Origin of the sequence: Streptomyces sp. NPDC087845 (assembly GCF_044742755.1) — a bacterium.
In the GTDB taxonomy this organism is placed as follows: domain Bacteria; phylum Actinomycetota; class Actinomycetes; order Streptomycetales; family Streptomycetaceae; genus Streptomyces.
Genome location: NZ_JBIUVC010000008.1, coordinates 115,344 through 324,779, shown reverse-complemented (window position 1 = coordinate 324,779; position 209,436 = coordinate 115,344). Strand labels below are relative to the sequence as shown.

The following is a 209,436-nucleotide window of genomic DNA, read 5'->3' as shown; positions in this document are numbered from 1 at the left end:
CGTGGGGGGGGGGTGGTGGGGGGGGGGGGGGGGGGGGGGGCGGGGGGGGGGGGGGGGGGGGGGGGGGGGGGCGGGGGGGGGGGGGGGGGCCCCCCCCCCCCCCCCCCCCCCCCGACGGGACATCCGGGGGAGAGGCCGGGGCCCAGCGCCGGGTCACATGGTGCGGTCCACGAAGAACGGGAGCAGCGCGAGGATGTCACCGAGCGCGGCCGGGGCCAACGGAACGCTTTCCAGGCTGCGACGCGCGCTGTCCAGGTGCTGTTGCGCCTCGGCCAGGGTCGCGGAGCGACCACCGGCTTCCTCGACGAGATCGGCTGCCCGCCGGGCGCCGGCGGCATCGAGCGGATCGCCGGTGCCGAGAAGTGAGGCGAGGCGCCGGGCGGCGGGGTGGCCGGCGGCCAGGGCCGCGAGCACGGGGTACGTCTTCTTCAGCCGGCGCAGATCGCCGTGCACGGGTTTTCCCGTGACCTCCGGATCTCCCCAGATTCCGAGAAGGTCGTCCACGGCCTGGAACGCCACGCCGAGATGCCGCCCGGCCCCGGCGAGGGCGTCGACGGTCGAGGCCGGGGCTCCGGCCAGCACTCCGCCCAGCCCCGCCGCGCAGCCGAGCAGCGCGCCCGTCTTGTGCTCGGCCATCGACCGGTACTCCTGCGGGCTCACCGCTTCGGGCCCGGTCCAGGGCCGGGTCTCGAAGAGCAGGTCCTCGGCCTGACCGCGCACCAGGTCGGTCAGCGTTGCGGCGAGATGCCGCACCGCCGTCGCGCCGTGGACACCGGGCGCCTCGGCCAGCGTCTGTACAGCCAGTGCGAAGAGCGCGTCGCCCGCCAGGATCGCGGGGCCGGTTCCGTACTCCTTCCAGACGGTGGCGCGCTGCCTGCGGGTCTCGTCGCCGTCCATGATGTCGTCGTGGAGGAGGGAGAAGACATGGATCAGTTCGACGGCGACCGCGCCGACGACAGCCTCCTCCGCGGGTGCTCCGGCGGCTTCGGCGCCGAGCAGCGCGAGGGCCTGGCGTACGCCCTTGCCCTGCGAGCCCGGGACGGGACTGCCGTCCGCCGCGACCCACCCGAGGGAGAAGGCGGCCATTTCCGTGTGCCACGGGTGCAGACGCTGCACGGCCTGCACGAGCGCCGGGCGTACGAGGTCCCGGCAACGGGCGAGGATCTGCGGTGCCGGGGCCTGCCGGGTTGCGGACGCTGGTGTCATCGCCGCCCGCTTTCCTCGTGCGTCCGTCCGCGGACCGGTGCCACACCGAGTTCGGCGTATGCCTTGTCCACCATGTCCCGGGCGTTGAGCAGCCCGATCCGGCTGAGGGTGCGGCGCAGTTCGTCCAGGTCGGCGGCGGTCTCGTCGAGGTCGCGGCCCAGCCGGGCCAGCGACTTGACGAGACCGAGCCGGGCCAGCGCCTCACCCCGGGGTTCGGTCATGGCGCGGAACTCGGCGAGCGCCTCCTCGTAGACCTCGCGCGCCTCCTCGTATCGGCCGGCGCGGAAGAACACGTTGGCGCGCATCTTGTGGTTGTACGCGAGCGCACTGGACAACTTCATCTCACGGCACGTGAGTTCGGCTTCCGAGAGCAGGGTCAGTGCGCGCTCCGGGTCGTCGTCCCGCAGGGAGACGATGTCCGCCATGCCCCGCAGGGCCCACGCCCGGCCGCGCCGGTCGTCCGCGTTCCCGGCCAGTTCGGCCGCCTCCTCGAACATGGCCAGGGCGCTGTCGAGCGATCCGGTGTTGCGGTGGATCTGTGCGATGCCCTCCAGGGCCCACACGGTGTGGCGTGCCTCGCCGCGGGCGCGCGCCTCGGCGAGCAGCTGTTCGTGCAGAGCCGCAACGGTCCGGTAGTCGCCCTGTATTCGCCCGGTCTCGGCAAGACCGGCGAGGGAGTAGCCACGGGCAACGATGTCCCCGCCGCGTTTCCCCATGTCGGCCGCGAGCCCCAACAGCCTGAAGGCGAGCCGGAGTTCGCCACGTTGCCGGGCGAGTGTCCCGCCGCTCCACAGGGCCCAGGCCATCGCCCCCTGGTCGCCGGCCGAGCGGGCCGCCCGGTAACTGGCCTTCCACGCCTGATCCGCGTCCTTCACGTTGCCGAGCCTGCGATGTGCTTCGGCCACTGCCAGCCCGCACCGTGCCACTTCCTGTTGCGACCCGGTGAGTTCGGCTTCCCGCAAGTGACGTACTCCTTCTGCCAGTACATCCGTGAGAGAGGAGTTCACCGACATCTTGGTGAGGGCGCCTTGGTACTCGGGCGCCAGTGCCTTGCTGTGCATGGGAGCCTTTCGCGCGTAGCCGGACCGATGGCAGAGCGACTATTCTCTTCATGTATACATTCAGTGCATAGTCGACTGGTGATCGGCCCCGGGTACTCGTAGTGGGGGCTTGTCACTTGCGGCGAACCGCCTTGCTGTAGATCAAGACGGTGCTCGCGTGTCCGAGGTTGCTCCGCGGTCAACGGAAGTCGAACATCGCTCGTCGCGACGTCCCGTGACTCTACGTCAGGTGAGTTGTGGCCTTCGCGCCAGGGGGCGGTGGCCCCGTGCAGGAGGCCGGTGTCGAGCCGCCCCCGCCCCGGCCGCGGGTGTGCGGTGCGGCTGGGGCTGCCGGGCCGGTCAGGGCAGTCGCAGCTCGACCCAGGGGATGCTGTCGTCGGGCAGCAGGTACCTCTCGACCTCGACGAACCCGTGCGCCAGTGCGAACCGAAGCCCGTCGGCGCTGCAGGAGAGGACGACCGTCTCGATCATGTCGGCGCCGGACGCCCGCGCTCGCTCCGGTCCTCGCGCGTAGAGCTCCGCGCCGAAGCCCTGCCGGCGGTGAGGGGCGAGCACGCGGGCGATCACTGTGGCGGTCGTCGGCCCGGAATCCGCGGCACTCGTCGGCGGACGCACGGTCGAGCACCCCACCAGGACGCCGTCGAGATACGCGACCTCCAAGTGGTTCCGCCGAGCGCACTCACGGACTTCGTCCAGGGACAAGGGCGCGGTGGGGATGATCACGTTGTGGACGTGCTGCCAGTCCTTGAGAGCGGCGTCACTCTCCGGCTGTTCGATTCGAAGGTTTCTCACCGGGGCAGGGAATCCGCGCGCATGACCACACGGCAAGCGTGTTTTCCGCGCACGCGCGTCGGACCGGCGCCGGGTCCTCGGCTCCATGCGTCATCTGCCGAGCGGCCTGCCCCACGAGGCGGGGGCGACCGCGGCGAGACCGGGCCGGAGAACCGGGCGCCGCTCGTCGTGCCAGACGACGGTGAGAGGAACGTCGAACGGGAACTCGACGTCGGAGCCGTCCTCGAACGAGACGACCACATGCGTGTCCGGGCCGGCCGGGTGGTTGTCGACCCACTGCACGTGTTCCACCACGGCCGTCAGGGCGCCGCCCGGGCCGACGAGCCGGTAGCCCTCGTCCACGTCCTGGGACCGCACGGGCATCAGCGCCGGCTGGTCCTTTGCCGCTTGCTCGTTCCGGTAATACGTCGTCATCCGGCCAAAACTACCTGACATCGACTTCCGCCGAGTCGCACGACCGCAAGCGATTCGGCGCTGCCATCTCCCTCCGCGGCGCCCCGAGGGCGTGAGCGGTTACTGATGCTCCGCGGGCTCTGGCCGTAGTAATGGACAGAAACGTGGGGGAAGCTCTCGTGGATTCGTAGCAATCGCTTACATCCTGGCACGCGGCTCGTACGTCACTCCGATGCTGTTGATCCCAGGGGAGTCTCCGGATGCGCTCTGCCCGAATACCGCTCCTCACCACGCTTCGTAAGCTGCTTGAACACCACCTCGAAGACGACGGACCGGGGTCAGCCGGTCACGGTGACGGGCAACGCGGCGGCGGCGACGGGAGGCCGGACCGCCGAGGGCGTGGCCGGACGCCCTGCGAAGCGCCGCCGACGCCTTCTGGTTAAGCTCGACGGGGGGCCGAGTACCAGAACGACGGAGGCTCCCATGACGACGCTCGAACCACGTGATGTGGCCCCTCGCCTGGCCGTCGGTGCGTTCATCCTGAACTCCGGCCTGGGCAAGCTGAAGGCGGACGACGAGACGGCCCAGGGCGTGCACGGCATGGCCTGTATCGCCTACCCGTTCCTGAAGAAGATCGAAGCCGGACGATTCACCCGGCTGCTCGCCTGGTCGGAGATCGCGGTCGGCGGAACCCTGCTCACCCCCTTCGTGCCGACCCGGCTGGCCGGACTGGCACTGACAGGGTTCTCCAGCGGCCTGCTCGGCCTCTACCTGCGGGTGCCGGGAATGCGGGAGCCCGGCAGCCTGCGGCCCACCCAGAACGGCATCCCGCTGGCCAAGGACTCCTGGATGCTGGGTATCGGACTCGGCTTCCTGGCCGCGGACCTCCGCTGGGCGGGCGGGTGCGCGTCCCGGTGTCCCCGGCGGCGGACCCGGGGCTGAAGGGTCAGCCGGCGCCCGGACGAGCAGCGGCCGATCGCTCGTTCTGCGCGGCGGGCGTGTGGGCGGGAGAGGGTGTCGAGTACAGGCGCCATACGCGGGCCGGTGGAATGTTGGCCCACACGGTGCGTCCCTCCGACGCCCCGCGCAGCCGGCATTCGGCGAGTACGGCCTCCACCGCCCGGTGCCGGGCGACTTCGGCGGCGGGGGCCACCAGTCTGCGGGCGCGGGCCGTACCGACGTACGCGAAGTACGTCAACGACCCGCCCGGGCGGAGCAGTTCCAGGTAGCGGTCCATCAGCGAGGCGACCAGGTCCGGGGCGAAGTTGGTGAAGGGCAGACCGGAGACGATCACGTCGTAGGACTTCCGCGTGGCCAGGTGTTCGACAGGGGTCTCGTGGACTTGGGCCCGAACCGGGCTCCGGAGCCGGTCGGGACGGCGGACGCGGGGCCGGGAACGCGAAGGGGAGGGCGTTGCGAACCCTCCGCTGTCCGGCTGCCCCTCATGGACGATGTTCCGCAGGACCGCCGCGAAGCGCGGGTTCGCTTCGACCACGTCCAACGAGCTGCCGGGTGCGAGCAAGGGCAGCAGAAAGCGGGTGACGGGGCCGGTGCCGGCGCCCACCTCCAGCACGTCCAGCGGTTGTCCGGCCCGCTCGGCGGCGGGTGCGCAGAGCGCGGCGGCGAGTCGGCGGCTGCTGGGTGCCACCGCGCCGGTGATACGGAAGCCGCGTACGGCCTCGGTGACGAAGAGCCGGGTGTCGGTGAAGCGGGGCCATGAAGTCATACCGGCGACGCTAGGCATCGGGGGATCTCCGGGAATCGGCCGTTGTATCCGGGCGAACCCATACGGATGTCATCAACAAGGCGTACGGAACCCCCACCGAAGTAGGGGGCGAACGCGACCAGAGACCGATGGGCCCGGGTGCCGGGGCTGCCTACGATCGGCCGGTGGAACGCGAATACCCTCATCGGGGTCCGGTATGGACCGAGTGGTTGCTTTCCGGCGCGGTGCTGCTGCTGGTTGTCCAGGGGGTGGTAAAGGCCCGCCTCGGTATGCAACCGCCGGCCGTCGGGCCGGTGGCGGCCGTCCTGGCCGCGCTGGTCCTGCCACTGCGCTGGCGCGGCCCACTCCCGGTGCTGGGTGTCGCGCTGGTGGCGCTGATCGCGCAGGGCGCGTACGAACCCGTGACGGTGATGACCTTCCACCTGTCCGCCCAGGGGCGGGTCCGTCTTGCAGCGGTGGCCGGGGCGGTCGCGGGGGTGCTCCCGTGGGTGTGCGCCGCGCCGCTGAGCGGGGGCGTCACTCCGGTGTACGGCGCCGGACTGCTGTGCGCGATGGCTCTGACGGCGGGGCTGTGGTGGCACAGCCGCCGACGCCTGATCGACTCACTGGGCGAACAGGCGGAACTCCGTGCCCAACAGGCCAGGTCGGCCGAACGGGCCCGGATCGCGGCCGACATGCATGATGTGCTGGCCCATCGGCTGAGCCTGCTGGCGCTGCACACCGGGGTGCTGGCGTTGCGGTCGGAATCGCTGCCGCCGCAGACCGGCGAGCGCATCGCCCTGCTGCGTGCCACCTCCACGCAGGCGCTGGACGATCTGCGGGATGTGCTGGGCGCCTTGCGCGCGGAGGACGACATGGGCACCGACGTCCGGGAGGGCTCGGGTCGGAGGAAGGCCCCGGCTCACGCGATCCGGAACCTGTACCAACTCCTCGACGAGGTAGGGGCGACCGGCCAGGAGGTGGCGGCCGAGGTGACCGGCGATCCGGACACCGCGCCCGCCACTCACCTGATGGTGGTGCACCGGCTCGTTCAGGAAGGTCTCACCAATGCCCGTACACACGCACCCGGTTCGGCCGTTCGGCTGAGGGTGCACTACGGTGCGCCCGCCACCGAGGTGGAGCTGGTCAACCACCCTTCCGCCGGTCCCGAACCGCGTACCGAGGGGGAGGCCCGCCAGGGCTTCGGGCTGATCGGCCTCGCCGACCGAGTGGCCGGGCTGCACGGCCGCCTCGACCACGGCCCGGGGACGGACGGCGGGTGGCGGCTTGCGGCCCGGCTGCCCTTGCACGCACAGGGCGGGAACACGGGGCGGACGCCGAACGGCGCTCGCGGAATGCCGGTGCAGAAGGAGACCGGAAAGATGCCGGTGGCGCGGTCCGAGAGACGCAGCGGATGGTTCCGGACGGGGGCCCGGTGGTGAGCGCGGTGATCAGAACGATGGTGGTCGACGACGACGCCCTGGTCCGACTGGCCCTGACCGACCTGCTGGCGACCGACTCCGGCGTCGAGGTCGTCGCTCAGGCGGCCGACGGTCTCCAGGCGGTGGCGGCGGCTGCCGCGCACCGAGTGGATGTAGCCCTCATGGACATACGGATGCCCAGGCTGGACGGCATCGCGGCGGTCGAACGGCTGCGCCTGCTGCCCCACCCGCCGCGCATCATCACGCTGACCACCTTCGACCTGGACGAATACGTGTACGAGTCGCTGGCGGCGGGCGCCGACGGGTTTCTGCTCAAGGACTCGGACCCCGCGGAGATTCTGCGGGCCGTGCATGTCGTGGCCGCCGGATCGGCGATGCTGCATCCGTCGGCAGCCCGACGGCTGATCGACCGCTACCACCGCGGCGCCCGGCCGGGCGCCGCCGCTGCCCGGGGGAGGGTGGGGCGCCTGACACCGCGGGAGAGGGATGTGCTGGCGCTGCTGGCCGAGGGCGCCACCAATGCGGAGATCGCCGACGGGCTCCGCATGAGCGAGAGCACCGTGAAGGCTCATGTGAGTCGCATCCTGACTACTCTGGAGGTGGGCAACCGTGTCCGAGCGGCTCTGGCCGCGCGGGACGCCGGGCTGACGGATGGCCCTCCGTTGCCGCATGCGTAACGGTGGGTAACTGCCCGGAGTGCGGTGTACCGGAAAACCTGGTTCCGTGGCGGAGTCCGCTCCGCCCACAGATCCAAGGAGTGATCATGAGCGAGTCAGAGGAATACCGCGGTCGCATAAAGGAAATGCGCGCCAAGGCGAAGGACCTCCAGGACGCCGCCGAGCGCACCACCGACCCCAAGGAACGCCAGCGCCTGAAGGACAAGGCCCGCAGGATCGAAGCGGAGAGCGACCAGGTCAGCGGCATGGCGAGCGGGGACATCTACCCCATGGAGTAGTCGCCCCCGCGGGGCGGTCGAGCCGGGCGGCAACCGCATGCCCCGGCCGTTTCACGCCGGCGCCATGGGCGCGCCGCCGCAGCCGGCCCCTGAGCGCCGCCGTTCAGGGGCCGCCTACGCCGGTTTTGTCCACGGCCGGGGAATCCTGGCGCGGGCCGCGCGTTGAACAAGGGCGTGAGCTCCGTGATCGCATCCACCCGGTTTTCCGTACTCGACCGCTCCCGCACCCGCGAGGGGCATGACGGCCCGGAAGCGCTGCGTGACACCGTGCGCCTCGCCCAGGAGGCCGAGGCGCTCGGGTACCACCGGTTCTGGGTGTCCGAGCATCACGGAGTGCCCGGTGTCGCCGGGTCGGCACCGACCGTACTGGCCGCGGCGGTCGCGGCGGCGACCTCCACCATTCGGGTCGGTACGGGCGGTGTGATGCTGCCCAATCACCAACCGCTGGTGGTGGCCGAGCAGTTCGGTGTCCTGGAGTCCCTCTTCCCCGGCCGGATCGACATGGGCCTCGGGCGCTCGGTGGGCTTCACCGGCGGTGTCCGCAAGGCACTCGGCCGGGACAAGTCGGCGGCTGAGGGGTTTGCCGGGCAGCTCACCGAGCTGCTCGGCTGGCTGGACGGCACGCAGAGCGCCCACCCGCAGGTCCATGCCCGCCCCGCCGAGGGACTGCGGGTCCCCCCGTTCGTGCTGGCCGTCGGTGAGGGGGCGGGCATCGCGGCGGCGGCCGGGCTGCCACTGGTCGTCGGGGACCTCCGCGGCCGGGAGGAACTGCTGCGGGCGATCGACCGCTATCGCGGGGAGTTCCGTCCCTCGTCCTGGGCCTCGCGGCCCTATGTGGTCGTGTCGGGCACGATCGCGCCGGCGGGGTCCTCGGAGGAGGCCCGGCGCCTCCTGATCCCGGAAGCCTGGGCCATGGCGTACTCCCGGGCGCACGGCGTGTTCCCGCCGCTCGCCCCCGCCGAGCGGGTCGAGGCACTGACCATGACGGAGAAGGAACGCGGTTTCTACGAGAGCGGATTGCGCGGTCACCTCCATGGCACGGAGGAGGACGTGTCCGCAGCGCTCGAATCGGCCATCGAGGAGACCGGTGCGGACGAGGTGCTCGTCACCACCAGCACCTATGACCGCGCGGCGCTGACGGACTCCTTGCACCGGCTGGCCCGGATCGCGGACCTGGCCGGCTGACCGCCGGGGCGTCCGACCGCCCCGGTCGCTGCCCACCCCCGGCCGCCTGCGGGGGGTGCGCCCCATGGCTGCAGGACACTCACCCGTATCGCCCGTATCCGCGCAGCGCGCGGCAATCCTCCGGTGGTTCCCGCCGTCACACGTGGCACGCTTGGCCCCCGTATGTCCCGGACCATCCGAGGGAGACGTGCCACGTGCCGCGGAACCAGCCGGCGGAGTCCCTCGCCACCCCGGCCGTGCTGGCCGAGGAGCGTCGGCTCCGCAAGGAGCTCGGATTCTGGGGCCTGACCGCGATCGGCTTCTCCAACATCCTGGGGTCGGGCTGGCTGTTCGCGGCCATGTACGCCGCCCGGACCGCCGGCCCCGCCGCTCTGCTGTCCTGGATCGCGGCCGGCGCGCTGTGCGGCCTGGTCGCCCTCGTCATGGTGGAACTCGGGGCCACCCGTCCGGAGGGCGGCGGCACCGTGCGCTGGCCGTTGTACGCGAGCGGGCGGCTGGTCGGCACGGTGATCGGCTGGTCCGTCCTGCTGTCGGTCGGCGGGACGGCGGCGGAGATCAGCGCGATCATGCAGTACGCCGCGCACTATCTGCCGGGGCTGCACACGGGCGGAAGGCTCAGTGCCTCGGGCCTCGGTGTGGCCGTCGGGCTGAGTGTCCTGTTGACCGCGCTCAACTGGTTCGCCGTGCGGATGTTCGCCCGGCTGAACAACCTGGTGTCGGTGTTCAAGGTCGTCGTCCCCGTCGTCACGGTCGTCGCGCTGTTCCTCTCGGGCACGCACTCCGGGCGTCTCACCGACCACGGCGGCTTCGCACCGTACGGCTACGCGGCATGTCTGACCGCTCTCGCCGGTGGAGGCATCGTCTACTCCGTCAACGGGTTCCAGGCCCCGCTCGACTTCTCGGGGGAGGCCCGCAACCCGCGCCGTAACGTGCCGGCCGCCGTCCTCACCGGAATCGGCCTCGCTGTGCTGGTCTACCTCGGGCTCCAACTGGCGTTCCTGTTCACGGTGCCCGAGTCCCTGCTCGGCGACGGCTGGCAGGGAGTCGACTTCGAGTCGCCGTTCGGGCAGCTCGCCCTGGTGCTCAATCTGCACTGGCTGGCCACGCTGCTCTACGCGGACGCGGTGATCTCTCCCGGTGGTTCGGCCTATGTGGGGGTGGCGATCGATGCCCGGCACACGTACGCCCTGGCGAAGAACGGACTGCTGCCCCGCTTCTTCATGCGGATCGATGCCCGTTCCGGCATGGCGCACCGGGCACTGGTGCTCAACCTCGCCGTCATCGTCGTCTTCATGCTGCCCTTCGGCGGCTGGCAGGACATCGTGAGTGTGATGGGCGACATGTATCTGCTGACCTACGCGGCTTCGGCCGTCGCCGTCGCCGTGTTCCGGGCACACGAGCGCGGGAGCGGAGTGCCGCGGAGGGCGGGCGAGGTGCCGGGGGTGCGCTGGATCGCGCCGGTCAGTTTCGTCGTGGCCGCCGAGTTCGTCTTCTGGTCGGGCTGGCACGACCTGCGGCTCGCCCTGCCGCTCGTTCTGCTCGGTGTCCCGCTGTTCCTGTTCCAGCAGCGTCGTGCCGAAGGGCCTTCGGTACGTGCCCAGTTGCGCCACGGTGCCTGGCTGGTCGTCCATCTGTCCGCGCTGACCGTACTGTCCTGGCTCGGTACCTTCGGCGGTTCGGGGCGCCTGCCGGCACCGTACGACTCCGTGGCGGTCGGGGCCGTGTCCCTCGGCGTCTTCGTATGGGCCGTGCGCTCGGGCGCCGACCACCTCGGAACGGCCGAGGCCCCGGCACCCGCGGCCTGAACGGAATCGCGAGAGGCAGGCCCCGGAAGGTCCCGGTGGCCCTGCCATCGACCGGCCCCCGACGGTGCATGAGGGAAATCGAGGGTTTCCGGTGCCTCCGGCCGGGCGCCGGTGAGGACCACCGGCCGGCCCCGGCCGGTTCCGCGCCCTAGCGGTTCAACAAGGCTGTGGCGATGGCGACCTGGGCCGGCTCCAGTGCGGTCCTGCCGTCCTCGATGTCCCACAGCGCGTTCTGGAGGACGCGACCGAGCGTCCAGCCCGTCGCCCGTTGCCGGTCCAGGCCGAGTACCTCGGTCAGCAGGTCGAAGCGGCGGAGCACCGCGCGTGTCACGTCGCCGGTCGCCACGACCTCCTGCCAGCGGTTGTCCATCGCGGGCAGCAGCTCGAACCCGGGGTCGCCGGCCAGGGGTTCGGGGTCGATGGCCAGCCAGGGTTCCCGCTGCCCGGCGAGGATGTTGTCGTAGTGCAGGTCCCAGTGCAGCAAGCGGTCGCCGGGTTCGCCGATCAGTTCGGCGACCGCGGCCGCGCAGGTGCGCACCAGCCGCTGCTCGGCGGGATTGCGCAGACCCGGCACGGCACGGGGTACTTCGTCGAGCATGGCCGCGGCGATGTCGGCCAGGTGCCGGAAGCCCTGTGGCGCGGGTACCGCGACCAGGCGGGCCATCAGCTCGGCCAGGATCTGCAAGGCGGCGCTGTCGTCGGCCACCGACGACAGCGGCCGGGCCGCGTCCAGCCGTTCCAGCAGCATGGTGCCGGTGTCCGGGTCGTGGTCGAGCAGGTGCACCACTCCGTTGCCGTTCCAGGCGCGCAGGCCCGGTGCGGCGTCGATGTTGTCCTCGGTGACCTGCTGGAGCTTCAGCACCGCGAGTGCGCCGTCGGCGCGGGTCACAGGCAGTACGAGTGAGGCCATGCCATGCCCCGGAGGGCCGTCCGGCCGCAGCGTCCAACGGTCCAGGAACTCCGCGGCCAGCCCCGGCAGTGCGGTGATCCAGGCACGGCCGGATGCGCCGCTGTGCCGGTCGTACAACGCGGCGAACGCCTCGGGGACGTCGATGGGGTTCGACGTGCTCATGTCGGTTCTTCTCCTTCGTCGGAATCGGGTTCGCTCAGGTACGAAGGAGTTCGGGGGGTGCCCGGATTCCGGGCAGGCGTCAAAGCATGGCTCCATTCTACCGGGGACGCCGAATTGCCCCGCGCGTCAAGGGCGATGACCGCACGACACGTCGGGGTGCGGCGCGTGTCGATGGCAGGAGAGGGGCGGAAGAACGGGGATCGTGGGGGCATGAACAGCGTTGACCTTGTGACGGACGCGTTCAACCGCGTCCAGGAGGCGGTGCACTCGGCGGTCGAGGGGCTGTCACCCACCGACCTCCATGCCCGCCTCGACGCCGGGGCGAACACGATCGCCTGGCTCGTGTGGCACCTCACCCGAATTCAGGACGACCACGTCTCCGATGCGGCCGGCATCGAGCAGGTCTGGTTCACCCGGGACTGGGCCTCCCGCTTCGACCTGCCCTTCGAGAAGAATGCCACCGGGTACGGACACAGCCATGCGGACGTCGCGGCCGTGCAGGTGGGCTCACCCGAACTCCTGCTCGGCTACTACGACGACGTCCATGAACAGACCCTCGATTTCCTCGGCGGACTCGACGGCAGGGCACTGAACCGCGTCGTCGACGAGGCGTGGTCGCCGCCCGTCACCCTCGGGGTCCGCCTGATCAGCGTCATCGCGGACGACCTGCAGCACGCAGGCCAGGCGGCCTTCGTCCGGGGCTCGCTCGAACGCCGGTAGAACTCCCCTCGGGTGCAAGCCCGTTGCCCGCTTGGGGCGTCGGTGCGCTCCGACACCCGTTCCGGCCCCCTGGTCCTCCGGGGCCGAGGGCATGGACCACATGGCCTCGGCGTCCGGGGGACCCCGGCGTTTCAGACCTTGAGGCCGATGCCGCTCACCGCGTGCCCCTGCTGGGCGTCCGCCGGGCTCTGGGCGGGGTCGGGGCGCCAGGTCGACGTCCGGACGACGCCCGGCTCCACCAACTCCAGGCCGTGGAAGAAGTCGGCGATCCGTTCCGGGCTGCGCAGATGGTACGAGCTGGCCGAATTGGCGTTGTAGGAGGCAACGGCCAGGTTCAGCGATTCACTCGTGTTCGTGCCGTCGCTGAGGGCCAGGTAACTTCCCGAGGGGAGTGCGTCCAGCAGCCGGTCGACCAGCGACCACGGGTCGTCCTCATCGGGGAGCTGGCCCATGATCCCGAGCATGGTCAGCCCGATCGGCCGGCTGAAGTCCAGTGTCCTGGCTGCTTCGGCAAGGATCGCGTCGACGTCCCTCACATCGGCGTCGATGTACGCGCACGCGCCCTCGGGGGTGCTGGCGAGCAGAGCACGGGCATGGGTCAGGACGAGCGGGTCGTTGTCGACGTACACGATCCTCGACTCCGGGGCCACCCGCTGGGCGACCTCGTGCGTGTTGTCGGCCGTGGGCAGGCCCGTGCCTATGTCGAGGAATTGACGGATGCCCGCCTCCGCGGTCAGGAAGCGCACGGCGCGGGCCAGAAAGGCTCGCTGAAGCCGGGCGATGTCGGCGAAGTCCGGAAACGTCTTGAGAATCATGTCGCCCATCTGATGGTCGACGGTGTAGTTGTCCTTGCCGCCCAGCAGGTAGTTCCATACGCGTGCCGAGTGCGGCCGGTCCGTCTGAAGCCTGTCGGCCGGCGACTGCGAAGATGTACTCATGGCCAGATCTTCACATATGCCTCCCGCACATGCCTGAGGTATTGATCACCACCGAGGACGCGAAGGAGGTTGCGCCTCCGGCCGGAGCACAACCGGGGAGCGGATCTGCGGACAGCCGGTCAACAGCCGCGGGGCGCGGTGGAGGTGGTGATTCCGGTGCCGGTCTCCCCTCCAGGTCGGGGCGTTGACTGCGGGGAGCAGCGACATCGCCGTCGTCGCACGTACCGCATAAACCAGGTGGAGGTCGGCCGGCCACGGTGATGGGATGGCGCGATGCAACGTGACGCGCCGGACATCGTGGACCGGGGGCAGTACCCGAACGCGCTGACGCCCTGGGAGCAGGAAACCTGGCGGGAGGAAGCACTCGGATGGGCGGAGCGCGGGCTCGCCGCTCACGGACTGCGTGAAACGGGGCCACGGAAGGTGAGGCTCCGGCCGTGGTCCGTGCTGGTACGGATGTCCGTCGGGGGACGCGACGCCGTCTGGTTCAAGGCCAACCCGCCTGCCAGCGCCTTCGAGGCGGGCCTGACCGAGGCGTTGTCCCGCTGGGTGCCCGCGTACGTGTTGAAGCCCCTCGCCGTCGACGCCGGCCGCGGCTGGTCGCTGCTCCCGGACGGCGGCGCGCTCTTCAGGGACGTACTCGACTCCGCCCGCGGCCCGGTCGATCCACGCGCCTGGGAGGAGCCACTGCGCCAGTACGCCGGAATGCAACGAGAACTCCTGCCGTACACCGAGCAGATCGAACTGCTCGGTGTCCCCGGCGCCCGCACGGCCGCGCTCCCCGGGACCCTCGACCGGATGGTGGACGGGAACACCGTGCTGGAACCCGCCGGCCTCAAGGCGTTGCGCGCGCTCCGGCCGCGCCTCGCGGAGTGGTGCGAGGAGCTTGAGGGCGCGGGCATCGCCGACACCCTCGACCACTCCGATCTGCACGACGGTCAGCTCTTCGCGCCCGAGCCGGGCCGTTTCACCTTCTTCGACTGGGGCGACGCGGCCGTCGCCCATCCCTTCTGCAGCTTTCTGGTTCCCGCCCGTCAGGCCAGCGAGCGGTTCGGGCCCGAGACGCTGCCCCGGTTGCAGGACGCCTACCTGGAGCCGTGGGAGGGCAACGGCCGGACGAAGGCGGAACTGCGGCGCGCGGTGAGTCTGGCGTGGCGGCTGGGAGCGATCGGCCGGGCCGTCTCCTGGGGACGCCTCTTTCCCGGTACGTCCGGCACGGCGGGCGAGGAGGAGAGCGCCCGCTGGCTGCTGGAACTCCTCACCGAGCCACCGCCGCAGCTGTCACTGCCGCTGTAGCGGCCCTCGCGCCTGCCGGAAGAGCGGAAGCAGGTGCTCGCCGATGGCGAACTCGCGAGTGGAGCCGCGTCGACGGCTCCACCGCCGAGTATGTCCACCGTTTGCTCACCGACCCGCCGCTCCCGCACTCGGCAGCCGCCCTTCGACACCCCCTGGTTCCGGAGTCACCGCGACCGGGCGGCGCATCGGCCGAGTGAACGAGCCGGGGCCGGTGCAGGGTCCGGCGCTCATCCGTCGATGAGGAGATTCTTCGCGAGGGCCCTCGGCACCGGGTAGATCCGCTCGGGCGGCAGCAGCCGCTGGGCCTGCGCGGACCGGCCGCCCTGCTTGAGTGCCGCGATCTTGCGGACTTGCGGGGTGACGTCGGTGAGGTCGACGACCCAGTCCTCCGCGAAGGTGCGGATCAGCCCGCGTCCGATTCCGACCTGGATGCTGTAGTGATTGAGGGCCGCCCCGCGCAGCGAGCGTTCGGGATCCCACTGGACGTGTACGGGAGCCCGGCCGACGGCCGCCGGGTCGGCCGTCGTCAGCACGGCCTGGGAGAGAGCCTCCTCCCATCCGGCACGGGTGATCCGTACCGCCAGGATGCGCTCCTGCCCCGGCTTCTGCGCCCAGTTGCTGCGGTGCATGAGCCACCGGAACGACGGTTTGATCCAGGTCATCCGGTTGAAGGAGAACGGCGTCACGAACCGTTTCGCCCGCAGGGACGGATCGGCGACCGCCGGTGAATAGGCCTGGTAGACCACCATCGTCTCGGCATCGAAGTGGGCGCGCACTTGGTACTGGGCAGTCATGCGCCACAGGCTGCCAGGCGCCCGGTTCCGTCGCGAACGGGTTTTCGCTCCGCCCGACCGGACTGTTCATGCCCTCGCACCCTGGTGTTCGTCTTCGTCGCGGCGCACCGTCGGCGAAACGGTTTTTCGTGCGGCGCCACCATTCGGCCCCGCTGCACGGCTGCCTAAGGTTCCCTCACTCGGCGGCGGCGTGCCGCTCCCTCGGAGGTGACCATGGCCAGCACCGCAGGCTCGGAGACGAGAAGCAGAACGAGGCGAGGGACCCGGTCCGCGGCTGCGATGGCCACGGTCCTGGGCGTGGTCGCCACCGCGGCCGCGTGCGGTGGCGGCTCGGCCGCCAACGACGCCGGCGGGTCGGCGGTGGTGTTCGCCGTGGCCGCCGATCCGGGCACTCTCAGCCCCACGACCGCGCTGGCCAGCACCGCACTGTCGATGAACTCCTTCGCGTACGACACGCTCGTGCACGTCGCGGCCGACGGCAAGGTCGTATCCGGTGTGGCCGAGAAATGGTCCGCCACGGCCACCTCCGCACAGTTCACCATCCGATCCGGGGTGACCTGCGAGGACGGATCGCCGCTCACCGCGGACGATGTGGCCGCCGAGTACAACCACATCGCCGATCCGAAGAACCAGTCGCCGTTGCTGGGGCTCTCCGTCCCCGTCACCGCCGTGGCGAAGGCCGACAGGGCGAGCCGGACCGTCACCGTCACCACGACGAAGCCCGCGCCGTTCATCGTGGAGATGTCCCGGCTGCTGCCGCTGCTCTGCAAGAAGAGCCTGGCATCACCGGCCGCGCTGGCCAAGGCCACTGCCGCGAGCGGACCGTACCGGCTGACCGAAGCGGTTCCGGGCGACCACTACACGTACGTCAAACGGGACAAGTACACCTGGGGGCCCGGCGGATCCCACGCCACGGACCTCCCCGGCAAGCTCGTCTTCAAGGTGGTCGCCAACGAGTCGACCGCGGCCAACCTCCTGATGGCCGGGCAGATCAACGGGGCCGTGATCAACGGCGCCGATCAGGACCGGCTGGACGCGGCCAAGGTGAAGAACGAGAGCTCCGAGGCGCTGTCCGGGCAGTTCCTGTTCAACCAGGCCGCCGGCCGTCCGGCCGCCGACCCGGCCGTACGCAGGGCGCTGGTCTCCGTACTGGACCTGAAGCAGCTCGCCAACGTCGCCACCGGCGGGAAGGGCAAGCCCGCCACCGGCATCGGCGAGACCGCCCCCACTCCCTGTACCGGCGACACGGTGACCGGGAACCTGCCCGCCCATGACACCGGGCAGGCCGCCGCCGCACTCACCGCGGCCGGCTGGGCGAAGAGCGGCGGCACCTGGGCCAAGGACGGCAAACCGCTCGCCGTCGGGCTCAGCTACCCGACCAATCAGGGCCCGCAGGTCGCCTCGGCGGTCGAACTCGCCGTACAGCAGTGGACGTCCTTCGGTGTGAAGGCGTCCGCGAAACCCACCGGCTCATCGAGCATCCTCAGCACCCTCAGCGGCGGCGACTGGGACGTGGCCTGGGCGCCCATCGGAGTCACGCTCCCGGACCAGCTGACCCAGTTCTACGACGGGCCGCCGCCGCCGAAGGGCAACAACTTCGGCTCGATCGACAACCCCGACTACCACCGCCTCGCCGCGCAGGCCGCGGCGGAGCCCGGCGCCTCGGGCTGCGCCCTGTGGGAAGCGGCCGATGCCGCCCTGGTCAAGCACATCGACATCGTGCCGATCGTCAGCAGGCCCATCCGCTACTACGGAAAGGGCATCACCTTCCAGGTGGACGGTGCCGGTATCGTCCCCAGCACGCTGCGGCGGAGCGCCGGCTGATGGCGACGATCACCCTGAACTCCCTGGGTGCGACGGTGCGCAGTCCCTGGGCCGGCTTCGCCCTGCGTCGCGCCTGGCGGCTGGTGGTGTCGCTGGCGGCGCTGGTCACGGCCGCGTTCGCGATGATCCATCTGATCCCCGGCGACCCGGTGCGCTCGTCGCTCGGCACCGCCGCCGACCCGGCGCTGATCGCCGCCCGCAGGCACTCGCTCGGCCTGGACCAGCCGCTGCTGAAGCAGTACGGCGATTTCGTCGGCCACCTCTTCCAGGGGCGGCTCGGTGACTCCATCGGCGCCCAGATGCCCGTCTCCGAGATCATCTCCAGCCGGCTCCCGGCGACCCTGCAGATCGCCGTCCCCGCCTTCGCGCTGATCCTGCTGCTCGCCATCCCGGTCGGGATGACGGCTGCTGTGCTGACCAAGGACGGACGCAGACGGCGTGGCGAGCTCGCCTTCACCGGCGTCACCGGATTTCTGGGCGCGGTGCCCGAGTTCCTGCTGGCGGTCGGCCTGATCGCGGCGTTCGCGGTGGCGTGGCCGGTCTTCCCGGTGGCGTCGCAGGGCGGCCCGGACTCCTACGTACTGCCGGTGCTGGCACTCACCGTCGTCCCGGCGGCGACCCTGTCGCGCATCGTGCGGGTCGAGACCCTGCGGGTGCTGGGCGAGGACTACATGCGGACCGCGCGGGCGAAGCGGCTCCCGGCCCGGCTGCGCTATCTGCGCCATGCGCTGCCCAACCTGCTCACCTCCTCGCTCACCCTGGGCGGCCTGCTGTTCAGTTCGCTGCTCGCCGGCACCGTACTGGTCGAGAACGTCTTCGCCTGGCCCGGCCTCGGCACGACGATCGTCCAGGCGATCACCGAGAAGGACTATCCGCTGGTCCAGGGCGTCGTACTGGTCTACGGGGCGGCCGCACTGCTGATCACCTTCGCCGTCGACGTGGCCGTGGCCGTCGCCGACCCCCAGTCCACCGTCCGCGGGAGTTGACGATGCCTCATCAGAAGCAGGACACCTCGCTCCGGCACCGTCTCGGGCGCACGCTCAGAACGCCGATCGGCATCACCGCGCTGACCGCATGCCTGCTGGTGGCGCTGGTCGCCGTGTTCGGGCCGGTCCTGCTCGGCGATCGGGCCGCACGGGTCGACACGGACGCGATCAACCAGGGCAGCAGCGCCGCCCACCTGCTGGGCACCGACCAGCTCGGCCGCGACATCGCCGCGCGAGTGGTGGTCGCGACCCGGCTGACCCTGCGGCTGACCCTGCTGGCTGCCCTGATCGGGGTCGGCGGCGGGCTGCTGCTCGGTGTGGCACCGGCGGTGGTGGGCCGACGCCTTCGCCGGCTCATCATCGCGACCGTCGGCGTACTCGTCGCCTTCCCCGGGCTGCTGTTCCTGCTCTTCCTCGCCACGATCCTCGGTGTGGGAAGCACCGGGGCGGTGTTCGCCGTGGGGCTGGCCATGGTCCCGCCCATGGCACGGCTGGTGCAGAACCTGACGGCGTCGATCGCCGGCTCCGACTACGTCGCCGCGGCCCGCATCCTCGGCGTGGGCCGGTTCAAGCTGGTGGTACGCCATCTGCTCCCCAACATCGTCGAGCCGTCGGTACTGTTCGCCACCCAGGCCGCGGGCAGCATCATCGTCGCCTTCTCCGGCCTCTCGTTCCTCGGACTGGGCGTACAGCCGCCCGAATACGACTGGGGGCGGCTGCTCAACGAGCAGTTGAACCGGATCTATGTGAATCCGGCCGCGGCACTGGCGCCCGGCGCGGCCGTGGTCCTGACGGGGCTGATGTTCGCTCTGGTCGGTGAGGTGCTCGCGCAGGCCGGTGGCCGACGGGCGCCGCAGGCACCGGAGCCGACGCCGCCGGAGCGGTCGAGGGCGCAGGACGAAGCGGCCGCCGACGGCGCCGGCGGGGCCCTGGTCCGGGCACGCGACCTGCGGGTGACGTTCCCCGGCGGGCGGCAGGCCGTACGCGGGATCGACTTGGACATCGCCGTGGGCGAGGCCGTCGGCCTGGTCGGCGAATCGGGTTCCGGCAAGAGCCTGAGCGCGCTGGCCCTGGCGGATCTGGTCCCGCACCTGGGACAGGTCTCCGCGGCGACGCTCCGCTTCGACGGCCACGACCTGCGGGCGGAACCGCCCCTGGGCACCGAACTGGCCATGGTCTTCCAGGACCCGATGGCCTCGCTCAACCCGGCCCTGCGGGTGGGCCGCCAGCTCGCCGAGGTGGCCGAGGTGCACCTCGGGGCGAGCCGCGCACAGGCCACCGACCGCGCCGTCGACCGGCTCCGCGCCGTCCGCATCCCCACGCCGGAACGGCGCGCCCGGCAGCGGCCGCACGAATACTCCGGAGGAATGCGGCAGCGGGCCGTCATCGCGATGGGCCTGATGGGGGAGCCGAAGCTGATCATCGCCGACGAGCCGACCACGGCGCTCGACGTGGCCGTCCAGCAGCAGGTCCTCGACCTGCTCGCCGAGGTGCGCGAGGAATCCGGCGCCGCACTGCTGCTGATCTCCCACGACCTCGCCGTCGTCGCCCAGGTCTGCGAACGGGTCCTCGTGATGTACGGCGGCCTGATCGTCGAGGACCTCCCGGTCGCCCAACTGGCCGGCGGCGCGGCCCACCCGTACACCCGGGCGCTGGTGGGGGCCGTCCCGACCATGGCCACGGATCCAGGCACGGAACTGGCGACCATCCCCGGCCGGCCCCCGGAACCGGGGGAGACCGGCCCGGGATGCCCCTTCGCGCCGCGCTGCGAACGCGCCCGGGAACGCTGCCGCGGCGAGGCTCCCGCGCTGGCCGACCTCGGACCGGGCCGCAAGGTCGCCTGCTGGTACCCGGTGGACGCGGTGACGGTCGGCGCCCCCGTCGAAGCCACCTCGCACGGAGCGGAGGCAACGTCATGAGTTCACTGGAGCTGCGGGGGATCACCGTGCGCTACGGCCGCTTCACCGCGGTGGAGAATGTCGACCTGCTGGTGCCGGAGGGAACGGTCACCGGACTGGTGGGCGGGTCCGGGTCGGGCAAGTCGACCCTCGGGAAGGCCGTCGTCGGCCTGGCACCGGTGCACTGCGGGCGTGTACTGGTCGCCGGCGGCGAGGCCGCCCGACGGCGCGGACGCAGCCGGGTGCAGCTGGTGTTCCAGAACCCGTACGCCTCGCTCGACCCGCGCATGACCATCGGCGCGTCGGTCGCCGAAGCGCTGCCCCGCGAAACCGGCTCGCACGAGGCACCCGTCCGCAGGGCACCGGCCCGCGAACGCCGCGCCGCACGTGACGCGGAGGTGGCCCGCTACCTGGAGCTCGTCGGCATCGACCCCGCGCGGGCCGTACTCACCCCGGACGCGCTCTCGGGCGGCCAGCGCCAACGGGTGGCCCTGGCAAGGGCCCTGGCCGCCCGGCCGGCCGTGCTGATCGCGGACGAGATCACCTCGGCCCTGGACGTCTCCGTCCAGGGTGCGGTGCTCAACCTGCTGCGCGGGCTCCAGCGCGAGCTGGGCTTCGCGATGCTCTTCATCTCCCACAACCTCGCGGTCGTCCGGTACCTGTCCGACCAGGTCGCCGTGATGGACGGCGGACACCTCGTCGAATGCGGCCCCACCGAACGGGTGCTGGAGCGCCCGGAGCACCCGACGACCCGGAACCTGATCTCCTGCGTACCCACCCTTGCCCTCGCCGAGGAGGCATCATGACCCGACCGCTGACGATCGACGACCTGTACCGGTTCGAGATCCCCGGTGATCCTGCACTCTCCCCCGACGGCGAACGTGTCGCCTACACACTGTCCACCCAGGACGCCGAGAACGACCGTGTGGTGCGGTCCATCTGGGAGGTGCGCGGCGGGGGCGGTCCGGCCCGGCGGCTCACCCACGGTCCCGCGGACACCGCGCCGCGCTGGTCCCCGGACGGTACGCGACTGGCGTTCCTGCGCGTGGGGCAGCTGCATCTGCTGTCCGTCGACGGGGGAGAGGCCATGCCGCTCACCACGCCCGCCCGGTGCCCGGCGGGGGCCGGGACACCGGTGTGGAGTCCGGACGGAACGCGGATCGCGTACTCGGCCCCCGAGACCCGGCGCGACGCCGCCGCCCCCGTCGTCATCGACGCCCTCGGCTGGAAGGCGGACGGGGCGGGCCTGATCGGATCCGTCCGGACCCAGCTGTTCGTGGTGGACGTGGAGTCCGGCGAGGTCCGCCGGGTCACGGAGGGCGACCGGCACGCCGGCCCGCCCACCTGGTCGCCCGACGGCACGCAGCTCGCCTACCCGGCGCAGAGCGGCCCGGACGCGGCGGTGCTCGGGACCTCGGCCGCCCATGTCGTAGGGGTCGGGGACGACGCGCCCGAGCCCCGCCGGATCGGCCCCGCCGACGGTCTCGCCGGTCCGGTGAGCTGGTTCCCCGACGGATCCGCGCTGCTCGTCGTCGGCCGGCCCGCATTCGGCGTCGGCCACCTGGAGCTGCTGCGCCAGCCCCTGGACGGATCGGCGCCGGTGTCGCTCAGCGCCGCTCTGGACCGCAACGTCCTGCCCGGCGGCCCGGGTTACCCGGGAGCGCTGCCGCAGTTCCACGGTGATGCCATCGTGTTCTGCGCCCGCGACCGGGGCGCCACACGGCTGTACCGGGTGGACGCGGCCGGAATCAGTGCGTCCCCGCTGCCCGCGGGCACCGGGGTCAGCGGCTGCTCGGTCGCCACGAAGGCCGGGCGAGCGGCGGTGGTGGTCTCCGACGCGTCGAACTTCGCCGAGATCGCCCTGCTCGATCTGGACGCCTGGACGTCCGCGGGACCGCGCGAGCCGTCGGCCGGGCGACAGCCCGCGCGACTCACCGGCCACATGGCCCGGTCGCTGCCCGAGATCGCCCTCCACCCGGTCACCGAACGCGAGTTCACCATCTCGGACGGGACGGTGGTGCACGGCATGATCACCCGTGCCGCCGGGGCGCCCGAGGGCGGGCCGCTGCTGGTGGACGTGCACGGCGGACCGCACAACGCCTGGGCCCCGCACTCCGATCCGGTCCACCTCTACCACCAGGAGCTGGCCTCGCGGGGCTGGACGATCCTGACGCTCAACGTCCGCGCCAGCGACGGCTACGGCGAGGCGTTCTACACGGCCGCCGTGGGCACCTGGGGCGAGACGGACGAGCAGGACGTCCTGCAACCGGTCGCCGCCCTCGTCGCCGAGGGGCTCGTCGACCCGGAACGGATCGCGCTCACCGGCTACAGCTACGGCGGATATCTGACCTGCTGGCTCTCCGCCCGCAGCGACGTTTTCGCCGCCGCCGTACCGGGCGGCATCCTGGTCGATCTGAGGAGCATGGCCGGCACCTCCGAGGAAGGACACCTGATCGCCGACTTCGAGATCGGCGACCCGGAACGGCTGACGGAGCTCTCGCCGATCAGCCACGCCGGCGCGGTGCGCGCGCCCACCCTGATCCTGCACGGCGGCGCCGACGACACCTGCCCGGTCGGCCAGGCCGAACAGTGGTTCCACGCGCTGCGCACCCGGGACGTGCCGGCCCGGCTGGTCGTGTACCCCGGCAGCTCGCACCTGTTCCTCCTGGACGGCCGGCCCTCGCACCGGGAGGACTACTCCCGCCGGCTGATCGAATGGGTCACGACACACACCGACCGCTGAAACCGCCGAATCCGCTGAATCAGTTGAACGAAAACGGAATGGGAGCCCGACATGACCGACACCACCGCCCTGTCCGCCCGCTGGACCGCCCGACTCGCCGAGCTGGCCGACCGGCACTCCGTCCCCGGCGCCAACCTCGGCATCCTGCACCGCGGTGAACTGATCGCCGAGGCCGCCGTCGGCCTGGCCAACACCGAGGCCGGGATCGAGACCACCACCGACACCCTCTTCCAGATCGGCTCGATCTCCAAGGTGTGGACCACGACGGTCGCCATGGCCCTGGTCGACGAGGGCCTGCTCGAACTGGACGCGCCCCTCGTCTCCGTACTCCCCGAACTGCGGCTCGCGGACGAGGAGCTGACGCAGGGCGTGACGCTCCGTCACCTCCTGGACCACACCAGCGGGATCGACGGTGACCTCTTCACCGACACCGGCCGGGGCGACGACTGCCTGGAGAAGTTTGTCGCACAGCTCGGCGAGGCCACCCCCAACCACCCGCTCGGCGCCACCATGTCGTACTGCAACGCGGGCTTCACTCTCCTCGGCCGGGTACTGGAAGTCGTCACCGGCGTCCAGTGGGACGAGCTGATGCGGGAGCGTCTGTTCCGTCCGCTCGGCCTGACGCACACCGTGACCCTGCCGGAGGAGGCACTGCGATTCCGCGCCGCCATCGGGCACCTGGGGGACCCGCCGGCGCAGGCCCCGACGTGGGGGCTGATGCGTTCGGCCGGACCGGCCGGACTGATCTGCTCGACGCCGCGCGAGGTACTGAAGTTCGCCCGGCTGCACCTCGACAACGGCGTCACCGAGGACGGCACCAAGATCCTCTCGGCCGAGGGCGCCACCGCCATGCAGACCCCGCAGGTCGAACTCCCCGACCCGTCCCTCCTCGGCAACGCCTGGGGACTGGGCTGGTTCCTCGACACCTGGGACGGGCAGCGGGTGTACGGACACGACGGCGGCACGATCGGGCAGAGCGCGTTCCTGCGGGTGCTGCCCGAGGCCGATCTGGCGGTCTGCCTGCTCACCAACGGCGGCGACACCGCGAGCCTCTACCGGGAGGTGTTCGCGGAGATCGTCCAGGAGCTGGCCGGCGTGACGATGCGCACCACGATCCAGCCGGCGACGGAGCCGGTGGCGGTGGACCCCGCCGACTACGTCGGCGTCTACCGGCGGCTCTCCAGCAGGATGGAGATCGTGGAGCGGGACGGCGGCCTGGTGATGCTCGACCGGATCACCGGACCGCTCGCCGAACTGATCTCCGACACGGAGCAGGAGTACGAGCTGCACCCGGTCGAGCCGGGGCTGTTCGTGGTGCAGAGGCCGGGGATAAAGCTCTGGATCCCCGTCGTGTTCTACACCCTCGCCGACGGCACGCCCTACATCCACCACGGTGGCCGCGCCACCCCCAAGGTGGGCTGACGTGACCGCGATCGCCGCCGCGCTGGAGGCCAGGCTGCCGGTACTGCTGGCCGACATCGAGGCGCTGGTCCGCGTGGAGTCGCCCAGCGAGGACCTGGCCGCCGTGGCCGACTGCGCCCGGGTCGTCGCCGGGCTCGGTACCCGGCTGACCGGCTCGGCACCCGAGTGGCTCGACGGCTCGGGACGGCCCGCTCTGCGCTGGCGCTTCGGCTCCGGCGACCGGGTGCTGCTGCTCGGCCACTTCGACACGGTGTGGCCGGTGGGCTCCTTGGCCGGCCACCCCTTCGAGGTGGCCGGGGGGCGGCTGACCGGACCCGGCTGCTTCGACATGAAGGCGGGCGTGGTGCAGCTGTTCCACGCGCTGTCGGTCCTCGACGACCTGGACGGGGTGTCGGTCCTGCTCACCGGCGACGAGGAGATCGGCTCCCCGACGTCACGCACCCTGATCGAGGACGAGGCCCGCCGCACCCGGGCCGTACTCGTCCTGGAGGCGAGCGAGGGCGGCGCGCTGAAGACCGCGCGCAAGGGCGTGTCCGGCTACGAGCTGAACATCGGCGGACGCGCGGCGCACGCCGGACTCGAACCGCACCGCGGCGTCAACACGACCACCGAACTGGCCCACCAGGTGCTCGCGTTGTCCACCCTCGCCGATCCGGCGACCGGCACCACGGTGACACCGACCGTGGCCTCCTCCGGCACCACGCGCAACACGGTGCCCGACGCGGCCCGGCTGCTGGTCGACGTGCGGGTGGAGACTGCCGCCGAGCAGGAGCGGGTGGACCGCGCCGTGCGGGGTCTGGCACCGGTCCTCGCGGGTGCCTCGGTCAAGCTCTCCGGCGGCCCCGACCGGCCGCCGCTCCAGGCGAGCGCGTCGGCGGAGCTGTTCGGACTCGCCCGGAACCACTACGCGGAACTGGGCTTCGGCGCCCTGCGCGGCGTGGCGGTCGGCGGCGGATCCGACGGCAACCTCACCGCCGGGGCGGGCACGCCCACACTGGACGGCCTCGGGGCCGTCGGCGGCGGGGCGCACGCGGACGACGAGCACGTGCTCGTCGCCGAACTGCCCCGCCGCGCGGCGCTGGTGGCCGCCCTGGCGGCCTCCCTCGTGCGCGAGCCGCCGGCCGCCGCCGGCGGGGTGAGATCGTGACCGGCACCGAGGCGGCCCGGGCGGCCGCCGCCGCGGACCTGGCCGCGCGCCGCGCGGGCGTGACCGTCTCGGAGCTGCACGGGCTGGACGAGATGCGGGAGGCCTGCCGGGTGCTGGACCGGGTCTGGCGGCCCGATCCCGGCAACCCGCTGATCACCCCCGAACTGCTGCGGGTCTTCGCCCACTCCGGCAGCTACGTCGTCGGGGTCCACCAGGACGGCCGGATGGTCGGATTCTGCCTGGGCTTCCTGGCCACCGCCGGACTGCACTCGCACATCGCGGGGGTGGACGGCACCGTCCGGGGCCGCAACGTCGGCTACGCGGTCAAACTCCATCAGCGGGCCTGGGCCCTGGCCCGTGGCATCACCGCGGTCACCTGGACCTTCGACCCGCTGATCAGCCGCAACGCGTATTTCAACCTGGCCAAGCTGGGCGCGGTGCCGAGCGAGTACCTGGCCGACTTCTACGGGGCGATGCAGGACGAGGTCAATGCCGGGACCGAGACGGACCGGTTGCTGGTCCACTGGGAACTGGTCGGCGAACACGCCGTCGGAGCCGCCGCGGGCATGCCCCGCATCGTCACGGTCGACAGCGCGGGCGCACACGCCGTGGTCGGTCTGGACGCCAAGCCCGACGGCTGCCCCGCCGTCGGGCGCCGGGACGGCGACACCGTCCTGGTCCGGATCCCCGCGGAGATCGAGGCACTGCGCCGCGCCGACCCGCCCCTGGCCCGCGCGTGGCGGTACGAACTGCGCGAGGTACTCGGCGGCCTGATGGCCGAGGGGCACACCGTCACCGGATTCACCCGGGACGGCTGGTACGTGATCGACAAACGTCAGGAGAGGCAGGCATGAAGCTCGTCGGTGTGGAACTGCGCCGGATCGCGATGCCACTGGTCGCACCCTTCCGAACCTCCTTCGCCACCATGACCAAACGGGAGATCCTGCTGGTCAGGGTCGAGACCGAGCACCACGAGGGCTACGGCGAATGCGTCACCATGGCCGATCCGCTGTACTCCTCGGAGTACACCGAGAGCGCGGCGGACGTCCTGCGGAGCCATCTCGTGCCCGCGCTCACCGCCCTGCCGGCGCTCGACCCCTGGGCGGTCGCCCCGGCACTGGCGGCGTTCAAGGGCCACCGGATGGCCAAGGCCGCACTGGAGACCGCGGTGCTGGACGCCTGGCTGCGCGCCCACGACCTGTCGATGGGCCAGTGGCTGGGGGCGACGGCCGAGCGGGTGCCGGCCGGGGTGTCGGTCGGCATCATGGACTCGATCCCCGAGCTCCTCGACGCCGTCGAGGGCTATCTGTCCGAGGGCTATCTGCGGATCAAGCTGAAGATCGAGCCCGGCTGGGACGTGGAACCCGTGCGCGCGGTCCGGGAACGCTTCGGCGACGGAGTGCTGCTCCAGGTGGACGCCAACACCGCGTACACCCTCGCCGACGCCGCACAGCTGGCCCGGCTCGACCCGTACGGGCTGCTGCTGATCGAACAGCCCCTGGACGAGGAGGACATCCGGGGCCACGCGGCCCTGGCCGAGCGGGTGCGCACCCCCATCTGCCTGGACGAATCCATCGTCTCCGCCCGTTCGGCGGCCGATGCCATCGCGATGGGCGCCTGTTCGGTCGTCAACATCAAGCCGGGGCGGGTCGGCGGCTATCTGGAGGCCCGGCGGATCCACGACGTGTGCGCCGCACACGGCGTGCCGGTCTGGTGCGGCGGGATGCTGGAGACCGGCCTCGGCCGGGCCGCCAACGTCGCTCTTGCCGCGCTGCCCGGCTTCACGCTGCCCGGCGACACCTCGGCCTCCGACCGGTACTACCGGACCGACATCACCGAACCGTTCGTGCTGAAGGACGGCCATCTCGACGTTCCCCGCGCCCCGGGTCTCGGACTCTCGCCGGTTCCCGGGCAGCTGGCCGAGGTGACCGAATCGACGGAATGGATCAGCCGATGACGACCTTTCGGTCAGGCACCGCAGAGACGCGGATCCGGGCGGCGTTCGACGAGGCCGGGGTCCAGGGGTTCTTCTTCGCCCGCGAGATCGACGGCGACCGCACGATCGGCGTCGCGGCGGACGAACCGGTCTGCCTCGCCTCCGTCCTCAAGATCCCGATCGCGCTGGCCTACGCCCGAGAGGCCGCGGCCGGACGGCTGGAAAGGACCGAACGCCACGCGGTGGACCAGCACTACCGCGACGGCGGCATCGGCACCTCCGGCTGCGCCGACCCGATCGAGATGAGCCTGCGCGACCTGGTCCACATGATGATGACGATGAGCGACAACGCCGCCACCGATGTCGTGCTGGACCGGGTCGGACTCGACACGGTCAACGGGATGCTCGCCGAACTGGGCCGGGAACGGACCCACTTGATCGGCGGCTGCCTGGCCCTGACCGGGTCGCTCTTCGCCGATCTCGGTGTGACCACCGAGGTCGAGGCCCACAAGAGGATGGCGGAACTGGCCGCGCAGGGGCCGGAGAAGATCCTGGAACTGTCGGTGTGCGTCCCCGAACGCACCACCCGGGGAACGGCCCGCGACATCGCCGAACTGCTGGCCGGGATCTGGCGCGACGAGGCGGGCCCCGCCGAAGCCTGCGCCGAGGTACGGGCCGTGATGTCTCAGCAGATCTGGCCGCACCGGCTGACGTCCGGCTTCGACGACAGCTACCGCGTCGCCGGCAAGACCGGGACGCTGCCGGGCTGGCGCAACGAGGCCGGGGTCGTCGAGGACCCCGGCGTCGGACGCTGGGCGGTGGCCGTCTTCACCCGGTCCGACAGGCCCGGCCTGCGCGATCCCCGCGCGGACCGGGTGATCGGGCAGGTGGCGGCAGTGGCGGTGGACGAACTCCGATCAACTACCTTGTGAGGATGACGGAGCAGCCGCGAGCCGTGCTCGGCCGGATCCTCAACGATCTGGGATCGACGCTGATCGAAGTGGTGGCCGGGGAAGCCGACCCGGCCCGCACCGTCACCGGAGTGCTCATCCAGGACCCCCTGGACGAACCGGCCAGGCTGCCCGGAGCGGTCGTGCTCGGCGTCGGTGTGTACGGCGCCGAGCCGGTCGCCGCCCTGGTCGACCGGGCCGCCGGGCTCGGCGCGGCGGCCGTGATAGTCCGGTCGCCGGTGCCGGTGGACGGAGCCGTGTCCGAGGCGGCCGCGCGCACCGGCGTGACGGTACTGGGCCTGACCCAGGGCGCGTCCTGGGCCCAGGTGGCCGCGCTGCTGCGGTCGCTGCTCGCGGCCGACGAACTGGGCACGGTGGGCGGCCCCGACGAGGCCGACGGCGCCGAGCCGCTCGCCGGCGACCTGTTCGCACTGGCCAACGCGACCGCCGGGCTGCTCGACGGTCCGGTCACCGTGGAAGACCGCGGCGGGCGGGTGCTGGCCTTCTCCAGCCGTCAGGACGAGGGCGACGACGCCAGGATCGCCACCATTCTCGACCGGCAGGTGCCCGCGGAGAAGCTGCGCGCCCTGGAGCAGCACGGCGCCTTCCAGGCCCTCTACCGCAAGGAGGAACCCGTCTATGTGGCGGGTATCTCCGACAAGCCCCGGGTCGCGATCGCCGTCCGCGCGGGCGGCGAGATCCTCGGCTCGATCTGGGTCGTGGTCGACGGACCGCTGAGCGAGGACCGTACGCAGGCCCTGCACGAGGCGGCGAAGGTGGCCGCCCTGCATCTCCTGCGCCACCGCACGGGCGAGGACATCGAACGCCGGTTGCGGGCGGATCTGCTCGCCACGGTCCTGGAGGGCGGCACGCACGCCCCGCAGGCCGCGGTACGGCTGGGCCTGTCCGCGCAGCCCGCCTGCGTACTGGCACTCGCCGTGACCGGTGAGCAGTCGGCACCCGACCGGGTGGCCGCGGGCCACCGCATCGCCGAGGCACTCGCCCTCCACCTGGCCGCCGTCCATCCCCGTACCGCCGCGGCCTCGCTCGGGGGTGTCACCTACGCCGTGCTGCCCACGAGTTCGGACGAGCACGCGTTACGGGTGGCCGAGGCGTTCCTCGGGCGCATAGGCAACCGGGTGCCCGCCGTCATCGGCATCGGCCGGCTCGCCGCCCGCCCGGCCGAGCTGCGTCGCTCCCGCGCCGACGCGGACCGGGCGTTGCGGGTTCTCGGCTCCGGCCGCTCGCAGCGGCGGTCCGCGCGGCTGTCGGACGTCTACGCGGCCTCGCTGCTGGAGGAACTGACGGACCGGATCGCCGCCGAGGAAGACCTCCCCGACGGCCCGGTCGTCCGGCTGCGCGCCTACGACGCCCAGCACCACACCGCCCTCACGGACACACTGGAGGCATGGCTGAGCACCTTCGGCGATGTGGCCGCCGCCGCTGCCGCCGTACACATCCACCCCAACACCTTCCGCTACCGGCTCAAGCGGCTGGCCGTGGTAGCAGACATCGATCTCGACGACCCGGAGGCACGGTTCGAGGCGATGCTGCAACTGCGGCTGAGCCCGCCGCACCCCTGACCCGGTCCCGCGGTCGCCATGACACGCGGATCCATCCGGGCCCAGGGCGGGCGCGAGGATGAAAGAGTTCTCGCAGCCGGACGCACGGACGCCCGCAGGCCCGTGTGTCCGGCCACCGAGTATCCGCATGTCGACGATGGGACAGATGCCATGCCTCTCAAGGGCGAGTACGAGCCGAGCCCCGCGCAGTGGGTTCGCGATCAGGTCGAGCTGTTCGAGGGCTCCGGCGGTACGGAGGGGACCACGATGCGGGACCTGCCGGTCATCATCCTGACCACCCGCGGTGCCAGGAGCGGCAAGATCCGCAAGACCCCGCTCATGAGGGTCGAGCACAACGGCGCGTACGCCGTGGTCGCCTCGCAGGGCGGCGCCCCCAAGCACCCCGTCTGGTACCACAACCTCGTGGCCGACCCCCGGGTGGAACTGCAGGACGGCCCCGTCCGCCAGGACATGAACGCCCGTGAGGTCACCGGCGAGGAGAAGGCCGCCTGGTGGCAGCGCGCGGTCGAGGCGTTCCCCGACTACGCCGACTACCAGCTCAAGACCGATCGGCAGATTCCGGTCTTCGTCCTGGAACCGGCGCCCGAGCCGCACTGACGACCGCCCGGGGGAGGCACGGACCGGACGCCCGCCGCACCTTCCCCGGGCCGCGGCCGTGCGAGTCCGGGGACACCGCCAGCGGTGCTCCGGGCCGGGATGCCGTCCGCGCCCCTCGGCATCGCGGCGAGCTGTGTCGGGTTCCGGGCCGTGAACGGCGGTTGCGGATGGTGAAGTTGTCCTCGGGACCGCCCGACCCCGGGACCAGGTACGACGGTCCGGGCTCCGCCTCCCGGTCCGGCCCGCGTCGATGACGCCCGTCGATCCCCCGGGCCCGCCGTGCAGGCGCGGTCGGCGCCCGTCATCCGCCGGAAGCTGCGGACGCTCCGGCCGTGCCCCCGCGGGTCACCGCCCACACGAGGAACGCGAGTGCGCTGATCGCGGCGCCGAGGACGCACACCGCACCCCAGCCGGCCATCGCGTAGACGGTCGTCGAAGCGAGGGCGCCCGTGGCGCTGCCGACCGAGTAGAAGACCATGTAGCCGCCGATCAGACGGCTTCCCGCGTCGGGACGCACCGCGTAGATCAGGCTCTGGTTGGTCACATGGACGGCCTGGACGGCGAGGTCGAGGACGACCGCACCGATCGCCAGCGCCCACAGCGACTGCCGGGTGAGGGCGAGCGGGAGCCACGACACGGTGAGCAGGGCCAGTGCCGTGCCGGTCGTCCACCCGGCGAGACCGCGGTCGTGCAGGCGCCCCGCCGGAGCCGCCGCGAGCGCGCCCGCGGCCCCCGCGAGGCCGAACGCTCCGATCGCGGTGTGCGACAGCGACAGCGGGGGATCGCTCAGCGGGAGCGCGACGCAGCTCCACAGGGTACTGAAGGCGGCGAAGATCAGCAGGGCGAGCAGGGCGCGGACACGCAGTACGCGTTCCTCGGCGAACAGCGTGAGCGTCGAACGCAGGAGCTGCACGTACCGCATGGAGGTGGGCGGCGTCGACCGTCGGGGCAGCACCCGGTACAGGGCCACGGTGAGCGCGAGGGTCAGGGCCGCCGAGGCGAGGTAGACCGACCGCCAGCCCGCGAGGTCGGCCAGCGCACCGGAGACCGTGCGGGCGAGCAGGATTCCGATGACGATTCCGCTGGTGACCAGGCCGACCGCGCGGCCGCGCCGGTCCGGGGCGGCCAGCGATGCCGCGAAGGCCACGAGCGTCTGGGTCACCACGGCGAGAAAGCCCACCGCGGCCAGGGCGGTCAGCAGGACCGGCGCGGTGGCCGCCGTACCGGTGGCGACGAGTGCGGCCGCGAGAAGCGCCAGCTGAGTCACGACGAGGCTCCGCCGGTCGACCAGATCGCCCAGGGGTACGAGCAGGAACAGCCCGAGGCCGTATCCGATCTGGGTGAGGGTGACGACGATGCCGACGGTCGCCGCACTGATCCGGAAGTCGTGGCCCAGGGTGACCAGAAGGGGTTGCGCGAAGTAGACATTGGCCACCGCCACTCCGGACGCGACCGCGAACAGCAGCGTGGTGCGTCCGGACAAGGTGCGCGCGGGCGTTTCCCCGCTCGAGTCGTCGGTCCTGATCGTTCTCTCGCTGCCGGTCACGGGTGCCCTTCGATCGATATGGTTGCAAGTTGCTACCGAACGGACCGTAGTGCCACCTGGTAGCATGTTGCAACCGAAGGTGCGAAGGAGAACGGCATGGTCAAGCGGACACGCCTCGACGACAGCGACTGCCCCGTGGCTCGCTCGGTCGACGCGATCGGTGACTGGTGGTCGCTCCTGATCGTCCGTGACGCGTTCGACGGCAGCCGCCGTTTCGGGGAGTTCCAGCGCAGCCTGGGCGTGGCGAAGAACATCCTCGCGGCGCGGCTGCGCGAGCTGGTCGCGGGCGGGATCCTCGACATGGTTCCGGCGGCCGACGGCGGTGCCCACCAGGAGTACGTGCTGACGGCCAAGGGCAGGGACCTCTTCCCGGTCATCGTGGCACTGCGGCAGTGGGGCGAGGGTCACTTCTTCGATCCCGGCGAACCGCACTCGGAGATGATCGACCTGCGCCACGGCCGTACGCCCCGGGCACTGGAGGTCTACGCGGCCGACGGACGCCGGCTCGGGCCCGACGACATCACGGTGAGGAAGGTCGAACGCCCCGACGCCTCGGCGGCGCTCGCCTAAGGGCTGTCCCGTAGTCCCTGGCGGGCGTGCGACGACAGCTACGGCACCTCGCCGCGTTGCCGGAACACCTGAACACGTCCAGTATTTCGGGCGTCCCTCCGCCTTGCGATGCACCGCATCCGACGCCGCACGCCGATCCACCAGGGACTACGGGACAGCCCTTGGCTCGGCGGACCGCGCGTGCCGGAGTCCTGCCGCGCCGGTCGCGCCCGCGCCGCGCCACGCGCGGACGGAACCCTGCCGCCCCCCCGGACGGTCGATCAGGACGCGCGTCCGCCCGGCCCCCGCGCTCCAATGGACGGGTGACCGCGCCTCCCGACGACTGCCTCGCGCGCAACGAGTGGCTCTGCGGCGCCTATCTGACCAGCCGTCGCGGGATTCTCTGGGACGCCGTGGTCCAGCACCTTCAGCTCACCGCCGTCTCCGTACTCATCGGGCTGGTCCTCGCCGTTCCCCTCGCCCTCGCGGCGCGCCACCGCCGCTGGGCGGCGGGCCCCGTCCTCGGTGTCACGACGATCCTCTACACCGTGCCGTCGCTCGCCATGTTCTCGCTGCTGCTGCCGGTGTACGGCCTCTCCGCCTCGCTCGTCGTCGCCGGTCTCGTCCTGTACTCGCTCACCCTCCTCGTACGGAACATCCTCGCCGGACTGCGCGCTGTGCCCGAGGAGACCAGGCAGGCCGCACGCGGTATGGGGTACGGCCCCGTACGGCTGCTCCTGGCCGTGGAGCTTCCCCTCGCCCTGCCCGCAGCCATGGCCGGACTGCGCATCGCGACCGTCTCCGCGGTCTCCCTGGTCACGGTCGGCGCGATCGTCGGCCACGGCGGGCTCGGCAATCTCATCTACTCCGGGATGAACACGTACTTCAAGGCCCAGGTGCTCACCGCATCCGTCCTGTGCGTCGTCATCGCCGTCGCCGCCGACCTGCTGCTCCTTCTCGTGCAACGCATCCTGACCCCCTGGACCCGGAGGCAGTCGTGAACACCCTTGCCGACGCCTGGTCCTGGCTCACGACCGCGGCGCACTGGTCCGGCGACGACGGCATCTGGAACCGCCTCGGCCAGCATCTGTTCCTCACCGCGGTCTGCCTGCTGATCAGCTGCCTGATCGCGCTGCCCGTCGCCCTGGTCCTCGGCCATCTCGGCAGGGGCGGCGCGCTGGCCGTCAACATCTCCAACATCGGCCGTGCCGTCCCCACCTTCGCCGTGCTGGTGCTGCTGCTCCTCACTCCGCTCGGCGGGCACGGCGAGTGGCCGACCGTCGTCGCGCTCGTGCTCTTCGCCGTCCCGCCGCTGCTCACCAATGCCTACGTCGGTATGCGCGAGGTCGACCGCGATGTCGTACGGGCGGCCAGGGGGATGGGCATGACGGGCCGACAGCTGATGCTGGGCGTCGAGGTGCCGCTCGCCCTGCCGCTGATCCTCACCGGTGTACGGATCGCCGCCGTCCAACTCGTCGCGACCGCCACCCTCGCGGCGCTGGCGGGCGGTGGGGGACTCGGCCGCATCATCACCGCGGGCTTCAACCTCGCCTCCACGGCGCAGGTGGTCGCCGGGGCGGTCCTCGTCGCCGCCTTCGCCCTGATCGTCGAAGGGCTCTTCGAAGCGGGGCGACGGCTCGCCCCCGAACGGTTCCGCGGCGAGGAACCCGGATGAGTCCGCGCAGAGCACTCCCCGTACTGGCGGTGCTCCTGCTTGCGGCCGCCTGCTTCACCGGGCCCTCCCTGGAGGACCGGGGCGAGGTCACCGCGCCGCCGGGCGACAGCAAGCATCTCACCATCGGCTCCGCGGGTTTCACCGAGAGCGATCTCCTCGCCCAGATGTACGCGGCCCTGCTGGGCCGGGCCGGCTACTCCACGGAGATCATCTCCGTGGGCAACCGCGAGATCTACGAACCGGCGCTGGAGAGCGGCCAGATCGACGTCGTACCGGAGTACGCCGCCACCTTCGCCGACTGGCTGAACGCCAAGAAGAACGGTGGCGACGCGGCCCCCGTCGGCTCGCCCGACCTCGCCACCACCATGAAGGCCCTGCGCTCCCTCGCCGCACCCCGCGGCCTCACCGTCCTCGACCCCGGGCGCGCCGTCGACCAGAACGCCTTCGCGGTCGCCGCCGCGTACGCGGCGGAGCACCACCTGCGGACGCTCGGCGACCTGGGCCGGTCGAAGCTGCCCGTACGCCTGGCCGCCGGCGACGAATGCGTACAGCGTCCCTACTGCGCGCCCGGGCTGAAGAAGACGTACGGCATCCGCATCACGGCCGTGGACCCCAAGGGGGTCGGCACCACCCAGGCCAAGAAGGCCGTGCAGAGCGGTCAGGACCAGATGGTCCTGACCACCACCACCGACGCCACCCTCGACTCCTTCGGCCTCGTCCTGCTCGCCGACGACAAGCACCTGCAGAACGCCGACTACCTCGTCCCCGTCGTCAACCGGTCCCGCGCGGGCGGCGAGGGCGTGCGCAGGGCGCTGGGCAGGCTCAACACCGTGCTCACCACCGCCGACCTGGCCCGGCTCGACAAGCAGGTCGACAGCTGGCGACGGCTGCCCGAGGACGTGGCACGCACCTACCTGGAGTCCAAGGGCCTCGTCCCGCGCCGCTGAGGGCTGCCCCGCGGATCAGCCCCGCAGCTTTCCGGGCAACCAGCCCAGCTGCACGGCCTGCTGGAAGGGCCCGCCGCCCTCGTGATCATTGAAGTCGTACACCTCGATGGCCTTGTCCCGGTGGGCATAGGCGTTGAAGGCGGCGAAGACGGTCGAGGGCGGGCAGGTCATGTCCTCCAGCGCCGTCGAGAACAGTGCCGGTGCCCGTCCGCGTGCGGCGAAGTGGACCCCGTCGAAGTAGGACAGCGTGGCCCTCGCCCGCTCGGCCCGGTTCCGGTGCGTCTTGAGGTAGTTGCCCACCTCGCGGTACGGGTTCCGGTCGGTGACGGTGAGCGCGCGCGGAAAGTCGCACAGGAACGGGACGTCCGGTGCGATCGCCGCGAGATCGGGTATCAGGCCGCCGACAGCGAGCGTGATGCCGCCGCCCTGGCTCTCCCCGACGGCGGCGGTGCGCGCCGCGTCGGTCAGCGGATGCGAGCGTGCCGCCTCCACCGCACGCACCGCGTCGGTGAACACCCGCCGGTAGTAGAACGCGTGCGGGTCCTCGATACCGCGGGTCGTGAAACCGGGGTACGAAGGTGCGCTGCCCACCGGGTCGGCGGTGTCCCCGACGAGCCAGCCGCTGCCCTGGCCCCGGGTGTCCATCACGAAGTGGGCGAAACCGGCCGACGCCCAGAGCAGATGGGTGTGGGCCAGGCCCCGCCCGCCGCCGTAGCCGATGAACTCCACGACCACCGGCAGCGGTTCCGTGGTGCCGGCGGGGAGCACGAACCAGCCCTTGACCGGATGCCCGCCGAAGCCCGCGAACGTCACGTCGTACACGTCGACGGTCGCGAGTCCCGTGCCCGTACGCAGCTCGAACCGGGCGTCGAGGTCGTGGGACCCGGCCTCGGCGAGGGTCTTCGACCAGAACGCGTCGAAGTCCTCCGGCTCCACCGACCGGCTGCGGTAGTCGCGCAGCTCGTCGAGGGGCAGATCGAACAGGGACATGCGGGACCGCCTTCTTCGCGGGGTGAGTGAGCACCGTGGGAATGGTTGATCACACCGTACGAGGGCGGACGGTGCGCCGACGAGGGTGTTCTCGCGTGGAGAAGAAGTGGTGCCCGACCTCTTGACGAGAGTCCGACCGGCCCTCACGGTACTCGTCAATGCGCATTGCTAATGCGCATTACCTGATGTGAGGAGCCATGGTGGAGGAACCCGGGAAGCGGGCCGGGCCCGGCCGTTCACCCGCACCGGCGGGCCGCACGGCCCGCCCGCGCCAGGCCGAGGTCGCACGGCTCGCCGGGGTCTCGCAGGCCACGCCCGAACGGCTGCGGCGCTGGCTCGCCGACGGCGCCACCGCGTTCGTCGCCGAGGAGACCGACACCGGAGGCGCCTGGCGCGCCCTGCGCCGGGCCGTCACCGAAGCGCACATCGACTGTCCGCGCGACGCCTCGCTGGCACTGCTCGGCAGCCCGCCCGCAGATCTCTCGGACGACCCCGAGCCCACCGGGTTCGACATCCCCCGCAGCAAGCTCGGTGCGGCGGCCGTACGGATGCTCGCCGCGCTGGTCGCGGGGGAGGAGGCCACCGAACCCCTGGTGGCCTGCGCGTTCCGGCCCGGCGCCACGGCGGGACCGCCGCCGTCGGCCCACCGGGGCATGGACGCCGCGGTGAAACAGTTGCGTGCGGACAGCCTGGACGTCCGCGATGAGGACGTGGCCCGCCTCTCGCCGTTCGTGCGGCATCACATCGACATGCTCGGCCGGTAATCCTTCCAACTCCCCGAGCTGCCCGGGGCCTGCGCCCGCTGCGTGATCCGGGCGTTTCCGAGGACGAGTGACGTGCGCGGGCCCGCGCGACCGTGCGGCAACGGATCAAGGGGTGCCGGCGCGTACGGCGGTGGTCGCCAGAGTGGTGTAGTGCATCGTGAAGCGGCCACCCAGAGCGTCGATGGCATGGCCGACCGCGCCCAGTATCTCGGCCAGCTGACCGGGACGAAGTTGGGTGAGGCCGCCGGTAGTGGGGAGCAGGTCCAGCCATTGGTCGCGCGTGTAGGACTGCTCCCAGTCGAATCGCCACTGTTCCGGGTCGTCGAACTGCTCGGTCTCGCGGATCTTGTCGGCGATCTCCGCGTACCCCGCTTGGTACATGTCCAGCGGACGTCGCGCCGGCTGATTGCTGAACGGGGAGTCGGGGCGTGCGTACAACGATGTGTCCCGACCGGCCGGGGCGCGCCCACGAGCGCGTCCTACGCGTCGGACACCGAGTCGAACTGCACCTCGTCCCGTCCCACCCCCCGTGCGTCCGCGTCCACCGAGCGGCGCAGCGCCTCGTGGAGTTTGGCCGGGGTCAGCACGCCGAGGAACCGTGACCCGTCCAGCACCGCGACCCACCCCGCGTCGTGCTGGAGCATCTCGCTGAACGCCCGCTTCAGCGAGGCGCCGACCGGCACCCAGGCGTCCATCCGGCGGGCCAGTTCGCCGACCGTGCCGTGCTCCCCGGCGATCCGCAACGCGTCCGCCGACACCCAGCCGTGCAGATCGCCCTCACCGTTCAGCACCACCGCCCAGCGGGCACCCGCACCGCTCAGCCGCGCCGCCGCCGACCGGACCGGTTCGTCCAGCCGGGCTACCGGCGGCTCCTCCAGATCGTCGGGCTCGATCGCGGTGACCGAAAGGCGCTTCAGACCCCGGTCGGCACCGACGAACCGTGCCACGTACGGGGTGGCGGGAGACCCGAGCACCGCCCCCGGACTGTCGAACTGCTCGATGCGCCCGGCCCCGTACACCGCGATGCGGTCGCCCATCCGGACCGCCTCCTCGATGTCATGGGTGACCATCAGGACCGTCTTCCTGACCGTCCGCTGCAGGCTCAGGAATTCGTTCTGCAGCCGCTCCCGCACCACCGGGTCGACCGCACCGAACGGCTCGTCCATCAGCAGCACCGGCGGATCGGCGGCCAACGCCCTCGCCACGCCCACCCGTTGGCGCTGGCCTCCGGAGAGCTGCGCGGGGTAGCGGGAGCCGTACGTCCCCGGGTCGAGGCCCACCAGATCCAGCAGCTCGGCCGCCCGCTCCCGGGCCCTGGCCCGCTTCCAGCCGATCAGCGCGGGAACGGTCGCGGTGTTGTCCAGGACCGTGCGGTGGGGGAAGAGGCCCACCTGCTGGATGACGTACCCGATCCGGCGGCGCAGCCGCACCGGGTCGACGCCGGAGATGTCCCGGCCGTCGACCAGGATCCGGCCCGACGACGGCTCGATCAGCCGGTTCACCATCATCATCGTGGTGGTCTTGCCGCAGCCGGACGGTCCGACGAGGGTGACCAGTTCCCCCTCGGCCACGTCGAAGGAGAGTCCGTCGACCGCGCTCGTCCCGTCCGGGTAGACCTTGCCGACCTGCTCGAACCGGATCATGCCTGCACGGTAGGAGGCCTCCGGGCGTGCCGCACACGGGCCGCGACTGTCCGTGTCACGGCCGTGTGCTGAACTGTCCGCGGCACATCTGATTCAGGAGCACCTTGTGAGCAGCTACCGGCACCCCGGCATCGTCTTCACCGACCGCTATTTCACGGTCCCGCTCGATCACACCGATCCGGGCGGTGAACAGATCGAGGTCTTCGGCAGGGAGGCCGTGGCGAGCGGCAGGGCCGGCGAGGAGCTGCCCTGGCTCGTCTATCTTGAGGGCGGCCCCGGCTTCGGCGCCCGGCGCTTCATCGGCACGGAGGCATGGCTGGGACGGGCCGTGCAGGAGTTCCGGGTACTGCTCCTCGACCAGCGCGGCACCGGCCTGTCCACCCCGGCCAACCGCCAGACCCTGCCGCTGCGCGGCGGTCCGCGCGAGCAGGCCGGCTACCTGGCCCACTTCCGGTCCGACGCCATCGTGCGCGACTGCGAGCTGATCCGTCCGCGGCTGACCGGGGGCGAACCGTGGACGGTGCTCGGCCAGTCCTTCGGCGGCTTCTGCGCGGTCCGCTATCTGTCGGCCGCCCCCGAAGGGCTCAGGGCCGTCCTCGTCACCGGTGGGCTGCCCTCGCTCGACGCACACGCGGACGACGTCTACCGGGCCGCCTACCCGCGGATCGAACGCAAGGTCGCCGCCCACTACGCCCGCTACCCGCAGGACGTCGAGCGTGCCCGCGAGATCACCGCTCACCTCGCGGAGCACCGCCCGGAAAGCGCGGGCCACCGGCTGACGCCCGAGGGCTTCCAGTCCCTCGGCATCCTGCTGGGCAGCGGCACCGGCAGCCACCAACTGCACTACCTGCTGGAGAACGCCTTCGTCCGTACGCCGCTCGGCACCGAACTCTCCGACACGTTCCAGGAGGCCATGCGCACGGCGAGCTCGTTCGCCGGACATCCGCTGTACGCGCTGATGCACGAGGCGATCTACGGCCAGGGCGGGCGGCCCACCGGATGGGCCGCCGAGCGGGTCCGCGCCGAATTCCCGCAGTTCGACGCGGCCGCCGCGCTCAAGGGCGACGGACCGGTGCTCTTCACCGGTGAGAGCATCCACCCCTGGCACTTCGAGGTCGACCCGGCACTGCGCCCGCTGCGCGAGACCGCCGAGCTGCTGGCCTCCCGCACCGACTGGGCGCCCCTGTACGACCTCGACCGCCTGGCCGCCAACGAGGTGCCGGTCGCCGCCGCCGTCTACCACGACGACATGTACGTCGACACCGGTCACGCGCTGCGCACGGCGGCGGCGATCCGCGGGCTGCGCACCTGGGTGACCGACGAGTACGAACACGACGGGCTGCGTGCCGGGGGACCGCGGGTACTGGACCGGCTGCTCGCTCTGGTCCGGGACGAGGTCTGAGCCGTTCCCGCAACGGGAGGAGCCGGTCGCGCGGGGTGCGCGACCGGCTCCTCCCGTTGCGGCGCGCGTCAGCTCTGGAGGGCGTCCAGCGTCGCGTCCAGGTTCGCGGCGGAGTGCGGGGCGCGGTTGTACGGAAGCTTCGACAGGGCCGCCGCCATCCCGCACGTGTTGGTCACGGCGGAGACGACGAGCCCGGATCCGATGCCCGCGGCGAGCCAGCGCGCGGCCGGGAAGCGCACCCCGGCCAGCAGGCCGGCGACCACCAGCGAACCCGCGGCGAGCCGGACCTGGCGATCCATCGGCCAGGTTGCCCGGCCCCCGGCCGGGCGGTCGAGATCGCGGCCCTCGCCCTCCCAGGCGGAGGTGCCGCCGGACAGGGTCACGGCGTCGATGTCGGCCGCCGCGAGGATGTCGCAGGCCCGGGTGGAGCGGACGCCGGAGGCACACACCACGAGGAGTGAACCGCGGGCCGCGGCGGACTTCAGGGCGGGCACGGCCTCGTGGAGGCGGTCCAGCGGGATGTTCAGGGCACCGGGAACGTGCCCGGAGGCGTATTCGCCAGGGGCTCGCACATCGATGACGGTGAACTCCGCGAGACGGGCCGCGGCCTGGGCCGGGGAGAGGGAGACGGGGCTGGTCACGAGAAGTGTTTCCTTTCGTTCACCGGGGATGAGGAGGGACTCGGCCTCTCCTTCCCCATTCAGGTTAGAATACCCCTCGGGGTATCAGGAGGAGGATGTTGTGGAACTCGACTTGGCGGCCGACGAACTGAAATCGGTTCTCAACCGCCTTCGCCGCGCTCAGGGCCAGCTCGCCGGGATCATCAAGATGATCGAGGAGGGCCGGGACTGCGAGGACGTCATCACGCAGATGGCGGCCGTGTCCCGGGCGCTCGACCGGGCCGGTTTCGCGATCATCGCGACGGGCCTGCAGCACTGCATGGCCGACGGCGGCGCCGAGCCGGCGGACCGCGACCAGATGCGGGCGCGACTGGAGAAGCTCTTTCTCTCGCTGGCCTGAGCCAGGAGCCGGGCGGGGGCAGGGGCAGGGCCGGGGGCGACGCCGCGGCTCACACGACGGCGTCGACGAGCATGAACACGGCCACGGCCAGCAGCGCCGCGCCGAAGATCCGCTGCAGCGCCGCGGTGGACACCTTCGCGGCCAGGCGCCGCCCGTCCCAGGCCCCGAGCACCGCCGTCGCCGTGAACGGGGCGATCACCGCCCAGTCCAGCGCGGTCGGTGTGGCGAGGCGGGTGACCAGAGCGGCCGTGGAGTTCACCGTGATGACCAGCAGGCTGGTACCGACCGCCTCGCTCATCGGGACGGCCACCACGGTGACCAGCGTGGGCACCGCGAGAAACCCGCCGCCCACGCCGAGGAACCCGGTCACGGCGCCGAGCCCGGCGCCCGCCCGCGCGGCCCGCCCGGCGGACACGGTGTCCTGCGGCGCCGGCCCGGTCCGGGGGCGGAGCATCCGTACCGCGGCGACCACCGCGAGCCCGGCGAACGCCGCCGTGAGCACCCCGGACGGAATCCGCGCGGACAGGGCCCCGGCGACCGCGGCCGGAACGATTCCGGCCGCGGCGAAGAGCCCGCCGGTCCGCCAGCGGACCCTGCCCTCCCCGGCATGGGCGACCAGCCCGGTGAGGGATGTGGCGATGACGATGAGCAGGCCGGCCGTGGTGGCGGCGGCCGGGGTGAAGCCGAGCAGGTAGATCAGGGCGGGAACGGCGAGTACGCTTCCGCCGCCCCCCAGCCCGCCGAGCGCCAGACCCACCACCGCCCCGGCGGCCAGCGCCAGGATCAGCGTGCTCATGCGACGGTTCCCGCCGCCCCGCGCCGGTCGCGCACGGGCAGCCCCTCGGCGGCCCACGCGGTCATGCCGCCCACGACGTCGACGGTCCGCGAGCCGCGGTCGGCGACCATCCGGGCCGCCTGCCGGGACCGGTTGCCGGAGCGGCAGATCACCACCACCTGACGGCCCGCCGCCGAGTCCGGCAGCGACGCACCCCCGGCGAGCCGGGACAGCGGCAGGTGGATCGCATCCGGGGCGTGCCCGGCGTGCCACTCGGACGATTCACGTACGTCGAGCAGAACCGCCGTGCCGTCGGCGACCCGCCGGGCGGCCTCGGCCGGGGTCACGCGGCCGGGGCCGCGTCGGAAGAAGGACATCAGGAAGGACATGGAGAACGATCCTCGGGTGCGGGTGCGGGTGCGGGTGCGGGTGCGGGTGCGGGTGAGGGTGCCGTGCGGTCAGGCCGCGGACGCGGGGGAGGACGTGGGAGCGGGGACGGCCAGGCTCAGGCCCGCCGCTGCCGCCGCATCGAAGCCGTCGTCGACGGCCACCACCTCGCGTCCCGCCGCATCCAGCACCGACGCGGCGATCGCCGCCCGCATCCCGCCCGCGCAGTGCACCCACACGACGCCCGGCGGCACCTCGGCCAGCCGTCGGGGCAATTCGTGGACCGGGATGTGCACCGCCCCCGTGATGGCGCCGACGCCGTGTTCGGCGTCCCTGCGCACATCGAGGACCACGAGGTCCTCGCCGAGCGCCCGAGCGGCCGCCAGGCCCGCGAAGTCGGACCTGCGGAAGGACCGCAGATCCGCCGGCTCGCGTACCCAGTCCTCGGGGCCGCCGGTGGCCGCGGCCACCGGCCGGCCCATGCCGACGCGCGACAACTCCCGCTGCGCCCGCGCGACTTCGTCGGCCGTGCTCGACAGCAGGGTGACCGGCTTCCCCCACGGGATCAGCCAGGCCAGGTAGGTCGCGAGCTGTCCCTCGCCCTCGAAATTGAACGATCCGGCGACATGGCCCTCGGCGAACGCCACCCGGCTGCGCAGATCCACCACCCACTCGCCCGCGGCCAGCCGCCGGGAGATCTCCTCGGCGTCGGCCGTGCCGGGCGGGGTCAGATCGAGCGGACCGGGGCCCGCCGCGTTGGCCGGTCCCATGTGCGCGTAGTAGGCGGGTACGTCGTCGAGACCGGCGAGCAGCTCGGCGACGAAGGTGTCCACGTCCTTGACCAGTGCGTCGTTGTGCTTGCGCGCGTCGCCGATGGTCGTCGCCGTTCCCCCGGTCTGCGAGGAGGAGCAGAAGCTGCCGAAGCCATGCGTCGGCAGCACGGGAACGGCGTCTTCGAGCTCGTCGGCGAGCCGGTGTGCGGAGGCGTGCTGGGCGCGGGCCAGTGCGGCGGTGAGCCGCGGCTCCACCAGGTCCGGCCGCCCCACACCGCCGATCAGCAGTGAGCCCCCGGTGAAGGCGGCGACGGCGCGACCGTGCTCCTCCAGCACGTACGACGTGTGGTGCGGGGTGTGCCCGGGAGTGGCGAGCGCGCGCAGGACGAGGCCGTCGTCGACCGGTGCGGTGTCGCCGTCGGCCACCGGAACCCGGGTGAAGGAGACCTCCGCCGCGGCCGGCACCAGGTACCGGGCCCCGGTGACGCGCGCCAGTTCCAGGCCGCCGGACACGTAGTCGTTGTGCAGATGCGTCTCCACCACCACGGCGATCCGCACACCGCGCAGGGCGGCCGCCGATATGACCCGGTCGATGTCGCGCGGCGGATCCACGACCACGGCGGTCCGCCGGCCGCCCGCCAGATAGCTGCGATTGCCGAGGCCCGCCGTCTCCAAGGTGTCGACGAAGAACATGACACGGCTCCTTCCGATTCGGGTTACCCCGGGGGGTATCTGTTCTCCAGATTAACACTTATACCCCAGGGGGTATTTCTCGCCCGAGTGGAGCGCACGGATGTTCTCCGTCGCGCATGCGTGGGTATCGCTTCTGAAGGCAAAACCGCAGGTCCACGTGTTGATGTTGTCCAGACCATTGACATGTAAGCGACACGATGTTGAATTCAGTGTTGTTGTGTTGTGCGACTCCGGTGACCTGAGTGATCAATGGAGGACCTGTGACGCCTCGCCCACCCCGTCTCACCGCGTTCGGTATGGCGGCGACCCTGCTCGCAGCCGGTCTGCTGACCGCCGCGCCGCCCGCCCAGGCAGCCGACACCACCCGGACCGCCGGCCCGGCGGCGAAAGCCGCCGAGGGGCGGAGAACGCCCGCCATCACGCCGACCCCGCAGTCGGTGAAGAGCCGGCCCGACCGGATCACCATCAGCCCCACCGTCACCCTGGTGGCGGGCCCGGTCTCCGACGAGCCGTCCCTGAAGGTGGTGGAGACCGCGCTGCGCAGGGCCGGCGCGCAGCGCGTCGTGCGCAGCGACAGACCCGGCAGGAGCGGGCTCACCGTCCATGTCGGCGACTCCGCCGCGCTCGCCGCCCAGCACCTCGACGGCCCGTCAGCGCTGCCCGCCGACGGCTATGTCCTCGGTGTCGGCGCCGGGCGCATCGTCCTCGCCGGCAAGGACACCACCGGCACGTACTACGCCGCGCAGACCCTGCGTCAAGTCCTGCCGGGGGCGAAGCATCCGGGCACCCAGGTCGCCGGACTCGCCGTACGGGACTGGCCCGGCACCGCCCTGCGCGGCGTCATCGAGGGCTTCTACGGCACCCCGTGGTCGCACGAGGCCCGGCTCGACCAGCTCGACTACTACGGCGAGCACAAGATGAACATCTACGTGTACTCGCCGAAGGACGACCCGTATCTGCGCGCGAAGTGGCGCGACGCCTACCCCGCCGACCGGTTGGCCCAGATCAAGGAGCTCACCGACCGCGCCGTCCAGCGGCACGTGAAGTTCACCTACGCGCTCTCGCCCGGCCTCTCCGTCTGCTACAGCTCGGACGCCGACGCCAAGGCGCTGGTGGACAAGTTCCAGACGATCTGGGACATCGGCGTACGGACCTTCGCCGTACCGCTCGACGACATCAGCTACACCGACTGGAACTGCGCCGAGGACAAGGCGAAGTGGGGGACCGGCGGCGGTGCGGCGGGTGCGGCGCAGGCCCATCTGCTCAACCGGGTGAACAAGGAGTTCATCTCCACCCACCCGGGCGCCCAGCCGCTCCAGATGGTCCCCACCGAGTACTACGACGTCGCCGCGTCGCCGTACAAGAAGGCGCTGGCCGAGCAGCTCGACCCCGATGTCCTCGTCGAATGGACCGGGGTCGGAGTCGTCGCGCCGACGATGACCGTCGCACAGGCCCAGGCCGCCCGCGCGGTCTTCGACCACCCGATCCTGACCTGGGACAACTACCCGGTCAACGACTACGCGACCGACCGATTGCTGCTCGGGCCGTTCAACGGGCGGGAGAAGGGGCTGCCCGGCGAGCTGGCGGGGATCACCGCCAACCCGATGATCCAGCCGTACGCCTCGAAGATCGCGCTCCACACCGTTTCCGACTACGCCTGGAACGACGCCGCGTACGACCCCCGCACCTCATGGGGCGCGGGACTGAAGGAGTACGCGGGCGGAGACCCCCGTACCGAGAAGGCGCTGCGGGCCTTCGCCGACGTCAACTACAGCTCGGCCCTCAACAAGGACCAGGCCCCCGAACTGGCGGCGGAGTTCGCCGACTACTGGACATCCGGTGACGCCGCGCGGCTCACCGCGGTGCTCAGTGCGCTCGGCTCCGCCCCCGACCGGTTGCGCGGCCACCTCCCGGACCGCGGCTTCATCGCCGACTCCGGCCCCTGGCTGGACGCCACCGAGTCCTGGGCCACTGCCGCCCGTACCGCCCTGCGCATGGTCGAGGCGGCCCGCGCCGGAAAGGGAGCGCGGGCCTGGGAACTCCGGCAGCAGCTGCCCGCGCAGGTCGCCGCGGCGAAGTCCTTCATGTACACCGGCCTCGACGGCCGCAAGGTGCCGGTCGTCGTCGGGGACGGGGTGCTGGACCGGTTCATCGACGCGGCGAACGCCGAGCACGACCGGATCCTCGGGGTGAACGGGCGGCCCTCCGCGTCGACCAGCCTGGGCACGTACCAGAGCAACACGCTCGCGCGGATGCTGGACGGTGACGACTCCACCTACTTCTGGAGCGACGGGGCGCCCGCCGCCGGTGACGGGATCACCGTGGACCTGGGCCGGGCGCGGGACATCGGCGACATCACCCTCGCCATGGCCAAGCCCGGCAGCACCGAGGACTACCTCCACGAAGGGGTGCTCGAGTACTCGGCCGACGGGCAGAGCTGGCAGCAGCTCACCGCCTTCTCCGGGAAGCCGGACGTCACCACGACCGCGCCCGCCGGAACGAAGGCCCGCTATGTGCGGGCGCGGGCGACCGCGGGCCAGGACAACTGGCTCGTCGTACGGGAGTTCGGCGTCGCCACCGAGGACGGCGCGGTGACGGGCGGACCGCCCGCCGCGACCGGATCCACGCTGCGGGCGGCGTCCGACGGAGACCCCGGCACCGTCTACCGGGCGGCCCGTGCCCCGGAGGTCGGGGAGTCGCTGGAGGTGGGGCTCGCCGCCGGGCGTCCTGTTCGCTCCGTCACCGTTCTCCAGCCGGCCGGGGCCGCGGGCCGCGCCGACATCCAGCTGCGGGGCGCCGATGGGGAGTGGCGGACCATCGGTGCGCTCGACGGCCCGTACACCGTGGTGTCCGGTGGGGACAGTACGGCCGACGCCGTTCGCCTCGTCTGGAGCGCGGGGTCGGCGGCGCCGCAGATCGCCGAAGTGGTGGCCGGGCAGGGCTGAGGGCCGCCCGGCGAATCACGGCCGGGGCGCCGCCCGCCGACTCCACCGGTCTCACGCCCGGTCCGGCCCGAACCGCTTCGGGCCGGACCGGGCGCGTCCCTGTACGCCCCGGCCGAAACCGGCGCGGCAGGTTGTTCCCAGAGGGGCAAGCGACCGCTTAGTATGCGCCGGAGCAGTGGTAATGCCGACAGTGTTGTGGAGGCCCCTCATGCAGGCATGGCGAGTGCACCGGAACGGCGAGCCGAGCGAGGTGATGCGGCTCGAAGAGACCGACCGGCCCACGCCCGGCGACGGGCAGGTGCTCATCGAGGTGCTCGCGGCGAACGTCAATTTCCCCGACGCGCTGCTCTGCCGCGGCCAGTACCAGGTGCAGCCACCACTGCCGTTCACCCCCGGCGTGGAGATCTGCGGCCGGACACCGGACGGGCGGCGGGTCCTGGCCACCCCCGCCCTGCCGGACGGGGGACTCGCCGAATACGTCGTCGCGGACGAGGCGGCCCTGCTGTCCGCCCCGGAGGCGCTCGACGACGCCGAGGCGGCCGCCCTGCACATCGGCTACCAGACCGGCTGGTTCGGCCTGCACCGCCGGGCGCACCTCCAGGCGGGCGAGACACTCCTGGTCCATGCGGCGGCCGGTGGTGTCGGCAGCGCGGCCGTCCAGCTGGGCAAGGCCGCCGGAGCCACCGTCATCGGCGTCGTGGGAGGCCCCGAGAAGGCCGAGGCCGCCAGTGAGCTCGGCTGCGACCTGGTCGTCGACCGCCGCAGCGAGAACATCGTCGCCGCCGTCAAGGAAGCCACCGGCGGACGCGGCGCCGACGTTGTGTACGACCCGGTCGGCGGCGACGCGTACGCCGCGTCAGTCAAGTGCATCGCCTTCGAGGGCCGGGTGATCGTCGTCGGATTCGCGAGCGGCGCCATCCCCGCTCCGGCGCTGAACCACGCCCTTGTCAAGAACTACTCGATCGCCGGGCTCCACTGGGGCCTGTACAACACCCAGGACCCGGCGGCCGTGCGTGCCTGCCACGACGAACTCACCCGTCTCTCGGCGCAGGGCGTCATCAAGCCGCTGGTCAGCGAGCGGGCCCCACTGGCCGGGGCCGCGGCCGCCGTCCAGCGGGTCGCCGACGGCGCCAGCACCGGCCGGATCGTCGTCCTCCCGGCAGGAGCCGCCCGATGACCACCCCCGACGCGGCCGAACTCCGCCGCCGCACCCAGGACCTGCTGGCCGCACACCCCCCGGCCACCACCGACCGCACCGACTTCCTCAAGGCCCGCTTCGACGCCGGACTCGCCTGGGTGCACTATCCGCTCGGCCTCGGTGGCCTCGACGCGCCGCGCACCCTGCAGTCCGCCGTCGACGCCGAACTCGCCGCCGCGGGTGCTCCCGACAACGACCCGCGCCGGATCGGCATCGGCCTCGGCATGGCCGCGCCCACCATCCTCGGCTACGGCACCGACGAACAGAAGCAGCGCTTCCTGCGGCCGTTGTGGGTCGGCGAGGAGGTCTGGTGCCAGCTCTTCAGCGAACCGGGCGCCGGCTCCGACCTCGCGGCCCTCGGCACCCGCGCCGTCCCCGACGGCGAGGAATGGGTGGTCGACGGACAGAAGGTCTGGACGTCCAGCGCCCATCTGGCCCGCTGGGCGATCCTCATCGCCCGCACCGACCCGGACCAGCCCAAGCACCGCGGCATCAGCTACTTCATCTGCGACATGACCGACCCCGGCGTCGAGGTCAGGCCGCTGCGCCAGATCACCGGCGAGGCCGAGTTCAACGAGGTCTTCCTGACCGGCGTACGCATCCCGGACAGCAGGCGTCTCGGCCCGGTGGGCGAGGGCTGGAAAGTGGCCCGGACCACCTTGATGAACGAGCGGGTCTCCATCGGCGGGGCACGCGTCCCGCGCGAGGGCGGCATGATCGCACCGGTCGCCCGCACCTGGCGCGAACGCCCCGAACTGCGGACCCACGACCTCCACCAGCGCCTGTTGACCCTCTGGGTCGAGGCCGAGGTCGCCAGGCTCACCGGCACCCGGCTGCGCCAGCAACTCGTCGCCGGACAGCCCGGCCCCGAGGGCTCCGGCATGAAGCTCGCCTTCGCCCGCCTCAACCAGGAGATCAGCGGCCTGGAAGTCGAACTCCTCGGCGAGGAAGGTCTGCTGTACGGCGACTGGACCATGCGCCGCCCGGAGTTCGTCGACTTCACCGGACGTGACGCCGGATACCGCTATCTCCGCTCCAGGGGCAACTCCATCGAGGGCGGCACCAGCGAGGTGCTGCTCAACATCGTCGCCGAGCGCGTCCTCGGCCTGCCCGCCGAGCCGCGCGACGACAAGGACGTCCCCTGGAAGGACCTGGCCCGATGACCGTACCGACCGAAGAGACCCAGGCGCCCGATCTGCTGTACTCGCAGACCGAGGAGGATCTGCGGGCAGCCGTGCGTTCGCTGCTCGCCGACCGGTGCGACGCGACGGCGGTGCTCGCCCGCGTCGAGTCCGGCACGCCGTACGATCCGCAGCTCTGGAAGGCCCTCGCCGCCGGCATCGGCGCCGCCGGACTGCTGGTGCCGGAGGAACTGGGCGGGCAGGGCGCAGGCCACCGCGAGGCCGCCGTGGTGCTGGAGGAACTGGGTCGCAGCGTCGCCCCCGCGCCGTACCTGACCAGCGCGGTCGTCGCCACCGAGACGCTTCTGGCGCTGGGAGCACAGGACGGACCGGTCGCCGAACTCCTCGGCGACCTCGCCGCCGGGCGGAAGTCCGCGGTCCTCGCCGTGCCGTTCTCCGCCCCGGAGCCCGGCGCGGCCCAACCGGCCGGCGTCGTGGCCGGCGCGCTGGAGGGGACCGTGACCGGGGTCGCCGACGCGTCCGCGGCCGATGTGCTGCTGGTGCCCACGACCGATGGCCTGTACGCGGTGGAGACCGCCGCCGCAGGGGTCACCGTCGCCCCCCTCGTCCCGCTCGACCTGACCCGTCCGCTCGCCACCGCCACCCTCGCCGGGGCCGCCGGAACCCGCCTGGCCGACGGCGCGTCCGCGGTCTCCGCCGTACGCCGGGGGCTGCTGACGGGCGCCGGACTGCTCGCCTCCGAGCAGCTCGGAATCGCCGAGTGGTGCCTGACCGAGACGGTCCGCTACACCCGGGAACGGCACCAGTTCAACCGGCCGGTCGGCTCGTTCCAGGCCCTCAAACACCGCATGGCGCACATCTGGCTGGACGTGGTGTCGGCCCGCGCCGCGGCGCGCAACGCCGCGGACGCCCTCGCGACCGGCAGCCCCGACACGCCGTTGGCGGTGGCCGTGGCCCAGGCGTACTGCTCGAAGGCAGCGGTGCGCGCGGCGGAGGAGTGCATTCAGCTGCACGGCGGCATCGGCATGACCTGGGAGCATCCGGCGCACCTGTATCTCAAGCGAGCCAAGGCCGACTCGATCGCGTACGGGACGGCCGGGCACCATCGCGAGGTGATTGCCGGGCTGGCCGAACTGCCCGCGCCGTAGGAGAGGAGAACGAACGGCCTGCGGCGCTGCGGGACTTGGGAGCGGAGATGCGTGGACGCGCACCTCCGCTCCCTTGTTCCGGTCGTCCGGCGTGGTACCGGGCATCCCTTTACCTGTTGTTTAATTGCGATCAGTTCGCAATAACAGTCGATCTTCAATAAGGGATGTGCAGAGTATGACGGGCCGATCGATACGGGGAGCGGTCGCCGTGACACTGGCGACCGTGCTGTCGTTGACCGCGGCAGCCTGCTCACAGCCGGGTGGCTCGGGCGGCGACTCCGGTTCGGGTGCGGGGGACTCGGCGGTGGTCGGAATCGCCTACGAGCCCGACAGCCTCAGCCCGCTGCTGGGCTACGGCAAGGACGGCAACTCCAAGATCTTCGACGGGCTGCTCGCCCTCGACGCGCACATGAAACTGCGGCCCGCGCTCGCCACCGCGCTGCCCGAGGTGAGCGCCGACGGACTGACGTACACGTACAAACTCCGCCGGGGCGTGAAGTTCAGCGACGGGAAGCCGTTCGGCGCCAAGGACGTCGTCTTCACCTACCGCACCATCCTGGACGAGAAGACCAACAACGCCTCCCGCACCGAACTCGACGCGGTGCGGAGCGTCGAGGCGTCCGGCGACGACACGGTTGTCTTCACGCTCAAGTACCCCTACGCACCCTTCGCCCAGCGCACCGTTCTGCCCATCGCCCCCGAACACGTCGCGGGCCGGCAGGACGTCAACACCGGCGCCTTCACCACCCGTCCCATCGGCACCGGACCGTACCTCCTCACCAAGTGGTCCAAGGGCGAGAAGCTCAGCTTCAGGGCCAACCCCGACTACTGGGGCGGCGCGCCGAAGGTGAAGAGGTTCACCATGGCGATCATCAAGGACGACGACGTACGCGCCACCCGGCTGCGCTCCGGCGAGCTCGACGGCGCGATCCTGCCGCCCAACCTTGCCAAGGGCTTCGCACGCGACAGCGGAACGCGGACGTACGCCGCCACCACGTACGACTACCGCACCGTGACCCTGCCCACCCACAACAAGGTCGCGGGCGACACCGCGATCCGGCGCGCCCTCGACGTCGCCGTCGACCGGCAGGCCATGGTCGACTCCATACTCAACGGCGAGGGCAGGGCCGCCTACGGGCCCGTCCCCACCGACAGCGAGTGGTTCACCAAGGGCACCGAACGCGCCCACGACCTGACCGCCGCGCAGAAGATCCTCGACGACGCCGGGTGGAAGCCGGGCAAGGACGGCATCCGCAGCAAGGACGGCGTGCGCGCCGCGTTCCCGCTCTGGTACCTCACCGGGGACAAGCTCCGCCAGGACCACGCACTCGCCTACGCCTCCGACGCCAAGAAGGCCGGCATCGACATCACCACCGAGGCCGGGACCTGGGAGGTCATCGAGCCCCGGATGAAGCAGGACGCGGTCCTCGCGGGCGGCGGTTCGCCCGCCGACCCCGACTTCGACCAGTACACCCTGCTGAAGTCCTCGCTCGCGGGCGACGGATTCAACAACATGGCCTGGTACGACAACAAGGCCGTCGACCAGGCCCTCGAAGCGGGACGCAGGAGCGGCGGCAAGGCCGCACGCAAGGCCGCCTACGACACCGTCCAGCGCGAACTGGTGAAGAACCCCGGCTACACCTTCCTCACCCACATCGACCACCTCTACGTCGTGAAGGACCGTTTCGGCGCCCTCACCACCCAGGTCGAACCACACGACCACGGCCTGGCATCCGGTCCGTGGTGGAACGTCGAGGACTGGACGCCGAAGAAGTGAACCACCGCCTCCCCTGGGGGCCGATGGGCAGGATGGCGGGCCGGCGGGTGCTCCTCGCCGTCCCCGTCCTGGCCGCCGTGACGTTCGGCGTGTTCGCCGTCGCCGCCGCCTCCCCCTTCGACCCGGTCAAGGCGTACGCGGGCACGGCCGGTCTCACCGCCTCGCAGGAGAACCTCGATCAGCTGCGAGCCAATCTCGGTGTCGACCAGCCCCTCGTGGCCCGCTGGTGGAACTGGCTGACCTCCGCGTTGAGCGGCGACCTCGGCGACTCCAGCGTGATGCGCCAGCCGGTCGCCGACGTCATCGGCGAACGCCTGGGCTGGTCCGTGCTGCTGGCCGCGAGCGCTTTTCTCGTCGCCGTCGTCCTGGGCACGGGCCTCGGTGTGCTGGCCGCACGCAGGCCGGGCGGCCTGCTCGACCGGTGCGTCAGCTCCGCCGCGTACACGCTCGAAGCCGCCCCGGCCTTCTGGCTCGGACTGCTCGCCATCTGGTTCTTCGCCCTCGAACTCGATGTGCTCCCGGCCGGCGGACTCACCGACGCGGCGAGCGACACCGTCACCTTCGGGCAGGTGGCCTCCCATCTGGTGCTCCCCGCGGCCGTGCTCGGGATCTCCCAACTTCCCTGGTTCTTCCTCTACGTACGCCAGGGCGTCGCCGACGCACTGGACGAGGACCCGGTACGCGGCGCCCGCGCCCGCGGACTGCGCGAACGCACCGTGCTGCTCGGCCACGCCCTGCGCTCCGGGATGCTGCCGATGCTCACCCTGATCGGCTCCCGCGTTCCCGAGCTCATCACCGGCGCCCTGCTCGTCGAGACGGTCTTCAGCTGGCCCGGCATCGCCGCCGCCACCGTGCAGGCCGCCACCTCCGTCGACTTCCCACTGCTGGCGGCGCTCACCGTGCTCGCCACCGCGGCGGTCGTCCTCGGCAACCTCCTCTCCGATCTGCTGTACGCGATCGCCGACCCGAGAGTGGGCTTCGATGGCTGAACTCGTCCTCGGACCCGCCCGCCGCACCACCCGCCGCATCCGGGTGGTCAGCTCCGCCGGGATCGTCGCCGCGGTGCTGCTCGCGATCCTGCTCGTACCGCCCCTGGCCCAGCTCGACCAGCAGGCCGTCGATCTCGCGGCCAAACTCCGGCCACCGTCCTGGCAGCACCCGTTCGGCACCGACGACGTCGGCCGCGATCTGCTCCTGCGCTGCGTCTACGGGCTCCGCGTCTCGCTGCTCGTCGGTATCGTCGCCGGACTCACCGCCACCGTCATCGGGACCGCCGTCGGTGCGCTCGCCGCCGCGTTCGGGGGCTGGACCGACCGGATCGTCATGCGGCTCGTGGACACCTTCTCCTCCGTCCCGCATCTGCTGCTCGGCATCTTCATCGTCGCGATGTTCCGGCCCGGCGTCGGCCCGGTGATCGTCTCCGTCGCCCTCACCCACTGGCTCTCGACGGCCCGCATCGTCCGCTCCGAGGTCCTGTCGCTGCGCTCGCGCCCGTACATCGACGCGGCGATCTCCGGCGGCGCCTCGCGCGGCCGGGTCGTCGTCCGGCATCTGCTGCCCGCGGTCCTCCCGCAGGCGGGCCTTGCCGCGGTACTCATGGTGCCGCACGCCATGTGGCACGAGTCCGCGCTCTCCTTCCTGGGGCTCGGACTGCCCACCCACCAGGCGAGCCTCGGCAACCTCGTGCAGACCGCGCGCGGTTCGCTGCTCGCCGGGGACTGGTGGCCGACGCTCTTCCCCGGTCTGTTCCTGATCATTCCGACCCTCGCCCTGGCAGGTCTTGCCGGTGCCTGGCGGGAGAGGATCAACCCGCGCCGCCGATCGGAGCTGATGCTGTGAAGAGCACCCCGAACCCGCAGACTTCGGACCCGCAGACGCCGAGCACTCGGACCCCGGACCCGCAGACATCGGAATCACGGCCTCCGGTCCTTTCCGTCCGCGGCCTCTCCGTCCGCTTCCGGATGCGCGGCGAGCGTGATGTCGCGGCCGTCAGCGACGCACACTTCGACCTCGCGGCGGGGGAGTGCCTGGCCCTGGTCGGCGAGAGCGGCTGCGGCAAGTCGGTACTCGCCTCCGCGCTGCTGGGCCTGCTCCCCGGAAACGCTCGGACCGCGGGGTCGGCGGTGCTCGGTGACGGTACCGATCTCCTCACCGCCGACGAACGGACCCTCGCCCGCACGGTACGGGGACGCCGCGTCGGACTCGTACCGCAGAGCCCCGCGGCCCACCTCACCCCGGTTCGCACCGTACGGTCCCAACTGGAGGAGACCCTCCGTGAGCTGACCGGCAGCCGCAAGCCCGCCCTGCGCGCCGCGGCCGAGCAGGCCGCCGCGCGTGCCGCGTTCCCGGCCGGCCACCTGGACCGGTACCCGCACGAACTCTCCGGCGGCCTCGCCCAGCGCGCCGCGACCGCGCTCGCCCTGATCGGCGACGCACCCCTGCTCCTGGCCGACGAACCGACCACCGGACTCGACCGCGACCTGGTCGAGCGGACCGTCGACGAACTGCGCAGGCACACCGACGGAGGCCGGGCGCTGCTGATCATCACCCACGACCTGGCGGCCGCCGAGCGGATCGCCGACCGGGTCGCCGTGATGTACGCGGGCCGCATCGTCGAACTCGCCGAAGCCGGCCCGTTCTTCGGGGAGCCGGGACCGCGCCACCCGTACGCCCGCGGACTCCTCGACGCCCTGCCGGAGCGTGCCTTCGCACCCGTCCCCGGAATGCCGCCGGAACTCGGAGCGCTCCCCGACGGCTGTGCGTTCGCGGCCCGTTGCGGCCGCGCCGACGAACAGTGCTCCGTCCCACCCCCGTTCGACGGCCGTCTCGCCTGCCACCACGGTGTGCGGACAGCCGCGGAGGAGTCCGCCCATGCTTGAACTCACCCGTGTCACGGCCGGATACGACTCCCGCGATCCCGTGGTCCGCGACGCCTCACTGACGATCCGACCGGGGGAAGCCGTCGGACTGCTGGGCCCGAGCGGCTGCGGCAAATCGACCCTGGCCAGGGTCGCGGCCCTGCTGCACCGCCCGGACGCGGGAACGGTCACTCTCGACGGCCGACCGGTACGGGGCTGGCGGCACCGCGCCCCGCGGGCCCAGCGCACCGCCGTCGGTGTCGTCTTCCAGCAGCCCCGGCTCTCCGCCGATCCCCGGCTCAGCCTGCGCGAACTCATCGCCCAGCCGCTGCGTGCGACCGGCCGGCGCTCGGAGGTGACGGACCGGGTCGCCGAGCTGGCTCCGGACGTCGGCCTCACCGCCGAACTGCTGCACCGGCGTCCGCACGAGGTGAGTGACGGCCAGCTCCAGCGCGCCTGCCTGGCCCGGGCGTTGGTCCTGCGGCCGCGCTGGCTGATCTGCGACGAGATGACGGCCATGCTCGACGCGTCGACGACCGCCGCGCTGGTCGCGGTCGTCGAGTCCTACCGACGCGAGTCCGGGGCAGGACTGCTGGCAGTCGGCCACGACCGGGTGCTGCTGGAACGCTGGTGCGACCGCACCGTCGGCTGGCAGGAAGTCTCCGGGCACGGCACGTCGGAAGAGGCACTGAGCCCGGCCGGATGAGGGCATGCCCGCCCCGCGGCCGACAATGGAGGCACCGGGACGATCCCGCGTCCGGCGGATTCAGGGGGAGGGGCAGCATGGCCGGTCGGTGGGTGGAGCTTGAACTCGATGTCAGCGCGTTCGACGCGGAGCGGTTCGAGGCGTACGTGACCCGGTGCAGTGCCGCCGGCATCCGGTTGACCACGCTCGCCGAACTGGGAGACACACCGGAGCACCGCCGAGCCCTGTACGAGCTGAACAAGGAGTGCTCCGCCGACATCCCGGAGCGGGGCGCGTTCTACTCGTTCGACGAATACACCGAGTGCCGGCTGGAAGTCCCTCCCTTCGATCCGCAGAGTGTCGTGATCGCCCTGGACGGCGAAGCCTGGATCGGCATGGCGGCGACCTCCGACCGCGGGGAGTTCGTCGTCAACGAGATGACCGGGGTGAGGGCCGCGTACCGGGGGCGCGGCGTCTCCGTCGCCATGAAGACGTACGGCATGGCCTTCGCCCGAACACGTGGAGCGCGCAAGGTCCGCACCTTCCACCATCCGGCGAACGCAAGCGCCATCGCGATGAACCGGACGATGGGCTTCATCGACGCCGACGGCTCCGATCGCTGACCCAGGACGAGGGCTCGGGACGGTGGTGTCCCGGGTGTGTGACCGTCGGTGCATCGAGGGCGATCGTGCCTCGCCCGTCCGCGTCCGCAGACACGCGGCCATGACTGGGACGCCACGGGAAGGGGCTGCCTCTCATGCTCGCGCGGCGCCCCCTTGTACGCCCCTGTCAGACCTGTGCCAACCGTGTGCGCAGGGCGTCGATGTCGGGCAGGAACCAGAGCTGGGTGCCCCGGTTGCTCTCGCGGACGAAGTCCGGCAGGGCGCCGCCGGCCTCGGTGTGCCGGGAGATGTCCCCGACGACGGCCAGTTTCAGGCGGTAGTTGGCGAACTTCTGGACGATGCCGCCCGCGACGCGGGTCCGCAACCAGAAGAAGTCGTCCGTGAGCCGGCCGACCGGAACCGCGACCCAGGCGGCGTCGTGCCCGAGCCCTTCGCCGATCAGGTCGAGGGCGTCCTGCTCGTTGCGCAGCGGAGCGCCGTCCTGCGCGCAGACGAGGACGGGTGTGCCTGCGAGGTGCTGGAGCGTGTCAGGCATGGGGCTGTGTTCCTCGGAGGTGTAGGCGCTGCTCATTCCGGTTCCTCGATCAGAGTGTTGATGATCTTCAGCAGGTCCGCTGTGGTGTCCAGGCCGCCCAGGACGATGATCTTGAGGGTGGCTCGTTCCTCGTCGTAGACGGCCTCCACGCGCAGTCGGTCATGGCCCGGCTCGTGGTGCCGGCCCTGCGCGGCGGCCATGACCAGGTTGGTCAGACGGATGGTCGCTTCGGGGCTGATCGCGTCGATCTGCACGATGCCGGACACCTCGGCATGGCGCGTACGGCGAGCGGGAGGCGGCGCGGGGATGCCGGTGAACGCCTCCAGATCCTCACGGGTGACGCGGTACTGCCTGCCGACCCGGGTCGCTTTCAGCCGCCCGTCCCGCACATAGCCCCGCACGGTCCTGACATGGAGTCCCAGCAGGCCGGCCACTTGGTCCACCGAGTAGTAGAGCTGCCGCACCATGTCGCCCCCACCTGCGCTTCCGCCCGCCCCGCAGGCATTTCATTTCCTTTAACGTACATGAGAAAGGGAAGATTAGGGAAGTTTAAGGTGTCCGAGGGGGAGTGGTGAGCGGACGGACGGGTTGTCAGTCGCGTGGGTCGGGTCGGTGCCGCCTGCTCCCGGAGGGGCCGGCCGTGCGCACGGAAGGCGCCCCGGGGAGGCGGCAGAGCCGGGTGCAGGCAGGTGCCGCCCTTCCTCCGCAACGCCCATCGCCCATCGTCCGTCGGCCGGCCACCGGAGACTCGCGCGTACCGCCCGCGGGCCGCAGCGCCGACGGCGCGCGCTCGGCAGTGACGACCCCGTCCGGCGTCCACCACCGCCCGGCGGTCCCGGGCCCGGCCGGGGGCCGGGGGAACGGCAGTCGACGGGCGGACGACGACCCGGTCAACTCTTGTGAAGTGCCTGCCCGTTGCGGGTGCTGTCGTCGCATACTCGGTCGCGTCCGCCCATCCGATCCGCCTCGCTCCCAGGAGAAAACATGGCGTCCCCGACCCGCCGAAGCGTCGTCACCACCGCGCTCGCCACCGTCGCCGCAGGCGCGGTCCTGTCCCCGCGGACGGCCGTCGCGTCCGAGGCCCCCGCCGCACCCCCCGCCGCGGGCCGCCACCGTCCGCGCCCGCTGCGCCGGGCCCACGCGCACAACGACTACCTGCACCCGCGCCCCCTCCACGACGCGCTCGCCCACGGCTTCACCAGCGTCGAGGCGGACATCTTCCTCGTGGACGGGGAGCTGCTGGTCGCCCATGAGGCCACCGACCTCGACCCCGCCCGAACCCTCGCCTCGCTCTACCTGGACCCGCTGCTGGCCAGGGTCCGGGCCAACCACGGTGCGGTCCACCCCGGCTACCGCGAACCCGTCCAGCTACTGATAGACATCAAGACCGACGGAGCGGCCGCCTACCTCGAACTGGACCGGCAGCTCCAGCGGTACCGGCAGATGCTGACGGCGTACCACCACGGCCGGGTGCGGCCCGGCGCGATCACACCCGTCATCTCCGGCGACCGCGCCGCCCGCGCCCCGATGGAGGCGCAGCGCACGCGATACGCCTTCTACGACGGCCGGCCGGACGACCTCGGGACCGCGGCCACCGCCGCGTTCATCCCGCTCATCAGCGACAGCTGGAGCGACAACTTCAGCTGGCTGGGCGCGGGGCCCTTCCCCGTGGCCGAGCGGGAGAAACTGCGCTCGCTCGTCGCGACGGCCCATCGAGGCGGCCAACGCGTCCGTTTCTGGGCCACCCCGGACATCGCGGGACCGGAGCGGGAAGCCGTATGGACGGAGCTGCTGGCCGCCGGGGTCGATCACCTCAACACCGATGATCTGGCCGGGCTCGGACACTTCCTGCGTACCCATGACAGGGACGCCGGGGCCGAGGCGGCTCCGCTCGGCGGCCGGCCGGCAGCAGGCGCACCCATCGGAGCGTGACAGCCAGTCAACACCCGGATGGCGGACATGCCAGTCCGCCGGATGGCCTCTGCGCTACGCCACACTGGCGGCCGAATGCCGCATTCCGGCGCGGCGGAGGAGGTTGGCCATGGCCATTTCGATCTCACTGGTGCTGCTTCTGCTGATCCTCGCGGTGGTTTTCCTCCGCAACGGGGGGCTGAAGATTTCGCACGCACTGGTCTGCGCCATGCTCGGGTTCTTCCTCGCGGGCACGAGCATGGCGCCGACCATCCAGAACGGCCTGACGGCCACGGCCGACGTCGTCAGCAGCCTCAAGCCCTGACTCCGGCCCTCGTCGGCGCATGCGCGGGACTCCCCACCCATGGGTATCGATCGCACACGATCGGTAGCGATCCAGAACAGGGCTGATACGGACCGGCCTCACGAGCAGAAAGTGATCGCTCTGAACAGTCGGCGGCACGAAACCGTCATCCGGGGACGACCGGACCGCTGGGATGAAACGGTCCGAGACGACACGGACCGCACGGGTGACGGCCCCTGACCGGACCTCGCGCCGGGGCATGGCACCTCCCCAAGGACCTGGAGAACGCCGCCATGTCTTTTCCGCCCCTCGGACGCGATTCGGGCGCCGCTCACCACGAGTACTGCGCGACCGGGCGCTGCTGCCGCTGCCAGCAGCGCCCCTGGACGACCAGGGCGGGCCACGAACAGCTCTGCGGTCCGTGCGCCGCCTGCTGCCGTGAATGCGGCCGGGCCCCGGCACCGTATCTGGACGGGCTCGACGGCGGTCTCTGCCTCGACTGCCGCGGTCTGTGCGGCCGTTGCCGTGAACCGTTGTCGCCCGAGGGCGGGTGTTCGTGCCGGAAATGGCGGGAGAGGGCGGGGAGCGACCCGGTCGGATACGTCCTCCAGGCGCTTCCCCAGCCGCTGACGCGGGCGCTCGGCCGCCGCTTCCCGCCCGCTCTTCTCGAACTGATCCATCGCGAGCTGGCCCGGCGCAGCGCCGACCAGCTCCGGGAACGGCTCGAACGCCGATGGAATCTCCGCTGGTCCCACGCCCTGCACGAGAAGAACGAGGACGGCGGTCAGCGGTGGAGCGCCGCGGATGTCGCCGAGCGGCTGCTGTGGCCGGGGTCCTGCTCCGACCCGCGGTGCGAGGACGGCTCTCTCGTCGCCACGGACACCGCGTGCACGCACTGCCGGCGGCTCGGGCATCGCTTCGTTCCTTCGGTCGCCGGCCGGGCCGCCGCACCGGACCACGCACGGGCCGCGGCCGCCGGGATCCGGCGTGCGATGCTCGACCGGCACGACCGCACGCGAGGCCCCGGCCCGCGGTCCGGTCCGTTGCCCGGCTGACCCCGGCCGCCCGTCTCGCGATGCTCCGTCCCGTGACAGCCGCACGTGACGCGCCGTGTTGCGCCGGCGTGAAGCAGGCATGAAACCTGATGCAGTTGCATGGATACCTCAAGGTGATCGCTCTGGCGCCGGGCGGCGGCGCGACCCCGTACCCGACCGAGGAGCCCGATGCTTCCGCCGTCCCGAAGAGCGCGTGCCCGCGCACCGGCCCTGGCGCTCGCCCCCTGCGGCACCGCGCTCCTGACACGGCCCGCCACGGCCTGGGCGGGGGAGTGTGCCACCACCACCTTCGACCTCAGCCAGGAGGGGCGGGCGACGGAGGCGAACCGGTCGCGGTGCCGTGCCGCCCGGCGGGACGAAGAAGAGGCTGTCCTCGCCCCCGGAGGCATCGTTCTCGCGGCTCCGGCACACCGCCGCTGTGCCGCACCGCCTCATGAGCCGACGAGCCGGGACCGGATCAGGAAACGCACCCCCTCCGGAGCCTCCAGAGAGAATCCGCTGCCCCGCCCCTCCACCACGTCGACGATCAGCCGGGTGTGCGCCCACACCTCGTACTGGCTCCTCGACATCCAGAACGGGACACCCTCCGCCACCCCGTCGACGTCCAGCGAGGCCAGCAGCACGTCCGAGCCGCCGGTACGGAACTCACCGGCCGGGTAGCACATGGGCGCGCTGCCGTCGCAGCAGCCGCCCGACTGGTGGAACATCAACGGGCCGTGGACCGCGCGCAGTCGGCGCACCAGGTCGGCGGCCGCGGCGGTGAGCTCCACGGTCGCCGCGCCGGACGGGCTCATCGCCGCGGCCCGGAGCCGGAGTTCCCCGCAGCGCGGCGGACCGGCGCCGGGGGCCTCGTACCGAATCGGTTCATGCATCAGTCCCTTCGACCTGGGCGGGAGACGGTGTGCCGGCGCCGCGGCCGGGCGTCTACGGCACCGTACGCCCCTCTGCCTCCTTCGCCCATGCGTAACGGTGTTCCGGCCGGCCGGTGTCGCCGTACTTGAGGCTGAGGCTGATACGGCCCGCGCCCTCCAGGTACTTGAGATACCGCTGGGCGGTGGAGCGGCTCAACCCGGCCCGGGTGGCCACCTCGTGGGCGGACAACGGCTCGTCGGCGGCCGACAGGACATGGCGGATCACGTCGGCCGTGGGCGCCGAGTGGCCCTTGGGCAGAGCCGCCGCAGGGCCCGGCTCCGCGGTGCGAAGGGCACCGAATATCCGGTCGACCTGCTCCTGTCCCGCCTCGCCCCGGCCGCCGCCCACGCCGTCGAGGGCCCGGCGCAGGGCTGCGTAACCCTCCAGCTTGGACCGCAGACCCGTGAAGCTGAACGGCTTGACCAGGTACTGCAGGGCGCCGTACCGCATGGCCGTCCGGACGGTCGACACATCACGCGCCGCGGTCACCATGATCACATCGGCCGGGTGGCCGAGCTGGCGCATGCGTCGCACCAGGGTCAGCCCCGTCTCGTCCGGAAGGTAGTGATCGAGAAGGACGAGATCGACGTGGTGGCGCTCCAGGAAGGCCAGCGCCTGCGCGGCGGTGTGCGCACGTGAGACCACGCGGAAGCCGGGAACCCTGGCCACGTACTCGGCGTTGATCTCGGCAACACGGAAGTCGTCGTCCACCACCAGGACATCGATCATCGCAACTCTCCCACTCCGGTCGGCGTCCGGACGCCGAGTGCCTCGGGCAGAACGACGGTGAAGACCGCGCCGCCGCCGGCCCTGGCGGTGACGCGAGCCGCGCCACCGTAGCGCTCGGCCAGCCGGCGCACCAGCGCCAGACCCAGACCGCGGCCACGATGCGCGGGGGACTCCTTGGTGGACCAGCCCTCGGTGAAGATGTGCTCGCGCATGCCGGGAGGTATCCCGGGACCGTTGTCGCTGACCCGCAGGACCGCGGTGGTCCCCTCGGCGAGCAGTTCGACCTCGACGAGCGAAGCGACGTCCAGCGCGTTGTCGATGAGGTTGCCGAGGACCGTCACCAGATCGCGCGGGTCCACCACCATGTCCGGGAGCCGGGTGTTCGGCGAGACGCGCAGGGACGCGCCACGCTCCGCCGCGATGGCCGACTTGCCCACCAGCAGCGCCGACAGCAGCGGGTCGTTGACGCGCTCGGCGACCTGCTCCGCCGATGCCCGGTGACCATCGGTCACCTCCGCGACGAACTCCACCGCGGCTTCGTGCCTCCCGAGTTCCAGCAGCCCGAGCACGGTGTGCAGCCGGTTCGCGTGCTCGTGGTCCTGGGCGCGCAACGCGTCCAGCAGGCCGTGCGTGGAGTCCAGCTCACGGCCGAGCAGCTCCAGCTCGGTACGGTCGCGCAGGGTGACGACGGCTCCGCCGTCACCGGTGGGCATGCGGTTGGCGATCAGCACGCGCCCCTTGCAGACGGTGATCAGGTCGGCGCCCCCGACCCGTCCCGCCAGCACCTCCGTCGTACGGCCCGGCGGCAGCACTTCGCCCAGCGGCCGCCCGAGGGCGTCCTGGCCCAGCTCCAGCAGGCGCCGCGCCTCGTCGTTGAGCAACCGGATCCGGCCCCGGGCGTCGAGGGCGAGAACGGCCTCGCGAATGCTGTGCAGCATGGCCTCCCGCTCGTCCAGCAGCGCGGAGATGTCGGCGAACGCCAGCCCATGGGTGCCGCGCTGCAGCCGCCGCGACACGGCCAGGGCGGCCAGCACGCCCACGGCGAGCGCCGCCCCGGAGTAGAGCAGCAGACCGGGAATGGCCCCGAGCAGCCGTTCATGGACGCTGTCGTAGGCGATGCCGACCGAGACGGCACCCACGATGGTCCCGTCCCCGTCGCGCAGGGGGACCTTCGCGCGTGCCGAGCGGCCCAGGGTTCCGTTGTCGATCTGCATGACCTCCCGCCCGCCCAGAGCCGTGCTGGGATCGGTCGAGACGTGTCTGCTGATCTGCGCCGTGTCGGTGTGCGACCAGCGAACCCCGCGGGTGTCCATGACCACGACGTAGAGCGCCCCGGTGGCCCGCCGGATCCGCTCCGCCTCGGCCTGTACCGGTCCGGTGGGGCTGGGGTCGGTGCCGGCCAGGTTGCGTACCAGGCCGGGTTCGGCGGCGGTGGTCTGGGCGATGGACAACGCCTGATGCATCGCCTGGTCGTCGAGCTGGTGGCTCAGGGGCGCGAGGAAGAGCCCGGTGACGAGCATGATCACGCCGGTGGTGATGGCTACCTGGGTGAGCAGGACCTGGGCGAAGACACGGCGGGGCCAGTGAATCCGCATGTGCTTCGACCTCTGCCTTCCGCCGGCCAGGAACCTGATGCTCCGTTTCGTCCTTGTGTGAACGCAACGTAAACGCCGCCGTCGTCGATGAACAGTCCTCGTGGCCCATTCGTTGCCGCAGCGTGAGCAGAACGGGCAGAACCGCGGGTTATGGGCAGAAGCAGGAGTTGTGAGCGCAAGGGTGCCCACGTCCGGGCGCCGCACCTAGCGTCCCGCTCCATGAACAGCGATACGAGCCCCGCCATCGAGCTGCGGGGGGCGAGCAAAGCGTTCCGGACTCCGTCGGGGGCGCTCCACACCGCCGTAAGGGATCTGGACCTCACCATCGGGCGCGGTGAGTTCGTCGCCGTCGTCGGTCCCACCGGATGCGGCAAGTCGACCACTCTGACCCTGGTGAGCGGTCTGGAGGAGCCCACCGAGGGGGAGGTGCTGGTGGGCGGCGAGCCGGTGCGCGGCATCGGCGACAAGGTCGGCTTCGTCTTCCAGCAGGACGCGGTTTTCCCCTGGCGGACCGTGCTCTCCAATGTGATGGCGGGTCCTCGCTTCCGTGGCGTGCCGAAATCCGAGGCGAAGGAACGGGCCCGGCAGTGGCTCGCCCGGGTCGGGCTGTCCACCTTCGAGGACCGGTATCCCCACCAGCTGTCCGGTGGTCAGCGCAAGCGGGTCGCCCTCGCGGCCACCTTTGTCAACGACCCCGAGATCCTGCTCATGGACGAACCCTTCTCCGCACTCGATGTGCAGACCAGGGCCCTGATGTCGGACGAACTGCTGGAGCTGTGGGCCGGCACCGGCTCCTCCGTCGTCTTCGTCACCCATGACCTGGAGGAGTCCATCGCGCTGGCCGACAAGGTCGTGGTCATGACCGCGGGCCCGGCCACGGTCAAGGAGGTCTTCGAGATCGACCTGCCCCGCCCCCGCAAGGTCGAACAGGTGCGTCTGGAGCCCCGGTTCGTCGAGATCTACCGGGAGATCTGGTCCTCGCTCGGCGAAGAGGTCCGCATCACCCGTGAGAGGGGTGCCCTCGATGCCGCCTGAAACCCTCACGGCGAACGCCGCCGTCACGAAGACCGAACGCACCCGGGCCAGGGTGCGGGCCGCCCGGAACCGCAGGTACCTGGTGCTCGGGAGCCGGGTCGCGGTGCTCCTCGCGGTCATCGGGCTGTGGGAGTGGCTGGCCCGTACCGCGGTCATCGACCCCTTCAACTTCTCCATGCCGTCGAAGATCTGGGACCAGATCCGCACCTGGGTCGTCGACGGCACCGCCCAGGGGCCCCTGTGGGAGCAGATCTGGTACACGCTCCACGAAGCGCTGCTCGGCTGGGTCATCGGTGTGATCGCCGGTGTGCTGCTGGGAATCGCGCTGGGCCGTGTCCGGTTCGCCGCCGACGTCCTCGGCCCGTACATCAAGGTGCTCAACGCCCTGCCGCGCATCGTGCTCGCCCCGATCTTCCTCATCTGGTTCGGCCTCGGCCCGGCCTCGAAGGTCGCCTCCGCGGTCGTCCTGGTGTTCTTCCCCGTCTTCTTCAACGCCTTCCAGGGGGCCAGGGAGGTCGACCGCAACCTCGTCGCCAACTCCCGCATCCTGGGCGCGAGCAACCGGCAGGTCACCCTTCAGGTGGTCGTCCCCTCGGCCACGTCGTGGATCTTCACCAGCCTGCATGTGAGCTTCGGCTTCGCCCTCATCGGCGCCATCGTCGGTGAGTACATCGGTGCCACCAAGGGGCTCGGACTACTGGTCGCCGCCTCCCAGGGCACGTTCAACGCCGCCGGTGTCTACGCCGCGATGGTCATCCTCGCGATCGTCGCGCTGCTGGCCGAAGGCCTGCTGACCTTCCTCGAGAAGCGGCTCTTCCGCTGGAAGCCTGCCGAGGCGGACACCGCCCGCTGACCCCCGTCGCCATCCGCACACCCCGAATGCTTCTTCACAAGGACGTGAATCAGATGCGCACATCCACCAGGATCTCGGCCGCCGCCGTCGCCGGGGCACTCGCCCTGACCAGCCTGACCGCCTGCGGCGGCGACTCCACCTCGGCCTCCGGTGGCAAGAACGACAAGGTCAAGATCATGGTCGGGGGCCTGGACAAGGTCATCTACCTGCCCGCGATGCTCACCGAACGGCTCGGCTACTTCAAGGACGAAGGGGTATCGGTCCAGCTCCTCACCGAGCCCGCGGGCGTCCAGGCCGAGACGGCGCTGGTCTCCGGCGACGTCCAGGGCACGGTGGGCTTCTACGACCACACCCTCGACCTCCAGGTGAAGGGCAAGCAGGTCGAGTCGGTCGTCCAGTTCTCCCAGGCCCCCGGCGAGGTCGAGATCGTCTCCGACCGGGCGGCGGGAGACGTCAGGTCCGCGAAGGACTTCAAGGGCAAGAAGCTCGGTGTGACGGGGCTCGGCTCCTCGACCGACTTCCTCACGAAGTACCTCGCGGTGAGCAACGGGGTGAAGACGAGCGAATTCACGCCCGTGGCCGTCGGCGCGGGGCAGACGTTCATCTCCGCCCTTCAGCAGGGTTCCATCCAGGGCGGTATGACCACCGATCCGACGGTCGCCACCGTCCTGGACAAGAAGCTCGGCAAGATCCTCATCGACATGCGGACCCCGGAAGGATCCAAGCAGGCGCTCGGCGGGCTCTACCCGTCCTCCAGCCTCTACATGCAGACCGAGTGGGTCGACAGCCACAAGGACACCGTCCAGAAACTGGCCAACGCCTTCGTCAGGACGCTGAAGTGGATGTCCACGCACAGCGCCGACGAGATCGCCGCGAAGATGCCCGCCGACTACGCCCAGGGCGGCGGAAAGGCTCTCTACGCGAAGGCCATCAAGAGCACCCTGCCCATGTTCACCACGGACGGCGTCATGCCCGCGGACGGCCCCGCCACCGTCGAGCGGGTCCTGAAGGCCTTCAACCCCAACCTGAAGAACGCGAAGGTGGACCTCGCCAAGACGTACACCACGGAATTCGTCAAGAAGGCGGGCTGACCGCGGGCGCCGAGGACGCCCGCGCGCCGAACCCGTCCGGCTCGATGCCCCGCCTACTGCTTCCAGTTCGGAGGCTGGGCGGGGTCGAGCGTTCGCCACTGGGCGAGGACCTTGGGGTCCTGCGCGTCGAGCCAGTCGGTCAGTTCGCGGAAGGAGACACAGCGCACCTCCTTGCGCGGGCAGACCTCTCGCATCGTCTCCTCGGCGGCATCCATGTAGATCCCGCCGTTCCAGTCCTCGAAGTGATTCCCGATGAACAGCGGCGCCCGGCTGCCGTGGAACACCCGGTTGAACCCGGCGACGTACGAGTCCTTCGCCTCCTTGCGCCATTTTCCGTATTCCGCGGGGTCGCCCTCGGTGTTGCCCTCCGACTGGTTGTAGAGGAAGTTGAAGTCCATGGACAGCACCTGGAAGTCCTTGCCGGGGAACGGCAGCATCTGCAACGGGAAGTCCCAGACACCGTTCTTCTTGGAGGGCCAGATCTGGAAGTCCCCCGGGGAGCTCGCGTCGTAGCGCCATCCGAAGGGCTTGGTCGCCGGCAGGAGGGTCTTCTGGCCTTCGAGACAGGGGGCCCGCCCGCCGACGACCTCGCGGGTGGGGTCGAACGGCAGCGGATCGAGGTCGGTGAAGCCCGTGTTGGTCTTCCAGTTCTGCACGAAGGAGTAGAACTGGTTGATCTCGCTGATCCACTCGTTCGTACTCCAGTCCCCACCGCCCTTCTTGTCGCAGAAGTGACCGTTGAAATGGGACCCGATCTCATTGCCCTCCCGCCAGGCGCCGCCGAGCTGTTCCAGCGTCATGCGGATGTGTTCACGCGTCGGGTACGAGATCGCGGCCGCTCCGGGCTTGTGCTGCGGCGGCTCGTAGAGGTTGCTCTTCTCCTTCGGGAGCAGGTAGATCCCGGTGAGGAAGAACGTCATGTGCGCGTTGCTCTCCTTGGCCGCACGGCGGAACCGCGAGAACATGCGATCGTCGCCCTCGAGCGCGCCGTCCCAGGAGAACACCACGAACTGCGGCGGCTTCTCACCCGGCTTGAGCCGCTCGGCCTTCAACCGGTGTGGCTGGGGTCCCGTGTAGGACGTGGAGCCGTCCCCCAGAATCCTGATCTTCCCGTCCCACTTCTCCTCCTCCGTCCTCTTCCCGCCGCCCTCACTGCGCTCCCGGGCGGTGGGCGTCGGCGCGGCGACGGTGCTCGTGCCCCGCGGGGTCCGGCTGTCCGACGCATCGTCGGACGCCAGCGGGATCAGCGCCGCGGAACCCGACACGACAAGGCATGCCGCGAGCCCGAGCACGACACGGGGCGTCGCGCGGGCCCGAATCCGGTCAACAGCGGATTTTTTTCTGGTCTTTGTCACTTCGTCATGGCTTCCGTGTATGTGTTCCAGATCCGGGACGAGAGCTTTCGGCCGGCCGCCGAGCTGCCGCCCAGTCCCTTGAGCGGCAGCGGTGCCAGACTCTTCGCCAGGTCCATGCGGTACACGACGACGGCCGTGGACGCGGTCCGGTCGTATCCGACGTACCAGCGCGCGGTGTCGTCCTCGGTGGTTCCCGCCTTGGCGGCGACCGGTGGGGCCGAGCCGGCACCGGTCTTCCCGTCGGGCCGTGCGAGGGACGCGGTGACCTCGTCCGCGACGGCGGACCGCACGGCGCGCTTCGTCCGCGGCAGGTTCAGCCGGACCGGCTCGCCGTTGCGGGTGACCTTCCGTACCGAGTACGGATCGGTGTGCATGCCGTGGGCCGCGAACATGCCGTACGCGTCGGCCATGCGGATGGCGCTCGGCGTGGAGTTCCCCATCGAGAACGCGGGAACGGGTGGGCCGAAGCTGGACGGGAGCAGCCCGGATGCTTCGGCCGTACTGCGGACCTGCTTCAGCCCCGCGTCCATGCCGAGCTGGAGGAACGGGGAGTTCACGCCCTTCGCCATGGCGTCGTGCAGGCTGATGCGGCCGTAGGAGTGGTCGCCGTCGTTGCGGCCCTTGACCATCTTGCCGCTGCGGTCCCAGTAGGGGCCCTCGGGTGTCATGACCGGGATGTCGTCGTCACCGTCGTACACGGTCGAGGGGGTGACGGTGGTCCGGGGGCCGTTGCGCCGGGGCGCGATGCCGTGCTCCAGGCCGGCGGCGTAGACGAACGGGGTGAAGGCCGAACCGGCGGGCACGGTACCGGCGTTGGACTCGTTGAAGGCCTGCCGTTCGAAGTCCGGGCCGCCGTACACGGCGAGGATCCGGCCGTCCGGGGCAACGGACGCGGCACCGAACCGGACGTGGCGGTCGGTCTTGCGCTGCTTGGGATCGAGCGTGTCGCGCGCGTCCTTCACGGCCCGGCTGAGGGCGGTCATCCGCGGCTTCTCGAACGTCGTGTAGATCTGGTAGCCGCCGAGGTCGAAGCGCGCGTCGGAGATGTGCCCGGCACGCTTGGCGTACGACTCGGCGAGCTGGACGAGGTAACCGTCCTGCCCGGCCGTGCTGTTCGGCTTGTGCAGGGGCTTCGGATCGGGAAAGACCGTGTACCGGGCCCGCTCGGCCGGGCTCAGCCTGCCGATCTCCACCATGCGGTCCAGCGTCCACTTCCACCGGGCGACGGCACGCTTGCGGTTGTGCGGGTTGACGGCGGGGTCGTAGAGCGAGGCGCCCTTGAGCAGGGACGCGAGGAACGCTCCCTCGCTGGCGTCGAGTTGGGTGACCTCCTTGCCGTAGTAGGCCTGGGCCGCGCGTTGGAGACCGTAGGTGCCACGGCCGAACCAGCTGGTGTTCAGGTACTCCTGAAGGATCTTGTCCTTGCTCACATGGCGGTCGAGTTTGACCGCGAGCAGCATCTCGGTGAACTTGCGGGAGAAGGACTGGTCCTGCGAGAGGTAGACGTTCTTGACGTACTGCTGGGTGATCGTCGAGCCGCCCTGGGTGTCGCCCTCGCCGACCGTGCGCCACAGCGCGCGGGTGATGCCCTGCGTCGATATGCCGTGGTCCGAGTAGAAGTCGGCGTTCTCGGCCGCCAGTACGGCCCATCGGACGTCGTCGGGAATCTTCGACAGGGGCATCTCCTGGCGGCTCACCCAGCCGGTACGGGCCATGGGCGTGCCGTCGGCCCAGTAGTAGACGGTGTCCTGCTGCGTGGCGAACGCGTTGAGGTCCTTGGGGATGTCCGTACGCGCGTAGGCGATGCCCACCACGGTCGCGAGCGTTGCGGTGACCATCAGGAACGAACCCAGGGCCAACCGCCACGAGGGCACCCATCTCCGCCAGCCGCGCCGGCCCGCGCGTGGGTAGTCCGGGCCGCGCAGCAGGCGTGGGCGTGGCCGCTTCGAGTGTTTTCGGCGTCCCGCGCCCCGGGCCCGCGCGGTCCGGGCGGAGCGCGCCGTTCTGCTGAATGCGTTGTGCTGTGTCATTCCGTCCAGCCGTGACAGGCCGGGCCGGCCGCGGACTACGACCGTGCCCGTACACATGTAGTGGTCATTGCTCGTCCGCTGCCACGCCTTCGGCTCGGCCGGTGCAAGGCATGCGCATCCCGGGTCCGGTTCAGGCCCTGGGCCGCTGATCGGACGGAAGCGCCCAGAGGGTGACCACACGCTCCCCCCTCGCCGACTCCGTCGCAGCAAAGGCCAAAGCATGACCGAGAGTTGCGTCGCGAAGTCACGCAAAGATAACAGGCCGCCGGGGAAGTCCGTGCCGCCCGGTCCCGATCGGGCGCCGGAGGGCCGTAGTTGGGCCCGGAATGCGGGCTCGGCTCCGACCCTGCCGCCGGCCGGTCCGCGGGCGTTGGTCGAGCGTGGGGTGTCCGGGTTCCACTGAGTGGTCGCAGATGTGTTCGCTTTCGGGTGACTTGACGGCCTGTTGCCGGTGGAGCGCCGCCCGCAGCGCCCCACCATCGCAAGCAGCCGAATCCGCCCGGCGTTGGGAGACTGCCGTGCACATCCTGCTCGTGGCGAGCGCGTTCAACAGCCTCACTCAGCGTGTTCATGCTGAACTGGGGGACCGTGGCCACGTCGTGGCGGTGGAACTCGCTCTGCCGGAGGAGTCCGCACGCGACGCGTCGCTGCGGCGGGCCGTGCGCGAGTTCGCGCCCGACCTGGTGGTGGCCCCGTTGCTGAAGACCGCCATCCCACGGGAGGTGTGGGCAGCGCACACCTGCCTCGTCGTCCATCCGGGCCCGCCGGGCGACCGCGGTCCCTCCGCCCTCGACTGGGCGATCGACGAGGGCGCGGACACCTGGGGCGTGACCGTTCTGCAGGCCGACGAGGAAATGGATGCCGGGGCCATCTGGGCATCGGCCACCTTTCCGGTGCCACCGGTGGGCAAGAGCGACCTCTACCGCAACGAGGTCTCCGACGCCGCGCTGCGGGCAGTGCACCTCGCCGTCGAGCGCTTCTCGTCCGGTACGTACGTTCCCCGCGCACAGACCGGCGGGGACGAGGAGCTGCGCATCCGTACGCGGCCGTACCTCCGGCAGGAGCACCGCCGCATCGACTGGGGGTCGGACTCCACGGAAGCGGTCCTGCGCAAGCTGCGAGCCGCCGACTCGCACCCCGGCGTGCGGGACGAACTGCTCGGCGGTGAATGGTTTCTGCACGGGGGGCACCCGGAGTACGAACTGCGGGGCGGGCCGGGCGAGCTGGTGGCCGTGAGGGCCGGGGCCGTCTGCCGGGCGACGACCGACGGCGCGGTGTGGATTCCCGAGCTTCGCCCCCGTCGCCGGCCGGGAGGGCCCGCCACGTTCAAGCTGCCCGCCGTGACGGCGCTCGCCGGGCGCCTGCCCGCGCTGCCCGAGTGCCCCGCGCCCTTGTTCGAGGAAGGGCGCGAGCCCGGCTGGAGCGACATCAGCTACCGGGAGGAGGGGCAGGCCGGGTTCCTCTCGTTCTCCTTCCCCGGCGGTGCGATGAGCACGGTGCAGTGCCGACGCCTGCTCGACGCCTACCGGCTGGTCTGCCGACGGCCCACCTCGGTGCTGGTCCTGGGAGGCGGCCGGGACTTCTTCTCCAACGGCATCCACCTCAATGTCATCGAGGCCGCCGCCGATCCCGGCGAGGAGTCCTGGGCCAACATCAACGCCATGGACGACTTTGTGGAGGCCGTGCTGACCACCACCGACCGCCTGGTGGTCTCCGCCTTGGGCGGCAACGCGGCCGCGGGCGGGGCGATGCTCGCCCTGGCCGCGGACGAGGTCTGGTGCAGATCGGGCGCGGTGCTGAACCCGCACTACCGCCTGATGGGGCTGTACGGCTCCGAGTACTGGACCTACACGCTGCCGCGCAGGGTGGGGGCCGCCGCGGCGGAACGCCTCACCGACAGGGCGCTGCCGGTGAGCGCCGAGGCCGCTGTGCGGCTCGGCCTGGCCGACCGGACGATCGCCTGTGACGCGCCGTCGTTCGCGGGCGAGGTCACCCGGCTGGCGGCCCGGATCGCCGCGTCGCCCGCGGCGTTGTCGCGGATCGCCGCGAAGAAGGCGGTGCGGGACCGGGACGAGGCCCACCGGCCGCTGGCCGACCACCGGGAGCAGGAGCTGGCCGTGATGCGGCGGATCTTCTTCGATCCGCGGTCGTCCTACCACGCGCTGCGACGCGCGTTCGTGCGCAAGGAACCTGCGCCGGGCCGCCCGGCGCACGCCGTCCCGGTCCCGGCCGGCGGTTCTCCGGGGGATCGGCCCGCCCGGGGGCCCGGCGTCACCGCACTGGCGGCGCACCACGAGGTCTCCGCACCGAACGCTTGCTACCAAGAACAGTGAAGGTCGATGTGTCGGCCTTCGTGTGTCTCTTCCCAGGGAGGCATCCTCATGGATGCAGCAACGTCGAACGCCGTGGACGCACCCGCTGCGGCCACCGGAGAAGAGTCCCCGATCCATATCCTCTGGATCAACGCGGGGCTGAGCTGTGACGGTGACTCGGTGGCTCTGACCGCCGCGATGCAGCCGAGCATCGAAGAGATCGTGACCGGTGCGCTGCCCGGTCTGCCCAGGATCGAGGTCCACTGGCCGCTGATCGATTTCGAATGCGGTCCCGTGGGCGGTGCGGACACGTTCATCGAGTGGTTCTTCAAGGGCGAGCGCGGCGAGATCGATCCCTTCGTCCTGGTGGTCGAGGGTTCCATCCCGAACGAGACGATCAAGCCGGAGGGGTACTGGTGCGGGTTCGGTGACAATCCGGAGACCGGCCAGCCGATCACCACCAGCGAATGGATCGACCGGCTGGCGCCCAAGGCCCTGGCCGTCGTCGCCATCGGGACCTGCGCCACGTACGGCGGTATCCACGCGATGGCCGGCAACCCGACCGGTGCGATGGGCCTGCCCGACTATCTCGGCTGGGACTGGAAGTCGAAGGCCGGGATCCCGATCGTGTGCGTGCCGGGCTGCCCGATCCAGCCGGACAACTTCTCGGAGACCCTGACCTATCTGCTGTACCAGGCGGCGGGATCCGCTCCGATGATTCCGCTGGACGACAAGCTCCGTCCCACCTGGCTGTTCGGGGCCACCGTGCACGAGGGGTGCGACCGGGCCGGCTACTACGAACAGGGTGAGTTCGCCCCGACCTACGACTCGCCCAAGTGCCTGGTCAAGCTCGGCTGCTGGGGCCCCGTCGTCAAGTGCAACGTACCCAAGCGCGGCTGGATGAACGGCATCGGAGGCTGTCCGAACGTCGGCGGCATCTGTATCGCCTGCACCATGCCGGGCTTTCCTGACAAATTCATGCCGTTCATGGACGAACCGCCGGGTGCCAAGCTCTCCAGCACCGCCAGCGGCGCGTACGGGACGGTCGTCCGCAGGCTCCGGGCGATCACGGCGAAGACCGTGGACAAGGAACCGAAGTGGCGGCACAAGAGGGGCCGGCTGACCACCGGCTACCGGCCCCCGTGGTGAACACGCCCAGGACACCGATCACACTCCACACCCCCCCGGTGACGACCCCACCTCACGCTTCTCAGAAGGGCTACGGCAGACACGATGGCACCGACGACGAAGGCGGCCGGCGACGGCAGTGGCCTGGTGGAGATGGCCTGGGATCCGATCACCCGGATCGTGGGCAGTCTCGGAATCCACACGAAGATCGATTTCAAGCAGAAGCGGGTCGCGGAGTGCTACAGCACCTCGTCGGTCTTCCGCGGCTACAGCGTCTTCATGCGGGGCAAGGACCCGCGGGACGCGCACTTCATCACCAGCCGCATCTGCGGGATCTGCGGTGACAACCACGCCACGTGCTCGGTGTACGCGCAGAACATGGCGTACGGAGTGAAACCGCCGCACCTCGGTGAGTGGATCATCAACCTCGGCGAGTCCGCGGAGTACATGTTCGACCACAACATCTTCCAGGAGAACCTGGTCGGGGTCGACTACTGCGAGAAGATGGTCCGCGAGACGAATCCCGGCGTCCTGGAACTCGCCGAGCGCACCGAGGCGCCGCACGCCGGGGAGCACGGATACCGCACGATCGCCGACATCATGCGGTCGCTCAACCCCATCGAGGGCGAGTTCTACCGCGAGGCGCTCCAGGTGAGCCGCTACACGCGGGAGATGTTCTGCCTGATGGAGGGGCGCCATGTGCACCCCTCCACGCTCTACCCGGGCGGTGTGGGCACGGTCGCCTCCGTCCAGCTCTTCACGGACTACCTCAGCCGCCTCATGCGCTACGTGGAGTTCATGAAGCGGGTCGTGCCTCTGCACGACGACCTGTTCGACTTCTTCTACGAGGCCCTGCCCGGGTACGAAGAGGTCGGCCGCCGGCGCGTGCTGCTCGGCTGCTGGGGAGCGCTCAACGACCCCGAGCACTGCGACTTCACGTACGCCAACATGAGCGACTGGGGACGGAAGATGTTCGTCACCCCCGGTGTGATCGTGGACGGCAAGCTGGTCACCAACGACCTGACCGAGATCAACCTCGGCATCCGGATCCTGCTGGGCAGTTCGTACTACGACGACTGGCAGGGCAGGGAGCAGTTCGTCACCCACGACCCGCTCGGCAACCCGGTCGACCCCCGCCACCCGTGGAACCAGCACACGATCCCCGCGCCGCAGAAGCGGGACTTCGACGACAAGTACAGCTGGGTGATGTCGCCGCGCTGGTTCGACGGCAAGGACCATCTGGCCCTGGACACCGGCGGCGGTCCCATCGCCCGGCTCTGGTCCACCGCGCTCTCCGGGCTCGTCGACGTCGGCTACGTCAAGGCCACCGGCCACAGCGTCGTCATCAACCTGCCGCGCACGATGACCAAGCCCGAGACCACCTTCGAGTGGAAGATCCCGAAGTGGAGCAACGCGCTGGAGCGCAACCGCGCCCGCACCTACTTCCAGGCGTACGCGGCCGCGATCGCGCTGCACTGCGCCGAGAAGGGGCTGGCCGAGGTCCGCGCCGGACGTACGCAGACCTGGGAGAAGTTCGACGTCCCCGACGAGAGCATCGGTGTCGGTTTCACCGAGGCCGTACGCGGCGTGCTCTCGCACCACATGGTGATCAGGGACGGCAAGATCGCCAACTACCACCCCTACCCTCCGACGCCGTGGAACGCCAGCACCAGGGACACCTACGGGACTCCCGGGCCCTACGAGGACGCCGTGCAGAACACGCCCATCTTCGAGGAGAACCCGCCGGAGAACTTCAAGGGCATCGACATCATGCGCGCCGTGCGCAGCTTCGACCCCTGTCTCCCGTGCGGCGTCCACATGTACGTCGGCGGGGGGAAGACCGTGCAGAAGATGCATGTGCCCACCGGGCTGAGCGGACTGGGCGGATGAGCGCGGCCACGGGCGCCTTTGGCGCGGAGCGGGCCGGGCAGCGCATCGACGAGGTGCTTGAGCAACTGACGGCAGCCGGTGACCGGAACACGTCCGAGGCGGCCGAGGAACTGGTGCGGGTCCTGATGGACTTCTACGGCGCCGGGCTGGCCCGCATCCTCGACCGGCTCCGGGCGGCACCGGGCCGCGAGACGGGCGACACCCTGGACGAACTCCTGGGCGACGACCTGGTGTCGAGCCTGCTGGTCCTGCACGATCTGCACCCCGAGGACACCGGCACGCGCATCGGCCGGGCCCTCGCGGCCGTCCGCGATCCCGTCGAGGTGGTGGCCTTCGACGAGAGCACGGGCATCCTGCGCCTGCGGGCCGCCGCCGCGGGCGGCTGCGGCTGCACCGGGGCACCGGCGGCACCGCAGTCCGTCGAGAACCTCCTGGCCTGCTTCGCACCGGAGGTGACCACGGTCGAGATGGAATCGGACTCCGCCGACCGGGAGCCCGCACTCCTGCAGATCCAGACCCGCCCGCCGCAGGGCGTGGCAACTGCCCGGCCGGCCCCGGCCAGGACATCATGAGCGCGCCTGGGACGTGGGCCGTACGCCCCGCGCCTGCCTCGGGGATGCACAGGCTGCGGCGCTTCGCGGCACCGCGCGAACCCCGCCAGGAGCGCTGCGAACTCTGCGGGATCCCGGTGGCCGAGGGCGACCACCGGCATGTGGTGGACACCGAGCAGCGTTCACTCGCGTGCGCCTGCACCCCGTGCGCCCTGCTGTTCGACCGGCCCGGCGCCGCCCGCGGCCGGTTCCGGAACGTCCCGGACCGCTACCTGGCCGACCACGACCACCGTCTCGACGACAACGCGTGGGAGCTCCTGCAGATCCCGGTCGGCGTCGCCTTCTTCTTCCGCAACGCCGCACTGGACCGGCTCGTGGCGCTCTACCCGAGCCCCGCCGGGGCCACCGAGAGCGAACTCGATCCATCGGCCTGGCAGACCGTCCTCGGCGGCAGCCGTCTCTCCCAGCTGCTCGAACCCGACGTGGAGGCACTGCTGTTGCGCCGCTCCGAGGGCCGGGCCGAGTGCTATCTGGTACCGATCGACATCTGCTACGAGCTGGTGGGGCGCATGCGCCTGCTCTGGCAGGGCTTCGACGGCGGAGCCGAGGCCCGTGCCGATCTCCAGGCGTTCTTCGCACACATCGAACGCCGGGCCGGGGCAGCCGCGCGGGAGCGACGGCCATGACGGACTTCACCTTCACCTGCACCGGCGTGCGCGCCGACCCGTACGCCGCCGGCCCCACCCTCGTCTTCCGGCTGCGCATCACCGCGTCCGGAGAAGCGCGGGTGCACGCACTCGCGCTGCGCTGCCAGATCCGCATCGAGCCGGCCCGGCGCAGCTACGAAACGGCCGAGGCCAAAGGCCTGACGGATCTCTTCGGAGAGCGCTCACGCTGGGGCAGCACCCTCCAGCCCGTGCAGTTCGCCCAGGTCCCGGTCATGGTCCCGGCGTTCACGGGGGAGACCGAGACGGACGTCGTCGTGCCCTGCACCTATGACCTGGAGATCGCCGCGACACGGTATGCGGACGCGCTGACGGACGGTGAGGTGCCGCTCCTCATGCTCTTCTCCGGCACCGCCTTCACCGGTTCCGGCGGCTTCCTGGTCGAGCCGGTGCCCTGGGACCGGGAGGCTCCCTTCCGGATGCCGGTGGCGGTGTGGAAGGAGATGGTCGACCAGCACTTCCCCGGATGCGGCTGGCTCCGCCTCCCCCGCGACACCATGAACGCGCTGCTCGAATTCCGCTCCCGGCACGCACTGCCCTCCTGGGAGGCGACCGTCCGGACGCTTCTCGACGCGGCCGGAACCACAGCCCTCCGGCCGCCGGAGCGCGGACGTGCCGACGCCGGCCTCGCCGGGCTTGCCGAGAGGACGGCGCAATGACCGCGACCGCCTTCACTCCCGCGCTGGAATCCCGTTTCGCCGCCGCCCGTGGGGTGGCCGACGCCGTCCTCTTCGAGGGCTACGTCCTGTATCCGTACCGCGCGTCGGCGGCCAAGAACCGGCTCCGCTGGCAGTTCGGCGTGCTCGTCCCACCGGCCTGGGCGGCAGCCACCGAAGAGCACGACTTCCAGCGCACCGAGTGCCTCATGGAACCGAGGGCCGACGCGGTTCTGGCGGCCGAGGTCCGGTTCCTGCACGCCCGGCGGCGCACCGTGCAGCGGCTCCGGGAGGACGGCACCTTCGAGACCGTCCCCGAACTCCACCTCACCGACCGGGTCCTGGTGCCCTGGGACGAAGGTGCGGAGGAGCGCGTCGAAGTGCTCGCCACCCTGGCCGAGCTCACCGGCGGCGGCCTCGTCGTCCCCTTCGCGCGCCCGGCACGGGAGGAGCACGAAACCGTCCGGGACGAGGACGGCCGGACCGTCGGTCGCCTGGTGCGCCGCTGCGAGGAGATCAGCGGCGCGGTACGGCTGTCCGCCTCCGAACTCGACGGCCCCTACCGGGCGATGCGGCTCACCGCCGTCGTGGAGAACACCAGCACCTGGACGCCGGACGCCGGCGACGCCGACCGCGACGCCGCTCTGCCCCGGTCGCTGGTGGCAGCGCACCTGCTCCTGGGCCTCGGCGCGGGCTCGTTCCTGTCGATGACGGACCCTCCGGAATGGGCCAAGGGCGCGGTCGCGGGCTGCCGGAACATGCACACCTGGCCCGTACTGGCCGGGGAGCCCGGCCGCGCGGACCTGGTGCTCTCGTCCCCGATCATCCTTGAGGACCACCCGGCCATCGCCCCGGAGAGCCCCGGGGCGCTGTACGACTCCACGGAGATCGACGAGATCCTCGCCCTGCGGACGGCCGCCCTCACGGACCAGGAGAAGCGCGAGGCCCGGGGGACGGACGACCGGGCGGCCGCGGTCATCGACCTGGCCGACTCGATGCCCCCCGAGGTCCTGGAACGGCTCCACGGTGCGGTGCGGGCGCTGCGGGAAGTCACCGAGCCGGGTGCGCCTGCGGCGGTTCCGCCGGACGAGCTCCGGCACGTGCCGGAAGGGGCCGGCGGGTACGACCTGATCCGGCCGGACCGGCCGTGGTGGGACCCGGCCTCCGACGCCGGCGCCGATCCGGCGCGCGACCGGATCCTGGTGGACGGCCGGTCGGTGGGCGCGGGCAGCCGTGTACTGCTGCGACCCGGCCTGCGCCGCACCGACGCCCAGGACCTCTTTCTGCAGGGCCGCAGCGCACTGGTCGAGGCAGTGCTGCACGACGTGGACGGGGGAGTGCACCTCGCGGTCACCGTGGAGGGCGACCCGGGTGCCGACATCCGGCGCGAACAGGGCCGGTTCCTGTACTTCCAGCCCGATGAGGTCTCACCTCTGGAGGACGCATGACGCCGCCCCCGGAGCGGAGAGCGACGACGCTGGTCGCGGGCGTGGGGAACATCTTCCTCGGCGACGACGGCTTCGGTGTCGAGACCGTACGGCGACTGTCGTCCACCCCCTTGCCCGGTCACGTCGAAGCGGTGGACATCGGGGTGCGCGGAGTCCATCTCGCGTACCGGCTCCTCGACGGATACGACACGCTGGTCCTGATCGACGCCACCGAACGCGGCGGTGATCCCGGAACGCTGTACCTGATCGAGGCCGACCGGCCCGGCCGCGTCGAGCCGCAGGAAGCTCTGCTCGACGGCCACCGCATGTCCCCCGACGCGGTACTGACCCTGCTCGAAACCCTGTGTGCCGGGACGGGCTGCATCCCCCCGGGACGCACGCTGGTCGTCGGATGCGAACCCGCCCGCGTCGAAGAAGGCATCGGCCTCAGCGATCCCGTGGCCGCTGCCGTCCCGGAGGCCGTGAACATGGTCCTGCGCCTGGTCCGGGACGAGGAACGGACCGCCCCCACCGCACAGCCTACGGCCGGCCCGGCCATCAACTGAGGAGACGAACACCGTCATGAAGAAGATCATCATCGGTGGCGCGGTCGCCGCCGCCGTTGCCGCACTCGTGGCCCAGGTACTGCCCGACATCAAGCGCTACGTGCGGATGCGGTGCATGTGACGGCATCCGGATCCACCGGACCCCGGGCTGCCCCGAACGACGTACGTACCGTGCGGCGTCGGCGAGCCGGTCCGGCCGGGGCCGCGACTCCCCGGTGTAATGACGCGGGCAGGACGGAGACCCATGCACGAGATGTCCATCGCCATGGCCGTCGTCGGCCAGGTGGAAGAAGCAGCCCGGACAGGCGGCGCCGTTGCCGTCACATCCGTCCGGCTCCAGGTCGGCGAGCTGGCCGGAGTGGTCCCCGACGCACTGAATTTCTGCTTCGAACTGGCCTGTGCCGGAACCGTGCTGGAGGGCGCGGAGCTCGTGGTGGACTCCGTACGGGCGAGAGCACGCTGCGTGCCCTGTGCGGACGAATGGGCGGTCGGAATGCCGCCGCAGCTCTGCTGCCCGCTGTGCGGCGAGGCCACCGCGGAACTGCTCTCGGGCCGCGAACTGCAGATCGCCGACGTCCACTGGGACGAGGGGCCTGCGCAGAGACATATCCGTGAACCGATCTACGAGGAGCGTTGAACCATGTGCCGTGTGGTCGATCTGCAGCAGGCGGTACTCGCGAAGAACGACACGACCGCGCACCGCCTGCGTACCGAACTCGCCGCCCGCGGCACCGCGGTCGTCAACCTGCTCTCCAGCCCGGGCAGCGGGAAGACGGCACTGCTCGAACGCGAACTGGTCCTGGCCCGGGAGACGGGCATCCCCGTCGCGGCGCTGACCGCCGACCTGGCCACCGAGAACGACGCCGTGCGACTGGCCCGTTCCGGCGCCCCGGTCAAACAGGTCTTCACCGACGGACTCTGTCACCTGGAGGCCCGGATGCTGGGCGGGCACCTCGACGGGTGGCTGCCCGAGGACGCCCGGCTCCTCTTCGTGGAGAACGTCGGCAACCTCGTCTGCCCGGCCTCGTACGACCTCGGCGAAACGCTGAGGGTCGTCCTCGCCTCGGTCACCGAGGGCGAGGACAAGCCGCTGAAGTACCCCACCGCCTTCGGGCTGGCCCATCTGGTACTCATCACCAAGACGGACATCGCCGAGGCCGTGGAGTTCGACGAGGACGCCTTCCGTGCCCACGTCGAGCAGGTCAACCCCGGTGTGGAGGTACTCCTCACCTCGGCCCGGCGCGGTGACGGCGTCGGGGCACTCCTCGACCGGGCGCTGGGCGCCGCGAACGGAGCCCCCGTCCACCGGCCCGTCATGGCCCGGCAGCACCACTCCGCGCACGCCCATGCACACGCGGAGCAGGGCGGGGCCCCTCACGGCGGGCCCCATACGCATGCCGACCCGGGTGGACCGGGCGATGTGCCGCAGGCGTCCGGCGCCATGGCGCAGAACCGCGCGTGACGGCGCAACGGTCCGGCCCGGCCACGGGTGAGCCGACGCAGCGCCGCCGGATCGTCGTCCGGGGTGTGGTCCAAGGCGTCGGGTTCCGGCCCTACTTGTACACACGCGCCCTCGCGATGGGCCTGGCGGGGCACGTCACCAACACCCCCGACGGGGTCGTCGCGGAAGTCGAGGGCCCACCGGCCGCCGTGGCCGTGTTCTGCGAAGGGATCGCCGCGGACGCACCGCCCTTGGCCGTTCTCGATTCCGTCGAGCACCGCGAGGTTCCCGCCGCGGGCGGTGCCGGGTTCACCATCGTCGCCTCCCGGAGCGGCGGCCCCTCACGCACCCTGGTCCCCCCGGACGCGGCCACCTGCGCCGACTGCCTGGCCGAGCTGGCCGACCCCGCGGACCGCCGCCACCGTCACCCGTTCATCACCTGCACCAACTGCGGGCCGCGCTTCACCATCGTCACGGATCTGCCGTACGACCGCGCGCACACCACCATGGCCCGCTTCCCCATGTGCCCCGACTGCGCCCGCGAATACGCCGACCCCGCGGACCGCCGCTTCCACGCCCAGCCCGTCGCCTGCCACCGCTGCGGCCCCCGCCTCGATCTGCTGGCGGCGCACCCGGACCCGGACAGGGCCCCGCGGCGGGTGACCGCTGCGGACCCGGTCGCCGAGGCCCGCAGGCTCCTGGCCGACGGGGCGATCCTGGCCGTCAAGGGGATCGGCGGCTACCACCTCGCGTGCGACGCGACCGACTCCCGGGCCGTGGCCGGACTCCGCCGCCGCAAGGCCCGCGGCGACAAGCCGTTCGCCCTGATGGCCCACAACATCGGCGACATCTCACACCTCGTCCGTATCGGCGCCGAGGAGCGGGCCCTGCTCACCGGCGCCGTCCGGCCGATCGTCCTGCTGAGGCGCCGCAGCCGCGCGGTCTTTGCGCCGGGCGTCCCGAGACCGTCGGACAACGTCGCCCCGGGCAGCCCCGACCTCGGCGTCATGCTTGCCTACACCCCTCTGCACCACCTGCTCCTCGGTCTGCCCGGCGATCCAGCCGGGCCGCGTCTGCTCGTCATGACCAGCGGCAACGTGGCCGGGGAGCCCATCGTCACCGACGACGCCGAGGCGCTCACCCGGCTCGCCCGCCTGGCCGACGCCTGGCTGATCCACGACCGCCCGATCCAGGTACCGTGCGACGACTCGGTCGTACGCGTCTGCGACGGGGAGCGGCTCACCGTACGCCGCTCGCGCGGATATGCCCCCCGGCCCGTCGAACTGCCCTTCCCGGTACCGGCGGTCCTTGCCGCGGGGGGCGACCTGAAGAACACCCTGTGCCTGGCGGAAGGACGCAGAGCCTGGCTGTCCGCCCACATCGGCGACATGGACGACCTCGCCACACAACAGGCCTTCGAGCACGCCGGACAGCAGCTGGGGACCATCACCGGAGTGCGGCCCGAGATCCTGGCCGTCGACCGGCATCCCGGGTACCGCTCGGGGCAGTTGACCCGCCGTCTGGCCGGCGAACGGCACGTCGTACGCGTACAGCACCATCACGCGCACATTGCCTCGGCCATGGCCGAGCACGGCCTGGACGGCAGCCACCGGGTGATCGGCGTCGCGTTCGACGGCACCGGCTACGGCGACGACGGGGCCGTGTGGGGCGGAGAGTTCCTGCTGGCGGACTACGACGGGTACCACCGGTTCGGGCATCTCGCGTACGTCCCTCTGCCGGGCGGCGACGCCGCCGTACACCGCCCGTACCGCATGGCCCTGGCGCATCTGCACGCGGCCGGCATCGGCTGGGCGCGGGACCTGCCGTGCACGGCCGCCTGTGAACCCGGAGAACAAGGCGTACTGGCCCGGCAGTTGGAACGGAACCTCAACTGCGTCCCCACCTCCAGCATGGGCCGGCTGTTCGACGCCGTCTCCTCCCTGACCGGCATCTGCCACCGGGCCGGATACGAGGCCCAGGCCGCCGTCGAACTCGAGAACGCCGCGCTGGGGACGGCCGGGGACGACTGCGCCGGATACGGCTTCGCGCTGCGCGCTCCCGCACCGGACACCGGGGGCGCGCTGATCGCCGACCCCGCGCCCGTACTGTCGGCGGTGGTCGACGACGTGCGCGCACATACCGCGCCGGGGGTCGTCGCGGCACGCTTCCACGAGGCGGTCGCCGCTCTCGTCCGAAGCGCCTGCGTGCTGGCGCGTGAGCAGTACGGCCTGAACACCGTGGCCCTGACCGGCGGGGTGTTCGCCAATACGCGGCTCTCCTCGGCCTGCGCCCGGACGCTCCGCCGACGCGGCTTCACCGTTCTGCGGCACCACCGGGTACCCCCGAACGACGGAGGACTGGCCCTGGGGCAGGTGATGGTGGCCGCCCGGACACGCACGGGCGGCACCGACGCGGCGCGGGGGAGCACAGCCACCCATTGACGGCGTGTCCCGGCAGGGCCGGGCAGGCGATCAACCACAGCAAGGAGGAGCCATGTGCCTGGCGGTGCCCGGCAGAGTACTGGAAATCGAGGAACGGGACGGCACCCGCATGGCCACCGTCGACTTCGGCGGAGTGGTCAAGGAAGCATGCCTGGAGTATCTGCCGGACCTTCGGGTCGGTGAGTACGCCATCGTCCACGTGGGGTTCGCCCTGCAGAAGCTGGACGAGGAATCGGCCCGGCAGACACTGGAGTTGTTCGCCCAGCTCGGCATGCTTCAGGAGGAGTTCGGCGACCCTTGGGAAATGGCGGCAGAGGCGGGCGGACTGCCGCTGCCCGGCGCCGACGACGCATCGCGGGAGGCGCGGCAGTGAAGTACATCGACGAATTCCAGGACCCCGGACTGGCCCGGCGGCTGCTCGACGAGATCCACTCCACCGTGACCAGGCCGTGGGCGCTGATGGAGGTCTGCGGCGGGCAGACCCACACCATCATCCGGCACGGCATCGATCAACTGCTGCCGGACCAGGTGGAACTGATCCACGGACCGGGCTGCCCGGTGTGCGTCACCCCTCTGGAAGTCATCGACAAGGCGCTCGCGATCGCCTCCCGCCCCGAGGTGATCTTCTGCTCCTTCGGCGACATGCTCCGCGTGCCCGGCACCGGCAAGGACCTCTTCCGGGTCCGCAGCGAGGGCGGTGACGTACGGGTCGTGTACTCCCCGCTCGACGCGCTGAAGATCGCCCAGAAGAACCCGGACCGGGAGGTCGTGTTCTTCGGAATCGGCTTCGAAACCACCGCGCCCCCCAACGCGATGACGGTCTGTCAGGCCCGCAGGCTCGGCATCCGCAACTTCAGCCTGCTGGTGTCCCACGTCCGGGTGCCACCGGCGATCGAGGCGATCATGCGGTCGCCCACCTGCCGGGTGCAGGCGTTCCTCGCCGCAGGGCATGTGTGCAGCGTGATGGGGATGGGCGAGTATCCCGGACTGGCCGAACGGTTCGGCGTCCCGATCGTGGTGACCGGATTCGAGCCGCTGGACATCCTGGAAGGCGTGCGCCGCACCGTGGCCCAACTGGAACGCGGTGAACACACGGTGGAGAACGCCTACCCGCGCGCGGTGCGCCCCGAGGGAAACCCTGCCGCCCTGGCCATGCTGGAGGACGTCTTCGAGGTGACCGACCGGGCCTGGCGCGGCATCGGCGTCATCCCCGGCAGCGGCTGGCGGCTCTCCCCGCGCTATCGGGACTACGACGCGGAGTACCGCTTCCCGGTGACCGGCATCGATACCCGTGAACCCGCGCAGTGCCGCAGCGGAGAGGTCCTGCAGGGCCTGCTCAAGCCTCACGAATGCGAGGCGTTCGGCACGGCCTGCACCCCTCGCACCCCGCTCGGAGCGACCATGGTCTCCAGCGAGGGCGCCTGCGCCGCGTACTACCTCTACCGGCGGCTGGACATGAAGAACACCTCACCCCTGGAGGCGAGCCCCGTTGGCTGAGACCGTCGAGACCCCCACGCGCGGCGACGGAGCGACGAGCCCCGGCAACGCTTCGGCGGCGTCCGTCCCCGGCGCCCCGCCGCTCGATCCCACGGCATGGACGTGCCCGGCCCCCCTGCGGGACCACCCGCGCGTCGTGATGGGCCACGGCGGCGGCGGCGCGCTCTCCGCCGAACTGGTCGAGCACATCTTCGCCCCCGCCTTCGGAGGCGAGGTGCTCGCGCAGCTGGGTGATTCGGCGTCCGTGTCGCTGGGCGGCGCCCGGCTGGCCTTCTCCACGGACTCCTTCGTGGTGCGGCCGCTGTTCTTCCCCGGCGGCAGCATCGGCGACCTCGCGGTGAACGGCACCGTCAACGACCTGGCCATGAGCGGAGCGCGTGCCGCCTATCTGTCCTGCGGGTTCATCCTGGAGGAGGGCGTCGAACTCTCCGTCGTCGCCCGCGTCGCCCAGGCATTCGGCGCCGCCGCGCGCAACGCGGGCGTGGAGGTGGCTACGGGGGACACCAAGGTGGTCGAAGCCGGTCACGGGGACGGCATCTTCATCAACACCGCCGGTATCGGCCTCATCCCGGCCGGCGTCGATCTGCGTCCGCAGCGCGTCGTCCCGGGTGACGTCGTGATCGTCAGCGGGGCGATCGGTGTCCATGGCGTCGCGATCATGAGCGTGCGCGAGGGCCTGGAGTTCGGGGTCGGGATCGAGAGCGACTGCGCGGCGCTGGGCGGACTCGTGGCGGCCGCGCTCGCGGTCACCCCGGATCTGCACGTACTGCGCGACCCCACCCGCGGAGGGCTCGCCGCGTCCCTCAACGAGATCGCCGCGGCGTCGGGCACCGGCGTCGTCATCCAGGAGCGGGACGTCCCCGTCCCCGAGCCGGTGGCCAATGCCTGCGCCATCCTGGGCCTGGACCCGATGTACGTCGCCAACGAAGGGAAGATGGTCGCGTTCGTGCCGCGCGAACACGCCGACGCGGTCCTGGACGCGATGCGCGCACACCCGCTGGGCCGGGACGCGGCCGTGATCGGTGAGGTGGTGGACGCCCACCCGGGCATGGTGGTGGCCCGCACCGGGCTCGGCGGTACACGGGTGGTCGATCTGCCGGTCGGGGAGCAGCTGCCGCGGATCTGCTGACGGCCCGCCGCCCCGGGCCGGATCCCACGGCATGCCCGCCGCGCGGGCATGCCGGATTCGCCCGCACAGAACGGGAGTTCACCGACCGTGCGGGGGTTGCCCGCGCTCCTGGGGCCGGCCGCGGGGGGCACGGCGACACGAACCGCTGTGTCCGGCGTGGAACGCCGCTCCCGCGTGACGACCGGCCCGGCCGGCGCTCGCCCCGTCGTCAACGGCCCGGCCGGCCTCCATCCGGCCCTCCGTGCCGTCGGCCGCCCCGGACGGAGACCCCGGCCACCACGCAGGGTCCGCCGGCATACCGGAGGAACCGTTCCGCCCGCACTCCGGTCAGAGCGCAGCGGTTCCCCGCCGTACGGCTCCCACTGCACCGAACCAGCCATTTCGTGTTGCCGGCCGCGCCCCGCGCCCGGACGGCCACCGAGGCGTACCTGCGGCGGTGCTGGGACGGACGGCAGGGCACCGGAAGCATCGGAGAAGCGTCAAGCGCTGTTCTGGCCAACTGGTTGCAGATGCGCGGCGCAAGGGCGTGGTGCACCGGGGGGCAGATGCCTAAGGTCTGAGTGCGCACAGCGGGGCAGAGCGGTCGAACCATGGAAAAGGTCAACGACACATCGTTCAGGGAGAAGCAGTGCCGCGTGTCCAACCCGTCTTGGCACGGGCCCTCCGTACGACTCCGTTACTTCACCTGGACGTCGCCCACCGGGGCCGGGTGCGGCGTCTGGGACTGAAGCTCGAGGAGCACGGCCCCACCGGCTCGGTGAAGGACCGCAGCGCCGTCGGACTGCTGCGGGCACTGCACGAAGAACGGCCGCTCATACCGGGCACCGTGGTGGTCGAGTCCACCTCCGGCAATCTCGGCCTGGCCCTGGCCCGGCTGCTGCCCTCCATAGGCTGTGTCTTCCTCGCGGTGGTCGATCTCAAGACCCCGCACGCCACGCGCACCATGCTCACCGACCTCGGCGCCCGGGTGATCGTCGTCGACGAACCCGACGGCCAGGGCGGCTACCTGCTGAGCCGGCTGCGCACGGTGCGTGAACTGTGCGACCGGAACCCCGGATACCGCTGGCCCAACCAGTACGAGAACTGGGCCTCGCCCGACATCCACCGCCGCACCACCGGACCCGAGATCACCGCGCAGGCGGGACCGGATCTCGGCACGGTGTACATACCGGTCTCCACCGGCGGCACCCTCGCCGGCATCAGCGCGCATCTGCGCGAGCACCGGCCCGACGTCGCCGCGGTCGCCGTGGACGTACGCGGCTCGCTGGCCGTCGAGGGCAGCGCCGGACGCCGGCTGATCCCGGGCATCGGAGCCAGCCGTCCCTCGGCCTTTCTGAAAGGGCCGCACAGCTACGACCGTGCCGTGCACGTCGACGACATCGAGGCGATGGCCGTCTGCCGGATCCTCGCCGAGGACGTGGGGCTCGTACTCGGGGGATCCAGCGGCTGTGCCGTGCGCGCGCTGCTGGCCGACGGGGACAACGGCCGCACGGACGACCGGCTGGCCGTCTGCCTGGCCGCCGACGGCGGCGGCAAATACCGCGACACCCTCTACTCCGACGACTGGGCGACCGAGCAGGGCATCGTCAAGGAGATCACCGCCGCCGTGGAACAACTGCGCAGCGAAGGCCTCTTCTTCGACCGAAAGCACCAGGAGCACTGACCATGGGCACGAGCACCACCCTCGACCGGCGGCCGGCGGGAACCGACCACCGGCAGTTCCTGCCGCTGGTCCAGGGCGCCACGCTGATCGAGTGGACCGGCACGGGACTGTTCCTCGCCGTCTCGACCATCTACTTCGTCAAGGTCGCCCATCTCAGCACCTCGTCCGTCGGCACCGGCCTGACGATCGGCGGAGCCGTCGCCATCGCCGCCGCGGTGCCCATCGCCCGGCTGGCCGGACGCTTCGGCCCGAAGCCCGTGCTGATCGGGGTGATGCTGCTGCGCGCGCTGGCCACCGTCGGCTACCTCTGGGTGGACGGCTGGTGGAGCTTCCTCCTCGTGGTCGCCGTCATCGCCGTCACCGAGCAGTCCTCGCCCCCGCTCGTGCAGTCGTACGTCGGGGCGCGAGCCCCCGTGAGCCTGCGCGCGAAGGTGATGGCCGTGCAGCGCACCGTCGTGAACCTCGGCATCAGCCTGGGCGGGCTGATCGCCGGATTCGCCCTGGGCTCAGGGGCGCCCGGAGCCTTCCGGCCCCTGCTGATCGGCGGCGCACTCGCCTATGTGGCGGTGGCCGTGGTGTACGCCACCGCGCGGGGAGAGGAGGCCACGACCGCTGTCGAGAGCGCCGGTGTCACGGATCTGCTCAAGGACCGCCGGCTGCTGGGCTTCACCGCGTACAACGCACTGGTGTCGCTCTGGATGCCGGTGCTCAATGTGGCCTTCCCGCTGTGGCTCGTCACCGAGACGGACGTGCCGGAGCGCTACGTAGGCATCCTGTACGCCGTCAACACCGTGCTGTGCATCGCCTTCCAGTACCCGCTCAACCGTTGCTACAGCACAACGCGCCGGGCGTGGTATTCGTACGCGACCGCGTCCCTGCTGCTCAGCCTGGGAGCCCTCGCCTTCGCCGCCGCACCCGGCTTCGGAGCGCGGGAAGCACTGCTGGTGCTCGGCGCCGCCGTCGTTCTTCTGACGTTCGCCGAACTGCTCCAGGTCGGCGCCTCGTGGACCCTCTCCTTCGACCTGGCACCGGAGCGGGCCCGCAGCGCCTACCTGGTGCTGTTCAACACCAGCCGCACCGTCGCCAACCGGGTCGCGGGCCCGGTGCTGATGACCGGCGTCGTCCTCGCCCTCGGCACGGCCGGCTGGGCCGCACTCGCCTGCGTCCTGCTGCTCGGCGCGCTCGTCCCCTTCGCGATGCTGCGCGGAGCGCGCGGCACCGGCGACTGACCCCCCCGCACCTGTCCGGCACCATCACCGACCCTCTTGCCAAGGAGCCCCGCCCGCCATGGACTTCGAGCAATACCCCGACAGCCACTTCCGTTACCTGACCCGCGCGGACGTCATCGAGGCGGCCCGCGACGTGGACATCGTGGCGGCGGTGGCCGAGGCGCTCACGCTGCACTCCGCCGGACAGTCGGTCCTCCCCGAGGAGGCCTACCTCGGCTGGACCACCCCGCAGGGCGACTCGGCCCGGCTGCTGGCCATGCCCGGCGCGCTGGTCCAGGACGGCAGGCCACCGGTCATCGGCATGAAGACCATCAACGCCTCGATCGGCAACCCGGCACGCGGCATACCGCGCTCCCAGGGCTTCACCCTGCTCCTCGACCCGGAGACCGCCCGCCCCCTCGCTCTGATGGAGGCCGCGTACATCAGCGCGATGCGCACCGCGGCGGTGACGGCGCTCGCCGTTCGCCACCTGGCGGTCGAGGAGCCACGTCAGCTCGCGCTCCTGGGCTGCGGCGCGCTCGCGCAGGCGCACGTGGCACTGCTGCTGCGCACCGTTCCCACCCTCGACCGCATAGCGCTGTACGACGTTGCGCCCGACCGCGCGAAGTCCGTCGCCCGGTACATCGCCTCGCTACCCGGGGCCGCGGACATCGAGACGGTGCTCGCCGACGGCCCGCGGGAGGCGGTGCGGGACGCCGAACTCGTGGTTCCCGTGACGACGGTGACCCAGGGCTACATCGAGCCGGAGTGGCTGTGTCCGGGCGCGCTCGTCTGCCATGTCTCGCTGGACGACCTCACCGAGGCGACGGTCCTCGCGGCCGGCACGGTGATCGTCGACGACTGGAGCCTGGTCCGTGACGACCCGCGCCGGCTGCTGGGCCGGATGCACCGGGCGGGCACCCTGCTCGGCCCCGACGGCGAACCGCGGGAAGGGGTCACCGCGCAGCCCGGTGCCCGCCGCGTCGACGGCACCCTCGGCGATGTGCTCGCCGGCCGCCACCCGGGCCGCCGCGACCGGGACGAGATCGTGATCAGCAACCCGTTCGGCATGTCGATCCTCGACGTCGCCGTCGCCGACCGCATCCACGCCCGCGCCGAAGCCGCCGGTCTGGGCGCCCGGCTCACACTCTGAAGAGGGATCCGCATGACGATCGACCAGAACGTCCAGGAGATCAACCGCACCATGTGGTCGTACGGGGAGTACCGGCACGTCGCCGACCTGCTGCGGCCCGGCGCCGACGAGCTGGTCGAGCGGCTCGCCCCCGAACCGGCCACCCGCCACCTCGACGTCGCCACCGGCAACGGCAACGTCGCACTGCTGTCCGCCCTGCGCGGCTCCGTCGTCACCGGGCTGGACCTCACCGACGAGTTCTTCCCCGACGCGCGCGAGCGGTTCGCGAAAGCCGGTGTCGAGGTGGAGCTGCACCGCGGCGACGCGCAGGAACTCCCCTTCGGCAACGCCTCGTTCGACCTGGTCACCTCCACCTACGGGATCCAGTTCGCACCCGACCACGCCGCCTCCTCGGGCGAGATGGCCAGGGTGCTTCGGCCCGGCGGCCGGATCGGCATGTGCAACTGGACGGCACGCAGCTGGACCGCCCACTTCCAGGAGATCCTCTCCGCCTACTTCCCCTCGCCCAACGGACACCAGGGACAGCCCATGCTCTGGGGCTCCCCGGACTACCTCGGCGAACTCTTCGGCCCCGGATTCACGATCACGTCCGAACGCCGGGAACTCTTCTACCCGTTCGCCACCGCCGAGGACCTAGTCACCTTCTTCGAGAACTGCTTCGGCCCCTGCATCGCGGCGAGGAACACCATCTCGCCGCCCTCGCGCTGGAAGGAACTGCGGGCGGAGATGGTCGAGATGACCGAGGGCTTCCACACCACCGACGAACGGGGCACGGGCGTGCCCGTCGAGTATCTGCTCGTCACGGCGGAGAAGAAGGGGGACCGGTGACCGGCCTGCCCGAGCACTATCCGGTCCTCCCGCTGGCCGACGGGGCACGGGAGCGGGCCCTCGCCGCGGCGCTGACCCGCAGCGAACCGTACGAGCTGGGCGAAGGAGTCCACGCGTACGTCGAGCGGCACGCGGCCACGCATCCGGAACGCACGGCGATCGACGACGGCGGAACATCCATCGGATACGGCGAGTTGGCGGACCGTATGCGCCGCACCGCCGCCGGGCTGGCGGCCGGCGGGGTCTCGCGCGGACAGATCGTCGCGGTCGGCGGCCGCCGCGGCGGCGACGTCGTCACGGCCTTCCTCGCGCTGGAGCTGCTGGGCGCCGTCTACCTCCCGGTGGACGCGGGCTGGCCCGCCGCCCGCGTCGAGTCCCTGCTCACCGACAGCGGCGCCGTGCTCATGCTGACCACCGGCGGGCCGGAGCACAGCGGCGAACTGGTCAAGGGGGCACGGGCCGCCGACGTCCCCACCGCGACACCCCGATCGGCGGACCCTCCGTACACCCGGACGGCACCGCCCGCCCCCGACGAGGTGCGGTACGTCCTCTACACCTCCGGCTCGACCGGCCGCCCCAAGGCCGCGATCGTCGAGCACCAGGGGATGCTCAACCATCTGTGGGCCAAGGTCGACGACCTCGGGCTGACCGCGGACGACCGGCTCGCCCAGACCGCACCCCTGGGCTTCGACATCTCCGTCTGGCAGATGCTCGCCCCGCTGCTCGTCGGCGGCCGCGTGCAGGTCTTCGACGACGAACAGGCGCAGGACGGCGCGCTGCTGCTGGAGGGGCTGCGCGGACACGGCACCACGGTGCTGGAGACCGTACCCACCCTGATCCGCTTCCTGCTCGACGCCCACGAGAGCGCCGGGACCGGACCCGGCGCGCTGCGCTGGATGATCGCCACCGGCGAGGAGCTTCCGCCCGCCCTGGCCGGCCGGTGGCACGACGCCATGCCGGGCATCGGACTGCTCAACGCCTATGGCCCCACCGAGTGTTCGGACGATGTCACCCACGCCGTACTGGGCCCTCCGGCCGCCGGGGTGCGCCATCTGCCGATCGGCTCGCCCGTCGGAAACGCCGAACTGTACGTGCTGCGTGCCGAGGAGGGGGAGTGGCAGGCCTGCGAGCACGGGGAGACCGGGGAGCTGTTCGTCGGGGGGCTCGTCGTGGGCCGCGGCTACCTCGGAGACCCGGACCGCACCGCACGCGCCTTCTACACCGACCCCTTCGGCGGCGGCGGGCGCCTCTACCGCACCGGGGACGCCGTACGCGTACTGCCGGACGGCCAGCTGGAGTATCTGGGCCGGGTCGACCGGCAGGTGAAGCTCGGCGGCGTACGGATGGAGCTCGCCGAGATCGAAGCGGTGCTCGGCGGCCATCCCGCGATCTCCGCCTGCGCCGTCACCGTCCACACCCCCGACGACACCGGCGCCCTGGTGGCCCGGGAGAGCGCCCACACCCCGGTGGCCGCGCAACCGCCCCGGCTCGTCGCGTACGTCACGGCCTCCGGCGGCGAGGTGGCGGAGGAATCACTCCGCGCCCATCTGGCCGAACGGCTCCCCGCGCCGATGGTGCCGCACACCTTCGTCGTCCTGCCCCGCCTCCCGCTCACCCGGAACGGCAAGACGGACTACAAGGCGCTCCCCGCACCACCGCGCCGCAGCCGTCCCGACCGCCGCCCGTACACGCCACCGCGCGGCGAGGCGGAGACCGCGATCGCGGCCCTGGTCGCCGACCTCCTCGGCACCGGACGCGTCGGCCGGAACGACTCGTTCCTGGAGCTGGGCGGCGACTCGCTGCTGGCCATGCGACTGGTCGCGGCCCTGCGCGCGACGGGATCGGCCGCGGGCCTGCGCGACGTCCTGCGCGACGGCAGCCCCGCCGCACTCGCCGCACTCGGCAGCCACCGGCAGCAGAGGGCCGACAGCCGTCCGGAGCACGCCTGGGACGCTCCGCGGACCCGGCCCCTCACTCCGCAGCAGGCCGGTGTCTACTTCCACTGGCGGCTCGACCCGCTCAGCCCCTACTACAGCTACCAGGGCTCCCTGGAGCTGGACGGGCCGCTGGACGTGGCGCGGCTGGCACGGGCCTGGCAGCTGCTCCTCGGCGAGAATCCGCTCCTCCTCGCCCGGTTCGCCGAGACCGACGAGCCGGGCGGGCAGGAAGTGGTGCACCACTACCCGCACTGGGAGGTGCCGCTGCCCGCACGGGCGCGGGACATCACCGCGGAGGAGTTCCGCGCGGTGGCCGCCGAGGAAGCCGCCAGGCCCTTCGACCTCCTGGCCGGACCGGCCCTGCGGACCGAGCTGTTCCGGCTGCCCGGCGGACAGCACCGGCTGCTGGTCACCATGCATGAACTGCTCCTGGACGGCTGGGGCGCCACCGTACTGTTCCAGCGGTTCGCCGAACTGTACGAGGAGCAGCCGGCCGGCCCCGACCCGGAGCGCGCCACCCGGTACGACCGCTACCTGGACCACGTGGAGGCGCGGCTGGCCACCGAGGAGGTGGCCGAGGCGGGGGAGTACTGGCTTCGCCGGCTCGCGGGCGAACTCCCGGCACTGCAGATCGCACAGAAACCGCGGCCCGCCACACCCACCTACCGGGGCGAGATCACCGAGGCGGTCATCGACGAGCACCTGTCCCAGCGGCTGCGCGAAACCGCCCTGTCCGCCTCCGCCACCGCGTTCGTGCCACTGCTGGCCGCGTACGCGCTGGCCCTGAGCTACTACAGCGACGCCGACGAGGTGATCGTGGGCGCGCCGATGGCGGGCCGGGAGCGGCCGGAGACGGCCGAGGTCCCGGCGTTCACGCTGGCCATGCTGCCGCTGCGGCTGCACTTCGATCCGGCCGCGACCCTCGCGGAGTTCACCGCACAGGTGCGGGAGACCGTGTACGACGCGTACGCCGCGGCCGAGCACCCCTTCGGCTGGACGCTGCGAAGACTGCCGGCCGCCTCGCGCAGCTCGTCGGCGACCCCGGTCTTCCAGACCATGCTCAACATGCTGCCGTACCCGGCACGCGCCGCCACCGCCTCGGACGTCGGGTTCCGCTTCGTCGAACTGGACACCGGCTACACCAAGTACGACTGCGCGCTGTACGTCCAGCCGCACGGCCCCGGCCACCTGCTGCTGCAATACGCCTACCAGCGGGAACTGCTCGATGCCCCGGCCGCACGCAACGTACTGGAATCCACGCTGATCGCACTGCGGGCCCTCACCGACCCGGAGCGTGCCGAGCACACCACCATCCGTTCCCTCGATCTGCTGCCCGGAGACGATCAACGATGACGACGCCGACCCTGCTGGAACGCTTCGCCGAGCAGGTGGCGGCCCACCCCCGGGCCGTAGCCCTGCGCCACACCGGCACCAGTCTCACCTACCGTGAACTCGACGAATGGAGTGGCCGGCTGGCCGCCCGGCTCGCCGCCAAGGGCACCGGACCGGGCACACTGGTGGCACTCGCCGCCCAGCGCGGCCCCGCGGCCGTCGCCGGAGTCCTCGCCGTACTGAAGACGGGCGCCGCCTACCTCGGGCTCGATCCCGCGATACCCGTGCGACGGCAGCGCCGGATGGTGGAGGAGACGGGACCGCACTGCGTGCTGGCCGAGCCCGGACTCGATCAGTTCCCCACCCTGGACGCCCCTCGTGTCACGCTCGCCCCCCTCGACGAGGGCCCACTGCACCAGGCCCCCGAGCAGGAGCCGGACGAGGACGCGCTGTTCCACATCGTCTACACCTCGGGCACGACCGGGAACCCCAAGGGCGTACGCGTCAGCCGGCGGTCGGTCCGCGGACGGCTGGAATGGATGTGGCAGGACCACCCGTTCCCCGAGAACGCGGTGCTGGCCGTCCAGAAGTCGCTCGCCCTGGTCGCCTCGCCCTGGGAGCTGCTGGGCGGACTCCTCAAGGGCATCCCGTCCGTCGTCCTCGGCACCGACGAGCTCCTCGACCCGGTGCTGTTCGCCGCGGCCGTCGAACAGGAGCGGATCACCCACCTGTTCCTGACCCCGCAACTGATCGCGGGGCTGCTGGAGGAGAGTGCGAAACGAACGGGCGGACACCAGCCCGTCCTGGTCACCAGCGGCGCCGACACCCTGCCGGTGGACACGGTCCTGCGCTTCCGCCAGGTCTGGCCCGACGCCACGCTGCTCAACCTGTACGGCATGACGGAGACCGCCTCCAACGTCGCCGCCTACGACACCGCCCGGCTGCCCGCGGACGCCGAACGGGTGCCCGTCGGCAGTCCCGTCGCCGGTGCCTCGCTCTCGGTCCGCGACCGGCTCGGCCGGCGGCTGCCCCCCGGTGCGACGGGCGAGGTGTGGGTCTCCGGACCACCGCTCGCCCTCGGCTACCTCGGCGGTGACGGCGAGGACCGCTTCACGACGGACGACACCGGAGTCCTGCACTACCGCACAGGCGACCGGGGCCGCCAACTGCCGGACGCGGTACTGGAGATCACCGGCCGCGCCGACAACCAGATCAAGGTCCGCGGCTACCGCGTCGAACTGGAGGAGATCGAGGCCACGCTCCGCAAGGCGCCGGACATCACCGACGCCGGGGCGTACGCGCAGAGCGAGGACGGTGAGACACGCATCGTCGCCTGCGTCACCGCCGACGAGGAGACCGGCCCCGCCGCGCTGCGCGCGTATCTGCGCGACCGGCTGCCCGACTACATGCTGCCCGGCCGGATCCAGCAGGTCCCACGGCTCCCGCTGAGCACCAACGGCAAGCTCGACCGCGCCGCCCTGCGCACGCTCGTGGAGAGCATCGGACAGGAGCACACGGCCGGATTCGCCCCGTCCGACGCCACCGAGGCGGCCGTCGCGGCCCTCTGGCAGGAACTGCTCGGCGCCCCACCGGCGTCGGCGGACCAGAACTTCTTCGACGCGGGAGGCCACTCCCTGCTCGCCGTACGGCTCGCCAACCGGCTCGCGGGCACGGCGGGCCGGCGCGTACCACTGCGCCGCATCCTCGGCGCACCCACCGTCAGCGCGATCGCCGCACTGTGCCGCGAGACCCAGCAGGAGGAGCAGGCATGAACGTCCCATGGCTGAGCGTGCCGGAGGAGAAGCCGCAGGACGGTCCGGCCGGGACCCTCGCCGTCTGCTTCGCACCCACCGGGGCGCACGGTTCGACCTTCGCGAACTGGCGGGGCCTGCTGCCCGAGGACACCGCACTCGCGCTGATCACACCGCCCGGCCGGGGCACCCGCATCGACGAGGAGCCCGTCACCGACATGGCCGCCTACGCGGACGCGGTGGCGGCCGGGATACGCGGGCTGCGGGGCGGGCGGCGACTGGTGCTGATCGGCGTCAGCCTCGGTGCGCTGCTCGCGTACGAGACGTGCTGCCGGCTGCTCGACGCCGGGGTGCCGGTCGCGCGGCTGTGCGCGGTGGCCGGGCAGTGTCCCGGTGACTTCCACGGCAACGGCGGCGAGGTGACCGTCGAGGACGCCCGCGCCTTCGTCACCGGGACCGGACTGACCGACCCGGAGCTGCTGGCGGACCCCGAGTTCGAGGAGGTGCTGCTGCCCCCCGTCATCGCCGATCTGCGACTGGCCGCGGGCTACGACGGCAGCCGTACTCCCGTACCGCACGTCGAGCTGCGCGCGGTGTGGGCCACCGAGGACCCGCACGTGCCCGAGGTGACCGTGCGCCGCTGGGCCGACTGGACCCGCGCCGAGTGCACGACGCTGTCCGTCGAGGGCGGTCACTACGCCCACCAGGAGAATCCGGCCGCGGTCGTCGCCGCCTGCCTGGACGGTCTCCCCGGGGCCCGGCCGTCGCGCCGCTCCGTGCTCGGCGCCGGGGCGACGGCCGTCGCGGGCACGGTGCTGGGCCTCGGCGCGGTGGCGTCGGCGGCACCCAGGGCATCGGCCGCCCCCGCACCCGCCGCGGAGGGCGTCACCTTCGACGGGGATCCCACCGACCCCGTCGGCCTCGCCGTGGCCATGATCCGCCAGAACACCAGCAACCCCGGCGACGGAGCGCTCACCCAGCCGCTCGCCCACATGCTCCAGGGCATCTTCCGCGCGGCCGGGGTCGCCACCGAGATCGTGCCCACCCCCAAGGAGGGCAACGTCCACTTCCTCGCCCGCGTCCCCGGCCGCGGATCCGCCCGGAAGAAACCACTGGTCCTGCTGGGCCACTCCGATGTCGTCCCCGCCATCGGCGACACATGGACGACGGACCCCTTCGCCGGCGACATCAAGGACGGCAAGCTGTACGGCCGCGGCTCGCTCGACATGAAGGGCGTCAACGCCGCCTTCGTCGCCGCCCTGCTGCGCCATGTCCGCGAGGGCGCGGTCTTCGACCGCGACATCGTGTTCTGGTCCGACTGCGACGAGGAGCAGGGGCCCTACGGTGTGCGCTGGTTCCTCACCGAACACCCCGGCAGGGTCGAGGCGGGCACGGTCGTCACCGAGGGCGGCTGGGTGCTCAACCAGCGCGACGGCAGGACACCCATGATCGCCTCGCTCACCTGCAACGACAAGCGCTCCCTGCTGCTGCGGCTGGAGACCTCCTCGTACGCCACCCACACGTCCAAGCCGTTCACCGGACAGGCCGTGATCAGGCTGGGCGAGGTGCTGGAGCAACTGGGGGACTGGCGCGCCCACATCCGCCCCAACGCGCTGTCCCGGCGGTACTTCGCCGAACTCGCCGAGGCCACCACCGACCGGCCGCTCGCCGAGGCCGTCCGGGCGATGCTCGACGCCCGTACGGAACAGCGGCGCGACAGGGCAGGCGAAGCGGTGGTACGGCTCAGCGAGACCCCGGAGCTGCACAACGCGATGCTGCGGACCACGCTCGCCTTCACCTCCGCGCAGTCCGGCTACTACCCGAGCATCGTGCCGGGCACGGCGACCGCGGAGTTCCGGGCCGCCTTCCTGCCGGGCGCCGACGACCCGGGCCGCATCGTCGCCGAGCTGCGCTCACTGGTCGGCAACCGGGCGACGCTGTCCGTGGTCGGCAATCCCGGCGAGAGCGAGCAGCAGGCCCTTGACCGGCTGCGCGGCTATCTGGCCACACCCGACTCCAGCTACGACACGGACGTCTTCCGCGCCTGGCAGGCGGCCGTACGCCGGACACACCCCGGAGTACGAGCCACCGCCTGCCAGTTCGAGGCGGTCACCAGCGCGGTGCCGTTCCGGGAGCAGAACATACCCGTCTACGGCATGTACCCGTTCACCGTGAACCGGGACATGCTCAAGCGCATGCACGGCACCGACGAACACATCGGGGTGGATGCCCTCCGGCAGGGCACCGAGACCGTCTACCAGCTGCTGGCCGGACTGCGCACCGGGGTCTGACCCGGCCGCGCCGTACCGGCCGGGCAGGCCCGTACGGCGCGGTCGCCGGACCGCGGTGTCATTCCACCCGCACCCGGTCGAGGGTGCGCTCGACCGCCCTCTTCCAGTCGGCGTATACCTCGGCGCGCCGGTCCTCGCTCCACTGCGGCCCACCGCTTCGACACCTGCCAGTGCTCCCGCAACTCGCCCTGGTCGCGCCAGAAGCCGGTGGCGAGCCCCGCCGCGTACGCGGCGCCCAGCGCGGTGGATGCCGCCGTCGGGACCGCCGGTGAGATTCCACAACACTCAGCAGTCCGTGTTCCCGAACACCGCGTAGCCCCGTTCCGCGGCCTCGCGGACCCCGTCGACGTGATCGAGGATCCACTTGATCTTCCCGCCGGAGAAGCAGGTGGCCGGGCGGCAGCCCCGCCTTGCGCCTGATGACCTCGCCGTGTCCTCGCTCTCCAGGGCGTTGACGATCGAGTCGGTCCGGGTGTCCTGCCACACGATGGCGTTGCAGTACGGGCGGCCGGTGCGGGGATCCCAGACGACGGTGGTCTCACACTGGTTGGTGATCCCGATGGCGTCGAGATCGGTGGCGCTCAGACCTCCGGTGCGCAGAGCGTTCTGCATGACCGAGTTGGTGCGCTCCCAGATCTCCACCGGGTCGTGCTCCACCCAGCCGGGCCGGGGCAGGATCTGCTCGTGCTCCAACTGGTGCCTGGCCACTTCGTTTCCGTCGTGATCGAAGATCATGAAGCGGCTGCTGGTGGTGCCCCGGTCCACCGCGCCGATGAAGTCCGCCATGGCATGCCGCCTCTCCCGGGGCCGCGCTCGATGAAGGAACCGGGCGTCACTGCTCCTGCGGTGTGGGGATGGTGCCTTCCGGCTCCGGTTCCGCGGTGGGCAGGAAGCGGCCGATGAAGGTCTTGTAGAGGAACGCGCCGACCAGGCCGCCCGCGAGCGGGCCCACGATCGGCACCCAGTAGTAGAAGTTCCCGTACTGGTCCCGCCATGCCCCTCCGTATCCGGTGAGGAAACTCGCGAGCCGGGGCCCGAAGTCACGAGCGGGATTGATGGCGTACCCGGCGTTGGTCCCGAACGCCATACCGATGGCCACCACGATGAGACCCACGACGAACGGGCTGAGATTGGCGCCCGGTGGCGTATTGAGAAGATCTGTGACCGCGAAGATCAGCAGCACGAGAATGGCGGTGCCGATGACCTGGTCCCGCAACGCTCCCCATTCGCTGACAGGGAGCGCGGGGTTTCCGTTGGCGGGCAGCGTGGAGAAGACGAATTGCGTCTTGATGGTGTGTCCGGGATCAGCCTTGGCCAGGGCCTCGGTGTAATTCCAACGCACCACCAATGCCCCGACGAAAGCCCCTGCGAGCTGTGCCAGCGCGTAGGGAGCCACTTTCTTCCAGGGGAAATCCTTGAAGGCGGCGAGCGAAAGGGTCACGGCAGGATTGAGGTGGGCTCCGCTCAGCCTGCCCGCCACATAGATACCCAGGGTGACTCCGAGGCCCCATGCCCAGGCGATGCTGTCGTGATTCCCGAGACCCCCCGGCGGATCGGTGAGTGCTCCGCCGGCCACGACCTGGGCCACCACGCCGCAGCCGAAGAGGATGAGAATCATCGTGCCGAGGAATTCCGCCGAGAGTTCCCCGACGAATCCCGACGCCTTGAGCCGCTCCATGGGGATCTCGCTTCCTGTCGAGTCACGAGCATTGGCGGCACAGATCCACATATGAGCGTAGACGGAGGGAAATGGTTCCGCACTCGGTGGCACGGGCACCCCCCTGAGGACGCCCGGCGCGCCCGGTGAACGGGCATGACAGGCGCCTGGCGGACGCCCGGGGGATGCGGCGGATCGTCCGGCGCCGGCCGGGTGGACGGGTGTGCCCGGCCGGAGGGTTCCGTCGGCCGGGCGCCCCGGGCGGCTCCTTGCCCGGCTTCAGCGGGTGGCGGCCACCGCCTCACCGGCCGTCACTGCCGCACCGCTCGCCACCGCCCTGCCGGAGGCCGCGGTCCCGCCGGCTCCGGCCGCTTCTTCCGCGGGAGTGTCATGCAGGCCGAGGCGCAGGTGCTCGACGTGGAAGAGGGCCTGGTCGAGGAGTTCGGCGACGTGGTTGTCGTACAGCGCGTAGATCACCGAGCGGCCCCGGCGTTCTCCGGTGACCAGGCCGAGGTTGCGCAGCAGCCGCAGTTGGTGGGAGCAGGCGGACTGCTCCATGCCGACCGCATCGGCGAGCTCCGTCGCCGGGCACGGACCCTCCTGGAGCCGGGCGAGGATGCGGAGCCGGGACGGGGTGGCGAGAGCCTGCAGGGTGGCCGCCACATCGGCGGCCCCCACGGCGTCGAGGCGCTCGCGCGCGGTGGCAGCAGTGTTCGCGTCAGCTCCGTGGCCCATGACCTCATCCTACGGAGGTGAACACATGAATGAATGTTCATGTGATCCTGTATGGTGTGAGGGTCGAAGCACTCCGCCTTCTCGTGTGAAGGATCACCGCCCATGTCTTTCACCCTCACCCGCCCGGCCTCGCCCGCCGAACCGGTGCAGGACGCGGACGCAGCCGGACGGCGCACCCGGATCCTGGCTCTTCCGGAAGCCCGCTGGGCCGCGGCCGCCCTGGGGCTGTTCCTGTCGGCACTGCCCCCGCACCTGCTCGGCGCGCCGTGGTGGGCGTGGGGCCCGCTGTACGCGCTGACGTACGTCGCGGGTGGCTGGGAGCCCGGGTGGGAGGGGCTGAAGGCCCTCAAGGACAAGACGCTGGACGTGGATCTGCTGATGGTGGTCGCCGCCCTTGGAGCGGCGGCGATCGGGCAGGTGCTGGACGGCGCCCTGCTGATCGTCATCTTCGCCACCTCGGGCGCCCTGGAGGCGTTCGCCACCGCACGGACCGCCGATTCGGTGCGCGGCCTGCTCGACTTCGCGCCCACCACGGCGACCCGCCTCGGCGAGGGCGGAGCCGAAGAGTTGGTGCCCACCGGACAGTTGAGCGTCGGGGACGTGATCCTGGTGCGCCCCGGCGAGCGCGTCGGCGCCGACGGCCGGATCCTCGACGGGACCGGCGAGGTCGACCAGGCGACCATCACCGGCGAGCCGCTGCCCGTGACCAAGGAGCGGGGCGACGAGGTCTTCGCCGGGACGCTCAACGGCACCGGTGCACTGCGCGTCGTGGTGGAGCGTGACCCGTCCGATTCGGTGATCGCCCGGATCGTGGCCATGGTCGAGGAAGCCTCCGGGACCAAGGCACCCACCCAGTTGTTCATCGAGAAGGTCGAACAGCGGTACTCGATCGGCATGGTGGCGGCCACCCTCGCCTTGTTCACCGTGCCCCTCGCCCTCGGCGCGGACCTGCAGCCGACGCTGCTGCGGGCGATGACCTTCATGATCGTGGCATCGCCGTGCGCCGTGGTCCTGGCCACCATGCCGCCGCTGCTCTCCGCGATCGCCAATGCCGGACGGCACGGCGTGCTGATCAAGTCCGCCGTCGTGATGGAGCGCCTCGGACAGATCGACGCCGTGGCCCTCGACAAGACCGGCACCCTGACCGAAGGCACCCCACGCGTCACCGACATCCGCCCGCTGACGGCCTCCGGCCTGACACCGGACACCCTGCTCACCTTCGCGGCGGCTGCCGAGCACCCCAGCGAGCACCCCCTCGCGCGGGCCGTCACCGATGCCGCCCGGACACGCGGTCTCACCCTGCCCGCCGCGAAGGACTTCACCTCCGCCCCCGGCACCGGCATCACCGCGACGGTGGACGGCCGCACCGTCGCCGTCGGCAGCCCCGCCCGTCTGCTGAACGGCCGCCGGGACGAAGCGGCCGCCGAACTCGCCGCAGAGCTTGAGGAAGACGGCCGTACCGCCGTGCTGGTCGTCCTCGACGGCACGCCCGCCGGCGCTCTGGGCATCGCCGACCGGCTGCGCGCCGACGCCCAGGACACCGTCACCCGCCTCACCCTCCTCACCGGCAGCTCTCCGGTCCTGGTCACCGGCGACAACCCCCGCGCCGCCGCACGCCTGGGCGCCGACGTCGGGATCGGCGACGTCCGGGCCGGTCTGATGCCGCAGGACAAGGTGCGTGCCGTCAAGGAGATGGAGAGCGCCGGGCAGAAGGTCCTCGTGGTCGGGGACGGCGTCAACGACGCCCCGGCACTGGCCGCCGCCCACACTGGCATCGCCATGGGCAGGGCCGGCTCCGACCTCGCTCTGGAGACCGCCGACGCCGTCGTCGTCCGCGACGAACTCGCCGCCGTCCCCACCGCCGTGGCGCTCTCGCGCCGGTGCCGCCGCCTCGTGGTGCAGAACCTGGTGGTCGCGGCCGTCTTCATCACCGGGCTCGTCGTCTGGGACCTCGTCGGCACGCTGCCGCTGCCGCTAGGTGTCGCCGGACACGAGGGGTCCACCGTCGTCGTCGGCCTCAACGGCCTGCGCCTGCTGCGCGACGCCGCATGGACCCGCGCCCGCAACGGCCGGTGAGCCACCCCGGTCCCGGAGGTGTGCAGGCGGCCCTTCGGCCGGCGCCGACCACGTGTGCGGCCCCGGGCCCTGCGTGTGGCGTGGGCCTCGGTGCCGGCACCGGCAGCGAGCTTCGCGGAGCCGGAGGCGGCCGATGCCGACGCCGGACCGGCGGCCTGAAGCCCCTGCCCGAAGGGGCGTCCGCCCCGATGGCCGGCCGTTCGGCCTCATCGCTCTCTCCCACCCGGGCCCCCGCCCGAGCGGGTTCCACCGCGGTCCGTACCCGCGCGGAGTTCCGGGGCCTGGTGGCCGAGCACGGTGCCGGGGCAGTGCGGCGTGCGAAGGGGCGGGGTGCGACAGGACGGGGAAACCCTGTGGGGGTATCGTCGGGCCCGTACCGCAGGACTCGTACGAGCGGGAATCCGAGGCAGCCGTGGATCGCAGGCGCACGCGCACACCGGGAACGTCCCGGCTGCTCGTGCTGTGTGCCGTCCTGTGCGGACTGTTCCTCATGCACGGGGCCCCGGCGAGCGCTGCCGAGGGCTGCCACGGCGCCATGGCCGCGACCTCGCATCCGCCCATGACCGCGGCGACCGCTGCCGGACACACGGCGCTGCCGGAAGAGCACGGCATGGCCAGGGCGGACGCCGCCGCGCCCGGCGGGAACGGCGAGTCGTGCGTATCCACCCATGCCCGCGACCGGCTGCTGCCGCTGCTCATGGCACTGGGCCTCGTGATCCTGGCCGTGCGGGTCCTCGGCAGGCCACGCAGGGCGGTGCGGGGGCCGGCCCGGCGGGGGCCGCCGTCCGCCGGCAGAGAGCTACTGCTCCAGGTGTGCGTAGCGCGGACGTGACAGGCGTCCACCGGTTCCCGGCCCTCCGGCCGGGCCGGCCGGAGGTTCCTGCCCGTTTCGCGCGCCGCCGATGCGGCGCAATCACCTGGAAAGAACATGTGATGTCCGCTTCCCTGTCTTCTTCCTCCCTGCCTTCCGCCGCCCGCCGCCGAGGCCTCGCGGCCGGCGCTGCCGTCGCCGCACTGGCGCTCACACTCGTGGCCTGCGGCTCCTCCGACGGCTCCGACTCCGACGGTTCGTCCAGGCCCGGAACGGACCACGGCTCCGGCAGCGCTTCCGCGTCGGCCACCCCCGGCGGTGCGTTCAACGCCGCGGACGTGAAGTTCGCGCAGCAGATGATCCCGCACCACCAGCAGGCCGTCGAAATGGCGAAGCTGGCCGAGGGCCGCGCCGCCGACCCCGAGGTCGAGGAACTGGCCGCCGCGATCGAGAAGGCGCAGGATCCCGAGATCAACACCATGAAGGGCTGGCTGACGTCCTGGGGGAAGCCGCTGCCCGAGTCCTCGATGGGTGACATGCCCGGCATGGACCACGGCTCGGACGGCGGTTCGGGGATGCCCGGGATGATGTCGGACAAGGACATGAGTGACCTCGAAGCAGCCAAGGGCAAGGACTTCGACAAGAAGTTCGCCCAGCTCATGATCGCCCACCACGAAGGCGCGGTCACCATGGCCGAGGCCGAGCGGAAGAACGGCGGCAACGCCGACGCGAAGAAGCTCGCCGGCGCCGTCGTCACCGCCCAGACCGCCGAGATCGAGCAGATGAACAAGATCATCGCCAGGCTCTGATCCCTGGCAGGGCGCGGGCCTTCCTTTCGCCGGGGGCCCGCGTCCTGCCGTGTTCCCGCCGGTGCGGGCCCCCCGGCGGCGGCTCAGTCCGCTTCCGGTGTCGAGAGCAGCTCGCGCACCTCCTCCGCCGTGGTGTCCTGGAGTTCCTCGCCGACGAGCAGCCAGCGGGTGATGCCGACCGATTCCAGGAACGGCAGGTCGTGGCCCGCGATCAGCAGCGCACCCTCGTAGGACTGGAGCGCACTGGTCAGCTGTCGCACGCCGGCGATGTCCAGGTTGTTGGTCGGCTCGTCCAGCATCAGCAACTGCGGGGCCGGTGCGGCGAGCATCGTCGCCGCGAGCGCGGCACGGAAGCGTTCTCCGCCCGAGAGGGTGCCCGCCGGCTGCTCCGCGCGTTTCCCCTGGAACAGGAAGCGTGCGAGCTGGGAGCGGATGTGGTTGTCGGTGACCCCGGGAGCCATGCGGGCCACGTTCGCCGCGACGCTCAGCTCGTCGTCCAGCACATCCAGCCGCTGGGGAAGGAAGCGCAGCGGTACGAATGTCCTGGCCTCGCCGGACAGCGGAGCCAGCTCGCCGGTGAGGGTGCGCAGCAGCGTGGTCTTGCCGGCGCCGTTGCGGCCGACGAGTGCGATCCGTTCGGGCCCGTGCACATGGAGGCTGCCCTGGAGCAGCCGGCCGAACCGGGGGCGAAGTTCGTGCAGGCTCAGCACGGTGCGGCCGGTGGGAACGGCGGTGTGGGGGAGGCTCACGCGGATCTCGGCGTCGTTGCGGACCGCGTCCGCGGCCTCCTCGCGACGCTCGCGCGCCTCGCTCAACCGCTCCTCGTGGAGGCCGCGCAGCTTGCCCCCGGACTCCTGCGCGGACCGCTTGCGGCGGCCGGCGAGGATCTTCGGCAGGCCCCCGTCCACCTCCGCCTTCTTGCCTTGGCGCTGGCGGCGGGCCAGTTTCACATGGGTTTCCTCCAGTTCGCGTTTCTGCCGGCGCACGTCGGCCTCGGCGGCCCGCAACATCCGCCCGGCGGCCTCCTGTCCGGTGCTGAGGGCTTCCTGGTAGGCGGACCAGCCACCGCCGTACCAGCTCACGGATCCGGCACGCAGTTCGGCGATGCGGTCCACGCGCTCCAGCAGTTCGATGTCGTGGCTGACCACGACCAGCACCCCGGAACGCCAGTTGTCGACGGCGTCGTAGAGCCTGCGGCGCGCGAACACATCGAGGTTGTTGGTCGGTTCGTCGAGCAGGAGGACATCAGGCTGTTCCAGCAGCAGTGCGGCCAGGCGCAGCAGTACGGTCTCCCCGCCGGACATCTGGCCCACGGTGCGGTCCAGTTCGAGGTCCCCGAGCCCCAGTGAGCCCAGTGTCGCGAGGGCTTGTTCCTCCACGTCCCAGTCGTCACCGATCGTCTCGAAGTGCTTCTCGTCCACATCCCCGGCCTCGATGGCGCGCAGTGCGTCGCGCCGCTCGGCGATGCCCAGGGCCTGGTCCACCCGCAGCGAGGTGTCGAGGGTGATGTTCTGAGGGAGGTGGGCGAGGCTGCCGCCGACGGTCACCGAGCCCTGGGAGGGGCGAAGCAGGCCGGCCAGCAGGCGCAGCAGTGTGGACTTGCCCGCGCCGTTGTTGCCCACGAGACCGGTGCGGCCGCGGCCGATACCGAGGGAGAGCCCGTCGAAGACGGTCGTGCCGTCCGGCCACTGGAAGGACAGGGCGGAGCAGGTGAGGGAGGCGCTGGGGGCGGTGGGTGTCGCCATGGTGATCCTCGCAGTCGTGAGCGCGGTGAATGGGGGCTTCGAATGCGAGCACCACGCAGCGACCGAAAGGGGAAGGGTGCGGCGGTCCGAGAGATCGAGGGACGGCTCATGCACCGAGGTCGCATCCACGCGGGGTCACGGGCAGGGGAAAACACTGCTACTGCGTGACGGGCGTACGACCGGAGTCGTACGGCGCGATGATCGCGAACCTCAGATGCGCAACGTCCACCTCTATCGGAGACAACAGGACGGTCGAAACGATAGCGAGCCGGAGGGCGGAAGGCAAAGCCTTGTGCCGTGCGGGGGAGTGACACGGGTGGACCGCCGGCCGGCCCTTCGGGGTGCGATCGGCCAGGGGGCGGTGCACCGGAGCGAGAACATGCGAATCACTGGGCAAATGTTCCTGTATGGGCGATTTCGATAGATACGCCCTCTTGGTCAACAAAGGGGGGCTTGGTGCGAATTGCAGCCTTTGATCTATGCCCGAAATGCACCTTTTAGGAACTGCGTGGTGTGAGTCACGTTCAAGGTTCAGGGGGGCTTGGCACGTGCCTCGGTTCCCTTCTGTGCAAGGAAATTTTGCAATGCGGTGTGAGGTGGATTACTGCCCTTTCCGTGATTCGATCTTGCAAATGAATTGTGATCAAAAAATAGGGGCTTGTTCCATTCGGCGTTTCTCGCCTACGGTCACCGTCAATCCGGACGGAACGCCGAATCCTGCCGCCGTCCGAGAAACCGACCCGATCGCGTACGGCAGGAGCGGGGGACCCAGGTAGGCCGCCGAACCGGTATCCGGAACGGCTCGGGGTGAAGCCGCAGTTGCCTGCAGCCAGACATCTCCCGTCTGAACCCGACAGCTCACCTCGTAGGCGACGGAGAGGAATTCGCCATGCCCGCAACGGGTAAGTCCAATCGTCACAAGCACACTTCGCTGACCCGCGGTTTCATCGCCGCGACCACGGGCGGGGCCGCTCTCGTGCTTCCGCTGATCTGCGCGGGCTTCGCCTCGGCCGCGCCGGCCCAGGCGGTCGCCGCCGAAAAGGCCGCGGCGCCGTCCGCCGCCGTCAAGGAAATATCCGTCCGGAAGACCGCGCCCACCGTCTATTCCGTGACCGTGGGCGACACCCTTTCCAAGATCGCGCGGGGGCATTCCGTCAGCGGTGGCTGGCAGAAGCTGTACGAGGACAATCGAGACGTGATCGGCGGCAACCCCGCTCTGATTCGTCCGGGCATGAAGCTGACCATCGGCGCCGAGGCGGAGTCTCGCGTTTCCACCGGCGTATCCGCCGTGAACGGCGCCGCGGTGCCGGCGACGGCCACCACTGCCGCACCGGCCGCCAAGCCCGCCACGTACACGAACAATCTGGACGGCTGGATCAAGAAGTCGCTGGCCGTCATGGCCGAGCGTGGCATCCCCGGCAGCTACGACGGCATCCACCGCAACGTCATGCGTGAATCCTCCGGCAACCCCCGGGCCGTCAACAACTGGGACTCGAACGCCGCCGCCGGAACCCCGTCCAAGGGTCTCCTCCAGATCATCGACCCGACGTTCCGCGCCTACCACGTGCCCGGTACGTCGCTGGACAGCTACGACCCGGTCGCCAACATCACCGCGGCCTGCAACTACGCGGCCGCCAAGTACGGCTCGATCGACAACGTGTTCGGGGCCTACTGACGCGCAACGGCGCGGACGGCGGTTCAGGACCGACGGGTGGCGAGAGGCCGGAACAAGGGCCGCTCGCGAAGGACCGCACCCGCCGGTCAGGGACCGCCTTCCGGCCGTTGTCCCGCATGCGTGGAAAGCCGGAACTCCCGACCCGCGCCCATCCGTCGCCGGCCTGCCGTCCCGAGACGGGCCGTTGGGCATGGAGCCCCGCCCCGCACGCATGCGCAGGCAGTGTGCCGAGGTGGCGCTACGCGGCCCGGCGGGGGCCGGGAACGGTCACATGTCCGGCGAGCCACGAGAGGAGGGGCTCCAGTTCCTCTGCCGCCGCGAGCACGGCACCGGCCAACGCAGGCGTGTGCTGCGCGCAGTCCCCGCCGAGGGGGCGGGCGGCGGAGATCGAGCGGTACCGGAGGCAGTCGGCACGGGGATGCCCGGCGTCATGGCCGCGTGGCACGCGCTTCATCAGGTCGCCGGTGACCGCGTACCCCCGCGCTTCCAGCGCCTCGACGGCGCGCACCAGCCCGGGGCCGCTCTCCTGCGCGGCAACCGCCTTGCGGAACAACGGGATCTGCCCCGGGTCCGGGTAGGTCCAGCCGCCCTTGATCCGGAGCCCGTCGAGGTCGAAGCGCAGGCCGATCTCGACATTGCGCGCGATCCGGATCACCGCCACTTGGTGCTGCCACCACCACGGGTCCTTGCGGAACCCCCAGACGGAGAAGTCCTCGTACGCCCCGTCCGCGTCGGCCACCTCGTTCAACAACGCGATCATGGGTTCACGGACCAGGTGCTCCCGGTCCTTTCGACGTCTCTCGCGCGCCTCCTGCGAAGGAGCCCCCTCCAACTGCAGAAGCAGGTCGAATGCTTGCTCTGTCCAGCCGCTGAACGCTCTGCTCATCCAGGAGACCTTAGGGCAGCAGCCCGGCCATGAGCAGTCCACTCATCGGCTACTCCGGCGGCGGCCTGGGAACCGTGGCAGCCGCTCCTTCCCGGACGGACTTCACCACCGCGTCGTGAAGGCGCCGGCTGTCGTCCTCCGAGCGGCACGACACGGGGCTGCCCGACATGGTGAACCAGTCGATCGCACCCGTGTACTGCACAGTCACCTGGGCCGTGTCATCGGCCCAGGTCGTGTGAACCGTCAGATCCCCGGACAGGACGCCGGCCTCGTCCGTCAGCACGCCGCCGTGCCCGGAGAACACACCACGAGTCGTCCATGACGCCCAAGCCATGCCTTCAGGCTGGCATCAAGTCCATGGACGCGCACCCGCAGCCACGTGCGTGCGCGTCGGCGGCCCTCCATGCTCCGTGGCACTCCGGGGTGCCCCCACCCTTCCGGAATCTGGAACGGGCGAAACTTTCCACCCGGTCCGGCTGCGGTTCCCGTACCCGCCGATCCTCAGCGGAATAACGCATTCTTAACGCCAAACCGTCAGATCTGCTCGCCAAAACAACGAATTCCGTAGGTGAACAGCTCTTGACCTGCGGAACTCGTCAGGATTGCATGTCGCGCTGGGAGCGACGAAACCACTCACCACGTCCTCGTCTGGAGGCGATACCGCTCCCGTGCTCAGACACCGCACCTTTGATCGGAATCGCACGATGACCGAAACGCTCAGCGCTCCCCAGGCGCTCGCCCCCGCGACCGGCCCCACTCCACAGAAGCTCAAGCGTTCCATCGGCGTCGTGGGCGGAACGCTGCTCACGCTCTCCTGTGTGACGCCCGCTTCGACGCTCTTCGTGGTCGTACCGGACCTGTTCTCCAGCCTCGGCACCTACACCGCCCTCACCATCGCCGTCGGATCGCTGCTCTGCATCGCGGTCGCCTTCTGCTACTCGGAGCTGGGCACCCTCATCCCGAGCGCGGGAGGCGAGTACGCCATGGTGTCGACCATGGCGGGACGGCTGGCCGGATGGCTCGTCTTCGTGCTCTCCCTGCTGGTCGTGATGATCGTGCCCCCGGTCATCGCCATGGGCACGGCCGACTACCTCGCTCCCATCGTGCACATCCCGGCCCCCGCCGCGGGCGCCGGAGTGATGGTGCTCGCCACCCTCGCCGGACTCCTGGACCTGCGTGCCAATGCGTGGATCACCGGGATCTTCCTCGTCCTGGAAGTGATCGCGGCGGGCGTCGTGGCCGTTCTCGGCTTTGCGCACTCCGAGCGCGGAGCCTCCGCGCTGGTGCACGGTTCGGTCGCCTCGTCGGGCGGTACGAGCTCCACGGTCACCGCGATGATGGTGGTGTCCGGGCTGGCGATCGCGCTCTTCATCACCCAGGGCTTCTCCACGGCGGTCTACCTCTCGGAGGAGCTGGAGAATCCGCGGCGCAACGTGGCCCGTACGGTTCTCGCCACCCTCGCCATCTCCACGGCGGTCATCCTGGTCCCGGTCATCGCCATCACGCTGGGCGCCCCGGACCTCGCGGCCCTGACCTCGGGCGACCTGAACACCATGGTCGCTGCCTGGTCCAACTCGGCCGTCGGCACGTTCGTCAGCCTCTGTGTCGCCCTCGCGATCATCAACGCGGGCATCGTCATGGTCATCCAGAACTCCCGGGTCCTGTTCGCCTCCGCCCGGGACAAGGCGTGGCCCGAACCGCTCAACAACGCCCTGGCCCGGCTCGGCCGCTTCGGCTCCCCGTGGGTGGCGACCCTGGTCGTCGGCGTCCCCGGCGCGGCACTCTGCTTCGTCAACCTCGACACCCTGTACGGCGTCACCGGCGTCTCCGTCACCGGCATGTACCTGCTGGTCGCGGTCGCCGCCCTGCTCTGCCGCCGCGGTGCGCACCGCGAGGCGCCGGCCTGGCGCATGCCGCTGTGGCCGGCGATCCCGCTGCTGCTCATCGCCGTGCTCGCGTACATCCTGACCCAGCAGGAGACCGAGTACCTGCTGTGGACCGGCGGGATCACCGCTGCCGCCACGCTCTACTGGGCGCTCTATCTGCGGCCCCGCCAGGACACCCGCTGGCTGGTCAGCATTCCGGAGGACGTACAGAGCTGACCGGACGACCGGGCCCCGGCCACCACGTGGTCGGGGCCCGGGAGGCGGGCGGCTCGGACGGTGGCGCCGCTGGTGGCCCGCAGGCCGGACGAGACGGCGGCGGGAGCCACGGCCCCGGCCGCCTCCCGCCGCGTTCCCCGGCCCCGGCCGTCTCCCGCCGCGTTCCCCGGTGGCCCGATCGCCTGACCGCGGACGGTGGGGCGGCCCGGCGACCGAGCAGCCGCACCCGTGCGGCGTCAAGGTGGAATCAGGACATCGTCACAGTCACCAGACGCAGCGCGGGGAGTCGGAGCGAGATGAGTGTCGAGCGGGTGGGAGTCGTCGTCCACCAGGGCCATCCCGAGGCCGTCGCCGCGGCGCGCGTCGTACACGATTGGTGTGCACGCGACGACATTCCGTGCACGGACATCGACGTGTGGCGCGAGGACACACGCCGGCGCGGCGGACGGGAGGAGGCCCAGGTCGCGGGCAACCCCGACCTCATCGTGACACTCGGAGGCGACGGAACCTTCCTGCGCGGCGCCCGGATCGCGGCCAAGAACCAGGGCGCCGTCCTCGGGATCGACCTGGGCCGGGTCGGCTTCCTGACCGAGGTGCCGGTCGAGAACGTCGTCCGGGCACTCGACGCCGTCCACCGCGGGCGGGCGGAGATCGAAGAGCGCATGACGCTGACGATGAGGACCTCCCGGGTGCTGGAAGTACCCAAGGACATCGATGCGCTGATGGGCTACGGACGCCGCCCAATGCTGCCGCCTCCCCAGGTCGACCGGGAGGCCGAGTCCGGGGCGGAGGGCTGGGGAGTGGCGCTGGATGTCATGGCCCTCAACGACATCGTCGTCGAGAAGCTCGCACGCGACCGGCAGGTGAGTCTCGGCGTCTACATCGGCGGCCGGCTCCTCGCCTCGTACTCGGCCGACGCCGTCATCATGGCCACGCCCACCGGGTCGACCGCCTACAGCTTCGCTGCGGGCGGGCCGGTGGTCTCACCCCGCATGGACGCCGTCGTCTTCACACCCGTCGCGCCGCACATGACCTTCGACCGCACCGTGGTCACCGCGCCGGACGAACCGGTCGCGGTGCGGGTCCTGCCCCATTCGGGGCAGGGCGCGGTCACCATCGACGGGCAACTGCGCGGCGTACTGGACGCCGGGGACTGGCTCGGGGTGTACGCGGCCACGCACCGTCTGCGCGTCGTCAGGCTCGGCCCGCACGACTTCTACGGGCGGCTGCGCACACGTCTGCGCCTCACGGACGCCCCGGCCACGGCCGCCGACGGGGAGAGCGCGCCCCTCTTCCGCCCCGACGGCCCCGTCCCGCACGACCTGGCCCATCTCCACATCTCCCCGACGGACCGGGACGAGGCCGCCGGTCACTGACCGGGCGGGGGAGGGCCGCAGCCCGAAGAATCGGGTAGGAAGAGCCGACGCGTCCACGACGAAGGAGTCCACATGCCCAGCAGCGCCGATCTCCCAGCCGCCTCCGGCGTGACGGTGCCCGACACCGCGCTGGCCGCCGCAGCCACCGAGCTGGTGCGCGACGCGGCGGACGACCTGATCTACCACCACTCCCGCCGGGTCTACTTCTTCGGCGGCCTGCAGGCGCGCAACAAGGGGCTGAGTTACGACCCGGAGCTCCTCTACATCGGCGCCATGTTCCACGACCTGGGTCTCAACGAGGAATTCCGCGGCAGCGGGCGCCGGTTCGAGGTGGACAGCGCCGACGAGGCACGTCGGTTCCTGCAGAGCCACGGCGTGCCCGAGGACAGCGTCCGCCGTGTCTGGACGGCGATCGCGCTCCATACGACGCCGGGAATCCCTCAGTTCATGGAGCCCGAGGTCGCGCTGGTGACCGCGGGGGTGGAGTACGACGTGCTCGGCATCGGCTACGCCGACATCAGCGACGCGGACCGTGCGGCGATCGTCTCCCTCCATCCCCGCCCCGGCTTCAAGCAGCGGATTCTCCGGGCGTTCACCGAAGGCATCGAAGGCAAGCCGGACACCACCTTCGGCAATGTGAAGGCCGATGTCCTGGAGCGCTTCGTACCGGGATTCGAGCGGGGCAACTTCGTGGACACCATCCTGGACTCCCCCTGGCCGGAGTAACCGGAGCGGAGTGATCCCCGCACAGGACACGCGAGCCGGTGGACGGGTGGGTGAGCCGGTGGGCGCCTCCGTCCGGGCGTGCGATGAAGGGGGGCCGCGAGCGGCCGTACTCCCGGCGGAGGAGGGACGGGACCGTCACCGGGTGGGGTGGTGTCCACGGGTGACCGGGCAGCTCGTACGGTTCTGAGCCGTGCACCCGTCCCCAGACGCCCACGGAAAGGCCATGCTGTGCCGGTTGTCCTCGTGCTGCTGCTCGCCGGTACCTGGCTGCTCTCCGGCGCCCTGGTCACCGGGACCGATCCGCTGATCGTCGCCGTGGGCCGCACCGCGGTGTGCTGTGCCGTACTCACCGCGGTCGCCGCCTCCAGCGCGGGCGGCAGGGCCGACCTGCGCCGCGCCGCCGCCCGTCCGGGCACCGTATGGCTGTTGGGCCTGCTCGGCTTCGCCGGATACGCGGCCGGCACCCTGCTCGCCATCCCGCGCATCGGCACCTCGCTCACCAACCTCGTCGTCGCGCTGATGCCGTGCGCCTCGGTTGCGGTGGGCGCGGTGTTCTTCGGCGAGCGGTCCGGGCCGCGCAAGGCGGTGGGGGCGGTGCTGGCCTGCGCGGCGGCCGCCGGATACGCGGCCCTCGGCGCGGACGCGGGGGACGTGGACGGCGTGGGACTGCTGCTGGCGGCGGCAGCGACCGTGGCCTTCGCGGTGTACGGGTACCTCTACCGGGAACGGCTGTCGGGGCTGCCGCCCCTCGCCGTCCTGCCCGTACTGCTCGCCGCCGCCACCTGTCTGCTGCTCCCGATGGCCTTGCCCGCGCTCGTCGCCCATCCTCCGACACTCGCCGCGACCGGCGGAACAGTGGTGCTGGGTGCGGCCGTGTACGCGCCCGCCTACCTCGTACAGCACCGGCTGATCCTGGTCCGTGGGCCGGTCTTCACGGCTGCTGTGCAGCTGGCCGTTCCGTTCACGGTGCGCCTCGGCGACTGGGCGCTGCACACCGCGCCCGCCCCCTCGGCCACCGAACTGCTGCTTCTCGCGGCGTGCTGCGGGGGCATCGCCCTCGTCACGCTCCGGCCGCACGGCCGGCTCGCCACGGCCGAGTGAACGCGGACCCGCCGCCGGGGCCTCCGCGCCCCGGCCCGCTCAACCGTCCGACGGAAGCCCGGCCGTCGTCGCGCCGACCACCAGCCGGCACGGATGGGAGTGCACTCCGGGGGCGTCGCGCCCGTCGGCCACCTGGGCCGCGGCGGCGGCACCCAGCGCGGACAACCCCGTGTCGACCGTGGTGAGATGACGGGTCGTCTGGCCGCTGATCACGTACTCCCAGTTGTCCACGCCGACCAGCGCGACATCGTCCGGCACGTGCCGGCCGGACTCCCGCAGGACGGACTCCGCACCGAGCGCAATCTGGTCGTTGCCGCAGAAGACGGCGTCGAACCGCGTCCCGGAGTCGATCAGGCGGCGGCAGGCGGCGGCTCCCCAGGCCCGGCCCCAGTCGCCGGCGAGCGTGTCGCCCGCCGGGGGCAGGCCGGCCTCGGCAAGTGAGGCCAGCAGGCCCCGTTCGCGCCCAACCGCTGCCGCGTCGCCCTCCTCGCCGGTGATGTGCGCGATGTGCCGCCTGCCGAGGGCCAGCAGGTGTTCGCCGGCCAGCCGGCCCGCCATCTCGCTGTCCGGGACGTAGCAGGAGTCGCCGGGCCGGTCGGTGAGGCCGAACGCGTAGACGACCGGAACGGAGAAGTCGCCCGTGACGGAGCGCAGTTGGGTGCCGAGGCCGTCGCCGAGGACCAACACCCCGTCCACGCGGCGGGCCAGGAGCCGGCGGACGCCGTCGGCGAGCTTCTCCGGAGCGAAACCGGTGTCGTAGAGCAGGCACGCCTGCTCCCTGCTGCCGAGATGGGCGACCGCCCCGACCAGCACCGGCTCGGTGAATGCGCCCCGGGAGTTCTGGGCGAGGATGCCGATCGTCCGGCTTCGCCCCAACGCGAAGGACTGCGCGAGGGCGTTGGGGCGGAAGTCGAGCCGGCGGGCGACCTCCGCTATGTGGGACCGGGTCTCCACCGAGACCCGGCCGCCGCCGTTCAGCGCCCTTGACGCCGTGGAGAGCGACACCCCGGCGACCGCCGCGACATCACTGAGTGTGACTCTGTTCCGTTCCGACATGGCATCAGCCTACCCATCCGCACAACTGCTTGTGCAGGAGTGGAAGTTGCCGCACAAAGCCTTGACAGCGGGCACGCTCGGGGTCAGTGTGTGCCGCGATTGAGCAAGCGGTTGCGCAAAGTCCGAACCGCACCCGGCCGAGCCGATCCGAGCGTCCGCAGTGACTACGCGCAGCACCACCCCGATGAATCAGGGAGTTCACACCATGCGACTTCGACCACCCGGACGGCTGTCCGGCGCGGCGGTGGCTCTGTCCACGCTGCTCGGACTCCTCGCCTCGGGACCGTCCGCGACCTCCGCCGAGAGGGTTCCCGCCATCTCCGCCGGTACGGCGGCCGAGGCATCCGACACGGCAACCGCCGTGTTCGGGAAGGTGCTGGAGACCCAGGGTGCAACCGTCTACGCATCCCCCGGCAGCGACGAAGCGAGCGCCAACGTCAAGGCGTACGGCGACCGCGACTGCTGGGAGATCGGCCCCGGCCGCCCCAGCCAGTACCTGTACGTCAGCCTGGACTCCCGCCTCAAGCACGAGGGGGCGAACCATGCCGCCGTGGACATCGAGTACTTCGACGCGCCCGGAACCAGGTTCGCGCTGGTCTACGACGCCGCCGGGAATCCCTGGCGCACCTCGCGAATCGTCAGGACCACCGGGACCAACACCTGGAAGACCGCGCACTTCTTCATCCCGGACGGGGCGTTCACCGGCGGACAGTACGGCCACGACATGCGCATCGCCACCTGGGCGCAGGACATGGGCTCCAGCGAGAAGCCGGTCTGCTTCGCCCGTTACGCGTTCACCCCGTCGCCCGTCGCCACCGATGACGTCCAGGTCGAGGTGACCACCCCGGGCAACCTCTTCGATCCGGGCCAGAACGCGACCTTCGGGGTCCTGGCCGCCCGCGACCGCACCGTTTCCTGGAGTGTCCGCGACTACCGGGGCCGCACCGTGCGGCACGGCACCGCCACCGTCGACCCGGCCACCCGCAAAGGCAGCGTGAACGCCGGTCAACTCCCGGTCGGCTACTACACGTTGGCGCTTCGGGGCGCCGCGGCGGACGGCATGCCGGCCACCCGTACCGCGGGCTTCGGCATACAGCGTCCCGGCCCCGGCCCGAAGAGGACCACCGACCCCTTCTTCGGCGTCAACCACCACCACCGCTCCACCCCCGGTGACGCCTGGGACGACACCACGAAGCTCGCCGCCCGCGCCGGCATCGACGGCCTGCGCGTCGACTCCGCCAACTGGACCAGCATCGAACACCCCAAGGGCGAGTACCGGTGGCCCGAGGACACCGAACGCGTCACCGCGGACTTCGGTGCTCGCGGCCAGAACGGCCTGATGCTGCTGGCCTTCGGCAACTCCGACTACGGCAACATCCCCAGCACCGACGAGGCGAACCGGGCATTCGGGAAGTACGCCGGACAGGTCGCCGAGAAGGCCGGCGGCAGGATCGGATCACTCGAGGTCTGGAACGAGTACTACGGAGGCTTCTCCAACGGCGTGTGCTCGCAGAGCGCGAAGTGCTACGCCAAGACGCTGGCCGCCGCGTACGCGGGGGTCAAGGCCGCCGACCCGGACATCACGGTGGTCGGCGCCTCGTCGTTCAAGGTCCCGCTGGACTGGTTCGAGGAACTGTTCAAGCTCGGCGGGCTCCGGCACATGGACGCGATCTCCATTCACCCCTACCGCGCCCCGGGCGACCCCGAGGGCGTCGGCCTCGACATCGCCGGCCTGAAGCGGCTGATGCGCCAGTACAACGACGGCAAGGAACTCCCGATCTGGATCACCGAGCAGGGCTGGAGCTCCGCCGACCGGGACGGCATCGGAGTAAGCGAGCAGACCCAGGCGCAGGTCACCGCACGGGCCCTGCTGGAGGCCAGGGCCGCAGGCGTGGCCCGGTACTACTGGTACGACCTGGTCAACGACGGCAACGGGCCGAGCGACAGCGAGCAGAACTTCGGTCTGCTGCGCCGGCAGGGCCCGGAGGCCACCGGGCTGAACCCGAAGCCCGCGTACCTCGCCTACTCCACCGTCGCCCGCGAGCTCACCGGAGCCCGGTTCACCGGGCGGCTGCGCACCGGCGACAGCGACCTGCACGCGTACACGTTCAGGTCCGCGCCCGGCTCGCCCGGCGCCGGCTCGACCACCACCGCGCTGTGGAGCAGCGACCGCACGGACAAGCCGGTGCGGGTGCGGAGCGGGAAGCCGGTCACCGTCGTGGACATGCTCGGGTCGGAGCGGGTGCTGGAGCCGGTGGACGGCTGGGTGTACCTGACGGCCACCGGCGAACCGGTCTACCTCCGCGCCTCGGTGGACCGGGTCGAGACGTCACCGCTGCTGTCCCTGTCCGCGCCGCGGGACATCGCGGCCGGCGCGGACGTTCCGGTGACGGCCACCCTCGACAACCGCGCCACCGGTCACGGTGACGGGCCGTCGAAGAGCGGGCGCACGGCGGTCTTCGAGGTCGAGGGCAAGCGGGTCACTGTCTCGGCGGCGGCCGGCCGGCGGGCGAGCGCCGTGCTGAAGATACCGGCCGGGGACACGCCCGGCAGCCGCGGCCTGACTGCCTCGGCCACCCTCGACGGCAAGCGGGCCGGGTCGGTCGCGACCCGTACCGAGGTGACACCGGACCCGGTGACGGTCGACGTCTCCCCGGAGATGTCGGTGACGGGCGGCAGCCGCACCGACCGCCTGGCCGTGACCGTCACCAACCACTCCCCGGACCGGCCGGCCCGGGTGGCGGGAATCGACTGGTCCTTCGGTGACATGACCGGAACGATCGCGGGCCGGGACACCGACGGCACGGTCCCGCCGCTGGGCACTCGCACCTTCCGGACCACGATCGACGGCGCGTCCGCGTACGCCGTCGAACCGGTGGCGGTGACCGCCCGGTTCGCCGACGGCCGCACCGCCCGCGACAGCGACTCCTTCGGCTTCAGCCCGATCGCCCGGGCCACGCCGCACCTGGTTCACGGAAAGCTCACCGGCCTGCGGAACGCCCCGAGGATCGATCTCTCCGAGGTCGGTTCGTACAACGGCATCGAACCCTCCACCGCCGACGGCGACATGTGGGCGACCTGGGACGACAAGAACCTCTACGTGTCGGCGGTCGTCCGGGAGAAGGACTGCCGGAAGCCGGAGAAGGTGGCCTGGCTGCCCGCCGGTGACAGCATCGGCATCGGCGTACAGCCGGGCAAACCGGGGGAGGGGCTGGGCCGGTGGGGAGCCGACTGGTACATGCTCTACGCCGGCGACACCGTCGAGCAGGGTCCGGGCGTCTTCGCCGAGTCGCTGCCGAAGGACTACCCCGTGGGTGCGGTGGAGGGCGCGGAGGTCAGGGTGTCCCGCGACGCCGGGGCCGGGACGACGGCCTACCTGGTCTCGGTGCCGTGGAAGCGGATCGCTCCGCTGTCACCCGAGGCCCCGTCGTTCTCACTGACCCTGACGGTCAACAAGAACGACGGTGTGCAGCGGGACAACTACCGATCGCTCGGCCTGGACGGATGGCAGACCTGGGGCGACGGACTCAACAACTGGAAACTGGTGCGCTATCAGCAGGTGCAGTTGACCCGCTGACACACCCCCGGCCGACGGCCGCCGCGACAGACGGCGGCCACCGGCCACCGCTCGTGGATCCGCTCCTGAGAACTGTTCCCGGACACCGTCACCGCCACCTTCGTCAGCGAGAGGGCGAACCGCCATGACCAGCACCCCGAGAGGCCCCCGCGATACCGGGCACCTCACCGAAACCGGGCACCTCCCTGGTACCGGGCACCCCATTGATACCGCCGACTTCCGACACCGGTCCCCCGCCCCCTCCGGTCCGCGCCTGCCGTGGCCCGTCGCTGTCGGGCTGGCCCTCACCCTCGCGCTCTCCCTGATCGTGGGGCTGCCTCCGTCCGCCCCCGCCGCGACACACACCCTGTCCGTCACCTCCCCGAGCCTGATCTTCCAACGCGGCCAGGGCGCGGTGGAGTTCGGTTCGTCGGCGGCCTCGGTCTCCTGGTCGGTCACCGACGAGCAGGGCACCCGAGTCCGCAGCGGCACCAGTTGGCTCTCCGGCGGGAAGGCCACCCTCTCCGTCGCGGACCTGGCCCCCGGCTATTTCGGACTCTCCCTGCACGCGGGCTCCTCCACCGACCCGACCGACCTGCGGACGTCGTTCGCCGTCATCGAACCGGTGCCGGACGCCACGGTCGGCCCGTCCTCCCCGTTCGGCGCGGCCGTGCACATCGGTCGTGCCGGCTGGGGACTGAATGTGCTGGACGAGGCACGAAAGGCGGGCATCGCGCACATGCGCGAGGACGCCTGGTGGGACCGGTTCGAGACCGCGAAGGGCAGCTACACGTTCCCTGCCGCCTACTCCGACGAGATGGCGCGCGCCCGCGCCCTGGGCATCACCCCGCTGCTGATCGCCAACGGCGCCAACCCGCTGTACGACAAGGGCCGGACACCCAGCAGCCCGGAAGGCATCGCCGCGTTCGGGAAGTTCGCCGCGGAGTTGTTGAAGCACTACGGCGGGACCGACGTCGAGGTGCTCAACGAGTACAACGGCGACACCTTCAACCACAGCGCATGCGGGCGGAGCGCCGCGTGCTACCTGGACGTGCTCAAGGGCGTCAACGCGGCGGTGAAGGCTGCGAAGCCGGGGGCCACCGTGGTCGGCCCGGCCACCATCGGCATCGGCAACTGCATCCGCTCCGACGGTACGAAGTGCTTCGCACCTGACCTGATCGACCGCGGCGGACTGGACCACCTGGACGCCTACAGCGTCCACCCCTACCACTACCCGGGCGGGCCGGAGTGGCTGGGCGGCTCCGGCGACACCATCGCGGGTCTGCGGCAGCGCATCCGCACCGCCAACAACGGCAAGGACAAGCCCATCGTCCTCAGCGAGATGGGCTGGCCCACCGACACCGGCCACGGAACCAGCGAACTCCAGCAGGCCGACAACCTGATCCGGCTCTACGCGGTCGGCCTGGCCAACGGCGTCACCCGCGTCTACTGGTACGACCTGGTCGACGACGGCAACGACCCCGCCGACAAGGAGCAGAATTTCGGCATGCTCCGGCAGCCCGTCACCGCCACCGCCGAGAACCCGGTCTCCGTCACCGCCAACGCCCCCAAGCCGGCCCTGGTCGCCCAGGCCGTGGCCGCCCGGATGATCGGCGGCAAGACGTACACGGGTGTCGACGGCCTGACCGCACCGGCCCATTCGGTCCGCTTCACCGGCGGCGGTACGACCCGGGTGGTGTGGTCCACCGGCGTCGGCGACGTCACGGTCGCCGCGACCGGCCCGGTCACCCTGGTCGACTCCTGGGGACGAAGCTCCGTCGAACAACCGACGGGCGGCCGTTTCACCCTGCCGGTCGGCCCGTCCCCGGTCTTCGTCGAGGGACCCGTCACCGGCATCACCGGATAGCCCCGGTACGTGCTGAAGCGCGGCATCGGCCTCGGACGGCGGGGAAGTCCGGCGCCCGAGACCGATGGGGGAGCGCCACGAGAGCCGGGCCACGCACCATCGAAGTCGGGTGCGCGGACCGGCCGGCGGGTCGTGGCGTGGCGTGATGAGGCGTTGGCCGCGGCCCGCTCCCGGCAGTGGAAGGAGATCTGGAGGGCGCGAGGCGACTTCTCGGAGCCCGGCCTTGGCTACCCGTGGTCCTGGGTGGTGGCCCGCTGGCTCGACGGCGATGCGGCGACCGTCGAGTCGCTGGCCGATTCGACCGGGGCCGCCGTCGAGTTGGCGGGGTTCCTGACTGCCCTTCAGCGGTTCACGCCCGAGGAGGACGTCCACGAGCACCTGACCGCGCGGTCCCTGCCCTCCCGGGACCGCGCCACGCGGGCCGCAATCGGCAAGGCTGCCGGGGCGTTCGACCCCAGGGCGTCGACGACCTCACCGAGGCCGAGGCCGTCGAGAACGAGCCCGCCCGCCGACCCGCCGCGACCCCGGGCGTTCCGGCTCAGCGGGTGAGCGGGAACATCCTGCTGAGGCGCGGCAGCCGGCGGGACGCCTCATCCACGTCCCGTACGTCCCACTGCCGGCCGCTCGGTTCGGGATTGCACGGGATGTCCAGGCCCGCGGCCTCCAACGCCTCTTCCAGCCCCTCCTCTTCACCCGTCAGCGCGTCGAACGCCTCCGCCGCGACGTAGTCCAAGGACTCCCACTCGGGCCACTCGCCGTCCGACCAGGTCGTCTCGGGCCGCCCGGCCAGCCGGCGCAACTCCGGGACCGCTGCCAGCGAGTCCGGATCGGCCATGGCCCTGACGAACGCCTCCCGGCCCAGGCCGACCACCCAGAACTGGAAGTACCAGAAACTGTCGTCGGAGCACCTTCCGCCGAAGATCTGCTCAGCCGCGGCCCACATCTCCCACGTGTCGATCGGCCGTCGCACCCGGTGCAGGCACGCCTGGAACTGCACGATCTCCGGCAGCGGGCGCCGCATGAGCTGTTCGCGCAGTGAATCCAGCCGCCGGTCCGGGTCATGGCTTTGATGACGGGAGCCCTCGATCAGGGCCCAGAACGCGTTTTCATCCATGGACCGAACTATGGCAGCGGGCTATGACAGTCCCCCGCGGGACGGTAGTTGCATCGGGCGGAGGGGCAGGCTGCGGAGCTGGTGGGTGAGGGCGTCACCGAGGGCGGTGTCCAGGGGGCCGGTGTGGTCGATGCCGAGCTGGACCGCGAGGTCGGTGGCGTGGAGGCGGGCCCCGGCCTCCAGGAGCTGAGCGTAGCTGTCGGTGGCGCCGCGGATGCGGGACCGGGCGGTCAGTGCCAGGGCGGCGGCGAGCGGGGCGGCGGGCCACCACCAGGCGCACAACGGGGCGTACAGCAGGGCCCAGCCTCCCAGGGTGGCGGCGCGGGTGAGGGACTGTTCGGCGGTGGTGATCTCGGCGCGGGTGGTCTCGGGCAGCGTGAGCCACAGGTGGGGCCAGAGGAGGGGCAGGTCCACGTGGTGGTCGCGCTCCAGGCGTACGGAGACGGCGTGGAGGCGATCGCCGCTCCAGGTGGGACGGTCCGGTTCCTCGGCGGCGATGCGCTGCATCGCCAGGTGCGCGGCCCGGCGCGGGGCGGGATCGGCCCGGCTCCCGCCGAGGGCCAGGGAACGGGCATCGGAGTCCAGTCGATCCCGGTAGCGGTGCGCGGCGGCGGACCAGCGGGCGCGACGGCGGGTGACACGGGCGTGCGCCCACCGCCGCAGCGGGTGCGGCCAGGTGCGCCAGCCCGCGGCCAGCGCGGTGGCCTGCACCAGGGTCCCCAGCCCCTGGGCGGCCAGCCCGGCCGCTGCGGCGGTGGCGAAAACGGCTCCGAGCAGGACGGTCTGGCCGCCGAGGGTGGCCGTGGTGGGTGCCTGGGCCCAGTGGGTGATCCGGGCGGTGAGGTGGTGGGGGTCGAGGGCGTGGGCCTGGCCGAGGACGGAGGCGGCCGTGGCGGTGGCGAGGAAGAGTGCCCCGGGCAGGACCAGCAGAGTGAGCCAGCGTTCAGCGAGCTTCTGCCCGAGGGCCTGCAGGAACCCGCCCACCGCTACAGCCGTTCTCTGCGCAGCGGCAGGCCGCTGATCCGGCAGCGGGGCGCTGCGGGGCCGTCGGGCCAGGTGTGGCGCGAGCACTGGTGCGCCGGGCACAGCAGTACCCACTCGTCGGGCGTGGCGGGGGTGACCCCTTGCGGGTTCAGGCCCCGTGCCCGGCCGTGGATGCCCGCTGCGTCGCCTGCGGCCAGCAGGGCCTCGTGGAGGGCGTCGAGCGGAGCGGCAGGATCCTCCCCGTCCCGCAATGCCGCCAGGAGGTGCTCCAGCGGAGCCCGGCCTGCGGGGCCGTACATCTCCAAGGCCGCGCCGATGTGCTCCAACTGGTCGCAGACGTAGGCGATTTCCTCACGCGATCCGAGGCCGCCGCCATGGTGCCGGTTGGGGACGTCGTACTGGTCGGGCACCCCGTTCCTCCGTTCGCCGCCGAACGCTCGGCGCGCTTCTGCGATGGTGTGCGTGGACCGGATCCCGGCTCGTGGAACCGGACCATGACAGATCTGGCCGTGGTCGACATGGCCATGGTGGCCGAACCCGGCCCTGCCGGGCAACTGGCGCCCATTCCTCGGTGATTGACGGTCTCGGCGGATACGGGGGGCTCATGGGGCCGCGCGAGGAGTTACTGGCCGCGGTGCGGGCGCGCGGTGACCGGACGGCGTCGACGGGAGACCCGTCCTCGGTCCTCGCCGCGGCGGCTGCCGAGCATCGACACCCCGACCACGGTCACGGTCCTCGCCCGGCTCCCGCTGTGCGCCGTCGTCCACTTCGCCTGCCACGGCGTCAACCACCGGACCGACCAGCGCCAGTTGCTTGTGCACGACCACGCCACCGCACCGTTGACCGTCTCGGCACTCGATCGGGTCGACCTCGACCGTGCGCCTCTTGCGTACCTCGCCGCCTGCAGCACCGCGAACGCGGGGAGCACCGGCCCGCCGGAGGAGGCCATCCACCTCATCAGCGCCCTCCGACTCGCCGGTTTCCCGCATGTCATCAGGACCCTGTGGTCGATCAATGACCGTCTGTCCGTCGAGATCGCCGAGTCCTTCTCCACCCACCTGACCGCCGGCTCGCCGGGAACGCCGGCCCCGACCGGGCCGCCACCGCCCTGCACCACACGATCCGGGCGGTACGCGACCGCTGCCCGGCAACCCCCTTGCTGTGGGCGGCCTGCCTGCACGCCGGTGCGTGAGCGAGGCGGTCGCAACGACGTGCCTGCCGCGCCCACCCGCCCACCGGTCCGGTGTGCGCGCGGGCGCGGCTGCGCGCCACACTCAGAAGGTGACGTCCGAGCAGGCGTAGAAGGCGTTACCGGTGTCGGCGATCGTCCAGACGCCGAGGATCAGGTGCTTGCCCGACTTCTGCGGCAGAACTCCGGAGTGGGTCACCGCGGAACCCGGCAGCCGGCCGCCGAAGGGCACGGTCAGGAACGGCTGCGGCTCCAGATCGGCCCGGGTGAGGGGCTTGGTGGGGTCGTAGCCGTCCTTGGTGATGTAGTACCGGAAGTCGGTCGTGGCGTGCCGCGCCTCGATTTGCCAGCGGAAGGTATAGCTCTGCCCGCCGGTGACCGCGGTCGCCGGCCAGGCTCCGCCGCGCGGATCGTCGAGCTCGGAGAAGCGGCCGTTGCCGCCGGCGCAGATCGTGCCGTCGACCGGACCCCGGGCGGGGAAGCCCTTCGGACCTTCGACGCTCGGCGGCTCCCACTGGATCTGGCCGCAATTGCGCACGGTCCCGTTGCCGCAGAGCTGCTGACGGCTGATGGGCGCGTCGGTGTAGCCGTGGCTCTGCGCGCTGCCGGTGGCGAGGACGGAGGCTCCGGCGATGCCGAGCCCGAGCAGTAACGAGGTGATCTTTCTGCGCATGCTTCGCTCCTGAGGGAGGTGTGGGGGCGCTGCGAGACGAGTGGGGAGTGCGCACTCCGAACCACTAGGTCTAGACCAAGTTCGAGACTAGCCAGGGCAGTTGGGCATGTCCATACCAGACATGGACGGAGGCGTACCGGAGAACGAGAACCATGCGATCATGTGCGTGACCGTCAGGGGGGGCGCCGTCATGCAGCCGACAGCCACATCCGTGAGCGCGGTGAACCGGCTCACCGCACGGTGGGCGACCGGCCTCGGCCCGGCCGACACCGTTTTCTCGGCAACGACTGTCTGGCCTCTGCTCGCACTTCTCGCCCACGCGGCCGAAGGGCCTGCGCGCAGTGAATTGGAGGAAGCGGTCGGTATGCGCGCGGACGATGCCGCCGCGACCGCGCGAGACCTGCTGGCTGCGCTGAAAGATGTGCGGGGAGCCCGTTCGGCCATCGGCCTGTGGACCGGACGCGCCCTTCCTCTGAACCCGGCCTGGGCCTCGGGGCTGCCCACGGACACCCTGGGGGTGTTGACCGGCGACCCGCATGCGGACCGGAAGGCGCTCGACGCCTGGGCGTCGGACTGCACGGACGGGCTGATCCGATCGATGCCGGTACCGCTCGACGGGGGGACCGAACTGGTGCTCGCCGCGGCGCAGGCCGTACGCACCCGATGGTTGCAGCCCTTCTCGGAGTGCGAAATGGTTCCGGAGAAGGGGCCGTGGGCCGGACGGTATCTGATCGGGCTCCGGCGCGAGACCTCGCTCCTCGACCGGGTGGGCGTCGCCGAGACGGAGGCGGGGCGGCTGACCGTGCTCAAGGTTCTCGGCGACACAGGTGTGGACATCCATCTGCTGCTCGGCGATCCGGACATGCCGCCCGGTCAGGTGCTGAGCGCGGGGGCCGGGACGCTGGCCGGCCGGTACCGGACCGTTCCCGGTCATCTCCTGCCCGCGGGCGATCCGGGACCGGGCCTGGAGACAGGCACCGAGCGCAGTCTCCTGCCCGAGCCGACACTGGCTGTCCGGACCAGTCCGTACTCCCTCGGCGGGGACCACGATCTGCTGCTGCGACCGGCGCTGTTCGGGCTTTCGGCCGCCACGGACATGAGCCACGGGCACTTCCCCGGAATCAGCGGGGCGCCGCTGGCGGTCCGGTCGGCACGGCAGGCGGCCGTGGCCGTCTTCGACGCGGCAGGCTTCGAGGCGGCCTCCCTCTGCGCCGTCGGAATGGCCGCGGCCGGAATGCCACCGGCACCGCGGTATCTGACCAGGCGCGTCGAGGTCTCGTTCGACCGGCCGTTCGGCTTCCTCGCGGTCCACCGCACGTCGCGGCTCGTCCTTGCCGCGGGCTGGGTCGCCGAACCCACCGTGTACCCCGTCGACGAGGGGGACGCGTGAGTGCCGTCCTTTGGGCGTCCGGCGGTTTTGGTGCACACGCTCTGCGGACGGGACGGGACGGGACGGGACGAGACGGGACGAGACGGGATGGGACGGTGGCTCCGGGGGCCGAGGTGCGGCTGATGTCAGACGCCACTGCCGCAGACGGAGCCGACGGAGAGGTCCAGCGCCGCCGAGTGGAGTCGGTCGAGGTGCCTCGCACGGCGTACGTGGACCGTCGAGACGGCCAGCGCGACATCGCACAGAGGCGCTGAGCGCCACGGTGCCGAGGCGGCGACGGCCCGGACGAGCGCCTCGTCGACGCGGCTGACCTCCTTGCGCACCTCACTCAGCTCGGGGCGTTCGGTGGGCGACGCGGACGGATCGTCCCGCCACCGGCGGTACAGCCCGCGCTGCACCACCTTGTTCGCCTCGATCTGGTCCCGGAAGATCCGCCGGGTCGTCTCGGGGTCCCCACCCAGCCTCCCCGCCCGTTCGGCCGCGGTGTCCAGCACCTGCTGCTCCCTGGCGGGGTCGTCGATCGGGCTGCCGGTGCCCCACTTGGCCGCGGCGACCAGGTCTGCGGTGGTGACACGCCGGGCAGAGAGACCGGTGAGGGACAACAGCGGCGTGTGCGGACCGGCCCCGTTCCCTTCGGCCGTGGGGGAGTTCGTCGCACCGGTGGAGTTCGGCGTGGCCGTGGACGGCGGGGCGGCAGCGGCCATCCCGGTGAACAGCGCCGTGGCGGCTACGACCGCAGTCATGGCTGCGGTCGGCAAACGGCCCGACCGTGAATTCTGCTGCACGAGAGTTCCCTGTGAATCGTTCGATTGCGTGAGGAGCCCATGGAGCGCTTCACGCACCGACCACGGACAGGGAGAACTCCTGGGCGCGCGCAGAGGTAACGGACCAGCGGACGCGCCCCCTCGTGTGCAACCGGTGGGCCACGAGAAACGTCGTGTGCAAGAAGTGCGGGCAAGTGAGAGGGCAGGCCGGACATGAAGAAACCGGACATGAAGAAAGGCGGGAAGACCGTGAAGTCAAGCAGTGGCGCGTCACGCCGTGCGGTGCTCGCAGGCGGTCTGGGAGCGGCGCTGGCCACGGCTTCCATGCCATCGGCCGCGTACGCCTCCGTCCCGGAGAGTGAGTCGGCGCGAAAGTTGCGGGACCTGGAACGGGATCACGCCGCCCGGCTGGGGGTGTTCGGGTGGAACACGGCGACGGGCAAGGTCGTCCTCCACCGGGGGGATGAACGCTTCCCGATGTGCTCGGCGTTCAAGACGCTGGCCGTCGGAGCCGTCCTGAGGGACCTCGACCACGACGGGACGTTCCTCTCGAAGGTCATCCACTACACGGAGCAGGACATCGAGAGGGCGGGCGGGGCGCCCGTGACCGGTCTGTGCGAGAACCTCGCGCAGGGGATGACGGTGAAGGCCCTGTGCGGCGCGGCCATCTCGCAGAGCGACAACACCGCGGCGAACCTCCTGCTGGAAGAGCTCGGCGGACCGACGTCCGTCACCCGCTTCTGCCGGTCCATCGGGGACACGGTGACCCGGCTCGACCGCTGGGAGCCGGAGCTGAACTCGGCGGAACCGGAGCGCCTGACCGACACCACCAGCCCCCGGGCCATCGGCCGGTCCTACGCGCGGCTCGCCCTCGGGCACGTCCTGGAGGCGGGAGACCGCGAGCGACTGACCGGGTGGCTACTGGCCAACACGACCGGCGGCAAACGCCTGCGCGCCGGCCTTCCCGAGGACTGGACCGTCGGCGACAAGACCGGCACCGGCCGCTACGGGACCACGAACGACGTGGGCATCGCCTGGCCGTCCCGTCGAGGGCCGATCGTGATGGCTGTCCTGTCCACCCAGCATGCGGAAGACGCCCAGGCGGACGACCTCCTGATCGCCGAGGCGGCCGCCGTCCTGGTCCCGGCCCTCACCTGACGCCCACGCTGCCCCCGCCGACGCGCGTGGCAGGCCGTGGCGACGACGGGCCGGGTCCGGCCTGCCCGGTGACCTGGGGGAGTGCTGTCAGCAGGCGAGCAAGGGTGAAGGTAGCCTCTCCCGATGCGCATCGGGATCGTTGGCACCGAGAACACCCATGTCGACCACATCGTCGGCCATCTCAACGTCCACGACGCGGGCGGCGACGCCCGCGTCGTGGCTCTCAGCGGCGGGCACAGTCGGCGCAACGACATGCTGGCGTCCGCCGGAGGGGTGGAGAAGATAGTCGACGAGCCCGCCGACCTGCTCGGTCTGGTGGACGCCGTCGTCATCGCGGACCGGCACGGCGCGCACCACCGCGAACAGGCCGTCCCCTTCCTGACCGAGGGGCTTCCGGTGTTCGTGGACAAGCCGCTGGCCTGCACCGTCGCGGACGCCCGGACCATGATCGACACCGCGCTCGCCCATGACGCGCCGCTCACGTCGTCCTCGGCGCTCCGCTGGATCCCCGACGCCGACACCCTGGTGGCCCGGTCCGCGCAGGGCGGGCAGCCGCAGGCGGTGGTCGTGTCAGGGCCCGCCGATCCCGGCAGCGAGTACGGCGGGATCTTCTTCTACGGCATCCACCCGGTGGACCTTGCTCTGAGGCTCGCCCCCGGTGAGATCCGCGACGTACGCACCGACAGCACCGACACCACCGTCACCGCGTCGTTCACCGCGGGCGGCACCCGGGTCGTCGTGAATTTCGTCAAGCCGGATGAAACGGACCAGATCCCGTTCCATGGAATGACGTTCACCCGGAACACCATGGTCCAGCAGACCCTCACGCTCGACGCGCAGTACTGCGTGCCGGGCCTCGAAGCTTTCCTGGGGATGGCCCGTACGGGCAGGCCGCCCATCGGTTACGGGGACTTGCTGCGCCCCATCGAGGTTCTGGAGTCCGTCGCCGCCGCCCTGCGTCCGCGGCCGGCCCGTGAGGGCGCCTCCTCGTAGTCGGCCAGGAGGTCTCCGCCGCTGTACACGGTCCGGGCGTGCGGCGTGTGCCCTGCGGCTACGCCTACATGCCCCCTCGCGTCGGCGCTGACCGTGCGGCGGTCACCGAGGACGAGCAGCGCTTCGCGGTCGTTCGCGTCGACGGCTCCGTCGATGCGAAGGCCCCCGGGCGCGGCACGTCGGTGACTCCCGCCCCCTCCCGCGGGCCCGACCTCGATGGTCAGGAGGGCAGCGCACCCGGGTGACGCGATGTCACAGAGCATGTCTACACCTCCGGACCTCGGTTGCCCGTCCGTGTGAGCCACGCGATCTCCGCTCCGGATCCGGCGTTGATCTCCGCTCCGGATCCGGCGTTAATGAGCCACGGCAGGCCCGTTTGTGCTCCGCCGGGACCGGGACCGAAGCCGCGCCGCCGCCGGGGCCGGAGCGAGCGGCCTGCCGGGGCGGCAGAAGAGCGTCCTTCCGGCCCGGGCGGCCTTTTCGGGGTCTCCCTGTCCCACGACGGCAGGTCCGAGGACACGCGTCCGGAAAGACGGAACAGAAAGTCCCAACAAATTATTAGTATTACGAGTAACTCACGTGGCCGTAAATCGAATTATTCGCATTCGGCCCGGCTGGTCCGCCTGTTTCATTGAGAATCGGACGCGGTGGCAGAATCCCGCCCCCTCTGCCCAGTGCATCAGGACGCGGCTTGAATCAGACGGTTGGGAGGGTCGGGCAGGGAAAAGGAATCAGAGCGGGCTCGCCCCGACGGTCCCGCCCCGGGTCCGCCGAGTCCGCGAAGCAGTTCACGGCAACATCCGGGCGCACGTTCTTCCCTGCGTGAAGACTGACGTAAGGAGCGTCGGTCTCGCGCGCCCGAAAGAAATCATCAGTCAGTTCCTCTTTCGAGGTCTGCGCATTCTTCTGTACTGGTTCCTCTATAAAGGTGCTGCGGATGGAAAATTGCGAACCACTGCCCGGTGGTGGTCGGCAGCCGGATACCGGTCCGGCATCGTGGGAGGGGTCCGTCGTGCGTGCGACGCGCGCTGTTCTCCGCGTGTCGGCATATCCCTTCCTGCTGGTGGCCACGGTTTCGGTGGCTACGGCAGCTCTGTGCCTCGACTGGGATCCGGGTCGTGTGAGCCCGCTCTTCCTGCTCGGCACCCTCGTCTACCTCGCCGCGCTCGAACGTCTGATTCCGTACCAGCGCTCCTGGCATCCGAGCCCCAGTGAATGGCGCTGGTACGGCGTCTACTTCCTGCTGACGATGGCGGCCAGTGCCCTGGCCCAATATCTCGTCACAGCGACTGTCTCCGTGGTGACTCCGGAAGAGCCGGCACTCCACCTCTGGGTCGAAATTCCTGCTGCTCTGCTGACCGGTTCGCTGGCCAGTTATCTCGTGCACCGGCTGGGCCATGCCAATCGGATATTGTGGCGACTGCACGGAGTGCACCACGTGCCGCAAAAAGTGAACGTCGCCAATAATGGCGTCAATCACGTTCTCGACATCGTGCTTGCGCAGGGGGTTGTTCAACTGGCCCTTGCGCTGATCGGGTTCTCCCAGGAATCCGTACTCGTCGTGGGTCTCTTCGTGGCCGCACAGGGCTATTTCGTCCACGCGAATATCGACGTGCGCATCGGACGGCTCAACCACGTGCTCGCCAGTCCCGAGCAACACCGCCTGCACCACAGCACCGATCTGTCCGAAGCGGGCCACTACGGCTCGGATCTGTCGATCTGGGACCACCTCTTCGACAGCTACACATGGCGGCCCGGCCGTGAGCCGGTCGCGGTCGGCCTCGGTGACCCCGCGTCGTTCCCCCCGACCGGCGAGATCGCCACCACCCTTTTCCATCCCTGGCGCCGTGCGAGGAGGGCCGGGCCCGGCTCCGCCTGACCGGACCCTCTTCTCCGGAAACTCGCACTGCCCCTCGCATCCATGCCGTGTCCCGGCGCCTCGACTTGAGGAGTACGACCTTGCCCGACGTGAACAGTGCATCTGTGAGCGACGAAGTAGCGATCATCGGCATGGGCTGCCGACTGCCAGGCGGTGCGTCGGACCACCGCACCTACTGGCGGAACCTCATGGAGGGCAAGGACTGCATCACACCGACACCGGCGGACCGCTACGACGTCACGACGCTCGGCAGCAGGCACAAGGAGAAACCGGGACGCCTGATCGGTGGCCGGGGTGGATACATCGACGGTTTCGACGAGTTCGACCCGGGTTTCTTCGGAATCAGTCCACGCGAGGCCGACCACATGGACCCTCAGCAGCGCAAGCTGCTGGAGGTGGCCTGGGAGGCGCTGGAGGACGGCGGCCAGCGGCCCTCGGAGCTCGCCGGAAGCAATACCGCCGTGTTCGTGGGCGCGTTCACGCTGGACTACAAGATCCTCCAGTTCTCCGATCTGAGCTTCTCCTCACTGGCCGCGCACACCGCCACCGGCACCATGATGACGATGGTCTCGAACCGTCTCTCCTACTGCTTCGACTTCCGCGGCCCCAGCCTGTCGATCGACACGGCGTGCAGTTCCTCCCTGGTTGCGGTGCACCTCGCCTGCCAGAGCCTCAACAACCGGGAGACCGACCTCGCACTCGCCGGTGGCGTCCTGCTGCACATGGCACCGCAGTACACCATCGCCGAGACGAAGGGCGGCTTCCTGTCGCCCGACGGCCGCTCACGTACGTTCGACGCCTCGGCCAACGGCTACGTACGGGCCGAGGGCGTGGGCATGGTCGCGCTGAAGCGGCTCGACGACGCCGTACGCGACGGCGATCCGATCCATGCGGTGATCCTCGGCACGGGGGTCAACCAGGACGGCCGCACCAATGGAATCACCGTGCCCAGCGCGGACGCCCAGGCCGCTCTCATCCAGCGTGTCTGCGCCGGAGCCGGCATCACACCCGGCTCCCTGCAGTACGTGGAGGCACACGGCACGTCGACGGCGGTCGGCGACCCGATCGAGGCGAACGCGCTGAGCCGGGCGCTGGCCGTGGGCCGCAGACCCGGTGCCAAGTGCTACGTCGGGTCCGTCAAGACGAACATCGGGCACACCGAAGCGGCAGCGGGCATCGCCGGACTGATCAAGACCGTGCTCTGCCTCAAACACCGCCGTATCCCGCCCCACATCAACCTGGAGCGGATCAACACCGCCATCGACCGGGAGTCCTCCCCGTACCTGATCCCGACGGAGCCGACCGACTGGCCCGAGCACGAGGGACCCGCGCGGGCCGGGGTGAACTCGTTCGGCTTCGGCGGCACCAACGCGCACATCGTGCTGGAGGCGGCACCCGAGCGGGAGGACCGGCACACCGCGCCCCGCGAACGGGCCTGGAACATCCTGCCGCTGACCGCCCGGACCCCGGAGGCCCTGCCGGAGGTGGCGGCGGGCATCCGACGCGAGCTGGCAGGGGGCCACGGCCCTGATGTGTCGCTGTCCGACCTCGGGTACACGCTTGCCCGACGCCGTCAGCACCTCGAGTCGCGGCTCTCCGTCGTGTATGCGTCACGCGACGATCTGGACGAAGGGCTCGCCGCCTTCCTGCGGGGTGAACCGCACCCCCGAGTGGTCCGCGGCAGGCAACTCGACACCGAACAGCGCGGCCTCGTCTGGGTCTTCACCGGCATGGGGCCGCAGTGGTGGGGCATGGGCCGCCAACTGTTCGAGGGCGACGAGGTGTTCCGGGAGGCGGTCACCCGCTGCGACCTGGCCGTCCGTAAGCTGGCGGGATGGTCCCTGATCGAGGAGATGACGGCCGACGAGGCCGCGTCGCGCATGGGCGAGACATGGCTCGCGCAGCCGGCCAACTTCGCCGTCCAGGTGGGACTCGCGGCCATGTGGCGCCAGTACGGCGTGCGGCCCGACGCCGTGGTCGGCCACAGCACGGGCGAGATCGCCGCCTTCTACGAGGCGGGTGTCTACACCCTGGAGGACGCGGTAAGGATCGTGGTGCACCGCAGCCGGCTCCAGCAGCGGCTCACCGGGACGGGCACCATGCTCGCCGTGAGTCTCCCCGAGGAGGAGGCGCAGTTCCGGGCGGCCGCGTACGGGGACCGGGTGTCCGTTGCCGCGGTCAACAGCCCCTCGGCGGTCACCCTGGCCGGGGACCGGGACGCGCTGGCCGAACTGGCGGACGGGCTGCGCTCCGAGCAGGTCTTCGCCAAGTTCCTGTCGGTCCAGGTCCCGTACCACAGCGCGGGCATGGAAGCGATCAAGGACGAACTGCTGGCCTCGCTGGACGGGCTCGACCCACGGGCAGCGACGGTTCCGCTGTATCTGACGGGCCAGGAGGGCACGGCACACGGCAGTGAGCTGGACGCGGCCTACTGGTGGAAGAACGTCCGTCACCGCGTCCGTTTCCGCTCGGCCGTGGACCGGCTCGCCGACGACGGGTACGGGCTGTTCCTGGAGATCGGCCCGCATCCGGTGCTCGGCCACTCCATCCGTGAGTGCCTCGACAGCCGGAGCGCGGCCGTACACACCGTCGCCTCGATCCGCCGCCAGGAGAACGAACCGGAGCGCTTCGCCGCCTCGCTGGCGGAACTGCACAACGTCGGAGTACCGGTCGCGTGGGACACCCTGCACCCGGTGGGCAGCCCGGTCGTGCTTCCCCGCTACCCGTGGAAGCGCGACCGGTACTGGACGGAGCCCGGCCCCGTTGCGCAGGTCCGCCTCGGCCACGCCGACCATCCCCTGCTGGGCCGCCGCACGACGCACACCGAACCGTCCTGGCACACGACACTCGACACCGAGCGGTTGCCCTACCTCGACGACCACCGCATCCAGTCCACCGTGGTCTTTCCGGCGGCCGGGTACCTGGAGATGGCCACACAGGCGGTCCGTTCCCTGACCGGCGGCACGCACGCCGTGCTGACGGACATCGAATTCCGCAAAGCCCTCTTCCTGCCCGAGGGCGAGGACCGCGCCGTACGCCTGACGCTCTCGTCGCAGAACGCGGTGTTCACGATCGCCTCGGCAGGGGAGACGGAGGGGGACCGGGCGGTGCACGCGAGCGGCGTCGTGCGCTCCGGGCAGCCGCGCCCGGCCGGCCCCGCCGTCGACACCGCGGCCCTCCGGGCCGGCAGCCGGCGCAGGCTGGACGGTGAGGAGTGCTACGCGGAGCTGGCCGCCCTGGGCTACCACTACGGTCCCGCCTTCCGCGCCATCGAGGAAGTGTGGATCGGTTCCGGCGAGGTCCTCGCCCGGCTCAGCCCGCCCACGGCGATCGGTGACGACGCGGCCCGGCACCACATCCATCCCGTGCTGCTCGACGCCTGCTTCCAGTCGCTGCTGACGACACAGCTCCTCGACGGGGATGCGGGCCGGCCGGCCTCCGGCATCCGTCTGCCTCTGTCGATCGAGGAGGTGTGCCTCGCTCCGGTCGGAGACCGGCCGATCTGGGTGCACGCCACGGTGACCCGCAGTGACGCGGACGAGCTCGTCGGGGACATCGCCGTCCACACGGACAGCGGTGAACCTCTGGGCGGGATCAGTGGATTCCGCGCAGCCGACGTGGAGAAGGCGCCGACGGCGGTCGGTCTGGGCACGATCGACTCCTGGCTCGCCGAAACCGTCTGGATCGACAGGCCTTTCGACAAGTCCGCGGTCACGGACAAGGCCACGGTCACGGACAAGGCCGCGGACACCGCATCGAGTGAGACCGTCACCGGTACCGACTGGCTGGTGTTCGCCGACAGCCACGGCGTCGGCGACGCGCTGAGTGCCCTGCTTGCCGCGCGCGGCGTGCGCTGCCACCTCGTGCGTCCCGGAAAGGCGTACCAAACGGCGGGCGACCGAGGGGAGTTCACCGTCGTGCCGGGGTCCGGCCAGGACCTGGAGCGGCTCTTCGCCGACCTGGACGAGGGCGGGGAGCGCGGCGAGGACGGCAGGACGTCCCTCGGCACCGTCGTGCATCTGTGGAACCTCGACCTGCCGCACCTCACCGAGGCCGCAGGGCAGGACGTCGCAGGGCACAGCGAAACCGGGGCGTATTCGCTGATCGCCCTCGCCCGCACACTGCTCCGGCGCGGGGCCGGCGGCCGACTGCACATCGTGACCCGCGGGGCGCAGTGCGTCGAGCCCGGCGAGATCGTCGAGCCTCTGGGAGCGCCCGCTTGGGGAGTCGGCCGGGTACTCAGGCACCAGGAGCTGCTCTCCCACGGCGGAAAGCTGATCGACCTGGATCCCGGCCGACAGGGAGACGAGGGCCCCCGGGCCGACGCACAGGCGCTGCTGCGCGAGGCACTCACCGACGACGAGGAGGAGATCGCGCTGCGCGGCGCGGGCCGCCTCACCAGCAGGGCGCGGCGGGCCGAGGGGCTGACGCGCCCCCTCCCGCTGCGTCTGCGCGCCGACGCCAACTATCTGGTCACCGGAGCCTTCGGAGCGCTCGGCCGGCTCCTCTGCCGGACACTCGTACGGCGCGGGGCGCGCAGCCTGATCCTGATCGGACGCACCGCACTGCCGGAGCGTTCCGCCTGGCGCGGACTCGACCCCGCCACGGCCCAGGGCCGTGCCGCCGCCTTCGTCAGGGAACTGGAGGCGCTCGGCGCCCGGATCATCCTGGCACCGCTCGACATCACCGATGAGACCGCCTTCACGACCTGGCTCGACGCCCACCGGCTCACCGACCCGCTGCCGGTCCGCGGAGTGTTCCATCTGGCCGGTCGGGTCCGCGACACACTCGTCACGGACATGGACCACCGCACGTTCGCCGAGGCCCACGATCCCAAGGCCGTCGGCGCGTATCTGCTGCACAGGCACCTGCGGGACGAACCACTCGACCACTTCGTGCTGTTCGCCTCGATCGCCTCGCTGCTGACCACGGCGGGCCAGACCAACTACGCCGCCGGGAACGCCTTCCTGGACGCGCTGGCCCAGCACCGTCGCGCGCTCGGACTGCCGGGCCTCAGTATCGACTGGGGGCCGTGGGCCACCGGCATGATCGAAGAGCTCGGACTCGTCGGCCACTATCTCTACAGCCGTGGGATGAGCTCGCTCGCACCGGACGTCGGCATGGCGGTGCTGGAACGCGTCATCGGCCAGGACCGGGCCCAGTTGCTCGTCGCGACGGTCGTCGACTGGCCGGTGTTCCAGTCCTGGTACGCCTCCCCGCCCCTGCTGGTGGCCGAACTCGCGGCGGCGGCCACCCCCGGAACGGTCGACGCGGGCACGGGCGACGGCGTTCTCGACACGTTCCGCACGGCGGACGCGGCGGAGCGGCTGTCCCTGGTGGCACGGCGGTTCACCGCGGTGGCCGCCTCGGTGCTGCGGACGAGCCCCGAGCAGATCGATCCGCACGCGGGCCTCAACGCGCTGGGGCTCGACTCGCTCCTGGCGATGGAGCTGCGTGCCCGGCTCGGCTCCGAACTCGGCGTCGCCCCGCCCGTGGTGGCTCTGCTGAGCGGCACCCCGGTCGTCGAACTGGTCACACAGCTCCACGACGGTCTGGCCGAGGCGGTGGCGTTCGAGTCCGGCGGTGACGACAAGGGGGCGGTGGAGGTCTTCGAGGACGAGCTCCGCCATCCGCTGACGCAGAACCAGAAGGCCCTGTGGTTCCTCAGGCAGCTCAACCCGGAGGGCTACGCGTACAACATCGGCGGCGCGGTCGAGGTCCGCGTCGCCCTCGACCCCGACCTGATGTTCGAAGCTGTCCGCTGCCTGGTCGCACGGCACCCGGCGCTGCGAACCAACTTCCTCACGGTGGACGGCCTGCCACTGCAGCAGGTGTCGCCGGACCGGAGCCCGGACCTCGCGCTGTTCGACGTGCAGGACCAGGAGTGGGAGGAGATCCACCGGACGATCGTGGCCGAGTACCGCAGGCCGTACGACCTCGAACGCGACCCGCTGTTCCGCTTCCGCCTCTTCAAACGCGGCCACGACCGCTGGGTGATCATGAAGGCGGTGCATCACATCGTCTCCGACGCGATCTCCACGTTCACCTTCATCGAGGAGCTCCTCGCGGTCTACGAGGGGCTGCGCCAGGGCCGTGCGCCCTCGCTGCCGCCCGTCACCGCGCGCTACCTGGACTTCCTCAACGCGCAGAACCGCTTCCTGTCCGGTCCCGCGGCGCAGCGCATGCTCGACTACTGGCGCTCGCATCTGCCGGACGAGGTGCCGGTCCTGGAACTGCCCGTCGACAAACCCCGGCCTGCCGTGCAGACACACAACGGGGCCTCGGAGTTCTTCGTGCTGGACACGGCTCTCACCAACCGAGTGCACGCCCTGGCCCGGGAGCACGACGTGACTCCGTTCATGGTGCTGCTCAGCGCCTACTACGTGCTGCTCCAGCGCTACTCCGGTCAGGACCACGTCATCGTGGGCAGTCCGGTGACCGGCCGGACGCAGCAGGAGTTCGCCTCCGTCTACGGCTACTTCGTCAACCCGCTCCCGCTGCACGCGGACCTGTCCGGGGAGCCGTCGGTCGCCCAACTGCTGCAACAGGTCCGCACGACCGTGCTGGGGGGCCTCGACAACCAGGAGTACCCATTCGTCCTGCTGGTGGACGAACTGGGACTCCAGCACGATCCCACCCGTTCCGCGGTGTTCCAGGCCATGTTCATCCTGCTGACCCACAAAGTCGCGACCGAGAAGTACGGCTACCGGCTCGAATACATCGAACTCCCCGAAGAGGAAGGGCAGTTCGATGTCACCCTGTCCGTCTACGAGGACGAGGCGGAGCGCCGGTTCCACTGCGTCCTCAAATACAACACCGACCTGTTCCTGCCGGAAACCATGCGGCGGATGGCAGCGCACTACACCACCCTGCTCGACAGCATGACCCGGGCGCCGGCCGACCACCCCACCACCCGGCTGGAGATGCTGGGCGCCCAGGAGCGTGAGCGGCTGGTGGGCGAGTGGAGCGGCGCCGCGCGCACCGCCCTGCCGTCCGCAACGGGGGAGCGCGAGGCGGATCGTGTGCGCCCCGTGCATGAGCTGATCAGTGAGGCCGCCGCCCGCTGCCCGGAGGCGGTCGCCGTCACGGTCCCGTCGCACCGCGGGGCGGCCCGCCGGCTGACGTACGCGGAACTGGACCGCCGCGCCGGGGAGCTGGCGCAGCGGCTGCGCGGGCTGGGGACCGGTGCCGGTTCGGTGGTGGCGCTCTGCCTGGACAAGTCGCCCCACCTCGTCGTCGCCCTCCTCGCGGTGCTCAAGGCCGGTGCCGCCTACCTCCCCCTCCCGCCCGACCACCCGGCAGACCGTGTCGCCCACGCCGTGCGGACCGCGGGCGCCGGCCTCCTCGTCGTCGAGGACGAGTCCTCCCGGGACCGGATGGCAGGGATCCCCGCCGAGACGCTGACCCTGCGGGAACTGTACGAGGCGGGGCCCGGGACGGACGGCCGGCGGGCGCCCGCGGCCGGACCGGACGACCCGGCGGACCTGGACTCGCCCGCGTACGTCATCCACACCTCCGGCTCGACCGGGCACCCCAAGGCCGTGCAGGTCAGCCACCGCAACCTCGCCTCGGCGTACGGGGCCTGGCTCCAGGAGTACCGGATCGACCGCGATGTGCGGGTGCACCTCCAGATGGCGGCCCCGTCGTTCGACGTCTTCACCGGTGACCTGGTGCGCGCGCTGTGCTCCGGCGGCAACCTGGTGCTCGTCGACCGCGATCTCCTCTTCGACACCGAACGCCTCTACAGGACCATGCGCGAGGAGCGGGTCGACTGTGCGGAGTTCGTCCCCGCTGTCGTACGCGGACTCATGGACCACTGCGAACGGGAGGGGCTGCGGCTGGACTTCATGCGGCTGCTGGTCGTCGGGTCCGACGCGTGGAAGACCGGGGAGTACCGGCGGCTGCGCGACCTGTGCGGACCGCACACCCGCCTGATCAACTCCTACGGGGTCACCGAGGCCACCATCGACAGCGCCTGCTTCGAAGGACCCGTCGACGACCTGGAACCCGGCCGCACGGTGCCGATCGGGCGCCCCTTGAGCAACAGCACACTCCATGTCCTCGACCGGCACGGCGAGCCGGTGCCGCCCGGCGTACCGGGCGAGCTGTGGATCGGCGGCGACGGCGTCGCAATCGGCTACGCCGACGACCCCGCGCAGACGGCCCGGCGCTTCGTGACCCGGACGATGAGCCGGGAGCCGGGCGCCGGACCCGTACGCCTCTACCGGAGTGGTGACGCGGCGTGCTGGGACGCGGACGGCCGGGTGCATCTGCTCGGGCGGGTCGACGACCAGGTCAAGCTCCGCGGCCACCGGATCGAGATCGGCGAGATCGAGGCCCACCTCGCCCAGTGGCCCCGGCTGGCCCGGACGGTCGTCACCGTGCGCCCCGACGCCCGGGGGGAGGACGCGCTCTGCGCCTACTGCGTGCCGGTGGACGGGATGGTGCTCGACCGGCGCGCGCTGCGACGGCACCTCGCGGAACTGCTGCCCGCCTACATGGTTCCCTCGCACTTCGTCGCACTGCCGGAACTGCCACTGACCGCCAACGGGAAGGTCGACGTCGCCGCCCTCCCGACGCCCCGCTTCGACGCGGACGACGAGCTGGACGAGGTGCTCGGCACACCGTTCGAAATGAGCATGGCCCGGCACTGGAAGGAACTGCTGGGCCTGGAGCGGGTCGGCCTGACACACGAGTTCTTCGAGGCCGGAGGCAGCTCCATCAAGCTGATCGAGCTGATCCACCGGCTGCGCCAGGAATTCGGCGTCGGCATTCCCGTCAGCCTGCTGTACCGGGTCACGACCCTGCACGGGATGGCCGCCACGGTGGAGCGTCTCGCCACCGGCGGGATCTCGGACGATCTGCCCTACCTGAGCTTCAACAGCGACCGGGACCCGACGGTGTTCTGCTTCCCCCCGGCGGGCGGCCACGGACTCGTCTACCGGGCCTTCGCCGCCGAGCTGCCCCGGTACCGGCTGATCGCCTTCAACTACGTCCCGGGCGAGGACAAGGTGGCCCGCTACGCCGACCTCGTCGAGTCCCTGCGCCCCGTGGGCCGATGCCTGCTGCTCGGCTACTCCCTCGGCGGCAACCTCGCGTTCGAGGTGGCCAAGGAGCTCGAAGACCGGGGACGCGAGGTCGGCCATGTGATCGTCCTGGATTCGCACCGCATCCTGGAGCCCTACGTCCCCGGCCCCGAACACTTCGAGGTCTTCGAGGCGGAACTGGCCGAACACCTTCGAAAGCACACCGGATCGGAGATTGTCGCCCGCGAAACCCTGGACCACGCAGCGGAGTACCTGGCGTTCTGCGGCCGCACACCGAACCTCGGCACGGTCTCCGCCACCGTCAGTGTGGTCACGGACGAGGAGAAGACCGCGCTCTACACCGCGGGCGCGCAGGGCACCTGGCACGGCAGCTCCACCACGGCCACGGCCCTGCTGCGCGGCTCCGGGATCCACGCCGACATGCTCGATCCCAAGCATGTGGCCCGCAACGCCGAGCTGGTGCGCGGCATCCTCCAGGAGGGCAGCGCCGATGGCCGGTGACACGGACGATCCGTGGAGCGCCGGCGGACGGGACGCGGACGGCAGACCCCGGGTCATCGTGATCGGCGCGGGCATCGCCGGAATGTCCACCGGCTGCTACGCGCAGATGAACGGAATGCGGTCCCGCATCTTCGAGAAGCACGTGCTGCCCGGGGGCTGCTGCACGGCCTGGTCGCGCGACGGCTACATCTTCGACTACTGCATCGAGTGGCTGATCGGCACCGCCGACGGCAACGATGCCCACCAGGTGTGGCGCGAACTGGGAGCGCTCGACGGCAAGACCATCACCAACTTCGAGATGTTCAACCGAGTCGTCGACGAGACCGGCCGGTCAGTGGTCTTCTACAACGACCCGGACCGGCTGGAGCGCCACCTGCTCGACCTCTCGCCCGCCGACGCCCGGCTGATCCGCTCGTTCTGCCGGGACCTGAGGCGATTCATCGCCATCGACCTGTATCCGTTCCTGACCGCCCCGGCCCTGCGGACCGTGCGCGAGAGGGCCGCGACGCTGCGCACCGTCCTGCCCGCGTTCCGCCTGTTCTGGCGTACGGCTTCGACGCCGATGCACGAGTTCGCCGACCGGTTCCAGGACCCGTTGCTGCGCCGGGCGTTCCGCAACATCTTCTTCCAGGACCCGGAGGGCTTCCCGCTCCTCCCGTACCTGTTCAACATGGCCAGCGCCCACCACCACAACGCCGGGTTCCCGCAGGGAGGTTCACTGGGCCTGGCGCGTTCGATCGAGGAGCGGTACACGACGCTGGGCGGTGAGATCGACTACCGCGCGCGGGTCGAACGGATCCTCGTCGAGGACGGACGCGCCGTCGGCATCGAACTGCGCAACGGCAGGCGGTACCACGCCGACCATGTCGTCTCGGCCTGCGACGGCCACACGACGATTCACGGTCTTCTGCAGGGCCGGTACACCGGGCCGCGGATCGACAAGCTGTACGACGACCTGCTGCACCGACCGGGCAGCCTCTTCCCCGCGGTGGTCTCGGCCTTCGCCGGGGTCCGGGGCGACCTGGGCCCCGACCGGGCGCACAGCACCACGTACCTGCTCCCGCCCGAGGACGCCGCTCGGCTGCCCGGCGCGCTCCAGAGCAGTCTGGTGGTCCAGCTGCGTTCCCACTACTCCGACGGATTCGCCCCGCCCGGAAGATCGGTGGTCCACTGCACCTACTTCAGCGACTTCGCCTACTGGAAAGCACTGCGTGCCGCCGACCGCAAGGAGTACCGGGCGCAGAAGCACCGGGTCGCCGACTTCGTAAGAGACTTCCTTGAGCGCCGGCTGCCGGGCACGGCCGAACGCATCGAACTCGTCGATGTCGCCTCACCGGCGACCACCCGGCGCTACACGGGCAACCACGACGGCTCCATCCTGGCCTGGAAGGCATTCTCCGAGGCCGACGACATCGCGGCCAAGCTCGTCGGCAAGGACCGCATGCGCCTGCCCGGCCTGCGGGGATTCTCCATGGCCGGGCAGTGGGTCGGCATGGGCGGTCTGATCCGCGCCGCGTCCACCGGCCGCTTCGTCGTCCAGTACCTCTGCGACGAGCTGGGACGCGGGTTCACGGCTTCCGAGAGCCCGGGCGGCGAACCCTGGCACCCCGGAAAGCTGGGCCGGCTGCCTCAGCTCGACAGATGGTCCGCACGCGGGGACACCCGCACATGAACACCGAGGAGAGCAGGTTCATGTCGCGTTCCGAACGGGAGTCGATGATCATCATCGGCGCGGGACTCGGCGGTCTGTCCACCGGCTGCTACGCCCGGATGAACGGCTACCGCACCCACATCCTGGAGATGCATGAACTGCCGGGCGGCTGCTGCACGGCCTGGGACCGCGGTGACTTCACCCTGGATCCCTGCGTCAGCTGGCTCCTCGGCAGCGGACCCGGCAACGAGATGCACCAGATCTGGCTGGAGCTGGGCGCGTTGCAGGGCAAGGAGGTACGGCATTTCGATGTGTTCAACGTCGTGCGCGGGCGGTGCGGCCGGGCCGTGTACTTCTACTCCGACCCCGACCGGCTCCAGGCACATCTGACCGACCTCTCACCCGTCGACTCCGCCCTGATCCGGGACTTCTGCAAGCAGCTGCGGACGTTCCGCAAGTGCCTCGCCGTCTACCCGTTCCTCAAACCGGTCGGGCTGATGTCCACGCTCGAACGCTGGCGGATGCTGGCGTCCTTCCTCCCGTACTTCAATGCCGTGCGCAAAACCATCAGCGTACTGATGAAGGACTACTCGGCGAGGTTCAAGGACCCCCTGCTGCGCGAGGCGTTCAACTTCATCCTGTACGAGAAGCATCCGGCATTCCCGGTCCTGCCGTTCCACTTCCAGCTCGCCTCGCACGCCAACCTCTCCGCGGGCGTCCCCGAGGGCGGATCGCTCGGACTGGCCGAGTCGATCGAGCGGCGCTACCGCAGGCTCGGCGGCGAGGTGACCTACAACGCCAAGGTCGAAGAAGTACTGGTCAAGGACGACCGGGCGGTCGGGGTCCGGCTGAGCGACGGGCGCGAACTGCTTGCCGACATCGTCGTCTCCGCCTGCGACGGCCGCACCACCATGATGGATCTGCTCGGTGGCCGCTACCTCAACGAGGCGTACCGCCGTCTGTACACGAAGACCATCAGCGAACCCGGCATGGTCTTCCCCGGATACTTCACGCTCTTCCTCGGCCTGCGGCGCGACTTCCCCGACGCCGAGCCCTGCACGACCTATCTGCTCGATGCATCGGAGGCGGCCGAACTCACCGGCATCCGCCATCCCAGCATCAACGTCCAGTTCCGCAGCAGGCACTACCCGGAACTCTCCCCGCCGGGCACGAGCATCGCGTACGTCACCTACTTCTGCGACATCGCCCCCTGGCGGGCCCTGGACGAAGGGCCGGAACAGGTGACCCGGACCCGCGGCGGGCAGGAGCTCCACACCTTGCCGGTACGCCACGGCCGCGGGTACTACACGGCCAAACGGCGGGCCCGCGACGCACTCGTCGCATTCCTGGAACGGCGTCACCCCGGCATCACGGACGCGATCGCCGTGCGCGATGTGTCGAGCCCGCTCACACAGGTCCGCTACACCGGCAACTACGACGGCACCGTCCTCGGCTGGCAGCCTTTCGTGGAGAGCGGGGAGACGCTGGAGACGCTCATCAAGAAGCACGGCCCCGGCCTGCCGGGACTGCGGAACTTCTACCAGTCCGGCGTATGGGCGACGACAGGTGGCCTGATCCGCGCGGCGGCGGCGGGCCGGCACGTCATGCAGTTCATCTGCCGGGACGACGGCCGGACGTTCACCGCATCCGTCGACGAGAGCGGGCCGCTCCCGACCCACCTCGTCATCCCGGTGGGGCCCCGACCGGACACGCGGCCTGTTGTCAAGGGCGGTTCGTCCTTCGCCGAGAGAGAGGGAACAGGATGAAGGCCATGAAATGGGTGGTCCGTGAGCACATCGAGGGGGTCCCCGACGTCGAGAGGATCTACGGGCTGGTCGAGGAGGAGCTCGATGCCGACCTCGCCCCGGACGAGATGCTGTTGAAGACGCGCTACGTATCGGTGGACCCCTACCTCCAGGGCATCGCGCTGGACACCCCTCTCGGCGCACACATGGGTGCCGACTCGATCATGGAGGTGCTGGAAGCCGGACCGCGGGCGGCTCATCGCCCGGGTGACCTGGTGCAGGGGTTCGGCGGCTGGCGCACCCATCTCGTCAGCAACGGAGCAGCGACCCCCTGGCAGACGGGAACGTTCCCGATGGTCTTCCCGGCCTTCCGCCGCCTGGAGCCCCGCTGGTACGACGACGCGCTCCCGCTCACCACCGCGCTGAGCGTCATGGGCGGACCCGGAATGACCGCCTGGGGCACGCTGACGAAGTTCCTGACGGTGAGTCCCGGGGACACCGTCGTGGTCAGCGGTGCCTCCGGCTCCGTGGGGTCGCTGGTCGGCCAGCTGGCCAAGCTCGCGGGTGCCCGGGTGGTCGGTACCACGTCGACGACGGAGAAGGCGGACTACCTCGACGAGCTGGGATTCGACGCGGTGGTCGTCTACCGCCACGGAGACAGCCGCGAAGCCGTGCGAGAAGCCCTCTCCTGGGTCGCACCGGACGGAGTCGACAAGTACTTCGACAATCTGGGCGGCACCGTGACCGATGCCGTGTTCTCCATGCTCAACGTCGGCAGTCAGGTGGCCGTGTGCTGGCAGTGGGCCACCCAGGTCGGCCGGGACACCTGCGGGCCGCGACTGCTGCCCTACATCATGTTCCCGCGCGCATCCGTGCGTGGCATCTTCTCGCTGGAGTGGTTCACCGAGGAGAACTGGCGCGCGCTCCACGACGAGCTGGGCGGCAGGGTCCGGCGGGGCGAGATCCGCTGCGGTCACACCCTCCACCACGGCTTCGAGAACATCCCGGACGCCTATCGGAGTCTCTACCACGACACGGGAGCCAGCCGGGGGAAGGTGCTGGTCGAACTCTGACCGCAAGCTGCCCTCGCAGCCCCCTGACTGCTCTCTTCCCATGCCTGGAGGTCCGTTGCCCCGCTCCGACGACAACGACGCGATGACCGGCCCACCCATGCTCCCTCTGCACCGTCTGAGCTTCGACCCGCCCGGGCCGCCGGCTCCCGTCGTCCTGCCGGACGGGGGCCGGGCCTGGCTGGTGAGCCGATACGCCGACGTACGCAAGGTCCTGACCGACCCCCGGTTCGGACGCGCTGGGCTCCACGCACCGGACACCCCGAGCCTGACGGGAGAATCGGGCCTGGTGAGCAGCCTGGACCTGATGTTCAACCAGGACGGCGAGGATCATCTGCGCCTCCGCCGCACCCTGCGGCGCGCCTTCACACCGAGGGCCGTCGCGCGCTGGCGGCCCTGGGTCGCGTCGATCGTGGAACAGCGCCTGGACCAACTCGCCGACAGGGAACCTCCGGTGGATCTGGTCGCCGGCTTCACCCTTCCGCTGCCGGTCGACGTGATCAGCCGGCTGATGGGGCTCGATGCCCTGTCCCGGGAACGGCTGCGCCACTGGAGCGAGTACGCCTTCTCCGACGGCTCCCAACCCGAGGAGGAGATGGAGACCGCCCTGACGGAGTTCGCCGCCTTCGGAGCCGCCCTGCTGGCCGAGCGGCGGAGCGCACCTGGCAACGACCTGACCAGCGTGCTCGTCCGGGCGGCCGATGACGAGGGCGGTATCCCGGAGGGACAACTGGTCGACCTGGTGTGCGGGCTGGTGGTGGGTGGGCACGACAGCACCATGACGATGCTGGGCAACTCCCTGCTCTATCTGCTCGGCGAACGCCCGGAGTGCTGGCACCGTCTGGGGGAGGACGAACAGGCCGCCGGGGCGGTGGCCGAGCGGTTGTTCCACCTGATCCCGCTCGGCGACGACCGGGGGTCCGCGCGCCACGCCGCCGTCGATACGGAGGTCGGTGGCGTGGTCGTCCCGGCGGGTTCGGTGGTGCTCGCCGACTGCGGCATGGCCAACCGTGATCCCGATGTGTTCCCGCCCCAGCAGCTCGACGACCTGTTCGCCCCGCTGAAAGCCCCCACGCTGTCGTTCGGCGCCGGGCCGCACTACTGCCTGGGCGCCTGGCTGGCCCGGCTCGAACTCCAACTGTCCCTGCACCGGCTCGCAGCCCGCTTCCCCGGCCTCCGTCTGTCGCGACCCGCAGACGAAATCGAATGGCGGCGCGGCACCACGTCCCGCAGTCCGCAGCGGATCACCGTCACCTGGTAGGAGCGACGGTGCCCCGTGCGACCGAAATCCCTTGGAAGAGTGGGGAGTTGAGGTCGCCCGAGTGACGCGAGAGGCACCATACTTGGCGTCACTTCATATCTGCTGAGGGGACAACCGCGGTGGCGCCCAACAACCTCCTGCGCGGACTGCACATGCTGATGTTCCGGATCCTCCGGGTGCGCCTGCTGCTGGGCATAGTGCTGGTGCTGGCTCTGTTCCAGGTGCTGTCCGCGCTTCAGGCACTCCTCACCGCGACGGCGGTCGTGGTGGTGCTGGTCGGCCTCAGGACGGCCATCCAGAAGATGCTCGCCCCCAGGTTCAGCGCCGTGTGCCAAGTCCGCGCGGAAGAACGGACCTTGCTCGCGTTCGCGGGATCGCGGCGAATGATCACGATCGGCGACCCGGCCACCGGGGACGCGGTGACCACCCTGGCGGGGCACCGGGGCTGGGTGAGCGCCCTGTGCGAGGTGGAGTCCGGCCGGCGCTCCTTGCTGGCCTCCGGCGGCAAGGACCGGACGGTACGGCTGTGGGACCCGGGTACGGGTGAGCAGGTCTCCGTTCTCACGGGGGCGCGCGCCGCGGTGAGCAGCGTGTGCCAGGTGCGGGTGGACGGTGGCGCACTGCTGGCCGCCGGCGCGGAGGACGGATCGCTCCATCTGTGGGAGCCGGGCTCGGGCGAGCAGGTTCGTGTCCTGTCGCCCGGAGCCGGCGAGGTCCTGGCGGTGTGCGCGGTGCGGTCCGAGGGACGGGACCTCCTCGCCTCGTCCCACGTGGACCGGAGCGTACGGCTGTGGGAGCCGGGCACGGGCGAGCAGATACGGGAACTGAGCGGCCATGAGGGCTGGCCGACCGCTCTGTGCCAGATGGAGAGCGCGGACGGGACCCTGCTCGCCTCGGCCGGTACCGATGAGACGATACGGGTGTGGAACCCGGACACCGGAGAACAACTCCATGTCATGGAGGACGACTTCGGCTGGCTGCACGCCCTGTGCCAGGTCGAGGTGGGCGAGCGGAAGCTGCTGGCCTCCGGTGGCGACGGGCCGGGCGTGAAGCTCTGGGACCCGGCCACCGGAGAGAGGACGGGCACCGTCGGCGGCGCCCCGTTCCTGCTGGGGCCGTACGGCTGCGGGTGGGTGCGCGCGCTGTGCCAGATCCAGGTCGACGACGAAGTGCGCATCGCCACAGGCGGGTACGACAAGCGGGTGGAGACCTGGCGCCTCACGGAGCGGAGTCTGTGAAGGGGCGGCCGTGTGCCGGGGAGCCCCGCACCGTCCTCGCGTGAGCTGCGCGGCCGGGCCGAGGCGAACCTGCGCCACCCCGGCCGCACCCCCCTCGACGCGGTGAATCCGCGCGGCGCCGGTACGGGCACGAGCAGATCCCGTCGAGTCCGGGACCGCGCGCCTGCTCAGCGCACGTGCACCGGCAGCGATTCGACGCCGTACACGATCGACAGCTTGCGGAAGGCCAGTTCCTGGGGCGGGACGGCGAGACGCATCCGGGGAAACCGCCGAGCCAGGGCGGGATAGGCGGAACGCAGTTCCATGCGCGCCAGTTCGGCGCCTATGCAGCGGTGGATTCCGTACCCGAAGGCGAGATGCCCCGAGGGGTTGCGGTGCGGATCGAAGCGTCCGTCGTCCATGACGTACGACGCGTCACGGTTGGCGCTGCTGAGCGAGCAGAGCACCATGTCGCCCCGGGGAATGACCACGCCCGCTATCTCGATGTCCCGACGGGCGAACCGGGGAAAGGCGATCTGCACCGCGGAGAGGTAGCGCAGCACCTCTTCGACGAACGGCGCGGCGGCCGCGTCGTCCGTCCGTATCCGCTCGAAGACCTCGGGGTTCCGCAGCAGTACGAGGGAGCCCAGGGCGATGGTGCTGGCGGTGGTCTCGAAGCCGCCGGTCAGCACGCCGTCGGCGAGGCCCGCGAGTTCCTCGTCGTCGACGCTGTCGCCGTGCTCCTTCACGATCATGCCGAGCAGGCCGTCGCCCGGATTCTCGCGCTGCATCCTGACCACGTTCCTGAAATACGCCAGCGACTCCGACATGGCCCCGAAGGGCGCGGTCGTGCCACCGAAGAGGTCGAAGCGGTCCATGGCCAGTTGCTGGAAGTCGTGGCGGTCGTCGTAGGGCACGCCGAGCAGCTCGCAGATGGTGAGGGAGGGGATCGGCAGCGCGAAGTCCTTCACCAGGTCGACCGGGCCCTGGTGGGCTTCCATCGCGTCGAGGCGCTCCTTCACGATGGCATCGATCCTGGGAGTGAGCCGGCGCAGCCGGCGCATCGTGAACTCCGGGGTCAGGATGCGCCGCAGCCGCGTGTGCACGGGAGGGTCGCTGAACCCGAGCCCGCCGGGGCTCTGTTCCGCCGCCACTCCGGCGTTCGTCGCGAGGTGGGCGAAGTCGGTACTGAATCCGTCGGCCGATCCGAGTACGGCCTTCGACTCCTCGTGGCCGGTGACCACCCAGACATCCATACCGAACGGCAGCGACACCTTGGATACCGGCGCCTTCGCCTGGAGCCCTGCCAGCTTGTCCACCGGGTCCAGGCCGTCCCTGCGCAGGAGCATCAGCAGGTCTTCGGGCAGCAGCCGGATCGTGGAGGAGCCGATTCCGTACTTCTGGATCCTGGACAGGTACGTGCGCCCAAGCCGGGCGGTGAAACGAGAACGGAACTTCGTCCTCAACGTGTTCTCCATGGGTCGTCGCGCGGTCCGCACACACGGTGCGGAGATGAGAGATGTGCAGCAGGCTCGGAAGTGGACAGGGACAGGCGCCGGCACGGCTCGCTCCGAGAGACGTCGTACCTCGGGGCAGGAGCCGGAAGAGCGCTGGTAGCACACGGTAGCGCGAGCGAGCGGGACGGTCATTCGGCCGCCATCGATGCCCGGACCGGCCGACTGCCGCGGCGGTGGCTGCCGGTTCAGGATCACCGGTCGTGCCAACCGGACGCGGGACCGCCCGGCGAACGGTGCGGGGGCCGGGGAACGTGCCTGTTGTCGGCATGCTGCGTGAGCGGACCGGATCGAGCCCGGCCGACGGGGCGCCGGGAACTATGCTCGGGGACATGATCGAGACTGAGCGACTGTCGCTTCGGCCCCTTCGTCCTTCCGACGTGGATGCGTTCGTCGACCTCCACGCCGACCCGCGGGTCAACCGGTTCGTCGGGGCCTACTCCCGTCAGCAGGCGGCGGAGCGCCTGGCTGTGATCGAGCGTCAGTGGGACGAGCGGGGCCATGGCCTGTGCGCCGTCGAACTCAGGTCGAGCGGTGAACTCGTCGGACGCAGCGGCCTGCAGTACTGGGAGCAGTTCGACGAGGTCGAGCTGGGATGGACGTTCCGGGCGGAGCACTGGGGGCACGGATACGCCACCGAGGCGGCCAGGGCGTGCCTCGACTGGGGTTTCGCCACGCTGAAGGAGGACTACTTCACCGCTCTCATCCGGCCGGGCAACGACCCGTCCGTGAAAGTGGCCGAGCGTCTCGGCTTCTCGCCGCGCCGACAGGACACGGTCAAGGGCAATCCCGTCACGGTGTACGCACTGGACCGTCCCACCGGTCCGGCCGGCCGGACCGGCGCAACCTGAGTAGTCAGGACGGACCGGGGCCCGGCCTCGGAAAACGGAGCGCTGCCGACCGGGGGTGAAGACCTCCTCGGCGCGGTGGCGGGCCGCGAAGTCACCGTGCGGGCAGGGGCGTCACACACCGTGGACGCCGCTGCCCGCACGCGGCCTCGACCTCTGCCGTCAAGGACCGGACCGCGTCGGGGCGTTCAGCTCGGCAGTCGCGGGCGGCCGCCCTTCGCCGCCGCGACCAGCTCGGGCACCGTACCGAATTTGACCCGTGGGCGGCCGTCCTCGCGACCGCGCGCCAGCTCGGCCCTGTCGATGGCGGCCAGCCCCCGGGCATCGACGACGTGGCGGCTGCGGCTCCGAACGAGGCGGCGGAACGCCTTGGACGAACCCGCGGGTGAAGGCAGCGCGCCGCCGACCGCATCGGCCAGGAGCGTGCCGACCGTCTCGGCGGCGCACACGCGGTTGGCCCCGATGCCGCCCGAGGGGCCCCGCTTGATCCAGCCGACCACGTACGTCCCGGTCCGCCCCGTCACGCGACCGCCCTCGTGCGGCACGGTGCCGCTCGCTTCGTCGAAGGGCAGCCCCGCCACGGGCAGACCGCGGTAGCCGACCGCGCGCAGGAGTACGCCGGCCGGTATGTCCAGCTCGCCCGGACCTCCCGTCACCCGCGCCGCCCGGACGGTGCCGTCGCCGAGCACCGCCACCGGTGCGGAGTGAAAGCGGAAGACGATGCGCCGTCGTGACACGGGCGTGCGCGACCAGTCCACCGTTTCGCGGGTTGCGCCCCGCAGCAGCGCGGCCTTCTCGTTCGGCGCCGCGCTGTCGATCGTCGCACCGATGCGCGGATCGTGGTCGTCGACGACCAGTTCCACGCCCGGCAGGTGGTGGAGGGCGAGCAGCTCGGGCCCGCTGTACGCCGCGTGCTCCGGGCCGCGGCGACCGAGCAGGACCACTTCGCGGACCTTCGAGGTGCGCAGGGCCGCGAGCGCATGGTCGGCGATGTCCGATTCGGCGAGCTTCGAGGGGTCCGTGACGAGGATGCGGGCGACATCGAGGGCGACGTTGCCGTTGCCGGTCACGACCACGCGCTCGGCCGACAGGTCGATGACGTCCGGCGCGACCTCGGGGTGGGCGTTGTACCAGGACACGAACGTGGTCGCCGAGATGCTGCCGGGGATGTCCTCGCCCGGGATGCCGAGTCGGCGGTCGGCGGACGCGCCCACGGCGTAGATGACCGCGTCATGGTGCGCGGCGAGTTCCTCCGCGGTGATGTCCTTGCCGATCTCGACGCCCAGCCGCATCCGTACCCGGGGATGGGTGTGGAAGCGCGCGAACGTCTCGCCCACCTTCTTGGTCGCGGGGTGGTCGGGAGCCACGCCGTACCGCACGAGTCCGCCGGCCACCGGCAGCCGGTCCACCAGTGTCACTTCGGCAGGGGTGTGCAGCAGCAGATCCTCGGCCGCGTACATGCCCGCGGGGCCGGTGCCGACGACCGCGACCCGGATCGGCGCGAAGCCGGACGGCAGGCTGCGCGCGAAGGTGGGCGCGCTCCAGTGGTGGAAGTTCGGCCCGGTGCCGCTCGGTCCGGGTTCCACGCCGGCGAAGTGGGCCGCGTTGACAGCGGCGTAGTTCTTCTGCGCGTCGGGCAGGCTGTCCACCGGGAAGATCGCGTCGACCGGGCAGGCATCGGCGCAGGCACCGCAGTCGATGCAGGTCGCCGGGTCGATGTACAGCATCTCCGTACTGCCGAACGACCGCTCCTGCGGTGTCGGATGGATGCAGTTGACGGGGCACACGGCGACGCATGTGGCGTCGCTGCAGCAGGTCTGGGTGATGGCGTAGGTCATGTCGTCAGCTCGGGTCGCTCGATGGGTCGGCCGGCTCGGGTCAGATCAGGTTGGCGCGCTTGTAGAAGACCAGCGCGGGCCTGGTGAGGAGCCGCGCCGAGGCCAGGAACTCCATGAGGCCCGCACAGCTGGACCGCATCAGGGACCTGTGGTGCTCGTTCGCCCGGGCCTCGGCGAGGGCGCGCTTCGTGTCGAGCCCGGCGTTCGCGTAGACGTTCCGGTTCACCATGCTGGTGACGATGAAGTAGGAGGCGACCGCGATCACGAACGCGTTGAGCTGCCGGCGCAGGGCACCCGCGTGCCGAAGCCGCCTGCGGGTCTCGTCGCGGGCGAACTTCATGTGCCGTGACTCCTCGACGACATGGATGTTGTTGATGGTGCGTACGAACGGTGCGACCCGTTCGTCCCGCATCCAGTCGCGCTGCATGACGTCGAGCACTTCCTCGGCGACCAGAATCGCGGCGTAGGCCGCCTCGCCGAACGCAAGTGTCTTGAAGGCCCTGCCGAGTTCGAGCACCATCCGGTGCGGGCGATAGGCCGGGGCGCCCAACTTCGCCGCTCCGCGCGCGAACATGATGGAGTGCCGGCACTCGTCGGCGATCTCCGTGAGGGCCCACTGGAACCGCGGATCGGCCGGGTCCTTCGTGTAGATGTCGCGCAGCACCATCTGCTGCAGGATCATCTCGAACCAGATGCCGGTGCCGGCCACCGACGCGGCCTCCTGCCGCGTCAGCTCCTTGCGCTGCGTCTCGGTGAGCTCGTGCCAGTACGCCGTCCCGTAGAGCGTGCTCCACTCCGGGCTCGCACCGTGGAAGCCCTTGTCCAAGGGGGTGTCCCAGTCCACCTCCGCGGCGGGGTCGTACGAGAGCTTCGCGGACGAGTCGAGCAGGCGCCGGGCGGCGTCGTGCTCGTGGAGCCGGTCCTGGTCCCCCGGCCGAACGGTGCTGCTTGCCATGTTGCCGCTCCTTGAATCGACAGATCGACTCGGCGCCGGCCGCCGGTGGCCTCATCCCGTGCCCGCTCGATGAGAGCCATGGCTGCCGAGCGCCGCCCTCGCTCGCTTGTTAGACGTGACGTCTAGCAAGTTGTTGGACGGAACGTATAACAAGAGTGGTGTGCGGGCCTACCCCTCGTAGAGAATCCGCTCGAACCCGGCCGGCGGCGACGAGGCGGCGACATCGTGCTCCAGCCCTTCCGGAACCGGGTCCGTACGCCTGCTGCGAGCGGACACAGAGTGCGCTCACCCACTCGGCGTCCTGCCCGGACAGGGATGTCGACGGGGCCCGAACGGCAGGCTCACAGCCCTGCGGGATCCCGCGGACACGGTCTCCGACCGGACCGTCACCATGCCGTTGACCAGGCGTGAAAGCCTCGGGCGGCGCCCTCGCGGATACCGCGGTCACCGCCACCGCTCGCAGAAGCACCAGGGCGCCCGGCGCGCCTGAACACGCAGTGCGATGAGGCCGGAAAGCAGTGCCTGACGGCCCCGCACCGCTCGGAGCGAGTCCCGCTGGAGTGGGCACTCCTCGTCGATCGCCGTAGCATGGTCCACGAGGACGGCTCCTCTCAGAGAGAGATCGGATTCACCATCAGTGGCAGCCTCCTGCGAGAGCAGGGGGCTGCTGCCGTGTCAGCCGGCATTCGGCGGGCGGACCTCCGTCGACCCCCGTGCGGTGTCCGCGCACGACGTCGACGACCCTGCGATGTTCCAGGCGTGGTTCACTGCGGCGTCCTGCGTGCGGCGTACGTTCCCGCACCTGCCGACAGCAGCATCACGCAGCCCGTGAAGATCAGCCCGGCCGGGCGCAGTCCGAGCCAGGTGGCCAGCGCGCCGACTCCGACCACCGGGACCGAGATCCCGGCATAGGCGACGACGAAGAACGCCGAAATGGTGCCGCCACGATGGCGTGCCGGGGCGGCTCCACCGATCAGAGTGAGTGCCGCGCGGAAGGCGAGTCCCTGGCCGCTGCCGCCGCACAGCGCACCGAGGACGAGCAGGACCAGGGACTGGGCGATGAGCGATGCCGCCACCAGCAGCAGGCCCACGACGAGGATGCCGCAGCCCGCGGGGAGCGCGCGGCGCGCACCGATCCGTTGCGTCAGGGACTGTCCGACGGTCGAAGCGAGGAACACGGAGAACACCACCGCGCCGGAGACCGCCAGATTGTGCACACCCAGTGTCCGCGAGGCGAAGCTCGGCGCCACCGCCGTGAAGAGCCCGAGAAGCGCGAAGCCCGCGAACGCCGCCAGCGAGGCGGGCCTGAACACGCCCTTGACCTCGGGCGGCACGGTGATTCCCTGTGGCCTGGGACGCGGCCACCTCTTCGGTTCGGCCACGGTCTCCGGCAGGATCCAGGTGATCCCGGCGGCCGCGGTCACCAGCCCCAGGTGGACCCAGAAGGGCAGCGTCAGCGGCCAGGGGGTGTACTGCGCGAGGAGACCGGAGAGCAGCGGCCCGCAGCCCAGGCCACCCATGTTCGCCGCAGTGGCGGCGAAACCGGCTCGCGCCCGCTGTCCCGGACCCGCCAGTTCGATGACGGCCGCCGTCGCCGCGCCGCTGAGCAGACCGGCCGCGCAGCCGGACAGCAGCCGCCCCACCAGGAGTTGCGGCAGACCGCTCTCCAGGAGGAAGCATCCCGCGCTGGCGGCCGACAGAACCATGGCGCACAGGAGTACGGGCCTGCGGCCGACTTCGTCGGAGTAGTTGCCCACCACCAGCAGCACCGTGATGACCGCGATGGCGTACACGGCGAAGACCACCGTCAACATCAGCTCGGAGAACCCGATCTGCTCCTGGTAGAGCCCGTACAACGGGGTGGGCAGGGTGGTCCCGGCCATTCCGACGGCGAACACCGCCGCCGCTGCCCGATAGCCCGGCCGGCGGCCACTGCCCGGATTCATCAGTCCCAGAGCTTGTACGTCACGACCCGGTGTGTATCAGCCGGCGTGCTGTGCGTGTAGGTGAGTTGCAACCGGGTGAAATGCTGCAGCTCGGGATGGTTCTCCCAGCTCCGCGGCCGGTCCAGCCTCACCTTGACGGGGTAGGAGTGGAACGTGCCCGCGGCGCAATAGGGCTGACAGTCGTTCACCGCGTCGAGTCCGCTGCCCACGGCGGACGCCGGTCCCCATTGGGTCCAACGGAGGGAGATCAGGCGGTTGTTGCCGTCCCCGCAGGCGAGCAGGAAGTCGCCGGGACGTACTTGTGAACCCGCGAAGCAGTCGACGGCCACGGTGCGAGTGGGCGAGGACGACCTCGCGGAAGCGGACGTCGGTACCGCCGCCGCCGCGAGCGTCGCGGCAGCACACATCATGACCGCCGCCCTGAGCTTGTCTCGTTGCATGTCGGCTCCCTGCTGCCTCTTTGCTCACACGACGTCCAGACCGCGCCGGACCGCCCCCGCGGGGCCGGGACCGGAGCGTCAGAAGAAGTGCCGGTGGCGGCGCCCTTCCTCCGGCGGTCGTTCCTGAATCGACAGTACGACCGCGCCCGGGTACGCACCACCCGTACCGGTGATGGCCGTGCGGAGCAGGAGGAGAGGAGGAACCGGCGCGCGGTGGCGGGCTCGGCTGCCCGACCCGGAGCCTGCCGCGTTGCGCCAGACGGTCAGGTCCAGTGTCATGTACGTACTGGGCGAATCCTCCAGCAGCACCGTCCCGACCGGCAGCGCCCCGTGCGCGACGACCGTGCCGGCGAGCCAGCGGCCGGAAGATCTGCGAGGCACTGCCCGGCTCCGGCTGCTGACCACTCATCGACTCATGCCCCCATGCAGAACGCCAATTGCCGAACCGCACCCTGTACAAGGACCGGCCGTCGGCGCCTGCTCGGACGAAGGACGTCAGCACCACCACTTGCGGTGGCAGATGCCGGGGCGGTGGAGGTGGACATCCGGTCCGTCCACGTCGATGTCGGTGTCGACGTCCGTGTCCTGGCCGGACCCGGAATCTCCGCCGGCGACCGCTCCGGGCTCCGGCGGGCAGGAACTGCCCGGGTACACCAGGTCGAGGCGGACGATCTGGTAGTGGGGGTTGTCGATCTCCTGGCCCGCCGCGGGTGTCTGCTGGCACACCCGCCATTTCTCGTGTTTCTCCGCCACGTCCGGCAGGTCGTCCTCGGGGCGGGCCGGGGAGGGACGGATGTCCCGGATACCGATCGCCCCGAGCGCGGTGTAGGCCTGCCGCGATGTCTTGCCGACCACGTCGGGGAGGGCCGGATAGCCGATGGGCCGTCCGTCGGCGGGCGGGCACGGCTGCCCGAAGGGGACGGCCGCGAAATCGAGCGCGTCGGCCTCCGAGGAGCGCATCGGAGCGGACTGGGCGTATGCGCCGGCCGCCGGAGTCTGGAAGCACACGGCCCAGCCGGTCGGGCGGGGACGTTCGTCCTTCTCCGTCGCGTCGTGGGAACCGTATCGAAACCCCTGCTCGCGTGCCTTGCGGTAGGCCTCGTCCAGCCGCAGCCCGGCGTAGTCGGCCACCCGTATCCGGGTGGTGTGGTCCGGCGGTGCCGGTGGTGAGGCAAGGGGAGGGTACGAGAACGTGGGGGAGGGAGCCGTCCGGCCGGATGCGCCGGCGCACGCGGTGAGTGGAGCGAGTACCAGAAGGGCGGTCAGGGCTCTGACCGCGAGAACCGTTCCGCGCGCCGTGCACCGGCTGACTGACATCGGCGTCCCTGCTCCTCTGCGACCGGCCACGACCTCCGTGGACCAGAGAAGATCATAGCGGTGCAAAAGTGATGACCATGGCGCTGACCAGCGCTGATGCGGCATCGGGGCAGGTGTCGTCAAGGCGGCTCTCCGGACTCGCGCTCCGGGCCGAGGCTCTCGGCGAGTGCCTCCAGCCGCTCTGCGTGCGTGGTTCGGCCCAGCCCGGGGCGACGGTGATGTACCCGTCCGCCAGGTGTGCCGCCCGTTCGGTCGTCGAGCGGGTCATCGCGCCGAATGGGGCCGGGGCCGTGTCCGACCGCGGTTTCGGGCCGGGCCGTCGCCGTTCCGGCGTATCACCTCGGGGTCGGCACCGATCGCCTCGCCCACCGCTGGGTCCGCAAGGTGTTCAGGCCCGTGGTGCGTGCCGCACCGCAGGACCTCCCTCTGCCCGTCGGTCGTCGCACCGTGTACCGCGCGGGTCGCTCAGTGTGTGCGAAGGGTGTACAAAGAGGGCATGCCCGGACGGGACGGCCGCGGACGCTCGGTTCTCAGGATGCGAACTCTCGCAGGTCAGGTCTTCCTCCTGCAGTTGGCGATCGTCGTGTTGCTGGTGGCCGCCGCCGTGGCCGCGCTCGTACTCCAATCCCGGGCCGACGGTGAAAGAGAGGCCCGCAACCGTTCGGTCGCTGTCGCCCAGGCCTTTGCCGCCTCACCGGGGATCGAGACGGCACTGAAGGGCCCCGACCCGACCGCGGTGCTCCAGCCGCTGACCGAGCGGGCCCGGAAACTCACCGGGGTCGACTTCGTCACCGTGCTGAACCGGGCCGGAATCCGCTACACCCACCCCGTGCCCGACCGGATCGGGAAGAAGTTCGTCGGCAATCTGAAATCCGCCCTGAACGGCGGGGTCGTCGTCGAGGAAGTCACCGGGAGCATCGGCCCCCTCGTCCAGGCGCTGGTACCCGTCGTCGGACACGACGGCACCGTGGTGGGCCTGGTCTCCGCCGGAATCACCGTCAAACGCGTGAGCGGCGTGATCGAGCAGCAGTTTCCTCTCCTGTTCGGTGCCGCCGCGGCGGTCCTGACCATCACCACGGCCGGGACGGCGCTCGTGAGCAGACGGCTGCGCCGTCAGACCCACGGTCTCGGCCCCGCCGAGATGACCCGGATGTACGAGCACCACGACGCCGTCCTGCACGCGGTGCGGGAGGGCGTCCTCATCGTCAGCGGCGGCGGCCGGCTGCTGCTGGCCAATGACGAGGCCCGTCGGCTGCTGGGCCTGCCGCCGGATGTGGAGGGGCGCGTGATGAGCGAGCTGGCGCTCGATCCGGACACCATGGAGCTGCTGGTCTCGGGGCGGACCGTGACCGACGAGGTGCTTCCGGTCGGCGAGCGCCTGCTCGCCGTCAACCAGCGGCCGACCGACCGGGACGGCGGACCGGCCGGCAGCGTGACGACACTGCGCGACACCACCGAGCTCCGGGCGGTCAGCGGGAGAGCCGACACGGCGCGCGGACGGCTGAGTCTGCTGTACCGGGCCGGCACCGAGATCGGCACCACCCTCGACGTGGTGCGCACCTGCGAGGAACTGGCGGCGTTCGCGACCGCCGGCTTCGCCGACTTCGCCACCGTCGACATGGTGGAAGCCGTGCTGCGCGGCGAGGAGCCCACGCGCGCGGGCCTGGACACCGAATGGCGTCGCACCGCCTCCAGCGGCGTCCGGGACGTCACGGCGCTCTACCCCGTCGGCTCCGTGATCCGCTTCCTGCCCGACACGCCCGTGGGGGCCGTCCTGCTCCGGGGGGAGACGGTTCTCGACGCGAATCTGGCGGCCTTCGACGGCTGGCAGCAGCAGGACCCCGCAGGAGCCCGGCGGCTCGTCGCGGACGGATTCCACTCGATGATCGCGGTTCCGCTGCGCGCCCGCGGCGCCATCCTGGGCGGGGTCCTGTTCTGGCGCGCGGGGGAGTCCGGGCGGTTCGAGGACGAGGACCGGTCCCTCGCCGAGGAACTGGTCGCCCGAGCCGCGGTGAACATCGACAACGCCCGCCGCTACACACGCGAGCACGCCATGGCGGTGACCTTGCAGCGCAGTCTGCTGCCGCGCGGCGTACCCGACCAGAACGCCATCGACGTCGCCTACCGGTACCTGCCCGCGCAGGCCGGACTCGGCGGGCTCGGCGGCGTCGGCGGGGACTGGTTCGACGTCATCCCGCTGCCCGGGGCCCGTGTCGCCCTCGTCGTGGGCGATGTCGTCGGCCACGGCGTACACGCGGCCGCGACCATGGGGCGCCTGCGCACGGCGGTCCACAACTTCTCCACCCTCGACCTGCCGCCCGACGAACTCCTGTGGCACCTCGACGAGCTGGTCGCCCAGATCGACCAGGACGAGGCGGTCGACAGCGCCGACGCGGAGGTCACCGGCGCCACCTGCCTCTACGCGATCTACGACCCGGTGTCCGGGCGCTGCACCATGGCGCGAGCCGGCCACCTCCAGCCGGTGGTCGTCCACCCGGACGGCACCTCGGAGTTCGCCGACGTGCCCGGCGGCCCGCCGCTGGGACTCGGCGGCCTGCCCTTCGAGACGCTCGAAGCGCTGCTGCCCGAGAACAGCCGGCTGGTGCTCTACACGGACGGACTCGTCGAGGACCGGCACCGGGACATCGACGACGGGCTGTCACTCCTCGGCCGGACACTCGCCGAGAACGCAGACCGGACACCCGAGGAGACCTGCGAGGCGGTCCTGCGCACCCTCGTACCCGAACGCGCCCGCGACGACATCGCGCTGCTCGTCGCCCGTACCCGGAGAGTGGACGCCGCGGACGTCGTCCAGATGGACGTGCCCTGCGACCCGTCGTCGGTGTCCCGGGTACGGGCCGAGGTCTCCCGCAAACTGGCCGAATGGGGTCTGGCGGAGGAGGCGTTCACCACGGAGCTGATCCTCAGCGAACTGGTCACCAACGCCATTCGCTACGCCTCGGGCCCCATCGGCGTACGGCTGCTCCGCGACCGCTCCCTGATCTGCGAGGTCTCCGACCACAGCAGTACCTCGCCCCATCTGCGGCAGGCGGCCGGCACGGACGAGGGGGGCCGCGGGCTGTTCCTCGTCGCCCAGTTCGCCGACCGGTGGGGGACCCGCTACACGGACCACGGCAAGGTCATCTGGACGGAACAGGCACTCCCGGCCGACCTGCGGCGGAACAGCCTCTCGGCTCCGTGAGCCGGCCCGGTCGGACCAGGTGCCGATCCTGGCTGATGTATCGGGTGCCACGTGCTTTCCGGGTGCCGCGCCCCGGGCCGGGGGCGTTCACGACAGCGTGAGGGCGATCACGGCCCGGTCGTCGTCCGCTCCGGCCGACCACTCGTCCCTGTCCGCCCTGAGGAAGGACACGAGGGCCTCGGGATCCGGAGTCCGGCCCCCGTCGGCGAAATGATCCGTCAGCCGGGCCCGTACCGGATAGAACTCGCCTTCCGCGTTCCGTGCCTCGCTCACTCCGTCCGTGTACAGGACGACCACCTCCCCGGCGCGCAGCGGGTGAGTGGTGACCTCGGCGCCGCCGGTGCCCAGTTCGCCCAGCCCCAGAGGCAGCGCGGGGGAGGTGCGGAGCCGCTGCGTGCCGTGCGGGGTGAGCAGAAGCGGTGCCGGATGTCCGCGATCGACGATCCTCACCGAGCCGCCGCCGGGGGGAAATTCCAGAATGAGAGCGGTGACGAACAGTTCCTCGTCCTCGGCCGAGCATCCGGAATTGCGGGCGATGCTGAGTTCGAGGTGATCCGCCAGACGGCTCAGGTCCGTCAACTCGTGGGCGGACACCCGGAAGCTCCCCAGGACGGCCGCGACCGTCTGAACCGCTTCCAGGCCCTTTCCGCGTACGTCTCCGAGAACGACCCGTACGCCGAACGGGGTTTCGCACAGATCGTAGAGGTCGCCACCGACGAGCGTGCCGCCCTCACCCGCTTCGTAGAAGCCGGCTGCCCGCACCGGACCGATCCGTCGCGGGAACGGGCGGAGCAGCGTCAGCTGCATGGCCTCGGCGACCGAACGGGCGTGGACGAGGCTGGCCTCGGCACGGATCCGCTGCCGCGACAGCGCGACGCTGGCGACGCCGATCAGCGCGGTGGCGGTGTAGAGGGCCACGTGGTGGTTCTCCGCGATGTGCCCGGGGCGCCGGGAGGCCAGCCACACCTCCAGCCCCAGACATACGACGGTGATCCCGGCGGTACGCCGGGGGGTCCGTGTGACCGCCGCGACGGGCGGAACTCCGACCAGCAGGAAGCTCAGCGGTTCGCGGCTGCGGGCCGCGAGGTCGGCGACCACGTCCACGGCCGTCAGCAGCAGAGGAAGCCACCAGACCCACGTCCTGTCGCCGCCGGTCCGAGGCCGCCACCGCAGCAGGCCCTTGATCCTTCCCGCGTCGCCATCACCGGCATGTGACATAGGGGAACCTTATGTGCATTTTTCGTGCTGTATCCGTTGCGTACGGCGGAGTGTTCAGGCGTCCGGGTGCGGCCTGCTCCCGCCGCCCGCCGCCCGCCGCCCGCGGGCGGCGGGTATCAGAGGCGGACGACGACCAGGGCGATGTCGTCACGTGCGCCGCCGCTGACGCCCAGACGGGCCAGCAGGGCGTCGGCGAGGCGTTCCGGGCTGAGGTGCCGGTAGTGGGACAGGGCTTCGGTCAGCCGGCCCAGACCCGTGTCGATGTCCTCGCCGCGGCGTTCGATGAGCCCATCGGTGTACAGGACCAGGGTGTCGCCCGGCGCGTAGGACACGGCGGCCCGGGGGCGGGAGGCGTGACGAGGGCGGGCGGCCAGGGGCGGGTCCGTGGCCCGGTCCAGCAGATCGCAGCTGCCGTCGGGGCGCACCAGGACCGGCGGCGGGTGACCGGCGTCGCTGTAGGAGATCTCGCGGCCGACGGGGTCGATGACGGTCTGGACCGTGGTGGTGGCCAGCGCACCCTCCACGGACCGGGCATAGAGGTCCAGGACGTCCAGGGCCCTTTCGGGCCCGTCGACGGCTCTGACGGCGGCGCTCAGCGCGCTGCGGAGCATGCCCATGACCGCGGCGGCCGCCAGGCCGTGGCCGACGACGTCACCGACCGCGACGGCGAAGACGTCGTGGGGCAGGTCGACCAGGTCGTACCAGTCGCCGCACACGTTCAGCGTCCCGGTGGCGGGCAGATAGCGCACCGCGACGTTCCGGTGCCCGTCCAGGTCCGGTGAATGGAGCATCGCCTCCTGCAGGGTGACGGCGACCTGGCGTTCCCGCGCGTGGGCCTGGCGCAGTTTCTCGTTGAGCTGCTGGAGCTGCTGCGCACGGGCGTACAGCTCGGCCTCCATGGCCTGCCGCTGGCTGAGCGCGCCACCACCCGCGACCGGGCGGCCGGTATGGGACAGGACGAACGAGGTCACGTCCTCCACCCGGTGGATGATCCATGCCACCTGTCCGTCCGGCCCGAGCACGGGGGTGTTGATGGGGGACCACCACCGCTCCTCGAACTCCCCCGACCGGTCGGCGACGGGGATGTCGTATCTCAGCACCGCCATCGTGTCGGGCTCTTTCGAACCGAGGACCCGGCGCAGCGAGGCGTGCAGATTCCGCACCCCGTGGGCGTCCGGGGTCGCCGGGTTGTCGGGGAAGGCGTCGAAGAGGTACCGCCCGACCAGATCCTGCCTGCCGGTGCCGGTCGCCCGCAGATACGCCTCGTTGACGTCGACGATCACCAGGCCGGGGTCGAGCACCAGGTACGGGCTGGGCGTGGCCGTGAACACCCCCTTGTAATCGATCTGCGGTGTCACGGGTCCGCGCCGGCCTTCCGGTGGTCGAGGTGTTCTCGCCAATCTACGAAGCGCCCGGCGCCCCCGCCCGCCCTGATCCGCCATCCGCTGCCACCAGGGAGCGGACCGCGGTGGCCGCATGCGTATGCCGGCGGGTCGGGGGCCGCTGCGGTGCCCCGTTCGCGCGCCTCCGGAGCCCCGTTGAAACCTCCGACAGGGGCCCGAGGATGTGATGCCACCCATAGGAGCTGCATCACATCCTAATGACGGTAGTAGGACCGAGGGCGCCTCAGAGGCGATTAAAAGCCATTCAAACTCTCATTTCGGACATTTCTCCGTAGTCGGGTAGTACGTCACATAATTGCTTTCCCCTCGGCCCACCGCTAACCATGGCTGTCATCGCAGGGAGCAGTGACCGGGTCGGGCGGATTCGCCGGATCGGTTCGCTCGACCAGCAACAGCGGGGTTCACCTCCGCAGGCCGCCGCAACCGAGACCGGCCGGCAACACACGACATCCCCATTGGAGAGTTCCTTCCGTATGACCACGTACACGCAGACCCGCACCAGCCGCATCGCCCGCTTCCGCACGCTGTCCGTCGCCGGTATCGCCACCGTGGGCGCCGCGGCAGCAGCCCTCACGCTGACGTCGACATCCGCGCAGGCCGCCGAGGCGACATCGGTGGGCGCCTCCGTGGTCAAGGCTTCGGCGAACGGCAGCCAGGGTGCCAAGGGCTACGCCAACAACCTCGACGGCTGGATCAAGGAGTCGCTGGCCATCATGAAGGCCAAGGGCATCCCCGGCAGCTACGAGGGGCTGCACCGCAACATCATGCGCGAGTCGAGCGGCAACCCGAACGCGCAGAACAACTGGGACATCAACGCCCAGAAGGGCATACCGTCCAAGGGTCTGCTCCAGGTCATCCAGCCGACCTTCAGCGCGTACCACGTCGGTGGCACCGCGCACAACGTCACCGACCCCGTCGCCAACATCACCGCGGCCGCCAACTACGCCGCGCACCGCTACGGGTCGATCGACAACGTCAACTCCGCCTACTGAGTCGTAGGCACCGCTCCCGCCCCGCGGGTCAGGACCGGCATGGTCGGCAGCAACCGCCGACCATGCCGGTCCTCCGGCGTTCCGCCCAGGAACGCGGCCTTGCCGCGGAGCCGGCGCGCAGGGCATACCCACCCGCGTTCACCTGCGCCACTTCGGCGCCGAAGCCGTGCACGTCACCCTTGGAGACTCCGGTGCGGGCTGCGACCTCCTAGTGCCGTGACCGGCGGGGGTGCTCACGCGGGCTGCACGCAGAAGAGTGCCGCCCGGACCGTGTTGGCCCCCGCCCCGGCTGCCCCGTACACCCGGATGCGGGTCCGCTCGCCGGGCAGCAGGGTCACCAGACCGCAGTCCGCGCGGGCATCCGGCGCGATGCGGTCGGCCTGGAGCAGCAGGTCACGCACCAAGGTCTGTGCCGTCACCACGACGTCGACCGTGTCCCGGTCGCCGGTCACGGTTTCCACGGAGATCCCGAACCGTGGCTCCGGGTACGCGAACTCCCGGTCCCGCACGGCGAAGTGGAGGGCGCGCAGGCCCTCGGCGTCTGCCGCCAGGTACTCCTCGGCCGAGCCCGTGGCCGGGACGACGTCCTGCGGTACCGGAACGCGCAGCACCGTGCGCGGCGCCGCCGTCAGCTCCAGGCGGGTGCGGGCGGCGAGTGAGCCGTCGGCCCGCATCAGGCGGAGTGCGACGGCGGTGGTCCACGGCTCGGCGGACTGGTTGACCAGGGCGAGTACGGGGCCGGAGCTCTCCTCGCCGTCCGGCTGGAGGGTGAGGAGGCGGTCGGCGTAGACGCGGCGCAGCTCGTGGTGCAGTGGTTTGAGGCGGCCGTCGCCGTCGACGGCGGACCAGGAGCTGACGGGCCAGCAGTCGTTGAGCTGCCAGACGACGGTGCCCGCGCAGCGCGGCCAGTGCGCGCGCCAGTGCTCGATGCCGGTGGCCACGGCGCGGGCCTGGACGACCTGGGTGAGGTAGTGCCAGCGGTCGAAGTCGCCCTCGGGAAGGTCGAAGTGGCGGGCGACACCGCGGTTCAGCTTGCCGTTGCCGTCCCCGGCCTTCTGGTGGTGCAGCATGCCGGGGGAATCGGGGGCGAGGGTCTCACCGGGCAGGGCGCGGCGCAATGTGGCCATCGCCGGAGGCGCCTGCCAGCCGAACTCGGCGACGAACCGAGGTACGTTCGCGCGGTACTCGGTGTAGTCCTGCCGGTTCCACACCTCCCAGGAGTGGTGTGTGCCGTGGTCCGGATCGTTGGGGTGGTGGTCCCACGATCCGGACCAGGGGCTGCCCGCGGTATAGGGGCGGGTGGGGTCGAGTTCGGCGACCACGCGCGGCAGGAGTCCGAGGTAGTAGCCCTCGCCCCAGGAGTCGCCGGCGAGTTCGGGCTCCCAATCCCAGTCGCGGAAGCCCCACAGGTTCTCGTTGTTGCCGTTCCACAGGACCAGACTGGGGTGCGGCATGAGCCGCACGACGTTCTCGCGGGCCTCCGCCTCCACCTCGCCGCGCAGTGGCTGCTCCTCCGGGTAGGCGGAGCAGGCGAAGAGGAAGTCCTGCCAGACCATCAGGCCCAGCTCGTCGCAGGTGTCGTAGAAGGCGTCGTCCTCGTAGAGGCCGCCGCCCCACACGCGCACGAGATCGATATTGGCCTCGGCGGCCTGCCGCAGCCGGGTGCGGTAGCGCTCGGGGGAGATGCGGGAGGGCAGCACGTCGTCGGGGATCCAGTTGACACCGCGGACGAAGACGCGCACGCCATTGACCACGAAGGTGAAGCCGGTGCCGTGTGCGTCGGCGCCGCGGTCCAGCTCGACGGTGCGGAAGCCGACCCGTCGCTCCCAGGTGTCCAGAGCACGGTCGGGAACCGACTCGTCGAAGATGGTCAACGCCAGCTCGTACAGCGGCTGTTCGCCGTATCCGCGCGGCCACCACAGGGCCACGTCCGGGACGTCCAGCACCAGCACGCCACGGTCCCCGTCGATGGTCGCCCGAGCGGTCGCACCGGCCACCGACGCGTGCGCCACCAGGGGACGGCCGGCGCCCTGCCGGGTGCGCTCGACCTCGACGTGCAGTTCCACCCGCCCCGTCGTGCCCTCGACCGTCACCAGAGGGCGGACGCGGGCGATGCGCGCGGTCGACCAGTGCTCCAGGCGGACCGGCCGCCACATACCGGCGGTCACCACGGTCGGTCCCCAGTCCCAGCCGAAGCTGCATGCCATCTTGCGGATGTACTGGAAGGGTTCGGGATAGGCGTTCGGCCGCGTGCCGGTCGACTCCCGCACGGCGGTGGCCTCGTCGTAGGCCGAGGCGAACTCGGCGCGCAGCTCTCCGGTGCGGCCGGTGACGTCGAACCGGTAGGAGCGGTGCATGTTGCGGGTGCGTCCCAGCGTCTCCCCGGCGACATGGACGTGTGCCGAGGTGTCCAGCCCGTCAAAGACCAAGTCGGTGCGCTCGTGGGCCTGTTGGGTAGTCTCGGCAGGGTGGAGTTCGCGGGTGTATGTCCATGAGCGGCGTCCCACCCACGCGACTTCGTGCTCGTTCAGACCGATGTACGGGTCGGGAATGATCCCCGCGGCGAGCAGATCGGTGTGGACGCAGCCGGGGACGGCGGCGTCGAGCGACGCCCCGTCGTGGCTGAGGCTCCAGCCTTCGGTCAGCGGGGTGACGTCCTTCATGGTGCGGCTCCAATCGGCAGACACGGATGCCCGGATCGTGTACGACACGGGCCGACGTATCCCGGTTGTCAAATCGGTCTCTCAGGCATCTTTGATCAAGCGCCGACGGAAGTACACAGATGGCTGAGGGGCTCGTCCCGTGCCGGGCATGGCAGCAGGTGACGACGGTGCATCACGGGGAAATGGAGGCTCTGCCGGTTCATGTGTCGCCGTCATGGGCGCAGCCTTCGGACTGCCGCCGACGAGTGGCAGCGCAGAAGCGGACGGGCCATCGTCCGGGCGGCGACGGAACCGTTCCCCGACTCCGGCCACGACGGCACCTTATCGGCCCGGATCGCCGAGGCGGCCGAAGGGCCGGAGACCGCCCGTTCCAACAGTCCGCGACCGAGGCCGCCTTGTTCGAGGCGGTCGTCACCGAATGCTGGAAGGCCGAGGAGGAGGACTCCCACCCCGGGGCGCGATGCCACCGACCGCCGGCGCGCCCTGCGCCGACGCGGGCGGAGGCCGGCAACCGGATGCGACGGGTGTCGAACGTAAGGCGGATCAAAGGGAGTTGGGGGACTGGTAGGAAAGTTTACTGTTCGCTAGCATTCCGGGCGGCGGCTTGGCGCGGTGCCCCGTCCCCGTGGGCATGACGCGCTCAGTGAGAGCTCTGGCCCGGCCGCCATGACGCCGCCCTCTGCCCGTGCACGGGTCGGGGCCGGAGGTCACGCACCGATGCCCAGCTCTCGCCACCCCCCAAGGCCAGGAGTCCAGGGATGCACCTGAACGGCTCAACTCCGCTCCTCACGCCCACGCGGCGCCGTACGGTGGGCGTGGTCATCGCCGCCGTACTCCTCCTCATCGGCAGCCTGTTGCTCGTCTACCCCGAGCGGGCCGGCGCCGCCGCCGATCCCCTCATCTCGCGTGGCAAGACCGCCACCGCCTCCTCCGACGAAGAGTCCGGCCTCGGCCCGCAGAAGGCCTTCGACGGCGACCCCGCCACCCGCTGGGCGAGCGCCGAGGGCAAGGACCCGCAGTGGCTGCGCGTCGATCTCGGTGCGACCGCCGACGTCACGCGGGTGCAGCTGAGCTGGGAGGACGCCTACGCCAAGGCGTACCGGATCGAGATCTCCGCGGACGGCACCACCTGGACCCGGCTCGCCGACGAGTCCGCCGGGAACGGCGGTACCGACGACTGGTCCGGCCTCTCCGGCAAGGGCCGGTACCTGCGCGTGTACGGCACCGCGCGCGGCACCGCCTACGGCTACTCGCTGTACGAGGTCGAGGTGTACGGCACCTTCGACGGCGCACCCCCGCAGACCGGCGCCTTCACGGTGGTCGCCGCCGGTGACATCGCCGCCCAGTGCACCGCCTCCGACAGCGACTGCGCCCACCCCAAGACCGCCGCACTGGCCCAGAAGCTCAATCCGAAGTTCTACGTGACGATGGGCGACAACCAGTACGACGACGCCCGGATCGCCGACTACCGCGCCTACTACGACAAGACCTGGGGCGTCTTCAAGGACAAGACGCACCCGGTACCCGGAAACCACGAGACGTACGACCCTGCCGGGTCGCTGGCCGGCTACAAGGCGTACTACGGGGCGATCGCGTATCCCCAGGGCAAGAGCTACTACAGCTTCGACGAGGGCAATTGGCACTTCATCGCCCTCGACTCCAACTCCTTCGACCAGAGCGCCCAGATCGACTGGCTCAAGGCCGACCTCGCCAAGAACAGCAAGGCGTGCATCGCAGCCTTCTTTCACCACCCGCTGTACTCCTCGGGCGGGCACGGCAACGACCCGGTCAGCAGGCCGGTCTGGAAGATCCTGTACGGGGCCAAGGCAGACCTTGTGCTCAACGGGCACGACCACCACTACGAGCGGTTCGCCCCGCAGAACCCCGACGGGAAGGCCACCGCGGACGGTATCACCGAGATCATCGGCGGCATGGGCGGCGCCGAACCGTACCCCATCGAGAACGTCCAGCCCAACAGCCAGAAGCGGATCAGCGGTGAATACGGCGTCCTGAAGCTGGACTTCACCGACTCCGACTACACCTGGAGCTACGTCGGAACCGACGGCAAGACCAAGGACGCCGGCCCGAAGTACGCCTGCCACTGATGTACCTGGCGACCACAGGCCGCCGGGACGCGCCGGCCCCGCCCCGCACCGGCGGGGCGGGCCGGCGCATCCCCGGCACCGTCCTGGCACTCGGCACGGTCAGCCTCGTCACCGACATCTCCTCCGAGATGGTCACCGCGGTGCTGCCGCTCTACCTCGTCCTCGGACTCGGTCTCTCACCTCTCCAATTCGGATTCCTGGACGGCCTGTTCAACGGCGCCGCCTCCGTCGTGCGGCTGCTCGGCGGGCACGCCGCAGACCGCGGCCGCGGGCACAAACGGGTCGCCGGGATCGGCTACGGCCTGTCCGCCCTCTCCCGGCTCGGCCTGCTGCTCGCGGGCGGCGCCACCGCCGGGATCGCGGCCGCCCTCGCCACCGACCGGATCGGAAAGGGCATCCGCACGGCGCCCCGTGACGCGCTGATCACCCTGAGCAGCCCGCCCGAGGCGCTCGGCCGGTCCTTCGGCGTGCACCGGGCGATGGACACCACGGGCGCCCTGCTCGGCCCGCTCGCCGCGTTCGCCCTGCTCTGGGCGACCGCCGATGCCTACGACGCGGTGTTCGTCGTCAGCTTCTGCGTCGGCCTGCTCGGGGTGCTGCTCCTCGTCATGTACGTTCCCGGACAGCACCGACCGGCACCGGCCGAGAAGACAACGCCTCCTGAGCGCAAGGTACTCGGAGCACTCCGCGACCCCGCCTTCCGGCGGATTCTCGGAGCCGCCGCCCTGCTCGGAGCCGCCACCGTCGGTGACGCCTTCGTCTACCTCCTGCTCCAGCGCCGCCTCGACCTCCCCGTCGGCTGGTTCCCGCTGCTCCCGCTCGGCGCGGCGGCGTCCTACCTGCTGCTCGCGGTCCCGGCGGGGCGCGTTGCGGACCGGGTCGGCCGACGGCTGCCGTTCCTGTACGGACATGTCGCGCTGCTCGGCGTGTACGCCACGCTCCTCGCCCCGGCCGGCGGCCCGGCCCTGCTTCTCCTGGTGCCCGTCCTCGTGCTGCTCGGCATCTTCTACGCCACCACCGACGGGGTGCTGATGGCCCTCGCCGGACCCGTGCTGCCCGCCGACGGCAGAGCGGGCGGGCTCGCCCTGCTCCAGACCGGCCAGGCGCTGGCCCGGATGCTCGCCGCGGCGGGCTTCGGCGCCGCGTGGACGGCGTGGGGGCCGAGCCCCGCGCTGTGGGCGGCGATAGCGGCCCTGCTCGCCGCGCTCGTGGGCGGCTGGGCGCTGCTGCCGCGCAACCCGTCAGCCACCCCGACCCCCGAGGGGCGGGAAGCAAGGATCCCCGAGAGGCGGACCACATGAGTGCAAGGTTCCCGAGACCCGCCACCCCGCTGGGCCCGCGCGCCCGCATCGCCGTCGTGGTGGCCGCGGTGCTGCTCCTCGCGGGAGGCTCGGTCGGGTACGTCCTGCACGCGCAGCACCGGTCGGAGGGCCAACGGGGCGCGGCCGACGCCTCGTTCACCCTCACCGGACCCGCGCTGTACTTCCGGGACACGGCCACGGGACGCGTCGCCCATCAGCCGCTCGCCGGAACTCCCGGCACCCGCACCGGCGGTGGTCCCTCCTGCGACCGGTTCTACGCCTCCGGTGACAGCGCACTCTGCCTGCGCGCCAAACCCGGGGTGCTGCCGAAGACGTACGCGGTCGTTCTCGACCGGCGGTTGCGCGAGACACGCCGGATCACGGTGCCGGGCGTGCCCACCCGCGCGCGCGTCTCCGCCTCCGGGCGGATGCTCTCCTGGACGGTGTTCGCCACCGGTGACTCGTACGCCACCACCTCCTTCTCCACGCGGACCGCCATCCTCGACCTGCGCACCGGCTACCTCATCAAATCCATCGAGGACATCCCCCTCACCATCGACGGCGCCCGCTACCACGCCCCCGACGTCAACTACTGGGGAGTGACCTTCGCCCGTGACGACAACCGCTTCTACGCGACCGTCTCCACCAAGGGCCGCACGTACCTCGTCGAGGGGAACATGCGCGACTGGTCGGCGAAGGTGCTGCGGCAGAACGCCGAGTGTCCGTCCCTGTCGCCCGACAACACCCGGATCGCCTTCAAGAAGAAGGTCTCCGACGACCCGGCCGCGCCCTGGCGGCTGTACGTCCTGGACCTGAGGTCCATGCGCGAGACGCCGCTCGCCGAGACCCGCAGCGTCGACGACCAGGCAGCCTGGCTGAACGACGGCACGGTCGCCTACGCGCTGCCGGGTGCGGCCGGGCGGGCGAGCGACATCTGGACCGTTCCCGCGGACGGCACCGGGTCACCCCGCCTGGCCGTGGTGGGCGGCTCGTCGCCGGTGGTGGTCGGCTGAGTGTCCTGGTCCGCCACCGGCCCGCACGAAGACCGGGTGACACCTCTCGCCCCGGGAGCCGACCAGGCGCTGCGCCGCCCCGTGCAGCAGCAGCCGTGTCGCTCCGCCTGCCGGTCGAGCCGCATCGCAGACAGATCGGCGATGCGGCCGAAGTAGCCGCCTGGCCAAGGGAGTTCGGACCAGCAGTCTCCGGTACGAGGGCATGCCCGCCCGTCCCGTCGGTGGGGTGCCGGCCCCGGCCGTTCAGCAGAATCCCACCGATTGCTCCGGGAGCATTCACAGCGCCGCCGGAGGCAGTTGACCGGGTGGGCCGGCTCGACCGGGCCCTCGGCGCGGCCGGCTTGCGGCCCACGGGACATCCATGCCGCCGCTCTTCCGGGACCACCCGCGACGGCCGAGTGCCACTCGGTGACGAGGCGGGTGACATCCCTGATCACGCCGGGACGGTGTCGGTGCGGGTGCCCCGGTGGCACGGTCACAGGGCGGATGAAAGAATCATATGTGGGGCGAATGCCATGGAGACCCAAGGGAGCTGGTGCACATGTGCGCCGCCTCGTCCACGCCCATGGACGGTCAGACCATCACGCTCATGCGCCGAGAAGACATGGTGGTCCTCGACTTCACCTTCGCCGGTCTCGATCGCACCGCCACCGCCGGGTCGGTGGTCCTCGTCCCCAGCACCCCCGGTCTGCCGGGCTCCCTCACCGTCCATTTCCCTTCGCAGGCCGTCCTTGAGGAGGCCACGACGCCCGCCGCCTCCTCGACCGGGACGAAGGAGGTGCGGTACGCGGACGAGAGCCGGGTCACCTTCCAGGTGCCGGCGGGTTCGTCCGTGCCGCTCACCGTCGCCGGCCTGCTGGGCTGGGCGGGGCTGCCGATGTCCCGGAACGACACCTCCCTCGAATGCGTGTGGGGTCTCTTCCTCAGTCCCACCACCGATGTGACCTGGACCCATGGCACGTATCCCGTGACGGGCTCCACCGGGGCCACCGGTCTGTGGCACACCCGCCTCACCTCCCCGGACGCGCCCGTGTCCCTGGGCTCCGCAGGCCCCGCCCGCACCGAAGACCCCTTCCTCAGCTCACTGACGGCGATCCACCGGCAGCAGATCACCGCGGCCACCGCCGGCAGACCTGTCTTCGCCGACGGACTGGCCCTCAGCGCCCTCGGGGCCGACGTCGACCTGGTGGGCAACTGGGCGGACTTCCCGGCGCTCGGCGTGACCGCCTACCGCCACCGTTCGGTCGGCGGCCGCGACATCGTCGTCCAGGTGCTGGAGCGCGGCTATCTGCTCCCCTTCGGCTTCCCGGTGCAGGTCGCGACCCGCACCGAGCGGCATCTCGACCTCGGCCTGGTGCAGGTGGTCCGACTGACCGTGCTGCAGCCCGAGATCACCTACGACGGCGTCGCGACCCTCCCGCACGAGAGCCGGGCCTTCCCCTTCGTGAAGATGCGGCTGAACAGCCCCCTGGAAGCGGAGGCCGGCAACACCGAGGAACCTCTCGCCGGGGTCGGCTACTGGGTGCACGCGGCCGACCAGCCCGACCAGCGGCTGCTCTTCGACCTCACCGCCACCGACCGGCTCGGACACCAGGTCGGCCTCACCTCGCCGCTCGTCTTCGTCCGGGGCGACGCCGCCTACGGCGGGCTGGCCGGGGCGCTCGTGGAGTACGAGGCCAAGTCCAAGGACATCGAGGTGCCCGCCACCGGGCACCTCGAACTCGCCCCGGTACAGGGGACGAACACGGAGTCGTCCAGCGTGGACGTGGCCGCCCTGCGCGTCGGGGCCGAGCCCTCGACCGCGTCTCCGGCCTCCCTCCAGCAGGCGGGCCGCTTGGCCGCTCACCCCCGGCTGCTGGCCGTCGAAGCCCGTATCCCCGCCCTGGACGCCCTCACCGCCCCCAGCCCCACCGCATCGGCAGCCCCGGCGGGTGTCACGGGAGCGGTGCGGCGGCTGGAGCTGGACGCCGACTACGTCAGCCAGGGCCTGGCCGCCACCCACCAGGTGTACGCCCGCCTCCCGGTGCCCGCCGACTTCGCCCCGCCGCCCACCGCCTCCGGCGGGATCGCCTCGCTGGCACTGCCGGTGTCGGGCCTGTCCAGCACGGCGGGCCTGATCGGCGGGAACCTCCAGACGTTCAAGTCCGGGCAGTTCAACCCGGCCGACTACTTCTCTCCGCCCACCGCCGGCAGCCTCGTCCCCACCCGCCTGCTCGGCGTCCTGGACCTGACCGAGCTGATTCCCCCCACCACGGTCGGCGCCGGCGACGGCACGGATGCCCCCCGCACGGTCACCACGGTGATCCGCCCGCCGGGCGGCCTTCAGCCGCCCACGGCCGTACAGACAGAACTGTCCTGGCGGCCCAAGGTGAACGTGGGCACCTTCGGACCGCTGCAGACGACGAGCGCAACCACACTCGACCTTCACAGCACCACCGTCGTACGGTTCGACGGCACCCCGCCGCAGGCCGAGGTCCGCGGCGAACTGCGCTCCTTCACCCTGTCGTTCGCCGGAATCCTGGACATCGGCTTCGACCGCATGGCCTTCACCGGCAAACCCGGCACGTCCCCCTCCCTCGACGTCAAGGTCGGCAAGGTCGGCTTCTCCGGAGACCTGCGCTTCCTGGACCGCCTGCGCGAATACCTGCCGTCGCCACCCACCGGGCCACGGGTGAAAGCGGACGCCTCCGGCGTCGAAGTCGGCTACGGTCTGGCCGTTCCCACCATCGGCGCGGGCGTCTTCCTGCTCCAGAACCTTGCGCTGTCGAGCACCGTCGTCCTCCCCTTCGACGGATCTCCGGTCCGAGCGACCTTCGCCGTCTCCTCGCGTGACCAGCCCTTCCTCGTCACCGTCTCCCTCTTCGGCGGCGGCGGGTTCTTCTCGATCACCGTCGAGTCCGGACATGTCGTCGCCCTGGAAGCCCAGTTGGAGTTCGGCGCCGCGGCCGCCCTGAACCTGGGTGTGGCCAGCGGTTCGGTGGCCGTCACCGCCGGTGCCTACATCAGCATCGAGGACGGCAAGTCCAAGCTGCGCGGCTTCTTCCGGGCCGTGGGCGCGCTGGACGTCCTCGGCATCGTCAGCGTCTCCGTCGAGTTCTATCTCGCCCTGGAGACCCGGGAGGTCCCCAAGGACCCGGCCGTGCCGGGCGGGCCCACCCGCCAGGAGATCCACGGCACGGCCGCCGTGACGGTGCGGGTGCGGGTCGCCTTCTTCTCCCAGTCGGTCACCCTCTCCGTGGAGCGCTCCTTCGGTGGCGGCGGAGACCCGACGTACCCGGACGCGTTCCCCACCGCGACGATGTGGCAGGACCGCTGCGCGGCATTCGCGGCCATGGAAGACGTGTGATCGGCATGATCAAACAGACCATCGTGTGGACGCTGCTGCCGGACCCGGCAGCCGAACCGACCGCGGTCGGCACCGTACCGCTGTCGCTCGTCCTCAGTATCCGGCTGTCCAACGACGAGGGAGACCCGCCGGGTACCGCCGTCCTTCCTCTCTCCCGTTACACGGACATCGCCGCCTGGCCGAACTTCGCCTTCACCCTCTCCGTCATCGTCAAGAAGCCGGACGGCACCTCCGTCACGACGCCCGCCACCCTCCTCGGCGGCCCGCCCGACACCGCGCTGTGGTACGCGCTGTTCCCGGCCTCCATGCTCGTCCGCCCCTTCGTCTTCGACAGCAACCCGGCCGGGCAGCCCCTCCAGTCGTACCCCCACCTCCTGGTGGCGTACTCCCTGCGGGAGGAGTACGCCCGGTTGTTCACCACCGGCCCCGCACCGCGCTCCGGCACAGCCGGCGGACAGCAGGTCGCACCCCGCGACGGACACGTGACGCCGGACCGGTGGGCGGACATCGACCGGCTCACCCGTCTCGTCGGCGCGCGGGAGGGATCCGGGAGCGGCCCGTCCCCGTACGAGGCCCTCATGCGCAGCGGAGTCGTCGGCGACAGCGACGGACGAGACCCGGCCGGATGGACACGGCTGGCGGACTTCCACCGGCCCCTGACCCCCACCGCCGGGGAAGAGACGCGCATCGGGCACGGGACAACGCCCCAGAGCGAGTTCCACACCCTGCAGGCGGCCCTCGCCGACCACTCCGGCCTCGCTGTCCCCATCGGACTCATTCGCCGGATCAGCATCGCCCTGCCGGCGGGGCTCGAAGGCCCCGTCTCCCTCCAGGCCGTGCCGCAGCAGAGCACCTTCATCGAGAACTACCGCCCTCGCACCCGCTGCATCGCCCACGCCGGAACGCTGACCCTTGCCCGGGAGAACGGCACGGCGGGTGCGCTGTTCCTGCCCCTGGACGACACCACCGTCTACACCCCGTACGACTTCGACGTCGACGCGGGCGGGCTGGCGCTCCAGTCGTACGCGAACACTCTGCGCGGCCTGCCGCGCACCGAGGAGCCGCCGCCCGTACTCCAGCCCCCCGCTCTCCGCTCCGACGGCATCATCGTCGCGGAATCCGACCGTCAGATCTCCTTCCAGGCCCTGCTCGTCGAGGCCGCGAACATCGACGCGGACCTCGCGGCCGGCGGTGAGGGCGACGCGACCACCCTGCACGCGGGCAATGTGCAGCAGGGCATCCGCGTGGACGTCCTCGACCAGGGTTCCGGTCGCTGGTATCCGCTCTGCGCCCGCGTCGGCGCGTATCACGTCGACGGCTACACCGGCTCGCTGCCCATCGACGACGAGGGTACGCTCACCGACGCCGTCACCCGGGGCACCGACGCCCAGGGCAACCCCGTCATGCGGCTGGCGCAGGCGCTGTTCCGCTGGAACAACTGGAGCCTGGTCACCGAACCCTACGGACGCACCCTCGGCATCGACGGCCAACTGACCGATCCCGAGCCGCAGAAGGACCCCGACCTGCCTTACTCCTTCTCCGTCACGACCCCTGCGGGCTCCCTGCCGACCCTGCGCTACGGGCGCTCCTACCGGTTCCGGGCCCGCCTGGTCGACCTGGCGGGACGCGCCGTGCCCTTCACCGGCACCCCGGCACCGGACTCGGGAGAGCCCGCGACCGTGCCACTGACGTACGCCCGTTACGAGCCGGTGCCCGCACCCGTACTCGTACTCCGCCGCCCCGTCGACGCGGGGGAGTCACCCACCGACCTGGTCGTGCGCACCGACAACGCCGACCCCGCCGCGGTCGTCCCGGGAGACACCTGCGAACGCCATCTGCTGGCTCCCAAGGCGGCGGTGCTTCTGCTGGAGCGGCACGGCGTGCTCGACGCACCCGGCACCCATCGGCCCGACCCCGCCGTCCACAGCCTGCTGACCCAGTACGACGGCGGCAGGATCACGGGCACCCCGGACCCGGGCGCGGGCGGTAGCCCGTACCTCGACACCGATGCCATGAGCCTGCCCTGGCTGCCGGACCCGTTGTGCCGGGGCATCGCCCTTCACGGCGTGCCCGACACCCCCGAACTGCTCACCACCTGGCCCCCGGGCGGCAGTTGGTACCAGCGCCTCCCGATGCGGCTCGTCATCGAACCCGGTCCGCCCGGAACCACCCAGTCCACCGCCACCGTCGATCTCGCGGCCCGGGTCGTGCGGGTGACCCTGAGCCCCGCAGCGTCCTTCCCGGCCACCCTCAGCGCCCTGCTGAGCGCGGGCGACGAAGAAGTCCTCGGGCTGTGGCGATGGTTCGCCGAGTCCCCGGGCCGACCCGCCGACGAGATCGCGGCAGCCCGTGCCGCCGCCCTGTCCGGCAGCGTCGCCCAACTCACGCCCGCGACCGGCCTCACGATGGTGCACGCGGTCCGTTGCCCCGTCGACCCGCCCGGCTTCGGCGGTGTGCGGATCCTGCGCGAACCCGGCGAGACGGCGTACGCCGTCGACGACCCCGCGATGAGCGTCCACGGCGCCTCCACCCTCTCCGTGCACGCCGAGGCATGGTGGAACGAGATCGTCGACGACCTGTCACGCGACCAACTGACCACCACCCCGGCCCGAGCCGTTCTGCGCCCGGACGCGGACGGCCTCGGGGACCCGGGCGGACCACTCCTCACCGCCACTGCCTTCCGGGCGCGCCACGACCCCGGCGACACCCGGCACCGTGTCATCCAGTACACACCCGTCGGCACTTCGCGCTTCGTCCCCTACTTCACCCGGCGGAGCACGGTCACCCTCAGCGGAACCGCCCCCGCGGACGTCGCCGCCGCCTTTGTGCCCGGCACGGTCGTCGTCCGCGCGGCCGTCCCGCCGCTCACCCCGGACGGCACACCGGCCGCACCCGGAACCACCTACAGTCTCGAACGGGACGTCACCGTCGACGACGGCGCCGGCCAGGTCGCACGCGTCGACGGCGGCGCGATCCCGGACGGCGCGTCCGTGGACGTCGCCTTCGCCGTTCCGCCCGTCACGCGCTCCGGCACCACGTCGACGCTCCATGTACCCTCCACCGTCCGGCCGCCCGTGCCCGTGGTGCACTCGGCAGTGCCCGCGTTCGCCTGGCAGCAGACTCAGGCCGGTGGGGTGATCACCAGCATCCGCCAGGCCGGTACCGTCCGCGTCCACCTGCGACGGCCCTGGTACGCCTCGGGGGAGGGCGAACTCCTCGCCGTGCGCGTCCTGGACCCGGCAGCCCAGCCCGACCCGGCGGCGGGGGAGTGGGCCACGACCTGGGGCCGCGACCCGGTCCGCGACCCGGGGGACGCTCCGGTCCTCGACTTCCCCCGGCCCGCCGACCTGGTCCAGGCGATCGACGTGCCGCTGGCCCAGGGCCACGCGATGGGGTACCCGGTCGAGTACGACGCCGACCGGCAGCTGTGGTACGCGGACGTCCAGTTCGCCGGGCAGACCACCTACCAGCCCTTCGTGAACCTCAAGGTGATCCGGCTCCAGCCGGACTCCCTGCTGGATCCCGAGGATCTGCGGGCGTCCTCGACCGTGGACGCCGGATACGTACAGCTTCCCGCCTTCCGCCGCAGCAAGGTGACCGTCGGCGGCACGGTGATCGGATCCCCGGTCACGGTGACGGTCGTCGGCCCGGCTCCACCGCCCGGCAGGGACGGCCTCACCTCGGAGTTCAGCGTGGTCGTGCAGATCCGCAGCACCTCGCTGACCGACGACATCGGGTGGATCACCCTCGACACGTTCCCGCCCGTCACGATGGACCGCGACCCCATCGCCGGCGTCATCGGGATCTGGCGCAAGACCGTGCAGTTGCCGGCCGCGGTGGGCGACCGTGCGATGCGCGTGGTGATCCAGGAGTACGACGTACAGCCCGACAGCCCGGTCACGGGCCAGACCAGCCGCCGCATCTCGTTCCTGGACACGATCTCCATCTGATGTTTGAGGGGATCCCCATGTGACGGGCCGACAGGGCCGGCAGGTGTGGATTTGATGGGTTGACAGACATCCCATGAGTGCACGGTTGTCACCGGACCGGACTCCGGATCGCTGTGCCGGAATTCCTTATCGGCCATCTGCGGCTGCTCCATGGGTGATGTGCCTGGCAGTTCGGTGAGTGAATCGGGAGATGGGCACCCAGGCCGACGGACGAGCTCGTCCAGCGGGCCTCAGCGCCCCTCGGGAGCCGCGTCGGCGCGGAAGACGGGCAGGCCCTCGCGCAGCCGTGCGAAGAGCAGGCTGGCGTCGAACATCTCCTCGTCCTCATCCTCGTCCTCGTCGGCGGCGAAGACCTCGTCCACCAGGAACGCGCGCAGCTGCTCCTGCACGCCGTCCCCGTATCCCTGCTGGTAGTCGTCCAGGTCGAAGTAGAGGTCCGCCTCCACGGTCGCGATTGTCTGGTGGTCGTCCTCGATGACCAGGCGAGCGCGGATGGTGCCCGCGTGAAGCGTGCTGTCGTTGTAGTCGCCGTGGACGACGTCGGCCTCGATGTCGCCCATGACCAGCATCTCGCCGCTGGTGAGGACCCCCCGAGCCTTCACCGCGCCGCCGATCGCCACCACCGAGTAGGGGGCGCAGTCCGCCACCACACCTTCGGCCGTCACCGATCCGGTGACCACGAAGGGCGCGCCCACGCCCAGGTCGCCCTTGACCACCAGGTCGCCGTGGTGGAAGAACGGGGTGTCCACTTGCTGGTCGCCGATCAGGGTGCGGGTCGTTCCGGTGTCGCCGAGAGTTTTGGCGCACATCTCTGGGACGTACCCGAGCAGTTCGGGGTTGAGGGTGACACGCAGCTGGGCGACGAACTCCTGGTAGCTGTCGAGGTCCCACTCCACGAGACCGGCGAGCCAGCCGCTGTCGTCGGCCTCGAACGTGGCGGCCCGTTCGGCCCGCATCACCTCAACGGTCCGCCGGATCGCGGCCATATCGATGGGCAGCGGGGCGTCGCCGTTCTTGTTGTGTGCCATGGCGTTCGCCTTGTCTGTGATCAGGGAACGGACCGGTGTGGCCCGCCCGTCGGGGTCACCCGCACCAGCAGGGGTGCGAGCAGCAAAGACGTGAACCGCAGGCTACCGGCCCCGCTGCGAGCCGAGGCCGTCCGGGGGGGTGCGGCGGCAGGCAGGTGGCTGGGAGCGCTCTCGGCGGCTCTGGAGGGAGCTTCACACGCGCCGTCCCGCGCGGGCATCCGTAGAAACCCTCAATGCGGTACTGAAGCCGGGCTGTGCAGGTCCACCGGCAATTGGCGTCATCGGCGTGACCGGAACGCCAGAACCCCAGTACCTCTCCAGGGAAAGCACGCACATGACCATCAGGCCGTTTGCGTTGGTAGTACGCCTTCGTTGCCGGGCAGCTCTTCAGGCTCGACAGCGAGGAGAGGTAGAAGGCGCTGAGCAGGCCGCGGTGGAACCGGCGTGGTCGGCGCAGGTTGCCGCTGACGCGGCCGGAGTCGCGTGGTGCCGGTGCCAGGCCGGCGTAGCCGGCGAGCCGGTCGGCGATGACGAAGGCGTCCTTGGCGTCTGTCTTGCCCTCGCCCCGGTAGGAGGCCGAGGCACGGTGCGTGGTGGGGCACGGCCACCTCCGCCGGCTCGTCGCTCTGCCTCTGCCCGGCAGACGACCTCGCCGACGTTGCTCTGCACAGCGATCGAGTCGCATCTTCCAATTGGCGGTCGAGTCGTCGCGGGGCTCCGGGCGGCCAAGCCTTTCCAGCCATCGGACGGCTACACCGTGACAGCCATACCCAGAGTCCCTGGGTCCCGCTGATCTTACGAATGACCAGTTCGAATCACAGGGCGGCGTTGAATTCGATACCGCGGGCGCGTTGCTGCTCGTAGTAGGCCCTGGCGCCGGAGGAGACCCGCAGCGCGGAGAAGGCCTGGGCGATCAGGGCATCGATGAGCCGGTCGTTGCGAACGAACCGCGCGGTCACGACCTTCTTCTTACCGGAGGCGCGGGTGATCGGGCTGGTGCCGGTGTAGTTCTTGCGGGCCTTGGCGCTGGCGTAACGGTGAGGGTCGTCGCCGAATTCCGCGAGTACCCGGGCGCTGAGCATTGGTCCCAGTCCGGGCTGGGAGCGGATGATCTCAGCGTCTGGATGCCGGCCAGAAGGCATCGACCTGCCCGTGCAGGAAGTTGACCTGCTCGTTCAGAGTGACCAGCATCGCGACGAGCGCGCGTACGGAGACAGCGTAGGCCGCAGTCACAGCGGGGGGCCGGCTCAGGTGCTTGGCGCGCAGTACGGCCTGGATCTTGGTGGTCTTGTCGGGAATGTTGCGTCGGCGGGCGCACTTGAGAGCCGCACTGATCTGTGTGGTCGTCAGCTTCGCAGCGGCCACCGGCTCAGGTGCCTTGGCCAGTAGTTCAAGGGTGTCTGGGGCGTCCAGGTCGTCGAACGCCAGCAGGGCGGCGGGGAAGTAGTCGAGCAGGGCGTGCCGCAGCCGCTGCGTGGTGCGGGTGCGTTCCCAGACCAGGGTCTTATGGGCACGCGTCACGACCTTGACCGCTTCGGCGTCGGCGGTGTCTCCGGAGATCGGGCGGAGCTGGTGGGAATCGGCGCGCACCATGTCAGCGAGCATGTGCGCATCGGCCGCGTCACTCTTGGCCCCCGATACCGCCAGGCGTTCCCGGTACCGGGAGGCCTGCAGTGGATTGACCGCGTACACCGTGTAGCCAGCGGCGATCAGCGCCTGCACCCACGGGCCCGATCGGTCTCGATTCCGATCACGACCTCGGCCTTGCTGTCTTCGCCGAGTTCTGCACCGATCAACGAGTGCAACCGTTCAATTCCCGCCACGCCCTCCGGCAGCCGAGCCTTGGACAACCGACGGCCCGCGGCGTCCATCCACTCGACGTCGTGGCGGTCCTGGGCCCAGTCATCCCCAACGAACAGCAACTCGTCCTCCGTCATTGACCTCGATCGGCAGTAGCCCGCAGGAGAAAAAGAGTGCTCACCTGCTGGCGGCTACCAGGCACCGAGTCTGCCGGATGGCGCCTCGGTAGGTCCTATTAGGGCTGACAGGGCTGACAGGAGTGGCGAGCTGGGCGACTGAAGGACTGACAGAACTACTTCCCTCTGAGGTTCGGCCGAGCAGAACCGAATCCCGCTGAGCGCTCAGCGGGAATCGGTCGCTCTGAGCGCCGTCAGCGCGCGCCGGGCGGCTGCGGCGTCCAGCAGGGGCGGCACGACGGACCGGCGTACCAGGGGGCGCGTGACCGCGTATCGCACTTCGGCGGCCGACGCACGCGGGAACAGAGACCACAGCAGCGCCACCGTCCCGGTGACGAACGGCGCGGCGGCGCTGGTACCGCTCATGGTTGCCGTACCGCAGTCATCGGCCCCCGGCCCGGTCACTCCCAGGCCCTCTATGTTCTCGCCGGGTGCGCCCAGGCCGCGCCGCCCGATGCCCGGCCCGACGTTCGACGACGGCAGGGGCCGCCCCCGGCGGTCGTACGCCACCACCGGGATCCCGTACGGATGCCGCACGATGACGGAACCGCCGCCGACGAGCCCTTCGTTGCCCGCTGCCACGACCACGACCACCCCGAGACTCCCGGCCCGGTCGAGCGCGTCGACGAGCGCGGCGGGACTTCCGAGGTCCGCCCCTCCCGGTCCTTCGTGCGCTCTGTGCGGATCACGCAGGTGCGGGGCATGCAGTTCGCGCAGGGTGAGGCTCAGATTGACCACCCTGGCTCCGGCGTCGATGACCTCGTTCAGTCCGGTGGCGAGTTCGGAAAGCGCCGCAGGCGGTGCGTCGACCCCGGCCACCGGCCGCACGAGAAGGGTGCAGCCGGGGCAGATCCCCGGCGTGGCCGCCGAACGCCCGGCGGCCAGCATCCCGGCGACGAATGTCCCGTGCCGCCGTGCCCCGCTCCCGTGCTGTCGTGTCCCGCTGCTGCTTGAGGTTTCCCCCGCCGGTCCGAGGAGCCGCACCGGCTGCCCCACGAGATCCGGATGATCGAGCGCCACACCCCCGTCCACGAGACCGACCGCGATCTCCGGTTTCCCGGGCCCTCTCGCCATCAACGCCCGGAGCCGTACCTGGTCCAGTGGACGCATTGCCGGTGTCGACCGTCAGGGGCAGTAGCCGACGGTGGTCGGCTTGGACGAGGTGATGCTGCCGTCGTACTGACGGCACTTCTCGACAGCCACCTCGACACCGTCCGGATCGCACGAGTATTCCGTGTAGCAATAGGGCACGTAGGTGCACTCGGCGATATAACGTTGTGTGCACCGCTGTTGACAAGAATTCGGATCATATGCGTTCTTGCACTGCTCATAGCAGATCACATGCGCCTCCTGCTCGCAGTCTCCGTACGACGGTTGGGCGGGGAAAACGCCGTAGACACTGGATTCCGCGGTGAATTGGGGGATGCTCACCGATCTCACCTCTCCCGGAGGGTTTCAGCGGTATCAGAGGCTGGGTGCGAGACGGTTCCGCAGGAACGGATACATGTCCTGGGTGTCGACGAGAACGGAGAACTTGTCCGTCATATCGGTACGACGATCAGTGTACGAAACTGTGAATTCTATGACATGTCGGGTTTCGCCCACCGGGGACGGATGTACATCGATCGACGTCAGGGTGGAGTCATTAACAAATGACTCAAATGTCTTGATGTAAATGGCCGCATAGCGGCACGCCACATAGTTCGCGGCGCGGGATTCATGTGTCGCACCCGTGTTCTCGGCGATCTGAAGGATTTTCGTCAGCACTTCCTCCGTCGTTGCCTCGAACTGCTCGCTCGCCATGCCTTCCGGCTTCTCTATGGCATGTACGAGTGATGCGCGATCAAAGGAATACAATTGTTCAAATCGGGCTTCGGGGAGCGGCAAGCCATTGCATTCGTCCGGCTTCAAGATCGGCCCACGCACTCCGATCACCACATCGAGATCGAGGGGGCTCGGATTCGGCCGCAGTGCGTCGATCAGTTTGTCGAAGTCCTCTGAGTACCGGGGGGAGAGAACATACGCCTCCACCCCTTGTATCGACAATACGTAGGTCAACTGCCGGGCCAGATAGCGGTTCTCCGGGAGTGCCAGCGCCTCGCGCATCGCCTGACTGTCAGTGAGTCCCCTGGTCTCCGTCCGGCCGAGCGCCTGCGCGAACTCCTTCTCGATGCCTCGATTCGGAAACCGGCAGTCGATCTGCCCGATGGCATACACGAAGGGGGAGTGATCACACGGTTCCCGACCGCCGTCGACGAGTACGTCGTCTTCGCTCATTGAAGAACTCATGGATGGCTCCTGAATCCCCGTCAAGCGCTACCCGCGCCGCTTGGAAAAGGTGACCCACTGGTTCAGCTTCTGCGCCCGCAGCCCGCACCCCCCGCACGGCGCAACCCCCACGGCCTTCGCCGCCCGCGTCACCAGCTCCCCGAGCCCGATCTCGTCCTCCCGAACAAATCCAGGCAGGCGCACTTGATGTTCCGCCTTGCGTCGCTCCCCATGCTCCTCACCCATATAGCCCACTTTCCTCTCCTCCAACCCACCCTGCATCACGAATCTCCGCACACCGGTGACCACGAGGCGTGCGCACACTGACGCACAGGTGTGGCCGCCATCCGGTCACTCAGGGTGCAGTGGTGAGGGTGAACGAGTAGCGCGCGTTCGCTTCGTCCCGCCGGGAGCGAGTGCGCACCTGGCGGACGATGCCCGCCAGGCCGCTCGCCGTGGGCGCCACCGTCTGCCTCGGTCCTGGCCCACTCCACGGCCACGTGTGTTCCGGGGTTACAGGCGTACGGGGAGGGCTTTCAGATGCCAGTTGACAGGGTTGGTGCCGCGTTGCAGCTGCTTCGGATCGGTGGCGAGTTGCAGGTCGGGGAGGCGGTTGAGCAACGCGGTCAGGGCGACGGCGGTCTCCTCCTGGGCAAGGTGCGCGCCCAGACAGCGGTGGGCGCCGTGCCCGAATCCGAGGTGGGGTTCCCGGCCGCGGCGGGTGCGGCCGATGTCAAAGCGATCGGGGTCGGTGAAGGCCGCCGGGTCGCGGTTGGCGGCGGACACGATCGGAAGGACGGCTTCCCCGGCGCGTACCGGGGTGCTGCCCACGGTGGTGTCGCAGGTGGCGTAGCGGGGCAGCGCGCGCACGACGGGGCCGCAGTAGCGCATGAGTTCGTCGACGGCGTGCGGCATGAGGGTGGGGTCTTCCCGCAGCAGAGCGAGTTGGTCGGGGTGGGTGAGGAGTACTTCGGTGCCGTTGGCGATGAGGTTGACAGTGGTGATGTGTCCGGCGACGACGAGGTTGGCGATGAGTGAGACAAGCTCGTCGGTGCTCAATCGGTCGCGGTGGTGGGGGTCGAGCAGGTCCGAGATGAGATCGCTGCCGGGGTGGGTGGTGTGGCGGTCGATGAGGGTGCGGGCGTCGTCGACCATTCCGGCGAGTGCCTCGCCGAGTTCGCCACCGCAGACGCCGGCGGCCAGTGTGGCGCTCCTGGCCCGCCAGCGGTCGCGGTCGGCCTCGGGGACGGCGATGAGTTCGCAGATGACGGTGATGGGCAGCGGCCGGGCGAAGTGTTCGACGAGGTCGACGACGCCGTCTTCGGCGTGCTCTGGCAGGTGGTCGAGCAGTTGGGTGGCGATGGCGTCGATCCTGGGGCGCAGCGCGGCCACGCGGCGCGGGGAGAATGCGGCGGTGACCAGGCCGCGCAGACGGCGGTGGTCGGAGCCCTCTGCGTCGAAGATTCCGGCGCGCAGGTACTTCTCGTGCTCCGGGTGCATGCCGCGGGCCTGCCAGGTCTGCTCGGTGCGGTGGGCCACCGGCGCGCCGGGGACGGTCGCGGCGTCAATGGTGAAGCGAGGGTCGCTCATGATCGTACGGATGTCGTCGTGGCGGGTGGCCACCCACATGGGGTCGACGCCTTGTACGTGCCCGCGCACCATCTGCTCGCGTTCGCGGACGTGCGCGTAGGAGGTGAACGGATCGCGGACCAGCTCCTGATCGGCCAGGTCCAGCAGTCCGTCGTCGGCTTCGGTGGTGTCCTGCTTCTCCACGGTCATGTCGGGATGCCCCTCACCGGTAGTTGCTCGGTGGCGGCATCATGACACCCGGATCGCACTGCGCGTCCCTCGACGGACGCCAATCCACCTGGACGAGCGCATTCTCCGCGGGCATGTCACCACCAGTTCTCGCCGCTGAACCCACGCCCGACGCGGCCGTCTCCGCCCCGGGCGTGCAGGGGACGACCACGGGAAGGGCGTCTTGTCCTGGCGAGGGTGTGGGCAAGTCGCGGCAGACAGGGGGGAGTCGAGCCTGCCCCGGGCGCGCGAGGGACGACCTCCCTCTCCTCCTTGTTACGTTCTCACCATGTGCCCATGGAGGCGCCGTCATACGGGGTCGAAACAGTGACGGGCATGAATACGAGCATGCGTGTGAACACGAACCCGAACACGAGACGGCGGGTCGTCTCCGTACTCCTGGCCCTGTCGGCCTCCGCCCTGGTCGTCCCCGGCGCGGCGACTGCCCAGGAGCTGGCCGACACCATGGCCCCTCCCGCACCGATCAGTTGGGGTGCCTGCCCCAAGGCCGAGCCGCCCTACCCCGACCCCAGCCCGAAGGCGCAGTGCGCGACGGTCGAGGTGCCGCTGGACTGGTCGAGGCCGAAGGGCCCGAAGATCGGCATCTTCGTCGCCCGTTACCGGGCCACCGACCCCGCGCGGCGGATCGGCGTCCTGATGTCGAACCCGGGCGGCCCCGGGGCGGCCGGGGCCGACGACGCGCTGTACGCGGACGACCCCATAGGGGGCTACTCCCCGGCCATGCTCCAGCGCTTCGACATGATCGGCTTCGACCCGCGCGGCATCGGCCGCAGCCAGAACGCCGACTGCGACGAGACGATCACCGGCTCGATCCCGGCCCGCCCCCGCAACGCGGCCGAGTTCGAGCGACTGAGCACCCTGAACGGCCGACTGGCGGACAGCTGTCTGAAGCAGACAGGCCCCCTCGCCGCCCACATGGACGGCGAGAGCGTGGCCCGCGACATGGACGCGATCCGTGCCGCCCTCGGCGAACGCAGGATCAGCTTCCTCGGCCACTCCTACGGCACATTCCTCGGCGAGCGTTACGCGCGCCTGTTCCCGGACAATCTCCGCGCGCTGGCCCTCGACAGCGCCATGGACCCGGACCGGCCGGATGCCGAGCGCTACCTCACCGACGGCAGCGTCACCATCGACAGCGCCCTGAAGCGGCTCGCGACCTGGTGCGAGAAGGACGCGGCCTGCGCGCTGCACGGCCAAGACCTGACGGCTGTCACCGACGAGCTCTTCGCCCGAGCCGACGCGGGCAGACTCCGCGAGCCGGGCCCGGGCGGACCGACGCGAACCAAGGTCGATGCCGACAGGCTGTCCGACTTCCTCACCTTCGCACTCGGCAAATGGAATCCGGAGGAGGCGGCGCGGCAACTGGCCGCCCTGCACACCGGAAAGGGCGAGGTCTACTGGGTCCCGACCGGCATCGGCAGCGACTCACAGCTCGTGCTGTGCCGGGACTACGACTTCCGGATCCGCGACTACGCCCAGTACCGGGCCATCCGCGAGCGGGTCGCCAAGGCCGCCCCACACGTCCGTTACAACGCCCAGGCACTGGACACCGTCCTCGGCTGCCAGGGCTGGACCATGTCGCCCAAGTCCCAGCCCGCCCAGGCGAAGGGCGACCTCCCGCCCGTCCTCGTGGCCAACGCCACCCACGACATGGCGACCCCCCTGCCGGGCGCGCAGCGTATGGCGAGGGCCTTCCCGAAGGCGTCCCTGTTCACGATGGACGTCGTGGGCCACTGGCTCTACCGCAGAGGTGGGACGGAGGAAGCGATGCGAGTGATCGACGCCTACCTGACCAGTCCGAAGGACTGAGCCGAAAAGATCGGGGCCCGGGGCGGGGCGGCTACGCCATACGCCCGGTCGGAGACCATTCCGGCGACGTGTCGCCGGCGGAGGCGATGGCGAGCTCCAGCAAGTCGCCGTCGCCGCCGACCGTCTGCTCACCCAGGAACTGGGGCTGCGACAGACCGTCACCGGAGGCCGCCAGCTCGCGGCCGGGACGGCCTGGGCGCGTACGGCAACGTGACGGGTGCCGTCTTTTCGGGCGACAAGAACGGCCGTACACGCGCCCATCCGGGCCAATCGGCTGACAAGCACGAGTTCGCGCCGGAGGAGGAACCGCTCGGCGACGCCCTCGGTGCGCCTGGCGGTCTGGTCGTACGCCCGGCCGGGCCTGTCAGCGGAACACGTGCGGCCCTGTTCCCGTCACGGGTGGGCAGCCGCCGGTTCCTGCGGGCAGAGGTAGAAGAGTTCCGGGTCGCCCTCGTCCAGGCCGTGGAGCAGGCCGACCGGGCTCCATCCCGCGCGCCGCAGCAGCCGCTGCATCGGCTGGTTGGACACGTTCGTCGAGGTGAACAGCTTCGGGGTGATGCGGGAGGCCGCGGCGTCCGCCAGCAGACGCGCACCCACACCTCGGCCGCGAGCGGTGGGCGCCACCATCAGCATCGTGACAAAGCCCTGCTCGAAGAACGTGTATTCCACCACGCAGTAGCCCAGGGGCCCGGACGCATCCTCAGCCATGGCCACCAGGCCCTGCCGGCACCACCGCCGGATGGTCGTGTCCCGCTCGTCGTCGGCCTCCGCCGCGACCGAGTCGATCCCGACCAGTGCGTCCGCATCCGACTCGCTCGCGCGACGCAGGACGAACTCCCCGAGATCCTCTGCATCCATGACGCCCATGCTCTCAGCCCCCTCACCTCCTCACCAATCCGGTCGGTTGTCGCGGACCACGCCGTTGGTGCTGCAACGACAGGTCGCGATGCTCACGGCTGGGTGGCTGCCCGTCATCGGCAGTGGCAGTGGCAGTGGCGGGCGCGGGCATGGTGCCGGTGGCGCCCTGCGTCCGGTGGGGCCGTGGCACGCTGCGGCGCTTGGGCGGCGATTCCCTCTTCGCCCTGCCGAACCGGACCAGGCGTCGGCCGTCTGATGGGCGGGCGCTGCGGTCTGATGGGCGGGCGCTGCGGTCACTTTTCACGCCGCAATCCCTTCCCCTGTTCGGACCGTGGCACGTGGAACCAAATGATGGATGGATTGCTCAACTTGCGGCAAGGCATCAACGGTCTCACCATGGAGACGGAGTCTCGGCTCCGGGCTGGCAGAACGAAACAGCCGGCAGGAATATGCCGTGGAGTCAGGCCTGCAGAGGTACCGCTGTATCTTGTCTGCATCTCCGGCCCGTGCCGTACAGATCGGGGGACGGTGCGTCGGCTCCGGTCGTCAACGACGGCGAAGCAGTCGGGCAACTGGGGGCCTGTCGTTGCGATGTGCCGCCGTCATATCGGCACATGGGCGTCCACGAGGGACAGTTGAGGGACGACGTCCCCGGAATTCGTCGAAGCCAGAAGCCGGGTTAGTGCCTGGCTTACGCACGAGAATCCTGCTTCCTTCTGGATCTGTAGCTGCGCCGGCAGAAAGAGAACATGCACGGGCATCGCATTCGAACATGCACGGGCATCGCATTCGGGGGCGGAGATCTGGAGAAATAGATCATGCCTGATGGGACGGGACCCGACAGGGACGGACCCGACGAGGAACCCGTCACCGGAGCGGGCGGAACATCTGGTGGCGACGAGGGCATCGGCTCACGGTTCCGTTCCCCCGACGGGACGGTCCGCGAAGAAGAAGCAGCCATCGGGGAGGAACCTGAAACCTTCGCAGCGATGCCTCCCTTCGACGCAGTGGACCCGAGGCTGCTCGAAGTCAAAGCCGCGATCGAGCAGGCTCTCGCACAGCAGGTGGTGACACGGAACGGCGCGCCCAGGACGGCTTCGTCCCTCCACGGCACCGACAACATCCAAGGAGCCGGTATCGGTAGTTCCGGGGCGCATGTCGCGCCGCCCGGAACACCGACACTGACCATCTACGTGGCCCATGCGATCTCTCCGGACCACGCGAAGTCGTTGCTCGTGGACGCGATGGGCGTCCGGGCGGCCACGGTGGAGGACCTGCCCGTCGACGTCATCGTGACAGGAACCATCGAAACGCTGGCCCAGACCTTCCGGTTGAGGCCGGCTTCCGGGGGCACATCGGTTTCCCCCGACGACCTCATCGTGTCGACCGGTTCCTTTGGCTGCCTCGCTTACGGGCGCACGCCACCCAGGGACGGGCGGGCTCTGATGCTCAGCTGCAACCATGTACTGGCGAGCTCGAACGGTGGCAGCATCGGCGAGTGTATTAGCCAGCCGGGCCTGGAGGACAACGGTTCTTGTCCGTCCGACCAGATAGCGGTGCTGGAGCGCTTCTGCCCCATCGATTTCTCGGGGGCCGTGAACTACGTGGATTGTGCCACCGGATGGTGCTTCCCCGACCGAGTACGGCCGGAACTCCTCTATATGACCCCCACCGGGCCGTCGTACTTCCGCATGAGTAATACCACGGTGCAGCCGGTCTGCAATATGGCAGTGGGAATGAGCGGCCGCCTCTCCGGAATGACCCTGGGTTATGTGAACTGCCTGTACAACTCGTGCGTCGTCGGCTTTCCGGACGGAAGCTCCGCGCTCTTCCAGGACCAGGTCGGCATCCAGAGCTCCGCGGGTAGCAATTTCGCCGTCCAAGGAGACTCGGGGGCCGTGGTCTGGACGTGGGACAGCAGCATCAGCCCGATCGGCCTGCTCTTCGCGGGGAGCGGTAGCTCCGGCATCGTGTTCGCCAACAAGATCGACCGCGTGCTGTCAGCCCTTGACATCTTCCTGTACACCTGACTTCGACGCAGAAGGGCGCGGGTGCTACCGGGAGTGGGTCCGGAACCACTCCACGGTCCGTTCCAGGCCCTCGCGCAGGGGGACGGGCTCGATCTCGGGGAAGAGGCGGAGCAATCGGGAGTTCTCCGCGTGGGAGTGGCGCACATCCCCCGGGCGAGGGGGCACGTGTTGCGGGTTCAGGGGAGTTCCCAGGACCGATTCCAGCTCCGTGATCAAGTCTCTGAGCGAAGTGCGCGTGCCGTAGGCGAGGTTCACCGGGTCGGGGGAGACGACCTTGCGCAGTGCCGCTTGGGCGAGCACCCGGCAGACGGTCTCCACATAGGTGAAGTCGCGGCTCTGGCGGCCGTCGCCGTGCACGACGACCGGGCGACCGTTGGTCACCGCGTTGATCCAGGCGGGCACCACTGCCGCATAGGCATGCCCGGCGGGCTGACGGGGTCCGTAGACGTTGAAGAAGCGGAACGGCAGGACCGGCAGGTCGTAGCAGTGGTGGAACGCGGCCAGATAGGCCTCGGAGGCCAGTTTGCTCACCGCGTACGGACTGAGGGGGACGGGACGCAGGTCCTCGTGCTTGGGCATACCGGGATTGGCGCCGTAGACGGAGGACGAGGAAGCCGCGATCACCTGCGCCGCGCCTGCGCGCCGGGCGGCCTCCAGTACGGTGAGCGTGCCCGTGGCGTTGGCGTGGTGGCTGGCGAGGGGATTCTCCACCGACCGGGCCACGGAGGGCAGAGCGGCGAGATGCACAATCGTGTCCGTGCCCCGGAACGCCCGGTCGAGGAGGGGGCCGTCCAGGATGCTGCCCTCGGTGAAGTGCACATCGAGTCCGGCGAGGTTGTCCTTGCAGCCGGTGGACAGATCGTCCACGACCCGCACTTCGGACACCTCGCTGCGCCGGGTGAGGGCATGGGCGAGATTGCTGCCGATGAAACCGGCACCTCCGGTGATCGCGATCTTCAAGCTCACCACTCCTGATGCAGAGTCAGAGGACATCGATGTTGTCGCCGCCGAGCCGCCGGCGGCAGTCCAGTACGTAGGCGGAACAGGTGGCAATGAGGCCGTAGTCGAACGCGTCGTGATCGGCGAGCAGGATCACCGCGTCGGCGGCCGACAGCTCACCGGCACCGGCCGTCACCCTGAGGACTCGGTCCAGTACCCCGGAAGCCGCGGGCACCGACTGGGCGACATGCGGGTCTGCCGCAGTGACGTCCGCCCCCAGGGCGAGGAGGAGTTCGGCGATACGCGCGGCGGGGGTTTCGCGGGCGTCGCTGGTGTTCGCCTTGTAGGCAAGTCCCAGCAGCAGCACCCGGGAGCCCCTGATTGTCTTTCCGCGCCGCTTGAGCGCTTCCGCGAGCCGCCCCACCACGTAGTCGGGCATGTGGCCGTTGACGTCATTGGCGAGTTCGACGAAGCGGAAGGTGCGGCCGACCGTGCGCTCGGCCCACCAGGACAGATAGGACGGGTCGATCGGCAGGCAGTGCCCGCCGACGCCCGGACCGGGGAGGAAGCGCAGGAACCCGTGGGGTTTCGTCGCGGCCGCGTCGATCGCCTCCCACACGTCGACGCCGAGGTCGTGGGCGAACGTGGCGAGTTCGTTGACCAAGGCGATGTTCACGTGGCGGAAGGTGTTCTCCAGCAGTTTGGCCATCTCTGCGGTCCGGCAGCTGCTGACCGGCACCGTCGTGTCGACGAGGGAACCGTAGAAGTCGTTGATGCGTTCCAGTGAGGCCGCGTTCACCCCGGAGACCACCTTGGGCGTGTTCTCCAGGCGCCAGCGGGTGTTGCCGGGGTCTATGCGCTCCGGGCTGTACCCGAGATGGAAGTCGCGGCCCGCGACCAGACCGGACGCCGTTTCCAGCAGCGGCGCGACAAGTTCCTCGGTGGTCCCGGGGTAGGTGGTCGACTCCAGGACGACGGTGGCTCCGGCCCGGAGGAACCCACTCAGCATCCGGGCCGATTCGACGACGTGCGACAGGTCGGGCAGTCCGTCGCTCAGGGGGGTGGGCACGGTGATGACCGCGATGTCGAAGCCCTCGCAGTCGGCCGGGTCCCGGCTGGCCCGGTAGGCCCCGGAGGCGAGCAGTGGGGCAAGCCGTGCGGAGGAGACGTCCTCGATGTACGAGTCTCCGGCCACGAGGCGGCCGACCCGCTCCTTGTCCACGTCGTATCCGACGACGTCGTACCCGGATTCCGCGGCTCGGACCGCCAGCGACAGCCCCACATAGCCCTGCCCGACGACGACCACGCGGCCGGGACCTTCAGGTGCGGTGTGATTCACTCTTCCTCCCCGGCCGCGGACGTCCGGGGACGGGTTTTGACAGATCGGCAGCTCTGCCGCGGGATTCCTGTGGGGCCTCTCCGGCCGCACGTGCCGGGCCGTACTGGCATAGGTATTCCCCTCCGGGCAGTTCGCCCCCGTGGAGTTGCGCAGGACAGTTGACCCGCCCGGAATCCCGGTGCCGTCGGCGCGGCTCGGGTTTGCCCGGGTCGGCGGCTGTGGAGCGTCCGTGCGGTGCGGCGGCCGTGGTGGCGGGCCGAGCGGTGGCGCGCGTCCGGTCATGGTGCGGCGGTGTCCGGCCTTCAGGTGAGCAGGGTGATCACATTGCGGGTGAGGGCGCGTATCCGGGGGTCCAGGCGCAGTAGGCGTGGCCAGTCGGTGGTGGCCGCGTTGAAGACGGTTCCGCCCTTGGTGTAGAGCCCGAAGGTCGCGGCCCTCCTCGGGTCGGTGTTCTCGCGGGCGGTGGTGTTCCATCCGGAGTCCGGGGCGGTGGGAAGATCCGCGACGCCCAGAATGGTGAAGTCGGCGGGTGTGCCGTCGCTTCCGGTCGGGATGGCCAGTCCGTGGACGTCGCGCCGGTACGCGGCTCCGTCGCATTCGTAGCCCACAAGTGAGTGTTCCGCTCCGAGGATGTCGCCCTCGCGCAGTCCGGTGCCGGCGAAGACCGGGTGACCGGTGTGCTGAACGGTGAAGCCCAGTTGCTCGCGGGGACCGTCCCAGTAGCCGCCGCCGTTGCGATAGCTGACGCCGATGAGCAGGTTCTCGGGTTCGGTCTCCCACCAGTGGTCGGGGGCGCCCCGCATCCGGTCGGCATCGGATCCTTGGGGGACTCCGGGAGGGTACTTGGCGCAGCTGATGGATGTGCCGTCGTCGTTCGGCGTGACCCGCCACCAGCAGGTGTTGGCCCCGAAGACAGCGATGTTGCCACCCTGGTCACGGTAGGCGGTGACGTGCCGGCGGGTGCGCGGGCTCCAGTACTCGTCGTGTCCCGCGGACAGCAGCAGCCGGTAGTGGTGGGCGAGACGAGGGGTTTCGTCGAGGTCGAGGTCGGTGCAGTAGTCGGCGGTGAATCCTGAGGTCTCCAGCCAGGAGATGAAGGGCGCGTCCCAGTGCGCGAAGGTCTGGCGGGGTGTTCGCGGGTCATGGGCGTCGGGCATGCCTTTCACCGGGCCGCCCGTCCCGCCGCCGGGGCGCCGCAGGGTGACGGTGCGGTGTGCCTCGTCATGCGGAAGAGCCCCGTACAGACTCGCTCCACCGCTTCTGTTGTAGGCGTGGTAGGTGAAGACAGGCACCTTGTAGAGGATGCGCGTGGTCCGGGCGGTTTCGCGGGCCGTCACCACGAAGAGCAACCGGGAATGCCGGGCGTCCAGGGCTTCGGCATCGGCCGGGGCAGCCGGTTGCGCGGTACCGGGGCTGAGCGCCGCGATGTAGACACCCGAGGGCCACTCCTCGGGAATCGTGAAGTCGTGGCCGGGCCAGTTCCAGTCCTCGTCGTGGCTGCCCGGGCTCGCGTACCGGCCCGGACCTTCCGTACTGCCCATGAGGCGCGGGCGGGCGCCGCAGCGGTAGAAGTGGGCCCGGAACCGTTCCGCGCGGGTCGAGACGTGCAACCGCAGCGTCTCTCCGGCCCGGACACTCGGCCGGCCGGGATATCCGTCCACGACCACCCCGGCGGAGGGCTCCGGGGTCCTGCTCCGCACACGGGGCAGGCGGCTTCCGGCGGTAGGGTTCCCGGGGTTGCCGGTGCGGCCCGCACCGCTCGCGGGACGTGCCGCCGTCCCCTCGGTGGAGCCAAGCCCGTGCTCGGCGTCCTGTCCTGTCGGCGCCCTCATGGGAGGGGTCCGGTTCTCCCGGTCTTCGGCCGGTCGAGGCCCGCGAGGACGACATCGGCTCGGCGGCGCCAGGTATAGCGCTCCAGGACCTGCCGCCGGGCCTCGGAGCCGAGGTTTCGGCGCAGTGCGTCGTCGCTGATCAGCTCGCCCAGTGCGCCCGCCCAGGCGGCCGGGTCCTCGGGCGGCCGGAGCAGGCAGTTGACCCGGTCCTGAAGGACTTCGTGCAGAACCGGCAGATCGGAAGCGATCATGGGGCAGCCGTGGGACATGTACTCGAACACCTTCATGGGAGAGGCCCAGCGTCCGGTCTCGCCGAGCCGGCCCCACGTGTACACCTTCTGCTCATAGGGGGCGAGGACGACGTCGAAGAGGGCGTAGTAGTCCGGGAGCGCTGACGGTGGCCGGTGCCCGTGGAAGTACACGTGGGGAGACCGGCAGGCCTGCTCCCAGCGGGTGCGGTCCTCGTCGGTGCCGCCGACCAGGTGGAAGTCCAGACCGGGAAACCGGTCCGCGAGCTCCAGGACGAGGCCGATGCCGCGCCCGTCGTACAGATGCCCGACGTAGCCGACGCGCGGTACGTCCGGGCGGCCCGGCAGCCGCGTGGTCCCTCTCGCCGCGGCGGGGGCGGGCGGATCCGCGCAGTCGGGTGCGACAACGAGGGGCAGGGCGCCCAGAGTCTCGTACTTCTGCTGCATGTCGCGTGCGAGGGCGTGGGTGATCGCGACCACGCGGGCCAGCCGGGGCATACCGAGGAGCGCTTCCTCGGTCCCGGCCGGGGACAGGTCTTCGCGCAGCTGGTGGACCTCGTACACGAGGGGCGCCAGATCGGAGAGGGTGGTCAGGGCGTAGGGGTCGCGTCCGTAGACGAGGTCCGGGGCAGGGCCGTTCGTCACCAGTGCCCGGACCGCCTCGGCGCGCTTCCAGTAGCCGGTCGGCGTGTAGTCGGGGCAGGGGACGAGACGGATCGGGAAGCGGTGGTGGACGCCGTAGTAGGCGTACGGGTCCTCGTCCGAGCCGGGCACGGAGTAGAGGGTGACTTCATGCCCGGCGGCGGTGAACGCGTCGCACATGCGCATGACATGTACACCGTTGGCGAAACAGGAGGGGATGCTGCCACCGTGCAGGTACGCGATGCGCATGCCGGCCTACGCCCGCAGGGTTTCGTCGGCGGGCAGCGCGTGGCAGACGGTGGCAGGAGGTCGGTGAGGCGTGGTGTCCGTCGAATCCACGGGCGTCTCCTCATGATGGGCCGCGGCGATGGGGCAGTGTCACGCGGTTGCCGCGGCAGCGGTCCGGTCGCCCGGGGCCTTGCGAGTCGCGTGGGGCGGCGCGGCTGCTGGGCGGAGGTGAACCACGCGCCGGGACGGGCGGTTCACATGGCGGTGCCGAACGGGGCAGGTGCCGCATCATCATCGTGGGTGGCGATGAGCTTTCCAAGAGTGGCTTTTCGGCCTTTTCCCAAGGTCGGATCCGCTGCGTTCGCTCGTTCCGGCAGATGCCCGGGGTGCGGGCGAGGCGGAAGGTGCGCGGGCGCCTACCGATGTGTCCTCGGCCGGGGAGTGCCACGGCCGGTTCCCCGGCCCGAGAAGACCACGTCATGGGGCCGTGCCTCGCGAGGTGTCCACCCGCACGGCGAACGTCCCCGGCGCCCCGGCCCGGCGCGCCGCGCGGCAGGTCCTCCGGCACCTTCCGGACAGAAAAGTGACGGGGACGGGAAGAGTCGCCACGCGGAGCGGGGTGTGCGCCGGCGCGTCGGTCCGATCGGGCGAGCGGCGGAGTTCACGCGCGCGTCCGTTCCTGCCGGCCAGGCAGGAAGTGGCAGGTCCGGACAGTCGAGCGGCCGTCGCCGCCGGTGTCCACGGTGTGCGGCGAAGACCGTGTCCGACCGTGTGGATCCTGGTCGGCATGCGCCGCCGCATGTCCGCCGGGTCGGCCGCGGTGCATCTTGTGATCACTTCAGGCCCGTGCGTACCGTGGCAGCGCCGTGACTCCCCGTCAACGTCGGAGGAGCCGGTCACCGAAGGGAGATCGATATGCACGAGGAGATCGAGCAGATTCCCGAAGAAGAACTTCCCGACCTGGCGCTGATGGTCGACGTACCCAGCTGACGCTGCGTCACTCCGGGCGACGGGCCGGTCCGGCCCGTCGCCCGTCCCCACCGGCTTCATGGAGGTACTCACGGTGCGAGTGGAACCCGACGCACGCCAGAGCGCCGAGGAATGCTCCGCCCTGGCGCACATGACCCGGTCGGCCCTGGAACGGGCCGGATTGGCGGTCTCCCCGAAGGAAGCCACGCACCCCGCGATCGTCGAAGCGGCCCACGTCGCACAGCACATCCTGCGGGCCGGCCCGCCCGCCCCGGAACGCCTCGCCCGCCTCAGCGGCATGGTCGACCTGGCCCGGTCGGCCATCGCGGCACCACCCGCGTCCGGACTGCCGTGGCCGGCCCGACTCGCCGCACCAGGACCTCATCTGGAGCGCAGCGTCGTCCGCGCGCTGAAGTCCCTCCCGGCTCCGGGCGGAGAAACCGGCACACCACAGGGCTCCGTCGTGGACGCATGGCGCGCACGCGACGAGGAGGTCTTCCGCGAGACGATCGCCCTCCTGGCCGCCAACTGGCCCGGCGCGCACGCCGAGCTGGGACAGATCCTTCTCCAGATCGCCCTTCTGGACGGGCCGGCCATCGACGGCTTCACCGACTTCACCGTCCACGGTGCCGTCTTCATCCGGCGCAGCCGTCTCGCACCGGACCCGGACGCGCTGCCGGGGGCCGTCCGGCTCGCCGAGGCACTCGTCCACGAGGGCACGCACACTCGGTGCAATGCCGCGTCCGTGGCGGCACAGCCCTTCCTGCGACCCGTGGACGACGACGGCCCGATGGTCTCCACACCCCTCAGGCTCGACCCCCGGCCGCTCACGGGGTTGTTCCAGCAGATGGTGGTCCTGGCCCGAAGCGTGTCGCTGTACCGGCGTCTGCTCGCGGGGGACACGGCTGACAGCGGCGCGGCTGCGGCCGTGCGGTCACGCCACGATCAACTGGCGCTCTCCGCAGCCGATGCAGTGCGCACCATGACGGAGCACCGTGACGTGCTCACCGATCACGGGAGAACGGTCCTGGCGGACGCCGCCGAGGTGGCACAGGTGCGTGTCCGATGAGTGTGTCTCCCTGGGAACCGCAGGTCTTCGCCCCCTACGCGCCCTGGCCCCAGGTCGTCTTCGCGCGCATCGCCGCCCGCTCGCCGCAGTTCGATGCCGTCTGCGCCGCCGGTGACCGCCCTGTCGTCGTAGGCAGCGCGGCCGGGCACGACAGGGAACGCGTCGTGGCGAGCGCGCGCGGCGAACTCCTGGAACGCGTGGGCAACATCCTTGCGGGCCGTGCGGCCGAGTCGGACGCCGCGGTCGTGGCGACCCACAGCGAACTGCGACGCAAGGGGATACCCGCGGTGGACCCCGCCGAGCTCGTGCCGGAAGGCACGCCGGTCACCCTTCACGATTCACGTGACACCCGACGGCTCTGGGTGCTCGGACGTTCCCTGCACTCCGGTGCCGACATCCACGTACCCGCCGGGGCGGTCTTTCTGCATCATCGGGCGCCGACAGGCTGCGACCCCGGTCCCGGCGTCGGCTCCACCGGTGTCGCCGCACATCCGGACCCGGAGACAGCCACGCAACACGCTGCCTGGGAGGTCCTGGAACGCGACCTCATCCGCAGAAGCTGGTACGGACTGTCCTTTGCCCCCGAGGTGATGCCGGCGGCCGGTCTGCCCGATCCGTTGGCGGAACTCCTGAAGGGGACGGCAGTGATGGCCACCGCGCTCGACGTCCCGGCGCCCACCGGATCCCGTTGCGTCGCGGTGTCGCTCCACGCGCCGGACCGGACCCGGCAGACCTTCGGAGCCCGCTGCGGCCCGGACGACGGGAACATCGGCCCGCTGGTCGAGAAGGCTGCCTATGAGGCACTCATGGTGCGCTGGAGCATGAACACGCCGGTGGCAGAAGGAACGTGGGCACACTGGCAGGGCGCCGGGGCGCCGGACTCCGCCGTCAAGCACGCGCTGTGGACCTTTCACCGACAGGACAGCCTCCGGCTGTGGGCGGCACGGGCCCCGGAGGGCCGTTCTCGGCCGACACCGGCTCCGGGCGGACCCGAGCGGTCCGGCACCGCCGTGCTGTCCGCCCACACCGGCCGGGACCTCGTCCTCGTGGACACCACCTGCGGACCGGCACACACTCTGGGCACGGCGGTGCTACGGGTCGTGGCCCCCGGCGCCCGAGCACTGCCCACCGGCCCGGCCGGTGAACGCGGCCTGCCCGTCACCCCCGGCCCGCACCCCTTCGGATGATCCCGCGGTATGCGCAGAGCCCGCCCAGCGCCCCTGTCCACCTGGCCCGGTCCGCACCGCAGCGACCGGACCGTCCGCAGGCCGAGGAGACCGGCATGTCCACGACCTACGACCACTCGGAACCCACGAAGGGAGCCGACCTCGACGACGCTTCGGACAGCGGGGGCGACCACCTCGCCACCGCGGCAAGCCGTTCCGGGTACGCCGATGTCCACGCCGCCGACTACGACCGGTGGTTCGCCAAACCGGGGATCACCGGCGCGACCGTTGAAGCCCTCGCGGATCTCGCCGGTGACGGGCCCGTACTCGAACTCGGCATAGGCACCGGCAGAGTCGCGCTGCCGCTGGCCGCACGCGGCTTCGACGTCCATGGCGTCGAAGCGTCGGAAGCGATGGCGGCACGGCTTCGGTCAAAACCCGGCGGCGACCGGATCCGGGTCACCCTCGGCGACTTCGCCGAAGTGCCCGTCGAGGGCACGTTCTCCCTCATCCACGTCGTCGGAGGCACGTTCTTCGAGCTCGCATGCCGCGAAGACCTGCAACGCTGCCTGACCGCTGCGGCCGGCCACCTCGAACCAGCAGGCGCGTTCGTCCTCGACGCGCACCTGCCCGAAGCCCTGGCCGTCGCCGCGTCATCGGGCGTGCCCGAGGTCGTCTCCGAGACCGACGAGCATCTGATCCTCTGCCATCGCAGGATCGACCCGTCCACCCAGACGTACCAGTCCCACTACCTCATTCACGAAGCGGACCGGACCCGTCACCTGCGAGTGCGCTTCCACTACGCGTCACCGGGCGAACTGGACCTGATGGCGGAGCGGGCCGGGCTGCGGCTGCGCCGGCGCCGGGGCTCATGGACCGGCCGGCCGTTCACCCGCGACAGCACGTACCACGTCTCCGTCTACGAACGCTGCTGACCCGGGCCCGTAGCGCCCATTGCCCCTGGCGGCCGTCAATGCCCCGTGGCCGCACCGCCGAAAACCATCCCGGAGCAGTCGTGACAGACGAAGACCTCGGTCGCCCGGTCCCCACCGCGGACTTTCCCTTCCCGCACCACGACGGGCTCGGTCCTCTCCCGGAGCTGGCCGCACTGCGCCGCGACACGCCGTGCGCCCGGATCGTACTGCCCAGCGGCGACCCGGCATGGCTGGTGACCCGGTACGGCGACGTGCGCACCGTGCTGGCCGATCCGCGCTTCAGCCGTGCGCGTGCCACCAGGGGAGCGGGACCGCGCATGGCACACGTCCCCACCCTGCCGGACTCGATCCTGGCCGCGGACCCGCCGGAACACACCCGGCTGCGCAAGCTGGTCGCCCCGGCCTTCACCGCCCGCCGCGCCGAGGCCATGCGGGCGGACGTGGCCCGGCTCGTGGAGGAGCTCCTCGACGGACTCGCCGCACACGACCGCCCGGCCGACCTGGTCGCGCTGTTCGCCCGGCCGCTGCCGCTGGCCGTCATCTGCGATCTGCTCGGCGTGCCGCGACGGGACGGCGACCTGCTCGACGCCTGGTGCGACACCCTGCGCAACCTCACCGCCATCGCCGACGCCGAGGTCACCGCCGCCGTCGGCGAGATGACCGGATACCTCACCGGGCTCGTCGCCACCAAGCGCCGCCGTCCGGGCGATGACGTCCTGAGCACCCTGATCGCCGCACGCGACGAGGGCGACCGGCTCAGCCAGGACGAACTGATCTCCTTCTGCCTGGTACTGCTCGCCGGAGGCTACGGCACCACTGCCGACCGGCTCGCCGGAACGGTGCACCTCCTCCTGGACGAACCCCGGCTGTACCAGCGGCTTCGCCACGAACCCGAGATGATCCCCAAGGCCGTCGAGGAACTGCTGCGGTACGCCCAGACAAATGTCCAGGCCAACCTTCGTGTCGCCACCGAGGAGGTCCGGCTCAGCGGTGTCCGGATCGCCGCGGGCGAAGCCGTGATGGCGGTGAACTCGTCGGCCAACCACGACGAGACCGTCTTCGACGCCCCTGACCTGCTCGACCTCGACCGCGACCGCAACCCCCATCTCGGGTTCGGGCACGGTGTCCATCACTGCGTCGGGGCGCAGATCGCACGCGTCCAGCTCCAGGAAGCTCTGACCGGGCTCCTGCACCGGTTCCCAGGACTGCGGGCCGCGGCACCGCCGGTATGGAAGGCCGGGCTGAAGACCAGGGCTCCCCGCAGCCTGCCCGTGACCTGGTGAGCCGGGTGTGCCCCACGGCGTCGAGGCTCGCCGGTACCCGGCCGCCCGCGCCGCACCCGGCACCACGACCCGGCTCCTGAGGAACGGCAGCGCGCAACGCCGGTCCACGGCCATGGGTTCAGGAGCCGGGAGCCCGTTCCGTCCATGCTGCGCTCGCATCCTCGAAATCCTCGACGGCCTTCACGCGTGGCCAACAGGCCGTGGTCATACACAGGAACCCGGAAGGTCCGCACATGCAGTGCCTCACCCTCAACAACGGTGTTTCCATCCCGCAGATCGGCCTCGGTGTCTGGCCGCTGACGGACGAGCAGGCCTACACCGCCGTGTCCCACGCCCTGGTCACCGGGTACCGGCACATCGACACCGCCCGCATCTACCACAACGAGGCGGGCGTCGGCCGTGCGGTCCGTGATGCCGGGATCCGCCGTCAGGACATCTTCCTCACCACCAAACTGTGGAACGCCGACCAGGGATACGAGGCCGCACTGCGCGCTTTCGACGCGAGCCTCCAGCGCCTGGGTACGGACTACGTCGACCTCTACCTGATCCACTGGCCCGTACCGGAACAGGATCTGTACGTCGAGTCGTACAAGGCCCTGGAACGGATCCACACCGATGGACGCGCCAGGGCGATAGGCGTATCCAACTTCACCGCCGCGACTCTGGACCGCCTGCTGGCGAAGACCGGCATCGTGCCGGCCCTCAACCAGATCGAGCTTCACCCCTACTTCACGCAAGGCCGAATGCGCGGGCTCTGCGCCGAGCGGTCCATCACCACGGGGGCATGGAGCCCGCTCGCCCAGGGCGGTGACCTGCTCGCCGAACATACGCTGGCCCGTATCGCCGAGAGGCACGGGAAGACTCCGGCCCAGGTCGTCATCCGCTGGCATCTCCAACTCGGCAACGTGGTGATCCCCAGGTCCATGACTCACACCCGGATCGAGGAGAACTTCAGGGTCTTCGACTTCGACCTCGGCCCGGAGGAGGTGTACGACATCACCGCCCTCGACAACGGCGGCCGTATCGGCCCCGACCCGGACACGGCCGGCCGTCAGGGCTGAGCGAGCAACCCGCGCCTGGCCCCGTCCCCACCGCAAGTTGTGCGAATGGGGCGGCGCCGGGCACTCCAGGGACATGGACGAGGAGAGTGTTGCAGGCCAAGGCTCGGTGCCGACGTACCGTGACGGCTCTGCGGGCCCCCTACGGGACAGCCCTTAGGCTGCCACTCGGCACCGGCCTCGACCCAGGAGCGCACCTCATGTCCGACCCCGTCCACAAGCACCCGTATCCCGACGCCCTGCGCCCGGACGAAGCACCTGCGCCGCACGCACTGCTCGTGCCGCTGATCGGGTTCCTGGGCACCTGGGCCGGCCGGGGCCGCGGCGGGTACCCGACGCTCGCCGAGGAATTCGTGTACGCGCAGGAGGTCACCTTCAGCCACGACGGGCGGCCTTTCCTTCACTACGAGGCGCGCGCCTGGCTCCTCGACGCGGACGGTGAACCGCTGCGCCCGTCGGCTCGGGAGAGCGGCTGGTGGCGGATGCAGCCGGACGGGGGCGTGGAGGCATTGATCACTCAGCCCACCGGTGTCGCGGAGATCCTGACCGGCCGTGCGAGCAACGGCGCGGTCGACCTCACCACCCATCAGGTCGCTCTCGCTCCCACCGCCAAGGAGGTCAGCGCCACCCGCCGCCGCTACACCCTGACGGACGACGACACGCTCGACTTCGTCCACGACCTCGCGGCGGTCGGCCGGCCGCTGCAACACCATCTTTCGGTACAGCTTCGGCGCGGGCGCGGAGACTGACCGGTTGTTCCGGAACGAGGCCGGGAGCCGTCTCAAGCAGACGATGGCGCGGGGGAGTCGGAGCAGTGCGGGGCCGAGACCGATGAGGCGTTCCGGTGTACCGGAGGTGGCTCACTGCTCGTCCTCGCCGGTCCCGACCGGGCCGGCGGTCCGCACCGGAAAGAGCGCGGACCAGCAGGCTTCCACCTCACGCTGCTCCTTGCCCCGCCGCAGCCACGCCTGGACGGCCAGGGACACCACGGCGGTGGTGCCCGCGACCGCCACCAGCGCGACTGCGGCCGGGGCGACCGGCACGAGCAGCAGAAGCATGGTGAGGGTCGCCGATCCCCACCCGGTCAGCACCGCGGCCGCGGCCAGCCGCCGGGAGCGAGGCCGGTCGCGGCCCGCCCGCAAGTCGACATAGGCGGGCAGGTACCAGACGTTGCCTGATGCGAAGAACGCGACGACACCGACCGCCAGAACACCGTGGGACATCGGGCAGCACTCTCCTGAGGGTGGGGTTTGCGGGGGAGACGGAGGGGTCAGTGCGGTACGGCGGGTTCGAGTTCGAGTGCGGCGATCTCCGGATGGTGCAGGTCGAAGGCCGGGGACTCGCTGCGGATGCGGGGGAGGGCGACGAAGTTGTGCCGCGGCGGAGGACAGGACGTGGCCCATTCCAGGGAGCGGCCATATCCCCAGGGGTCGTCGACCGTGACCTTCCTGCCGTACTGACTGGTCTTCCAGACGTTGTAGAAGAAGGGCAGGAACGACAGTCCGAGGAGGAATGAGCCGATGGTGGAAAGGGTGTTGAGGGCGGTGAATCCGTCAGCGGCGAGATAGTCGGCGTACCGGCGCGGCATTCCCTCGGCCCCGAGCCAGTGCTGCACGAGGAACGTGAGGTGGAATCCGACCGTCAGCACCCAGAACGTGATCTTGCCCAGGCGCTCGTCGAGCATTTTGCCGGTGAACTTCGGCCACCAGAAATGGAATCCGGCGAACATCGCGTACACCACCGTGCCGAAGAGCGTGTAGTGGAAGTGGGCGACCACGAAGTACGAGTCGGAGACATGGAAGTCCAGGGGCGGTGAGGCCAGGATGACTCCCGTCAGTCCACCGAAGACGAACGTGATCAGGAATCCGGTGGTCCACAGCATCGGCGTCTCGAAGGACAGCGATCCCTTCCACATCGTGCCGATCCAGTTGAAGAACTTCACTCCCGTCGGTACGGCGATCAGGAAGGTCATGAAGGCGAAGAAGGGCAGGAGCACACCACCGGTGACATACATGTGGTGGGCCCAGACGGTGACGGACAGCCCGGCGATGGCGATCGTCGCGGCGACGAGACCGATATAGCCGAACATCGGCTTCCGGGAGAAGACCGGAATGATCTCGGAAACGATGCCGAAGAACGGCAGAGCCAGTACATAGACCTCCGGGTGACCGAAGAACCAGAAGAGGTGCTGCCACAGAAGCGCGCCCCCATTGGCGGGATCGAAGATGTGCGAGCCGAACTTGCGGTCCATCTCCAACGCGAAGAGCGCCGCGGCGAGGACAGGGAAGACCAGGAGGATGAGTACAGCGGTCAGCAGTACGTTCCAGGTGAAGATGGACATGCGGAACATGGTCATTCCCGGGGCGCGCATGCAGATGATGGTGGTGATGAAGTTCACCGCTCCGAGAATGGAACCGAAGCCGGAAAGCGCCACGCCCATGATCCACATGTCGGCACCGATGCCCGGGGAATGCGTGGCGTCGGACAGCGGCGCATAGGCGAACCATCCGAAGTCGGCGGCGCCCTGGGGAGTGAGGAACCCCGCGGCGGCGATCAGTGAACCGAAGAGGAACAACCAGTACGCCAGCATGTTCAGTCGCGGAAACGCCACATCGGGCGCGCCTATCTGAAGCGGCATGAGCCAATTGGCGAATCCCGTGAACAGCGGCATCGCGAACAGCAGCAGCATCACCGACCCATGCATGGTGAATGCCTGATTGAACTGCTCGTTGGAGATGATCTGCGTCCCGGGGCGGGCGAGTTCGGCACGCATCACGAGTGCCATCGCGCCGCCGATCAGGAAGAAGACGAACGCGGTGACGAGATAGAGCGTGCCGATCTGCTTGTGGTCGGTCGTGGTGAGCCACGAGACGACGATCCGCCCGCGGGACGAACGGCCCGGCAGTCCGGTGCCGGGTTGCGTCGCCCCCTCCTCCGCGCCGGCCCGAGCGGTCCGGCGATCGTTCCTGGTGGAGTGCGCGTCGGCGGCCGCGGCCCCGGGGCCGGGGGGTTTGGGCCCCTGCGTGGGGGCGGCCTGATTGCCGTGCGATTCCATTGCGTCCACCGGACCGTGTCCTCCAGCTCTTGCGGTTCTTCGGGCACTCCCCGGCCGCACGGGCGGATCCGGGGAGCGGTCGGGAAGGTCCGGCGGATCACGAGGGGACGGACCGGACCTTCCCGGCCGCACCATGCTCGTCGTGGCCCTCGAAGCCCTCCAGGGACCGACAGGCACCTTCCGCGGGGCCGAACGGCCCTACTGCCGGTCCATCAGGCAGCCGACCGGCCCGATCCGGGCCGGTCCTCGCGACGGGAGCGCACGCACCGACGGACCACCGGCCCGCGTGGCTGTCGTAGGCTGATCGTCCGTGGACCGGTCCCAGCCTGAGGTGATCCGGTGAGCAGATTCCCGGCAGACGGCAGACGGCACACGGATGGACCCAGAGAGCGGCGCCCCGATGACAGAGACAGCACCTACCGCGTCCGGCTCTCCCTCCGGAGCCCCTTCGCCCGGCTCGGCCTTCTCCGCTCCCGACTCGGCCCGAGCCTCCTGCCCCCGGCCGGCGCCCTGGCCCCAGCCCAGCAGGCCGGACAGGATGCACAGCCTGCTGGACGCCGTGATGAGTCTGGGGCGGGGCCTGGAACTGCCCGAGGTGCTGCGCGGGATCGTGGAGGCCGCGGTGACCCTGACCGACGCGGAGTACGGAGCGCTCGGTATCGTCGGGGACGGGCAGAAGCTGCTGGAGTTCCTGCCGGTCGGCATATCGGAGCCGCTCGCCGCGGTGATCGGTCAGACGCCGTGCGGGCGCGGCATCCTGGGTGAGCTGATCCATCACCCGGAACCCCTGCGGCTCACCGATCTGAGCAGCCATCCGCGCAGCTTCGGATTTCCACCCCATCATCCCCCCATGCGCACCTTCCTCGGGGTGCCGGTGCGGGTTCGCGACGAGGTGTTCGGCAACCTCTATCTCACCGAGAAACGGGGCGGGGTGAGTTTCGACGCCGATGACGAGGCGGTGCTGACCACCCTGTCGATCGCGGCCGGGGTCGCCATCGACAACGCCCGCATGTACGACGAGAGCCGCCGCCGGGAGCGGCGTCTGGAGGCACTGGGGGAGATCACCCGCACCCTGCTCTCGGGGACGGACGCCGACGAGGTGCTGCAACTGATCGCCGAGCGGGCGATGGAGGTGGCGGGGGCCGACCGGGCCGCGATTCTGCTGCCGACGCCGCCCGCGTCCCCCTCCGGTGCGTCGGAGGGGTCCGGGGCCGAGGCCCGCCTCACCGTTGCCGTCGCCCACGGCAGGGATTCCGAACGCGTAACCGGGCTGTCCGTACCCGCGCGGGGATCACTGGCCGGACTCGCCGCCCGTACCGGGACACCGGTGCACTGCGCCGATGTCCGAACGGATCCCCGGGCTCATCCGTTCGGTGACGGTGCCGAGGACGGTCTCGGGCCGGTGGTGACGGTGCCTCTGCAGGTCGACACGGGCGCACGGGGCGCACTGCGCCTGGGGCGTCCGGTGGACCGCCCGCCGTTCGACGACACCGAGGTCGCACTGGTCTCGGGTTTCGCCGACCAGGCGGCCATCGCCCTGGAACTGGCCCGTAGGCGGGCCGAGTCCGAGGAGCTCGCCGTCATGCACGACCGGGACCGGATCGCCCGCGATCTGCACGATCTCGCGATTCAGCGGCTGTTCGCGACCGGGATGACGCTCCAGAGCACCACGCGTGTCATCGCGGACCGGCCGGACGCGGCCGAGCGGGTCAGCCGGGCGGTGGACGATCTGGACACCACGATCCGGATCATCCGTTCCACCATCTTCGATCTGCGGACGGCGGACGGTTCGGGCCGCGGCGGGCTGCGGCACCGGATGACGGAGACCGCTCGCACGGCGGCACACGCGCTTGGTTTCCGGCCCTCCGTGCGGATCGACGGGCCGGTGGACACCACGGTGCCGGACGAACTGGCCGAACACGTGGTGGCGGTCGCCGCCGAGGCGGTGTCCAACGCCTCTCGCCATGCCCGTGCGACTCGTATCGGCATCGTGCTGTCGGCCGACGACGCGGTGACCCTGACCGTCACCGACAACGGCATCGGGATCCCGGACGGTGTCGCGAGCACGAGCGGGGCGGGGGCCGATGCCGGCGATCCGGCAGCCGGGCGACCGGGAGGGCTGGCCAATATGCGTACGCGGGCGGAGCTGTGCGGCGGCACGCTGGCCATCGAACAGCCGACGGACGGCGGAACGCGGATCGTCTGGCGCGTGCCGCTCCACGACTGACGGCCGGGGGCCTGTCAGATTCCCGGGACCGGGGGCCGCCCCTGGCGGTCCTTGAGCCGGCCGACGAGCATCGCGGCCTGGATCCGACGGCCCACGCCCAGTTTGGCGAGAATCGAGGAGATGCGGTTCTTGACGGTCTTCTCGGCCAGGAAGAGACGTTCCGCGATCTCACGGTTGGTGAGGCCCTCGCCGATGAGATCCAGGATCTGCCGCTCCCTGGGCGTGAGCCGGTCCAGTTCCGATGTCTCGGACTCCTCGGCAGGGGTGCGCTGAGTGCCCCGCAGCCGTGACATCACGCGGGCGGTCGTCCGTGGATCGAGCATCGACGTGCCTGACGCGACCGTGCGTACGGCGGCGATCAGGTCGGCCCCGTTGATCTGCTTCAGCACATACCCCGCGGCGCCCGCCATGATGGCGTCGAACAGCGCCTCGTCGTCATCGAACGACGTCAGCATCAGACAGGCGAGTTCGGGCATCAGGGCACGCAGTTCCCGGCACACCTCGATACCGGCGTGGTCACCGCCCTGGTCGTCGCCGAGGCGTACGTCCAGCACGGCGACCTGCGGCCTGCTGGCCGGTACGCGGGCCAGTGCCTCCCGGGCGTTGGACGCCTCACCGACGACCTCGATGCCGTCCTCGGCCTCCAGCAGATCGCGTACGCCGCGTCGTACGACCTCGTGGTCGTCGAGGATGAAGACGCGTACGGGGGCAGCGGACTGCGACAGGGGCGTGCTCAGGGGGGACTTCGCGGACTCGTTCACACCATGCTCGATCGCTTCGGGGAAGGGGTGGGCGGGAACCAGTATGTGCCCGCCCGCGGGCCTGGTCCCGCCGGGGTGCCACAGCACGGTGAACGGTCTGTGAACAGGGCCGAAAGGCCCTGCGGCCGGGGCCGGTCAGCGGGCTGGACGCGGTGCCATACTGACGCCGCCAAGATCGTCCGGGCGCTACGGACATCTCTGTTTCCCTGCCCCCCACTGCGCTGCTCCGAGGAGTCACCGGCCCATGAACACCCCGAGCGAGGACTACCACGCACTGCTCGCACGGCACGACGCGATGCGGCTGCGACGACGCATCCTGGCCCCGTCCGGCAGCCGTTCCGAACCGTGGAGCGCCAAGGCCCCGCAGGCGTACGACGGAAGGGCCGACCAACTGCTGATCAGCGACTTCCTGCCACTGGTGAGCCCGCTGGAGGAGCTGATCGCCGAGCTGTACCGGCTTCTGTTCGAGCGGCATCCGTATCTGCGGTCGTTGTTCCCCGAGTCGATGGCGTTCCAACAGGTCCATCTCGTAGGGGTCTTCCGCTACCTGATCGGCAACCTGCACCGCACGGACGAGATGATCGGCGTCTTCGCGCAGTTGGGGCGCGACCATCGCAAGCTCGGTGTGCGCCCCGCGCATTTCGAGGCCTTCGAGGCGGCGCTGATCGAGGCGCTGCGCATGCGTGCGGGCGCCCGGTGGACCAGCGCGCTGGAGGACGCCTGGCTGCGGATGCTGCGGCTGGCCGTTTCGGCGATGGTCAGGGGCGCGGACGAGGCGATCGCCGAACCGCCCAGCTGGGACGCGACAGTGACCTCGCACGAACTGCGCACGCCCGATCTCGCGGTGCTGCGGGTACGGCCCCACCAGCCCTACGCCTTCGAGGCCGGGCAGTACGCGTCCTTGGAGTCGCCGCAGCTGGAACAGGCATGGCGCCCCTACTACCTGGCCCGCGCGCCGCATCCGGACGGCGAGCTGGAGTTCCATGTACGGGCGCGGGGCGCCGGCGGGGTGAGCGACGCCCTGGTGCACGGTACGCGCGAAGGCGGCGCCGTCCGCCTCAGCGCGCCGCGCGGCGCACTGGTCCTGCCCGATCACACCCCGACCGCCGACATTCTGCTGATCGCCTCCGGTACGGGCTGGGCTCCGATGAAGGCGCTGCTCCAGCGGATCGACGCCGAACGCTCCTGCGCGCACCGGGTGCGACTGCTGCTGGGTCCCGCTGCGCCGGAGGAGAGGGGCGCGCCCGAAGAGATGTACGACGCGGCGTACCTGGATGCCTTCCGTCGCGGACGCCCGTGGCTGACCGTCATCGCCGCTGCCTCGGCTGCTCACTCCGCGGGTGCCGGGCTGCAGGCCCTGAACGGAATACTGTCCCCGCGTCCCGGGGCCGCCGCCCGGCAGCACGCCTTTCTGGCCCTGGCCCCCGAGGCATCCATGACGGAGCCGAACCGGGCCGTCTCCGCACGGCTGGCCGCCGCCGGAGTGCCGGCCGCACACATCCATCACGAGGCCACCGGCATCGTCGAGGTCACAGAAATGTCTGCCAGTACGACCAGAACCGGGTTGCTATCAGCATGACGATGACCAGGCACCAGGTCACCGGCACCACGAGAGGGAACTCCAGTACCGCCGCGACCAGGGCACGTGGCACGGGCAGGACGCCATGGCGCAGGTTGTGCACCGTCGTGTGCCAGAACATGAAGATGGTGGCCACCCATACGAGCACGCACCACAGGCAGAGGGCGCCGATGTCGTACAGCGCCTGCGTCATCAGCCACATGCAGAAGCCGACGCCGAGCAGCGTGCCGAGGTTCAGCCCCAGCCAGTACCAGCGCCGGTAGCGTGCGCCCGCCAACAGGCCCGCGCCGGTTCCCATCACCACTCCGAAGGCGATCAGCCCGATGATCGGGTTCGGAAAGCCGAACACCGACGCCTGCTCGCTGCGCATCACATTGGCGCAGGACACCACGGGGCTCAGCGAGCAGGCGGGCACGAAGCCGGGGTCCGCGAGCAGTTCGAACTTGTCGATCGTGATCATGAACGAGCCGAGCAGCCCGAGCGCGGCGGTGATCACCAGCAGCCACCCGAACCCCGGCCTCGCCCCGGCGCACTCCCGGTCGTGGCCCGTTCCGGACGCGACGGCGCAGACCGGGCCATCGGCCTCGGGCCCTTCCGCCACGCCCACCGCTCCGCGCTCCGACACCGTCATGGCCGCCCCCGTACGGAACCGTCCGGCCAGATGACCTCCACCCGGATCCCCCGCGCCCGCGCGAAGGCAACCAGATGCGCGGTGGCGTCCCGGCCGTCCGACGGTGATCCGTCCCATACGGCGAGCAGGGTCCGGCACGTCTCCACCAGACGTTCATCGGCGCCGACACACGCGTCGCGGTCGGCCGGGTCAAAAGGCAGAAGCCGCACCTGCTCGGCCAGGACCAGCAGTTCGCCCGCGGCCCGCCGGTCCCGCTCGGGCAGCACGCTGGGAACAGAACCCTGGGCCGGCAGCATCACCGTCAGCTTCCGTCCGGCCTCCCGTGCGGCGCGCCCGAAGACCAGTGGAAGTCCCGACCCGACCCGCACCAGAGCGGCCGCACCTTCCGCCAGCTGTTTCAGCCGCGCTCCCAGTTCAGCTTCCACCAGTTCCAGAGTCCTGTTGCCCAGGTCTCTGTGCCCGACGACTGCGATCACCACGTTCCCCTCCCGCACACTTCAGTACGGTCCGATCCGACCGCACGCTCCCGCATGCCACGGGCCGGTCCCGGAGCCGCCGTCGGACCGGCCGGTGGCATGCGATGCACCGCAGTGAACCCATCGGAGGTCGCACGCCACTAGGGCCGTTCGGCCCTGGGGCCGTTCGGCCCTGGTGCGGGGACGGCACCACTCGATGTACTCGTGCGGCAGGTGAGCAGACCAGGAGACGAGGCAGCCCCCATGAACCACTCATGCCATCAGTCGCCCGAGCCGTCCGTGCGCACGGACGCGACCATGCCATCGGACGCGGCATCGCTCTGCGGGTCGGCGGCCACCATGCCGCGCCGCACGGTCGAGTTGACAGGCACCCAGGCCCTGAGTCTGCTCGGCCGGGCGCCACTCGGGCGGATCGTCTTCACCCAGCGGGCGCTGCCCGCAGTCCGGCCGGTGAACCATCTGCTGGACCGCGGCCAGATCGTCATCCTGACCCATCAGGACTCGGATCTGTTCGCGCAGGCCCGTGATCACGGCGAGCGGGGAGTCGTGGTCGCCTACCAGGCCGACGACATCGATCCACTGACCCACCTGGGCTGGAGCGCCGTAGCCACGGGGTACTGCCGTCCGGTCACCGATCCGGACGCTCTGGCGCGCTATCAGCGACGGCTCCGCCCCTGGTCGGACCAGGTGATGGACCGTGCGGTACGCATCCGTCCCCATCTGGTCACCGGAATCCGGCTGGTCGCCTGACGCGGTACTTCCCTGCGGAGCGCCGGCGCACGAGCGCTGTGGACCGCGACCGTGGATTCGAGCAGCCGTGGCCCGGAGCGAGGCAGGCTCCGCAGGGCACGGGGCACCGGAGCGTCTCCCGCACGGCGTCCGGCCGAGTGCGCACGAGCCCCTGCCCGGCCGGCTTCCCATGCACGCCGCACACACGCGTCGCCCACGCGGTCGGCAACACCCCGCCGACCCGGACGCTTCATCCACGTACGGGAACGGGGCCTGCGCTGTTCGCGGTGGACGGCC

Annotated in this window: 166 protein-coding genes, 6 pseudogenes and 1 riboswitch; of the genes and pseudogenes, 108 read left to right on the top strand and 64 right to left on the bottom strand. The window is 70.9% G+C overall.

Going from position 1 to position 209,436, the window contains the following annotated elements:
- Nucleotides 1-153: 153 nt before the first annotated feature.
- The 4 genes from ACIOMQ_RS22380 to ACIOMQ_RS22365 all read right to left on the bottom strand — a co-directional run bounded on the left by ACIOMQ_RS22380 (nucleotide 154) and on the right by ACIOMQ_RS22365 (nucleotide 3,473).
- Nucleotides 154-1,206, bottom strand: coding sequence for a polyprenyl synthetase family protein (locus tag ACIOMQ_RS22380; RefSeq protein ID WP_362202711.1), 1,053 nt, complete (start codon nucleotides 1,204-1,206; stop codon nucleotides 154-156).
- Entirely contained in the window at nucleotides 1,203-2,267 is a 1,065-nt protein-coding gene (locus tag ACIOMQ_RS22375) for a tetratricopeptide repeat protein (protein ID WP_362202708.1), read from the bottom strand. The genes ACIOMQ_RS22380 and ACIOMQ_RS22375 overlap by 4 nt, the downstream gene beginning before the upstream one ends.
- A gap of 339 nt (nucleotides 2,268-2,606) precedes the next feature.
- The gene (locus tag ACIOMQ_RS22370; protein WP_402189979.1) at nucleotides 2,607-3,059 is read right to left on the bottom strand and encodes a GNAT family N-acetyltransferase; all 453 of its coding nucleotides are present in this window, start codon (nucleotides 3,057-3,059) and stop codon (nucleotides 2,607-2,609) included.
- 90 nt (nucleotides 3,060-3,149) lie between these two features.
- Nucleotides 3,150-3,473 carry a hypothetical protein gene (locus ACIOMQ_RS22365; RefSeq protein WP_401265289.1) on the bottom strand — a complete coding sequence of 108 codons (324 nt, stop codon included), beginning with the start codon at nucleotides 3,471-3,473 and terminating at the stop codon, nucleotides 3,150-3,152.
- Nucleotides 3,474-3,935: 462 nt separating this feature from the next.
- On the opposite strand from ACIOMQ_RS22365, the gene ACIOMQ_RS22360 reads away from it, so the two are divergent.
- Entirely contained in the window at nucleotides 3,936-4,394 is a 459-nt protein-coding gene (locus ACIOMQ_RS22360) for a hypothetical protein (protein WP_362202700.1), read from the top strand.
- 4 nt (nucleotides 4,395-4,398) lie between these two features.
- Here the strand turns inward: ACIOMQ_RS22360 and ACIOMQ_RS22355 are convergent, their stop codons facing one another.
- The gene (locus ACIOMQ_RS22355) at nucleotides 4,399-5,178 is read right to left on the bottom strand and encodes a class I SAM-dependent methyltransferase (protein ID WP_401987357.1); all 780 of its coding nucleotides are present in this window, start codon (nucleotides 5,176-5,178) and stop codon (nucleotides 4,399-4,401) included.
- Between the two features lie 164 nt (nucleotides 5,179-5,342).
- Here ACIOMQ_RS22355 and ACIOMQ_RS22350 point away from each other — a divergent pair, with 164 nt between their 5' ends.
- The 5 genes from ACIOMQ_RS22350 to ACIOMQ_RS22330 all read left to right on the top strand — a co-directional run bounded on the left by ACIOMQ_RS22350 (nucleotide 5,343) and on the right by ACIOMQ_RS22330 (nucleotide 10,544).
- The gene (locus ACIOMQ_RS22350; protein ID WP_402189976.1) at nucleotides 5,343-6,599 is read left to right on the top strand and encodes a sensor histidine kinase; all 1,257 of its coding nucleotides are present in this window, start codon (nucleotides 5,343-5,345) and stop codon (nucleotides 6,597-6,599) included.
- 5 nt (nucleotides 6,600-6,604) lie between these two features.
- A complete protein-coding gene (locus ACIOMQ_RS22345; protein ID WP_401265283.1) occupies nucleotides 6,605-7,276 on the top strand; it encodes a response regulator in 672 nt (223 codons plus the stop codon).
- 86 nt (nucleotides 7,277-7,362) lie between these two features.
- The gene (locus ACIOMQ_RS22340) at nucleotides 7,363-7,554 is read left to right on the top strand and encodes a DUF6381 family protein (RefSeq protein ID WP_389793581.1); all 192 of its coding nucleotides are present in this window, start codon (nucleotides 7,363-7,365) and stop codon (nucleotides 7,552-7,554) included.
- Between the two features lie 174 nt (nucleotides 7,555-7,728).
- Nucleotides 7,729-8,739 carry an MsnO8 family LLM class oxidoreductase gene (locus tag ACIOMQ_RS22335; RefSeq protein WP_402189973.1) on the top strand — a complete coding sequence of 337 codons (1,011 nt, stop codon included), beginning with the start codon at nucleotides 7,729-7,731 and terminating at the stop codon, nucleotides 8,737-8,739.
- A 194-nt stretch (nucleotides 8,740-8,933) separates the two neighbouring features.
- Complete coding sequence (locus tag ACIOMQ_RS22330; RefSeq protein ID WP_401754402.1) at nucleotides 8,934-10,544, top strand: APC family permease; 1,611 nt, start codon at nucleotides 8,934-8,936, stop codon at nucleotides 10,542-10,544.
- Between the two features lie 148 nt (nucleotides 10,545-10,692).
- Here ACIOMQ_RS22330 and ACIOMQ_RS22325 read toward each other — a convergent pair whose 3' ends face one another.
- Nucleotides 10,693-11,616: an aminoglycoside phosphotransferase family protein gene (locus ACIOMQ_RS22325; protein WP_362202679.1), complete on the bottom strand. Its 924-nt coding sequence runs from the start codon at nucleotides 11,614-11,616 to the stop codon at nucleotides 10,693-10,695.
- Nucleotides 11,617-11,826: 210 nt separating this feature from the next.
- Here ACIOMQ_RS22325 and ACIOMQ_RS22320 point away from each other — a divergent pair, with 210 nt between their 5' ends.
- On the top strand, nucleotides 11,827-12,336 hold the full coding sequence (locus ACIOMQ_RS22320; RefSeq protein WP_362202676.1) for a DUF664 domain-containing protein: 510 nt from the start codon (nucleotides 11,827-11,829) through the stop codon (nucleotides 12,334-12,336).
- Between the two features lie 131 nt (nucleotides 12,337-12,467).
- Here the strand turns inward: ACIOMQ_RS22320 and ACIOMQ_RS22315 are convergent, their stop codons facing one another.
- Nucleotides 12,468-13,274: an SAM-dependent methyltransferase gene (locus tag ACIOMQ_RS22315; protein ID WP_362202673.1), complete on the bottom strand. Its 807-nt coding sequence runs from the start codon at nucleotides 13,272-13,274 to the stop codon at nucleotides 12,468-12,470.
- 273 nt (nucleotides 13,275-13,547) lie between these two features.
- Here ACIOMQ_RS22315 and ACIOMQ_RS22310 point away from each other — a divergent pair, with 273 nt between their 5' ends.
- Entirely contained in the window at nucleotides 13,548-14,570 is a 1,023-nt protein-coding gene (locus ACIOMQ_RS22310; RefSeq protein ID WP_402189969.1) for an aminoglycoside phosphotransferase family protein, read from the top strand.
- 227 nt (nucleotides 14,571-14,797) lie between these two features.
- Here ACIOMQ_RS22310 and ACIOMQ_RS22305 read toward each other — a convergent pair whose 3' ends face one another.
- Entirely contained in the window at nucleotides 14,798-15,364 is a 567-nt protein-coding gene (locus ACIOMQ_RS22305; protein WP_362202667.1) for a DUF4291 domain-containing protein, read from the bottom strand.
- 279 nt (nucleotides 15,365-15,643) lie between these two features.
- On the opposite strand from ACIOMQ_RS22305, the gene ACIOMQ_RS22300 reads away from it, so the two are divergent.
- The 12 genes from ACIOMQ_RS22300 to ACIOMQ_RS22245 all read left to right on the top strand — a co-directional run bounded on the left by ACIOMQ_RS22300 (nucleotide 15,644) and on the right by ACIOMQ_RS22245 (nucleotide 30,450).
- The gene (locus ACIOMQ_RS22300) at nucleotides 15,644-17,188 is read left to right on the top strand and encodes an ABC transporter substrate-binding protein (protein ID WP_401265270.1); all 1,545 of its coding nucleotides are present in this window, start codon (nucleotides 15,644-15,646) and stop codon (nucleotides 17,186-17,188) included.
- A complete protein-coding gene (locus ACIOMQ_RS22295) occupies nucleotides 17,188-18,174 on the top strand; it encodes an ABC transporter permease (protein WP_362202661.1) in 987 nt (328 codons plus the stop codon). Before ACIOMQ_RS22300 ends, ACIOMQ_RS22295 begins: the two co-directional genes overlap by 1 nt.
- A gap of 2 nt (nucleotides 18,175-18,176) precedes the next feature.
- Entirely contained in the window at nucleotides 18,177-20,093 is a 1,917-nt protein-coding gene (locus tag ACIOMQ_RS22290; protein ID WP_401754411.1) for a dipeptide/oligopeptide/nickel ABC transporter permease/ATP-binding protein, read from the top strand.
- Nucleotides 20,090-20,878 (top strand): ATP-binding cassette domain-containing protein, encoded by a 789-nt coding sequence (locus ACIOMQ_RS22285; protein WP_362202655.1) that lies wholly within the window; start codon nucleotides 20,090-20,092, stop codon nucleotides 20,876-20,878. The genes ACIOMQ_RS22290 and ACIOMQ_RS22285 overlap by 4 nt, the downstream gene beginning before the upstream one ends.
- Nucleotides 20,875-22,815 carry a S9 family peptidase gene (locus ACIOMQ_RS22280; RefSeq protein WP_402189966.1) on the top strand — a complete coding sequence of 647 codons (1,941 nt, stop codon included), beginning with the start codon at nucleotides 20,875-20,877 and terminating at the stop codon, nucleotides 22,813-22,815. The genes ACIOMQ_RS22285 and ACIOMQ_RS22280 overlap by 4 nt, the downstream gene beginning before the upstream one ends.
- Before the next feature lie 51 nt (nucleotides 22,816-22,866).
- Entirely contained in the window at nucleotides 22,867-24,237 is a 1,371-nt protein-coding gene (locus ACIOMQ_RS22275) for a serine hydrolase domain-containing protein (RefSeq protein WP_402189964.1), read from the top strand.
- A gap of 1 nt (nucleotide 24,238) precedes the next feature.
- The gene (locus ACIOMQ_RS22270; protein ID WP_401940855.1) at nucleotides 24,239-25,384 is read left to right on the top strand and encodes a M20 family metallopeptidase; all 1,146 of its coding nucleotides are present in this window, start codon (nucleotides 24,239-24,241) and stop codon (nucleotides 25,382-25,384) included.
- Complete coding sequence (locus tag ACIOMQ_RS22265; RefSeq protein WP_362202643.1) at nucleotides 25,381-26,238, top strand: GNAT family N-acetyltransferase; 858 nt, start codon at nucleotides 25,381-25,383, stop codon at nucleotides 26,236-26,238. The genes ACIOMQ_RS22270 and ACIOMQ_RS22265 overlap by 4 nt, the downstream gene beginning before the upstream one ends.
- Nucleotides 26,235-27,341 (top strand): o-succinylbenzoate synthase, encoded by a 1,107-nt coding sequence (gene menC / locus ACIOMQ_RS22260; protein WP_362202640.1) that lies wholly within the window; start codon nucleotides 26,235-26,237, stop codon nucleotides 27,339-27,341. The genes ACIOMQ_RS22265 and menC overlap by 4 nt, the downstream gene beginning before the upstream one ends.
- Nucleotides 27,338-28,252 (top strand): serine hydrolase, encoded by a 915-nt coding sequence (locus ACIOMQ_RS22255; protein ID WP_362202637.1) that lies wholly within the window; start codon nucleotides 27,338-27,340, stop codon nucleotides 28,250-28,252. The genes menC and ACIOMQ_RS22255 overlap by 4 nt, the downstream gene beginning before the upstream one ends.
- Nucleotides 28,253-28,254: 2 nt before the next feature.
- Complete coding sequence (locus ACIOMQ_RS22250) at nucleotides 28,255-29,853, top strand: helix-turn-helix domain-containing protein (protein WP_362202634.1); 1,599 nt, start codon at nucleotides 28,255-28,257, stop codon at nucleotides 29,851-29,853.
- 150 nt (nucleotides 29,854-30,003) lie between these two features.
- Complete coding sequence (locus ACIOMQ_RS22245; RefSeq protein WP_362202631.1) at nucleotides 30,004-30,450, top strand: nitroreductase family deazaflavin-dependent oxidoreductase; 447 nt, start codon at nucleotides 30,004-30,006, stop codon at nucleotides 30,448-30,450.
- 301 nt (nucleotides 30,451-30,751) lie between these two features.
- Here the strand turns inward: ACIOMQ_RS22245 and ACIOMQ_RS22240 are convergent, their stop codons facing one another.
- The gene (locus tag ACIOMQ_RS22240; RefSeq protein ID WP_401265258.1) at nucleotides 30,752-31,996 is read right to left on the bottom strand and encodes an MFS transporter; all 1,245 of its coding nucleotides are present in this window, start codon (nucleotides 31,994-31,996) and stop codon (nucleotides 30,752-30,754) included.
- 96 nt (nucleotides 31,997-32,092) lie between these two features.
- Here ACIOMQ_RS22240 and ACIOMQ_RS22235 point away from each other — a divergent pair, with 96 nt between their 5' ends.
- The 4 genes from ACIOMQ_RS22235 (at nucleotide 32,093) to ACIOMQ_RS22220 (ending at nucleotide 35,167) form a co-directional block, all read left to right on the top strand.
- Nucleotides 32,093-32,566, top strand: a complete 474-nt coding sequence (locus ACIOMQ_RS22235; RefSeq protein ID WP_362202628.1) for a helix-turn-helix domain-containing protein — start codon at nucleotides 32,093-32,095, stop codon at nucleotides 32,564-32,566.
- Between the two features lie 302 nt (nucleotides 32,567-32,868).
- Nucleotides 32,869-33,546: an ABC transporter permease gene (locus tag ACIOMQ_RS22230; protein WP_362202625.1), complete on the top strand. Its 678-nt coding sequence runs from the start codon at nucleotides 32,869-32,871 to the stop codon at nucleotides 33,544-33,546.
- On the top strand, nucleotides 33,543-34,220 hold the full coding sequence (locus ACIOMQ_RS22225; RefSeq protein WP_362202622.1) for an ABC transporter permease subunit: 678 nt from the start codon (nucleotides 33,543-33,545) through the stop codon (nucleotides 34,218-34,220). Before ACIOMQ_RS22230 ends, ACIOMQ_RS22225 begins: the two co-directional genes overlap by 4 nt.
- Nucleotides 34,217-35,167: an ABC transporter substrate-binding protein gene (locus ACIOMQ_RS22220; RefSeq protein ID WP_362202619.1), complete on the top strand. Its 951-nt coding sequence runs from the start codon at nucleotides 34,217-34,219 to the stop codon at nucleotides 35,165-35,167. Before ACIOMQ_RS22225 ends, ACIOMQ_RS22220 begins: the two co-directional genes overlap by 4 nt.
- A 15-nt stretch (nucleotides 35,168-35,182) precedes the next feature.
- Here ACIOMQ_RS22220 and ACIOMQ_RS22215 read toward each other — a convergent pair whose 3' ends face one another.
- Complete coding sequence (locus ACIOMQ_RS22215; protein ID WP_402189961.1) at nucleotides 35,183-36,157, bottom strand: acetylxylan esterase; 975 nt, start codon at nucleotides 36,155-36,157, stop codon at nucleotides 35,183-35,185.
- A 215-nt stretch (nucleotides 36,158-36,372) separates the two neighbouring features.
- Between ACIOMQ_RS22215 and ACIOMQ_RS22210 the strand changes: the two are divergent.
- Nucleotides 36,373-36,795 (top strand): annotated as a pseudogene (locus ACIOMQ_RS22210) (substrate-binding domain-containing protein); the annotation flags it as partial.
- A gap of 9 nt (nucleotides 36,796-36,804) precedes the next feature.
- Nucleotides 36,805-36,992, top strand: a pseudogene (locus ACIOMQ_RS22205) (hypothetical protein); the annotation flags it as partial.
- A gap of 34 nt (nucleotides 36,993-37,026) precedes the next feature.
- Here ACIOMQ_RS22205 and ACIOMQ_RS22200 read toward each other — a convergent pair.
- Nucleotides 37,027-37,347: pseudogene (locus tag ACIOMQ_RS22200) on the bottom strand (SAM-dependent methyltransferase); the annotation flags it as partial.
- Nucleotides 37,348-37,400: 53 nt separating this feature from the next.
- Nucleotides 37,401-38,564 carry an ABC transporter ATP-binding protein gene (locus ACIOMQ_RS22195; protein ID WP_401754422.1) on the bottom strand — a complete coding sequence of 388 codons (1,164 nt, stop codon included), beginning with the start codon at nucleotides 38,562-38,564 and terminating at the stop codon, nucleotides 37,401-37,403.
- Between the two features lie 106 nt (nucleotides 38,565-38,670).
- Between ACIOMQ_RS22195 and ACIOMQ_RS22190 the strand changes: the two genes are divergently transcribed.
- Nucleotides 38,671-39,966: an alpha/beta fold hydrolase gene (locus tag ACIOMQ_RS22190; RefSeq protein ID WP_401754425.1), complete on the top strand. Its 1,296-nt coding sequence runs from the start codon at nucleotides 38,671-38,673 to the stop codon at nucleotides 39,964-39,966.
- Nucleotides 39,967-40,034: 68 nt separating this feature from the next.
- On the opposite strand, the gene ACIOMQ_RS22185 is transcribed toward ACIOMQ_RS22190, so the two are convergent.
- The gene (locus ACIOMQ_RS22185; protein ID WP_362202607.1) at nucleotides 40,035-40,607 is read right to left on the bottom strand and encodes a rhodanese-like domain-containing protein; all 573 of its coding nucleotides are present in this window, start codon (nucleotides 40,605-40,607) and stop codon (nucleotides 40,035-40,037) included.
- Between the two features lie 100 nt (nucleotides 40,608-40,707).
- On the opposite strand from ACIOMQ_RS22185, the gene ACIOMQ_RS22180 reads away from it, so the two are divergent.
- The gene (locus ACIOMQ_RS22180) at nucleotides 40,708-40,986 is read left to right on the top strand and encodes a metal-sensitive transcriptional regulator (RefSeq protein WP_362202604.1); all 279 of its coding nucleotides are present in this window, start codon (nucleotides 40,708-40,710) and stop codon (nucleotides 40,984-40,986) included.
- Nucleotides 40,987-41,035: 49 nt separating this feature from the next.
- Here ACIOMQ_RS22180 and ACIOMQ_RS22175 read toward each other — a convergent pair whose 3' ends face one another.
- The 3 genes from ACIOMQ_RS22175 to ACIOMQ_RS22165 all read right to left on the bottom strand — a co-directional run bounded on the left by ACIOMQ_RS22175 (nucleotide 41,036) and on the right by ACIOMQ_RS22165 (nucleotide 43,614).
- Nucleotides 41,036-41,782 carry a sulfite exporter TauE/SafE family protein gene (locus ACIOMQ_RS22175; RefSeq protein WP_401265242.1) on the bottom strand — a complete coding sequence of 249 codons (747 nt, stop codon included), beginning with the start codon at nucleotides 41,780-41,782 and terminating at the stop codon, nucleotides 41,036-41,038.
- A complete protein-coding gene (locus ACIOMQ_RS22170; RefSeq protein ID WP_401265466.1) occupies nucleotides 41,779-42,138 on the bottom strand; it encodes a rhodanese-like domain-containing protein in 360 nt (119 codons plus the stop codon). Before ACIOMQ_RS22170 ends, ACIOMQ_RS22175 begins: the two co-directional genes overlap by 4 nt.
- Before the next feature lie 81 nt (nucleotides 42,139-42,219).
- Nucleotides 42,220-43,614, bottom strand: coding sequence for a rhodanese-like domain-containing protein (locus ACIOMQ_RS22165; RefSeq protein WP_401987382.1), 1,395 nt, complete (start codon nucleotides 43,612-43,614; stop codon nucleotides 42,220-42,222).
- Between the two features lie 260 nt (nucleotides 43,615-43,874).
- Between ACIOMQ_RS22165 and ACIOMQ_RS22160 the strand changes: the two genes are divergently transcribed.
- From ACIOMQ_RS22160 to ACIOMQ_RS22115, 10 genes are all read left to right on the top strand, one after another.
- Nucleotides 43,875-46,559 carry a beta-N-acetylglucosaminidase domain-containing protein gene (locus ACIOMQ_RS22160; RefSeq protein ID WP_402189959.1) on the top strand — a complete coding sequence of 895 codons (2,685 nt, stop codon included), beginning with the start codon at nucleotides 43,875-43,877 and terminating at the stop codon, nucleotides 46,557-46,559.
- 208 nt (nucleotides 46,560-46,767) lie between these two features.
- Nucleotides 46,768-47,736 carry an NADPH:quinone oxidoreductase family protein gene (locus ACIOMQ_RS22155; protein WP_402189956.1) on the top strand — a complete coding sequence of 323 codons (969 nt, stop codon included), beginning with the start codon at nucleotides 46,768-46,770 and terminating at the stop codon, nucleotides 47,734-47,736.
- On the top strand, nucleotides 47,733-48,920 hold the full coding sequence (locus ACIOMQ_RS22150; protein ID WP_401265230.1) for an acyl-CoA dehydrogenase family protein: 1,188 nt from the start codon (nucleotides 47,733-47,735) through the stop codon (nucleotides 48,918-48,920). The genes ACIOMQ_RS22155 and ACIOMQ_RS22150 overlap by 4 nt, the downstream gene beginning before the upstream one ends.
- Entirely contained in the window at nucleotides 48,917-50,047 is a 1,131-nt protein-coding gene (locus ACIOMQ_RS22145; protein WP_402189953.1) for an acyl-CoA dehydrogenase family protein, read from the top strand. Before ACIOMQ_RS22150 ends, ACIOMQ_RS22145 begins: the two co-directional genes overlap by 4 nt.
- A 175-nt stretch (nucleotides 50,048-50,222) precedes the next feature.
- Nucleotides 50,223-51,824 (top strand): ABC transporter substrate-binding protein, encoded by a 1,602-nt coding sequence (locus ACIOMQ_RS22140; RefSeq protein ID WP_401265224.1) that lies wholly within the window; start codon nucleotides 50,223-50,225, stop codon nucleotides 51,822-51,824.
- A 23-nt stretch (nucleotides 51,825-51,847) separates the two neighbouring features.
- Entirely contained in the window at nucleotides 51,848-52,813 is a 966-nt protein-coding gene (locus ACIOMQ_RS22135) for an ABC transporter permease (RefSeq protein WP_362202739.1), read from the top strand.
- A complete protein-coding gene (locus tag ACIOMQ_RS22130) occupies nucleotides 52,806-53,663 on the top strand; it encodes an ABC transporter permease (protein WP_401265221.1) in 858 nt (285 codons plus the stop codon). Before ACIOMQ_RS22135 ends, ACIOMQ_RS22130 begins: the two co-directional genes overlap by 8 nt.
- A 122-nt stretch (nucleotides 53,664-53,785) precedes the next feature.
- On the top strand, nucleotides 53,786-54,703 hold the full coding sequence (locus ACIOMQ_RS22125) for an ABC transporter ATP-binding protein (protein ID WP_402189951.1): 918 nt from the start codon (nucleotides 53,786-53,788) through the stop codon (nucleotides 54,701-54,703).
- Nucleotides 54,696-55,388: an ATP-binding cassette domain-containing protein gene (locus tag ACIOMQ_RS22120; protein WP_362202574.1), complete on the top strand. Its 693-nt coding sequence runs from the start codon at nucleotides 54,696-54,698 to the stop codon at nucleotides 55,386-55,388. The genes ACIOMQ_RS22125 and ACIOMQ_RS22120 overlap by 8 nt, the downstream gene beginning before the upstream one ends.
- A gap of 77 nt (nucleotides 55,389-55,465) precedes the next feature.
- Nucleotides 55,466-55,990 (top strand): GNAT family N-acetyltransferase, encoded by a 525-nt coding sequence (locus tag ACIOMQ_RS22115; protein WP_401265214.1) that lies wholly within the window; start codon nucleotides 55,466-55,468, stop codon nucleotides 55,988-55,990.
- A 166-nt stretch (nucleotides 55,991-56,156) separates the two neighbouring features.
- Here the strand turns inward: ACIOMQ_RS22115 and ACIOMQ_RS22110 are convergent, their stop codons facing one another.
- Nucleotides 56,157-56,525 carry a DUF4180 domain-containing protein gene (locus ACIOMQ_RS22110; RefSeq protein ID WP_402190084.1) on the bottom strand — a complete coding sequence of 123 codons (369 nt, stop codon included), beginning with the start codon at nucleotides 56,523-56,525 and terminating at the stop codon, nucleotides 56,157-56,159.
- A gap of 32 nt (nucleotides 56,526-56,557) precedes the next feature.
- Nucleotides 56,558-56,992, bottom strand: a complete 435-nt coding sequence (locus tag ACIOMQ_RS22105; protein WP_362202568.1) for a helix-turn-helix domain-containing protein — start codon at nucleotides 56,990-56,992, stop codon at nucleotides 56,558-56,560.
- Between the two features lie 517 nt (nucleotides 56,993-57,509).
- Here ACIOMQ_RS22105 and ACIOMQ_RS22100 point away from each other — a divergent pair.
- From ACIOMQ_RS22100 to ACIOMQ_RS22090, 3 genes are all read left to right on the top strand, one after another.
- The gene (locus ACIOMQ_RS22100) at nucleotides 57,510-58,457 is read left to right on the top strand and encodes a phosphatidylinositol-specific phospholipase C/glycerophosphodiester phosphodiesterase family protein (protein ID WP_401265210.1); all 948 of its coding nucleotides are present in this window, start codon (nucleotides 57,510-57,512) and stop codon (nucleotides 58,455-58,457) included.
- Between the two features lie 109 nt (nucleotides 58,458-58,566).
- Nucleotides 58,567-58,761: a hypothetical protein gene (locus ACIOMQ_RS22095; RefSeq protein WP_362202562.1), complete on the top strand. Its 195-nt coding sequence runs from the start codon at nucleotides 58,567-58,569 to the stop codon at nucleotides 58,759-58,761.
- 272 nt (nucleotides 58,762-59,033) lie between these two features.
- Complete coding sequence (locus ACIOMQ_RS22090) at nucleotides 59,034-59,795, top strand: hypothetical protein (RefSeq protein WP_401265207.1); 762 nt, start codon at nucleotides 59,034-59,036, stop codon at nucleotides 59,793-59,795.
- 431 nt (nucleotides 59,796-60,226) lie between these two features.
- Here the strand turns inward: ACIOMQ_RS22090 and ACIOMQ_RS22085 are convergent, their stop codons facing one another.
- The 3 genes from ACIOMQ_RS22085 to ACIOMQ_RS22075 form a co-directional block, all read right to left on the bottom strand.
- Nucleotides 60,227-60,589 (bottom strand): DUF779 domain-containing protein, encoded by a 363-nt coding sequence (locus ACIOMQ_RS22085; protein ID WP_362202733.1) that lies wholly within the window; start codon nucleotides 60,587-60,589, stop codon nucleotides 60,227-60,229.
- Nucleotides 60,590-60,719: 130 nt separating this feature from the next.
- Nucleotides 60,720-61,436: a response regulator gene (locus ACIOMQ_RS22080; RefSeq protein WP_362202556.1), complete on the bottom strand. Its 717-nt coding sequence runs from the start codon at nucleotides 61,434-61,436 to the stop codon at nucleotides 60,720-60,722.
- Nucleotides 61,433-63,031 (bottom strand): sensor histidine kinase, encoded by a 1,599-nt coding sequence (locus ACIOMQ_RS22075; protein WP_362202553.1) that lies wholly within the window; start codon nucleotides 63,029-63,031, stop codon nucleotides 61,433-61,435. The genes ACIOMQ_RS22080 and ACIOMQ_RS22075 overlap by 4 nt, the downstream gene beginning before the upstream one ends.
- 219 nt (nucleotides 63,032-63,250) lie before the next feature.
- Between ACIOMQ_RS22075 and ACIOMQ_RS22070 the strand changes: the two genes are divergently transcribed.
- From ACIOMQ_RS22070 to ACIOMQ_RS22060, 3 genes are read left to right on the top strand one after another with little or no spacing between them, the layout of a single operon-like run.
- Nucleotides 63,251-64,066 (top strand): ABC transporter ATP-binding protein, encoded by an 816-nt coding sequence (locus tag ACIOMQ_RS22070; protein ID WP_401754450.1) that lies wholly within the window; start codon nucleotides 63,251-63,253, stop codon nucleotides 64,064-64,066.
- Nucleotides 64,056-64,919, top strand: a complete 864-nt coding sequence (locus ACIOMQ_RS22065; RefSeq protein WP_362202547.1) for an ABC transporter permease — start codon at nucleotides 64,056-64,058, stop codon at nucleotides 64,917-64,919. The genes ACIOMQ_RS22070 and ACIOMQ_RS22065 overlap by 11 nt, the downstream gene beginning before the upstream one ends.
- 53 nt (nucleotides 64,920-64,972) lie before the next feature.
- The gene (locus ACIOMQ_RS22060; RefSeq protein ID WP_362202544.1) at nucleotides 64,973-66,010 is read left to right on the top strand and encodes an ABC transporter substrate-binding protein; all 1,038 of its coding nucleotides are present in this window, start codon (nucleotides 64,973-64,975) and stop codon (nucleotides 66,008-66,010) included.
- Between the two features lie 53 nt (nucleotides 66,011-66,063).
- Here the strand turns inward: ACIOMQ_RS22060 and ACIOMQ_RS22055 are convergent, their stop codons facing one another.
- Both ACIOMQ_RS22055 and ACIOMQ_RS22050 read right to left on the bottom strand, forming a co-directional pair.
- Nucleotides 66,064-67,365: a hypothetical protein gene (locus tag ACIOMQ_RS22055; RefSeq protein WP_362202541.1), complete on the bottom strand. Its 1,302-nt coding sequence runs from the start codon at nucleotides 67,363-67,365 to the stop codon at nucleotides 66,064-66,066.
- Nucleotides 67,362-69,203 (bottom strand): transglycosylase domain-containing protein, encoded by a 1,842-nt coding sequence (locus ACIOMQ_RS22050; protein ID WP_401754455.1) that lies wholly within the window; start codon nucleotides 69,201-69,203, stop codon nucleotides 67,362-67,364. The genes ACIOMQ_RS22055 and ACIOMQ_RS22050 overlap by 4 nt, the downstream gene beginning before the upstream one ends.
- A gap of 605 nt (nucleotides 69,204-69,808) precedes the next feature.
- Between ACIOMQ_RS22050 and ACIOMQ_RS22045 the strand changes: the two genes are divergently transcribed.
- From ACIOMQ_RS22045 to ACIOMQ_RS21940, 22 genes are all read left to right on the top strand, one after another.
- On the top strand, nucleotides 69,809-71,728 hold the full coding sequence (locus tag ACIOMQ_RS22045) for a hydrogenase maturation protein (RefSeq protein ID WP_402189946.1): 1,920 nt from the start codon (nucleotides 69,809-69,811) through the stop codon (nucleotides 71,726-71,728).
- A gap of 48 nt (nucleotides 71,729-71,776) precedes the next feature.
- The gene (locus tag ACIOMQ_RS22040; RefSeq protein WP_362202532.1) at nucleotides 71,777-72,856 is read left to right on the top strand and encodes a hydrogenase expression protein HypE; all 1,080 of its coding nucleotides are present in this window, start codon (nucleotides 71,777-71,779) and stop codon (nucleotides 72,854-72,856) included.
- A gap of 84 nt (nucleotides 72,857-72,940) precedes the next feature.
- Entirely contained in the window at nucleotides 72,941-74,725 is a 1,785-nt protein-coding gene (locus ACIOMQ_RS22035; protein WP_362202529.1) for a nickel-dependent hydrogenase large subunit, read from the top strand.
- Complete coding sequence (locus tag ACIOMQ_RS22030; RefSeq protein ID WP_362202526.1) at nucleotides 74,722-75,297, top strand: hypothetical protein; 576 nt, start codon at nucleotides 74,722-74,724, stop codon at nucleotides 75,295-75,297. The genes ACIOMQ_RS22035 and ACIOMQ_RS22030 overlap by 4 nt, the downstream gene beginning before the upstream one ends.
- Nucleotides 75,294-75,962 carry a DUF5947 family protein gene (locus ACIOMQ_RS22025; protein WP_362202522.1) on the top strand — a complete coding sequence of 223 codons (669 nt, stop codon included), beginning with the start codon at nucleotides 75,294-75,296 and terminating at the stop codon, nucleotides 75,960-75,962. The genes ACIOMQ_RS22030 and ACIOMQ_RS22025 overlap by 4 nt, the downstream gene beginning before the upstream one ends.
- Nucleotides 75,959-76,660 carry a DUF6084 family protein gene (locus ACIOMQ_RS22020; RefSeq protein ID WP_362202519.1) on the top strand — a complete coding sequence of 234 codons (702 nt, stop codon included), beginning with the start codon at nucleotides 75,959-75,961 and terminating at the stop codon, nucleotides 76,658-76,660. The genes ACIOMQ_RS22025 and ACIOMQ_RS22020 overlap by 4 nt, the downstream gene beginning before the upstream one ends.
- Nucleotides 76,657-78,105, top strand: coding sequence for a hypothetical protein (locus ACIOMQ_RS22015; protein WP_362202516.1), 1,449 nt, complete (start codon nucleotides 76,657-76,659; stop codon nucleotides 78,103-78,105). Before ACIOMQ_RS22020 ends, ACIOMQ_RS22015 begins: the two co-directional genes overlap by 4 nt.
- Nucleotides 78,102-78,650, top strand: a complete 549-nt coding sequence (locus tag ACIOMQ_RS22010) for a hydrogenase maturation protease (protein WP_401754461.1) — start codon at nucleotides 78,102-78,104, stop codon at nucleotides 78,648-78,650. The genes ACIOMQ_RS22015 and ACIOMQ_RS22010 overlap by 4 nt, the downstream gene beginning before the upstream one ends.
- Nucleotides 78,651-78,666: 16 nt before the next feature.
- On the top strand, nucleotides 78,667-78,771 hold the full coding sequence (locus ACIOMQ_RS22005) for a DUF6893 family small protein (protein ID WP_401265188.1): 105 nt from the start codon (nucleotides 78,667-78,669) through the stop codon (nucleotides 78,769-78,771).
- A gap of 123 nt (nucleotides 78,772-78,894) precedes the next feature.
- Entirely contained in the window at nucleotides 78,895-79,287 is a 393-nt protein-coding gene (gene hypA / locus ACIOMQ_RS22000) for a hydrogenase maturation nickel metallochaperone HypA (RefSeq protein WP_401265186.1), read from the top strand.
- Nucleotides 79,288-79,290: 3 nt separating this feature from the next.
- The gene (gene hypB / locus ACIOMQ_RS21995; RefSeq protein ID WP_362202507.1) at nucleotides 79,291-80,112 is read left to right on the top strand and encodes a hydrogenase nickel incorporation protein HypB; all 822 of its coding nucleotides are present in this window, start codon (nucleotides 79,291-79,293) and stop codon (nucleotides 80,110-80,112) included.
- A complete protein-coding gene (hypF, locus tag ACIOMQ_RS21990; protein ID WP_402189943.1) occupies nucleotides 80,109-82,532 on the top strand; it encodes a carbamoyltransferase HypF in 2,424 nt (807 codons plus the stop codon). Before hypB ends, hypF begins: the two co-directional genes overlap by 4 nt.
- A 52-nt stretch (nucleotides 82,533-82,584) precedes the next feature.
- The gene (locus ACIOMQ_RS21985) at nucleotides 82,585-82,905 is read left to right on the top strand and encodes a HypC/HybG/HupF family hydrogenase formation chaperone (protein ID WP_362202501.1); all 321 of its coding nucleotides are present in this window, start codon (nucleotides 82,585-82,587) and stop codon (nucleotides 82,903-82,905) included.
- Nucleotides 82,902-84,029: a hydrogenase formation protein HypD gene (hypD, locus tag ACIOMQ_RS21980; RefSeq protein WP_402189941.1), complete on the top strand. Its 1,128-nt coding sequence runs from the start codon at nucleotides 82,902-82,904 to the stop codon at nucleotides 84,027-84,029. Before ACIOMQ_RS21985 ends, hypD begins: the two co-directional genes overlap by 4 nt.
- Before the next feature lie 139 nt (nucleotides 84,030-84,168).
- Entirely contained in the window at nucleotides 84,169-85,158 is a 990-nt protein-coding gene (gene hypE / locus ACIOMQ_RS21975; RefSeq protein ID WP_402190082.1) for a hydrogenase expression/formation protein HypE, read from the top strand.
- 628 nt (nucleotides 85,159-85,786) lie between these two features.
- The gene (locus ACIOMQ_RS21970) at nucleotides 85,787-86,821 is read left to right on the top strand and encodes a pyridoxal-phosphate dependent enzyme (protein ID WP_401754469.1); all 1,035 of its coding nucleotides are present in this window, start codon (nucleotides 85,787-85,789) and stop codon (nucleotides 86,819-86,821) included.
- A 2-nt stretch (nucleotides 86,822-86,823) separates the two neighbouring features.
- Nucleotides 86,824-88,050, top strand: a complete 1,227-nt coding sequence (locus tag ACIOMQ_RS21965) for an MFS transporter (protein ID WP_402189938.1) — start codon at nucleotides 86,824-86,826, stop codon at nucleotides 88,048-88,050.
- 58 nt (nucleotides 88,051-88,108) lie between these two features.
- On the top strand, nucleotides 88,109-89,182 hold the full coding sequence (locus tag ACIOMQ_RS21960; protein ID WP_401265176.1) for an ornithine cyclodeaminase family protein: 1,074 nt from the start codon (nucleotides 88,109-88,111) through the stop codon (nucleotides 89,180-89,182).
- A 12-nt stretch (nucleotides 89,183-89,194) separates the two neighbouring features.
- A complete protein-coding gene (locus tag ACIOMQ_RS21955) occupies nucleotides 89,195-90,010 on the top strand; it encodes a class I SAM-dependent methyltransferase (RefSeq protein ID WP_362202486.1) in 816 nt (271 codons plus the stop codon).
- Nucleotides 90,007-93,300: an amino acid adenylation domain-containing protein gene (locus tag ACIOMQ_RS21950; RefSeq protein WP_402189936.1), complete on the top strand. Its 3,294-nt coding sequence runs from the start codon at nucleotides 90,007-90,009 to the stop codon at nucleotides 93,298-93,300. The genes ACIOMQ_RS21955 and ACIOMQ_RS21950 overlap by 4 nt, the downstream gene beginning before the upstream one ends.
- Nucleotides 93,297-95,051, top strand: coding sequence for a non-ribosomal peptide synthetase (locus ACIOMQ_RS21945; protein WP_362202480.1), 1,755 nt, complete (start codon nucleotides 93,297-93,299; stop codon nucleotides 95,049-95,051). The genes ACIOMQ_RS21950 and ACIOMQ_RS21945 overlap by 4 nt, the downstream gene beginning before the upstream one ends.
- Nucleotides 95,048-97,321, top strand: a complete 2,274-nt coding sequence (locus tag ACIOMQ_RS21940; protein WP_362202477.1) for a M20/M25/M40 family metallo-hydrolase — start codon at nucleotides 95,048-95,050, stop codon at nucleotides 97,319-97,321. Before ACIOMQ_RS21945 ends, ACIOMQ_RS21940 begins: the two co-directional genes overlap by 4 nt.
- A gap of 285 nt (nucleotides 97,322-97,606) precedes the next feature.
- On the opposite strand, the gene ACIOMQ_RS21935 is transcribed toward ACIOMQ_RS21940, so the two are convergent.
- From ACIOMQ_RS21935 to ACIOMQ_RS21925, 3 genes and pseudogenes are all read right to left on the bottom strand, one after another.
- A complete protein-coding gene (locus ACIOMQ_RS21935; RefSeq protein WP_402189932.1) occupies nucleotides 97,607-98,107 on the bottom strand; it encodes an FGGY family carbohydrate kinase in 501 nt (166 codons plus the stop codon).
- A 46-nt stretch (nucleotides 98,108-98,153) separates the two neighbouring features.
- Nucleotides 98,154-98,999 (bottom strand): MIP/aquaporin family protein, encoded by an 846-nt coding sequence (locus ACIOMQ_RS21930; protein ID WP_362202474.1) that lies wholly within the window; start codon nucleotides 98,997-98,999, stop codon nucleotides 98,154-98,156.
- 339 nt (nucleotides 99,000-99,338) lie between these two features.
- Nucleotides 99,339-99,713, bottom strand: a pseudogene (locus ACIOMQ_RS21925) (ArsR/SmtB family transcription factor); the annotation flags it as partial.
- A 102-nt stretch (nucleotides 99,714-99,815) separates the two neighbouring features.
- On the opposite strand from ACIOMQ_RS21925, the gene ACIOMQ_RS21920 reads away from it, so the two are divergent.
- From ACIOMQ_RS21920 to ACIOMQ_RS21910, 3 genes are all read left to right on the top strand, one after another.
- Nucleotides 99,816-101,789, top strand: coding sequence for a heavy metal translocating P-type ATPase (locus tag ACIOMQ_RS21920; protein ID WP_402189929.1), 1,974 nt, complete (start codon nucleotides 99,816-99,818; stop codon nucleotides 101,787-101,789).
- Between the two features lie 412 nt (nucleotides 101,790-102,201).
- The gene (locus ACIOMQ_RS21915; RefSeq protein ID WP_362202465.1) at nucleotides 102,202-102,621 is read left to right on the top strand and encodes a hypothetical protein; all 420 of its coding nucleotides are present in this window, start codon (nucleotides 102,202-102,204) and stop codon (nucleotides 102,619-102,621) included.
- Nucleotides 102,622-102,722: 101 nt separating this feature from the next.
- Nucleotides 102,723-103,409: a DUF305 domain-containing protein gene (locus ACIOMQ_RS21910; RefSeq protein WP_402189927.1), complete on the top strand. Its 687-nt coding sequence runs from the start codon at nucleotides 102,723-102,725 to the stop codon at nucleotides 103,407-103,409.
- 83 nt (nucleotides 103,410-103,492) lie between these two features.
- On the opposite strand, the gene ACIOMQ_RS21905 is transcribed toward ACIOMQ_RS21910, so the two are convergent.
- On the bottom strand, nucleotides 103,493-105,154 hold the full coding sequence (locus ACIOMQ_RS21905; protein ID WP_402189925.1) for an ATP-binding cassette domain-containing protein: 1,662 nt from the start codon (nucleotides 105,152-105,154) through the stop codon (nucleotides 103,493-103,495).
- Between the two features lie 698 nt (nucleotides 105,155-105,852).
- A riboswitch (cyclic di-AMP (ydaO/yuaA leader) is annotated at nucleotides 105,853-106,039 on the top strand.
- Between the two features lie 4 nt (nucleotides 106,040-106,043).
- On the opposite strand from ACIOMQ_RS21905, the gene ACIOMQ_RS21900 reads away from it, so the two are divergent.
- Nucleotides 106,044-106,829: a LysM peptidoglycan-binding domain-containing protein gene (locus ACIOMQ_RS21900; protein WP_362202456.1), complete on the top strand. Its 786-nt coding sequence runs from the start codon at nucleotides 106,044-106,046 to the stop codon at nucleotides 106,827-106,829.
- Between the two features lie 238 nt (nucleotides 106,830-107,067).
- On the opposite strand, the gene ACIOMQ_RS21895 is transcribed toward ACIOMQ_RS21900, so the two are convergent.
- Both ACIOMQ_RS21895 and ACIOMQ_RS21890 read right to left on the bottom strand, forming a co-directional pair.
- The gene (locus ACIOMQ_RS21895) at nucleotides 107,068-107,715 is read right to left on the bottom strand and encodes a DUF2461 family protein (protein WP_402189923.1); all 648 of its coding nucleotides are present in this window, start codon (nucleotides 107,713-107,715) and stop codon (nucleotides 107,068-107,070) included.
- A 49-nt stretch (nucleotides 107,716-107,764) separates the two neighbouring features.
- Nucleotides 107,765-108,049, bottom strand: coding sequence for a hypothetical protein (locus ACIOMQ_RS21890; protein ID WP_402189920.1), 285 nt, complete (start codon nucleotides 108,047-108,049; stop codon nucleotides 107,765-107,767).
- Nucleotides 108,050-108,419: 370 nt separating this feature from the next.
- Here ACIOMQ_RS21890 and ACIOMQ_RS21885 point away from each other — a divergent pair, with 370 nt between their 5' ends.
- From ACIOMQ_RS21885 to ACIOMQ_RS21870, 4 genes are all read left to right on the top strand, one after another.
- Nucleotides 108,420-109,817 carry an APC family permease gene (locus ACIOMQ_RS21885; protein WP_401265159.1) on the top strand — a complete coding sequence of 466 codons (1,398 nt, stop codon included), beginning with the start codon at nucleotides 108,420-108,422 and terminating at the stop codon, nucleotides 109,815-109,817.
- Between the two features lie 296 nt (nucleotides 109,818-110,113).
- On the top strand, nucleotides 110,114-111,193 hold the full coding sequence (locus ACIOMQ_RS21880) for an NAD(+)/NADH kinase (RefSeq protein WP_402189918.1): 1,080 nt from the start codon (nucleotides 110,114-110,116) through the stop codon (nucleotides 111,191-111,193).
- Nucleotides 111,194-111,265: 72 nt separating this feature from the next.
- Entirely contained in the window at nucleotides 111,266-111,919 is a 654-nt protein-coding gene (locus ACIOMQ_RS21875; protein WP_362202441.1) for an HD domain-containing protein, read from the top strand.
- Between the two features lie 228 nt (nucleotides 111,920-112,147).
- The gene (locus tag ACIOMQ_RS21870) at nucleotides 112,148-113,020 is read left to right on the top strand and encodes an EamA family transporter (RefSeq protein ID WP_362202438.1); all 873 of its coding nucleotides are present in this window, start codon (nucleotides 112,148-112,150) and stop codon (nucleotides 113,018-113,020) included.
- A gap of 39 nt (nucleotides 113,021-113,059) precedes the next feature.
- Here ACIOMQ_RS21870 and ACIOMQ_RS21865 read toward each other — a convergent pair whose 3' ends face one another.
- Nucleotides 113,060-114,076, bottom strand: coding sequence for a LacI family DNA-binding transcriptional regulator (locus ACIOMQ_RS21865; protein WP_362202435.1), 1,017 nt, complete (start codon nucleotides 114,074-114,076; stop codon nucleotides 113,060-113,062).
- Between the two features lie 205 nt (nucleotides 114,077-114,281).
- Between ACIOMQ_RS21865 and ACIOMQ_RS21860 the strand changes: the two genes are divergently transcribed.
- The 3 genes from ACIOMQ_RS21860 to ACIOMQ_RS21850 all read left to right on the top strand — a co-directional run bounded on the left by ACIOMQ_RS21860 (nucleotide 114,282) and on the right by ACIOMQ_RS21850 (nucleotide 120,048).
- Complete coding sequence (locus ACIOMQ_RS21860) at nucleotides 114,282-117,653, top strand: glycosyl hydrolase (RefSeq protein ID WP_402189915.1); 3,372 nt, start codon at nucleotides 114,282-114,284, stop codon at nucleotides 117,651-117,653.
- A 124-nt stretch (nucleotides 117,654-117,777) separates the two neighbouring features.
- Nucleotides 117,778-119,499 carry a hypothetical protein gene (locus ACIOMQ_RS21855; RefSeq protein WP_402189913.1) on the top strand — a complete coding sequence of 574 codons (1,722 nt, stop codon included), beginning with the start codon at nucleotides 117,778-117,780 and terminating at the stop codon, nucleotides 119,497-119,499.
- Nucleotides 119,500-119,631: 132 nt separating this feature from the next.
- Entirely contained in the window at nucleotides 119,632-120,048 is a 417-nt protein-coding gene (locus tag ACIOMQ_RS21850) for a hypothetical protein (protein WP_401754496.1), read from the top strand.
- On the opposite strand, the gene ACIOMQ_RS21845 is transcribed toward ACIOMQ_RS21850, so the two are convergent.
- The 3 genes from ACIOMQ_RS21845 to ACIOMQ_RS21835 are packed head-to-tail and all read right to left on the bottom strand — an operon-like array spanning nucleotide 120,038 to nucleotide 122,007.
- A complete protein-coding gene (locus ACIOMQ_RS21845; RefSeq protein ID WP_402189911.1) occupies nucleotides 120,038-120,613 on the bottom strand; it encodes a DUF4240 domain-containing protein in 576 nt (191 codons plus the stop codon). The two genes, ACIOMQ_RS21850 and ACIOMQ_RS21845, sit on opposite strands and share 11 nt — an antisense overlap.
- Nucleotides 120,614-120,634: 21 nt before the next feature.
- Nucleotides 120,635-121,597: a hypothetical protein gene (locus tag ACIOMQ_RS21840; RefSeq protein WP_402189909.1), complete on the bottom strand. Its 963-nt coding sequence runs from the start codon at nucleotides 121,595-121,597 to the stop codon at nucleotides 120,635-120,637.
- 2 nt (nucleotides 121,598-121,599) lie between these two features.
- Nucleotides 121,600-122,007, bottom strand: a complete 408-nt coding sequence (locus tag ACIOMQ_RS21835) for a hypothetical protein (RefSeq protein WP_362202420.1) — start codon at nucleotides 122,005-122,007, stop codon at nucleotides 121,600-121,602.
- A gap of 237 nt (nucleotides 122,008-122,244) precedes the next feature.
- Here ACIOMQ_RS21835 and ACIOMQ_RS21830 point away from each other — a divergent pair.
- Nucleotides 122,245-122,658, top strand: a pseudogene (locus ACIOMQ_RS21830) (CHAT domain-containing protein); the annotation flags it as partial.
- Nucleotides 122,659-122,871: 213 nt separating this feature from the next.
- Here the strand turns inward: ACIOMQ_RS21830 and ACIOMQ_RS21825 are convergent.
- Nucleotides 122,872-123,459, bottom strand: a complete 588-nt coding sequence (locus ACIOMQ_RS21825) for a lytic polysaccharide monooxygenase (protein ID WP_402189906.1) — start codon at nucleotides 123,457-123,459, stop codon at nucleotides 122,872-122,874.
- Between the two features lie 106 nt (nucleotides 123,460-123,565).
- Between ACIOMQ_RS21825 and ACIOMQ_RS21820 the strand changes: the two genes are divergently transcribed.
- A complete protein-coding gene (locus tag ACIOMQ_RS21820; protein WP_402189904.1) occupies nucleotides 123,566-124,849 on the top strand; it encodes a serpin family protein in 1,284 nt (427 codons plus the stop codon).
- 125 nt (nucleotides 124,850-124,974) lie between these two features.
- On the opposite strand, the gene aroQ is transcribed toward ACIOMQ_RS21820, so the two are convergent.
- A complete protein-coding gene (gene aroQ, locus ACIOMQ_RS21815; RefSeq protein ID WP_402189901.1) occupies nucleotides 124,975-125,592 on the bottom strand; it encodes a gamma subclass chorismate mutase AroQ in 618 nt (205 codons plus the stop codon).
- A gap of 249 nt (nucleotides 125,593-125,841) precedes the next feature.
- Between aroQ and bla the strand changes: the two genes are divergently transcribed.
- The 10 genes from bla (at nucleotide 125,842) to ACIOMQ_RS21765 (ending at nucleotide 146,156) form a co-directional block, all read left to right on the top strand.
- Nucleotides 125,842-126,771 (top strand): class A beta-lactamase, encoded by a 930-nt coding sequence (gene bla / locus ACIOMQ_RS21810; RefSeq protein WP_362202404.1) that lies wholly within the window; start codon nucleotides 125,842-125,844, stop codon nucleotides 126,769-126,771.
- Nucleotides 126,772-126,894: 123 nt separating this feature from the next.
- Nucleotides 126,895-127,764, top strand: a complete 870-nt coding sequence (locus tag ACIOMQ_RS21805; RefSeq protein ID WP_401265136.1) for a Gfo/Idh/MocA family protein — start codon at nucleotides 126,895-126,897, stop codon at nucleotides 127,762-127,764.
- Nucleotides 127,765-127,802: 38 nt separating this feature from the next.
- Nucleotides 127,803-128,009, top strand: coding sequence for a hypothetical protein (locus tag ACIOMQ_RS21800; RefSeq protein ID WP_401940956.1), 207 nt, complete (start codon nucleotides 127,803-127,805; stop codon nucleotides 128,007-128,009).
- A 692-nt stretch (nucleotides 128,010-128,701) separates the two neighbouring features.
- Nucleotides 128,702-129,643, top strand: a complete 942-nt coding sequence (locus ACIOMQ_RS21795; protein WP_401265130.1) for a sterol desaturase family protein — start codon at nucleotides 128,702-128,704, stop codon at nucleotides 129,641-129,643.
- A 131-nt stretch (nucleotides 129,644-129,774) separates the two neighbouring features.
- A complete protein-coding gene (locus ACIOMQ_RS21790; protein ID WP_402190079.1) occupies nucleotides 129,775-139,191 on the top strand; it encodes an amino acid adenylation domain-containing protein in 9,417 nt (3,138 codons plus the stop codon).
- The gene (locus ACIOMQ_RS21785) at nucleotides 139,181-140,863 is read left to right on the top strand and encodes a phytoene desaturase family protein (protein WP_401265124.1); all 1,683 of its coding nucleotides are present in this window, start codon (nucleotides 139,181-139,183) and stop codon (nucleotides 140,861-140,863) included. The genes ACIOMQ_RS21790 and ACIOMQ_RS21785 overlap by 11 nt, the downstream gene beginning before the upstream one ends.
- 20 nt (nucleotides 140,864-140,883) lie before the next feature.
- Nucleotides 140,884-142,608 carry an NAD(P)/FAD-dependent oxidoreductase gene (locus ACIOMQ_RS21780; RefSeq protein ID WP_362202386.1) on the top strand — a complete coding sequence of 575 codons (1,725 nt, stop codon included), beginning with the start codon at nucleotides 140,884-140,886 and terminating at the stop codon, nucleotides 142,606-142,608.
- A complete protein-coding gene (locus ACIOMQ_RS21775) occupies nucleotides 142,605-143,660 on the top strand; it encodes an NADP-dependent oxidoreductase (RefSeq protein ID WP_362202383.1) in 1,056 nt (351 codons plus the stop codon). The genes ACIOMQ_RS21780 and ACIOMQ_RS21775 overlap by 4 nt, the downstream gene beginning before the upstream one ends.
- Before the next feature lie 82 nt (nucleotides 143,661-143,742).
- Nucleotides 143,743-144,918 (top strand): cytochrome P450, encoded by a 1,176-nt coding sequence (locus ACIOMQ_RS21770; RefSeq protein ID WP_401265455.1) that lies wholly within the window; start codon nucleotides 143,743-143,745, stop codon nucleotides 144,916-144,918.
- 119 nt (nucleotides 144,919-145,037) lie between these two features.
- Nucleotides 145,038-146,156: a WD40 repeat domain-containing protein gene (locus ACIOMQ_RS21765; RefSeq protein WP_362202380.1), complete on the top strand. Its 1,119-nt coding sequence runs from the start codon at nucleotides 145,038-145,040 to the stop codon at nucleotides 146,154-146,156.
- Between the two features lie 167 nt (nucleotides 146,157-146,323).
- Here ACIOMQ_RS21765 and ACIOMQ_RS21760 read toward each other — a convergent pair whose 3' ends face one another.
- The gene (locus tag ACIOMQ_RS21760) at nucleotides 146,324-147,613 is read right to left on the bottom strand and encodes a cytochrome P450 (RefSeq protein ID WP_401265120.1); all 1,290 of its coding nucleotides are present in this window, start codon (nucleotides 147,611-147,613) and stop codon (nucleotides 146,324-146,326) included.
- A gap of 368 nt (nucleotides 147,614-147,981) precedes the next feature.
- Between ACIOMQ_RS21760 and ACIOMQ_RS21755 the strand changes: the two genes are divergently transcribed.
- Nucleotides 147,982-148,500 carry a GNAT family N-acetyltransferase gene (locus tag ACIOMQ_RS21755; protein WP_362202374.1) on the top strand — a complete coding sequence of 173 codons (519 nt, stop codon included), beginning with the start codon at nucleotides 147,982-147,984 and terminating at the stop codon, nucleotides 148,498-148,500.
- A gap of 185 nt (nucleotides 148,501-148,685) precedes the next feature.
- On the opposite strand, the gene ACIOMQ_RS21750 is transcribed toward ACIOMQ_RS21755, so the two are convergent.
- The 6 genes from ACIOMQ_RS21750 to ACIOMQ_RS21725 form a co-directional block, all read right to left on the bottom strand.
- A complete protein-coding gene (locus tag ACIOMQ_RS21750) occupies nucleotides 148,686-150,335 on the bottom strand; it encodes an FAD-dependent oxidoreductase (RefSeq protein ID WP_401940966.1) in 1,650 nt (549 codons plus the stop codon).
- A gap of 40 nt (nucleotides 150,336-150,375) precedes the next feature.
- On the bottom strand, nucleotides 150,376-151,290 hold the full coding sequence (locus ACIOMQ_RS21745) for a diiron oxygenase (RefSeq protein WP_401265113.1): 915 nt from the start codon (nucleotides 151,288-151,290) through the stop codon (nucleotides 150,376-150,378).
- Between the two features lie 764 nt (nucleotides 151,291-152,054).
- On the bottom strand, nucleotides 152,055-153,236 hold the full coding sequence (locus tag ACIOMQ_RS21740; RefSeq protein ID WP_362202366.1) for an MFS transporter: 1,182 nt from the start codon (nucleotides 153,234-153,236) through the stop codon (nucleotides 152,055-152,057).
- A complete protein-coding gene (locus tag ACIOMQ_RS21735; RefSeq protein WP_362202363.1) occupies nucleotides 153,236-153,676 on the bottom strand; it encodes a hypothetical protein in 441 nt (146 codons plus the stop codon). Before ACIOMQ_RS21735 ends, ACIOMQ_RS21740 begins: the two co-directional genes overlap by 1 nt.
- A gap of 78 nt (nucleotides 153,677-153,754) precedes the next feature.
- Nucleotides 153,755-154,057 (bottom strand): hypothetical protein, encoded by a 303-nt coding sequence (locus tag ACIOMQ_RS21730; RefSeq protein WP_402189897.1) that lies wholly within the window; start codon nucleotides 154,055-154,057, stop codon nucleotides 153,755-153,757.
- A gap of 114 nt (nucleotides 154,058-154,171) precedes the next feature.
- The gene (locus ACIOMQ_RS21725; protein ID WP_402189894.1) at nucleotides 154,172-154,993 is read right to left on the bottom strand and encodes a PASTA domain-containing protein; all 822 of its coding nucleotides are present in this window, start codon (nucleotides 154,991-154,993) and stop codon (nucleotides 154,172-154,174) included.
- Nucleotides 154,994-155,489: 496 nt separating this feature from the next.
- Between ACIOMQ_RS21725 and ACIOMQ_RS21720 the strand changes: the two genes are divergently transcribed.
- Complete coding sequence (locus ACIOMQ_RS21720; protein ID WP_402189891.1) at nucleotides 155,490-158,195, top strand: SpoIIE family protein phosphatase; 2,706 nt, start codon at nucleotides 155,490-155,492, stop codon at nucleotides 158,193-158,195.
- Nucleotides 158,196-158,282: 87 nt separating this feature from the next.
- Here ACIOMQ_RS21720 and ACIOMQ_RS21715 read toward each other — a convergent pair whose 3' ends face one another.
- Nucleotides 158,283-159,413, bottom strand: coding sequence for a PP2C family protein-serine/threonine phosphatase (locus ACIOMQ_RS21715; protein ID WP_362202354.1), 1,131 nt, complete (start codon nucleotides 159,411-159,413; stop codon nucleotides 158,283-158,285).
- A gap of 116 nt (nucleotides 159,414-159,529) precedes the next feature.
- Nucleotides 159,530-160,771, bottom strand: a complete 1,242-nt coding sequence (locus ACIOMQ_RS21710; RefSeq protein WP_362202351.1) for a SpoIIE family protein phosphatase — start codon at nucleotides 160,769-160,771, stop codon at nucleotides 159,530-159,532.
- Between the two features lie 368 nt (nucleotides 160,772-161,139).
- Here ACIOMQ_RS21710 and ACIOMQ_RS21705 point away from each other — a divergent pair, with 368 nt between their 5' ends.
- Nucleotides 161,140-161,808 (top strand): transglycosylase SLT domain-containing protein, encoded by a 669-nt coding sequence (locus ACIOMQ_RS21705; RefSeq protein WP_401265103.1) that lies wholly within the window; start codon nucleotides 161,140-161,142, stop codon nucleotides 161,806-161,808.
- 233 nt (nucleotides 161,809-162,041) lie between these two features.
- On the opposite strand, the gene ACIOMQ_RS21700 is transcribed toward ACIOMQ_RS21705, so the two are convergent.
- Nucleotides 162,042-164,471 carry a glycoside hydrolase family 2 protein gene (locus tag ACIOMQ_RS21700; RefSeq protein ID WP_402189889.1) on the bottom strand — a complete coding sequence of 810 codons (2,430 nt, stop codon included), beginning with the start codon at nucleotides 164,469-164,471 and terminating at the stop codon, nucleotides 162,042-162,044.
- A 758-nt stretch (nucleotides 164,472-165,229) separates the two neighbouring features.
- On the opposite strand from ACIOMQ_RS21700, the gene ACIOMQ_RS21695 reads away from it, so the two are divergent.
- The 5 genes from ACIOMQ_RS21695 (at nucleotide 165,230) to ACIOMQ_RS21675 (ending at nucleotide 176,186) form a co-directional block, all read left to right on the top strand.
- Nucleotides 165,230-166,576 carry a discoidin domain-containing protein gene (locus tag ACIOMQ_RS21695; RefSeq protein ID WP_362202342.1) on the top strand — a complete coding sequence of 449 codons (1,347 nt, stop codon included), beginning with the start codon at nucleotides 165,230-165,232 and terminating at the stop codon, nucleotides 166,574-166,576.
- Nucleotides 166,576-167,877 carry an MFS transporter gene (locus ACIOMQ_RS21690; protein ID WP_362202339.1) on the top strand — a complete coding sequence of 434 codons (1,302 nt, stop codon included), beginning with the start codon at nucleotides 166,576-166,578 and terminating at the stop codon, nucleotides 167,875-167,877. Before ACIOMQ_RS21695 ends, ACIOMQ_RS21690 begins: the two co-directional genes overlap by 1 nt.
- Nucleotides 167,874-168,890 carry a TolB family protein gene (locus tag ACIOMQ_RS21685; protein WP_401754534.1) on the top strand — a complete coding sequence of 339 codons (1,017 nt, stop codon included), beginning with the start codon at nucleotides 167,874-167,876 and terminating at the stop codon, nucleotides 168,888-168,890. The genes ACIOMQ_RS21690 and ACIOMQ_RS21685 overlap by 4 nt, the downstream gene beginning before the upstream one ends.
- Nucleotides 168,891-169,479: 589 nt before the next feature.
- Nucleotides 169,480-172,236, top strand: a complete 2,757-nt coding sequence (locus ACIOMQ_RS21680; RefSeq protein ID WP_402189886.1) for a hypothetical protein — start codon at nucleotides 169,480-169,482, stop codon at nucleotides 172,234-172,236.
- Between the two features lie 5 nt (nucleotides 172,237-172,241).
- Complete coding sequence (locus tag ACIOMQ_RS21675) at nucleotides 172,242-176,186, top strand: hypothetical protein (protein WP_401987439.1); 3,945 nt, start codon at nucleotides 172,242-172,244, stop codon at nucleotides 176,184-176,186.
- Between the two features lie 230 nt (nucleotides 176,187-176,416).
- Here the strand turns inward: ACIOMQ_RS21675 and ACIOMQ_RS21670 are convergent, their stop codons facing one another.
- From ACIOMQ_RS21670 to ACIOMQ_RS21630, 9 genes and pseudogenes are all read right to left on the bottom strand, one after another.
- Nucleotides 176,417-177,214, bottom strand: coding sequence for a hypothetical protein (locus tag ACIOMQ_RS21670; protein WP_401987441.1), 798 nt, complete (start codon nucleotides 177,212-177,214; stop codon nucleotides 176,417-176,419).
- 337 nt (nucleotides 177,215-177,551) lie between these two features.
- Nucleotides 177,552-177,752, bottom strand: a pseudogene (locus ACIOMQ_RS21665) (transposase); the annotation flags it as partial.
- Between the two features lie 277 nt (nucleotides 177,753-178,029).
- The gene (locus ACIOMQ_RS21660; protein ID WP_401754543.1) at nucleotides 178,030-178,356 is read right to left on the bottom strand and encodes a transposase; all 327 of its coding nucleotides are present in this window, start codon (nucleotides 178,354-178,356) and stop codon (nucleotides 178,030-178,032) included.
- On the bottom strand, nucleotides 178,328-178,936 hold the full coding sequence (locus tag ACIOMQ_RS21655) for a transposase (protein ID WP_401940995.1): 609 nt from the start codon (nucleotides 178,934-178,936) through the stop codon (nucleotides 178,328-178,330). Before ACIOMQ_RS21655 ends, ACIOMQ_RS21660 begins: the two co-directional genes overlap by 29 nt.
- Nucleotides 178,924-179,151 (bottom strand): hypothetical protein, encoded by a 228-nt coding sequence (locus tag ACIOMQ_RS21650; protein ID WP_362202321.1) that lies wholly within the window; start codon nucleotides 179,149-179,151, stop codon nucleotides 178,924-178,926. Before ACIOMQ_RS21650 ends, ACIOMQ_RS21655 begins: the two co-directional genes overlap by 13 nt.
- A 204-nt stretch (nucleotides 179,152-179,355) precedes the next feature.
- Nucleotides 179,356-180,300 carry a S8 family peptidase gene (locus ACIOMQ_RS21645; protein ID WP_402189884.1) on the bottom strand — a complete coding sequence of 315 codons (945 nt, stop codon included), beginning with the start codon at nucleotides 180,298-180,300 and terminating at the stop codon, nucleotides 179,356-179,358.
- Between the two features lie 15 nt (nucleotides 180,301-180,315).
- Entirely contained in the window at nucleotides 180,316-180,621 is a 306-nt protein-coding gene (locus tag ACIOMQ_RS21640) for a hypothetical protein (protein WP_401265079.1), read from the bottom strand.
- A 33-nt stretch (nucleotides 180,622-180,654) separates the two neighbouring features.
- Nucleotides 180,655-181,479, bottom strand: a complete 825-nt coding sequence (locus ACIOMQ_RS21635; protein WP_401265076.1) for a hypothetical protein — start codon at nucleotides 181,477-181,479, stop codon at nucleotides 180,655-180,657.
- A gap of 492 nt (nucleotides 181,480-181,971) precedes the next feature.
- A complete protein-coding gene (locus ACIOMQ_RS21630; protein WP_362202309.1) occupies nucleotides 181,972-183,237 on the bottom strand; it encodes a cytochrome P450 in 1,266 nt (421 codons plus the stop codon).
- 366 nt (nucleotides 183,238-183,603) lie between these two features.
- Here ACIOMQ_RS21630 and ACIOMQ_RS21625 point away from each other — a divergent pair, with 366 nt between their 5' ends.
- The gene (locus ACIOMQ_RS21625) at nucleotides 183,604-185,085 is read left to right on the top strand and encodes an alpha/beta hydrolase (RefSeq protein WP_402189881.1); all 1,482 of its coding nucleotides are present in this window, start codon (nucleotides 183,604-183,606) and stop codon (nucleotides 185,083-185,085) included.
- A gap of 393 nt (nucleotides 185,086-185,478) precedes the next feature.
- Here the strand turns inward: ACIOMQ_RS21625 and ACIOMQ_RS21620 are convergent, their stop codons facing one another.
- On the bottom strand, nucleotides 185,479-185,943 hold the full coding sequence (locus ACIOMQ_RS21620; protein WP_362202303.1) for a GNAT family N-acetyltransferase: 465 nt from the start codon (nucleotides 185,941-185,943) through the stop codon (nucleotides 185,479-185,481).
- A gap of 989 nt (nucleotides 185,944-186,932) precedes the next feature.
- Between ACIOMQ_RS21620 and ACIOMQ_RS21615 the strand changes: the two genes are divergently transcribed.
- On the top strand, nucleotides 186,933-187,973 hold the full coding sequence (locus ACIOMQ_RS21615; protein ID WP_402189878.1) for a hypothetical protein: 1,041 nt from the start codon (nucleotides 186,933-186,935) through the stop codon (nucleotides 187,971-187,973).
- 24 nt (nucleotides 187,974-187,997) lie between these two features.
- On the opposite strand, the gene ACIOMQ_RS21610 is transcribed toward ACIOMQ_RS21615, so the two are convergent.
- The 4 genes from ACIOMQ_RS21610 to ACIOMQ_RS21595 form a co-directional block, all read right to left on the bottom strand.
- Nucleotides 187,998-188,933 (bottom strand): NAD-dependent epimerase/dehydratase family protein, encoded by a 936-nt coding sequence (locus ACIOMQ_RS21610; protein ID WP_402189876.1) that lies wholly within the window; start codon nucleotides 188,931-188,933, stop codon nucleotides 187,998-188,000.
- 22 nt (nucleotides 188,934-188,955) lie between these two features.
- On the bottom strand, nucleotides 188,956-190,251 hold the full coding sequence (locus tag ACIOMQ_RS21605; protein ID WP_401987451.1) for a nucleotide sugar dehydrogenase: 1,296 nt from the start codon (nucleotides 190,249-190,251) through the stop codon (nucleotides 188,956-188,958).
- Nucleotides 190,252-190,553: 302 nt separating this feature from the next.
- Nucleotides 190,554-191,951 carry a N,N-dimethylformamidase beta subunit family domain-containing protein gene (locus ACIOMQ_RS21600; RefSeq protein WP_402189873.1) on the bottom strand — a complete coding sequence of 466 codons (1,398 nt, stop codon included), beginning with the start codon at nucleotides 191,949-191,951 and terminating at the stop codon, nucleotides 190,554-190,556.
- A 128-nt stretch (nucleotides 191,952-192,079) separates the two neighbouring features.
- Nucleotides 192,080-193,222, bottom strand: a complete 1,143-nt coding sequence (locus ACIOMQ_RS21595; RefSeq protein WP_401265059.1) for a glycosyltransferase family 4 protein — start codon at nucleotides 193,220-193,222, stop codon at nucleotides 192,080-192,082.
- A gap of 1,042 nt (nucleotides 193,223-194,264) precedes the next feature.
- Between ACIOMQ_RS21595 and ACIOMQ_RS21590 the strand changes: the two genes are divergently transcribed.
- From ACIOMQ_RS21590 to ACIOMQ_RS21565, 6 genes are all read left to right on the top strand, one after another.
- Complete coding sequence (locus tag ACIOMQ_RS21590; protein WP_401754565.1) at nucleotides 194,265-195,239, top strand: aKG-HExxH-type peptide beta-hydroxylase; 975 nt, start codon at nucleotides 194,265-194,267, stop codon at nucleotides 195,237-195,239.
- A complete protein-coding gene (locus tag ACIOMQ_RS21585; RefSeq protein ID WP_401265053.1) occupies nucleotides 195,236-196,426 on the top strand; it encodes a YcaO-like family protein in 1,191 nt (396 codons plus the stop codon). The genes ACIOMQ_RS21590 and ACIOMQ_RS21585 overlap by 4 nt, the downstream gene beginning before the upstream one ends.
- Before the next feature lie 95 nt (nucleotides 196,427-196,521).
- Entirely contained in the window at nucleotides 196,522-197,340 is an 819-nt protein-coding gene (locus ACIOMQ_RS21580; RefSeq protein ID WP_401754571.1) for a class I SAM-dependent DNA methyltransferase, read from the top strand.
- A gap of 80 nt (nucleotides 197,341-197,420) precedes the next feature.
- Nucleotides 197,421-198,623, top strand: coding sequence for a cytochrome P450 (locus ACIOMQ_RS21575; protein WP_401265048.1), 1,203 nt, complete (start codon nucleotides 197,421-197,423; stop codon nucleotides 198,621-198,623).
- Between the two features lie 233 nt (nucleotides 198,624-198,856).
- Nucleotides 198,857-199,684 (top strand): aldo/keto reductase, encoded by an 828-nt coding sequence (locus ACIOMQ_RS21570; protein WP_401754574.1) that lies wholly within the window; start codon nucleotides 198,857-198,859, stop codon nucleotides 199,682-199,684.
- A gap of 197 nt (nucleotides 199,685-199,881) precedes the next feature.
- Entirely contained in the window at nucleotides 199,882-200,430 is a 549-nt protein-coding gene (locus tag ACIOMQ_RS21565) for an FABP family protein (RefSeq protein ID WP_362202290.1), read from the top strand.
- A 111-nt stretch (nucleotides 200,431-200,541) separates the two neighbouring features.
- Here ACIOMQ_RS21565 and ACIOMQ_RS21560 read toward each other — a convergent pair whose 3' ends face one another.
- Complete coding sequence (locus ACIOMQ_RS21560) at nucleotides 200,542-200,904, bottom strand: hypothetical protein (RefSeq protein ID WP_362202287.1); 363 nt, start codon at nucleotides 200,902-200,904, stop codon at nucleotides 200,542-200,544.
- A gap of 47 nt (nucleotides 200,905-200,951) precedes the next feature.
- Nucleotides 200,952-202,736 (bottom strand): cytochrome c oxidase subunit I, encoded by a 1,785-nt coding sequence (gene ctaD / locus ACIOMQ_RS21555; RefSeq protein ID WP_402190077.1) that lies wholly within the window; start codon nucleotides 202,734-202,736, stop codon nucleotides 200,952-200,954.
- 538 nt (nucleotides 202,737-203,274) lie between these two features.
- On the opposite strand from ctaD, the gene ACIOMQ_RS21550 reads away from it, so the two are divergent.
- Nucleotides 203,275-204,963, top strand: a complete 1,689-nt coding sequence (locus ACIOMQ_RS21550; RefSeq protein ID WP_401987464.1) for a GAF domain-containing protein — start codon at nucleotides 203,275-203,277, stop codon at nucleotides 204,961-204,963.
- A gap of 14 nt (nucleotides 204,964-204,977) precedes the next feature.
- Here ACIOMQ_RS21550 and ACIOMQ_RS21545 read toward each other — a convergent pair whose 3' ends face one another.
- Nucleotides 204,978-205,724, bottom strand: coding sequence for a response regulator transcription factor (locus ACIOMQ_RS21545; protein ID WP_362202720.1), 747 nt, complete (start codon nucleotides 205,722-205,724; stop codon nucleotides 204,978-204,980).
- A 244-nt stretch (nucleotides 205,725-205,968) separates the two neighbouring features.
- Here ACIOMQ_RS21545 and ACIOMQ_RS21540 point away from each other — a divergent pair, with 244 nt between their 5' ends.
- Complete coding sequence (locus ACIOMQ_RS21540; RefSeq protein WP_362202278.1) at nucleotides 205,969-207,303, top strand: globin domain-containing protein; 1,335 nt, start codon at nucleotides 205,969-205,971, stop codon at nucleotides 207,301-207,303.
- Here the strand turns inward: ACIOMQ_RS21540 and ACIOMQ_RS21535 are convergent.
- Together ACIOMQ_RS21535 and ACIOMQ_RS21530 are read right to left on the bottom strand one after the other, a co-directional pair.
- A complete protein-coding gene (locus ACIOMQ_RS21535; protein ID WP_362202275.1) occupies nucleotides 207,254-207,934 on the bottom strand; it encodes a vitamin K epoxide reductase family protein in 681 nt (226 codons plus the stop codon). The two genes, ACIOMQ_RS21540 and ACIOMQ_RS21535, sit on opposite strands and share 50 nt — an antisense overlap.
- Nucleotides 207,931-208,410, bottom strand: coding sequence for a hypothetical protein (locus tag ACIOMQ_RS21530; RefSeq protein WP_362202717.1), 480 nt, complete (start codon nucleotides 208,408-208,410; stop codon nucleotides 207,931-207,933). Before ACIOMQ_RS21530 ends, ACIOMQ_RS21535 begins: the two co-directional genes overlap by 4 nt.
- A gap of 297 nt (nucleotides 208,411-208,707) precedes the next feature.
- On the opposite strand from ACIOMQ_RS21530, the gene ACIOMQ_RS21525 reads away from it, so the two are divergent.
- On the top strand, nucleotides 208,708-209,160 hold the full coding sequence (locus tag ACIOMQ_RS21525) for a pyridoxamine 5'-phosphate oxidase family protein (RefSeq protein WP_362202714.1): 453 nt from the start codon (nucleotides 208,708-208,710) through the stop codon (nucleotides 209,158-209,160).
- Nucleotides 209,161-209,436: the final 276 nt, after the last annotated feature.

Coding starts and splice junctions, on each gene's coding strand:
- ACIOMQ_RS21945 (WP_362202480.1), top strand. CDS start 93,297: ATGACGACGCCGACCCTGCTGGAACGCTTCGCCGAGCAGGTGGCGGCC.
- ACIOMQ_RS22105 (WP_362202568.1), bottom strand. CDS start 56,992: ATGGTGCGGCAGCTCTACTACTCGGTGGACCAAGTGGCCGGCCTGCTG.
- ACIOMQ_RS21935 (WP_402189932.1), bottom strand. CDS start 98,107: ATGGCGGACTTCATCGGCGCGGTGGACCGGGGCACCACCAGCAGCCGC.
- ACIOMQ_RS22065 (WP_362202547.1), top strand. CDS start 64,056: ATGCCGCCTGAAACCCTCACGGCGAACGCCGCCGTCACGAAGACCGAA.
- ACIOMQ_RS22175 (WP_401265242.1), bottom strand. CDS start 41,782: ATGAGCACGCTGATCCTGGCGCTGGCCGCCGGGGCGGTGGTGGGTCTG.
- hypE (WP_402190082.1), top strand. CDS start 84,169: ATGGGCCACGGCGGCGGCGGCGCGCTCTCCGCCGAACTGGTCGAGCAC.
- ACIOMQ_RS21955 (WP_362202486.1), top strand. CDS start 89,195: ATGACGATCGACCAGAACGTCCAGGAGATCAACCGCACCATGTGGTCG.
- ACIOMQ_RS22070 (WP_401754450.1), top strand. CDS start 63,251: ATGAACAGCGATACGAGCCCCGCCATCGAGCTGCGGGGGGCGAGCAAA.
- ACIOMQ_RS22315 (WP_362202673.1), bottom strand. CDS start 13,274: ATGAGTACATCTTCGCAGTCGCCGGCCGACAGGCTTCAGACGGACCGG.
- ACIOMQ_RS21595 (WP_401265059.1), bottom strand. CDS start 193,222: ATGCGCATCGCGTACCTGCACGGTGGCAGCATCCCCTCCTGTTTCGCC.
- ACIOMQ_RS22325 (WP_362202679.1), bottom strand. CDS start 11,616: ATGAGCACGTCGAACCCCATCGACGTCCCCGAGGCGTTCGCCGCGTTG.
- ACIOMQ_RS21805 (WP_401265136.1), top strand. CDS start 126,895: ATGCGCATCGGGATCGTTGGCACCGAGAACACCCATGTCGACCACATC.
- ACIOMQ_RS21650 (WP_362202321.1), bottom strand. CDS start 179,151: ATGACGGAGGACGAGTTGCTGTTCGTTGGGGATGACTGGGCCCAGGAC.
- ACIOMQ_RS21795 (WP_401265130.1), top strand. CDS start 128,702: ATGGAAAATTGCGAACCACTGCCCGGTGGTGGTCGGCAGCCGGATACC.
- ACIOMQ_RS21635 (WP_401265076.1), bottom strand. CDS start 181,479: ATGAGTTCTTCAATGAGCGAAGACGACGTACTCGTCGACGGCGGTCGG.
- ACIOMQ_RS21525 (WP_362202714.1), top strand. CDS start 208,708: ATGCCATCGGACGCGGCATCGCTCTGCGGGTCGGCGGCCACCATGCCG.
- ACIOMQ_RS21660 (WP_401754543.1), bottom strand. CDS start 178,356: ATGCCTTCTGGCCGGCATCCAGACGCTGAGATCATCCGCTCCCAGCCC.
- ACIOMQ_RS21895 (WP_402189923.1), bottom strand. CDS start 107,715: ATGAGCAGAGCGTTCAGCGGCTGGACAGAGCAAGCATTCGACCTGCTT.
- ACIOMQ_RS22025 (WP_362202522.1), top strand. CDS start 75,294: ATGAGCGCGCCTGGGACGTGGGCCGTACGCCCCGCGCCTGCCTCGGGG.
- ACIOMQ_RS21690 (WP_362202339.1), top strand. CDS start 166,576: ATGTACCTGGCGACCACAGGCCGCCGGGACGCGCCGGCCCCGCCCCGC.
- ACIOMQ_RS21565 (WP_362202290.1), top strand. CDS start 199,882: ATGTCCGACCCCGTCCACAAGCACCCGTATCCCGACGCCCTGCGCCCG.
- ACIOMQ_RS21790 (WP_402190079.1), top strand. CDS start 129,775: ATGGGCTGCCGACTGCCAGGCGGTGCGTCGGACCACCGCACCTACTGG.
- ACIOMQ_RS21820 (WP_402189904.1), top strand. CDS start 123,566: ATGTCCATACCAGACATGGACGGAGGCGTACCGGAGAACGAGAACCAT.
- ACIOMQ_RS22380 (WP_362202711.1), bottom strand. CDS start 1,206: ATGACACCAGCGTCCGCAACCCGGCAGGCCCCGGCACCGCAGATCCTC.
- ACIOMQ_RS22050 (WP_401754455.1), bottom strand. CDS start 69,203: ATGGTCACCGCAACGCTCGCGACCGTGGTGGGCATCGCCTACGCGCGT.
- ACIOMQ_RS22305 (WP_362202667.1), bottom strand. CDS start 15,364: ATGACTGCCCAGTACCAAGTGCGCGCCCACTTCGATGCCGAGACGATG.
- ACIOMQ_RS22340 (WP_389793581.1), top strand. CDS start 7,363: ATGAGCGAGTCAGAGGAATACCGCGGTCGCATAAAGGAAATGCGCGCC.
- ACIOMQ_RS22255 (WP_362202637.1), top strand. CDS start 27,338: ATGACGACCTTTCGGTCAGGCACCGCAGAGACGCGGATCCGGGCGGCG.
- ACIOMQ_RS21560 (WP_362202287.1), bottom strand. CDS start 200,904: ATGTCCCACGGTGTTCTGGCGGTCGGTGTCGTCGCGTTCTTCGCATCA.
- ACIOMQ_RS22135 (WP_362202739.1), top strand. CDS start 51,848: ATGGGCAGGATGGCGGGCCGGCGGGTGCTCCTCGCCGTCCCCGTCCTG.
- ACIOMQ_RS21930 (WP_362202474.1), bottom strand. CDS start 98,999: ATGGAGCGGCTCAAGGCGTCGGGATTCGTCGGGGAACTCTCGGCGGAA.
- menC (WP_362202640.1), top strand. CDS start 26,235: ATGAAGCTCGTCGGTGTGGAACTGCGCCGGATCGCGATGCCACTGGTC.
- ACIOMQ_RS21860 (WP_402189915.1), top strand. CDS start 114,282: ATGCGACTTCGACCACCCGGACGGCTGTCCGGCGCGGCGGTGGCTCTG.
- ACIOMQ_RS22030 (WP_362202526.1), top strand. CDS start 74,722: ATGAGCGCGGCCACGGGCGCCTTTGGCGCGGAGCGGGCCGGGCAGCGC.
- ACIOMQ_RS21695 (WP_362202342.1), top strand. CDS start 165,230: ATGCACCTGAACGGCTCAACTCCGCTCCTCACGCCCACGCGGCGCCGT.
- ACIOMQ_RS21865 (WP_362202435.1), bottom strand. CDS start 114,076: ATGTCGGAACGGAACAGAGTCACACTCAGTGATGTCGCGGCGGTCGCC.
- ctaD (WP_402190077.1), bottom strand. CDS start 202,736: ATGGAATCGCACGGCAATCAGGCCGCCCCCACGCAGGGGCCCAAACCC.
- ACIOMQ_RS22020 (WP_362202519.1), top strand. CDS start 75,959: ATGACGGACTTCACCTTCACCTGCACCGGCGTGCGCGCCGACCCGTAC.
- ACIOMQ_RS22090 (WP_401265207.1), top strand. CDS start 59,034: ATGTCTTTTCCGCCCCTCGGACGCGATTCGGGCGCCGCTCACCACGAG.
- ACIOMQ_RS21615 (WP_402189878.1), top strand. CDS start 186,933: ATGCCTCCCTTCGACGCAGTGGACCCGAGGCTGCTCGAAGTCAAAGCC.
- ACIOMQ_RS22320 (WP_362202676.1), top strand. CDS start 11,827: ATGAACAGCGTTGACCTTGTGACGGACGCGTTCAACCGCGTCCAGGAG.
- ACIOMQ_RS22075 (WP_362202553.1), bottom strand. CDS start 63,031: ATGCGGATTCACTGGCCCCGCCGTGTCTTCGCCCAGGTCCTGCTCACC.
- ACIOMQ_RS21725 (WP_402189894.1), bottom strand. CDS start 154,993: ATGTCAGTCAGCCGGTGCACGGCGCGCGGAACGGTTCTCGCGGTCAGA.
- ACIOMQ_RS22145 (WP_402189953.1), top strand. CDS start 48,917: ATGACCGTACCGACCGAAGAGACCCAGGCGCCCGATCTGCTGTACTCG.
- ACIOMQ_RS21910 (WP_402189927.1), top strand. CDS start 102,723: ATGTCCGCTTCCCTGTCTTCTTCCTCCCTGCCTTCCGCCGCCCGCCGC.
- ACIOMQ_RS21535 (WP_362202275.1), bottom strand. CDS start 207,934: ATGACGGTGTCGGAGCGCGGAGCGGTGGGCGTGGCGGAAGGGCCCGAG.
- ACIOMQ_RS21760 (WP_401265120.1), bottom strand. CDS start 147,613: ATGGAGAACACGTTGAGGACGAAGTTCCGTTCTCGTTTCACCGCCCGG.
- ACIOMQ_RS22155 (WP_402189956.1), top strand. CDS start 46,768: ATGCAGGCATGGCGAGTGCACCGGAACGGCGAGCCGAGCGAGGTGATG.
- ACIOMQ_RS22005 (WP_401265188.1), top strand. CDS start 78,667: ATGAAGAAGATCATCATCGGTGGCGCGGTCGCCGCCGCCGTTGCCGCA.
- ACIOMQ_RS21740 (WP_362202366.1), bottom strand. CDS start 153,236: ATGAATCCGGGCAGTGGCCGCCGGCCGGGCTATCGGGCAGCGGCGGCG.
- ACIOMQ_RS22080 (WP_362202556.1), bottom strand. CDS start 61,436: ATGATCGATGTCCTGGTGGTGGACGACGACTTCCGTGTTGCCGAGATC.
- ACIOMQ_RS21775 (WP_362202383.1), top strand. CDS start 142,605: ATGAAGGCCATGAAATGGGTGGTCCGTGAGCACATCGAGGGGGTCCCC.
- ACIOMQ_RS22300 (WP_401265270.1), top strand. CDS start 15,644: ATGGCCACGGTCCTGGGCGTGGTCGCCACCGCGGCCGCGTGCGGTGGC.
- ACIOMQ_RS21845 (WP_402189911.1), bottom strand. CDS start 120,613: ATGGATGAAAACGCGTTCTGGGCCCTGATCGAGGGCTCCCGTCATCAA.
- ACIOMQ_RS21625 (WP_402189881.1), top strand. CDS start 183,604: ATGCGTGTGAACACGAACCCGAACACGAGACGGCGGGTCGTCTCCGTA.
- ACIOMQ_RS21705 (WP_401265103.1), top strand. CDS start 161,140: ATGGCTGTCATCGCAGGGAGCAGTGACCGGGTCGGGCGGATTCGCCGG.
- ACIOMQ_RS21755 (WP_362202374.1), top strand. CDS start 147,982: ATGATCGAGACTGAGCGACTGTCGCTTCGGCCCCTTCGTCCTTCCGAC.
- ACIOMQ_RS22245 (WP_362202631.1), top strand. CDS start 30,004: ATGCCTCTCAAGGGCGAGTACGAGCCGAGCCCCGCGCAGTGGGTTCGC.
- bla (WP_362202404.1), top strand. CDS start 125,842: ATGAAGAAAGGCGGGAAGACCGTGAAGTCAAGCAGTGGCGCGTCACGC.
- ACIOMQ_RS21675 (WP_401987439.1), top strand. CDS start 172,242: ATGATCAAACAGACCATCGTGTGGACGCTGCTGCCGGACCCGGCAGCC.
- ACIOMQ_RS21580 (WP_401754571.1), top strand. CDS start 196,522: ATGTCCACGACCTACGACCACTCGGAACCCACGAAGGGAGCCGACCTC.
- ACIOMQ_RS22110 (WP_402190084.1), bottom strand. CDS start 56,525: ATGCCTGACACGCTCCAGCACCTCGCAGGCACACCCGTCCTCGTCTGC.
- ACIOMQ_RS21645 (WP_402189884.1), bottom strand. CDS start 180,300: ATGCGTCCACTGGACCAGGTACGGCTCCGGGCGTTGATGGCGAGAGGG.
- ACIOMQ_RS21550 (WP_401987464.1), top strand. CDS start 203,275: ATGCACAGCCTGCTGGACGCCGTGATGAGTCTGGGGCGGGGCCTGGAA.
- ACIOMQ_RS21700 (WP_402189889.1), bottom strand. CDS start 164,471: ATGAAGGACGTCACCCCGCTGACCGAAGGCTGGAGCCTCAGCCACGAC.
- ACIOMQ_RS21745 (WP_401265113.1), bottom strand. CDS start 151,290: ATGGCAAGCAGCACCGTTCGGCCGGGGGACCAGGACCGGCTCCACGAG.
- ACIOMQ_RS21940 (WP_362202477.1), top strand. CDS start 95,048: ATGAACGTCCCATGGCTGAGCGTGCCGGAGGAGAAGCCGCAGGACGGT.
- ACIOMQ_RS21630 (WP_362202309.1), bottom strand. CDS start 183,237: ATGACCGTGGAGAAGCAGGACACCACCGAAGCCGACGACGGACTGCTG.
- ACIOMQ_RS22015 (WP_362202516.1), top strand. CDS start 76,657: ATGACCGCGACCGCCTTCACTCCCGCGCTGGAATCCCGTTTCGCCGCC.
- ACIOMQ_RS21920 (WP_402189929.1), top strand. CDS start 99,816: ATGTCTTTCACCCTCACCCGCCCGGCCTCGCCCGCCGAACCGGTGCAG.
- ACIOMQ_RS22040 (WP_362202532.1), top strand. CDS start 71,777: ATGGATGCAGCAACGTCGAACGCCGTGGACGCACCCGCTGCGGCCACC.
- hypB (WP_362202507.1), top strand. CDS start 79,291: ATGTGCCGTGTGGTCGATCTGCAGCAGGCGGTACTCGCGAAGAACGAC.
- ACIOMQ_RS22195 (WP_401754422.1), bottom strand. CDS start 38,564: ATGATCCGGTTCGAGCAGGTCGGCAAGGTCTACCCGGACGGGACGAGC.
- ACIOMQ_RS22125 (WP_402189951.1), top strand. CDS start 53,786: ATGCGCGGCGAGCGTGATGTCGCGGCCGTCAGCGACGCACACTTCGAC.
- ACIOMQ_RS21570 (WP_401754574.1), top strand. CDS start 198,857: ATGCAGTGCCTCACCCTCAACAACGGTGTTTCCATCCCGCAGATCGGC.
- ACIOMQ_RS22235 (WP_362202628.1), top strand. CDS start 32,093: ATGGTCAAGCGGACACGCCTCGACGACAGCGACTGCCCCGTGGCTCGC.
- ACIOMQ_RS22035 (WP_362202529.1), top strand. CDS start 72,941: ATGGCACCGACGACGAAGGCGGCCGGCGACGGCAGTGGCCTGGTGGAG.
- ACIOMQ_RS21855 (WP_402189913.1), top strand. CDS start 117,778: ATGACCAGCACCCCGAGAGGCCCCCGCGATACCGGGCACCTCACCGAA.
- ACIOMQ_RS22165 (WP_401987382.1), bottom strand. CDS start 43,614: ATGTTCTTCGTCGACACCTTGGAGACGGCGGGCCTCGGCAATCGCAGC.
- ACIOMQ_RS22045 (WP_402189946.1), top strand. CDS start 69,809: ATGTGTTCGCTTTCGGGTGACTTGACGGCCTGTTGCCGGTGGAGCGCC.
- aroQ (WP_402189901.1), bottom strand. CDS start 125,592: ATGACTGCGGTCGTAGCCGCCACGGCGCTGTTCACCGGGATGGCCGCT.
- ACIOMQ_RS22250 (WP_362202634.1), top strand. CDS start 28,255: ATGACGGAGCAGCCGCGAGCCGTGCTCGGCCGGATCCTCAACGATCTG.
- hypA (WP_401265186.1), top strand. CDS start 78,895: ATGCACGAGATGTCCATCGCCATGGCCGTCGTCGGCCAGGTGGAAGAA.
- ACIOMQ_RS22010 (WP_401754461.1), top strand. CDS start 78,102: ATGACGCCGCCCCCGGAGCGGAGAGCGACGACGCTGGTCGCGGGCGTG.
- ACIOMQ_RS21785 (WP_401265124.1), top strand. CDS start 139,181: ATGGCCGGTGACACGGACGATCCGTGGAGCGCCGGCGGACGGGACGCG.
- ACIOMQ_RS21890 (WP_402189920.1), bottom strand. CDS start 108,049: ATGGCTTGGGCGTCATGGACGACTCGTGGTGTGTTCTCCGGGCACGGC.
- ACIOMQ_RS22295 (WP_362202661.1), top strand. CDS start 17,188: ATGGCGACGATCACCCTGAACTCCCTGGGTGCGACGGTGCGCAGTCCC.
- ACIOMQ_RS22360 (WP_362202700.1), top strand. CDS start 3,936: ATGACGACGCTCGAACCACGTGATGTGGCCCCTCGCCTGGCCGTCGGT.
- ACIOMQ_RS22220 (WP_362202619.1), top strand. CDS start 34,217: ATGAGTCCGCGCAGAGCACTCCCCGTACTGGCGGTGCTCCTGCTTGCG.
- ACIOMQ_RS22280 (WP_402189966.1), top strand. CDS start 20,875: ATGACCCGACCGCTGACGATCGACGACCTGTACCGGTTCGAGATCCCC.
- ACIOMQ_RS21900 (WP_362202456.1), top strand. CDS start 106,044: ATGCCCGCAACGGGTAAGTCCAATCGTCACAAGCACACTTCGCTGACC.
- ACIOMQ_RS22095 (WP_362202562.1), top strand. CDS start 58,567: ATGGCCATTTCGATCTCACTGGTGCTGCTTCTGCTGATCCTCGCGGTG.
- ACIOMQ_RS21680 (WP_402189886.1), top strand. CDS start 169,480: ATGCGCCGAGAAGACATGGTGGTCCTCGACTTCACCTTCGCCGGTCTC.
- ACIOMQ_RS21985 (WP_362202501.1), top strand. CDS start 82,585: ATGTGCCTGGCGGTGCCCGGCAGAGTACTGGAAATCGAGGAACGGGAC.
- ACIOMQ_RS22355 (WP_401987357.1), bottom strand. CDS start 5,178: ATGACTTCATGGCCCCGCTTCACCGACACCCGGCTCTTCGTCACCGAG.
- ACIOMQ_RS21685 (WP_401754534.1), top strand. CDS start 167,874: ATGAGTGCAAGGTTCCCGAGACCCGCCACCCCGCTGGGCCCGCGCGCC.
- ACIOMQ_RS21960 (WP_401265176.1), top strand. CDS start 88,109: ATGGACTTCGAGCAATACCCCGACAGCCACTTCCGTTACCTGACCCGC.
- ACIOMQ_RS22275 (WP_402189964.1), top strand. CDS start 22,867: ATGACCGACACCACCGCCCTGTCCGCCCGCTGGACCGCCCGACTCGCC.
- ACIOMQ_RS21540 (WP_362202278.1), top strand. CDS start 205,969: ATGAACACCCCGAGCGAGGACTACCACGCACTGCTCGCACGGCACGAC.
- ACIOMQ_RS22170 (WP_401265466.1), bottom strand. CDS start 42,138: ATGTCCTTCTTCCGACGCGGCCCCGGCCGCGTGACCCCGGCCGAGGCC.
- ACIOMQ_RS22290 (WP_401754411.1), top strand. CDS start 18,177: ATGCCTCATCAGAAGCAGGACACCTCGCTCCGGCACCGTCTCGGGCGC.
- ACIOMQ_RS22285 (WP_362202655.1), top strand. CDS start 20,090: ATGAGTTCACTGGAGCTGCGGGGGATCACCGTGCGCTACGGCCGCTTC.
- ACIOMQ_RS21750 (WP_401940966.1), bottom strand. CDS start 150,335: ATGACCTACGCCATCACCCAGACCTGCTGCAGCGACGCCACATGCGTC.
- ACIOMQ_RS22115 (WP_401265214.1), top strand. CDS start 55,466: ATGGCCGGTCGGTGGGTGGAGCTTGAACTCGATGTCAGCGCGTTCGAC.
- ACIOMQ_RS21825 (WP_402189906.1), bottom strand. CDS start 123,459: ATGCGCAGAAAGATCACCTCGTTACTGCTCGGGCTCGGCATCGCCGGA.
- ACIOMQ_RS21965 (WP_402189938.1), top strand. CDS start 86,824: ATGGGCACGAGCACCACCCTCGACCGGCGGCCGGCGGGAACCGACCAC.
- ACIOMQ_RS22120 (WP_362202574.1), top strand. CDS start 54,696: ATGCTTGAACTCACCCGTGTCACGGCCGGATACGACTCCCGCGATCCC.
- ACIOMQ_RS21670 (WP_401987441.1), bottom strand. CDS start 177,214: ATGGCACACAACAAGAACGGCGACGCCCCGCTGCCCATCGATATGGCC.
- ACIOMQ_RS22130 (WP_401265221.1), top strand. CDS start 52,806: ATGGCTGAACTCGTCCTCGGACCCGCCCGCCGCACCACCCGCCGCATC.
- ACIOMQ_RS21780 (WP_362202386.1), top strand. CDS start 140,884: ATGTCGCGTTCCGAACGGGAGTCGATGATCATCATCGGCGCGGGACTC.
- ACIOMQ_RS22140 (WP_401265224.1), top strand. CDS start 50,223: ATGACGGGCCGATCGATACGGGGAGCGGTCGCCGTGACACTGGCGACC.
- ACIOMQ_RS21720 (WP_402189891.1), top strand. CDS start 155,490: ATGCCCGGACGGGACGGCCGCGGACGCTCGGTTCTCAGGATGCGAACT.
- ACIOMQ_RS22375 (WP_362202708.1), bottom strand. CDS start 2,267: ATGCACAGCAAGGCACTGGCGCCCGAGTACCAAGGCGCCCTCACCAAG.
- ACIOMQ_RS22150 (WP_401265230.1), top strand. CDS start 47,733: ATGACCACCCCCGACGCGGCCGAACTCCGCCGCCGCACCCAGGACCTG.
- ACIOMQ_RS21880 (WP_402189918.1), top strand. CDS start 110,114: ATGAGTGTCGAGCGGGTGGGAGTCGTCGTCCACCAGGGCCATCCCGAG.
- ACIOMQ_RS21885 (WP_401265159.1), top strand. CDS start 108,420: ATGACCGAAACGCTCAGCGCTCCCCAGGCGCTCGCCCCCGCGACCGGC.
- ACIOMQ_RS21770 (WP_401265455.1), top strand. CDS start 143,743: ATGACCGGCCCACCCATGCTCCCTCTGCACCGTCTGAGCTTCGACCCG.
- ACIOMQ_RS21905 (WP_402189925.1), bottom strand. CDS start 105,154: ATGGCGACACCCACCGCCCCCAGCGCCTCCCTCACCTGCTCCGCCCTG.
- ACIOMQ_RS22085 (WP_362202733.1), bottom strand. CDS start 60,589: ATGAGCCCGTCCGGCGCGGCGACCGTGGAGCTCACCGCCGCGGCCGCC.
- ACIOMQ_RS22310 (WP_402189969.1), top strand. CDS start 13,548: ATGCAACGTGACGCGCCGGACATCGTGGACCGGGGGCAGTACCCGAAC.
- ACIOMQ_RS22060 (WP_362202544.1), top strand. CDS start 64,973: ATGCGCACATCCACCAGGATCTCGGCCGCCGCCGTCGCCGGGGCACTC.
- ACIOMQ_RS21735 (WP_362202363.1), bottom strand. CDS start 153,676: ATGCAACGAGACAAGCTCAGGGCGGCGGTCATGATGTGTGCTGCCGCG.
- ACIOMQ_RS22365 (WP_401265289.1), bottom strand. CDS start 3,473: ATGACGACGTATTACCGGAACGAGCAAGCGGCAAAGGACCAGCCGGCG.
- ACIOMQ_RS21620 (WP_362202303.1), bottom strand. CDS start 185,943: ATGGATGCAGAGGATCTCGGGGAGTTCGTCCTGCGTCGCGCGAGCGAG.
- ACIOMQ_RS21585 (WP_401265053.1), top strand. CDS start 195,236: ATGAGTGTGTCTCCCTGGGAACCGCAGGTCTTCGCCCCCTACGCGCCC.
- ACIOMQ_RS21715 (WP_362202354.1), bottom strand. CDS start 159,413: ATGTCACATGCCGGTGATGGCGACGCGGGAAGGATCAAGGGCCTGCTG.
- ACIOMQ_RS21875 (WP_362202441.1), top strand. CDS start 111,266: ATGCCCAGCAGCGCCGATCTCCCAGCCGCCTCCGGCGTGACGGTGCCC.
- ACIOMQ_RS22100 (WP_401265210.1), top strand. CDS start 57,510: ATGGCGTCCCCGACCCGCCGAAGCGTCGTCACCACCGCGCTCGCCACC.
- ACIOMQ_RS22215 (WP_402189961.1), bottom strand. CDS start 36,157: ATGTCCCTGTTCGATCTGCCCCTCGACGAGCTGCGCGACTACCGCAGC.